Annotated in this window: 194 protein-coding genes, 1 pseudogene and 1 riboswitch (2 of these 196 cut by a window edge); of the genes and pseudogenes, 108 read left to right on the top strand and 87 right to left on the bottom strand. The window is 74.2% G+C overall.

The features are described 5' to 3' along the window. The 4 genes from ACU610_RS08690 to ACU610_RS08675 form a co-directional block, all read left to right on the top strand. On the top strand, nucleotides 1-530 hold the final stretch of the coding sequence (locus ACU610_RS08690; RefSeq protein WP_446767306.1) for an FAD-binding oxidoreductase. 877 nt of this gene lie to the left of the window's left edge; 530 of the gene's 1,407 nt are visible here — the last part of the coding sequence; its start codon lies off the left edge, out of view; the stop codon is at nucleotides 528-530. Nucleotides 531-793: 263 nt separating this feature from the next. Then, nucleotides 794-1,594 carry an AfsR/SARP family transcriptional regulator gene (locus ACU610_RS08685; protein WP_446767305.1) on the top strand — a complete coding sequence of 267 codons (801 nt, stop codon included), beginning with the start codon at nucleotides 794-796 and terminating at the stop codon, nucleotides 1,592-1,594. Continuing rightward, complete coding sequence (locus ACU610_RS08680) at nucleotides 1,591-4,677, top strand: BTAD domain-containing putative transcriptional regulator (protein WP_446767304.1); 3,087 nt, start codon at nucleotides 1,591-1,593, stop codon at nucleotides 4,675-4,677. The genes ACU610_RS08685 and ACU610_RS08680 overlap by 4 nt, the downstream gene beginning before the upstream one ends. 94 nt (nucleotides 4,678-4,771) lie before the next feature. Further along, the gene (locus ACU610_RS08675; RefSeq protein WP_446767303.1) at nucleotides 4,772-5,356 is read left to right on the top strand and encodes an RNA polymerase sigma factor; all 585 of its coding nucleotides are present in this window, start codon (nucleotides 4,772-4,774) and stop codon (nucleotides 5,354-5,356) included. 117 nt (nucleotides 5,357-5,473) lie between these two features. On the opposite strand, the gene ACU610_RS08670 is transcribed toward ACU610_RS08675, so the two are convergent. The 3 genes from ACU610_RS08670 to ACU610_RS08660 all read right to left on the bottom strand — a co-directional run bounded on the left by ACU610_RS08670 (nucleotide 5,474) and on the right by ACU610_RS08660 (nucleotide 9,273). Then, complete coding sequence (locus ACU610_RS08670) at nucleotides 5,474-7,132, bottom strand: DUF222 domain-containing protein (protein ID WP_446767302.1); 1,659 nt, start codon at nucleotides 7,130-7,132, stop codon at nucleotides 5,474-5,476. Between the two features lie 352 nt (nucleotides 7,133-7,484). Further along, nucleotides 7,485-8,843, bottom strand: coding sequence for a Dyp-type peroxidase (locus ACU610_RS08665; RefSeq protein WP_446767301.1), 1,359 nt, complete (start codon nucleotides 8,841-8,843; stop codon nucleotides 7,485-7,487). Further along, nucleotides 8,824-9,273, bottom strand: coding sequence for a hypothetical protein (locus ACU610_RS08660; protein WP_446767300.1), 450 nt, complete (start codon nucleotides 9,271-9,273; stop codon nucleotides 8,824-8,826). Before ACU610_RS08660 ends, ACU610_RS08665 begins: the two co-directional genes overlap by 20 nt. A 160-nt stretch (nucleotides 9,274-9,433) precedes the next feature. Between ACU610_RS08660 and ACU610_RS08655 the strand changes: the two genes are divergently transcribed. From ACU610_RS08655 to ACU610_RS08635, 5 genes are all read left to right on the top strand, one after another. Then, nucleotides 9,434-10,156, top strand: a complete 723-nt coding sequence (locus tag ACU610_RS08655) for an AfsR/SARP family transcriptional regulator (RefSeq protein ID WP_446767299.1) — start codon at nucleotides 9,434-9,436, stop codon at nucleotides 10,154-10,156. A 123-nt stretch (nucleotides 10,157-10,279) separates the two neighbouring features. Next, entirely contained in the window at nucleotides 10,280-10,678 is a 399-nt protein-coding gene (locus tag ACU610_RS08650) for a hypothetical protein (protein ID WP_446767298.1), read from the top strand. Between the two features lie 65 nt (nucleotides 10,679-10,743). Beyond that, nucleotides 10,744-11,073: a phospholipase effector Tle1 domain-containing protein gene (locus ACU610_RS08645; protein WP_446767297.1), complete on the top strand. Its 330-nt coding sequence runs from the start codon at nucleotides 10,744-10,746 to the stop codon at nucleotides 11,071-11,073. 157 nt (nucleotides 11,074-11,230) lie between these two features. After that, entirely contained in the window at nucleotides 11,231-11,863 is a 633-nt protein-coding gene (locus ACU610_RS08640; protein WP_446767296.1) for an RNA polymerase sigma factor, read from the top strand. Then, nucleotides 11,832-12,296 carry a hypothetical protein gene (locus tag ACU610_RS08635; protein WP_446767295.1) on the top strand — a complete coding sequence of 155 codons (465 nt, stop codon included), beginning with the start codon at nucleotides 11,832-11,834 and terminating at the stop codon, nucleotides 12,294-12,296. The genes ACU610_RS08640 and ACU610_RS08635 overlap by 32 nt, the downstream gene beginning before the upstream one ends. A gap of 111 nt (nucleotides 12,297-12,407) precedes the next feature. Here ACU610_RS08635 and ACU610_RS08630 read toward each other — a convergent pair whose 3' ends face one another. The 5 genes from ACU610_RS08630 to ACU610_RS08610 all read right to left on the bottom strand — a co-directional run bounded on the left by ACU610_RS08630 (nucleotide 12,408) and on the right by ACU610_RS08610 (nucleotide 14,327). Beyond that, entirely contained in the window at nucleotides 12,408-12,890 is a 483-nt protein-coding gene (locus tag ACU610_RS08630; RefSeq protein WP_446767294.1) for a hypothetical protein, read from the bottom strand. A gap of 57 nt (nucleotides 12,891-12,947) precedes the next feature. Beyond that, a complete protein-coding gene (locus ACU610_RS08625; protein WP_446767293.1) occupies nucleotides 12,948-13,256 on the bottom strand; it encodes a hypothetical protein in 309 nt (102 codons plus the stop codon). Nucleotides 13,257-13,365: 109 nt separating this feature from the next. After that, nucleotides 13,366-13,593: a hypothetical protein gene (locus ACU610_RS08620; RefSeq protein WP_446767292.1), complete on the bottom strand. Its 228-nt coding sequence runs from the start codon at nucleotides 13,591-13,593 to the stop codon at nucleotides 13,366-13,368. 32 nt (nucleotides 13,594-13,625) lie between these two features. After that, complete coding sequence (locus ACU610_RS08615; protein ID WP_446767291.1) at nucleotides 13,626-13,811, bottom strand: hypothetical protein; 186 nt, start codon at nucleotides 13,809-13,811, stop codon at nucleotides 13,626-13,628. Nucleotides 13,812-14,000: 189 nt separating this feature from the next. Further along, the gene (locus ACU610_RS08610) at nucleotides 14,001-14,327 is read right to left on the bottom strand and encodes a WhiB family transcriptional regulator (RefSeq protein WP_446767290.1); all 327 of its coding nucleotides are present in this window, start codon (nucleotides 14,325-14,327) and stop codon (nucleotides 14,001-14,003) included. 255 nt (nucleotides 14,328-14,582) lie between these two features. Between ACU610_RS08610 and ACU610_RS08605 the strand changes: the two genes are divergently transcribed. Beyond that, a complete protein-coding gene (locus ACU610_RS08605; RefSeq protein ID WP_446767289.1) occupies nucleotides 14,583-15,770 on the top strand; it encodes a cytochrome P450 in 1,188 nt (395 codons plus the stop codon). A 9-nt stretch (nucleotides 15,771-15,779) separates the two neighbouring features. On the opposite strand, the gene ACU610_RS08600 is transcribed toward ACU610_RS08605, so the two are convergent. Next, entirely contained in the window at nucleotides 15,780-16,811 is a 1,032-nt protein-coding gene (locus tag ACU610_RS08600) for an App1 family protein (RefSeq protein ID WP_446767288.1), read from the bottom strand. 167 nt (nucleotides 16,812-16,978) lie between these two features. Between ACU610_RS08600 and ACU610_RS08595 the strand changes: the two genes are divergently transcribed. Next, on the top strand, nucleotides 16,979-18,466 hold the full coding sequence (locus ACU610_RS08595; RefSeq protein WP_446767287.1) for an FAD-binding oxidoreductase: 1,488 nt from the start codon (nucleotides 16,979-16,981) through the stop codon (nucleotides 18,464-18,466). Here the strand turns inward: ACU610_RS08595 and ACU610_RS08590 are convergent, their stop codons facing one another. Then, entirely contained in the window at nucleotides 18,467-19,015 is a 549-nt protein-coding gene (locus ACU610_RS08590; protein WP_446767286.1) for a hypothetical protein, read from the bottom strand. It abuts the gene before it with no gap. A gap of 311 nt (nucleotides 19,016-19,326) precedes the next feature. Between ACU610_RS08590 and ACU610_RS08585 the strand changes: the two genes are divergently transcribed. From ACU610_RS08585 to ACU610_RS08570, 4 genes are all read left to right on the top strand, one after another. After that, nucleotides 19,327-20,142 (top strand): 3-oxoacyl-ACP reductase family protein, encoded by an 816-nt coding sequence (locus ACU610_RS08585; RefSeq protein ID WP_446767285.1) that lies wholly within the window; start codon nucleotides 19,327-19,329, stop codon nucleotides 20,140-20,142. 76 nt (nucleotides 20,143-20,218) lie between these two features. Then, on the top strand, nucleotides 20,219-25,714 hold the full coding sequence (locus ACU610_RS08580; RefSeq protein WP_446767284.1) for an ATP-binding protein: 5,496 nt from the start codon (nucleotides 20,219-20,221) through the stop codon (nucleotides 25,712-25,714). Nucleotides 25,715-25,736: 22 nt separating this feature from the next. Beyond that, nucleotides 25,737-27,701, top strand: a complete 1,965-nt coding sequence (locus tag ACU610_RS08575; protein ID WP_446767283.1) for a 3-oxoacyl-ACP synthase III family protein — start codon at nucleotides 25,737-25,739, stop codon at nucleotides 27,699-27,701. An 11-nt stretch (nucleotides 27,702-27,712) separates the two neighbouring features. Beyond that, a complete protein-coding gene (locus ACU610_RS08570) occupies nucleotides 27,713-28,570 on the top strand; it encodes an alpha/beta fold hydrolase (RefSeq protein WP_446767282.1) in 858 nt (285 codons plus the stop codon). 128 nt (nucleotides 28,571-28,698) lie between these two features. Here ACU610_RS08570 and ACU610_RS08565 read toward each other — a convergent pair whose 3' ends face one another. Beyond that, on the bottom strand, nucleotides 28,699-30,303 hold the full coding sequence (locus ACU610_RS08565; protein WP_446767281.1) for a PHA/PHB synthase family protein: 1,605 nt from the start codon (nucleotides 30,301-30,303) through the stop codon (nucleotides 28,699-28,701). 386 nt (nucleotides 30,304-30,689) lie between these two features. Between ACU610_RS08565 and ACU610_RS08560 the strand changes: the two genes are divergently transcribed. Beyond that, nucleotides 30,690-31,535, top strand: a complete 846-nt coding sequence (locus ACU610_RS08560; protein WP_446767280.1) for an MEDS domain-containing protein — start codon at nucleotides 30,690-30,692, stop codon at nucleotides 31,533-31,535. Beyond that, nucleotides 31,532-32,470 (top strand): anti-sigma factor RsbA family regulatory protein, encoded by a 939-nt coding sequence (locus ACU610_RS08555; protein WP_446767279.1) that lies wholly within the window; start codon nucleotides 31,532-31,534, stop codon nucleotides 32,468-32,470. The genes ACU610_RS08560 and ACU610_RS08555 overlap by 4 nt, the downstream gene beginning before the upstream one ends. Nucleotides 32,471-32,545: 75 nt before the next feature. Here the strand turns inward: ACU610_RS08555 and ACU610_RS08550 are convergent, their stop codons facing one another. Next, on the bottom strand, nucleotides 32,546-33,055 hold the full coding sequence (locus ACU610_RS08550) for a phosphohydrolase (protein WP_446767278.1): 510 nt from the start codon (nucleotides 33,053-33,055) through the stop codon (nucleotides 32,546-32,548). 359 nt (nucleotides 33,056-33,414) lie between these two features. On the opposite strand from ACU610_RS08550, the gene ACU610_RS08545 reads away from it, so the two are divergent. Beyond that, entirely contained in the window at nucleotides 33,415-34,659 is a 1,245-nt protein-coding gene (locus ACU610_RS08545) for an IS110 family transposase (RefSeq protein ID WP_446767277.1), read from the top strand. An 11-nt stretch (nucleotides 34,660-34,670) separates the two neighbouring features. Here the strand turns inward: ACU610_RS08545 and ACU610_RS08540 are convergent, their stop codons facing one another. From ACU610_RS08540 to ureA, 4 genes are read right to left on the bottom strand one after another with little or no spacing between them, the layout of a single operon-like run. Further along, the gene (locus ACU610_RS08540; protein ID WP_446767276.1) at nucleotides 34,671-36,017 is read right to left on the bottom strand and encodes an MFS transporter; all 1,347 of its coding nucleotides are present in this window, start codon (nucleotides 36,015-36,017) and stop codon (nucleotides 34,671-34,673) included. Then, nucleotides 36,014-37,684 carry an amidohydrolase gene (locus ACU610_RS08535; RefSeq protein WP_446767275.1) on the bottom strand — a complete coding sequence of 557 codons (1,671 nt, stop codon included), beginning with the start codon at nucleotides 37,682-37,684 and terminating at the stop codon, nucleotides 36,014-36,016. Before ACU610_RS08535 ends, ACU610_RS08540 begins: the two co-directional genes overlap by 4 nt. 11 nt (nucleotides 37,685-37,695) lie before the next feature. Further along, nucleotides 37,696-39,384, bottom strand: a complete 1,689-nt coding sequence (locus tag ACU610_RS08530) for an urease subunit alpha (RefSeq protein ID WP_446767274.1) — start codon at nucleotides 39,382-39,384, stop codon at nucleotides 37,696-37,698. Then, nucleotides 39,381-39,959 carry an urease subunit gamma gene (ureA, locus tag ACU610_RS08525; protein ID WP_446767273.1) on the bottom strand — a complete coding sequence of 193 codons (579 nt, stop codon included), beginning with the start codon at nucleotides 39,957-39,959 and terminating at the stop codon, nucleotides 39,381-39,383. The genes ACU610_RS08530 and ureA overlap by 4 nt, the downstream gene beginning before the upstream one ends. 270 nt (nucleotides 39,960-40,229) lie before the next feature. Next, nucleotides 40,230-40,323, top strand: a riboswitch (SAM riboswitch). Here ureA and ACU610_RS08520 point away from each other — a divergent pair. From ACU610_RS08520 to ACU610_RS08505, 4 genes are all read left to right on the top strand, one after another. Continuing rightward, nucleotides 40,317-40,403: a putative leader peptide gene (locus tag ACU610_RS08520; RefSeq protein WP_446770707.1), complete on the top strand. Its 87-nt coding sequence runs from the start codon at nucleotides 40,317-40,319 to the stop codon at nucleotides 40,401-40,403. It overlaps the preceding riboswitch by 7 nt. Nucleotides 40,404-40,563: 160 nt before the next feature. Further along, nucleotides 40,564-41,598, top strand: coding sequence for a methionine ABC transporter ATP-binding protein (locus ACU610_RS08515; protein WP_446767272.1), 1,035 nt, complete (start codon nucleotides 40,564-40,566; stop codon nucleotides 41,596-41,598). Next, nucleotides 41,595-42,254 (top strand): methionine ABC transporter permease, encoded by a 660-nt coding sequence (locus ACU610_RS08510; protein WP_446767271.1) that lies wholly within the window; start codon nucleotides 41,595-41,597, stop codon nucleotides 42,252-42,254. Before ACU610_RS08515 ends, ACU610_RS08510 begins: the two co-directional genes overlap by 4 nt. Before the next feature lie 59 nt (nucleotides 42,255-42,313). After that, complete coding sequence (locus tag ACU610_RS08505; RefSeq protein WP_446767270.1) at nucleotides 42,314-43,132, top strand: MetQ/NlpA family ABC transporter substrate-binding protein; 819 nt, start codon at nucleotides 42,314-42,316, stop codon at nucleotides 43,130-43,132. On the opposite strand, the gene ACU610_RS08500 is transcribed toward ACU610_RS08505, so the two are convergent. Continuing rightward, nucleotides 43,102-44,622: a DUF2252 domain-containing protein gene (locus ACU610_RS08500; protein ID WP_446767269.1), complete on the bottom strand. Its 1,521-nt coding sequence runs from the start codon at nucleotides 44,620-44,622 to the stop codon at nucleotides 43,102-43,104. The two genes, ACU610_RS08505 and ACU610_RS08500, sit on opposite strands and share 31 nt — an antisense overlap. A gap of 295 nt (nucleotides 44,623-44,917) precedes the next feature. Here ACU610_RS08500 and ACU610_RS08495 point away from each other — a divergent pair, with 295 nt between their 5' ends. From ACU610_RS08495 to ACU610_RS08480, 4 genes are all read left to right on the top strand, one after another. Then, the gene (locus ACU610_RS08495; RefSeq protein ID WP_446767268.1) at nucleotides 44,918-46,306 is read left to right on the top strand and encodes a pyridoxal phosphate-dependent decarboxylase family protein; all 1,389 of its coding nucleotides are present in this window, start codon (nucleotides 44,918-44,920) and stop codon (nucleotides 46,304-46,306) included. Nucleotides 46,307-46,465: 159 nt separating this feature from the next. Then, nucleotides 46,466-46,876 carry a large conductance mechanosensitive channel protein MscL gene (gene mscL / locus ACU610_RS08490; RefSeq protein ID WP_446767267.1) on the top strand — a complete coding sequence of 137 codons (411 nt, stop codon included), beginning with the start codon at nucleotides 46,466-46,468 and terminating at the stop codon, nucleotides 46,874-46,876. Nucleotides 46,877-47,011: 135 nt separating this feature from the next. Further along, nucleotides 47,012-48,268, top strand: coding sequence for a vanadium-dependent haloperoxidase (locus tag ACU610_RS08485; protein WP_446767266.1), 1,257 nt, complete (start codon nucleotides 47,012-47,014; stop codon nucleotides 48,266-48,268). Nucleotides 48,269-48,393: 125 nt separating this feature from the next. Then, the gene (locus ACU610_RS08480) at nucleotides 48,394-49,830 is read left to right on the top strand and encodes a carotenoid oxygenase family protein (protein WP_446767265.1); all 1,437 of its coding nucleotides are present in this window, start codon (nucleotides 48,394-48,396) and stop codon (nucleotides 49,828-49,830) included. Between the two features lie 72 nt (nucleotides 49,831-49,902). On the opposite strand, the gene ACU610_RS08475 is transcribed toward ACU610_RS08480, so the two are convergent. Further along, nucleotides 49,903-51,201, bottom strand: coding sequence for a D-arabinono-1,4-lactone oxidase (locus ACU610_RS08475; RefSeq protein WP_446767264.1), 1,299 nt, complete (start codon nucleotides 51,199-51,201; stop codon nucleotides 49,903-49,905). A gap of 189 nt (nucleotides 51,202-51,390) precedes the next feature. Next, nucleotides 51,391-52,392, bottom strand: a complete 1,002-nt coding sequence (locus tag ACU610_RS08470; RefSeq protein ID WP_446767263.1) for an NAD(P)H-dependent glycerol-3-phosphate dehydrogenase — start codon at nucleotides 52,390-52,392, stop codon at nucleotides 51,391-51,393. A gap of 384 nt (nucleotides 52,393-52,776) precedes the next feature. Here ACU610_RS08470 and ACU610_RS08465 point away from each other — a divergent pair, with 384 nt between their 5' ends. Then, nucleotides 52,777-52,971 carry a hypothetical protein gene (locus ACU610_RS08465; protein ID WP_446767262.1) on the top strand — a complete coding sequence of 65 codons (195 nt, stop codon included), beginning with the start codon at nucleotides 52,777-52,779 and terminating at the stop codon, nucleotides 52,969-52,971. Between the two features lie 137 nt (nucleotides 52,972-53,108). Further along, entirely contained in the window at nucleotides 53,109-54,092 is a 984-nt protein-coding gene (locus ACU610_RS08460) for an NAD-dependent epimerase/dehydratase family protein (RefSeq protein ID WP_446767261.1), read from the top strand. Nucleotides 54,093-54,113: 21 nt separating this feature from the next. On the opposite strand, the gene ACU610_RS08455 is transcribed toward ACU610_RS08460, so the two are convergent. The 6 genes from ACU610_RS08455 to ACU610_RS08430 all read right to left on the bottom strand — a co-directional run bounded on the left by ACU610_RS08455 (nucleotide 54,114) and on the right by ACU610_RS08430 (nucleotide 58,590). Next, nucleotides 54,114-55,313, bottom strand: a complete 1,200-nt coding sequence (locus ACU610_RS08455; protein ID WP_446767260.1) for an MFS transporter — start codon at nucleotides 55,311-55,313, stop codon at nucleotides 54,114-54,116. Nucleotides 55,314-55,330: 17 nt separating this feature from the next. Next, nucleotides 55,331-55,888 carry a TetR/AcrR family transcriptional regulator gene (locus ACU610_RS08450; protein ID WP_446767259.1) on the bottom strand — a complete coding sequence of 186 codons (558 nt, stop codon included), beginning with the start codon at nucleotides 55,886-55,888 and terminating at the stop codon, nucleotides 55,331-55,333. Then, nucleotides 55,885-56,481, bottom strand: a complete 597-nt coding sequence (locus tag ACU610_RS08445; RefSeq protein WP_446767258.1) for a sugar O-acetyltransferase — start codon at nucleotides 56,479-56,481, stop codon at nucleotides 55,885-55,887. Before ACU610_RS08445 ends, ACU610_RS08450 begins: the two co-directional genes overlap by 4 nt. A gap of 110 nt (nucleotides 56,482-56,591) precedes the next feature. Then, nucleotides 56,592-56,954 (bottom strand): carboxymuconolactone decarboxylase family protein, encoded by a 363-nt coding sequence (locus tag ACU610_RS08440; RefSeq protein ID WP_446767257.1) that lies wholly within the window; start codon nucleotides 56,952-56,954, stop codon nucleotides 56,592-56,594. A 176-nt stretch (nucleotides 56,955-57,130) separates the two neighbouring features. Continuing rightward, nucleotides 57,131-57,310 (bottom strand): hypothetical protein, encoded by a 180-nt coding sequence (locus tag ACU610_RS08435; RefSeq protein ID WP_446767256.1) that lies wholly within the window; start codon nucleotides 57,308-57,310, stop codon nucleotides 57,131-57,133. Continuing rightward, complete coding sequence (locus tag ACU610_RS08430; protein ID WP_446767255.1) at nucleotides 57,307-58,590, bottom strand: glycerophosphodiester phosphodiesterase; 1,284 nt, start codon at nucleotides 58,588-58,590, stop codon at nucleotides 57,307-57,309. The genes ACU610_RS08435 and ACU610_RS08430 overlap by 4 nt, the downstream gene beginning before the upstream one ends. Nucleotides 58,591-58,758: 168 nt before the next feature. Between ACU610_RS08430 and ACU610_RS08425 the strand changes: the two genes are divergently transcribed. Both ACU610_RS08425 and serA (ACU610_RS08420) read left to right on the top strand, forming a co-directional pair. After that, nucleotides 58,759-59,505, top strand: a complete 747-nt coding sequence (locus ACU610_RS08425; RefSeq protein WP_446767254.1) for an HpcH/HpaI aldolase family protein — start codon at nucleotides 58,759-58,761, stop codon at nucleotides 59,503-59,505. Between the two features lie 95 nt (nucleotides 59,506-59,600). Next, nucleotides 59,601-60,809 (top strand): phosphoglycerate dehydrogenase, encoded by a 1,209-nt coding sequence (gene serA / locus ACU610_RS08420; RefSeq protein ID WP_446767253.1) that lies wholly within the window; start codon nucleotides 59,601-59,603, stop codon nucleotides 60,807-60,809. A 58-nt stretch (nucleotides 60,810-60,867) separates the two neighbouring features. Here the strand turns inward: serA (ACU610_RS08420) and ACU610_RS08415 are convergent, their stop codons facing one another. Beyond that, nucleotides 60,868-61,137, bottom strand: a complete 270-nt coding sequence (locus ACU610_RS08415) for a DUF1876 domain-containing protein (protein WP_446767252.1) — start codon at nucleotides 61,135-61,137, stop codon at nucleotides 60,868-60,870. A 320-nt stretch (nucleotides 61,138-61,457) separates the two neighbouring features. Between ACU610_RS08415 and ACU610_RS08410 the strand changes: the two genes are divergently transcribed. Next, entirely contained in the window at nucleotides 61,458-61,742 is a 285-nt protein-coding gene (locus ACU610_RS08410) for a hypothetical protein (RefSeq protein WP_446767251.1), read from the top strand. A 120-nt stretch (nucleotides 61,743-61,862) separates the two neighbouring features. On the opposite strand, the gene ACU610_RS08405 is transcribed toward ACU610_RS08410, so the two are convergent. The 4 genes from ACU610_RS08405 to ACU610_RS08390 all read right to left on the bottom strand — a co-directional run bounded on the left by ACU610_RS08405 (nucleotide 61,863) and on the right by ACU610_RS08390 (nucleotide 69,086). Continuing rightward, on the bottom strand, nucleotides 61,863-64,481 hold the full coding sequence (locus ACU610_RS08405; protein ID WP_446767250.1) for a PEP/pyruvate-binding domain-containing protein: 2,619 nt from the start codon (nucleotides 64,479-64,481) through the stop codon (nucleotides 61,863-61,865). Nucleotides 64,482-64,914: 433 nt separating this feature from the next. After that, nucleotides 64,915-65,994, bottom strand: coding sequence for a lysylphosphatidylglycerol synthase transmembrane domain-containing protein (locus ACU610_RS08400; RefSeq protein ID WP_446767249.1), 1,080 nt, complete (start codon nucleotides 65,992-65,994; stop codon nucleotides 64,915-64,917). After that, on the bottom strand, nucleotides 65,991-68,402 hold the full coding sequence (locus tag ACU610_RS08395; protein WP_446767248.1) for a phosphatase PAP2 family protein: 2,412 nt from the start codon (nucleotides 68,400-68,402) through the stop codon (nucleotides 65,991-65,993). Before ACU610_RS08395 ends, ACU610_RS08400 begins: the two co-directional genes overlap by 4 nt. 84 nt (nucleotides 68,403-68,486) lie before the next feature. Beyond that, on the bottom strand, nucleotides 68,487-69,086 hold the full coding sequence (locus ACU610_RS08390) for an Rv1733c family protein (protein ID WP_446767247.1): 600 nt from the start codon (nucleotides 69,084-69,086) through the stop codon (nucleotides 68,487-68,489). Between the two features lie 483 nt (nucleotides 69,087-69,569). Here ACU610_RS08390 and ACU610_RS08385 point away from each other — a divergent pair, with 483 nt between their 5' ends. Then, on the top strand, nucleotides 69,570-71,291 hold the full coding sequence (locus tag ACU610_RS08385; RefSeq protein ID WP_446767246.1) for an RIO1 family regulatory kinase/ATPase domain-containing protein: 1,722 nt from the start codon (nucleotides 69,570-69,572) through the stop codon (nucleotides 71,289-71,291). A 6-nt stretch (nucleotides 71,292-71,297) separates the two neighbouring features. On the opposite strand, the gene ACU610_RS08380 is transcribed toward ACU610_RS08385, so the two are convergent. Beyond that, nucleotides 71,298-71,765: a pyridoxamine 5'-phosphate oxidase family protein gene (locus ACU610_RS08380; protein ID WP_446767245.1), complete on the bottom strand. Its 468-nt coding sequence runs from the start codon at nucleotides 71,763-71,765 to the stop codon at nucleotides 71,298-71,300. A gap of 306 nt (nucleotides 71,766-72,071) precedes the next feature. On the opposite strand from ACU610_RS08380, the gene ACU610_RS08375 reads away from it, so the two are divergent. Then, on the top strand, nucleotides 72,072-72,743 hold the full coding sequence (locus ACU610_RS08375; protein ID WP_446767244.1) for a response regulator transcription factor: 672 nt from the start codon (nucleotides 72,072-72,074) through the stop codon (nucleotides 72,741-72,743). A gap of 12 nt (nucleotides 72,744-72,755) precedes the next feature. On the opposite strand, the gene ACU610_RS08370 is transcribed toward ACU610_RS08375, so the two are convergent. From ACU610_RS08370 to ACU610_RS08360, 3 genes are all read right to left on the bottom strand, one after another. Continuing rightward, on the bottom strand, nucleotides 72,756-74,477 hold the full coding sequence (locus ACU610_RS08370) for a GAF domain-containing protein (RefSeq protein ID WP_446767243.1): 1,722 nt from the start codon (nucleotides 74,475-74,477) through the stop codon (nucleotides 72,756-72,758). A 124-nt stretch (nucleotides 74,478-74,601) separates the two neighbouring features. After that, nucleotides 74,602-75,024, bottom strand: coding sequence for a pyridoxamine 5'-phosphate oxidase family protein (locus ACU610_RS08365; RefSeq protein ID WP_446767242.1), 423 nt, complete (start codon nucleotides 75,022-75,024; stop codon nucleotides 74,602-74,604). A gap of 138 nt (nucleotides 75,025-75,162) precedes the next feature. After that, entirely contained in the window at nucleotides 75,163-75,846 is a 684-nt protein-coding gene (locus ACU610_RS08360; protein ID WP_446767241.1) for a CBS domain-containing protein, read from the bottom strand. A gap of 225 nt (nucleotides 75,847-76,071) precedes the next feature. Between ACU610_RS08360 and ACU610_RS08355 the strand changes: the two genes are divergently transcribed. From ACU610_RS08355 to ACU610_RS08335, 5 genes are all read left to right on the top strand, one after another. Further along, nucleotides 76,072-76,347 carry a universal stress protein gene (locus ACU610_RS08355; RefSeq protein WP_446767240.1) on the top strand — a complete coding sequence of 92 codons (276 nt, stop codon included), beginning with the start codon at nucleotides 76,072-76,074 and terminating at the stop codon, nucleotides 76,345-76,347. A 22-nt stretch (nucleotides 76,348-76,369) separates the two neighbouring features. Continuing rightward, nucleotides 76,370-77,368 carry a zinc-dependent alcohol dehydrogenase family protein gene (locus ACU610_RS08350; RefSeq protein ID WP_446767239.1) on the top strand — a complete coding sequence of 333 codons (999 nt, stop codon included), beginning with the start codon at nucleotides 76,370-76,372 and terminating at the stop codon, nucleotides 77,366-77,368. A 105-nt stretch (nucleotides 77,369-77,473) separates the two neighbouring features. Then, nucleotides 77,474-78,382, top strand: a complete 909-nt coding sequence (locus tag ACU610_RS08345; RefSeq protein WP_446767238.1) for a universal stress protein — start codon at nucleotides 77,474-77,476, stop codon at nucleotides 78,380-78,382. A 75-nt stretch (nucleotides 78,383-78,457) separates the two neighbouring features. Continuing rightward, nucleotides 78,458-78,943: a cation:proton antiporter regulatory subunit gene (locus tag ACU610_RS08340; protein WP_446767237.1), complete on the top strand. Its 486-nt coding sequence runs from the start codon at nucleotides 78,458-78,460 to the stop codon at nucleotides 78,941-78,943. A 7-nt stretch (nucleotides 78,944-78,950) separates the two neighbouring features. Next, the gene (locus ACU610_RS08335; RefSeq protein ID WP_446767236.1) at nucleotides 78,951-80,132 is read left to right on the top strand and encodes a cation:proton antiporter; all 1,182 of its coding nucleotides are present in this window, start codon (nucleotides 78,951-78,953) and stop codon (nucleotides 80,130-80,132) included. Here ACU610_RS08335 and ACU610_RS08330 read toward each other — a convergent pair. Beyond that, a complete protein-coding gene (locus ACU610_RS08330) occupies nucleotides 80,059-81,342 on the bottom strand; it encodes a dipeptidase (RefSeq protein ID WP_446767235.1) in 1,284 nt (427 codons plus the stop codon). The genes ACU610_RS08335 and ACU610_RS08330 overlap by 74 nt on opposite strands. Nucleotides 81,343-81,359: 17 nt before the next feature. Next, nucleotides 81,360-82,796, bottom strand: a complete 1,437-nt coding sequence (locus tag ACU610_RS08325) for a LytTR family transcriptional regulator DNA-binding domain-containing protein (protein WP_446767234.1) — start codon at nucleotides 82,794-82,796, stop codon at nucleotides 81,360-81,362. A gap of 131 nt (nucleotides 82,797-82,927) precedes the next feature. Here ACU610_RS08325 and ACU610_RS08320 point away from each other — a divergent pair, with 131 nt between their 5' ends. The 10 genes from ACU610_RS08320 (at nucleotide 82,928) to ACU610_RS08275 (ending at nucleotide 91,569) form a co-directional block, all read left to right on the top strand. After that, nucleotides 82,928-84,175 (top strand): glutathione-independent formaldehyde dehydrogenase, encoded by a 1,248-nt coding sequence (locus ACU610_RS08320; RefSeq protein WP_446767233.1) that lies wholly within the window; start codon nucleotides 82,928-82,930, stop codon nucleotides 84,173-84,175. A gap of 74 nt (nucleotides 84,176-84,249) precedes the next feature. Continuing rightward, nucleotides 84,250-84,714, top strand: coding sequence for an MSMEG_3727 family PQQ-associated protein (locus tag ACU610_RS08315; RefSeq protein WP_446767232.1), 465 nt, complete (start codon nucleotides 84,250-84,252; stop codon nucleotides 84,712-84,714). 14 nt (nucleotides 84,715-84,728) lie between these two features. Further along, nucleotides 84,729-86,459: a PQQ-dependent dehydrogenase, methanol/ethanol family gene (locus tag ACU610_RS08310; protein ID WP_446767231.1), complete on the top strand. Its 1,731-nt coding sequence runs from the start codon at nucleotides 84,729-84,731 to the stop codon at nucleotides 86,457-86,459. 5 nt (nucleotides 86,460-86,464) lie between these two features. Next, entirely contained in the window at nucleotides 86,465-86,587 is a 123-nt protein-coding gene (gene pqqA / locus ACU610_RS08305) for a pyrroloquinoline quinone precursor peptide PqqA (protein WP_446767230.1), read from the top strand. 90 nt (nucleotides 86,588-86,677) lie between these two features. Next, a complete protein-coding gene (gene pqqB / locus ACU610_RS08300) occupies nucleotides 86,678-87,583 on the top strand; it encodes a pyrroloquinoline quinone biosynthesis protein PqqB (protein ID WP_446767229.1) in 906 nt (301 codons plus the stop codon). Between the two features lie 97 nt (nucleotides 87,584-87,680). After that, nucleotides 87,681-88,400 carry a pyrroloquinoline-quinone synthase PqqC gene (gene pqqC / locus ACU610_RS08295; protein ID WP_446767228.1) on the top strand — a complete coding sequence of 240 codons (720 nt, stop codon included), beginning with the start codon at nucleotides 87,681-87,683 and terminating at the stop codon, nucleotides 88,398-88,400. Next, nucleotides 88,387-88,680, top strand: a complete 294-nt coding sequence (gene pqqD, locus ACU610_RS08290) for a pyrroloquinoline quinone biosynthesis peptide chaperone PqqD (protein WP_446767227.1) — start codon at nucleotides 88,387-88,389, stop codon at nucleotides 88,678-88,680. Before pqqC ends, pqqD begins: the two co-directional genes overlap by 14 nt. Before the next feature lie 22 nt (nucleotides 88,681-88,702). After that, the gene (gene pqqE / locus ACU610_RS08285; RefSeq protein ID WP_446767226.1) at nucleotides 88,703-89,800 is read left to right on the top strand and encodes a pyrroloquinoline quinone biosynthesis protein PqqE; all 1,098 of its coding nucleotides are present in this window, start codon (nucleotides 88,703-88,705) and stop codon (nucleotides 89,798-89,800) included. Between the two features lie 102 nt (nucleotides 89,801-89,902). Next, nucleotides 89,903-91,000 carry a sodium:calcium antiporter gene (locus ACU610_RS08280; RefSeq protein WP_446767225.1) on the top strand — a complete coding sequence of 366 codons (1,098 nt, stop codon included), beginning with the start codon at nucleotides 89,903-89,905 and terminating at the stop codon, nucleotides 90,998-91,000. Between the two features lie 161 nt (nucleotides 91,001-91,161). Then, the gene (locus ACU610_RS08275) at nucleotides 91,162-91,569 is read left to right on the top strand and encodes a YkvA family protein (protein WP_446767224.1); all 408 of its coding nucleotides are present in this window, start codon (nucleotides 91,162-91,164) and stop codon (nucleotides 91,567-91,569) included. Nucleotides 91,570-91,643: 74 nt separating this feature from the next. Here ACU610_RS08275 and ACU610_RS08270 read toward each other — a convergent pair whose 3' ends face one another. The 5 genes from ACU610_RS08270 to ACU610_RS08250 form a co-directional block, all read right to left on the bottom strand. Next, nucleotides 91,644-92,057 (bottom strand): GlcG/HbpS family heme-binding protein, encoded by a 414-nt coding sequence (locus tag ACU610_RS08270; protein ID WP_446767223.1) that lies wholly within the window; start codon nucleotides 92,055-92,057, stop codon nucleotides 91,644-91,646. Nucleotides 92,058-92,248: 191 nt separating this feature from the next. Then, nucleotides 92,249-92,953: a hypothetical protein gene (locus ACU610_RS08265; RefSeq protein WP_446767222.1), complete on the bottom strand. Its 705-nt coding sequence runs from the start codon at nucleotides 92,951-92,953 to the stop codon at nucleotides 92,249-92,251. A gap of 102 nt (nucleotides 92,954-93,055) precedes the next feature. Next, nucleotides 93,056-93,817, bottom strand: a complete 762-nt coding sequence (locus tag ACU610_RS08260; RefSeq protein ID WP_446767221.1) for a ferredoxin reductase — start codon at nucleotides 93,815-93,817, stop codon at nucleotides 93,056-93,058. After that, on the bottom strand, nucleotides 93,787-94,389 hold the full coding sequence (locus ACU610_RS08255; protein WP_446767220.1) for a molybdopterin-dependent oxidoreductase: 603 nt from the start codon (nucleotides 94,387-94,389) through the stop codon (nucleotides 93,787-93,789). Before ACU610_RS08255 ends, ACU610_RS08260 begins: the two co-directional genes overlap by 31 nt. Nucleotides 94,390-94,457: 68 nt before the next feature. After that, the gene (locus ACU610_RS08250) at nucleotides 94,458-97,271 is read right to left on the bottom strand and encodes an AAA family ATPase (RefSeq protein WP_446767219.1); all 2,814 of its coding nucleotides are present in this window, start codon (nucleotides 97,269-97,271) and stop codon (nucleotides 94,458-94,460) included. Between the two features lie 287 nt (nucleotides 97,272-97,558). Between ACU610_RS08250 and ACU610_RS08245 the strand changes: the two genes are divergently transcribed. Together ACU610_RS08245 and ACU610_RS08240 are read left to right on the top strand one after the other, a co-directional pair. Then, a complete protein-coding gene (locus ACU610_RS08245) occupies nucleotides 97,559-98,032 on the top strand; it encodes a DUF5709 domain-containing protein (RefSeq protein WP_446767218.1) in 474 nt (157 codons plus the stop codon). A 33-nt stretch (nucleotides 98,033-98,065) separates the two neighbouring features. After that, nucleotides 98,066-98,362, top strand: coding sequence for a DUF6510 family protein (locus ACU610_RS08240; RefSeq protein ID WP_446767217.1), 297 nt, complete (start codon nucleotides 98,066-98,068; stop codon nucleotides 98,360-98,362). A gap of 64 nt (nucleotides 98,363-98,426) precedes the next feature. On the opposite strand, the gene ACU610_RS08235 is transcribed toward ACU610_RS08240, so the two are convergent. Together ACU610_RS08235 and ACU610_RS08230 are read right to left on the bottom strand one after the other, a co-directional pair. Further along, the gene (locus ACU610_RS08235; RefSeq protein WP_446767216.1) at nucleotides 98,427-99,164 is read right to left on the bottom strand and encodes an alpha/beta fold hydrolase; all 738 of its coding nucleotides are present in this window, start codon (nucleotides 99,162-99,164) and stop codon (nucleotides 98,427-98,429) included. Nucleotides 99,165-99,282: 118 nt separating this feature from the next. Then, nucleotides 99,283-100,263 (bottom strand): alpha/beta fold hydrolase, encoded by a 981-nt coding sequence (locus ACU610_RS08230; protein WP_446767215.1) that lies wholly within the window; start codon nucleotides 100,261-100,263, stop codon nucleotides 99,283-99,285. Nucleotides 100,264-100,452: 189 nt separating this feature from the next. Here ACU610_RS08230 and ACU610_RS08225 point away from each other — a divergent pair, with 189 nt between their 5' ends. Beyond that, a complete protein-coding gene (locus tag ACU610_RS08225) occupies nucleotides 100,453-101,055 on the top strand; it encodes a TetR/AcrR family transcriptional regulator (protein ID WP_446767214.1) in 603 nt (200 codons plus the stop codon). Nucleotides 101,056-101,082: 27 nt separating this feature from the next. Here ACU610_RS08225 and ACU610_RS08220 read toward each other — a convergent pair whose 3' ends face one another. The 7 genes and pseudogenes from ACU610_RS08220 to ACU610_RS08190 all read right to left on the bottom strand — a co-directional run bounded on the left by ACU610_RS08220 (nucleotide 101,083) and on the right by ACU610_RS08190 (nucleotide 106,944). Then, nucleotides 101,083-102,159, bottom strand: coding sequence for a thioredoxin (locus tag ACU610_RS08220; protein ID WP_446767213.1), 1,077 nt, complete (start codon nucleotides 102,157-102,159; stop codon nucleotides 101,083-101,085). A 30-nt stretch (nucleotides 102,160-102,189) separates the two neighbouring features. After that, complete coding sequence (locus tag ACU610_RS08215) at nucleotides 102,190-103,410, bottom strand: epoxide hydrolase family protein (RefSeq protein ID WP_446767212.1); 1,221 nt, start codon at nucleotides 103,408-103,410, stop codon at nucleotides 102,190-102,192. Nucleotides 103,411-103,606: 196 nt separating this feature from the next. After that, nucleotides 103,607-104,011 carry a VOC family protein gene (locus tag ACU610_RS08210; RefSeq protein WP_446767211.1) on the bottom strand — a complete coding sequence of 135 codons (405 nt, stop codon included), beginning with the start codon at nucleotides 104,009-104,011 and terminating at the stop codon, nucleotides 103,607-103,609. Between the two features lie 27 nt (nucleotides 104,012-104,038). Further along, nucleotides 104,039-104,800, bottom strand: coding sequence for an NAD(P)/FAD-dependent oxidoreductase (locus tag ACU610_RS08205; RefSeq protein ID WP_446767210.1), 762 nt, complete (start codon nucleotides 104,798-104,800; stop codon nucleotides 104,039-104,041). 61 nt (nucleotides 104,801-104,861) lie between these two features. Continuing rightward, nucleotides 104,862-105,350 (bottom strand): annotated as a pseudogene (locus tag ACU610_RS08200) (FAD-dependent oxidoreductase); the annotation flags it as partial. A gap of 50 nt (nucleotides 105,351-105,400) precedes the next feature. Further along, the gene (locus ACU610_RS08195) at nucleotides 105,401-106,759 is read right to left on the bottom strand and encodes a dihydrolipoyl dehydrogenase family protein (protein WP_446767209.1); all 1,359 of its coding nucleotides are present in this window, start codon (nucleotides 106,757-106,759) and stop codon (nucleotides 105,401-105,403) included. Beyond that, on the bottom strand, nucleotides 106,756-106,944 hold the full coding sequence (locus ACU610_RS08190) for a hypothetical protein (RefSeq protein ID WP_446767208.1): 189 nt from the start codon (nucleotides 106,942-106,944) through the stop codon (nucleotides 106,756-106,758). The genes ACU610_RS08195 and ACU610_RS08190 overlap by 4 nt, the downstream gene beginning before the upstream one ends. Before the next feature lie 371 nt (nucleotides 106,945-107,315). Between ACU610_RS08190 and ACU610_RS08185 the strand changes: the two genes are divergently transcribed. After that, on the top strand, nucleotides 107,316-107,993 hold the full coding sequence (locus tag ACU610_RS08185) for a redoxin domain-containing protein (RefSeq protein WP_446767207.1): 678 nt from the start codon (nucleotides 107,316-107,318) through the stop codon (nucleotides 107,991-107,993). On the opposite strand, the gene ACU610_RS08180 is transcribed toward ACU610_RS08185, so the two are convergent. Continuing rightward, nucleotides 107,935-110,703, bottom strand: a complete 2,769-nt coding sequence (locus ACU610_RS08180; RefSeq protein WP_446767206.1) for an AAA family ATPase — start codon at nucleotides 110,701-110,703, stop codon at nucleotides 107,935-107,937. The genes ACU610_RS08185 and ACU610_RS08180 overlap by 59 nt on opposite strands. Nucleotides 110,704-110,935: 232 nt before the next feature. Beyond that, nucleotides 110,936-112,186 (bottom strand): epoxide hydrolase family protein, encoded by a 1,251-nt coding sequence (locus ACU610_RS08175; protein WP_446767205.1) that lies wholly within the window; start codon nucleotides 112,184-112,186, stop codon nucleotides 110,936-110,938. Nucleotides 112,187-112,378: 192 nt separating this feature from the next. Between ACU610_RS08175 and ACU610_RS08170 the strand changes: the two genes are divergently transcribed. Next, nucleotides 112,379-112,960, top strand: coding sequence for an SDR family NAD(P)-dependent oxidoreductase (locus tag ACU610_RS08170; RefSeq protein ID WP_446767204.1), 582 nt, complete (start codon nucleotides 112,379-112,381; stop codon nucleotides 112,958-112,960). A gap of 170 nt (nucleotides 112,961-113,130) precedes the next feature. Here ACU610_RS08170 and ACU610_RS08165 read toward each other — a convergent pair whose 3' ends face one another. Beyond that, complete coding sequence (locus ACU610_RS08165; protein ID WP_446767203.1) at nucleotides 113,131-114,375, bottom strand: epoxide hydrolase family protein; 1,245 nt, start codon at nucleotides 114,373-114,375, stop codon at nucleotides 113,131-113,133. A 420-nt stretch (nucleotides 114,376-114,795) separates the two neighbouring features. Between ACU610_RS08165 and ACU610_RS08160 the strand changes: the two genes are divergently transcribed. Continuing rightward, a complete protein-coding gene (locus ACU610_RS08160; protein ID WP_446767202.1) occupies nucleotides 114,796-115,755 on the top strand; it encodes a redoxin domain-containing protein in 960 nt (319 codons plus the stop codon). Nucleotides 115,756-115,796: 41 nt separating this feature from the next. On the opposite strand, the gene ACU610_RS08155 is transcribed toward ACU610_RS08160, so the two are convergent. Together ACU610_RS08155 and ACU610_RS08150 are read right to left on the bottom strand one after the other, a co-directional pair. Beyond that, nucleotides 115,797-116,294, bottom strand: a complete 498-nt coding sequence (locus tag ACU610_RS08155; protein ID WP_446767201.1) for a flavin reductase family protein — start codon at nucleotides 116,292-116,294, stop codon at nucleotides 115,797-115,799. Next, nucleotides 116,291-116,605, bottom strand: a complete 315-nt coding sequence (locus tag ACU610_RS08150; protein ID WP_446767200.1) for a YdhR family protein — start codon at nucleotides 116,603-116,605, stop codon at nucleotides 116,291-116,293. Before ACU610_RS08150 ends, ACU610_RS08155 begins: the two co-directional genes overlap by 4 nt. Before the next feature lie 152 nt (nucleotides 116,606-116,757). Between ACU610_RS08150 and ACU610_RS08145 the strand changes: the two genes are divergently transcribed. After that, nucleotides 116,758-117,939 (top strand): acyl-CoA dehydrogenase family protein, encoded by a 1,182-nt coding sequence (locus ACU610_RS08145; protein ID WP_446767199.1) that lies wholly within the window; start codon nucleotides 116,758-116,760, stop codon nucleotides 117,937-117,939. A 3-nt stretch (nucleotides 117,940-117,942) separates the two neighbouring features. Here ACU610_RS08145 and ACU610_RS08140 read toward each other — a convergent pair whose 3' ends face one another. After that, nucleotides 117,943-119,862, bottom strand: coding sequence for a LuxR family transcriptional regulator (locus ACU610_RS08140; RefSeq protein ID WP_446767198.1), 1,920 nt, complete (start codon nucleotides 119,860-119,862; stop codon nucleotides 117,943-117,945). A gap of 309 nt (nucleotides 119,863-120,171) precedes the next feature. Between ACU610_RS08140 and ACU610_RS08135 the strand changes: the two genes are divergently transcribed. Together ACU610_RS08135 and ACU610_RS08130 are read left to right on the top strand one after the other, a co-directional pair. Next, nucleotides 120,172-121,824, top strand: a complete 1,653-nt coding sequence (locus ACU610_RS08135; protein ID WP_446767197.1) for a GNAT family N-acetyltransferase — start codon at nucleotides 120,172-120,174, stop codon at nucleotides 121,822-121,824. A 162-nt stretch (nucleotides 121,825-121,986) separates the two neighbouring features. Beyond that, a complete protein-coding gene (locus ACU610_RS08130) occupies nucleotides 121,987-123,891 on the top strand; it encodes a glycoside hydrolase family 2 protein (protein ID WP_446767196.1) in 1,905 nt (634 codons plus the stop codon). Nucleotides 123,892-124,099: 208 nt separating this feature from the next. On the opposite strand, the gene ACU610_RS08125 is transcribed toward ACU610_RS08130, so the two are convergent. Further along, on the bottom strand, nucleotides 124,100-125,560 hold the full coding sequence (locus ACU610_RS08125) for an MFS transporter (RefSeq protein WP_446767195.1): 1,461 nt from the start codon (nucleotides 125,558-125,560) through the stop codon (nucleotides 124,100-124,102). Nucleotides 125,561-125,671: 111 nt separating this feature from the next. On the opposite strand from ACU610_RS08125, the gene ACU610_RS08120 reads away from it, so the two are divergent. From ACU610_RS08120 to ACU610_RS08105, 4 genes are all read left to right on the top strand, one after another. After that, nucleotides 125,672-126,391 carry a Crp/Fnr family transcriptional regulator gene (locus tag ACU610_RS08120; protein ID WP_446767194.1) on the top strand — a complete coding sequence of 240 codons (720 nt, stop codon included), beginning with the start codon at nucleotides 125,672-125,674 and terminating at the stop codon, nucleotides 126,389-126,391. 15 nt (nucleotides 126,392-126,406) lie between these two features. After that, nucleotides 126,407-127,831: an FAD-binding oxidoreductase gene (locus ACU610_RS08115; RefSeq protein ID WP_446767193.1), complete on the top strand. Its 1,425-nt coding sequence runs from the start codon at nucleotides 126,407-126,409 to the stop codon at nucleotides 127,829-127,831. Between the two features lie 219 nt (nucleotides 127,832-128,050). Further along, nucleotides 128,051-129,013, top strand: a complete 963-nt coding sequence (locus tag ACU610_RS08110; protein WP_446767192.1) for a TylF/MycF/NovP-related O-methyltransferase — start codon at nucleotides 128,051-128,053, stop codon at nucleotides 129,011-129,013. 55 nt (nucleotides 129,014-129,068) lie between these two features. Then, nucleotides 129,069-130,304, top strand: a complete 1,236-nt coding sequence (locus ACU610_RS08105; protein ID WP_446767191.1) for an amidohydrolase family protein — start codon at nucleotides 129,069-129,071, stop codon at nucleotides 130,302-130,304. Nucleotides 130,305-130,328: 24 nt separating this feature from the next. Here the strand turns inward: ACU610_RS08105 and ACU610_RS08100 are convergent, their stop codons facing one another. Next, the gene (locus tag ACU610_RS08100; protein WP_446767190.1) at nucleotides 130,329-131,210 is read right to left on the bottom strand and encodes a response regulator transcription factor; all 882 of its coding nucleotides are present in this window, start codon (nucleotides 131,208-131,210) and stop codon (nucleotides 130,329-130,331) included. A gap of 138 nt (nucleotides 131,211-131,348) precedes the next feature. Further along, the gene (locus ACU610_RS08095) at nucleotides 131,349-133,517 is read right to left on the bottom strand and encodes a N,N-dimethylformamidase beta subunit family domain-containing protein (RefSeq protein ID WP_446767189.1); all 2,169 of its coding nucleotides are present in this window, start codon (nucleotides 133,515-133,517) and stop codon (nucleotides 131,349-131,351) included. 280 nt (nucleotides 133,518-133,797) lie between these two features. Between ACU610_RS08095 and ACU610_RS08090 the strand changes: the two genes are divergently transcribed. The 3 genes from ACU610_RS08090 to ACU610_RS08080 all read left to right on the top strand — a co-directional run bounded on the left by ACU610_RS08090 (nucleotide 133,798) and on the right by ACU610_RS08080 (nucleotide 136,801). Then, nucleotides 133,798-134,571 (top strand): hypothetical protein, encoded by a 774-nt coding sequence (locus ACU610_RS08090; protein ID WP_446767188.1) that lies wholly within the window; start codon nucleotides 133,798-133,800, stop codon nucleotides 134,569-134,571. 816 nt (nucleotides 134,572-135,387) lie between these two features. Further along, a complete protein-coding gene (locus ACU610_RS08085; protein WP_446767187.1) occupies nucleotides 135,388-136,203 on the top strand; it encodes an AfsR/SARP family transcriptional regulator in 816 nt (271 codons plus the stop codon). Between the two features lie 373 nt (nucleotides 136,204-136,576). Next, a complete protein-coding gene (locus tag ACU610_RS08080) occupies nucleotides 136,577-136,801 on the top strand; it encodes a hypothetical protein (protein WP_446767186.1) in 225 nt (74 codons plus the stop codon). Nucleotides 136,802-136,957: 156 nt separating this feature from the next. Here the strand turns inward: ACU610_RS08080 and ACU610_RS08075 are convergent, their stop codons facing one another. After that, nucleotides 136,958-138,292 (bottom strand): MFS transporter, encoded by a 1,335-nt coding sequence (locus ACU610_RS08075; protein ID WP_446767185.1) that lies wholly within the window; start codon nucleotides 138,290-138,292, stop codon nucleotides 136,958-136,960. Between the two features lie 550 nt (nucleotides 138,293-138,842). Continuing rightward, nucleotides 138,843-139,325, bottom strand: coding sequence for a single-stranded DNA-binding protein (locus tag ACU610_RS08070; protein ID WP_446767184.1), 483 nt, complete (start codon nucleotides 139,323-139,325; stop codon nucleotides 138,843-138,845). Between the two features lie 250 nt (nucleotides 139,326-139,575). Here ACU610_RS08070 and recD2 point away from each other — a divergent pair, with 250 nt between their 5' ends. Continuing rightward, on the top strand, nucleotides 139,576-141,810 hold the full coding sequence (gene recD2, locus ACU610_RS08065; RefSeq protein WP_446767183.1) for an SF1B family DNA helicase RecD2: 2,235 nt from the start codon (nucleotides 139,576-139,578) through the stop codon (nucleotides 141,808-141,810). Between the two features lie 70 nt (nucleotides 141,811-141,880). Here the strand turns inward: recD2 and ACU610_RS08060 are convergent, their stop codons facing one another. Further along, complete coding sequence (locus ACU610_RS08060) at nucleotides 141,881-142,444, bottom strand: hypothetical protein (RefSeq protein ID WP_446767182.1); 564 nt, start codon at nucleotides 142,442-142,444, stop codon at nucleotides 141,881-141,883. 335 nt (nucleotides 142,445-142,779) lie between these two features. On the opposite strand from ACU610_RS08060, the gene ACU610_RS08055 reads away from it, so the two are divergent. The 3 genes from ACU610_RS08055 (at nucleotide 142,780) to ACU610_RS08045 (ending at nucleotide 145,955) form a co-directional block, all read left to right on the top strand. Further along, complete coding sequence (locus ACU610_RS08055; RefSeq protein ID WP_446767181.1) at nucleotides 142,780-144,237, top strand: hypothetical protein; 1,458 nt, start codon at nucleotides 142,780-142,782, stop codon at nucleotides 144,235-144,237. 67 nt (nucleotides 144,238-144,304) lie between these two features. Beyond that, nucleotides 144,305-145,354, top strand: coding sequence for a PD-(D/E)XK nuclease family protein (locus tag ACU610_RS08050; protein WP_446767180.1), 1,050 nt, complete (start codon nucleotides 144,305-144,307; stop codon nucleotides 145,352-145,354). Nucleotides 145,355-145,538: 184 nt separating this feature from the next. Continuing rightward, nucleotides 145,539-145,955: a hypothetical protein gene (locus ACU610_RS08045; RefSeq protein WP_446767179.1), complete on the top strand. Its 417-nt coding sequence runs from the start codon at nucleotides 145,539-145,541 to the stop codon at nucleotides 145,953-145,955. A gap of 154 nt (nucleotides 145,956-146,109) precedes the next feature. On the opposite strand, the gene ACU610_RS08040 is transcribed toward ACU610_RS08045, so the two are convergent. Next, nucleotides 146,110-146,718, bottom strand: coding sequence for a cupin domain-containing protein (locus tag ACU610_RS08040; RefSeq protein ID WP_446767178.1), 609 nt, complete (start codon nucleotides 146,716-146,718; stop codon nucleotides 146,110-146,112). Between the two features lie 250 nt (nucleotides 146,719-146,968). Then, entirely contained in the window at nucleotides 146,969-147,451 is a 483-nt protein-coding gene (locus ACU610_RS08035; protein WP_446767177.1) for a cupin domain-containing protein, read from the bottom strand. A gap of 108 nt (nucleotides 147,452-147,559) precedes the next feature. Here ACU610_RS08035 and ACU610_RS08030 point away from each other — a divergent pair, with 108 nt between their 5' ends. Together ACU610_RS08030 and ACU610_RS08025 are read left to right on the top strand one after the other, a co-directional pair. Next, nucleotides 147,560-148,039: a MarR family winged helix-turn-helix transcriptional regulator gene (locus ACU610_RS08030; RefSeq protein ID WP_446767176.1), complete on the top strand. Its 480-nt coding sequence runs from the start codon at nucleotides 147,560-147,562 to the stop codon at nucleotides 148,037-148,039. Nucleotides 148,040-148,119: 80 nt separating this feature from the next. Then, nucleotides 148,120-148,410: an alpha/beta fold hydrolase gene (locus tag ACU610_RS08025; protein ID WP_446767175.1), complete on the top strand. Its 291-nt coding sequence runs from the start codon at nucleotides 148,120-148,122 to the stop codon at nucleotides 148,408-148,410. A 79-nt stretch (nucleotides 148,411-148,489) separates the two neighbouring features. Here ACU610_RS08025 and ACU610_RS08020 read toward each other — a convergent pair whose 3' ends face one another. After that, nucleotides 148,490-148,660 carry a hypothetical protein gene (locus ACU610_RS08020; RefSeq protein WP_446767174.1) on the bottom strand — a complete coding sequence of 57 codons (171 nt, stop codon included), beginning with the start codon at nucleotides 148,658-148,660 and terminating at the stop codon, nucleotides 148,490-148,492. Between the two features lie 163 nt (nucleotides 148,661-148,823). Further along, a complete protein-coding gene (locus ACU610_RS08015) occupies nucleotides 148,824-148,979 on the bottom strand; it encodes a hypothetical protein (RefSeq protein WP_446767173.1) in 156 nt (51 codons plus the stop codon). A 628-nt stretch (nucleotides 148,980-149,607) separates the two neighbouring features. Between ACU610_RS08015 and ACU610_RS08010 the strand changes: the two genes are divergently transcribed. Continuing rightward, a complete protein-coding gene (locus tag ACU610_RS08010; protein ID WP_446767172.1) occupies nucleotides 149,608-150,957 on the top strand; it encodes an acyl-CoA dehydrogenase family protein in 1,350 nt (449 codons plus the stop codon). Between the two features lie 275 nt (nucleotides 150,958-151,232). Continuing rightward, nucleotides 151,233-151,883 (top strand): bifunctional 4-hydroxy-2-oxoglutarate aldolase/2-dehydro-3-deoxy-phosphogluconate aldolase, encoded by a 651-nt coding sequence (gene eda, locus ACU610_RS08005; protein WP_446767171.1) that lies wholly within the window; start codon nucleotides 151,233-151,235, stop codon nucleotides 151,881-151,883. 24 nt (nucleotides 151,884-151,907) lie between these two features. On the opposite strand, the gene ACU610_RS08000 is transcribed toward eda, so the two are convergent. After that, nucleotides 151,908-153,707, bottom strand: a complete 1,800-nt coding sequence (locus ACU610_RS08000) for an IlvD/Edd family dehydratase (RefSeq protein WP_446767170.1) — start codon at nucleotides 153,705-153,707, stop codon at nucleotides 151,908-151,910. Nucleotides 153,708-153,875: 168 nt separating this feature from the next. Between ACU610_RS08000 and ACU610_RS07995 the strand changes: the two genes are divergently transcribed. From ACU610_RS07995 to ACU610_RS07975, 5 genes are all read left to right on the top strand, one after another. Then, nucleotides 153,876-155,159: an alpha-hydroxy acid oxidase gene (locus ACU610_RS07995; RefSeq protein ID WP_446767169.1), complete on the top strand. Its 1,284-nt coding sequence runs from the start codon at nucleotides 153,876-153,878 to the stop codon at nucleotides 155,157-155,159. Nucleotides 155,160-155,267: 108 nt separating this feature from the next. Beyond that, complete coding sequence (locus tag ACU610_RS07990) at nucleotides 155,268-156,710, top strand: Nramp family divalent metal transporter (RefSeq protein WP_446767168.1); 1,443 nt, start codon at nucleotides 155,268-155,270, stop codon at nucleotides 156,708-156,710. A gap of 10 nt (nucleotides 156,711-156,720) precedes the next feature. Next, complete coding sequence (locus ACU610_RS07985) at nucleotides 156,721-157,686, top strand: sugar kinase (RefSeq protein ID WP_446767167.1); 966 nt, start codon at nucleotides 156,721-156,723, stop codon at nucleotides 157,684-157,686. 2 nt (nucleotides 157,687-157,688) lie between these two features. Beyond that, nucleotides 157,689-158,573, top strand: coding sequence for a dihydrodipicolinate synthase family protein (locus tag ACU610_RS07980; RefSeq protein WP_446767166.1), 885 nt, complete (start codon nucleotides 157,689-157,691; stop codon nucleotides 158,571-158,573). An 11-nt stretch (nucleotides 158,574-158,584) separates the two neighbouring features. Further along, complete coding sequence (locus tag ACU610_RS07975; RefSeq protein WP_446767165.1) at nucleotides 158,585-159,538, top strand: C-terminal binding protein; 954 nt, start codon at nucleotides 158,585-158,587, stop codon at nucleotides 159,536-159,538. Between the two features lie 57 nt (nucleotides 159,539-159,595). Here ACU610_RS07975 and ACU610_RS07970 read toward each other — a convergent pair whose 3' ends face one another. Together ACU610_RS07970 and ACU610_RS07965 are read right to left on the bottom strand one after the other, a co-directional pair. After that, nucleotides 159,596-159,769 (bottom strand): hypothetical protein, encoded by a 174-nt coding sequence (locus tag ACU610_RS07970; RefSeq protein WP_446767164.1) that lies wholly within the window; start codon nucleotides 159,767-159,769, stop codon nucleotides 159,596-159,598. A gap of 8 nt (nucleotides 159,770-159,777) precedes the next feature. Next, nucleotides 159,778-160,770 (bottom strand): hypothetical protein, encoded by a 993-nt coding sequence (locus ACU610_RS07965; protein WP_446767163.1) that lies wholly within the window; start codon nucleotides 160,768-160,770, stop codon nucleotides 159,778-159,780. Nucleotides 160,771-160,898: 128 nt separating this feature from the next. Here ACU610_RS07965 and ACU610_RS07960 point away from each other — a divergent pair, with 128 nt between their 5' ends. Beyond that, the gene (locus ACU610_RS07960) at nucleotides 160,899-161,588 is read left to right on the top strand and encodes a class I SAM-dependent methyltransferase (RefSeq protein ID WP_446767162.1); all 690 of its coding nucleotides are present in this window, start codon (nucleotides 160,899-160,901) and stop codon (nucleotides 161,586-161,588) included. Between the two features lie 26 nt (nucleotides 161,589-161,614). On the opposite strand, the gene ACU610_RS07955 is transcribed toward ACU610_RS07960, so the two are convergent. Then, entirely contained in the window at nucleotides 161,615-162,280 is a 666-nt protein-coding gene (locus ACU610_RS07955; RefSeq protein ID WP_446767161.1) for a DJ-1/PfpI family protein, read from the bottom strand. Nucleotides 162,281-162,402: 122 nt separating this feature from the next. On the opposite strand from ACU610_RS07955, the gene ACU610_RS07950 reads away from it, so the two are divergent. Continuing rightward, nucleotides 162,403-165,132: an ATP-binding protein gene (locus ACU610_RS07950; protein WP_446767160.1), complete on the top strand. Its 2,730-nt coding sequence runs from the start codon at nucleotides 162,403-162,405 to the stop codon at nucleotides 165,130-165,132. A 111-nt stretch (nucleotides 165,133-165,243) separates the two neighbouring features. Here ACU610_RS07950 and ACU610_RS07945 read toward each other — a convergent pair whose 3' ends face one another. Then, nucleotides 165,244-165,720, bottom strand: coding sequence for a DoxX family protein (locus ACU610_RS07945; protein WP_446767159.1), 477 nt, complete (start codon nucleotides 165,718-165,720; stop codon nucleotides 165,244-165,246). Nucleotides 165,721-166,295: 575 nt separating this feature from the next. Here ACU610_RS07945 and ACU610_RS07940 point away from each other — a divergent pair. The 4 genes from ACU610_RS07940 (at nucleotide 166,296) to ACU610_RS07925 (ending at nucleotide 170,064) form a co-directional block, all read left to right on the top strand. Further along, a complete protein-coding gene (locus ACU610_RS07940; RefSeq protein WP_446767158.1) occupies nucleotides 166,296-168,071 on the top strand; it encodes a serine hydrolase domain-containing protein in 1,776 nt (591 codons plus the stop codon). Then, nucleotides 168,068-168,463 carry a RidA family protein gene (locus tag ACU610_RS07935; RefSeq protein WP_446767157.1) on the top strand — a complete coding sequence of 132 codons (396 nt, stop codon included), beginning with the start codon at nucleotides 168,068-168,070 and terminating at the stop codon, nucleotides 168,461-168,463. Before ACU610_RS07940 ends, ACU610_RS07935 begins: the two co-directional genes overlap by 4 nt. A gap of 232 nt (nucleotides 168,464-168,695) precedes the next feature. Continuing rightward, nucleotides 168,696-168,854: a hypothetical protein gene (locus ACU610_RS07930; RefSeq protein ID WP_446767156.1), complete on the top strand. Its 159-nt coding sequence runs from the start codon at nucleotides 168,696-168,698 to the stop codon at nucleotides 168,852-168,854. 22 nt (nucleotides 168,855-168,876) lie between these two features. Continuing rightward, nucleotides 168,877-170,064 (top strand): FAD-dependent oxidoreductase, encoded by a 1,188-nt coding sequence (locus ACU610_RS07925; RefSeq protein WP_446767155.1) that lies wholly within the window; start codon nucleotides 168,877-168,879, stop codon nucleotides 170,062-170,064. Nucleotides 170,065-170,186: 122 nt separating this feature from the next. On the opposite strand, the gene thrS is transcribed toward ACU610_RS07925, so the two are convergent. From thrS to ACU610_RS07885, 8 genes are all read right to left on the bottom strand, one after another. After that, complete coding sequence (gene thrS, locus ACU610_RS07920; protein WP_446767154.1) at nucleotides 170,187-171,431, bottom strand: threonine--tRNA ligase; 1,245 nt, start codon at nucleotides 171,429-171,431, stop codon at nucleotides 170,187-170,189. 286 nt (nucleotides 171,432-171,717) lie between these two features. Next, nucleotides 171,718-172,929 (bottom strand): imidazolonepropionase, encoded by a 1,212-nt coding sequence (hutI, locus tag ACU610_RS07915; RefSeq protein WP_446767153.1) that lies wholly within the window; start codon nucleotides 172,927-172,929, stop codon nucleotides 171,718-171,720. Beyond that, nucleotides 172,926-174,251 (bottom strand): formimidoylglutamate deiminase, encoded by a 1,326-nt coding sequence (locus ACU610_RS07910; RefSeq protein WP_446767152.1) that lies wholly within the window; start codon nucleotides 174,249-174,251, stop codon nucleotides 172,926-172,928. Before ACU610_RS07910 ends, hutI begins: the two co-directional genes overlap by 4 nt. Next, nucleotides 174,248-175,447 carry an allantoate amidohydrolase gene (locus ACU610_RS07905; protein WP_446767151.1) on the bottom strand — a complete coding sequence of 400 codons (1,200 nt, stop codon included), beginning with the start codon at nucleotides 175,445-175,447 and terminating at the stop codon, nucleotides 174,248-174,250. The genes ACU610_RS07910 and ACU610_RS07905 overlap by 4 nt, the downstream gene beginning before the upstream one ends. Then, the gene (hutU, locus tag ACU610_RS07900) at nucleotides 175,444-177,105 is read right to left on the bottom strand and encodes a urocanate hydratase (RefSeq protein ID WP_446767150.1); all 1,662 of its coding nucleotides are present in this window, start codon (nucleotides 177,103-177,105) and stop codon (nucleotides 175,444-175,446) included. Before hutU ends, ACU610_RS07905 begins: the two co-directional genes overlap by 4 nt. A 54-nt stretch (nucleotides 177,106-177,159) precedes the next feature. After that, nucleotides 177,160-178,677 (bottom strand): histidine ammonia-lyase, encoded by a 1,518-nt coding sequence (gene hutH, locus ACU610_RS07895; protein WP_446770706.1) that lies wholly within the window; start codon nucleotides 178,675-178,677, stop codon nucleotides 177,160-177,162. 636 nt (nucleotides 178,678-179,313) lie between these two features. Continuing rightward, entirely contained in the window at nucleotides 179,314-180,045 is a 732-nt protein-coding gene (locus ACU610_RS07890) for an NRDE family protein (protein WP_446767149.1), read from the bottom strand. 16 nt (nucleotides 180,046-180,061) lie between these two features. Further along, nucleotides 180,062-181,015 carry a zinc metalloprotease HtpX gene (locus ACU610_RS07885; RefSeq protein WP_446767148.1) on the bottom strand — a complete coding sequence of 318 codons (954 nt, stop codon included), beginning with the start codon at nucleotides 181,013-181,015 and terminating at the stop codon, nucleotides 180,062-180,064. Nucleotides 181,016-181,142: 127 nt separating this feature from the next. On the opposite strand from ACU610_RS07885, the gene ACU610_RS07880 reads away from it, so the two are divergent. Continuing rightward, on the top strand, nucleotides 181,143-181,619 hold the full coding sequence (locus ACU610_RS07880; protein WP_446767147.1) for a DUF5709 domain-containing protein: 477 nt from the start codon (nucleotides 181,143-181,145) through the stop codon (nucleotides 181,617-181,619). 12 nt (nucleotides 181,620-181,631) lie between these two features. Here the strand turns inward: ACU610_RS07880 and rox are convergent, their stop codons facing one another. From rox to ACU610_RS07865, 3 genes are all read right to left on the bottom strand, one after another. Then, complete coding sequence (gene rox / locus ACU610_RS07875; RefSeq protein WP_446767146.1) at nucleotides 181,632-183,089, bottom strand: rifampin monooxygenase; 1,458 nt, start codon at nucleotides 183,087-183,089, stop codon at nucleotides 181,632-181,634. 580 nt (nucleotides 183,090-183,669) lie between these two features. Next, on the bottom strand, nucleotides 183,670-184,050 hold the full coding sequence (locus ACU610_RS07870) for a penicillin acylase family protein (protein ID WP_446767145.1): 381 nt from the start codon (nucleotides 184,048-184,050) through the stop codon (nucleotides 183,670-183,672). Beyond that, nucleotides 184,047-184,712 carry a hypothetical protein gene (locus ACU610_RS07865; protein WP_446767144.1) on the bottom strand — a complete coding sequence of 222 codons (666 nt, stop codon included), beginning with the start codon at nucleotides 184,710-184,712 and terminating at the stop codon, nucleotides 184,047-184,049. Before ACU610_RS07865 ends, ACU610_RS07870 begins: the two co-directional genes overlap by 4 nt. Before the next feature lie 283 nt (nucleotides 184,713-184,995). Between ACU610_RS07865 and serA (ACU610_RS07860) the strand changes: the two genes are divergently transcribed. The 15 genes from serA (ACU610_RS07860) (at nucleotide 184,996) to ACU610_RS07790 (ending at nucleotide 201,277) form a co-directional block, all read left to right on the top strand. Further along, nucleotides 184,996-186,222 carry a phosphoglycerate dehydrogenase gene (gene serA / locus ACU610_RS07860; RefSeq protein ID WP_446767143.1) on the top strand — a complete coding sequence of 409 codons (1,227 nt, stop codon included), beginning with the start codon at nucleotides 184,996-184,998 and terminating at the stop codon, nucleotides 186,220-186,222. A 246-nt stretch (nucleotides 186,223-186,468) separates the two neighbouring features. Further along, complete coding sequence (locus ACU610_RS07855) at nucleotides 186,469-186,702, top strand: hypothetical protein (RefSeq protein WP_446767142.1); 234 nt, start codon at nucleotides 186,469-186,471, stop codon at nucleotides 186,700-186,702. A 123-nt stretch (nucleotides 186,703-186,825) separates the two neighbouring features. Beyond that, nucleotides 186,826-187,323, top strand: a complete 498-nt coding sequence (locus ACU610_RS07850) for an asparaginase domain-containing protein (protein WP_446767141.1) — start codon at nucleotides 186,826-186,828, stop codon at nucleotides 187,321-187,323. After that, the gene (gene pxpA / locus ACU610_RS07845) at nucleotides 187,320-188,060 is read left to right on the top strand and encodes a 5-oxoprolinase subunit PxpA (protein WP_446767140.1); all 741 of its coding nucleotides are present in this window, start codon (nucleotides 187,320-187,322) and stop codon (nucleotides 188,058-188,060) included. The genes ACU610_RS07850 and pxpA overlap by 4 nt, the downstream gene beginning before the upstream one ends. A gap of 12 nt (nucleotides 188,061-188,072) precedes the next feature. Continuing rightward, entirely contained in the window at nucleotides 188,073-188,318 is a 246-nt protein-coding gene (locus tag ACU610_RS07840) for an acetyl-CoA carboxylase (RefSeq protein ID WP_446767139.1), read from the top strand. Nucleotides 188,319-188,321: 3 nt separating this feature from the next. Further along, nucleotides 188,322-189,686, top strand: coding sequence for an acetyl-CoA carboxylase biotin carboxylase subunit (locus tag ACU610_RS07835; protein ID WP_446767138.1), 1,365 nt, complete (start codon nucleotides 188,322-188,324; stop codon nucleotides 189,684-189,686). Beyond that, nucleotides 189,683-190,594, top strand: coding sequence for a 5-oxoprolinase subunit B family protein (locus ACU610_RS07830; protein ID WP_446767137.1), 912 nt, complete (start codon nucleotides 189,683-189,685; stop codon nucleotides 190,592-190,594). Before ACU610_RS07835 ends, ACU610_RS07830 begins: the two co-directional genes overlap by 4 nt. Further along, nucleotides 190,584-191,549: a 5-oxoprolinase subunit C family protein gene (locus ACU610_RS07825; RefSeq protein ID WP_446767136.1), complete on the top strand. Its 966-nt coding sequence runs from the start codon at nucleotides 190,584-190,586 to the stop codon at nucleotides 191,547-191,549. Before ACU610_RS07830 ends, ACU610_RS07825 begins: the two co-directional genes overlap by 11 nt. A 306-nt stretch (nucleotides 191,550-191,855) precedes the next feature. Continuing rightward, nucleotides 191,856-192,770 carry an alpha/beta fold hydrolase gene (locus tag ACU610_RS07820; RefSeq protein WP_446767135.1) on the top strand — a complete coding sequence of 305 codons (915 nt, stop codon included), beginning with the start codon at nucleotides 191,856-191,858 and terminating at the stop codon, nucleotides 192,768-192,770. Between the two features lie 1,463 nt (nucleotides 192,771-194,233). Then, entirely contained in the window at nucleotides 194,234-194,788 is a 555-nt protein-coding gene (locus tag ACU610_RS07815) for a gamma carbonic anhydrase family protein (protein ID WP_446767134.1), read from the top strand. A 592-nt stretch (nucleotides 194,789-195,380) separates the two neighbouring features. After that, the gene (locus ACU610_RS07810; RefSeq protein WP_446767133.1) at nucleotides 195,381-196,589 is read left to right on the top strand and encodes a glycosyltransferase family 2 protein; all 1,209 of its coding nucleotides are present in this window, start codon (nucleotides 195,381-195,383) and stop codon (nucleotides 196,587-196,589) included. 1 nt (nucleotide 196,590) lies between these two features. Continuing rightward, nucleotides 196,591-196,773 carry a hypothetical protein gene (locus ACU610_RS07805; RefSeq protein ID WP_446767132.1) on the top strand — a complete coding sequence of 61 codons (183 nt, stop codon included), beginning with the start codon at nucleotides 196,591-196,593 and terminating at the stop codon, nucleotides 196,771-196,773. A gap of 627 nt (nucleotides 196,774-197,400) precedes the next feature. Further along, nucleotides 197,401-199,422, top strand: a complete 2,022-nt coding sequence (locus ACU610_RS07800) for a DEAD/DEAH box helicase (RefSeq protein ID WP_446767131.1) — start codon at nucleotides 197,401-197,403, stop codon at nucleotides 199,420-199,422. Nucleotides 199,423-199,664: 242 nt separating this feature from the next. Beyond that, nucleotides 199,665-200,366 (top strand): Crp/Fnr family transcriptional regulator, encoded by a 702-nt coding sequence (locus tag ACU610_RS07795; protein WP_446767130.1) that lies wholly within the window; start codon nucleotides 199,665-199,667, stop codon nucleotides 200,364-200,366. A gap of 374 nt (nucleotides 200,367-200,740) precedes the next feature. Next, complete coding sequence (locus ACU610_RS07790; RefSeq protein ID WP_446767129.1) at nucleotides 200,741-201,277, top strand: RNA polymerase sigma factor; 537 nt, start codon at nucleotides 200,741-200,743, stop codon at nucleotides 201,275-201,277. A gap of 505 nt (nucleotides 201,278-201,782) precedes the next feature. Here ACU610_RS07790 and ACU610_RS07785 read toward each other — a convergent pair. Next, nucleotides 201,783-202,445, bottom strand: a complete 663-nt coding sequence (locus ACU610_RS07785) for a hypothetical protein (protein WP_446767128.1) — start codon at nucleotides 202,443-202,445, stop codon at nucleotides 201,783-201,785. Nucleotides 202,446-202,693: 248 nt separating this feature from the next. Between ACU610_RS07785 and ACU610_RS07780 the strand changes: the two genes are divergently transcribed. The 3 genes from ACU610_RS07780 (at nucleotide 202,694) to ACU610_RS07770 (ending at nucleotide 210,395) form a co-directional block, all read left to right on the top strand. Next, complete coding sequence (locus tag ACU610_RS07780; RefSeq protein WP_446767127.1) at nucleotides 202,694-206,617, top strand: tetratricopeptide repeat protein; 3,924 nt, start codon at nucleotides 202,694-202,696, stop codon at nucleotides 206,615-206,617. 392 nt (nucleotides 206,618-207,009) lie between these two features. Beyond that, a complete protein-coding gene (locus ACU610_RS07775) occupies nucleotides 207,010-208,137 on the top strand; it encodes an AI-2E family transporter (protein WP_446767126.1) in 1,128 nt (375 codons plus the stop codon). Continuing rightward, a complete protein-coding gene (locus ACU610_RS07770; protein ID WP_446767125.1) occupies nucleotides 208,134-210,395 on the top strand; it encodes an FUSC family protein in 2,262 nt (753 codons plus the stop codon). The genes ACU610_RS07775 and ACU610_RS07770 overlap by 4 nt, the downstream gene beginning before the upstream one ends. 218 nt (nucleotides 210,396-210,613) lie before the next feature. On the opposite strand, the gene ACU610_RS07765 is transcribed toward ACU610_RS07770, so the two are convergent. Further along, a complete protein-coding gene (locus ACU610_RS07765) occupies nucleotides 210,614-211,588 on the bottom strand; it encodes a zinc-binding dehydrogenase (RefSeq protein ID WP_446767124.1) in 975 nt (324 codons plus the stop codon). A gap of 442 nt (nucleotides 211,589-212,030) precedes the next feature. On the opposite strand from ACU610_RS07765, the gene ACU610_RS07760 reads away from it, so the two are divergent. Then, nucleotides 212,031-216,878 (top strand): NAD-glutamate dehydrogenase, encoded by a 4,848-nt coding sequence (locus ACU610_RS07760; RefSeq protein ID WP_446767123.1) that lies wholly within the window; start codon nucleotides 212,031-212,033, stop codon nucleotides 216,876-216,878. A 190-nt stretch (nucleotides 216,879-217,068) separates the two neighbouring features. Here ACU610_RS07760 and lpdA read toward each other — a convergent pair whose 3' ends face one another. From lpdA to aceE, 3 genes are read right to left on the bottom strand one after another with little or no spacing between them, the layout of a single operon-like run. Then, on the bottom strand, nucleotides 217,069-219,105 hold the full coding sequence (gene lpdA, locus ACU610_RS07755) for a dihydrolipoyl dehydrogenase (RefSeq protein WP_446770705.1): 2,037 nt from the start codon (nucleotides 219,103-219,105) through the stop codon (nucleotides 217,069-217,071). A gap of 48 nt (nucleotides 219,106-219,153) precedes the next feature. After that, complete coding sequence (gene aceF / locus ACU610_RS07750) at nucleotides 219,154-220,488, bottom strand: dihydrolipoyllysine-residue acetyltransferase (RefSeq protein ID WP_446770704.1); 1,335 nt, start codon at nucleotides 220,486-220,488, stop codon at nucleotides 219,154-219,156. Between the two features lie 4 nt (nucleotides 220,489-220,492). Next, nucleotides 220,493-223,189, bottom strand: coding sequence for a pyruvate dehydrogenase (acetyl-transferring), homodimeric type (aceE, locus tag ACU610_RS07745; protein ID WP_446767122.1), 2,697 nt, complete (start codon nucleotides 223,187-223,189; stop codon nucleotides 220,493-220,495). A gap of 556 nt (nucleotides 223,190-223,745) precedes the next feature. Here aceE and ACU610_RS07740 point away from each other — a divergent pair. From ACU610_RS07740 to ACU610_RS07720, 5 genes are all read left to right on the top strand, one after another. Next, complete coding sequence (locus ACU610_RS07740; RefSeq protein ID WP_446767121.1) at nucleotides 223,746-225,089, top strand: GntP family permease; 1,344 nt, start codon at nucleotides 223,746-223,748, stop codon at nucleotides 225,087-225,089. Between the two features lie 291 nt (nucleotides 225,090-225,380). Continuing rightward, complete coding sequence (locus ACU610_RS07735) at nucleotides 225,381-227,327, top strand: acyl-CoA dehydrogenase family protein (RefSeq protein WP_446767120.1); 1,947 nt, start codon at nucleotides 225,381-225,383, stop codon at nucleotides 227,325-227,327. Between the two features lie 505 nt (nucleotides 227,328-227,832). Continuing rightward, nucleotides 227,833-228,282, top strand: coding sequence for a hypothetical protein (locus ACU610_RS07730; RefSeq protein ID WP_446767119.1), 450 nt, complete (start codon nucleotides 227,833-227,835; stop codon nucleotides 228,280-228,282). A 312-nt stretch (nucleotides 228,283-228,594) separates the two neighbouring features. Then, nucleotides 228,595-230,304 carry a flavin-containing monooxygenase gene (locus tag ACU610_RS07725; RefSeq protein WP_446767118.1) on the top strand — a complete coding sequence of 570 codons (1,710 nt, stop codon included), beginning with the start codon at nucleotides 228,595-228,597 and terminating at the stop codon, nucleotides 230,302-230,304. A gap of 318 nt (nucleotides 230,305-230,622) precedes the next feature. Next, nucleotides 230,623-230,686 carry the 5' portion of an ATP-grasp domain-containing protein gene (locus ACU610_RS07720; protein WP_446767117.1) on the top strand. Its footprint extends 1,190 nt past the window's final position, so 64 of the gene's 1,254 nt are visible here — the first part of the coding sequence; the start codon lies at nucleotides 230,623-230,625; its stop codon lies beyond the right edge, outside the window.

Below are 230,686 nucleotides of genomic sequence, written 5' to 3'. Positions count from 1 at the left end.
ACGCGGTGGTCGAGGCGGCGCTGGGGGAGGCGGTCGAGCGGGGCGTGGCGGCCGACGCCGTCGTCGCCTCGGGATCGGGGCAGGTCGCCGCGCTGTGGGCGCTGCGCGAGGGCATCTCCGAGGCGCAGAACCCCGAGGGCCCGAGCCTCAAGCACGACGTCACCGTGCCGATCGGCTCGATCCCGGCGTTCGTGGCCGCCACCGACCGGGCGCTCGCCGAGGCCCTGCCCGGCGTCCGGGTCGTGGCCTACGGCCACGTCGGCGACGGCAACCTGCACTACAACCTGAGCGGGCCGGAGCCGAGGGACGACGCGGCCTTCCGCGCACGGGCCGGTGTGCTGAGCCGGATCGTGCACGACTCGGCGGCCGCCTTCGACGGCAGCATCAGCGCGGAGCACGGGCTCGGGCAGGCCAAGCGCGACGTGATCGCCGACTACAAGAGCCCGCTGGAGCTGGAGTTGATGCGCGGGGTCAAGCAGCTGCTCGATCCGGCCGGGCTGATGAACCCGGGCAAGGTCCTGCCCGGCTGACCTCGCGTGGCCCGGCTCCCGCCCGCAGCCGCGTACGGGTGTATCAGCGGGGCCGGCCGGGCGCTCCGTCCGGTGTGGGTACGAGCCCACCCGCGAGCCCCGGAGGTCGGCCATGACCACGCAGCCGCTCGTCCCCCCGGCTCGTGACCCGGTGCGTCCGCGTCCGCGACGGATGGACACCGACCCGACCTGCACGGAGCACCCCGGTGCCGAGGAACCCCACGCCACGCGCAGGCGGTAGGTACCCGAGGGGGGTGCCCCACGTGACTGTCGTACCGGCCCGGCGGGTCACGCTGCTCGACGGCTTCTCGCTGCAGCTCGGCGACCCGGAGCCGTCCCGTCCCGTCGAGGGCCTGCCGCACGGCATCCAGCGCCTGGTGGCCCAGCTCTGCCTGGCGGGCCGACCGGCCCGGGCCGCGGTCGCCGGCCGGCTGTGGCCCGACGTGCCCGAGGACCGTGCCCACGGCAGCCTGCGGTCGGCCCTGTGGCGGTTGCAGAAGCTGGCGCCGGGGCTGGTCGAGGTCACCGGGGACGCCCTCGCGCTCGCCGACGGCGTCCGGGTGGACGTGCACGAGCTCCGGGCCTGGGCGCGGCGGGTGCAGGACCCGCGGTCCGAGCTGGCGGACGTCGAGGTGCCCGAGTGCGGCATCCGCGGAGAGCTGCTGCCGGGCTGGTTCGACGACTGGGTGCTGCTGGAGCGCGAGCGGCTGCGGCACCTGCGCATGCACGCCCTCGAGCTCGCGGCCGTGCGTCTGTCGCGGGCCGGGCGGAACGGCGACGCGCTGCAGGCCGCCTACGCCGCGGTGCACGCCGAACCGCTGCGGGAGAGCGCCCACCGCACCGTCGTCCGGGTGCACCTGGCCGAGGGCAACACCGCCGAGGCGCTGCGGGCGTACGAGCGCTTCCGCGCCGTGCTCGCCGACGAGCTCGGCGTCCGGCCCAGCGAGCAGATGACCCGGCTGCTGTGCGCCATCGGCCCATCGCGGCCGGGCGTGTTGGCCGGCGGGCAGACACGCCTGAGTGCGTGTCCCGACGACCAGGGCGTCCGTACAGTCCGCGTATGAGCCGGGCGCTCCGGTACACACCCCCGCTCGCAGACCGCGGGCTCATCGTCCGGCCACGGCTGCTCAGCCGGCTGCAGGCCCGGTTCGAGCGGCGCCTGACCGCCGTCGTGGCGCCGGCCGGGTTCGGCAAGACCACGCTGCTGGCCCAGGCGGTGCAGGAGAACACGCTGTCCCCGCTCGGAGAGGACCGCTGGCTGACCTGCCAGCGTGACGACACGGCGCTGTCGTTCCTGGCCGCGGGCGCGTTCGCCGCCGTGGGCCTCACCGCGTCCGTCCCCGACGACCCGCGGGAGGCCGCCGTCACCGTCGCCGAGGCGATCTGGAGCGCCGCGCCCCAGCACGTGGCGCTGATCCTCGACGACGTCCACCTGGTGGCGCCGAGCTCGCCGGGCGGCCACTTCGTCGCCGAGCTGGTCGAGGAGCTGCCGCGCAACGGCCACGTCGTCCTCGCCTCCCGTCCGCCGCTGCCGGTGCCGACCTCCCGGCTGCTGGCCAACGGCGACGCGGTCGTCGTCGGGGAGTCCGAGCTGCACTTCGAGGGCGACGAGATGGCCGCCTTCGCGGCCTCCCGGCACGTGTCGGCCGAGTTGCTGCGGCAGGTGGGTGGCTGGCCGGCGCTGGCCGAACTGACGGCCACCGCGGGCCCGGACGCGGTCAGCGGCTACGTGTGGGAAGAGCTGCTCAGCCGGCTGACGCCGGACCGTCGCCGGGCGCTGGCCGTGCTCGTCGCCGTCGGCGGCGCCGACGACGAGCTGGCCGCGGCGCTGCTCGGGCCCGACGTGCGCCTGGAGGAGCTGCTCGACGGCCTGCCGCTGGTGGTCCGCGGCCCCGCGGGCTGGTGGTCGTTGCACGCGCTGTGGTCGGCGATCCTCCAGCACCGCCTGGATCCGGGGGAGCTGGCGCGGGCCCGCCGCACCGCGGGCCTGGTCCTGGCCCGCCGCCGTCGCTACCACGACGCCGTGGACCTGCTGACCGAGGCCGGCGCGTGGGAGGACCTCCGGAAGGTGGTGGTCGAGGTGTGCGAGGTCGGCACGCCGCTGGTCCCCCCGGACGTGCTTGAGGGGTGGCTGCGCCGGCTGCCGCCGGAGGTCCAGGGGCGCGCGGAGGGGCTGCTGCTGTCGGCGATGGTCGCCGAGCCCGTCAGCCCGGACACCGCCGAGCAGATCCTCGAGCGCGCGTTCGCGCTGGCGCCCGACACCGCCTCCGTGCGCATGGCGTGCCTCAACGCCCTGGTCGAGGTGGCCTTCCGCCGCAGCGACGGCCAGGGCATGCGGCGCGCCATCGAGCGGCTGACCGACCTGGCCGCGCACGGGCACGAGCGGGCCGCGAGCTGGATCCCGCTGTTCCGCGGACTGCTCGCGCACACCCCGGGTGAGGTCCGGGCCGAGCTGGCCAGTCCCGCACTGCTCGCCGGGACTCCGCTCAGCCCGGTGCAGGAGTGGCTGCGCGGCCACCTGCTGCTGCGCTCGCTGGGCGATGCGGCAGCCGCCGAGCCCGTCGCCCGGGCGGCGCTGGAGCAGCCGGCCCCGAACATGGCGGTGCAGAACCGGTGCCTGCTCCTGGAGTCGCTGCGGCTGCGGGGCCGGCTCGACGAGGCCGCCGCGTTGCTCCCCGACCTGCTCGCCGGCATCACCCCGGCCCGGGTGCGGACCTCCCCGGAGTGCGTCACCTACGCCGTCGTCATGCTCGGGGCCCTGGGCCGTGACGCCGAGGCCGGGGAGCTGCTGCACGCCACGCGGGCCGCGCTCGCCGACTCCACGGTCGACTGGGCGCCGGTCGCAGCGGCGGTCGCCGAGGCCGCCTCCGCCGTGGCGGCCGGCGACGAGCCGGCGGCCGCCACGGCGCTGCGGTCGGTGCAGCACCTCCGCCTGGCCCGACGCCGGGCGATCCTGACGGTGACGCCGGCAGCCCTGCCGCTGCTCTACGTGCTGCTCCCGGAGGTCCGGCACCAGTGGGACGACGAGCCGCCGCCGGGCTGTTTCGAGGCGGTGCTCGACCTGTCCCGGGCGCTCGTCGCCGTCCGCGAGGAGGGACGCCTGGAGCCGGTCCGGCGGCTGTCGGCCGACGCGCGGGCCGTCGTGCGGGCCGTGCTCCCGGCGCCGTGGGCGGCGGAGCTGGCCCTCGGGATGGTGGCCTCCGGGCTCGAGGAGGGGCGCGCGCTGGTCGAGGAGCTCGGGCCGCGGGCCCGGCCCACGCTGCGGGCGGTGAGCGCCGCCGGCCCCCCGCCGGTCGCCGCCACGGCCCGGCGGCTGCTGCGGGAGATGCCGGCGGCGCCGACCCACCGGCTGGAGCTGCGGGTGCTGGGGCCGATGCAGCTGCGCCGCGACGGGACCGTCGTGGTGGCCCCGGAGCTGCGCCGCGAGCGGGTGCGCCAGCTGCTGGGCTACCTGCTCGCCCACGACCGCCCGACGCGGGCCGCCGTCACCGCCGACCTGTGGCCCGACCTGGACGAGGTCGCCGCCGCCCGCAACCTGCGGGTGACCCTCGCCTACCTGCACGCCCTGATGGAGCCCGACCGCAGCGAGCCGGACGCGCCGTACTTCGTCCGCAGCAGCGGGCCGATCCTGCACCTGGTCGTCGACGAGGCGCTGCAGGTCGACGTGGTGGAGTTCGAGCGGCACCTCGACGCGGCCGCGCGGCTGGAGCGACAGGGTGCGCCGTCGGCCGCGCTGGCCGCGTACCGGCAGGCACTCCGGCTCTGGGACACCGACTACCTCCCGGACGTGAGCGGCGGGGACTGGCTGCAATGGGAGCGCGACCGGCTGCGCGGTCGCTTCGTCGGGGCCGCCGTCCGTGCCGGGGAGCTCCTCCTGGCGCGGGGCGACGCCGCGGCCGCCCGGACGCTGGGGGAGCGCGCGCTCGCGGTCGACAGCTGGTCGGAGGAGGCCCACCAGCTGCTCGTCGCCGCGCTGCTGGAGGCCGGGGACGTCGCCGACGCGCGCCGGCAGCTGCGGCGCTGCCTGCAGGCGCTGGCCGACCTGGGCGTCCCGGCGCAGCCGCGCACGGTCGCCCTGGCCCGGCGACTCGAGGGTGCACCACGGCCGGCTGCCGGGCTCCAGCCGGGCGGCCGGCCGCCCGGCTGACACCTCCTCCGGTCCCGGCTGACGCCCCGCTAACACCGCGCCCGGACGCTCCGGTCCGACGGCGAGGCCGCCGTTCCGGAGAGGGGGAGCCGCGATGGACGCTGCAGAGGTGGCCGGCCTGGTCCGGCGCGCCGCCCAGGGGGACCAGCGGGCGTGGCAGGGGATCGTCGACCAGTACAGCAGCCTCGTGTGGTCGGTGGCCCGGGGCTTCCGGCTCAGCGAGGCGCAGACGGCGGACGCCGTGCAGACGACGTGGCTGCGGCTGGTGGAGCACCTGGCCGAGATCCGCGAGCCCGAGCGGCTGCCCGGCTGGCTGCGGACGACGACCCGGCGGGCCTGCCTGGCGACGGCCCGCCAGTCGCGGCGCGAGCGGCCGGTCGACGCCGCCGAGCAGTCCTCCGCCTTCGACCACGGCGGGCACCTCGACGACGCCGGGCCGGAGACCAACGCCCTGCGGCAGGACCAGCAGGTGCTGATCCGCCGTGCCGTGGCCACGCTGCCCCCGCGGCACCGGGCGCTGCTGGGGATGCTGGTCAGCTCGCCACCGGTGAGCTACGAGGAGATCAGTGCCGGCCTCGGCATCCCGGTGGGCAGCATCGGCCCCACGCGGGCCCGGATCCTGGGCCGGCTGCGGACGGCGCTGGAGACGGCGGGCCTCCACGACGCGGCGCTGAACTGAGCCGCCGCCCGCCGCTCGCCGCCCGCCGCCCGTCGCTCGCCGTGCGGGAGCCACCCGGCGTTCGCCGTTCGTCGTGCGGAACTGGCCTCCCGTTCCCGCGGGAACGCCGGGCAGGGCTCACCCCGTCGGCGCCGAGCCGACCTCGGCCTCGAGACGGCGGACGACGTCGCGGTGAGCCATGAGCACACTGACGACGTAGCGGAGGTCGATCCGCTCCCCGTCGACGTGCACGGCGTCGGGCAGGTCGGCCGCACCGAGGGAGGAGAGGATCCCGGCGACCGTGCCCGTCGTGACGGACGGACCAGACACCGGCTGGCGCCGTCGTGGGCGGCGACGGGGGCCGTCGGGGATCCCGGTGCTGACCGGCCGGCCGTCCGCGGGTCGGCGTCGTCCCGGGGCGGATCCGGCGGGACGACGACGGCCGCGTCCCGGCACCGGTGACGCGGCAGGTGGCGGCGGGGTGTCGGGGCGGCGAGCTGACCGGTGGTCGACGGGGTGGACGCCGGCGAAGGCGTCGGCGGTCTCGGCGGTGTCCTGCTCGACTTCCTCGGCGGGGTCGGCGAGGGCGGGGAGGCCGGTGGCGAAGGCTGCGTCGGCCGGTCCCCAGACGCGGCGGCCGTCGGGGGCGGTGACGACGAGTCGGCCGTGGCGACGGGTCATGGCGAGGTCCAGGTCGTGGACCACGCCGTGGTCCGCATCGCAGAGCAGCACGAGGTTGGCAAGGTCGGTCCGGCCGCCGTACCGCCAGTGCCGCATGTGGTGGGCGTGCAGCCGCTCGATGCGGGTCTCGGTGCAGCCGGGGCGGGCACAGCCGCCGTCGCGGCGCAGCAGCGCCCGCCGCTGGGCCTGCGTGGCCCGGCGTCGGCGGCGGCCGACGGCGAGTGGTTCGCGGTCGCGTTCGAGCATGCTGACCACGGTGGCCTCGCAGAGCATCCGCCGCACCTGGGCCGGGTGCAGCGCCGGGCCGCCGTCGAGGTAGGCGCGGCCGGCGGCGGTGTCGTCGTCCAGCACGGCGGCGTCGACGTGCACGACGACCTCCCGGCGGGGCGGGTCGCCCGAGCGCCGGTCGGCGCGCACCGCTGCCTGAGCGAGCCGGCCCAGCGCAGCACAGCGGCGGGCGGCGGTCACCCCGGTCGGCTCGTCGGCGAGGCAGCCGTCGGCTCCTCCCGGGGCCGCGGCACCGGAGGACCGCTTCCGGGCTGCGCGGTCGCGGCGGGCGGCACGCTCGGCGAGCGAGTCGACCGCAGCCAGCAGGTCCGCTCCCTCTTCGGCGGTCATCCGCACCTGGAGGACCAGCATGCCGGCGTCGTCGGTCCAGGTGTCGAAGCGCCGCCGTTCGCCGACGGTGCCGTCGTCGACCGCGTCGGCGCGCCGCCACTGCCGCACGACTCGCTCGCTCTGTGACGCGGTGGCTTCGAGCGCGAACTCGAGCAGCGCCGCCTCGGTGCCCGGCTCGGCCACCCGGGTCAGGGCGCGCACCTTGGAGTAGGACAGCCGGCCTGCGGCGAAGGCCTCGCCGATGAGCGGTAATGCCCGCAGAGCCCGGGCGACCCGCACGTGTTCACGCGCCGCTCCGGGGCTCAGACCGCACTGCCAGGCCAGCCAGTGCGCGCACGAGCGGATGCCGTACCCGCCCCAGCCCTCCCGCTCGTCGAACTCCGCGACGAGCCGCAGCCAGGCTGCCGACGCGGCGGCCAGCCGGACCGCCCCGGCGGTGATCTCCCACGCCAGCTGAGCCACGGGCATCGCGGACAGGTCGTCTCCGTTCGAATGCATGTTCGAAACGTAGTGGTGGGTTCCGACAGGACCGCAGGTCGCCGGTGTGCAGACGTCGGTGTGAGGCGCCCACAGGCGCGGCTGATGGCTGGGCAGGTGCCCGGGCGGTCCCGCGGGAACACGGTGCGGCCGACCGATGCGACGGCGCCTGCCGGAGTCGCTCGAGGCGACAGTCGGCGCCGGCGGCGTCGGCAGGTGCCCCGGCGTTCCCGCGGGAACGTGGTGCGTCGGCCCGGAGCGAGGCGCCGCCGCCTGCCCGAGGCGGGACGGGGCCACAGGGGGACCACCCGAGGCGCGAGGCGTCCCGGGGCGTTCCGCGGGAACGCCCTGGGCCGTCCGCGGGAACGCCCGGTCAGCGACCGGCGAGGTGCCGGATCCCGGTGGTGCTGGGGAGGAAGACGTAGGCGCAGCCGCGGGTGGTGACCAGGCGGGGCAGGTCGGTCAGCTCGGCCTTGCCGCCGGAGGTGCGGAACCGGAAGGTGCCACCCGCCCCGTCCCCGGCGCCGGTGCCGAGGATGGGGTCCTGGGTGCGGCCCAGTCCGGGCGCGAACAGGCCGTCGAGCGCCCACTCGGCCATGAGGAACTCGAACTGGTCCCGCAGGCTGGCACCGATGAAGAGGCCGACCACGCCGCGTTCCCGTCCGTCGTGCGGCCGGGCCGGGTCGTAGGGCGGGCCGTAGGTCAGCCCGCGCCGGACGATGCGGTGCTTGTGGCCCCCGTTGCCGGCGACCCGGGAGTCGCGCGGGTGCATCCGACGGATGTGCGCGCCGATCGGGCAGCGCTCGCCCCGCTCGTCGCCGGCGTAGTCGAAGTCGTTGAGCGCCTCGGGTGGCAGCCGGGAATCCGAGTCGGGGGCGAGGACCAGGGGCGTCCCGCTCCGCCACCGCCCGCACAGCTTCGCGGCGACCAGCTCCTCGGACATGCAGGTGCGCCGTGACTGCTCGGCCAGCAGCGCGCAGAAGGCGTCGACGTCCTGGGCCATGACCCGGAACGCCGCGAAGCTGCCGTTGCGGCCGAGGGCGGGAGGGTCGGGCACCGGGTAGCTGTGGCGGGTGAACTGGCTGGGGTGGCCGAGCAGGAAGGCCCCGGTCGGCTGGACGGGCAGCCGGTCGGGCGGTCCGGGCGGCGGGGCGGGGGCGACGGTCGGCTGGGAGATGCCGTCCACGTAGCCGAAGTGGTCGGTCCGGTTCGGCAGCAGGTCGGCGTCCACGCGGTCGAGCTCGGTGAGCCCGGGCGAGGTACCGGCCAGGAGGGCGTCCGTGGCCCGCTCCCGTGCCTCCGGGGACACCGCGGACAGCGACAGGAGCAGGTGGAACCCCCGGCCGGTGAAGACCGGCCGCCAGTGTGCGGGGTCGCTCGGCCCGACGTCCCCCACGACGGCGGCGCGGGTGACGGCGCCCTCGGTGAACTCGGCGGGGAACCCGGACAGCGACGCCCCGAGCGCACCCAGCCCCTCGGCGGTGAACGCCACGTTGAGGCAGGAGTCCGGCTTGACCTCCCACGGGGTCGCCGTGGTGACCTGCGGCCGGCCGGGCGTGCCGTCGACCACCGAGCCCAGCAGCGCCCGGGCGGCCGGCACGGAGTCGACGCGCATCAGCAGGTGCCGCGCGTGGGCCATCGTGTAGCCGCGGACGGCCAGCCCCTGCACGTCGGCGAGGTCGAGCACCTCCGCGTCCGCCTGGACGCTGCGGTCAGCCGGCGTCGTCAGCACGGATGTCCAGCACCGGCCGGGTCGGGTAGGCGCTGTAGAAGGGCCCGACGCACCCCAGGTCGTGCCGGCGCACGTAGGCGAGGAACTCGTCCGGGTGCTGCTGGACCGGCAGCGGCGGCGGGTCGACCATGTGCTGCAGGAGGAGGTCGAAGACCGGCCCGATGTGGTCGACGAAGTCCATGATGTACCGCTCGAAGTCCCCGTCGTACGTGGTGATCACGGCCAGCCGCTCGTCGTCGAGGAAGACGAACCGGGCGAAGTGCACCGTGCCGATCGAGTCCAGCGCGGTGATCACCGGGTTCTCCTCCCGCGGCAGCGCCTGCAGCCGCTCGACCTCGGCCCGCAGCGCCTCGCGGGCCTCGGGCCGGATCGGCATGACGAGCGTCAGCGGGTTCTGCACCGTCGTCCCGGTCGTGGTTGCCCCGGTCATGGACAGACCTCCTCGTCTCGCGGACGGCGGAGTGCCGCCCGGACCCCAGACGATGCGGCGGCCGCATCACCGCCGCGTCACGTCCGCGTCACCGCGCCCCCGCCGTATCAGCGAGGGTGTCGGCGTTCTCTGTCGGTGAGGTACCGCCGGAGGGGGACTCATGGACGTGCGGATCGGCCTGTTGGACGGATTCACGCTGGTCACGGACCCGATGCGACCGGCCGGGCGGGACGTCGTCCCGCGAGCGGTGCAGCGGCTGGTCGCCCACGTCTGCCTCACCGGCCGACCCGGCCGGGCGGCGGTCGCCGGGCTGCTGTGGGGAGACGTCCCCGAGGACCAGGCGCAGGCGAGCCTGCGGTCGGCGCTGTGGCGGCTGCGCCGGGTGGCGCCCGGACTGCTCGACACCACCGGGGGCGCCCTCGCGGTCGGCCGGGGTGTGGGCGTCGACGTCCACGACCTGGCCGCCTGGGCGCTCCGGACCCGGGACCCGCGCACCGACCTCGACGACCTGGACCTGCCGCCCGCGGACCTGCTGGGCGACCTGCTGCCCGGCTGGCACGACGACTGGGTGCTCGTCGAGCGGGAACGGCTGCGGCAGCTGCGGCTCTACGCGCTGGAGACCCTCGCCGCGCGGCTCGCCGCAGCGGGGCGGCCCGGCGACGCGGTGGCGGCGGCCCACGTCGCCGTGCGGGGCGAGCCGCTGCGGGAGAGCGCGTACCGCCTCCTCGTGCGCGTCTACCTGGCCGAGGGTGACGTGACCGCCGCCGTGCACGCCTACCGGCAGTTCCGCACGAGGCTGCGCGACGAGCTCGGCATCGACCCGACCGACCGGCTGACCCGCCTGGTCGCGCACCTCGGCGAAGGACAGCGGGTGGCCTCCTGAGGAACCGCCGACGGGGGGTGTATCAGCCGGGCCGACCGGTGCATCTGTCCGACGTGGGCCCGGCCCCGGTCCCGAGGCAGGAGCCGGGCCGCCACCACCTCAGAGTCTCCCCGGAGGTCCTCCATGGCCACGCAGCCGCCCGGTACCGCCCACCCGGGTCACGACGTCCCGTACGGGGAGCTGCTCAGCGGCCTGCGTCGCTTCATCCGGACCGAGGGCCGGCGCTACCTGGACGACCCGAACATCACCTCGATCGGCCTCGGCGACCGGGTCGTCGGAGGGCGGCGGACCGGCGAGCTGGCGGTGCAGTTCACCGTGGAGGAGAAGCGCTCCGAGCCGGAGGCCCTGGCCGCGCTGGGGACGACCCCCGTGCCGGAGGTCGTCACGGTCGCCGGCATCCGCGTGCCGACCGACGTGCTCGACCGCCGCTCGCAACCGGCCCTCACAGCCGGTCCATCCCGGTCCCTGGCGAGCACCCGTGGACCCTCGACGTCCTCGCGGGCGGCGGGGACGGACCAGTGACCGTCCCTGCCGGACCCCGCGCTCCGTGGGATCCGGCCGGGCCTCCGACCCGACGAGGAGGGGCCGTGCCCGAGCGGCCGGCGATCGACGAGCGGCGAGGAGCGTTCGAGCCGGCTCTCCGGCACCCCCACCCCGGGCCCGGGGACCAGGAGGTCGAGCAGGTCTGGCTCGGCCCGGGGCACCGCGACGTCGGCTGCGGCTACCCCGACTCCCGGCTCGCCGACATCACGCTGCCGTGGATGGCCGGGCGGGTGCAGCGGAACGGTCCGGAGTTCCGGGACGACGCGTTCGCCCGCCACGCGCCGCGGCGGTACGACGGCCTGCGGGGCACCCTCCGGACGACGCGGGTCCCGGTCGACCGGTCGCCGGCCGGCGTGCGCAGGACGGCGTCCTGAGCGGATCCGCGAGCGTGCTGAGCGCCTCCCGCGCACGCCGCACTGATCACGACTACCCCGGTATCTCCTGGCCCCGCGCGTCCTCTGTCGGGGGGAGACCCGGTCAACACCCCGCTGCGGGGCGCTCTGCGCCCCTCGATGGCAGGAGGTGGCACGCATGCTCGTTGACGACGACGTCACCCACCTGGTCACGGCCGCATCGCGCGGTGACCAGGAGGCGTGGAACGCCATCGTCGACCGGTACCTGCCGCTCGTGTACTCGGTGACGCGCGCCTACCGGCTCGGCCGGAGCGACGCCGAGGACGTGAACCAGACGGTGTGGCTGCGCCTGGTGGAGCACCTCGACCACCTCCGCGAGCCGCGCGCCCTCCCCAGGTGGCTCCTGACGACGGCCCAGCACGAGTGCGGCCGCCTGACCAGGGTCGGCCGCCGCGAACAGCCCGTCGACCCGCTCACGGACCGCGCCATCGGCGGCGCGGTCGACGACGCGGTGGTGGAGGCCGACCTCCTCCGTGCGGAGCGCCAGCAGTCGCTGCGGGACGGTCTCGCCCAGCTGCGTCCCGCGGACCGCCGGCTGCTGTTGCTCCTGGCGGAGGACCCGCCGCGGAGTTACCGCGAGATCTCCGAGCTCACGGGTATGCCGATCGGCAGCATCGGCCCCACTCGGGCCCGGTGCCTCGAGCGGCTGCGAGAGACCCCTGCCGTGCGGGCCCTGCTCGCGGGAGAGTCTGCGGTAGCCCACACGGGAGGTGACCGGGGTGAGCCCCAAGCCTCGCCACAACGGCGATGACCCGCTGCTCCGGGAGCTGGCGGAGGCGCAGAGCGCGGCACGGGCCGTACCCGAGACCGTGCGCGCGGCGGCCCTCGCGGCGTTCTCCTGGAGGACCGTGGACGAGGAGCTCGAACTCCTCGTCCTCGCGCACGACTCGGCGCTCGTGACCGGCGCGGGCGACGTCCGCGCCGCTGCCTCGGACGGCCAGCGGGAGCTGACCTTCCGGGGGGGTGCCCTCTCCGTGGAGATCGAGGTGGGCGCGGACGTGCTGGGCCACCTCGTCCCACCGCAGCTCGGCCGGGTCACCCTGGCCGGCACCCGGGAGGTCCTGGCCGAGGCGGACGCCGACGCGCTGGGCTGCTTCCGGCTGCCCCGGCCGGAGCGTGGACCGGTCCGTTTGGTGTGCCGGACGGACGGCGCGGCCGTCACCACCGGGTGGATCCGGCTGTAGCGGCGACCGAGCCCGCCGTCGTCGCGGCCGCGGCCGGCTTCGTCCGCGTCGGGGCCGACGCGCCCCAGCCCCCGGTGGGGGCGGCTCAGGCGGAGCTCGCGGCGGGCCCGGTCACACCCGCGCCCTCTCCGGCCCGACGTCGACCCAGGCGGTGACCACCCGGACGCCAGCAGCCGTCCGCAGGTGCAGGCGGAAGCACCGGCCGGGGGCGGACCGGAGGACGAAGCACCCCAGGGCGTCGATGTCCGCGGACGCCCGGTCGCCGTCCACGGTCTGCAGCTGCACCCGTCCCGGTCCCCGTGGCACCACCTGTCCGAGCAGGCGCGCCGCGCCGAGCTCCACCGCCACGGTGAGGTCGGCGGCGACGAAGGTGAGGCCCCGGAGCGCGGCGAGGTCCTCCCGGTCCGCCCGGTCGGTCCCCGGGACGGCAGCGCAGTCGCGGGCGAGGGGCGCCAGCTCGGCGTCCAGCGTGCGTCGGCCGTACGCCGCCCGCGCGGCCATGCGGAACCGCGGCGGGACCGTCCGTGCGTCCCGTACGGCCTCGGCGAGCGCGCGCTCCAGCCCTGCGTCGTCGGTCGTCCACCGTCCGGACACATCCCTCAGCTCCTCGTCGTCCGCTCGCCCCGGTCGCGGTCGCCGGCGTTCCCTCCCTCACCGTCGGTGCGGGTGGACGTCGTGGCCGTCCCCGTGGCGACGGGACGTGATCCGGCTGAGCGCCGCCCGTGCCGTTCCACCCTCCTCCCGGTCCTCCGGAGGGGGCGCCTCCACCGAGTCGGGCGCTCCCTCCCCGCCGCCGATGTGGGGGAGGTCCGGCTCGGGCAGCGACTCGCCCGTCCCGGTTCCGCCGGTGGACCCGCCGTCTCCCAGCAGGTGCTCGACCGCCGCCCGCTGCTCGAGGTCGGCCACGTTCCGCGCGCGGTCGAACCGCTCGCCTCGCCGGGACACCGTGCTCGCGGTCATCTCGCCCTCCCTGGTCGCCGCTCCCCGTGCCCATCCGGAGCGGGCACGGGCAGCCGTGATACGTGCCGGTCCGGCGCGGTCGGCTCCAGGGGATCGACGGCCGCCCTGCTCAGCGCACCGCCTGTCCCGCGTGGCACGCCTCCAGGTACAGGTCCAGGACGACGTCGATCCGGGCCGTGCACTCCTCGACGGCCGCCCGGTGCTCGCGGCTGTCCCGCTCGCGGCGGCGCAGCCGGGCGCGGGTGAGCTCGGCGCACGCGTGGGCGAAGTCGGCGCCGAGCTGGTCGACGAGGCTGCCGGGGACCACCGGCGGGGACGTCTGCACCGGGTGGAGCACGGACGCTCCTGTCGTCCCCGGTCCGGGGCCCGTCACGGGTGCACCCGGCGGACGTCGGCCCGGACGCCGTGCACCAGCGCGGCCGGCCGGGCCTCGACCAGGGCCAGGTGCTCCTCGACGTCCCGGACGGCGTCGGAGGGGACGTCGAGGTGGGGCCGCTTCTCCTCGTGGTCCAGGTGCGCCGGCGGCCGCGGCGGCAGGAGCAGTCGATCGAGCACGGTGCGTCTCCTCTCGGGCCCGGCCGGCGGCAGTGCCGTCGGCCGGCTGTCATCCGGCCCGCCCCGCTCCGAGACGCGTCGGCCGGTACCCACCTGAGGAGCGGCCCGGCCGGGCAGATACTCACCGGCGCTGGATCGGCGTCCGCGGTCGGCGCCGCGGTGCTGCGCGCGTCCGGGGGCGGGCTCGGGTCAGGCGCTGAGGCCGGTGCGCTGCTGGAGGCGCAACCGGCGGCGCTCGCGCTCGGAGAGGCCGCCCCAGATGCCGAAGCGCTCGTCGTTGGCCAGCGCGAACTCCAGGCACTCGGCCCGCACCGAGCAGCCGCTGCACACGCGCTTGGCGTCGCGGGTCGAGCCGCCCTTCTCCGGGAAGAACGCCTCCGGGTCGGTCTCCGCACACAGCGCCTCCAGCCGCCACGACGGGTCGCCCACGGGGGCCAGGTCCGTCCACGGCGAGAGGACGGAGGCGCTCGCGGGGCCGGGGACCAGGGACAGGTGGGGACGGGAGAACGTGGACACGGAGGGCTCCTCGGGGAAGGGGGAGTCGGACAGGTGAGTGACGGACCGGTACGGCCTCGTTGCTTTCTGTGACGTTACGGAACCCCGGGTCCCGGAGGCACTGGCAGAAATGGGACGAAAGCGGCCGCTCGTTCTGGCGGCATCTGTCGATGCCCGCCCCGCCCGGCGCGTCGTCCTCCCGCACCAGTGCCGGTCGTCCCTGGCGGTGGTTGCAGAACGGGAGGATCGTCGGAGACCTCCCCGGAGGTGAACCGCATGACGACCACCCGGCCCACGTTCGACGAGTTCCTGGCCTGGCTGGAGGCGGGGCGGGAGCAGGGTCAGGTCCACTTCGACGAGCACCAGCAGTGCTGGCACGTCCTCGGCCACCCGGAGGCGAGCACCGTCCTCTCCGATCCGGCCGTGTTCTCCTCCGACCTCACGTCGCTGCAGCCCGCCCAGGACGACTTCGCGCTCTTCCAGCGCGGCAACCTCGTCCGGATGGACCCGCCGCGGCACCGGACGCTGCGCTCCCTGGTCAGCCAGGCCTTCACCCCGCGGGTCGTGGCCGACCTCGAGCCGCGGATCGCCGCACTGACCACCGAGCTGCTGGAGCAGGCGGGCGAGCGCTTCGACCTGGTCGACGCGCTGGCCTACCCGCTGCCGGTCATCGTGATCGCCGACCTGCTCGGCGTCCCGACCACCGACCGGCCGCTCTTCCGCCGGTGGGCCGACGTGCTGCTCGGCCAGGACATCGACCCCGACCAGGCACTGCTCGAGGCCGGGGAGCGGGCGATGGGCGCCGTCGCGCCCGTCATCCGGGAGATGAACGAGTACTTCCTCGCCCACATCCGGTCCCGGGGGCGGCACCCGGGCGACGACCTGACCAGCCGCCTGGTCCGGGCCGAGGTGGACGGCGAGCGGCTGGCCTACGAGGAGATCGTCGGCTTCGTCGGCCTGCTGCTCGTCGCCGGCCACATCACCACCACCGCGACGCTGGGCAACGCCGTGCTGGCCTTCTCCGACGCGCCCGGGGCCGCCGCCGCGGTGCGGGCCGACCCCGCCCTGCTCCCGGCCGCGATCGAGGAGGTGCTGCGGCTGCGGACGCCGTTCCCGCGCCTGGCCCGCTTCACCACGACCGACGCCGCGGTGGGCGGTGTGCGCATCCCCGCCGGGCAGGTGGTGCTGCCCTGGCTGGCCGCGGCCAACCGGGACCAGCGGGTGTTCGCCGAACCGCAGCGCTTCGACCTGCACCGCCGGCCCAACCCGCACCTGACCTTCGGCCACGGTGTCCACTTCTGCCTCGGCGCGCCGCTCGCCCGGCTGGAGGCCCGGGTCGCGCTGCGCCTGATCTTCGAGCGCTACCGCGACGTCGAGGTCGCCGCCGACGAACCGGTCGAACACCGCAACCCGTGGACGATGGTCGCCGTCACCCGCCTGCCGCTCGTCGTCCGTCCCGCCTGACGCGGCTGCCTACCCCCGGACGTCGAACGTGGCCAGCACGCCGGCGCGGTGCAGCAGGTCGGCGAGCGCCCGGCCGTCGCCGGCGCGGACGACCGGGACGGTGCCGACCCGCGACTCGGTCTCCGGCGGGGTCGTGCCGATCGGGGCGACGGTGCGCAGCGCGATGGCCGCGACGTGCTCCGGGTGCGACCGGGCGAAGTCGCGGTAGATCTCCGGGTCGTGCTCGCCGTCGTCGCCGACGAGGACCCACCGCACGCGCGGCAGGTCGGTGGCCAGCCGCTCCAGCGCCCCCCGCTTGTGCGCCCGGCCGCTGCGGAACCAGGCGCGCGGGCTGATGCCCCAGTCGGTGAGCAGCAGCGCGCCGGCGGGGAAGCCGTGCCGGTCGAGGAAGGCGGTGATCGGGCCGGCGAGGTTCCACGGCCCGTTGCTCACGTAGACGACCGGCGCGTGGGCCCCGGCCGCGGTCAGCCGGGTGAGCAGCGCGGCCATGCCGGCGACCGGACGGCGGGTCGAGCCGTTGCCCGCGAAGGTGCGCCAGGCGGCGCGGAGCGGGTGGCGGATGCCGGTGATCCACACGGTGTCGTCGATGTCGCAGACGACGCCGCGGGTGGCGTCCGAGGCGGCGACGTGCAGCGGTGCGGGCACCGGCGGGCGGCCCTCGGGGTGCAGCAGAGCCGCCGTTCGTCCGGCCGGCAGCTCGACGGGGACGACGAGGTCGACCAGGCCCGCCTCGTCGGCGCGGGCGCGGACCCGGACCTCGCCGAGGGTCACGTCGACCTCGCCGTGCGGCTGCTCGAGGGTCAGCAGCCGCCGCCACCCCGGGATGTCGAGCCGGGCGCTCGGGTCGGTGCCCGGCGGGGCCAGCAGCAGCCGCCCGCGCACCCGCGCCCGGCCCTGCGCGGCATAGCCGGGGTAGCCGAGCGCGGCCGTCGTCCAGCCACGGCGGCGCGCGCGGGCGGAGAGGACCTCGTCGAGGTGGGTCTTGACCCGGTAGGCGGCCGCGACCGCGCGCAGCGACCGGCTCGCGGGCGCGTCGGACACGGGCACCTCCGTCGGGACGTGCGCCGACCGTACTGACCCGACGCCGGTGCCGCAGGTCCGGTGGGGCACTGGTGCCCTGTCGGACTGCGGGGTCGCGTGCGAGCGTCCTCCCGTGCTCCACACGTCCCCAGCAGCGGGGTACGGGGCCTCCCCGGATCGGCGCTCCCATGACCCTGGACGACATCGCCACCACCCTCCTCGAGCAGCGCATCGCCGGGGAGGTGCTCCGTCCCGCGGACGCGGGCTTCGCGCAGGCCCGTGCCGAGGCGGTCTTCAACGGGGACATCCGGCGGCAGCCGGCGCTCATCGTGCGCCCGACGTCCACCGAGGACGTGGCGCGGGCCATCGTCTGGGTCCGGGAGCAGGGCGCGGACCTGACCGTGCGCGGCGGAGGCCACAGCGGGTCCGGGGCGTGCGTGGCCGAGGGCGCGGTGATGCTGGACCTGTCCCGGCTCGCCGACGTCCGGATCGACCCGGGAACCCGGCGGGCGCACGTCGGGGGAGGGGCGACGTGGGCCGCGGTCGACGCGGCGACGGCACCTCACGGACTCGCCGTCGTCGGGGGCACGGTGAGCCACACCGGCGTCGCCGGGCTGACCCTCAGCGGCGGGATGGGCTGGCTGACGGCCCGCCAGGGGCTCAGCAGCGACAACCTCGTGGAGGCCACCCTCGTGACCGCCGACGGCCGGGTGGTGACCGCCTCCGAGCAGTCCGAACCCGAGCTCTTCTGGGGCCTGCGGGGGGCCGGTGCGAACTTCGGCGTCGTCACCGAGTTCGTGTTCGCGCTCCACGAGGTCGATCCCATGGCCGACCTGGGCCTGTTCTTCTGGCGGGCGGAGGACGCCGCCGAGCCGCTGCGCCTGGCCCGGGAGCACCTCTTCGGCCTTCCCGACGGCATGGGGGCCGTCGTCGTCGGACTCTCGGCCCCCCCGGAGCCCTTCGTGCCCGAGGAGCACCGCGGCATCCCCGGGATCGCCGTCGTCGTCGTCGGCTGGGGGGATCCGGAGCTGCACGCGGCGGCGGTCGCGCCGCTGCGCGAGCTCGGGCCGCTCTTCGAGCTGGTCACCCCGATCCCGCACGTGGCGCTGCAGCAGATGCTCGACGCGGGCAACCCCTGGGGCATCCTCGCCTACGACAAGGGGCTGAACCTCGACGACCTATCCGACGAGGTCATCGAGGTCCTGCTCACCCGGCTGCCGCGCAAGCGCTCGCCGCTGTCCTACATGCCGATCTTCGCGCTGACCGGCAGGTACCGGGAGATCCCGGACGACGCCACGGCTTGGGGGACCCCGCGCAGCGCCCGGTGGGCCACCGCCATCGTGGCCTTCGCCGAGGACGAGGGGACCCTCGCGGCCGAGCGGGCGTGGGCGCGGGACCTGTGGCAGGCGCTCGAGCCCCACGCACGCCGCGACAGCGTCTACGTCAACTTCGAGGCCGAGCTGGACGACGCACGGGTGCGTGCCACGTACGGCGCCAAGTACGGGCGGCTGGCCGACCTGAAGGCCGAGTGGGACCCGGACAACGTCTTCCGCCACAACGCGAACATCGCGCCCGCGGCGGCCGTCGACGTCCCCGCGCCCCGGACGGCTGCGCGACCGGCCACGCGACCGGCCACGCGACCGGCCACGCGACCGGCCACGCAGCCCGCACCCTGATCAGGCCGCGACCGGGGTCTCGCCGAACAGGCTGCAGTCCGAGCCGAGCTCGTACGGCCGGTACTCCACCTCCCAGCCGGGGCCGGCGTCGCGGACGACGGTGTGCGGCCCGGTGATCGCGTACATGCAGGACGAGTCCGAGTCGCTGCCGACCCACAGGTCGATGGTGTAGTCGGCCTCGGGCGTCCAGTCCGAGCAGCCGCCGCAGCGGTCCTCCACCACGAAGTACGCGCGGACCAGCGGCACGTAGAAGACCGTCCCGACGGCGAACTCGTCGCCGCCCGCGTATCCCACCGCGAGCGTGATGGGGTCGTCGTAGGTCCCGGTGCCGCCGGCCCTGCGGCCGGAGGAGGTGGTCCGGGTCCCGGCAGGCGAGTTGTCCTGCAGGCTGTACCCGGTGAGGTACGCCGTCTCGACCCAGCCGTCCGGCTCCGAGCCGGAGTAGGCGGCGGCCTCCGGGGCGGCGACCGTCGGCACCAGGACGGCGGCGCACAGGCCGGTCAGCCCTGCGGCGGCGGTGGTCACGGTGCGGCGGGTCGGTGTCCTCATGGCGTTCCTGTCCGTCGGGGGCGGGAGCGCGGGCCACTCTCCCGGCCCGGGCGGACGGCCACGAGTCGACGCCCCGGATCGGGGTGGGGACCCCCGCGCGTCGGCAACCGCGCGTGTCGGACACGCGCAACGACCTCCGCGACGGCGCGCCGTGTCGTCGCGGGAGGGAACCGTGCCCTGTCTTGCCGTCTTGCCGTACCGCCCGGACCGCAGCATGCTGCCGGTACTCCCATCCCGGGCTGTGGCTTGACTCACAAGCCCAGGTCCGGTCCGAGAACGAGACGCATGCACCCGAGTCCCAGGAGGAGCCGGTGACAGCGACCCAGGCACGCACCAGCAGGACGGGCGACAAGCTCTCCGGCCGGGTGGCGTTCGTGACCGGCGGAACCCGGGGGATCGGCGCGGCGATCTGCCGCAGCCTGGCCGCCCAGGGCGCCGACGTCGCGGCCGGCTACAGCGGCAACACCGAGCGGGCGGAGATGTTCGCCCAGGACTTCGCCGGGGCCTACCCGGACAGCCACATGAGCGTGCACCGCGGCGACATCGCCAGCCCGGAGGACTGCCGACGCACGGTCGCCGAGGTGATCGAGCGGCACGGCCGGCTCGACATCCTGGTCAACAACGCCGGCATCACGGCCGACCGCACCGTGCTGAAGATGACCGACGACGACTGGCGCCGGGTCATCGACGTCAACCTGTCGGGCGCCTTCTACCTGTCGCAGGCCGCGCTCAAGCACATGCTGGAGCGCGGCAGCGGGCGGATCGTGATGATCTCCTCGGTGATCGGCGAGATGGGCGGCATCGGGCAGTCCAACTACGCCTCGGCCAAGGCCGGGCTGCTCGGTCTGACCAAGACCCTGGCCCGCGAGGCCGCGATGCAGGTGCAGCGCTCCGGCAAGACCGACGGCCTGGGCATCACGGTCAACGCCGTGACGCCGGGCTACACCGCCACCGAGATGCTCGACAGCGTCCCCGACAAGGTCCTCGACAACCTCAAGGCGAAGATCCCGCTCGGCCGGCTGGGCGAGCCGGAGGAGATCGCCCGCGTCGTGCACTTCCTCGCCGCCGACGGCTCCGGCTACATCACCGGGCAGGTCTGGGGTGTCAACGGCGGCCTCGACATGTAGCAGCAGGGACGGGTAGCAGCAGGGACGGGGGGCCGCAGGACTGGCCTCCACCACCGACCAGGGAAGAGGTGTCCGGGTGTTCGACCGCATCGCCGTCGTCAACCGTGGGGAGCCCGCGATGCGGCTCATCCGTGCGGTGCGGGAGCTGGACGCCGAACACGGCACGCGCACCCGCGTGATCGCCCTGCACACCGAGGCCGAGCGGCGGGCGACCTTCGTGCGCGCCGCCGACGAGGCGGTGCTGCTGGCCGACACCGGCGCCGGCTCGCCCTACCTCGACCACGCCGAGCTGGCCCGGGCCCTCCGGGCCAGCCGTGCCGACGCGGCGTGGGTGGGCTGGGGCTTCGTCGCCGAGGACCCCGCCTTCGCCGAGCTGTGCGCCGACCTCGGCGTGACCTTCATCGGGCCGTCGCCGGAGGCGATGCGGCTGCTCGGCGCCAAGATCGAGGCCAAGGTGCTGGCCGAGAAGGTCGGCGTCCCGGTCGCACCGTGGAGCCACGGCCCGGTCGAGGGGCCCGACGACGCCCGGCGGCACGCCGAGGCCATCGGCTACCCGCTCATCGTCAAGGCCCGCAGCGGTGGCGGGGGCCGCGGGATCCGCGTCGTCCGCTCGCCCGAGGAGCTCGAGGAGGCGCTGACCCGCACGCAGACCGAGGCGCAGCGGACCTTCGGCGACCCGGTCGTGTTCATGGAGCGGCTGGTCGAGGGCGGCCGGCACGTCGAGGTCCAGGTGATCGCCGACGGGCACGGCACCGTCTGGGCCCCCGGCGTGCGCGACTGCTCGGTACAGCGGCGCAACCAGAAGATCATCGAGGAGTCCAGCTCGCCGGCGCTCACCCCGGAGCAGGACGCCGCCCTGCGGGAGTCCGCCATCGCGCTGGCCCGTGCGGCCGGGTACGTCGGCGCGGGCACCGTCGAGTTCCTGTACCAGCCCCAGGAACAGCTCACCACCTTCCTCGAGGTCAACACCCGGCTGCAGGTCGAGCACCCCGTGACCGAGATGACCACCGGCCTGGACCTGGTGAAGCTGCAGCTGCACGTGGCCGCCGGGGGCCGGCTCGAGGGCGACCCGCCCTCGACCAACGGGCACGCCGTCGAGGCGCGGCTCACCGCCGAGGACGCCGAGCAGGGCTTCGCGCCCGCACCCGGCCGGGTCGACCTGCTGCGGCTGGCCAGCGGCCCCGGCATCCGCGTGGACACCGGGCTGAGCGTCGGCGACGCCGTCCCGCCGCAGTACGACTCGATGATCGCCAAGATCATCGCCTGGGGCCGGGACCGTCCCGAGGCCCTCGCCCGGCTGCGCTGCGCGCTGCGGGAGACGACCGTGGTGCTGGCCGGCGGGACGACGACCAAGTCCTTCCTGCTCGACCTGCTCGACCGTCCGGAGGTCGTGGAGGGCACCGCCGACACCGGGTGGCTGGACCGCGCCGGCACGATCGCGGCCGGCCCGGCCGGCAACGCGTGGGTGGCGCTCGTGCAGGTGGCGCTCGACCTCGCCGAGGCGGAGGTCGAGCAGGAGCGGCTGGCCTTCCTGTCGTCGGCCCGCGGCGGCCGGCCGCGGGCGCCGCACGAGGTGGGCCGCACCATCGAGCTCGGCATGCGCGGGCAGGTGTACCGGCTCACGGTCGCCAACCTGGACCGCGACCGGTACCGGGTCGGGCTCGACGACCGGGTCGTCGACGTCGAGGTCGACCGGCTCGGCCCTCTAGAGAGCCGGCTCACCACCGGCGGACGCCGGTACTCCGTGGTCGCCGCCGAGGCACCCGGGTCCTCCCTGGTCGAGGTGGACGGCGAGACGCACCGCGTGAGCCGGGACGTCGGCGGGATCGTGCGTGCCCCCGCGCCGGCCGTGGTCGTCGCCGTCCGGGTCGAGCCCGGGGACGAGGTCGAGGCCGGCCAGCCGGTCGCCGTCCTCGAGAGCATGAAGATGGAGACGGCGGTGCGGGCGCCGTTCGCCGGCCGGGTCCGCGAGGTGCGGGCCGCGGTCAACAGCCAGGTCGACGCCGGCGCCCCCCTGCTCGCCCTCGACCGGGTCGGTGGGGACGTCGAGGAGGCCCAGGGCGAGCGCGCGACCCTGCCGGGCGCGGACGAGGTGCCCGACGGCGACCCGCGGGCCCGGGCACTGGCCCGCCTGGCGGCGCTGCGGGCGCTGGTCACCGGCTACGACGTCAGCGGCAGGCACGCCAAGCAGCTGGTCGCCGAGTACGCCGCCGCCCGCGAGGAGCTGCCCGTCGACGACGCGGAGCTGCTGTCGGCCGAGCTCGACGTCCTGGTCACCTTCGCCGACATCTCCGAGCTCTCCCGCAACCGCCCGGCCACCGCGGAGGAGGAGGCCGACACCCAGGTCCACAGCCCGCGGGAGTACTTCCACGCCTACCTGCACTCCCTCGACGTGGAGCAGGAGGGGCTGCCGGAGGCCTTCCGCGCCCGGCTGCGGCGGGCGCTGGCCCACTACGGCATCGAGGACCTCGAGCCGAGCGCGGCGCTGACCGAGGCGGTGCACCGGGTCTTCCTCGCCCAGCAGCGCGTCGCCGAGCAGCTGCCCGCCGTCTCCGCCCTGCTGGACCGCTGGCTGACCGCCGACCGGCTGCCCGACGAGCCGGCGCGGACAGAGGTGGGGGAGGTGCTTGACCGGCTCGTCGTCGCCACCCAGCTGCGCTACCCCTCGGTGGGCGACCTGGCCCGCGCCGTCCGCTACCGGCACTTCGAGGAGCCGGTCGTCCGGGCGGCCCGGCAGGAGGTCCTCGACCGGGCCGCGCGGCTGCTCGACGAGCTCGACGAGGCCGCTGCGCGCGGCGACACCGCGGAGCAGATCAACCGCATGGAGGCGCTGGTCGCCAGCCCCGAGCCGCTGGTGCGGCTGCTGGCGCAGCGGTTCGACCGGCCCACCTCCGTCCCGGACCCGGTGCTCGAGGTCCTCACCCGCCGCTACTACCGCAGCCGCGACCTGGAGGACGTGCGCTCGACGCTGCTCGACGGGGACACCTGCGTCACGGCGGAGTTCGACCTGCACGGCACCCGGCTGCACCTGCTGGCCCTGATGACCGACGCGGCACGGCTGCCGGACGCGCTCGCGGCGGTGGCGGGCGCGCTGGCCGACGTCGCCGACCCGACGCAGGTGGTCGTCGACCTCTACGTGAACTGGCCCGACCGCCCCGCGGACGACGAGGAGGTCTCCGAGCGGCTGCGTGCGCAGCTCGAGGGCGTGCAGGCGCTGCGGACCGGCCGCCGGGTCACCGTCACGGTCTGCACCCCGGAGGGGGAGGTGGAGACGGTCACCTTCCGGCCGACCCCCGACCGGACGGCACTCGCCGAGGAGCGCGTCATCCGCGGCCTGCACCCGCTCACCGCGCAGCGGCTGGACATCTGGCGGCTCAAGGACTTCGACGGCGAGCGCGTGCCGTCGCCCGAGGACACCTACCTGCTGCACATCACGGCGAAGGAGAACCCGAACGACGAGCGGTTCATCGCCATGGCCGAGGTCCGCGACCTGACCCCGGTGCGCGACGAGCACGGGGAGGTCGTCGGGTTCCCGACGATCGAGCGGCAGCTCGTGTCCTGCCTGGACGGCCTGCGGCGCGCGCAGTCGCAGCGGCGGTCCCGGCGGCCGCTGGAGAACAACCGCATCCACCTGTACGCCTGGCCGTCGATCGAGGTGCCGCTGGCCGAGGTGGCCGAGTTCGCGCGCACCGCCGCCCCCCTGACCTACGGCGCCGGCCTGGACCAGATCGTGCTGCTGGCCCGGCTGCAGGAGGAGGGCGGCCCGCCGCGCGACGTGGCGCTGCGCTTCTCCGCCCGCCCGGGCGCCGGGACGCAGATGCGGGTCACCGACCGCCCGACCGAGCCGCTCAAGGTCCTGGACGACTACACCGCCAAGGTGCTCAGCTCCCGGGCCCGCGGCGCGCCCTACCCGTACGAGCTGGCCCCGCTGCTGGCCGGCCCGGACGGCTCGTTCGTCGAGCACGACCTGGACGCCGACGGCCGGCTCACGCCCGTCGAGCGCCCGCCCGGGCAGAACAAGGCGGGGATCGTCGTCGGCCTGGTGACCACGCCGACGCCGCGCTACCCGGAGGGCATGACCCGGGTGGCCCTGTTCGGCGACCCGACCAAGGCGCTGGGCACCGTGGCCGAGCCGGAGTGCGCGCGGGTCGTCGCGGCGCTGAACCTGGCCGAGGAGCGGGGCATCCCGGTCGAGTGGTTCGCACTCTCGTCGGGGGCGCGGATCTCGATGGACAGCGGCACCGAGAACATGGACTGGGTGTCGCGGGCACTGCGCCGGATCATCGAGTTCACCCAGGCCGGACACGAGATCAACGTCGTTGTCACCGGGATCAACGTCGGCGCCCAGCCGTACTGGAACGCCGAGGCCACGATGCTCATGCACACCAAGGGCATCCTGGTCATGACCCCGGACAGCGCGATGGTGCTCACCGGCAAGCACTCCCTGGACTACTCCGGCGGGGTGTCGGCCGAGGACAACTTCGGCATCGGCGGCTACGACCGGGTGATGGGGCCCAACGGCCAGGCGCAGTACTGGGCTCCCGACCTCAACGGCGCGCTGGACGTGCTGTTCCGGCACTACGACCACGCCTACCGCGCGCCGGGGGAGCGCTGGCCGCGGCCCGCGCCCACCACCGACCCCCGCGACCGGGACGTCCGCGACTACCCGCACGAGCACCCGGACAGCGAGTTCACCCGCGTCGGCGACGTCTTCTCGGCGGAGAAGAACCCCGAGCGCAAGAAGGCGTTCGACATCCGCACCGTCATGCGGGCGGTCACCGACCAGGACCACCCGGTGCTCGAGCGGTGGGCCGGCATGGCCGACGCCGACACCGCCGTCGTCCTCGACGCCCACCTCGGCGGGCACCCGGTCGCCGTCCTGGGCGTGGAGTCACGGCCGATCCCGCGGCGCGGCAGCCACCCGGCCGACGGGCCCGACCAGTGGACGGCGGGGACGCTGTTCCCGCGCTCGTCGAAGAAGACCGCGCGTGCGATCAACGCGGCGAGCGGGAACCGGCCGCTGGTGGTCCTGGCCAACCTCTCCGGCTTCGACGGGTCACCGGAGTCCCTGCGCAACATCCAGCTGGAGTACGGCGCGGAGATCGGCCGGGCGATCACCAACTTCGACGGTCCCATCGTCTTCTGCGTCGTCTCCCGCTACCACGGCGGCGCCTTCGTCGTCTTCTCCGGCGTCCTCAACGACAACATGGAGGTCCTCGCCGTCGAGGGCTCCTACGCCTCGGTGATCGGCGGCGCGCCGGCCGCTGCGGTGGTGTTCTCCCGCGAGGTCGACAAGCGCACCGCCGCCGACCCCCGCGTGAAGGAACTGGAGGCGGCCATCGCCGCGGCCGACGCCGTCGAGCAGGCCCACCTCCGGTCGCAGCTGGCGAGCCTCCGCACCGCCGTCCGCTCGGAGAAGCTCGGCGAGGTGGCCGCCGAGTTCGAGGCCGTCCACGACATCGAGCGCGCCCGCCGGACGGGCTCGGTGCACGCCATCATCCCCGCCGCCGAGCTGCGGCCCCGCCTCATCGCCGCCGTCGAACGGGGCATGGAGCGCGCGGCCACCACCTGACCGCCCCACAGAGAGGACTCTCGTGAACGCGTTCGTCCTGAACCGGCACGGCCGCATGGTGTTCCCCTCGAACATCATGCCCGAGCTGGACTTCTCCACCCTGGAGACGCTCGAGCAGCTCGACAGCGTGATCCGCCGGGACTTCGAGACCAAGGCCCCGAGTGGTACCGAGATCCTCGAACGGGTGCGGACCGGTGCCTACGCCACCCGCTACGACCTGATGCGCGACATGGCCCTGAACCTGTTCTGGGCCAACCGCTTCTCGATCACCATGTACGACAAGCGGCCCACCCGCTGGGCCGACGTCCCCCGGTCGCGGTCGGACGTGTTCCTGCCGGTGCTGGAGCCCTGGGAGGACGGCGAGACCAAGATCGCTGCGGTGGAACAGGCCTACCCGCAGCTGCCGTCGCGGTGGGACGAGGGCTGCGAGGACCGGATCTTCGACATCCTCTTCGACGTCTACGGCCACCGGAAGCACCACGCCTCGACGCTGCCGGCGGTCAAGCCCACGGTCGCGGAGTTCCTCGAGCAGCCGGGGGCGCTGACCTTCCGGCTGCCGGACTACGACCCGGACTACCCGGTCTACGACTACACCGACATCCTCGACGTCTCCGAGGACGTGCCGGAGCTCGAGGCACTGCACCGCTGGGCGATGGTGCTGCACAACCAGTACCCCTGGGACCGCTCGAAGATGGAGCTGGCCCAGGCCGGCGACCTGAAGGACGACGACTACGTGGTCGCCTTCCACCCCCGGGACAAGGAGGTGCGGGGCTTCCTGCGCCGGCTGCGTGCCGGTGCCGGGCCCCGGCACGTCGCCGGGCCGCGCGAGTCCCGGCCGCCGGTGCGGCCGTACCCGGAGCTCGACGTGCGGCAGCGCTTCTCGGTGCAGCCGCGGATCGAGGCGCTGGCCGCGGTGCACGGTGACCAGATCTGCAGCAACGACGACCTGATCCGCAACACCGCCTACAACTGGTCGCCGATGAGCGCCGACGAGATCTCGGCCAAGACCGGCATCGAGCAGCGCGAGTACAGCTCCCTCCCGCTGGAGGACCTCGCGCTGGAGGCCGCCGAGGCCGCCCTCGACAAGGCGGGGCGAGCACCGGAGGAGATCGGCGCCGTGCTGGTCTGCACCTGCACCAGCTCCCGGCTCATCCCGTCGCTGGCCACGTACCTCTGCGGCCAGCTGGGGATGCACCAGGTGTACGCCGCCTACGACATCATCGCCGCCTGCGCGGGCATGCCCTACGGCGTGGCCGACGCCGTGCGGATGCTGCAGGAGGTCGAGCGGCCGGTCCTCGTCGTCTGCGTCGAGAAGTTCTCCGACAAGATCGGCAACGTCCGCACCTCGCGGATGATCTTCGGGGACGGCGCGGCGGCGCTGGTCGTCGGCCCGGCCCCCGAGGGCACCGACGGCGACATCGACTACATGAAGACCTACGCCAGCGGCCCGGCCAGCGAGGTGAACTCGATCCTCTGGCCCAACCCCGAGTTCGACAACAACATCACGGTGTTCGGCCCGCAGGTGAAGGCGCTGGCCGGCCGCTACCTCTCCCAGATGATCGACGAGCTGGGGCAGCTGCCGGCCCCGGACGGCCGGGAGGGGTCGCTGATGGACGCGATCGACCTCATCGTGCCGCACCAGGCGAACAAGACGATGGTGATCGGCCTGGCCGAGCGGGCCGGGCTGACCGCCGACCAGCTCTACTTCAACATCGAGAAGGTCGGCAACACCTCCTCGGCGAGCATCCCGCTGGCCATCCACGACGCCGTACGGGACGGGGTGGTGACCGAGCCGGTGCGGGTCTTCGCGCCCGGGTTCGGCGCGGGTGCCGTGGCCGGGTACGCCGTGATGCGGGTCGACCCGGCCGTGGTCGCCGTCCAGGGGTCGTCCGCGCCGCACGAGCACGCCGAGATGCCTGCCCCGGAGCCGGCGGACCAGGCGCAGCCCGGGTCGGCCTCGGAGGGGATGCGGGAGGCCTTTACCTGAGCACCCGGACGGTGCGCGCCGCGGACGGCACGCGGCTGCGCGCCTGGACGAACGACGGCGACGGCGTCCCGGTCCTGCTGTGCAACGGCCTGGGCGCGCCGCCGGCGGCCTGGCCGCGGGTGGTCGACCGGGACAGCGGGTTCCGGGTGGTCTCCTGGGCACACCGCGGTCTGGCCGGCTCCGAGCGGCCGGCCGACCGCGGCCGGGTGCGGGTCGAGGACCACGCCGACGACGCCCGCGCCGTGCTCGAGGCCTTCGACCTGCCGTCGGCGACGGTCGTCGGCTGGTCGCTCGGGGTCAACGTGGCGTTCGAGCTGGCGCTGGAGCAGCCCTCCCGCGTCCGGTCGCTGCTCGCCGTCGCCGGCGTCCCGGGCGGGAGCTTCTCCGCGCTGTTCGCCCCCTACGGGGTCCCACGGCGGCTGCGGGCCCCGGCGGGCCGGCTGAGCAGCCGGCTGCTGCCGGTCATGGGCCCGCTGCTGCCGGTGGTCGTGGCCAGCCTGCCGCCGTGGCACGAGCTGCTGACGCCGGCGGGGTTCACCGGCCCGGCGCGGGAGGCCACCCACCCGGCCGCGCTGTACCAGGTGCTGCACGAGTTCTCGCGGCACGACTGGCGCTGGTACCGGCACCTGGCCCTGGCCGTCGCGGAGCACGCGCCACTGGACATCGCGTCGGTGTCCTGCCCGGTCACCTTCGTGGCCGGCCGCTACGACACCCTGGTCGACCTGGCCGACGTCCGGAGGGCGGCCGAGGCGGTGCCCGGTGCCCGGCTGCGCACGCTGGCGGGCACCCACTTCGTGCCGCTGCAGTACCCCGAGGTGATGCACGCGGAGCTGCAGGCGCTGGTCGCTCGCGAGCCCCGGCACCGCTAGCACCGCGTTCCGCGGCGGCCGGCCGGCGCTGCGACCGGACGGTGTGCGCTGAGGAGCGGTCCCCTGGCGGGAGCTGCGCCCCAGCGCACACCGTCGCCCCGGCCTCGCCGCGCGAGCGGCAGGCGGCCCTAGGCCTGGGCCGGCACCCGGTCGCGGACGTACGAGCCGGGGGCCGGCTCCAGGACCGGGTGCTTTGCGCTGCCCAGCGTCTCCGGCGCCGGGCGCTCGTCCCCGGAGCGCTCGATCGCCCACTCCGACCACGGCTCCCACCAGCTGCCGGTGTGCTCCTCGGCCGCCGCGCGCCAGGCGTGCGGGTCCGGACCGGGCTGCCCGCCGGTCCAGTACTTCGCCTTGGGGTTGCCCGGGGGGTTGACCAGGCTCTGGATGTGGCCGCTGTAGCTGAGCACGAAGGTGCTCGGGCCCGACAGCAGCTGGGTGGTCCGGTAGCAGCCGTGCCAGGGCGTGATGTGGTCGGTGAGCGCACCGGTGACGAACGTGGGGAGGGTGATCCGGCTCAGGTGGACCGGCGTCCCCAGGACCCGCAGCGCCCCGGGCTTGACGAGGGCGTTGTTCCCGAAGACGTCGAGGAACTGCTCGTGCAGCCGGGCGGGCAGGTTCGTCCCGTCGGCGTTCCAGGCGAGGATGTCGAACGCGGGCGGGTCCTCGCCCATGAGCCACTGCTGCACCAGGTAGTTGAAGATCAGGTCGTCCGGGCGCATCCAGGTGAACATCGACCCCATCTGCCGGGCCGAGATGACGCCCCGCCGGCGGGAGTTTCGCCGGGCGACCTCCAGCATCCGCGGCCCGGAGAAGGCCCCGAGCGGGGCCCGGCTGGCGAAGTCGAGCAGGGTCACCGCGTAGCCGGCGGCGTGCACCCGGTCGTCGCCGTTGGCGGCGAGGTGGTTCAGCGCCGTCGTCATGATCTGTCCGCCGGCGCACAGGCCGAGCGTGGTGACGTCGGGCGAGCCGGTGATCTCCCGGGCCACGTCGACGGCGGTGACGACGCCCTGCGAGTACTCGTCGAGGCCCCACTCGGACTGCTCCCTGGTGGGGTTGCGCCAGCTGATCATGAAGACCTGCAGGCCGCGGCTGACTGCGTACTCGACCAGGCTGCGACCCGGCCGCAGGTCGAGGAAGTAGAAGCGCCCGATGGGCGGCGGGACGATCACCAGCGGCCGTTGCCGGACACGCGGCGTCGACGGCGAGTACTGGATCACCTCGATGACCTCGTCCCGGTGGACGACGGCTCCGGGGGTGATGCCGAGGTCCTCGCCCACGGTGAACGCGCTGCGGTCGACCTGGCGGGGCAGCCCGCCGTTGCGCACGACGTCGTGGAGCATGTTGCGGAGGCCGCGGAGGACGCTCACCCCGGCGGTGTCGAACGCGCGCTTGAGCGCGGCCGGGTTGCCCGGCAGGGTGTTCGTCGGCGCCATGGCGCTGGTGAGCGCGTTGAGCACGAAGCGCACCTGCTCGATCTCGCGCCAGTCGGCGCCGCTGGCCTCGAAGTCGCCGACCAGGCGGTCCAGTGACCCCGCCGCCGCCAGGTAGGACTGGGCGAGCCGGCGGTACCCGGGGTGCAGCGACCAGGCCGGGTCGGCGAAGCGCTTGTCCTTGGGGGAGGGGGCGATGTCGTGCGTCCCCCGGAGGATGCGCAGGGTGTCCCGCCCGAGCCGGACGGCCTCCCGCGCCATCGGCCGGGGCTGGGTGAACGTCGCGACCAGGCCCCGGGCCATGCCCCGCGGGGACGGGATGCCGACGGGCTCGCCACCCTCGACCGGAGCCGCAGTGCCGGCTTCCTCTGGCGTGGGCCGGTCCTCGACCGCGGGCCGGGACCTGCCGGACGTGCGTGGGCGGGGTGGGGTCGTCGTCACGGTGCCTCCGTTGTGAGCCGGGTCACAGGCCTCCCGACCGTAGCCCCCCATCGCGGGTGCCGGGTACCTCCCCGACCACTCCGTTCGGGGGTCCGGCGACCTCGCCCGCAGGGCCGGGGCGTACCGGTCAGGGCCTCGCTGTCCGCACGTCCTCGTGCGAGCAGCGGCCTGCGCGCCGCCGGGACCGCCTCCGGCGGTCCGCGTGGGCCCCTCCCGGACGAGCGGACGGCGCCGGTAGCGTGACCGGGGTGACGGTCCTGCGGAAGCTGGACGCACCGACGGGTCTGCGACCCGGCGACCACGTCTGCTGGACGTTCGCCGACGCCGCGGACTTCTCGGCCGCCGTCCTGCCCTTCCTCGACGAGGGACGACGGCTCGGCGAGCAACTGCTGGTCATCGGGGCGTCGCGACCGGAGGTGCTGCGGACCCTGGCGCCCCTGCCAGGACGGGACCAGTTGCTCGCCAGTGGGCAACTGCAGGTGCACAGCACCGTCGAGGTGTACGCCCCTGACGGGGAGCTCTCACCGACCGAACAGGTGCAGGCGTACCGGGGGCTGGTCCAGCGGGCCCTGCAGGACGGTCGCACCGGCCTCAGGGTCGCCGCGGACGTCACCCCGCTGGTCCGCCGCGGGTGCGGTCTGCAGCGGCAGGTGCACGTCTACGAGCAGCTGGCCGACGCCATGATGGGAACCGTCGCCATGACCGCGCTCTGCCTCTACGACGCGGCACTGGGGACGGATCTCCTCGGGCCGGTCACCCTCCTGCACCCCGACCAGCACCACGGCGAGGAGGCGCCCCTCGCCCACCTGTCCGGGCGGGGCCCGTCGCTGTCGCTGCACGGCGAGGTCGACGCCACGCTGGCCGACAGCCTGTTCCGCGCACTCGTCGACGTCGCCTGCGGCACCCCCGGGGAGGTCGTGCTGGACCTGTCCGACCTCCGGTTCCTGGACGTGGCGGGGGCCCGCGCCCTGGCCCGGGCCGCCGGGGTGCTGCGGGGTGCCGACGTGCACCTGCGGCTGGTGCGAGCCCCGCGCGTGGCCGCTCGCTGTCTGGGGCTGTTCGGCCTGGGCGGCGGGGAGACGGTGCCGGCGTGAGCGCGGTCCGACCGACCGGCGACTGGGACGGCACGGCCTTCGCCCACGAGGCCTTCGTGTTCCGCACCGATCAGGAGCTCATCGACCGGGTGGTCCCGTTCGTGCTGGAGGGCCTGTCCCGCGGGGAGCCGGTGCTGGTCGTCGCCGGCGAGCGGGTCCGGACACTGCTCGCCGAGGACCTGGGCCCGGACGTGCGTCGGCTGGCGACGTTCGCCGCCGCGGAGACCTGGTGGCAGGGCGGACACCGCACACTGCACGCCTACGACCGGGACCTGCGCGCCCTGCAGGCCGTGGCGCCGACCTGGCGGCTCGCCGCGGAGCCGACCTGGCTGGCCCGCGACGACGGCCGGGAGTGGAGCCGGTTCGAGGCCGTCGCCAACCGCTGCTACGCCTCCCTGCCGTACTACAGCCTCTGCCTGCACGACCGGCAGCGGCTCCCGGAGTCGGTCCTCGACGCCGTGGCGCGGACGCACCCGCTCACCTGGGGTGGCTCGGGGCCGGTCCCGGAGCCGGCCTACGAGGACCCGGAGCGGTTCCTCCGGTCGGTGCACCCGGCCTGGGTCCGGCGGCCGGCGGGCGCCTCCGTCGCGGCGGTGACGACGCCACGGGAGGCGCGGCGCGTGGCGTCGGCAGCGGCCGGCGACTGGTGGCCGGCGCGCGTCGGCGACGTCGTCCCGGCCGTGCACGAGCTGGTGGTGAACGCGCTGCGGGTGTCGGCGTTCGCCGAGGTCTCGTCCTGGACCGACGGGGGCACCCTCGTCGTCGAGGTCGCCGACGCCGGGCCGGGCCTGCCGGACGAGACCCTCGGCTACGTCCCTCCCCCCGCGAGCCCTGACGGCGCCCGGGGGATGTGGCTGGCGTGGAGCCTGGCCGACGACGCAGCGGTCGACACCCACCCGGCCGGCACCGCCGTCCGGCTGTTCTTCCACCGCTGAGGGAGGATCCCTTGCCCCCACCCCTCGCACGCTCGGGGCGGGACCCGGCACGGGAGCCGACCCCTGCCCACGTCGTCAGACCAGGACGCGGCGTCCGGACCGGGTGTCGGCGGCCTCGGCGGCCAGCAGGATCCGGCGGGCCGGGCGGTAGCGGCCCTCGCGGAGGCTGCGCGCCTTCTCGGGGTCGACCCGTGCCAGCTCGGCGTTCGCGGCGAGGTTGTGCGCGTTGTCGGCCAGCTTGACCAGCCGGCCGAGCGGATGCGCCGCGGCCCGGCGGATCAGGCCGGCGATGTAGGGCTCGCCGGGGCGCCGGGTGACCGCGTCGATCGCCTCGACGACGACCTCCGGGACGCCGAGGGTGCGGAGCCGGTCGAGGTCGTAGCGGCGGGTGGGGTCGGGGTGGTCGCGGGTGTCCTCGACGATGTCGTGCAGGGCGCCGGCCATCTCGGCGTGCGGGCCGTGGGGGCGCAGCGCCTCGGCGATCGGCCGCAGGTGGGCGAGGTAGTAGTCGCGGCCCTGCTTGTCGACCTGGCCCTCGTGCGCGCGCAGCGCGAGCAGGTGCGCATCGGGAACGGTGAACCCCACGGTCCGAGGCTAGGCGTTGGCCGCGGCGCGGGTGCGGGAGCCGACCGCAGGGCAGAGCGTGTCGACGGGGCAGCCGCACGTGTGGCTGCCCCGTCGACCGCCGGACCTCACTGGAGGACCCTCGACGGGCCGGTGACTGACTGACAAGGTCGCCGGCGCACCCCGGGTCCCCACCGGATCACTGCCTCGAGGCCTTGCTGGAGGTCACAGCCAGACTGAGTTCTGCAGGATCCGGTGGCCCGGGACGTGCCGACTGGCAACAGGGCTGAGCGCCACGAGCGCCGATCAGTGAGCGACCGGCGTGCACGTCCCGAGACCACCGGTTGCCCCCCCGCTGCGGCAACAGCCAGGAGGCACACATGCACGATCCCACCGCTGGGACCCCGTTGACAGGGCCGGTGTTCGCCGGCGTGGACTGGGCCAGCGCCGACCACGCCGTCTGCGTTCTCGACGCCGCCGGGGCGGTGCTGTGGCGGCACACGGTCAGCCACAGCCGGGCCGGCCTGACCCGGCTGACCACCCGGCTGCGCGAATTTGGCGTGACCCGGGTCGGGATCGAGCGCCCGGACGGGCCGGTGGTCGAGGCGCTGCTGGCCGTGGGCCTGCCGGTGGCGGTGGTGCCGCCGCGGCAGGTGAAGAACCTGCGCTCGCGCTACCGCGGAGCAGGCAAGGACGACCGGTTCGACGCCTATCTGCTGGCCGACGCGATGCGCACCGACGGCCATCGGTTCACCGATCTGACCCGCGATACCGCCGAAACGACCGGGTTGCGGGCGCTCGTGCGCGCTCGCCAGGACCTGGTGGAAATCCGGGTGGGGCTGGTCAACCAGCTGCGGCACACCCTCGAGCTGGCCTTTCCCGGCGCGGTGGGGTTGTTCTTCGACCTGCACAGCCCGATCGCCCGAGCCTTTGTGCGCCGCTTTCCCACCGCGGCCGAGGCCGCCGTCCTCGACGAGGACGGCATGGCCGCCTGGCTGGCCGCTGAGGGCTATCCCGGGCGCACCCCGGCCGCGGTCTTCATCGACCGGCTGCGCACCGCTCCAGCCGGACTCGGCGGGGCCGAGGCCGCTGCTCGCCGGCACATCACCCTGGCGCTGCTGGCCGCCATAGACGCGATCGAGGACCAGGTCGCCGAGCTGGGCCGCCGCATCAAGGAGGCACTCGCCCTGCATCCCGATGCGCCGATCTTCACCGGCCTGCCGCGCGCCGGCCAGCTGCGCGCCGCCGCGCTGCTGGCCGAGATGGGCGACGCCCGCGGCCGCTATCCCAGCCCCGACGCCCTCGCCGCCGCGGCCGGGGTCTGCCCGGTGACCTTCGAGTCCGGCAAGCACCGCGCGGTGGGCTTCCGCTACATCGCCGACCTCAAGCTACGCCGGGCGCTGACCGACTTCGCCGATGACTCCCGCCATGCCAATCCCTGGGCCGCCGACATCTACACCCGCGCCCGGGCCCGTGGCATGCGCCACCCGCATGCCGTTCGCGTGCTGGCCCGCGCCTGGACCGGCGTCATCTGGCGCTGCTGGCAAGACCACACCGCCTACGACCCGGCCCGCCACAGCGCCCTGAACAGATACCTCAGCCAGGACGCCGCGGCGGCGGCTTGACACAGGGCAACTCAGTCCACGACCACCTCGTCGCGCACGCGCATGCGCTCGCCGACGATGCCCCCGACGGCGGTGACGAGCGAGACGGCGATGAGCAGGGTGGCAGGCACCCACGGGTCGTCGCCGATGGCGGTGGTCATGGCGGTGGCGATGAACGGCAGGAACCCGCTGAGCGCGCCGGCGACGTTGTACGCCAGGGCCACGCCGCTGTAGCGGTAGCGGGCAGGGAAGAGCTCGGCGAGGAGCGCGCCGGTCACGGCGTACGCCACCGAGAGCGCGGCGATCCCGACCGAGATGGCGAGCACGACGGCGACGGGCGAGCGCGTCGCCAGCAGCACGAAGACCGGCAGGGCCAGGACCGCGCTGGCCAGGCCGCCCCAGCAGGTCACCCGCCCCGGGCCGAGTCGGTCGGCGATCCGGCCGAACAGGACGATCACGACCATCTCGACCACGGCGGCCACGAGCGTGGCGTTCACCATGAGGCTGCGGGACAGGCCGAGGGTGTCCACGCCGTAGCTGATCGCGAACGTGGTCAGCACGTAGAACCCGCCGACGCCGAGGAACGCCGCCGCGATGGCGACGAGCAGGCGTGCCCAGGCGTAGCGGAAGACCTCGCCCGCGGGGACCTTGGCCCGGTCGTCCTCCTTCAGCAGCTCGTCGAAGACCGGCGACTCCTCCACGCGGCGGCGGATGTAGAAGGCGATGACGAGCAGGGGGAAGGCGGCGAGGAAGGGCAGGCGCCAGCCCCACGAGTCGAAGGTCTGGTCGGGCAGCAGCAGCACGAGCGCGAAGGCGCCCGACGACATCAGCGTGCCCACCGGCGAGCCGAGCTGCGGCAGGGCGGCGTAGCGGCCGCGCTGGTCCGGCGGGGCGTGCTCGACGGCCAGGGTGACCGCGCCGCCCCACTCGCCGCCGACGGCCACGCCCTGGGCGAGGCGCAGCAGCACCAGGAGGGTCGGGGCGGCGACGCCGATGGCCGCGTAGTCGGGCAGCAGGCCGATGAGCCCGGTCGCCACGCCGATCATCACCACCGTGATCAGCAGCGCGGGACGACGGCCGATGCGGTCGCCCACCGCGCCGAAGAGCACCGCCCCGACGGGGCGGGCGACGAAGCCGACGCCGAAGGTGGCGAAGGCCGCGAGCGTCCCCGCCGCGGGGTTCAGCGTGCTGAAGTAGAGCTCGCTGAAGACCAGGGCGGCGGCGGTGCCGAAGAGGAAGTAGTCGTACCACTCCAGGGCGGTGCCGACGAAGGCGGCGAAGGCGACGCGGCGGGCGTCCTGGCCGCTCACGTGCGCGGGGGCGTGCGCCGTGGGAGAGGCCGCCGCCGCTCCGGGCGACGAGCCGGTCGGGTTGCTCATGCCTGCGTTCCTCGGGTGTGGGGGAGGGGGGAGGGGTCCCGGCCCGCGAACAGGCCGGTGTCGTGCACGGGGGTCCCGGCGACCAGCGTCGCCACGACGCCGATGGCCCCGATCCGGTCGGGGTCGACGCGCAGCGGGTCGTCGTCGAGCAGCACCAGGTCGGCGTGCTTGCCGCGGGTGACGCTGCCGCGGGTCCGCTCGTCGTGGCTGGCCCACGCCTCGTCGAGGGTGTAGGCCCGCAGCGCCTGGGCGGCGCTCACCCGTTCGTCCGGGCCGATCACGGCTCCGCCGGACGACCGGCGCTCGACCATGGACTGCATGCCGAGCAACGGGGCACCGGGGGCGACGGGCCGGTCGGAGCTGCCGGGCACGCGCAGCCCGGCGTCCAGGAACGAGCGGTGCCGGTAGAGCCAATCCGCGCGCCGGGGTCCCACCGCGGCGGCCATGGTGTCGCCGACCGCGTGCAGGAAGCGAGCCTGCGGGACGGGCACCACGCCCAGCTCGGCGAAGCGCGCCAGCTGATCGGGACGGACGACGCCGGCGTGCTCGATGCGGTGGCGGACGTCGTCGCGCGGGTGCAGCCGGGCCGCCTCGGCGAACGTGTCCAGCGCCAGGTCGACGGCGTCGTCGCCGATGGCGTGCGCGGCCACCCGCCACCCGGCGCGGTGTGCGTCGATCATCCGGCGGCGCATCAGCTCCGGGTCGTCCTGGAGCACCGCCGTCCCGTGGTCGCAGAAGGGCTCGGACAGGGCGGCCGTGCGGCCGATGAGGGAGCCGTCGAGCCAGATCTTCATGGGGCCCAGCCGCAGCCGGTCGTCTCCGAAGCCGGTGCGCAACCCGAGGTCCAGCCCCACGTCGATGCCGTCGTCGGCGTGCGCCCGGAGGGGGTGCAGGGTGTCGCTGGCCACCATCAGCTCCACGCGGGTGCGCAGCAGCCCCCGGTCGCGGGCGAGGAGGTAGGCGGCGGCCTCCACCGGGGTGCGCCCGAGCAGGCCCAGCCCGATGCCGGCCTCGACGACGTGGGTCAGCCCCTCCGCGGCGTAGACCTCGCTGGCGCGACCCAGCGCCGTCGCGACGTCGTCCACCGGGTAGGGCTTGACGAGGTCGTCGACGAGTCGTTGCGCGCGTTCCTGCAGCAGTCCCGTGGGCTCGCCCGCGGCGTCCCGGACGACGATGCCTCCCTCGGGCGCGTCGGCGCGGCCGTCCAGGACGCCGCTGCGCCGCAGCACCTCGCTGCTCACGACGCTCATGTGTCCGGAGCGGTGCTTGAGCCAGACCGGTCGTCCCCCGCCGGCGCGGTCCAGCAGCCGGCGGTCGGGGTGGGCGCCGATGACCGTGTCGTCGTAGCCGGAGCCGACCACCCAGGCGTCGGCGGGCAGGCCGGCCGAGCCCCTGGTCACGGCCTCCTCGACCGCCCCCAGGGTGCCGGCCGCGGACAGGTCGATCTCGCCCAGCGACTGGCCGAACCACGCCATGTGGTTGTGCGCGTCCCCGAACCCGGGGACCACCACGGCGCCGTCCCCGTCGACGACCGTGCGGGCGGGCAGGTCCCGGACCTCCTCGTCGAGGCCCACGACGCGGCCGCCGAGGACGCCGACCACGGACGCCGTGGGGCGCGCGTCGTCGACGGTGATCACGCGCACGTCGCGCAGCAGCAGGTCGAGCACGGTCGGCCCCCTCAGGCCAGGTGGTGCAGGCGGGTCAACGGCAGGTCGGAGGCGCGGTGGACGGGGACGGGGCGCCCGTCCACGAGCACGGGGCCCGGCTCGGTCGGCACGGTCACCGCGGGCAGCGCGGCGTTGGCCACCATGTCCGCACTCGTCAGTCCGCGGCTCGCCCGGATGGCGGCGTAGCGGACACCGTCGGGGAGCGCACCGCGCGCGCGGGGGTCGGCGAGGCACTGCTCGGAGACGAACACCCGCGACAGCCGGCGGGGGGCGGCCCCCAGGCCACCGAAGTACGGGCGCACCACGCGCGGCTGGGTCAGCCGCGTGGACCCCGAGCCCGACCCCGACGTCCCCCACGCGACGAAGCCGGACTTGAGGACCAGCTCCGGTGCGGTGCCGAAGGTGGCCGGGTGCCACAGCACGACGTCCGCCAGCCGTCCGGGGGCGAGGGACCCCACCTCGTGGGCCATGCCGTGCGCGACGGCCGGGTTGACGGTGATCTTCGCCAGGTAGCGCAGCACGCGCTCGTTGTTGACGTGGTCCGGCCCGGCCTGACCGGCCAGGTGCGCCTGGACGTGGGCCAGCTGCCAGGTGCGCCGGGCGGTCTCCGCGATCCGGCCCATGCCCATCGAGTCGGAGTTCACGATGCTGATGGCGCCCAGGTCGTGCAGGGCGTTCTCGGCGGCGATGCCGTGCTCGCGCACGCGGCTGGTGGCGATCGAGACGTCGCTGTCGACCCCGCGGTGACCGCGGTGGACCGTCAGGGTCATGGGCAGCAGCTCGTCGACGGTCGCGCCGGTCAGCGGCAGCGTCGGCGTGGTCGACGAGGTCAGGACGTGCGGCTCGGTCACGACCTGCAGCAGGTCGGCGTGCCCGCCACCACCCTCGACGTGGTAGGCGTGCACGGTGCGGCCGCGGGTGGCCGACAGCGTGTCGGCCAGGGCCCCGGACTCGTTGAGCGTGTCCGTGTGCAGCGCCACGGGCAGGTCCACGTCGTCGGCCACGCCGAGGCAGGTGTCCACGATGCGCGGGGTCGCCCCCCAGTCCTCGTGGATCTTGAAGCCCCCGGATCCGGCCAGCACGGCCCGCTCGAGCAGCTCGGTGGAGGAGGTCGAGCCCCGGGCGAGGAAGGCCACGTTGAGGGGGGTGTCCCGCCAGCCCTCGATGAGCGTGTGCAGGTTCGGCGCGGGGTTCGCGCCCACGTCCCACACCCCGCCGATGCCCATGCCCACCAGGGAGGTCACCCCGGCGGCCAGCGCCGCGGGCGCGACCTCCGGGCTGGACAGGTGGACGTGCGAGTCGACGACGCCCGGCGTGGCGACGAGGCCCTCGCCGGGGATCATCGCCGTGTGCGAGTCCACCACCAGGTCGATCCCGTCGGTGGCCTCGGGGTTGCCGGCCCGGCCGATCCCGACGACGCGGGCGTCCTTGATGCCGATGCTGGTCTTGCGCACCCCGAGGAGGGGGTCGATGAGCACGACGCCCAGCACCACCATGTCCAGGGCGCTGTCCCGAGGGGCACGGTCGGTCACGAGCAGCCCGTCGCGGGCGGTCTTCCCGCAGCCGCCGAGCATCTCGTCGCCGGGCTCGGTGTCGTCCGCCTCGACGCGCACCCACAGGTCGGTGTCGCCGAGGCGCAGCAGGTCACCGGTCGTGGGTCCGTACAGGCTGGCGTAGCGGGCGCGGGAGATGCGGCTCACCGCTGACCTCCCCGGGCCACCACGGGGACGACGGAGGTGGTCCCGGGCGGGAACTCCCGGCTGATGCCGGCCGGCAGGTCCAGGCGGAAACCGCGGACCGCCTCGCGGTCGAGCTCCACGGCGGGGTTGACCTCCTCGAGCGGGAAGTGCGAGGAGATCCATACCGGGCGGTCGCCGCGGTTGGTCACCTCGACGGTGCGCCGGAGCCGTCCGGGGGCGAGGTCGACGTCGCCGTCCTGCGCGAGGACGGCGCCCGGCCCGGTCGGGTCGGCGGGGCCGAACGGCTCGGGCACGTGGACCAGGGACGAGCCGTGGGGGAAGAGTGCCTCCACCTGCAGGCTCGGCACGGTGTTCGCCACCCCGGGCAGCACCTGGTCGGCCGCCACCACGCCGCGGGCACGGGAGACGACCTCCTCGAGGGGCACCCCGTCCCAGGCCATCTCCAGGACCTCGTCGCAGACGAGGGCGATCGCCTCGGTCGCGCCGAGCCGGGCGCCCCGGGCGAGGCGCCGTCGGGCGAGCTCCGCGGCCGTGAAGAGCAGCAGGCGCTCCTGCTCGCGAGGGGTCAGGTGCACCGCGCACCTCCGGTCCGTGCGATGGACGGGTGTCGGTCAACACGGTCCACCGCGTCAGGCGGCACGACAATCACCGATGCGCAGCGGACCGCGGTGGTCGGGGCGACACCCGCCCGGTCCGCCACGCCTGAGGGCTGCGCTGTGCATCTGCGTCCGGTGCCGGCCGGGGGCGAAGACCCCCGCGACCGCGCCCGGGACGCCCGGGTGGGCGCCGCCTGTGGGGCAAGTCGCAGGGCCGGCGGGCCGGTCGGCTCAGTACAGTTGCGGGCAACGCCATCCGGAGCGGCCGAGAGACCTGGCTCGACGACGCCGCAGCAACCCCCCGCCCGGCGGACGAGGGTGCTACTGCCAGGACCGATGGAGGACACGATGACCGGCCCTGCGCCCACGTGGGCCCGCCGCCACGTCGACCTGTGCCGCACCGCCGCGGCCCTGTGTCGCTGACCGCTCGACCCTCGTCGCGGTAGCTGCCCGGCCCTCCGGCGCAGCCCGGCTGCCGTCGATCCGCCGCTTGCCGACGCCGTCCGTGGGGCACAGCCGGGTGGGCCCGCCCGCCGGCGCCACGCGCCCCGTTCCCCCCTGCTCACCCGAGGACTGCTCACCCGTGATCGATCTGCACGACGTCCGCAAGGTCTTCCCCGCCCGGGGCCGGTCCGGCGAGGTCGTCGCCGTCGACGGCGTCAGCCTGCGCGTGGAGGCCGGTGAGTTCGCCGGCGTGGTCGGCCCGAGCGGGTCGGGCAAGAGCACACTGGTGCGCCTGGTGAACCTGCTGGAGCGGCCCACGTCGGGGTCGGTCACCGTTGACGGCCGGGTGCTCACCGAGTTGCCGGACGACCAGGTGCGGCAGGCGCGCCGGTCCATCGGGATGGTGTTCCAGCACTTCGAGCTCCTGGACTCGCGGACCGCGGCCGGCAACGTCGAGCACCCGCTCGAGCTGGCCGGGGTCGGCCGGGCCGAGCGCCGCCGACGGGCCACCGAGCTGCTGGAACTGGTCGGGCTGGGGGAGCGGGCCGACGCGCACCCCGGGCAGCTCTCGGGCGGGCAGAAGCAGCGGGTGGCGATAGCCCGCGCCCTGGCCGGCCGCCCCAGGGTCCTGCTCTGCGACGAAGCCACCTCCGCCCTGGACCAGGCCAGCACCACCGGCGTGCTGGAGCTGCTGCGCAGGGTGCGGTCGGAGCTCGGCCTGACCGTGCTGCTCATCACCCACGAGATGGCCGTCGTCAAGGCCGTGTGCGACAGCGCCGTCCTCCTCGAGCGGGGGCGCGTCGTGGACAGCGGGCGCCTCTCGGAGGTCCTGACCCGCGAGCACTCGCCGCTGAGCGACGCCCTGCTGCCCGCGCCGCTCGCCGACGCCGGCGCCGGCCACGACGGGGTCCTCCTCCGGGTGACCGTCACCGACCGCACGCCCGAGGCCGTCGTCCTGCAGACCCTGGTCGGGCAGCTGGGGCTCGCGGTGGAGGTCGCCGGCGGTTCGGTGGAGACCGTCGCCGGGGGCCGCTACGGCCGGCTGCTGCTGCGGGCCACCGGCGACCTGAGCCGGCTGGACCGGGCGCTGCGCGGTCTGCGCGACGACGGCGTCCTCGTCGAGGCGGTACCCCGGGACACCAACGCGGTGGCGGCGACGGGAGCGGGCCGATGAGCGACTGGACCCGCGTCTGGCCGCAGCTGGTCGAGGCGACCGGTGAGACGCTGTACATGGTCGGGGTCTCCGCGCTGCTCACCGTGCTGCTCGGCGTCCCGCTCGGGATCCTGCTGACCGTCACCGCCCCCGGCGCGCTGACCCCGCGGCCGCTGCTCAACCGGTTCCTGGGACTGGTGGTCAACCTCGGCCGGTCGCTGCCGTTCATCATCCTGCTGTTCCTGGTCGCGCCGGTGACCCGCGGCATCGTCGGGACGACGATCGGCTCGACGGCGGCCATCGTGCCGCTGACGATCGGCGCCGTCCCCTTCCTGGCCCGCCTGGTGGAGACCAGTCTCCGGGAGGTCGCCCCCGGGAAGGTCGAGGCGGCGATGTCCATGGGCGCGCGCCGCCGGGACGTCGTCCGCACCGTGCTGCTGCCCGAGGCGCGGCCCTCGCTCATCGCCGGGATCACGGTCACCGTCGTCGCGCTCATCAGCTACTCGGCGATGGCCGGCGCCGTCGGCGGCGGCGGGCTTGGCGACTTCGCCATCCGCTTCGGCTACCAGCAGTTCCGCACCGACATCACCCTGCTGACCGTGGTCCTGCTGCTCGTCATCGTGCAGGCCCTGCAGTGGGCCGGCGACCACTGGGCGCGCCGGCTGGCGCACGTCTGACCCCGCGGTGGCCGGCCGGCCACCGTCCCCCCGCACCACCCCGAAGGAGAACCCCCGCCATGCGATCCCGTCTCGCCTCGCTCCTGGCCGCGTCCGCGGCGACCGCCCTCCTGGCCGCCTGCGGCGGCGGCGAGGCCGAGCTGTCCGCGGCCGACGAGCCGCTGCGGGTGGGCGCGTCCCCGGTGCCGCACGCCGAGATCCTGCGCTTCGTCGACGAGAACCTCGCCGCGGACGCCGGTCTGGACCTCGACATCGTCGAGTTCACCGACTACGTGCAGCCCAATGTCGCCCTCGACGACGGGTCCCTGGACGCCAACTACTTCCAGACCGTCCCGTACCTGGAGGAGCAGGAGGCCAGCGCCGGCTACGACTTCACCCCGCTGGCGCCGGTGCACATCGAGCCCCTGGGCATCTACTCGCAGTCGCTGACCGACCTCGCCGCCCTCCCCGACGGCGCGACCGTGGCGATCCCCAACGACCCCACCAACGCCGCCCGGGCGCTGCGGCTGCTGGAGGCCAACGGGCTGATCACCCTGGCCGACACCGGCGACGCGGCGCCCACGTCGCTGGACGTCCAGGACAACCCCAAGGACCTGAAGATCTCCGAGGTCGAGGCCGCGCAGGTGCCCCGGTCGCTGGCCGACGTCGACATCGCGGTGATCAACGGCAACTACGCCATCGAGGCCGACCTCGTCCCGGCCGAGGACGCCCTGGCCCTGGAGTCGGCCGAGGGCAACCCCAACGCCAACCTGCTGGTGGTGCGGACCGGGACCGAGGACGACCAGCGGATCCAGCAGCTCGAGGGGCTGCTGCACTCCGACCAGGTGCGTCAGTTCATCGAGGACACCTACGAGGGCGCGGTCATCCCCGCCTTCTGACCCTCGCCGCAGCGGCCGGCCAGGCCCGGCCGGCCCCGGGCGCGGGACACGGGTCCCGTCCGCTCAGATGCCGGTCTCGGCCGGCAGGGCGCCCGCTGGACGGCGCGCACCAGGTCGGCGTGGTCGCGCTCGGTCTGGTCGGCGTACGCGCGGGCGAACCGGCACAGCGCACGGCGCACCTTGCTGCCGCCCCCGAGGTAGCCCGCGATCATCGACGCTCCGCTGGTGCGGGCGTGCCCCTTGGCCAGGAGGTAGCCGCAGATGCCCGCGTACGCCACGAGAGCGGTGGTGTCGACGCCGGCGACGGCGATCGCGCCCTTCATGTCCCGGAACTGGCGGACGTAGTACTGGACGTCGCCGACGCTCGTCCAGCCCAGGAGCGGGTCGCTGACGGTCTGCACCGCCTGCTGGTACTCCACGACGCGCTGGCCCTGGTGGGCGTGCCACGCCGACTCGCCGTGCACGAACGGCGCGACCACCGAGCGGCGGGCCTGCTTGAGCTGGAGGAACAGCACGTCGTCGGCGCTGCTCCCCTCGCACAGGGCCACCCACGCGCGGAGCCCGACCGATCCCACGCCGACCACCTTGTGGGCGATGTCAACCAGGCGGTAGCCGCCCACCACCCGGGCCCAGTGCGGCGGCAGCGTCGTCAGGTAGGCGTCCAGCGCCTCGGCCAGCTGCTCGGCCTCGGCCGGCTGCGGGCGGGTGATCAGCGGCGGCTCGGTCACGATCCTGCGCGCGCCGTCGCGCTCCTCGGTGATCCGGGGCAGTGCCCGGTCACTGGTCCGCTTGCGGGCCCGGCGGGCCGACGTCTCGATCTCCGTGCGCAGGTCCGCGCCGGGCGCCGTCCGCAGCATCCGGTCCACGTCGAGGTGCTCGTACGAGCGCGCGAGGAGCGGCTGCTCGGCCAGTGCGGTGATGTGCAGGCGGTACTCCTCGACGCACCGGGCCACCGCGTCGCCACACGCGGCCTCCGACGTCCCGTTCTCCCGGCCCGCCACCCAGACGCTGGCGGTGAGCCGGCGCAGGTCCCACTCCCACGCGCCGGGGTGCGCTTCGTCGAAGTCGTTGAGGTCGAACACGAGGTCGCGCTCGGGGGAGGCGTAGAACCCGAAGTTGCCGAGGTGCGCGTCGCCGCACACGACCGGCGTGATCCCGGTGGCGGGCAGCGCGGCCGAGTCCGCGGCGTGCACGTTGGCCGCTCCCCGGAGGAAGGCGTAGGGGGAGGCGATCATCCGCCCGACGCGCACGGGGACCAGCCAGTCCAGCCGCCCCTCGTGCGAGCGGATCACCTGGTCGACGACGTCCGGCCGGTCGGGCGGGGGCGTCCAGTCCCCGAGCGCGGAGCGTGGGGCGCGCCGGCGCAACCGTCGGCCGAGCTCGTACCGCTCCGCGCGCGGCGGACCGCTGTGCCGCAGCGAGGTGAACCCGCGGTGGTCGGCCGACGCGAGGACCGCGTGCGCCTGCGACCGCGCCTGTGTCCCGGTCACCGGACGAGCCTGGCAGCGCGCCGGTCGGAGGGCCAGGGGAGCGACCGGCGCGCGGACGTGCCGGCCGGTCGGTCCGGCCGTCGTGCTGTCACGGTGGGACACCCTGCGGCCGGAGGTCACCCCGGGGGATGACGGAGCACAGGGCCTGCCGAGCCGGCGAGCCGCGACGGGGCCGACCGACCCGGTCGTGACCGCGGTGGGGCGCACGGTCACCTCCCCGGGCGCGTCCCCCGACGCCGACGGCCCCGGCGGCGACGGCGAGCCGAGCCGGGGCGCCGCCTGTGACGATCCGGCCATGGCGGATCTGCGCACCCTGCTGGGCGACGTCGCGGCGCGGGCTGCCGACCACCGGGCCCGGGTCCGGGAGGTCGCGGTCTTCCCCCGCGGTGAGCCGGTCGCCGCGGTCCGCGCCGGACTCGGTTCGCTGCGCGACGAGGGCGCCGACCCGGCCGTCGTCCTGGCGGAGCTCGCGGCGGCTGTCGAGCCAGGCCTGGTGGCCACGACGGGACCGCGGTACTTCGGCTTCGTGGTCGGCGGGGCCCTCGACTCGGCCACCGCGGCCGACATGCTCGCCGTGGCGTGGGACCAGCCGGCGTTCAACGCGGTGACGTCGCCGGCAGCAGCGGTCGTGGAGGACGTGGCCGGCGCGTGGCTGAAGGAGCTGCTCGGGTTGCCGCAGACCGCGTCCACCGGGTTCGTCACCGGCGCCCAGGGAGCCAACACCGTGGGTCTGGCCGCGGCCCGGCACCGGGTCCTCGCCGACGCCGGCTGGGACGTCGAGCAGAACGGGCTCGCGGGTGCGCCGGCGGTCCGGGTGCTGGCGACAGGGGAGCGGCACGCGACGATCGACCGGTCGCTGCGCCTGCTGGGGCTGGGCGCGGGCGCCCTGCAGCCCGTCGCCACCGACGAGCAGGGCCGGATCGACGTCGCCGCGCTCGCCGGCGCGCTGGAGGGCGGTCCGCCGGGACGGGTCGTCGTCTGCCTGCAGGCGGGCAACGTGAACACGGGTGCCTGCGACGACCTCGCCGCCGCCGTCCCCCTCGCCCACCGGTACGGGGCCTGGGTCCACGTGGACGGCGCGTTCGGGCTGTGGGCGGCGGCGTCCCCGACCACCCGGCACCTGGTCGAGGGCGTCGCGGCCGCGGACTCGTGGGCCACGGACGGCCACAAGTGGCTGAACGTCCCCTACGACAGCGGCTACGCGTTCTGCGCCGACCCGGAGGCGCACCGGGCGGCGATGGCGTACACGGCTGCGTACCTGACCGGGCAGGGGCAGGGGGACCTGCGCGCGCCCGGGGACCACGTCCCGGAGTCCTCCCGCCGGGCGCGCGGCTTCGCGACGTGGGCCGCCCTCCGTGAGCTCGGGCGCTCCGGCGTCGCCGGGCTCGTGGAGCGCTGCTGCGCGCTGGCCCGCCGGTTCGCCGCCGAGGCGTCCGCCGTCGAGGGCGTGGCGGTGGTCAACGACGTCGTCCTCAACCAGGTCCTCCTCCGGTTCGGGGACGACGACGCGACGACCGACGCGGTGGTGGCCGCGGTGCAGCGCTCGGGTGAGTGCTGGATGGGCGCCACCACCTGGCACGGGATGCGGCTCATGCGGGTCTCGGTGTCGAACTGGTCCACGACGGAGGCGGACGTCGACCGAGCCGTGCGGGCGGTCGCGACCGCGTGGCGGGGCGCGCGCTGACCGGGAGGCACCGGGGTCAGCCGCCCACCACGGTCCCCGACAAGCCCGAGGGGCGTGCGCCGGACCCTGGCCGCGGTGCGTGCCGGCTCGCGTGGGTCTGCACGCGTCGTCGGCCGGCTCTAGTCTGCGGCCGTCGGCCCCGCAGGCGCAGGAGGACCCGTGCGCACCCTGCTCACCAATTTCCGCAACTTCGCCTTCTCCGGCAGCCTCATCGACCTGGCCGTCGGCCTGGCGATCGGGGCGGCGTTCGCGACGGTGGTCGAGTCGCTGGTGGGAGACGTCATCCTGCCGCTCGTCGCGGCGATCTTCGGGGAGCCGAACTTCGACGCCCTCGTGCTGACGGTGAACGGCGCGGAGATCCGCTACGGGTCGTTCCTGACGGCGCTGGTCTCGTTCCTGCTTCTGGCCCTCACGATCATGCTCATCGTCCAGGCCATCCGGCGTGCCACCGGCCGGGAGACCGCCGGCGCGCAGGGCAACCGGGAGTGCGACCACTGCAAGAGCTTCATCCCGGTGGACGCCGCGGTCTGCATGTTCTGCACCCGGGACGTCGACCCGATCGTCTCCTGACCGGCCCTCGCCGAGGACCTCGCGGGCGGGGGCGAGGGGCCCTGTCCGCGGCGCACCCACCGGAATACCGTCCGGTTCGGCTCCCACGACCGCCGGTCTCGAGCAGGTGGACCACGGGCGGACAGGAGGCACGCCATGACCCGGACCCGGACCCGCACCGTGCAGCGTCAGGCGATCGTGGCCGCCGTGCTGCTCGTCCTCGTCGCGACACCGACCGCGGCGGCCGGCGACGAGCCGGCGTCCCCGCGAGGTGATCCCGGGGTGGTGCTCAGCTGGAACGCCCTCACCTGGCGCACCGTCGGCGTCGAGGGCGAGAAGCCGCCGCCCGTGGCGCAGCTGTATCTCGGCCTGGTGTCGAGGGCCGTGTACGACGCGGTCGTCACCGCTGAGGAGGCCGATGTGCCCACCGCGTCCGACGTGGCCGCGGCGACCGCGGCGCACGACGTCCTCGTCCACTGGTTCCCGGCGTCCCAGGCCGCCCTGGACGCCGATCTCGCCGGCTGGCTCGGCACCGTCCCGGAGAGTGCCGAGCGGCAGAACGGCGTGCAGGTCGGGCAGGACGCCGCGGCGGCCCTCGTCGCCGCCCGCGCCGATGACGGGCGGGACGCGCCGATCATCCTCGACCGGCCCGCCGAGCCGCCCCCCGGGATGTGGGTGCCCACCGGCACCGGGGAGATGCAGGCCCCGTGGCTCGGCTTCACCGAGCCGCTCGTCGTCGACTCGCCGGAGGAGTACGCCACGGACGGGCCCGACCCGCTGGACAGCGAGGCGTACGCCGCGGACTTCGCCGAGGTGGCGGCGATGGGGTCCGCGACGAGCGCCGACCGGACGGCGGAGCAGACCGACCTGGCGCTCTTCTGGAGCGACAACCCGGCCCGGCAGTACCAGGACGCGCTGCGGGAGCGGGCCGCCCGCCACCAGCTGGACATCGTCGACACCGCGCGGCTGTTCGCCGCCGTCAACTCCGCCGGGGCGGACGCGGCGATCACCTGCTGGCGGGTCAAGTACGACACGCCCTTCTGGCGTCCGGTCACCGCCATCCAGCAGGCCGACCGGGACGGCAACGACGCCACCACGGCCGACCCGGCGTGGACCCCGCTGCGGTCGACGCCGCCGCACCCGGAGAACCCCAGCGGCCACGGCTGCCTCAGCTCGGCCGTCGCCGGGACCCTCGAGGAGATGTTCGGTCACGGGCAGTTGGACATGGAGATCCGCAGCACCGTCACGAACACCACCCGGGTCTACGACGACGCGGAGGCCTGGCTGGACGACATCGCCGACGCGCGGGTCTGGCTCGGCGTCCACTTCCGTGACTCGGTGGACGACGGCCGGGAGATCGGCGCCGGGGTCGCCGACGCGGTCGCCGACGAGTTCCGGCCGGCGGACGGCTGAGGCCGGCGCGGTCAGCGCGGTCCCGGGGCCCGCCCTCAGGACACGAGCCGGCGGTGGTGGCTTTCCCGCGCGGCGCCGGGGGGCCACACTCCCGGGTGCGGGGCGACGACACGGGATCCAGGCCGATGACCGCCGGAGGGACCACGATGCCCGACCACCCGATGCCCGACCACCCGATGTCCGACCACCCGGTGCTCGACCGCAGCAGGTTCCTCGAGGGGGCCTTCGCCCCGGTCACGGAGGAGGTCACCGCGTTCGACCTGCCGGTGACCGGATCCCTCCCCGCGGAGCTGCACGGGCGTTACCTGCGCAACGGGCCCAACCCCCTGGGCCTCGACGACCCGGTCCAGCACTGGTTCCTCGGCCCCGGCATGGTGCACGGGGTCCGGCTGCGGGACGGTCGGGCCGAGTGGTACCGCAACCGTTGGGTGCGATCGAGGCAGGTGGCCGAGGCCCTCGGCGAGCGGTGGGCCGGAGGGCCGGTGCACGCCGGCATGGACTTCGCCGCCAACACCCACGTCCTCGCCCACGCCGGACGCACCCTGGCCACCGTCGAGGGCGGCGCCCTGCCGTACGAGCTCACCGACGAACTCGAGACCGTCGGTCCGTGCGACTTCGACGGCACCCTGCCGGGCGGCTACGCCGCGCACACCAAGCTCGACCGGCGGACCGGGGACCTGCACGCCGTCGCCTACTTCTGGGGTTGGGACCACGTGCAGCACGTCGTCATCGGCCCCGACGGGCGGGTCAGCAGCACCGCAGACGTCCCGGTCGCGGACGGGCCGATGATGCACGACTTCGCCCTGACCGAGCGCTACGTCGTCCTGCTCGACCTCCCGGTGACCTTCAGCATGCAGGCCGCGGCCTCCGGCTCCTCCCTGCCCTACGGGTGGAACCCGGCGCACCAGGCGCGGGTCGGCCTGCTGCCCCGGGAGGGGAGCACCCGTGCGGTCCGCTGGTTCGAGGTGGACCCGTGCTGGGTCTTCCACACGCTCAACGCGTACGACGACGGCGACCGGGTCGTCGTCGACCTCTGCCGCTACGCGGGGTCCTACGACCTGTCCGCCCTGTCCGGGCAGGGCCGGCTGACGCTGGACCGCTGGACCGTCGACCCCACGACGGGGCGGGTGGGCCAGCAGCGCCTCGACGACCGCCCCCAGGAGTTCCCGCGCACCGACGAGCGGGTCGTCGCCCGGCCGTACCGCTACGGCTACAGCGCGGTGACCGGGGAGATCAGCCGCGCGACCGTGCAGGTGGACGGCACCTTCACGGACGGCGCGTTCGCCGACGCACTGCTCAAGCACGACCTGGCCACGGGCCGCGTCGAGGAGCACCGGTTCGGCCGGAACGCGACCGTGGGCGAGGCCGTGTTCGCCCCCTCGGCGCCCGACGCGGCCGAGGACGACGGCTACGTCCTGGCCTTCGTGCACGACCCCGACCGGGGAGCGGCGGACCTGGTCGTGCTCGCGGCCCAGGACTTCGCCGGCGGCCCGGTCGCCCGCGTCCACCTGCCGGCACGGGTCCCGCTCGGCTTCCACGGCAGCTGGATCGCGGACGGGTGAGCAGCGGGGCGCGAGGGCTGCCGCCGGGTCGGCCGAGTGCGGAGCCGCTGCGACCACACCCCCGATCCCCGGTCACCCGAAGGCATGGACGGTCCGGTCCAGGTACGCGTTCCGGAACGCGCCCCGCGGGTCGAGCCGGCGCACGAGTGCGCGGAAGTCGGGCATCCGCGGGTACAGGCTCTCCAGCTCACCTGCGTCCGTGGTGAACAGCTTGCCCCAGTGCGGTCGGGCAGCGTACGGGCGGAGCGCGGCCTCGATCTCCGGCAGCAGGGCCACCACACGCGTCTGGTCGGGGACCCAGGTGAAGTGCAGCGCCAGGACGTCCCCGCCGTGGGCCGGGCTCAACCACAGCTCGTCGGCGGCAACGGTGCGGATCTCACTGACCTGGAGCAGCGGTGCGATCCGGTCGGCCATGGCGCGCAGCGCCTCGCAGGCCCCTCGCCCGTGCCGCCGCGGCACGAAGTACTCGGACTGCAACTCCTCCCCCCTGCTCGGGGTGAAACCGGCCCTGAAGTGGGGGAGGCGCTCGTGCCACTCGCCGGGGACACCGAGCTGCTCGGTGAGGTTCTCGACCGGCATGTCCTTCAGCATGTGCGTCGGTGCCGTCGCGGCGCGGGCCCCGAAGAACTCCTCGGGTGCCACATCGAGGTCCTCCGTGCGCGACTTGACCCACACCTGGGTGACGTCGTGCCAGTCGGTGAAGACGCTGACGCTGTAGGCGGCGTCCGCCACGGCGTCCAGATCCGTGAACAGGCGGTCCCAGGTGAGTCCGAGGTAGACGGTGTTGTGCACGTCGAAGGTGGGCTGGACGCGCAGTCCGATCCGCGTGACGATGCCCAGCGCCCCCAGGTGGACCACGGCACCGGGGAAGTCCGGCTCCTCGGGGCCGAGCGCGATGACCGCCCCGTCGGATCCGACCATCTCCAGGCCGGCCACGGACGTGCTCAGCGAGCCGTTGCGGTTGCCGGAGCCGTGGGTGCCGGTGGCAGTGGCCCCCACGACGGTGATGTGGGGTAACGAGGCGAGGTTCGGCAGCGCGAGGCCGTGCTCGGCGAGCTCGGGGACGAGCTGGCTGTACCTGGTCCCACCCGAGACCCACGCGGTGCCTGTGCCGCCCCCGCCGAGCCGGTCGATCTCGACCTCGGGGTCGAGGGCGTCGAGCACCACCAGGTCGGCGGTGGTGTCGGCGATGTCGTTGAAGCAGTGCCGGGAGCCGAGGACCTTGACCCGCTCGCTGCCGGCGACGATCTCCTGGACCTCGCTGACGGTCGTGGGCCGGTGGATCCGCGCGGCCCGGTAGGTCAGGTTCCCGGCCCAGTTCCGCAGCTGCCGAGGCGTCGACGTGGACGTCGTGTTCCGGTTCTCCGGCATGCCTGTCGAGACCATCTCCCAGCGGGTCGGTGGGAGCCGACTGTACTGCCCCGTGCCGCGACAGGACCGTGGCGTGCGGGGTCCGCGCGCTCGCGGTACCGGTGCCCCACCCCGGCCGCAGGGACCCTCCCGTCCCCGCACGTGCCGCTGGCCGAGCAGGTCGCCGCCGCCGAGGTGGTCGGTCCGGGCTCACCCGGGCTCGGACTCGTGCCCGGCCGGAACGGCCCGGACGAGGCCCCGGTAGGCATCGGCGGCCCGGATCCGGCCGTTGACGACATCGTGGATGGTCCGCGCGATCGGCATGTCCAGTCCGTGCTGGTCGGCCAGTTCCACCACCGTGGACACGGTCCTCACGCCCTCGGCGACCATGCGCATCTCGCCCAGCACCTCGTCGAGCGGCCGGCCCCGGCCGAGCTGCTCGCCGACGTGGCGGTTGCGGCTCTGCGGACTCATGCACGTGGCCACCAGGTCGCCCATGCCGGCCAGCCCGGCGAGGGTGGCCGCCTCGCCGCCCATCGCCACGGCCAGCGTGGTGAGCTCGGCCAGGCCGCGCGACATCACCGCGGCCCGCGTGCTGTCACCGACGCCCAGGCCCTGGGCCATGCCGGTGGCGATCGCGACGACGTTCTTGAGGGCGCCGCCGATCTCGCAGCCGATGACGTCGTGGTGGGTGTACACGCGGAAGACCCCGCGGCGCACCTCCTGCTGCAGCGCCGCGGCGACCGTCAGGTCCTCCGTCGCGATCACGCTGGCCGCCGCCTGGCCGGACATGATCTCCCGCGCCAGGTTGGGGCCGGTCAGCGCGGCCGCTGGGTGCCCGGGCAGCACGTCCGTGATCACCTGGGTCATGCGCAGGTGGGTGCCCCGCTCGAGCCCCTTGCTGAGGCTCACCACCGGGATCCACGGCGCCAGGTGCGGCCGGACCCGCCCCAGGGTCTCGCGGAATGCGCCGGTCGGCACTCCCACCACCAGGAGTTCGGCGTGCGCGGAGGCCTGCTCGAGGTCGGCTGTCGCTCTCAGCCGTGCGGGCAGCCGCGCATCGGGTAGGTAGGCGACGTTGGAGCGCTGTTCGTTGACCTCGGCGGCCACCTCGGGATTGCGTGCCCAGAGCAGGACCTCGTGGTCACGTCGGCACATCAGCGCGGCGACCGTCGTCCCCCACGAGCCGGCCCCGAGCACGGTCACCCTCATCGACGCCTCCCCGACGGCCGTGCCCCAGGGCGACGGCCGGGCCCGTACCGGTCCCCAGCCCGGACAGGATCGTGGCGGCCGGGTCGCCGGGCCAGTACCGGCCGCACGGACAGGGCGACGTCCTCGTCCGTGCGCGGGGGTGGATCCCGCGCGAACGGTGGAGCGGACCGATCCCCGGCGGGGGCGCGGTGTGCCGGCGCCGTCGGGCCGGTGGCAGGGGCGTCGTCCTGCCCCTGTCCCAGAGGGGCGGCCGGGATCTCGGGCGGAATGCCGGCCGACGTGGCCGGGAACGGGGGCGCGAGGGCACCATCGGGGTGTCGCCGACGAGCACCGCCGGCGTCGGGAGGACGCTCGCAGCCCGGGAGCGGGTACGGAGGCGCGACGATGGCGCGGAGTGACTTCCACGTGGCGATGACGAACGCACTCGACCTCGCCATGCCCCCGGAGGTGCCGCAGGAGTACGACATCGAGGCCGTGGTGGACCAGTGCATCGCGCTGCTGGAGCGGGCGGGATGGCGGTTCACCCGGACCCGACCCGCCAGGACGGCGCCCGGCCGGCACGCGCCACGACCGGCGTGACGGGGCCGTGAGCACGGGGAGGCGCAGGGTCATCTCGCCGGGCGCGTCCCCGGGTGGCGGCGGTCCCGGCCGACGGAGGGGCCCGCGCCGCGGCACGGCCCTGTGACGATCGGGCCGGTCCCGCCAGGGAGGCTCCGATGACCGCACCCGCCACGGCCCCCGTCGCGCCGGCAGCCCGGACCCCCGACCCCTCCGGCGTCCACGCCGTGGTGGGCGCCGGGGGCGCCACCGGCCGGCGGCTCGTCGCGCACCTGCACGCGGCCGGGTACCGGGTGCGCGCGGTGACCCGCGACGGCCGCGACGTCGGCACGCCGGGTGTGGAGACCGCGGCGGCGGACGCCACCGACGGCGCGACGCTGGCCGGGGCCTGCCGGGACGCGGCCGTCGTCTACCACTGCGTCATGCCGGTGCTCGCCCGCTGGACCCGTGAGTTCCCCGTGGTCACCGACGCCCTGGTGGAGGCCGCCTCGCAGGTGGGGGCGCGACTGGTGTACGCCGACGACACCTGGATGTACGGGCGGGTCGACGGTCCGATGACCGAGGACACCCCGTGGCGGCCGGTGAGCACCAAGGGCGTGCTGCGCGCCTGGATCGCCGAGCGGGTCCTCTCCGCCGGTGCGGCCGGACGCCTGCAGGTCGGCGTCGTCCGTGCGGGGGAGCTCTACGGGCCCGGCGTCCGGTCGGTCGTCGCGGGCAACGTGTTCCGCGCGGCGCTGCGCGGGTGGCCGGTGCAGTGGCTCGGCGACCCGGACCTGCCCCTGACGCCCACGTTCGTCGACGACTTCGCCGCCACCCTGGCCGCCGCGGGGGCGGGGGACAGCGCAGGAGCGGCGGTGTGGCACGTGCCCCACCCGGGGGTGACCACCGGCCGGGCGCTCGCCGCGGAGGCGTGCCGGCAGGCGGGCACCCGGCTCCGGCTGGTACGGCACGGGAGCCGCCGGGTGCGCGCGCTCGGCTCCGTCGTCCCGCTGGCCCGCGAGGGAGCCGAGATGGTGTACCAGTTCGAGCAGCCGTTCGTGGTCGACGGCAGCCGGGCCGCCCGGGCCTTCGGGCTTCCGGCGACCCCGTACGAGGAGGGCGTGCGCCGGACCCTGGCGGCCACCTCGGCTCCCGGCCGCTGAGCCCCGACCGGCGCCCCGGGGTCAGCCGCCGGGCCGGTCCGCGGACGGCCGGCCCGGGAGGGCCCGGCCGAGGACGAGCGCGCCGACCCCGGCGAGCACCACGCTGAGCAGGGCGACCCGCAGGCTGGTGGCGTCCGCCAGGGCGCCGATCAGCGGCGGGGACACGAGGAAGCCGATCCGCAGCAGCCAGTTGATGACCGCCAGTCCGACCCCGTGCGGCAGCCCGGGCAGCTCGTCGGCGGCCTGGTAGACGGCCGGGATCAGGGTGGCGACGCCCAGCCCCGCGAGGGCGAACCCGGCCAGCGTGGCGGGCACCGACGGCAGTGCCAGGGCCAGGCCCATCCCCGCTGCGGCGAGCCCTCCGCCGGCCCGGGCCACCCGGCGCCGGCCGAACCGGTCGACGACCCGGTCGCCGGTCAGCCGCCCGACGGTCATCGCCACCGACAGGGCGACGAAACCCAGCCCGGCGGTGGCCGCGCCGGCCGCCAGTTCGGTGCGCAGGTAGAGCGCGCTCCACGAGGCGCCGGCGTCCTCGACGAACGCGCCGCACGCGGCGAGCACGCCGAGCACCGCGAGCGCCGGGACGGCGGCCCGCCGCCGCGGGCGCTCGCGCGGTACGTCCGCGGCGACGGGGTCGGGCTCGTCGCGTCCCGGCAGCACCGCCCGGGAGGCGGCCACCGCGACGGCGCCGAAGACGACGGCCGAGACCGCGAGGTGGGTCCCCAGCGGCACCCGCAGCCCCGCCGCGACCGAGCCGAGCAGCCCGCCGACGACCGCGCCGATGCTCCAGACGCCGTGGAAGGCGTTGATGATGGAGCGGCCGTAGAGCCGCTGCACGCGCAGCCCGTGGGCGTTCTGCGCGACGTCGACGACCGCGTCCAGCGCCCCGAGCACCAGCAGCGCCGCGGCGAGCCCGAGCCAGTTCGGCGCCACCGCCACCGTCCAGACGGTGACACCGAGCAGCACCAGGCCGTAGGAGGCCACCCGGCCGGAGCCGAACCGGCGGATGAGGGCGGCCGAGGACAGGCCGGCCAGCAGCGCGCCGAGCGGCACGGCCGCCAGGGCGGTGCCCAGGGCGGTGCTGCTCAGCCCCAGCTGGGCCTTCACCTCAGGCAGGCGCGGCACGAGGCCGGCGTAGAAGACGGCGTTCAGGAAGAAGCAGGCGGCGACGGCCGCGCGGGCACGGCGCAGCGGCGCGGTGGCGGTGTCGGTGAGGGTCACGGGGTCCTTCGGGAGGGTCAGCCGGCGAGCCGGTGCAGGGCGGAGCGGATCTGGCCGGCGTCCATGGGGTCGGTGGAGAGGGCGCTGTGCAGGACGAGCCCCTCCACCAGCGCGTCGACCTCGCGCGCGGTCACCGGGTCCAGGTGGCGCTCCAGGCTGCGGCGGCTGCGGGACATCCAGTCCTGGGTGACCGCGCGCAGCGCCGGGTCGCGCGCTGCGGCGACGTAGAGCTCGACGGCCAGCACCAGATCCCGCTGGGAGCCGAGCAGGTCGCCGGTGAGGTGGTCGACCAGCGCCTCGAGCGCCGCCGCCCGGTCCGGTGCCGCGCGCATGCGCTCGTCGAAGCGCTCGGCGACGACGTCCACGTACCGGGTGAACGCGGCGGCCAGCAGCTCGGTCAGCGAGGCGAAGTGGTAGGTCAGCGACCCCAGGGGGACGTCGGCGGCGCGGGCGATCGCCCGGTGCGTGGCGGCGGTGACGCCCTGCTCGGCGATGACGTCGAGCGTGGTGTCGACCAGCCGGTCGCGCCGGCCCGGGTCGTGCCGGCGGGCCCGCCGCGCCGGGGCCGAGGTCACCGGCCGGGCCCGTCGAGGGTGCGGACGACGCGGGCCGGGTTGCCGACGGCGACCACGTTCGGCGGCAGGTCGCGGGTGACCACCGCTCCTGCGCCGACGACGGTGTTCTCGCCGATCGTCACGCCGGGCAGCACGATGGCTCCGCCGCCGACCCAGACGTTGTCACCGATGGTGATCGGCTCGGCCGCCTCCCACTTGGCCCGTCGCGGCTCGGGGTCGACGGGGTGGGTCGGGGTCAGGAGCTGGACGTTGGGCCCGATCTGGACGTCGTCCCCGATGGTGATGGGGGCGACGTCGAGGGCGACCAGGCTGAAGTTGGCGAAGCAGCGGGCACCGATGCGGACGTGGCTGCCGTAGTCGACGAAGAAGGGCGGCCGGATCTCCGTGCCCTCCCCGACGGCGCCGAGCAGCTCCTCCAGCAGCCGGCGGCGCAGGGGGCCCTGGCGGACCGTGGTCGCGTTGTAGGCGTCGGCCAGGTCCAGCGCCCGGGTGCTGGCCTCGCCGAGCTCGGGGTCGTCGGTGACGTAGAGGTCGCCGGCGAGCATCCGCTCGCGCATGGTCCGGGTGTCGTCCGCGTCGCGCCGCAGGGTCATAGGAACGAGCGTACACATCGGTCCGAGCCGGTGCGGCGGCTGCTGAGGGACGCCGGATCGCGTGCCGGTGCTGGACGGCCGGCTCGCCGCTCCGCACGACGGACCGCCGGCTACCGCTCCTGATCGGCGTCCGCCTGATCCCGGAACTCCCGGAAGGCCGCGAACGCCCGGGCGCCGTACACGGTGCCCGGACCGCCGTTCATCGCGATCGCGACCCCGAGCGCCTCGGCGACCTCCTCCTCGGTCGCGCCGGTGCGGACGGCACCGCGGGCGTGCGAGGCGATGCAGCCGTCGCACTCCTTGCTGACGGCGATGGCGAGGGCCATCAGCTCCTTGGTCTTCTGGTCCAGCGCGCCGGCGGCGTAGGCGGCGGCGTGCATCTGGCGGTAGCCGTCGTAGACCTCCGGGATCGCGCGACGCAGCGCGCGGCCCGGTTCACGGAGCTCTTCCTGGACCGCCTGGCCGTAGCTCATGACCCGATGCTGGCACCGGCCCGGCATCCGGGCTCGGTGACCGCGGCGACCAGCCGGAGCGGGACGGCCGGGCGGACGTGCGCCCGGTCCGCGCCCCGGCACAGGGCTGACGACGCCTCGGGCGTCAGCGTCCGGCCGGCCACCGAGTACGGGCCGACGGTGCCCGAGCCGCCGCCCTACGACGTGCTGCTGCGGTCGGCCTCGGCGGCGAGAACGGCGTCGTCCCGGCTGGCGAAGGGCCCGGCCGTGCGGCCGTCGGCGCGGCACGTCCACCGGTAGCCGTCGGGCATCTGCTCGATGAGGTAGCCCTCCGGGTCGGACGGGCCGTGGCCCGGGCGTTCCCATGGGTCGGTCATGCGAACTCCAGGTTCTTGAAGCGCACCCCGGCGGACGCGCCGCCGAGGTGGACGACCGGCACGGGGCGGAGGGTGGTGTCGGCGACGCTCAGGCTCTCGCCGCCGCCGCGGGTGAAGAGCAGGCCCGCTCCGGAGACGGTGATCTGGAGCGGCACGTAGACGCCTGTGTCCAGCGCCGTTCCCCCGGTCGAGGACGCCAACGGAGTGGCGACCCCCTCGACGACCCGGTCGACGTCCAGGGTGCCGTCTCCCCGCAGGAGGAAGAGGTAGCCGTCGGCGCCGGTCGACGAACCGGACGACGGTCGGTACGGGTGGTCGTCGGTGCTCAGGAGGACCCACCCGCAGCTCGTGCGGCTGCCGGCGCAGGTCTCGTCCATGCGGAGGTCGAGGCGCAGCGTGAACGCGGCCGGGTCCGGCGGTGCCAGGAAGCCCATCAGCGTGGAGGTGGCGGTGCCCGAGACGTCGAAGCCCCAGGAACCGTCGTCCGCGTAGAACCGGCCGCGGCCGGCGTCCGCCAGCATCCCGGGCAGCCAGACCTGACGGGCGAACAGGTCCGAGGCGCGCCGCCCCGCGTCCCCCGCGACGTAGACCGGGTCGTCGGAGAAGATCGCGTCCACGCCGTCGGCGACGACGACGTCGCGCTGGTGTCGGCGGTTGACCGTGTGACAGGCCACCTCGATCCCCGCCGCGTGCGCTCGGGCACACACCGCCGAGGTGACGTGACGCGCCTGCGGGCCGATCCAGCCGATGCCCTCGGCGGCGGCCCGGACGACGTCGGTGCTGCCGAGCCAGATGACGTCCCACCCCCGCGAGCGCGCCAGCCGGCAGTCGGCCAGCGCGTAGGACTGGAGCAGGACGGACGCCGGCCTGATGCCGCGTCGCTCGAGCGCGTCGATCATCGGCCCCATCGCGTCGCTGCTCTTGGCCTCGGCGCAGAGGAGGACACGGTTGCCGAACTCGGTCAGCACCTCCTCGAACAGCGGAGGACGCAGCCCGTCGGGCCACCCTCCGCCGAGGGTGGCCGAGGCGTCGATGTCGAGCTGCTTCCAGGACACCGACGTGTGGTCGGCGACGTTGCCGCTGGAGGTGGTCATGCGGTCCACGGTGCCGTCGTGCATGACGCCCAGACCGCCGTCGGCCAGCGTGGACACGTCCTGCTCGATGACCGGCAGCCCTTGGCCCACCGCGACCCGATAGCCCTCCATGGTGTGCTCCGGGACCTGCATGGCCCCACCGCGGTGGGCGATGACGAACGGCCGGCTCAGGTCGGCGAAGTCCACGGGGTGATCCTGGGGCCCCGGCCGCGCGGCTGGGGCGCGAGCGGCCGCCGGGCTCGAGCTCCGTCCTCGGTCGCGCGCGCCGGCGCCCCGGAGCAGGATCGCCCCGGCGGGACCCCAGGGCGACCACCGACGACGCCGGGGTCGGGGACGGGGAGGGGTGGTGCCGTGATGGCGGTCAGCGAGGACGACCTGCGGCGGCGGTGGTCCGACGGGCAGCCGTGCCACGGCCTGTGGAGCACGCTGCCCGGTGCGGTGACCGGCGAGGTGCTGGCACGGACCGGAGCCGACTACGTCGTCGTCGACCTGCAGCACGGCGCTGTGGCCGAGGCAGAACTGCCGGGAGTCATGGCGGCGATCACCGCGGCGGGCTCGGTGCCGCTGGTCCGCACCCGCAGCCCGGCCTTCCCCGACGTCGGACGCCCGCTGGACCTGGGCGCCCGCGGCGTCATCGTGCCCAACGTGCGCGACGCCGACCACGCCCGGGAGGTCGTCGCCGCCTCCCGGTACGCCCCCGCCGGCGGGCGGTCGATCGGACGGCTCTCCGGTGGGGCGGACCAGCCCCTGGTGATCGTGATGGTGGAGGCCGCCACCGCGCTGGACGACCTCGACGCCGTCCTCGCCGTCGAGGGACTGGACGGCGTGTACGTCGGCCCGGGCGACCTCTCGCTGTCGTTGGGGCTGACCGGCGAGGAGCACCGGGAGGAGCTGCGCGGCGTCCTGTCCTCGATCGTCGCCCGGGCCGGCGCCGCGGGCGTGCCCGTCGGCGTCCACGCCTACGGCGGTGAGGAGGCCGCCGGGTACGCCGCCGAGGGCGCGACGATCGTGACCGTCGCCGTCGACGCCTCCTCCCTGCGCGAGGTCGTGACGCGCCACCTCGGCGTCGCCCGCGGCCACCCCGAGCCGGACCCGGGGTGACCGTCGGCGACCCTGTCGCCCTCACCCGCACCGTGACGGGATACTGCTCCGGACGCGGTCCACCGGCGGTCCCGCGCTGGAGGAGGCCCGGAACCGTGCCCAGAGCCCTGCTGCTGGAGAACATCGACCCGGTGGCGGCGGACCTGCTCGGCTCGGCCGGCTACGAGGTGGAGTCGCTGCGGGGAGCGCTGGACGAGGCCGGCCTGGTCGCCGCGCTCGACGGCGTCGACGTGCTGGGCATCCGGTCGAAGACGCAGGTGACCGCGGAGGTCGTGCGCCGCCGTCCCGGCCTGGCGGCGGTGGGGGCCTTCTGCATCGGCACCAACCAGATCGACCTGGCCGCGGCCGCTGCCGTGGGGGTCGCGGTGTTCAACGCGCCGTACTCCAACACCCGCAGCGTGGTGGAGATGGCGATCGCGGAGATCATCTGCCTGGCCCGGCGGCTGGTCGACCGCGACCGCGCGCTGCACGCCGGCACGTGGGACAAGTCCGCGGCCGGCAGCCACGAGATCCGCGGGCGGACGCTGGGCATCGTCGGCTACGGCAACATCGGCAGCCAGCTCTCGGTGGTCGCCGAGGCGCTGGGCATGCGGGTGCTCTTCTACGACCTGGAGGACAAGCTCGCGCTCGGCAACGCCGAGGCCTGCAGCAGCCTCGAGGAGCTGCTCGAGCGGGCGGAGACAGTCACGCTGCACGTCGACGGGCGGGCCGGCAACGCGGGGCTCTTCGGCGCCGAGCAGTTCGCGCGCATGCGCCGGCGCAGCCTGTTCCTCAACCTCTCGCGCGGGTTCGTCGTGGACCACGAGGCACTGCGCGACCACATCCTCAGCGGCCACATCGCCGGGGCCGCGGTCGACGTGTTCCCGGACGAGCCGCGTGAGCAGGGCGACGCGTTCGGCTCCGTGCTTCGCGGGCTGCCCAACGTCATCCTCACGCCGCACGTCGGCGGGTCGACCCAGGAGGCCCAGCACGACATCGGGCGGTTCGTCGCCGGCAAGCTGGTCGACTACACCGGCTCCGGGACGACGACGCTGAGCGTCAACTTCCCCGCCGTGGCCCTGCACGGCTCCTCCGCGGCCCGGTTCGGGCTGCTGCACAGCAACGTGCCCGGGGTCCTCGCGCGCGTCGACGCGCTGGTCGGCGAGCACGGCCTGAACGTGGACGGCCAGGTGCTGGCCACCCGCGGCGAGCTGGGGTACGCGGTCACCGACGTCAACGCGGCACTGCCCCCGGACCTGCTGGCCGCCCTCGGGGCGCTCCCGGAGACCGTCCGCCTGACGACCTTCGAGGACCGGACCGGCTGACCACCCGGGGTGGCCGCGCCGTTGAGCGCGGCGTGGGCGCCGTCGCCCCGCCCGGCCGTCACATCCGCAGGTGGGCCGGCTGGCCGGTCGACGCCTCGACGTCCTCCGCGGCGGTCTGGAGCAGCCGGTGGCTCAGGTCCGAGAGCGCTCGTGCGACGGCGATCTCGTCGCCGATCTCGGGGACGTCCCGGTCGCCCGGGTCGAGACGGGCGAGCCCGACGCCGACCATCCGCTCGGTGTCCCGGGTGTGCAGCCGGGCCACCGCGCGGGTGTGGCCGTCGTGCTCGTCGATGTCGATGGTGACCGTCCACTGCGCGGCCTGGTCCACGTCGTCCTCCCTCGTCCGGTGTCCCTGCACCGACCCTCCGTGTCCCTGCACCGACCTTCCGCTCCCGCCCAGGGCCGCGACGCGGCCGAACGGCCACGCCGCCGAGGTCCTTGGGCCCTCGGGGCGCGGACAGGTCGACCCGGACTCCAGCCAGACCTCCCGGCCCGTCGGTCCGACCCCCAGGACGGGACGTCAGAGGACGTAGGTCGCCGACGGGAGGGACCTCTGCTCGGTGCGCAGCGGGAGCGCGGCGCCCGAGCATCGGTCACGCCGGGACTCCGGGAGCGGCCCGGAGCGGCTGTCCGAGGGAGTCGGTCCGCATGATGGGTGGGTACGACTGGGAGCACATGGGCGGTTGGGGCTGGGTGGCCACGACGCTCGGCAGCCTGCTCCTCCTCGGGCTGCTCGGACTCGTCGCCTGGTTGGTGGTCAGCGCCGTCCGGCGCCCCGGGGGCGGCCCTCTGACGTCCATGCGCACCACCGGGCAGGACACGGCCGAGCGGCTGCTCGCCGACCGGTTCGCCCGTGGCGAGATCGACGAGGACGGGTACCGCAAGCGGCTGGCCACGCTGAGGAGCGTCGGCACGGGTCCCGGCACCCGGTGAGCGCCGATGTGGGTGCTCACCGCTGACGCGCACGACCCGCGCAGCGGTTCCCGAGGGCAGACCCACGGTGACCGGTGCGCGGAGGTGAGCCGTGGGCTGCCGCGTCGTCCCGGCCGCGCCTCAGGAGCCCTCCAGGACGGTGACCGTCCCCGCGCCGCCGTCCACCCGCACCCGCTGGCCGATGCGCAGACGCCGGGTCGCGTCGGGCACCGTGGCGACGGCGGGGATGCCGTACTCCCGGGCCACGATGGCCCCGTGGGAGACGACGCCGCCGACCTCCATCACCAGTGCCCCGGCGAGGTGGAACAGCGGTGTCCAGCCGGGGTCGGTGCTGGCGGCGACGAGCACCTCCCCGGGGGCCAGCGCGGCGCCCACGGGTGAGTCGAGGACCCGTACGACGCCCTCGTGCACCCCCGGCGACACCCCGGTGCCGACGAGGGTGCCGGGCGCGCCCTCCGCGGGTGCGGTCGGGGCGTACACCGTCTCGCCGTCGCTGGTCAGGACCAGCGGGACGGCCCGCCGACCGAGTTCCCGCTCGTACTCCCGACGCCGGCGCCCGGCGCGCTCGCGCAGGTCCGGCGCCGTCCCCCCGACCCCGGCGCGCAGGTCGGCCGGGTCGAGGAAGAAGACGTCGTCGGCGTCGTCGAGGCGCCCCGCCGCCACGAGGGCGGCGCCGACCTGCTGCAGCAGGTCGCGGCCGAGGGCGAGCACCCGCACCAGGTCGAACTTGGGCCGCTCCCGCAGCCCGCCGAGGGCCCGGTACCGGGTGAGCACCGCACGCAGCAACCGGGCCCGGACCCGGCCGCGGGCGCGGCGGACCGCGGTGACCAGATCCCGGACGGCCGCGTCGGCCTCCTCCTCGCCACGCTGCTGACGGGCGAGCAGCTCGGCCGGGTCGCCGGCCGCGAGGTAGCCGCGGACGAGCTGTACCACGTACGACGGATCGTCCCGGAAGCGCGGCAGCCCGAGGTCGATCTCCCGGTCCGGTGCCCGGTGCCCGAAGGCGGCGAGGAACTCAGCCGTGCCGGGAGCGGTGGGCAACGGCTCGACGCCCGCGTCGCGGCAGGCCTGCGCGAGCCGGGCCAGGGCGGTGCCCATGGCGATCGTCGGGTCGTGGGGCAGCCAGCGACGCACCGGCTCGAGCCCGGTGGCGGAACCCAGCCACCGCTCGCAGAGCCGGGCGGCCAGCGCGCCGGCGAGCAGGCCGACGTACACGGGTGGCAGCTGGACCCAGGCCACGTCGAGGGTGCGCTGCGGCAGGGTCCCGAGGACGAACTCCACCCGCTCCCGGGGCCCGGGCAGCGCCGCGGCCTCCCGGGAGAGCCGCACGACCTGGTCCTCCACGCGGGCGAGCAGCCGCCGCCGGGCACGCGTGGGCGCGACGGCGGCCGCGAGCAGACCGGGGACCTCGCGCGCCACCCACACCGACAGACCGGCCGCGATCCCCGGGCCGGAGGACCGGGTCAGCCGGGAGCCCTCCCGGTCGAGCCACTCCTGCAGGGCCGCCGCGGTCGCGGGGTCCTTGAGCGCCATCCGGTCGGCCAGGCGCCGGGCCAGGCGGGGCGAGGCCAGCAGCGGGGTGATGTCGTAGAAGAGACGGCCGGCCACCAGGGACACCCACGGCGGGAGCTCCTGCGACCGGCGCCGGCCGAGGGACCACAGGGACGCGACCGCCGTGGCGAGCCCGGCGAACACGGCGTTGCCTGCCGGGGTCAGGGGCTCGCTGATCCCCTGCGCGGCGAGGGTCAGCGGGATGTACACCCGCAGCCCCGGTCCGGCCGGTGGTCCCGGGGGCAGGGGGAACAGGGTGGTGATCGGCCGGGACTGCAGGAGCCAGCAGCGCTCGCCGACGGTGGCCCACTCCACGTCCTGGGGTCCGCCGGAGACCGTGGCAGCGGCCAGACCGAGCCCGGCCAGGTCGCGCAGGCGCTCGCCGTCCAGCAGGTGCCGGTCGGCCCCGTCCGGCCCCTCCAGGACGGTGCGCGATCCGGCGTCCAGGACCCACCGCTGGGGGTTCACCCGCCCGCTCACCAGCGCGTCGCCCAGCCCGCGCACGGCCTCGACCACCACGCGGTCGCGGCGCCCGGTCAGCGGGTCGGCGGTGAACAGCACCCCGGCGACGTCGGCCGGGACCATGCGCTGGACGACGACGGCCACGGCGGCCTCGGTGTGCGGGGTGCCCTGCTGGGCGCGGTAGGCCAGGGCCCGCGCCGTCCACACCGAGGACCAGCAGCGCCGGACGGCGTCCACCACGTGCTCGGTGCCGGTGACGTCGAGCAGCGTGTCCTGCTGGCCGGCGGAGCTGGCACCGGGCAGGTCCTCCGTGGTGGCCGAGGAGCGCACCGCCACCGCCTGCCCACCCAGCCGGTGCCACGCCGCGATGATCGGGGCGGTGAGGTCCGCGGGCACCGGTGCGGCCTCGAAGGCCGCCCGCAGCCCCGCCGACGCCTCGGCCACGGCGTCGGGGTCACCGGCATCGAGACCGGCCGTGAGCCGTTCGATCAGCGGGGCCAGGCCGGCCGCGGCGACGAAACGCCGGTAGGCCTCGGCGCCGACGACGAACCCGTCCGGGACCGGCAGGCCGGCCTGCCGGAGCCGGGCCAGGCTCGCGCCCTTGCCGCCGGTGCGGGCCTGTTCCGCCGAGCGCGGGTCGTCCAGCCGGCTGACCACCTTCAGCGGCACACCGGTCACCACCGGTGCAGGGGACGGTGCGGCAGAGACCACGTGCGGCTCGGTCATGGCGTCGGCTCCTCGTCACCCGGCGATCCGTAGCGCCCCCACGGTGGACGGCGCCCGCGCGAGGTCCACAGGGTCCGAGGTCACCCGGTCCGGCGACCACCCGCCGCCGGGTCGTCGTGCCGTCCCCGGGCCGGTGGTCCGGTGGGCGAGGTCCAGGCAGGCTCGAGCCGGCTGCTGCCGGGGACCGCACCGCGAGGACGACGGCGTCGGACGTCGGCGGGCCCGGGCGGTTCTGCGCGTCCCGGGCCGGCGTGGCGAGCCCCGGCCGCTGCGGCGGCGGACCCCTGCTGCCGGCGCGTGGGCGCGTCGGCGACCTCGTGGGGTGGACCCGCGCCCGCTCGCCGCCGGTCCGAGCACCTCCCCGGCGAGATCGGCGATGTCGCACGGTTCCGCCGCCGCAGGCGCGCGAGACCGCCGATCTCACCGGAGGAGGTCACGGGCCCGACGCGACGGGTGCGGCCCGGTCGCCCTGCCCCACGCCGCGCCGCCAGAGCAGCCACGTGACGACACCGGTCGGGATGGGGAGGAACCAGGTGAGGAAGCGGAACAGCAGCACCGCCCCTGCGGCCCCGGTCGGGTCCACGCCGACGGCGGTCAGCCCGGCGACGTAGCTGAGCTCGGCGACCCCCAGGGCACCCGGCGTGACCGGTACGAGGATCACCAGACGGGTCAGGGAGAAGACGGCCAGGACGACGACCCACGCGACGTCCGAGCCGGGCCCGTCGACGGCGCGCAGGCAGACCAGCAGCACCAGGAAGAGGGCCGCGTGGCTGGCGACCGCCGCGGCGGTGAGGTGCACCCAACGGTGCCGGACGAGGTCCAGGGAGTCGGCGCGGAACCGGTCGGTGCGCGCCACCCAGCCCGACGGCGGCCGCCGGCGCACCGCCCGGGCGACCCGGCCGGCCATCCGCTCGGCGCCCCCGGCCAGCACCGCGGCGGCCCGGCCGGAGGTGAGGACGAGCACGAGCGCGCCGACGCCGAGCAGGAGGACGGTGCTGCCGAGCAGGGCGGCGGTGCCCAGCCGGCGGTCGACGTCCCCGACCAGAGCGACCCCGGCCAGTGCGACGGCGGGGGTGGCGAGCTTGACCAGGGTGTTCCACACGCCGGTGAGGGTCACGGCTCGGGTGATCTCCGCAGGCGAGAAGCCGAAGGAGTGGTACATCGCCACGTTGGTGCCGACGCCGAAGGCGAAACCGACCGGGACGGTGTTGGAGACGGCCGTCGAGGCCTGGTCGGACAGCACCGCGCGGCCGAGGGTCAGCCCCGGCATCGCCGCCATCCACAGCGGGGCGTAGGAGAAGAGGTTGACCAGCGCGACGACCCCGACGACCGCGACCTCCGCCGCGGTCAGGCCGCGCACCAGGTCCCACGCGGCGGCGTAGTCGGCCATCCGCGGCAGCACGCCGGCGAAGACCGCGACCACCACGCCCACCGTGAGGGCGGTCCGCCCCACGGGACCGGTGAGGACGCGCCGGAGGCTGCTCCACCGCCGGCCGGGCGGTGCGGCGCTCATGCGCCGACGTGGTGCTCGAAGCGGCCCGACAGCAGGGCCCCGAGGAGGGCCGGGACCCAGAACACCAGCCCGCGGAAGACGAGCGCGGCGGCGCAGGCGTCGGCCAGCGGTACCCCCAGGGTGGTCAGCGCGAGGACGAGGGCGACCTCGGCGGCACCGGGTGCGGAGGTCGCCGGCAGCACCGACCACAGCAGGTGCAGCGCGCCGTACACCGTCGCGGTCACCAGCAGCGGCACCGATCCGCCCACGGCGTGCACCGCGGCGGCGAGGGCCGCGCCCTCCAGCGCCACCCCCGCGACCGTCCAGCCCAGCTGTGCGCCCCAGAGCTCCGGGGTCCGGCGCGGGGCGGTGAGCCCCGTGCGCAGCACGCGGCCCACCTGGCGGCGGGCGTGTGGACCGGTGTCCGCCCGGCGGGCGAGCCACTGACCGGCCAGCACCAGCACCCAGGCACCGAGCCCGAGGGCGACGGCGGGCACCAGCGCCTCGGGGGTCCGCCAGCCGCCGAGACGGCCCTCCACCAGTGCCAACACCAGCGTGACGACGGCGACGAGCACCGCGGCGACGATCGCGCCGGCGACGAACCGGTCCACCGCCCGGCGCGACTCCTCGGGCGACACCCCGGCCCGCTCGAGGAACCGGGCGGCCGACCGGCGCCACCCCTCGCCGCCGTGCAGCAACGACGCGGCCTCGGCCACCGCGGTGGCGCCGTAGGTGCGGCCCAGCGCCAGCCGGCGGTCGACGGTCAGCAGCGCCGCGGCCGCGGTCGCCGCACGGGCCAGGACGGCCAGGGCGAGCGCCGCGCCCAGCCAGCGCCACCCGCCGCGCTCGACCGAGTCCAGGAGCGTGGGGACACCGGCCAGCAGGGGGACACCGACGAGCACGAGGGCCGACCCGGCCGCCACCGCGAGCCGCGCAGCCGCCGGGGGCGGTCCGTACTCCGGCCGGGAGGGGTCGGGCAGGTCCAGCCGGCGGCGGATCACGCCACGGAGCGACTCCAGCCGGGAGCGGTCCTCCCGGATCCCGGCGCGCGTCGCCGCCGTGAGGCTCAGCGGCGTCAGTCCCGGCAGGGCGGCCGCCACGGGATCGGGGCCCAGGACGTCGATCGCGCAGCCGGCCACGAGGGCGGGGTCGACCCGCAGCGCCAGGGAGGCCATGAGCTCGGCGACGTCCCCGGCCAGTGCGTCGTCGTCCGCCCCGGTCTGCGCGTTGCCGAAGTCGACGACCCACGGCTTCCTCCCGGCGTCCACCAGGACGCTGGACGCCTCCAGGTCGTGGTGGGCCAGCCGCGCCTCCCGGAGCAGGGCCACCTGCTGCCACACGCGCGCCAGCAGGTCCCGTGTGAGTTCGCCGGCCGGCAGCTCGTCGAGCCCCCGGCCGGTCACGTACTCCTGGACGACCAGTGCGCCGCGCTCGGTGCCCCGTGCCAGCAGTACGGGTGGCGTGGACACCCCGCGCTCCCGGGCGGTCATCGCCGCGACGGCCTCGTGCTCGGCCTGCCGGCCCAGCGGGGCGACGGCGTCGGCGTCCTTGACGTCCCGGACGGCCAGCAGCCGCCAGAGCCGGTAGAGCCAGTCCCGCTCGAGACGGTCGGGTTCGAGGAACTTCACGTAGAGCCGGCGGCCCCGCTCGTCGACCGCCTCGAACGGGTGCGAGCCGCGCGCCCGGACCGAGGCCGGCCGCAGGTCGCGGACCGGCAGGCCGAACCGCTCGAGCAACTGCCCGACGCGGTCGGTCGACACCTCGCGCCGGGGCACGCCGAACACCCAGTGCACCAGCGAGCCGATCGCCCAGCCGACGGCGAGCCCCCCGATGACGTCCAGGGGCAGGTGCGCGCCGACGTACACGCGGGAGAGCGCCACCGTCCAGGCCAGCGCCCACGCCCACCGCCGGCCCCGGCGCGACAGGTAGGGCACCGCCGCGGTGGCCAGCGCCGCGGCCACCGCGGAGTGCCCGGAGACGAACCCGAGGCCGGCGACCGGCCCCTCGGGGTAGTTGACGGCGACGAGCAACCCGCTCGGCCGCTCCCGCTGCACCACGCTCTTGACCAGGTCCGCGGTGGCGTAGGCCAGGAGCCCCGAGACCAGCAGGTCCCGCGCCATCCGGAACCGCCGGGTCAGCGCCGCGACCGCCGCCAGGGCCGGGACGGCCACCGCGTTGCCGAGCTGCATCACCACCCACACCAGCGGGAAGACGGTCGCCGGCAGGTCGTTGACGAGCTGGAAGACGTCCCGCTCCAGGACCGGCAGCCGGCCCCGCTGGGCGACGAGGAACCCCAGCCCCAGGACGGCGAGCCCGAGCACCACCCGCACCAGGTCGACCGGGTGCCGCTGGACCGGCCGGGGTCCGGTCCGGCGTGGGCGGGGCACCCGCGGACCGGTGGCGGTGGTGGCGACCGCACCGGAGGTCATGGCGGGAGTCCACACGCCGGGGAGCCGGGCGGAGCAGGGTCTTCCGACCCAGGGGAGTGGCTCACTGGGCCTGGCCTGGAGCCGTCAGGGCACGCGGCGACTCCAGGTCGGCTCGATCGCGGCCCACTCGCGGGTCCAGCGCCGATCGCGTTGCCGGTCCAGCACCCGGCACAGCACCGCGTACGCCGTCCCCGTCATGAACACGGAGCCCGCCCACCCCAGGGTGACGACGACGACCGTGCTGCGCGTCACCTCCAGCGCGGTCATGGGGTCGGCCGCCGGGCGGCCGTCGGTGGTGGTCCATGCACTGACCGGATCCCCGGCGCGCGTTCCGGCCGGGGCCCACACCCGCCCCTCGACGGGGCTGCCGTCCGGTGCCGTCCACCGCACCGTCGTCTCGCGCCGCCCCCCGCCCGGGCGAGCCTCCGCGACGGGTGGTGCGTCCTCGAGCGCGACCGCCTGCACCCGGGTCAGTCCGGCAGCCTGCTCGTGCGCGAGCGCCTGCAGCTGCTCGTGGACGACGGTGCCGACGGTGAGCGCCACCGGGACCGACAGGAGGACGACCAAGGCCAGGACCAGCCGCGCGGCGAACTGCAGGCGGTCCGAGCCGCGCTTGAGCGGGCCGCGGCCCAGCGTGAACGCCCGGACCCTCTGCCACCCGGGGAACGAGGCCTCGGCAGCCATCGCGCGCTCCTCTCGGCGGACCCGCCGCCGGAGACGGCCGGCCGGTACCGAGCATCCGGCACGGCCGGGCTCCGGCCGAGGGGCGCAGGTCCCGTCCGCGGCGGCGGAGGGCCCGTCCCGGCCGGCCGCAGGTCCCCGGTGGCGCACCTCCGCACCGGCCGGTGCCGGCGGTCTTCGTCGGCGGAGGGACCTGGATGCCCACGTCGGCCGCGGACCCGGTCCGCCGGTACAGCAGATGGGGGCCGGTGTGGTCCGGTCGGGCTGCCGACCGGCTCCCCGACATGCCGGTCCTCATCCAGGCCCTCAGGCAGCGGTTCGCCGCGCTGGTCACGCGGGAGCTGCGGGCGACGTCCGGCTGGGGCCGACCCGAGCCCGACCCCGCCCGGCCGGCTCGACCGCTCGGCGGTGCCCGGGACCTCCGTCCCGGGCAGGGGGAGCCGCCGGTCCCGGGACCCGGGCCGTCCGGCGCGGGAGCATGGCGCGGTGACCGGCGACGCGGCACCGGGTGCGGAGGCCGGGCCGGCGACCGAGGGGCAACCCCCCCGGCGGGCGTTCGTCCCGGCCACCGGCGCGCGGAGACCGCCCTGGCCGGAGGAGGACCGCCACCGCCGTCCGTCCGGCAAGGACCGGCCCGGCCCCTGGCGGCCGCCCCCGGGCACCTGGGCGTGGACGGCGGCCCTCGTCGTCGCCGTGGTGCTGCTGGCACTGGGGGGTGGATGGGCCAGCGCCCTGGCCGGCCTCGACCAGGCCGTCCGGGAGTTCCTGGCACCGCTGGGCCGGCCGCCCGGGTGGGCCACCGACCTGGGCCGGATCGGCGCGGTGCTCGGGTACCGCGTGCTGTGGATCCCGACCGTGCTGGTGCTGGTGTGGACGGCGCGCTGGCGGCACCTGCTCGTCTACCTGAGCAGCATCTGGCTCATGGCCGCGACCGCACAGGTCGTCGCGGGCGACGCGGCGCTGATCCGTGACGTCCGGGACAGCGTGACCGGGTCCGCGGTCGGCATCATCCTCCCGGCCTGGCCGGTGATCGTGCTGGCCACGGTGGCCACCGGGAGCCTGCTCGTCCTGACCCCGTCGGGACGAGCGCGCCGCTGGGGCTGGCTCGTCGTCGCCGGCCTGGTCGGCGGTCTGGCGACGGTCCGGGTGGCGCTGCTGCTCGACACCGCCCCCGATGCCGCGCTCAGCGCGGTCGTCGGCTGCGCCGCGGCGGCCCTGGCCTTCCGGTTGCTCGCGCCGGAGCACGCGTTCCCGGTCACCTACCGCCGGCAGGTCCGGGCGCACCTGCACCTCCACCCGGCGCGGGTCGAGCGGATCCGCGCCGCCGTCCGGGACCAGCTCGGCACCGAGCTGGACGGGATCCGGCCCTACCGCCTCGCCGGCTCCGCCGGGTCCACCCCGTGCCGGCTGCACCTGGCCGAGGGGCCGCCGGAGTACCTGTTCGGCAAGCTCTACACGACGACCCACCTGCGTTCGGACCGCTGGTACAAGTGGGTCCGCGTCCTCCGGTACGGCCGGCTGGAGGACGAGGCGCCGTTCTCCTCGGTGCGCCGACTGGTGGAGCACGAGGACTACATGCTCCGCCTGCTCCGGGACGGCGGCGTGCGGGTCCCCCAGCCGCTGGGGGTGGCCGAGGTCGTGCCCGGCCGCGAGTACCTGCTGGTGACCGAGCTGGTCCCCGACGCGGTCGAGGTCCTCGACTCCGGGGTGGACGACGCGGTCGTCGACGACGCCCTCCGGCAGGTGCGCCGGCTGTGGGCGGCGGGTGCGGCCCACCGCGACGTCAAGCCCTCGAACGTGCTGGTCCGCGACGACCGGGTCTACCTCGTCGACGTCTCGTTCGGGGAACTCCGTCCCTCGCGGTGGCGGCAGGCGGTGGACCTGGCCAACATGGCGCTCACCCTGGCACTGGCCGTCGGGCCCCGCCGGGTCGTGGAGCGGGCACAGGCGTTCTTCGCGCCCGAGGAGCTGGCCGAGGCGCTGGCCGCGACCAGCCCGATGACCATCCCGCGCCAGCTCGCCCGCAGGCTGGCCGACGCCGACGGCGACCTGGTCGAGGACCTCCGCGCGCTGCTGCCACCGCACCCGCCGATCCGGGTGCAGCGCTGGAGCGTGCGCCGGGTGCTGCTCGCCGTGGCCACTGTCGGCGGGGCTGTGCTGGTGGCCGTCCTGCTGACCCTGAACCTGCGCGCCGGCGGGCTCCTCTGAGCGGGCTCAGAGATAGGCGCGCGGGTCGACCGCCGGTGGCAGTTCCCCCGGGACGATCCGCCGGCCCGTGACCTGGTGGGGGATGAGCCGCAGCCAGTGGCCGTGCTCACCGGGCGCCCAGGGCTGCACGCCGACGTCGTGGGTCCGTCGGATCAGCTCGGGGCCGTGGGCCTCGGTGACCTCCTCGGCGAGGCCACGGACCAGCACGCTCCACCCGCTGCGGTGGACCTGGTCGATCTCGTCCACCTCGAAGGTCACGTTGGCGTGCGAGGCGGCGCTCAGCTTCGTCCCCGGGGAGGTGCGGATGACGATCGCGTCGCCGTCCATGCCGTAGTTGACCGGGAAGATGAGCGGGTAGTGCTCGGCGTTCACCCCCAGCCGGCCGACCTGCTGCGTCCGCAGGAGCCGGTAGCACTCCTCGACGGGGAGCTCCGTCCGGGCCGCATCCGTCCCCCGGGTTCCCGAGTCGGTCATCGTCGCCCCGCCTCCTCCCTCCGGTCGCGGACCTCGCGCGGGCCCGGGCGCCTCGACCACGTGCCCACGATGCCGCCGTGGCCACGTCGGGCACAACCGGGCCGGGGCGACCGCGCTCCCCGGCTGACCGGCGTCGTCGGCGCACCGACCAGACGCGGGTCGACACGGGCGAGCCCGGTCCCCGACACACAGGGACCTCGGTCCCTGCCGCCCGGACCCGGTGCTGCGCCTAGCCTGTCGCGACGGTCTCGCGCCAGCGTGCTGGCGGGAGGCCCGGCTGCGACGGTGCGAGGGAGTGGATGGGGAGTGGCCGAGGGAACCGGCGTGATCACGGTCTTCCTGCTCGACGACCACGAGGTGGTCCGTCGCGGCCTGTCCGACATCCTCGGGAGCGACCCGGGCATCACGGTGGTCGGCGAGGCGAGGACCGCGTCGGAGGCCCTGGCCCGGGTGCCCGCCCTCAAGCCGGACGTCGCGATCCTCGACGTCCGGCTGCCCGACGGGGACGGCGTCACGGTCTGCCGTGAGCTGCGCTCCAGGATGCCGCAGCTCACGGTGGTCATGCTGACGAGCTACAGCGACGACGAGGCGCTCTTCGAGGCGATCATGGCCGGCGCCTCGGGCTACCTGCTCAAGCAGATCCTGGGCCAGGACCTGGTCAGCGGCGTGCGCACCGTGGCGGCCGGCGGCTCGCTGCTGGACCCCATGGCCGCGACCGCGGTGATGGAGCGGCTGCGCCGGGCCGCGGAGCCGGCCGGTCCGCTGGCCAGGCTCAGCGAGCAGGAGCGCACCGTGCTCGAGCTGATCGGCGAGGGGCTGACCAACCGGCAGATCGGTGAGCGCATGTTCCTCGCCGAGAAGACGGTGAAGAACTACGTCTCGCACCTGCTGGCCAAGCTGGGCCTGGAGCGCCGCACCCAGGCGGCGGTGCTGGCCACCGAGCTGCGCGGTTCCTCGTCGGGCGCCCGCCAGGGCTGACCCCGCTCCGCGTCACCTCAGTGGCGCCCACCAGCGCACCCGGGTGCCGCCCTGGGGCAGCGGCTCCGCACTCGCCCCGCCGCGCCGCCGGACGGCGCGCTCCTCGAGGTTGCGCAGACCGCTGCGTGCGGCGTGGGGGGCGATGCCACGCCCGTCGTCGGTCACCTCGAGCACGACCTCGTCGGTGACGTCGAGGGTGACCGTGACATGGCCGGCGCCGGAGTGGCGGGCGGCGTTGCTCACCGCCTCCCGGGTGACCGCCTCGACGTCGGCGGCGAGGTCGCCGGTGACCAGGCTGTCCACCGCGCCCGAGATGCGCACGGTCGGACGCAGGTCGGGTCCGGCCGTCTCGGTGACGATGTCGAGCACCCGCCGTCGCAGACTCGCCGACCGGTCGCCGTCCGCCTTGCTGTGCAGGTCGAAGATCGTCGTCCGGATGTCCCGGACGGTGTCGTCGAGCTGACCGATGACCTCGTCGATCCGGCGCCGGGCGTCGGGGTCCGAGACGCGGGGGAGCACCGACTGCAGCGTCAGGCCCGCCGCGAACACCCGCTGGACGACGTGGTCGTGCAGGTCGCGGGCGATCCGGTCGCGGTCCTCGTACACGTCGAGCCGGCGCGCCAGCCGCTGACGGGCCGCGAGGTCGAGCGCGGCGGCCGACTGGTCGACCAAGGCGGCGATGAGGGGAGCCGCGGTCTCGTCGAACGCAGCAGCGCCGGCGCGTCGTGCGGCGATGACGACGGCCTCGTCGCTGTGGTCGCCGTGGAGGGGCACGGCGATGCAGGAACCCCAGCCCACGTGGGCGTTGGGCCCCCGGTGGTCAGCACCCCGCAGGTCGACGGTGACGGCGCCGTCGGCTGCGGCCACGGCTGCCAGGACCGGGCTGTCCTGGGCCGTCAGCCGCCGGCCGGTCAGGTCGTCGAGCCCCTCGCCGACCTGGACGCGGACGTCGAAGGACCCGTCGAGGGCGGAGGGGCCGACCACGATCCACACGCCCCCGGCTCGGGTGAGCTCGCAGACCCGCGTGGCCACCAACCGCAGCGCCTCGTCGGGCGACGGGGCGTCGAGCAGGCCGGCCCGCAGCTCGGCGATCGCGGTCGTCCACCGCCGCCGCTCCTCCGCTTCCTCGTACAGCCGGGCGTTGTCGATGGCGATGCCCGCAGCACCGGCGAGCGCGGTGAGGACCGCCTCGTCCTCGGCCGTGAACTCACCGCCCCGCTTCTCCGTCAGGTAGAGGTTGCCGAACGCCTCGCCGCGGACCAGCACCGGGACGCCGAGGAAGGTGTGCATCGCGGGGTGGTGCGGAGGGAAGCCCACGGAGGCGGGGTGCCGGCTGAGGTCGGCGATCCGCAGCGGGTGGGGCTCGGTGATCAACTGGCCGAGCACGCCCTTGCCCTGGGGCAGCGACCCCATCCGCGCGGCCAGGTCGTCGTCGATCCCCACGTGGATGAAGGACGCCAGTCCGCCCTCGGGCGCCAGCACACCGAGCGCCCCGTAGCGCGCGTCGACGAGATCGGTGGCCGCCTCGACGATGCGTCGCAGGGTCGCCTCGAGGTCCAGCCCGGTCGAGACGGTGAGGAAGGCGTCGAGCAGGTGTTGGACGCGGGCCTGGTTCCGGGCGACCGCCGCCAGCCGGTCCTGGACCTCCTCGAGCAGTTCGGTGAGCCGCATGCCGGCCAGTGGCGAGGTCGCGGACGGGTCGGTCGGACGAGCCGGGCGCTGCGGGGTCGGCATGGTCGGGTCACCCCCTGCCGAGCGAGCGTGGCACGCGGCCCCGCACGGTGGAACGGGGTTCGTCCGGGAACGGTGCCACCCGGGTCACCGGCGTGCCGGAGTGCGCGACACCGGGGCGATCGGATCAGGGGGGACGGGGTCCGGTCCGCCAGCCGCTCAGCAACCCGATCCGCACCGCGACGTAACGACGGCCGCGCGACGTCATCGGGAGGGACCAGGGGAGGGTGTCGAGGAGGGCCACCACCGCCGGGTCGTCGATCGAGCGGGAGGGGCCGACCACGGTGACGCTCCACCCGGTCCAGGTCGAGTCGTCGTAGGAGTCGACGCCGAAGGCGACCACCGCGTCCCCGGTCCTGGGCAGGAACGGGCTGTCCGCCAGAGCCGGGATGACGACCTCGGCCTCGTGCACGCGGTAGGAGACCGGCTGGATCGCCGGGAGGGCGTGCTGGGTGAAGGCGAGTCGGCCGATCCGCCCGCCGAGCAGCAGAGCCCGGCACTCGGCGTCGTCGAGCGGCACGACCATCCGGTCCTGGTCGGTGGGGGGCATGGTGGTCCAGCCGTTCCGACGTTCAGCGGGGGGTCCCGGCGGCCGCGGTCACGGCACGGTCGGCGACCGAGGTGCACGGCGCGGCGGCGACCGACGTCGGGTCCGCGCCGACCACGGGACCGGACCGCGGCGTTGGCGTCATGGTCGGCTCGTCAGGCGTTGGTCGGCAACCGACGGGGCCCCGCCCGGGGGCTGCAGGTCCGCAGCGGGGAGGACCCGGACGCCGACGATCCCGCCGAACGTCCGGGCGAGCGCGGAGAGCGCCCGCTGCTCGACCTCGGCCGTCGGCTCGGGGAGACCCCGGGTGCGCCGGATGCTGGCCACGCCGTCGCTCACCGTGACCTCCCACGCGTCGAGTGCACCGGTGTAGCCCTCCACCAGACGGAGGAGCTCGTGCCGGATCTCCTCGTCCGGGCGGACCAGGGCGCGCAGCAGGTCGCGTCGGCTCACGATGCCCACCAGCCGGCCACCGTCGACCACGGGGACGCTGCGCAGCCGCTCGTCGACGAAGACCCGCGCGATGTCCGCGACGTCCGCCGTGGCCTCGACCGACCGGACGTCCCTCGTCATCACGCCGTGTACTAGCAGGGACGGCGGCGCTGCCGGCGTGTCCCCGTCCCGGCGCAGGTGCAGGCGGGGGTCCGGCGGCATCCGGTCCCGGAGGACGTCGGCCTCGGCGACGATGCCGACGAGCCGGTCCTCGTCGTCCACCACGGGCAGGGCCGCGAAGCCGTGCTCGGCCATCACCTCCGCCGCGTACTTGGCGGAGGTCTCCGGCCCCACGGTGACGACCTGGCGGGTCATGACGTCCCTGGCCTGCACGGCTCCTCCTCCACGGCGGGTTACTGTGCCGGACGCTAGGAGTCGGGTCGGCCGCCCCCCAGGGTCGGCGGGCGCACCTCGGACGGGACCTCCGTCCCTCCTCGCCGGCCGAGGGACCTGCGTCCCTGCCGGGCGGGACGCAGGGCCCGGGACGGTGCCCGCTGCCCGGTCCAGAGTCGCGGACGACGACCCGGCGACCGCGCGGGGCACGACCGAGGAGGACCCATGGACATCCCTGCGGACGTCGCTCCCTCGACGGCGGGGGGCACGGTGGTCGTGGGGGTGGACGGCGGCGCGGGCTCGGTGCGGACGCGACTGGTGGCCGCCGCCGACCTGCTGGGGCTCGGCGGCCGCGGGCGGGGTGCGGTCCGCGGTGCACTGCTCGGCTCGGTGGCCCGGCCCTGCGTGGTGCGCGCCTCCCGCCCGGTGCTGGTGGTCGGTCCGGAGCGGTCCGGCGTGGTCGTCCCCGGGCCGGCGTCCGGCGTCCCCGCGCGCGCCTGACCCGGCAGCCGGGAGAACGGCGGTGCGCGCCTGGGTGGTCGGGGCGCCCGGCCCGGTCGACACCGGGCCCCTCCGGCGGATCGACCGGGAGGAGCCGGTGCCCGGGCCGGGGCAGGTGCGGGTCGACGTGTCCTGCTGCGGCGTGTGCCGCACCGACCTGCACCTGGCCGAGGGCGACCTGCCGCCCCGGCGGGCCGCGGTGACACCGGGGCACGAGGTCGTCGGGCGCGTCTCGGCCCTCGGCCCGGGCGCTTCCCGGTTCGCCGTGGGGCAGCGGGTCGGGGTGCCCTGGCTGGGGAGGACCGACGGCAGCTGCCGGTTCTGCCGGCGCGGTGAGGAGAACCTCTGCACCGCGCCGGTGTTCATCGGCTGGGACGTCGACGGCGGCTACGCCGACGCCTGCGTCGTCGACGAGGCCTTCGCGTACCCGCTGCCGGACGGGCTGGACGACGAGCAGGCCGCGCCGCTCCTGTGCGCCGGGATCATCGGCTACCGGGCCCTCCGGTGCGCCGACGTGCCACCCGGTGGCCGGCTCGGCGTCTACGGCTTCGGCGGCAGCGCGCACCTCACCGTCCAGGTCGCGCTCGCGCAGGGGCTGCGGGTGCACGTGCTCACCCGCGGCGAGCACAACCGGCGGCTGGCCGAGCAGCTCGGCGTGGACTCGGTGGGGACGGCGACCGACCTCCCGCCCGAGCCGCTGGACGGCGCGATCCTGTTCGCCCCGGCCGGCGAGCTGGTCCCGGTGGCGCTGCGGGCCCTGGACCGCGGCGGCACGCTGGCCGTCGCCGGCATCTGGCTCTCCCGCATCCCCGCGCTGGACTACGCCGCCGAGCTGTTCGGCGAGCGCCGGCTGCGCAGCGTCACGGCCAACACCCGCCGCGACGGCGAGGAGTTCCTCCGGCTGGCCGGCCGGCTGGGCGTCCGCGCCACCACCGTCGCCTATCCCATGGACGACGCCCCGCGGGCGCTGTCGGACCTGGCCTCCGGACGGTTCGGCGGTGCGGCGGTCCTGCACGCCTGAACCCCGTGCCCGGTGCCGGCCGGCCGCACGGAGGTCGCCGTCCCCGGGACCGCGGGCCGGCTCGAGGGCCTTCGGTCACGGGCTGGGCGACCGTACGTTCGGGCCATGACCGAGCAGCTGGGGGACGACGTCCGCGAGGTCGTCGTCGGGGTCGACGGGTCCGACGGGTCCCGCCGGGCGCTGGCCTGGGGACTCCGTGAGGCGTTCCTGCGCCGGGTCGGGCTGCGCGTGGTCACCGTCTGGACCGGAGGGTCGCCACCGGGTGACGGCGACGCGCCTGCGGCTGTCGCGGAGTTCGAGGAGGCCCTCGAGGCGCGGGTGCGGAGCGACGTCGCCGAGGCGGCACGGGCCACGGGTGCTATGGCGGTACCGGTCGTCCCGGAGGTCCGCTACGGCCACCCGGCCAGGTCGCTGATGGACGTCGCCGCCCACGACGGGCTGCTCGTCGTGGGCGCCCGCGGCACGGGCGGTCTGCGTGGCCTGCTGCTGGGCTCGGTGAGCCAGCAGTGCGCCCAGCACGCGGCCTGCCCGGTCGTCGTCGTCCGCGGCGACGTCCCGGGGGAGCGGATCGCGGAGCTCCGGCGGGTCGTCGTCGGCGTCGACGGCTCGGAGCACTCGGTCGCCGCGGCGCGCCTCGCCCACGACGAGGCGGAGCTGCGCGACGCGCAGCTGCACGTCGTCCACACCTTCGCCGACACCGTGTCCGGTTACGGCGGCCCGCTGTGGGTGGTGCCGGACACCACGCTGGCAGAGCAGGCGGAGGCGACCCTGCGCGCGAGCCTGCGTGCCGCCGGGCTGGACGCGCTCCCCGGCGACCGGGTCCGCGCGGAGGTCCGCCAGGGGATCGACTGGGACGTCCTGCTCGACGTCGCCGAGGGGGCCGACCTGCTGGTCGTGGGGTCGCGCGGGCGCTCGGGGTGGGCGGGGCTGCTGCTCGGGTCGGTCGGGCTGCACGCCGTCACGGCGGCACCCTGCCCGGTCGTGGTGGTCCGGCCTCGGGGAGCGGCGGGCTGACCGCCGCCGCGTCCGCCGTCGCCCCGTACCGCCGGGGACCGGCCGGGCGGGCCCGGGGTCTGCCACCATGCGCCCGTGGACCTCGAGGAGACGATGCTGCCGGGCGTCGGTGTCCGCTATCGGCTGCGCACGCGCTCCGGCGAGGTCCTCGCCATCGTCCTCGGCCGCGAGGGCGCGGCCGAGGTCGCCGTGTACGACCGCCGCGACCCGGACCGGGCGCGCGGCGTGCTGCGGCTGGAGCCGGACGAGGTGGACGCCGTCGCGGAGGTGCTCGGGGCGCCCCGGCTGACGCAGCGCTTCGCGGACCTGTCCCGGGAGGTCCCGGGGCTGGAGGCCGGGCACTTCCCGATCCGGGCGGGCTCCCGCTTCGCCGGCCGGCCGCTCGGCGACACGCGGGCACGCACGCTGACCGGCTCCTCCGTCGTGGCGATCGTGCGGGACGCCGACGTCGTCCCGTCCCCGGGGCCGGGCGACCTGCTCCACCCGGGGGACGTCGTCGTCGCCATCGGGTCGGCGCGCGGGCTGGCGGACCTGGAACGGCTGCTGGACGAGCCCGCGTAGGAACCCGATGGACCACGTCGCCCAGCTGCTGCTGGAACTGGGTCTGCTGTTCTGCGGTCTGTCCCTGATCGGTCTGCTGGCCCGCCGGCTGGGCCTGTCGTCCGTGCCGTTCGTCCTGCTGGCCGCGCTCGCGCTGGGGGAGGGCGGCATCGCCCCGCTGACGACCGCCGAGCCGTTCATCGAGGCGGCCGCGGAGGTCGGCGTGGTCCTGCTGCTGCTCGCCCTCGGCCTGGAGTTCACCGCCGACGAGTTGTTCGCCTCGCTGCGGCACCACGGCCCCTCGGGGCTGGTGGACCTGCTGCTCAACGCCCCACCGGGCTTCGTGGCGGGGTTGCTGTTCGGCCTGCCGTGGCAGGGTGCTCTCGCGCTGGCCGGGGTCACCTGGATCACCTCGTCGGGCATCGTCGCCCGGCTGCTCGGCGACCTCGGGAGGCTGGCCAACCGGGAGACACCGGCGGTGCTGTCCGTGCTGGTGCTCGAGGACCTGGCGATGGCGCTGTTCCTCCCCCTGCTGGCGGTCGCGCTCGCTGGCGGTGGGCCGATGACGGCCGTGGCGGGCATCGCGCTGGCGGGGGGCGCCGTCGGCCTGACGCTGCTGGCCGCCCAGCGGCAGGGCCACCGGCTGCGCCGGCTCCTGGCCTCGGACGACGACGAGCAGGTGCTGCTGCGCCTGATGGGGCTCACCCTGCTGGTGGCCGGGCTGGCCCAGGCGGCAGGGGCGTCGGCCGCGGTGGGGGCGTTCCTGGTCGGGCTGGCGTTGCCCACCGCGGTCGCCGACCGGGCGCGGGCGGTGCTGGGGCCGCTGCGCGACCTGTTCGCAGCGATCTTCTTCGTCGCCTTCGGGCTGTCCACGGACCCGGGCGCGGTGCTGCCCGTGCTGCCCGCCGTCCTGCTGCTGGCGCTCGTGACGGCCGGGACCAAGGTCGCCACCGGCTGGTTCGCCGCCCGGCGCGACGGGGTGGCCGTGCCCGGCCGGCTGCGCGCCGGGACGGCCCTGGTGGCCCGCGGCGAGTTCTCCGTCGTCATCGCCGGCCTGGCGGTGACCGCGGGGGTGACCGAGCTCGGGCCGCTGGCCACCGGCTACGTCCTGGTCCTGGCCGTGGCCGGTCCGGTGCTCACCCGCCTCGTCGAGTCGCGTCCTCAGCGTGCCGGCCCGCGGCCGTCGGCAACCGGGCGGACGGCTGTGTGACCCGGGCGTCCGACGGCGGCGCACCACCGGCGTGGCCGGGGTCCTCGATCCGCGCCGTGGAGGGACCCCACCGGGCGGACGAGGACCGCGCCACGGCCTCGGCCGCGCGCAGCACCCGCAGGACGTTCCCACCGACCAGCCGGACGCACTCGTCCTGGCTCCACCCCCGGTCGAGGAGCTCGGCGATCAGCGCGGGGTAGCAGGCGACGTCCTCCAGCCCGTCAGGCAGGTCCTGCACGCCGTCGAAGTCCCCGCCGAGGCCGACGGAGTCGATGCCGGCCACCCGCCGCACGTGCTCGACGTGGTCGGCGACCTGGGCCAGTGCGGCTCGCGGGCGGGGGTGGTCGACGACGTACTCGCCCGCCACCGCGGCCCGCATGCCGGCGTCCCTCGGGTCGAGCCCACGGCGCTCCATCTCGGCCCGGAGCCCCAGGGTCCACGCGCGGCACCGCGGCGACACGAAGTCCGACGCGAACGTCACCATGCACACCCCGCCGTTGGCGGCCAGCTCCCGGAGGACGTCGTCGGGGACGTTGCGCGGGTGGTCGCACACCGCTCGGGCCCCCGAGTGGGAGAAGACGACCGGCGCCTCCGTGACCCGCAGCGCGTCCCGTGCGGTGCTGTCCGCTCCGTGGGACAGGTCGACCAGCATGCCGAGCCGGTTCATCTCCCGGACCACCTCCCGGCCGAAGGCGCTGAGCCCGCCGACGGCGGGGGCGTCGGTCGCCGAGTCGGCCCAGGGGACGTTCACGTTGTGCGTGAGGGTCAGGTACCGGACGCCGAGCCGGTGGAGCATCCGGAGCACGCCCAGCGAACCGGCGATGGAGTGTCCGCCCTCGGCGCCCAGCAGCGAGGCGATCCGCCCGCGGGAGAACGCGGCCTCGACGTCGTCGGCGCTCAGCGCCAGTTCCAGGTCGTCGGGGTGGCGCTGGATCATGCGGTGCACGAGGTCGACCTGTTCCAGGGTCGTGGCCACCGCCGCGTCACCCTGCAGGCTGCCCGGCACGTAGACCGACCAGAACTGGGCGCCGACCCCGCCCCGCCGCAGCCTCGGCAGGTCGGTGTGCGTCCCCGTCACCGGGGCGGCGAGATCGACCCGTCCGAGATCCGAGTCGAACCGCCCGCGGATCTCCCAGGCGAGGTCGTTGTGGCCGTCCACCAGCGGATGGTGGCGCAGCAGGTCGCGTGCGGTGGCGAGACGATCGGTCACCCCGGTCCTCCTCCGGCCTACAGGCCGAGCGCCTGGCGGACGTACGGGATGTGGCGGCGGGCCACCGGGACCGTCTCCCGGGGGCGGGTGTCCGTGGCGAGGAAGAGCGCCCCCTTGAACCCCTGCTCGATCTCCCTCACCCGGCCGAGGTTGACCAGGAACCGGCGGTGGACGCGCAGGAACCCCTTGCCTCCGAGTTCCTGCTCCAGGCGATCGAGCCCCCGGGCAGCGGCCAGGAGCCGTCCCTGGTCGCTGGTGAGCCAGACGTTGTTGTGGTCGACCTCGGCGAACCGGATCTCGCGGGGGTCGAGGAGGACCCATCGATCGTCCCGCAGGGCGATGACCCGGTCCCGGTACGGGCGGGGGTCGGACGAGCGGGGTTCGGGCTCGGCCGGGAGGTCCCCGGAGCCGGGCCGGTCGGGAGGCCCGAACGCGAGCAGCGCGCCGAGCACCTGGGAACCGTCGACCACGGGGCGGACCGTGACCGAGAGGGGGGTGTCGAGGAAGGGCACGTAGACCAGCGTCGACCCGTTCCAGCCCGGGTCCTGCCGAGCGCGTTCGGTCGCCCGCCGGGCCAGCTGCGGCAGTGCGCGGACCTGCGGGGTCCATCGGTGCGCCGGAGCGTAGGCAGGGGTGTCCGCGGGCGTGCCGAGGAGGACGGCGGCCTCCTCGTTGGCGAGCACGACCTTGCCCGCCGTGTCGACGGCGGCGAGCGGCGTCGCGGGCGGCACCCGGGCGTCGGCGAGAGCGGCCGCCAGCAGGGTGCCGGTGTGGTGCGCCCGCTGCCGCAGCTTGGCCCCGACGGACGCGGCGACCCCGTGGAGCCACGGCAGCACCGCGTCGGACAACGGCGTCTGCCAGCAGGAGATCGTGAGGGCGCCGAGCGGATCGTGGGTGACGACGTCGCGCACCGCGACGCCGGCGCACATCCAGGGGTGGAACCCCTGGCACCAGTGCTCGGGACCCCGCACCGGGACGGGACGCTGGCTCTCCAGTGCGGTGCCGGTCCCGTTGGTGCCGCTCGCCCACTCCGACCAGGTCGACCAGGCGGCGAGGTTGGTGTCCGCGGCGAGGCGGAGCAGCCGCCGACTGCCCCAGGACGCCAGGATGCGCCCGTCGGAGTCGGCGACGGTCACGAGGCCGTCCAGGCCGTCGACCTCGCCGGCGGCACAGGCGGCCAGGCCGCCGAGCTCGGCGAACACCACGTCGTGCTCGATGGAGTGGGCGCTCCCCGCGGCCGCGGCGGGCGCCCGCTGCAGGTGCGGGTCGACCTCGTACTGCTCGCGGCACCGGTACCACGACATGAGGATCTCGGGCCGGACCCCGTGGACGGTGTCCGCTCCGGCGGCGAACCGCTCCCGGGCGGCGGCGATCCGCCGGAGGCTGTCGTCGGAGAGCGCCGCCCCGCTCATCGCGGACGGCGCACCGCTCGTCTGACCTTTCGAGCCGTTCATCCCGCACCCCTTGGGCTCGGGGGGAAGAGCGTCCCAGCATCGGTGAGCAGTCGCTCGGCAGCAAGCAGGTCGGCCACGGCAGGCGGTGTTCCGCGTGCGCAGGCAGGGCGCGGCGAGAAGGGGGCGGGTGCATGCGGGCGGTCGTCTACCGCAGGCCCTTCGAGGTGGCGGTGGAGGAGGTCCCCGACCCCCGGATCGAGCAGCCGAACGACGTGATCGTGCGGATCTCGTCGACCTGCATCTGCGGAGCCGACCTGTACGTGTACGAGGGGCGGACGGGCGCCGAGCCGGGCACCGTGATCGGCCACGAGACCCTCGGCATCGTCGAGGAGGTCGGGTCCGGCGTCACCGCCCTGGAGCAGGGTGACCGCGTCGTGATGCCGTTCCCGGTGGCCTGCGGCTTCTGCAGGAACTGCCGGGACGGCTCCAGCGGCTCCTGTCTCACGGTCGCCTCGACCGGCCGCCGGCGTGGCGCGTACGGCGGCGTCGCCGCGGCTCCGTGTGCCGGCGGCCAGGCGGAGTACCTGCGCGTCCCGTACGCCGACGTCAACTGCCTGCCCCTGCCCGCGGGCACCGACCACGAGTCCGACTACGTCCTGCTCTCCGAGGTGTTCACCACCGGGTACCACGGCTGCCGCCTCGCCGGCGTCTCCCCGGGGGGCACCGTCGCGGTCTACGGCGCCGGGCCGGTGGGCCTGATGGCCGCGTACTCGGCGCTGCTCTGCGGCGCGTCACGCGTCTTCGTCGTCGACTGCGCACCCGAGCGGCTCGCCATGGCCCGGGCCATCGGGGCCGTCGCCGTGGACCCCTCCGCCGGTGACCCGGCGCAGCAGATCGAGGACCTGACCGGCGGTGAGGGCGCCGACACGGGGGTGGACGCCGTGGGGTTCCCGGTCCCCGCCGAGGCCGGCGGGAACGCGGAGCCGGAGGCGGTGCTGGACCAGCTCGTCCGCACGGTGCGGCCCGCCGGCGGGCTCGGCGTCCCCGGCCGGTGCGTGCGCGGCGGGCCGGACGGGGTCGTCCCGGTCACGGGACCCGGCACGCTGGGCGTCACGATCGGCACGCTGGTCGACAAGGGGCTGCGCCTGGGCACCGGGCGGGCGGACGCCAGGCGCTACGACCGGCAGCTGCGCGATCTGATCACCGAGGGCCGGGCCAGGCCCAGCTTCGTGGTGTCCCACGAGTTGCCGCTCGACGAGGCGCCGGACGCGTACCAGAAGGTCCACCGGCGCGTCGACGGCTACACCAAGGTCGTGCTCCGACCCGAGCCGCCTGATCGTCGCGCGACCGCAGCAGCCGGAGGGGGAGGAGGTGCCGTGGCCACCCAGGTGCCGACCGAGCGGGGGACGGTGGGCCGTCGTCCGGGGGCCTGGCCGTGACCGTCGTCCGCACGGCAGGCACCCCTTCAGTCCGCTTCGACAGGACCAACCAACCGCACCAGGAGGGAAGGTCGATGACGACCACCGCATCGGATCGATCCGGGGCGCTGCACGAGCTCGGGTTGGACGGGCAGAACCAGGCGACGATCGGTCGGCTGCTGGCCACCGGGAACATCGGACACGCCGAGGAGGGCGACGGCGGCCGGATGCGCGCCCGGATCCGGATCGTGCCCGACCAGCTGATCTGGGACCCCTCGGTCCTCGTCCTGCCCCACGGGGGGCACCTGGACATCGAGTTCGTCAACGACGACCAGAACACGCACTGCGCGCTCGTGCCGAGCAACGGTGACAGCAAGTGGATGTGGTTGCCGAACTACTCGCGCGGGACCATGTCCGTCACCCTCGACGGCCCTGGTTACTACTGGTTCAGCTCCAACATCGGCAACGACGAGGGCCGCGGCCTCATCGGGGCGATCGTCGTCAGGGGCGACGTCCCGGAGTCCGCCCGCCTCGACCGCCCGAAGCAGCCCCGACCGTAGACAGGACTGGGTCAATGACCGACATCAAGGACAGGACCGAGATCGAGTACGGAGAGGCCCCGCCGGCGGTGGACTTCGGGTCCCTGACCACCGCGCCCGGGGCCGCGCCGCCGGTGGCCCAGGACGTCACGTACGAACGCATCCTCGACGCCCGCTCCGAGCCGCAGAACTGGCTCACCTACTACGGCGCCTACGACGGCCAGCGGTACAGCCCGCTCGACCAGATCACCACGCAGAACGTCGTCCGCCTGACCCCGGCCTGGGTGTTCAGCTTCTCGCCCCACGGGCTGCACGCCGGCCAGTCGACCTACGCCTTCGAGAACTGCCCGATCGTCGTCGAGGGCGTCATGTACGTCTCCGGGTGGGACGGCTGGGTGTGGGCGCTCGACGCCAAGACCGGGCAGCTGCTGTGGCAGTACAAGCACGCGATCCCGTTCGACGTGTCGCTGTGCTGCGGCAACGTCAACCGCGGGGTCGCCGTGGCCCACGGCAAGGTCTTCGTCTGCACCCTCAACGCCCACGTGCTGGCGCTCGACGCGACCACCGGCGAGTGTCTGTGGGACGTCACCAGCGGCGACGTGCGCGCCGGCGAGAGCCTCACGGTCGCCCCGCTGGTCGTGAAGGACCGGATCGTCGTCGGCAGCTCCGGCGGCGAGTTCGGGGTGCGCGGCCACCTCGACGCCTACGACATGGAGACCGGGGAACGGGTCTGGCGGTGCTACACGATCCCCAAGCCCGGGGAGCCGGGCTCGGAGACCTGGCCGCAGGAGGGGGAGGCCTGGGCGCGGGGCGGTGCCAACGGCTGGATCACCGGCACCTTCGACCCGGAGACCAACCTCCTGTACTGGGGGACCGGCAACCCGGCGCCCGACTTCGACGGGGAGGTGCGTCCGGGCGACAACCTCTACACCGACAGCGTCATCGCGGTGGACGCCGACACCGGGGAGATCCGCTGGCACTACCAGTGCACCCCGCACGACCTGTGGGACTACGACAGCAACATGGAGTGCATCCTCTTCGAGCAGGACGGGCGCAAGCTCCTGGCCCACTTCGACAAGAACGGGTACTGCTTCGTCCTGGACCGCACCAACGGCGAGCGGGTGCGGATCTTCCCCTTCGTCGACCGGATCACCTGGGGCGAGATCACCCCCGACGGCCAGGTGACGCCCCGGATCTACCCCGACAAGGAGGGCGAGGAGGTGCACTTCTACCCCGGGCCGGCCGGGGCGAAGGAGTGGACCCACGCGGCGTACAGCCCGCGGACGGAGCTGTTCTACGTCCCGGTGCAGGACACCGGCGCGACGGTCGCCCGCCGGCGCAGGGAGTTCAAGGAGGGCATCCCCTACTGGGGCGCCGCCGTCACCGTGGACGCGAAGGACATGGCGGGATCGGTGTCGGCGTTCAACGCCTCCGGCGAGGAGGTGTGGCGCTGGCGCAACGACCTGCCGATGTGCGCGTCGGTCCTGGCCACTGCGGGCGACGTGGTCTTCGCCGGCACGCCGGCCGGGCAGTTCGTGGCCCTCGACGCCCGCAGCGGTGAGTTCCTGTGGCAGTTCAACTGCGGCAGCGGTCACCACAGCAGCCCGATCACCTACAGCGTCGAGGGCAAGCAGTACGTCGCCGTCCCGGTCGGCTGGGGCGCCTGGGTCGAGGGCTTCCTGCCCGGGATGATGGGCGGCCCGCACGGCCAGGCGATGTTCGTCTTCTCGCTGCCCGAGGACATCGACTCGGCTGGGGGGAGGTGACCGTGATGGACCAGGAGCTGCACGTCTCCCCGCTCTGCGTGGACGAGTGGGAGACCCCCTCCTTCGAGGAGATCCGGGTGTCCGCTGAGGCGACCGCGTACATGGGCGTCCAGGAGGACTGGGACTAGACGGACACGTCCGGACCGGGCGGAGAGGCGTCGGGCGATGGCGTCCGGCGCCTCTCCGTCTCCGCACGGCCGGGAGGGGCACCGATCGACATGTGGGTGCGGGTGCTGGGCTCGGCGGCGGGCGGCGGTTTCCCGCAGTGGAACTGCGCCTGCCCTCCGTGCCAGGCGGTGCGCGACGGGTCGCGGCCGGCCCGGCCGCGCACCGAGTCGTCGATCGCGGTGAGCGCGGACTCCCGGCGGTGGTTCCTGCTCAACGCCTCACCCGACGTCCGAGCCCAGATCGAGTCCTTCCCCGCCCTGCACCCCTCCCGCGGCCCCGACGGGAGCCGGACGGTCCCGCTGCAGGCCGTGCTGCTCACCGACGCGGAGCTGGACCACACGCTCGGGCTGCTGCTGCTCCGGGAGGGGGGAGGCCTCGTCCTGCACGCGACCGAGGCCACCCGCGACACGTTGCACGGCGGGACGTCGCTGCTGCGGACGCTGGAGACCTACTGCCCGGTCGAGTGGCGGCCGGTGGTGCCGGGCGCGGAGGTGCCGCTCGCCGAGGGGCTGTCCTACCGGGCCTTCGACGTCCCCACGACCAAGCGCGCGCGCTTCGGCTCCGCCTCCCGGGAGGGGCGGGTCGTCGGCTACCGCCTCACCGACGAGCGCAGCGGCCGCGCGCTGGTCCACCTACCGGTGCTGCAGGAGCTGACCCCGGCGGTGTGTGCCGAGCTCGAGGACTGCGCGTGCCTGCTCGTCGACGGCACCTGCTGGTCCGACGACGAGCTGGTCCGGCTCGGCCTGGCCGGCCGGACGGCCCGCGAGATGGGGCACCTGCCGATCAGCGGTCCGGGGGGCAGCCTCGAGCGGCTCGCCGCGCTGCCCGTCGAGCGCCGGATCTACGTCCACGTCAACAACACCAACCCGATCCTCCTCGAGGACTCGCCGGAGCGGCGCACCGTCGAGGAGCACGGCATGGAGGTCGCCGTGGACGGCCTGGAGGTCCTGCTGTGAGGACGACGGGCGAGCGCAGGCGAGCGTGGAGGCGACCCCTGTGGCAGTGCGAGGAGCGCAGCGAGTCCGGAGCCGAACGACGGAGGCGGCGAGGCCGATGGGAACCCTGACGGAGACAGCGACGGACAGGCCGGGGACGGCGACCGACGACTTCGTGGCAGCCCTGCGCAGGCAGTCCCGGCGCTACCACGACCAGCACCCCTTCCACCGCAGGATGAACGAGGGGGAGCTGGGCCCCGAGCAGATCCGCTGCTGGGTGGCCAACCGCTTCTACTACCAGGTCAACATCCCGCGCAAGGACGCCGCCGTCCTCTCGAACTGCCCGGACCGCGAGGTCCGCCGCCGCTGGCTGCGGCGCATCGTGGACCACGACGGCACGGTCGACGGCGAGGGGGGCATCGAGGCGTGGCTGCGCCTCGGTGAGGCGGTGGGCCTGGCCCGGGCGGAGATGGAGGACGAGCGGCACGTCGTCCCGGGCGTGCGGTTCGCCGTCGACGCCTACGTCACCTTCGCCCGCACCCGGCCGTGGGTCGAGGCGGTGGCCTCCTCGCTGACCGAGCTGTTCGCCCCGGACCTGATGGCCGAGCGCCTCGCCGCCTTCGAGCGCCACTACGCCTGGATCGACCCGCAGGGGCTCGCCTACTTCCGGGCCCGCCTGACGCAGGCACCCCGCGACTCCGCCCACGCCCTCGAGGTGGTGACGGAGCACTGCCGGACGCCGGACCAGCAGGCGGCCGCCCTGGCGGCCCTGTCCTTCAAGTGCGACGTCCTCTGGAGCATGCTCGATGCGATCGACCGCGCCTGTGCAGACCGCTAGTGGTGCCGACCGCCCCCGGCTGGCCCGCCACGTCCGGCTGAGGTTCGACCCGGCACGCGGGCGGCACGTGCTGCTGACGCCGGAGGCGGTCACCGTCCTCAACGGTACGGGGGCCGCCGTCCTGGAGCTGTGCGACGGGCGGCGGACGGTGCGCGAGATCGCGGCCGAGCTGCGCGGCCGGTACGCCCACGTGGACGACGACGAGGTGCGCCTGTTCGTCGACCGCCTCGCCGCCCGACGGTGCCTGGAGTTCGGGGACGTGGAGGCCAGCCGTGGATAGCCCGGCCGTGGATGGCCCGGCCGTGGACCGGCCGTTCGGCCTGCTGGCCGAGCTCACCTACGGCTGCCCGCTGCACTGCTCCTACTGCTCCAACCCCCTCGAGCTCGCCGCCTACGCCGACGAGCTGACCACGGCGGAGTGGCAACGGGTGCTGACCGAGGCCCGGGACCTCGGCGTGCTGCAGCTGCACCTCTCCGGCGGCGAGCCGCTCCTGCGCCGCGACCTCGCCGAGATCGTGCAGACCGCCGGTGAGCTGGGCCTGTACACCAACCTGATCACCAGCGCGCTCGGGCTGACGCCCCGCCGCGCGGAGGAGCTGCTGGCCGCGGGTCTCGACCACGTGCAGATCAGCCTCCAGGCCGACGATGCCGCCCTGTCCGACCGCATCGCCGGGGCGCGGTCGTTCGAGCGCAAGCTGGTCGCCGCCCGGCTGGTGAAGGAGCTGGGCTGGCCGCTCACGCTGAACGTCGTCCTGCACCGGCACAACGTCGACCGGGTCGCCGGCATCCTCGACCTGGCCGAGGAGCTCGGGGCCGACCGGATCGAGCTCGCCCACACGCAGTACTACGGGTGGGCCCTGCGCAACCGCGAGGGGCTGCTGCCGAGCCGGGCCCAGCTGGAGCGCGCCCGGGAGGTGGTGCGGGCGGCGCACGAGCGCCTGCAGGGACGGATGGAGGTCATCTACGTCCTGCCCGACTACCACAGTCGGTACCCCAAGCCCTGCATGGGCGGCTGGGGCCGGCGCCAGCTCACGGTCGTGCCCAACGGCGACGTCCTCCCGTGCCCGACCGCGCACACCCTCCCGCTGCCCCGTGCCAGCGTCCGGGAGCACCCTCTGGGGTGGATCTGGGAGTCCTCCCCGCTGTTCCAGCGCTTCCGCGGAACGGACTGGATGCCCGAGCCCTGCCGCAGCTGCGACCGCCGCGAGCTCGACTTCGGCGGGTGCCGCTGCCAGGCCTTCCAGCTCACCGGCGACGCCGCCCGCACCGACCCGGTCTGCCACCTCTCGCCCGACCACGGGCTCGTGGCCGCGGCGGTGGCCGCCGCCGAGGAGGAGGCGCGGCCACGCGAGGCGGTGCTGATCCCCCGGCGGCAGCCTGCTGCCGGGCGCAGCCGGTGACACCGCTGTCGGCCCGGTGCGGCATGGGTGCTGCACCCGTCCACGTGGCGTCGGGCGTCGGCGCCGCGCGCATCGGACCGTGACCGGGAGGGGCTCCAGGACATGACCTCGGTCTTCGTCTTCATCTCCGGAGCGACGCTGCTGGTGGTCAGCGCGGAGAAGCTCATCACCCACCTCGTCGGGGCGGCGAGCGGTCTCCGGATCCCGCTGTTCCTGCTCGCCGTCGTCTTCACCGGCGTCGAGTTCGACGACATCGCGCTGGGCGTCGGGCTGAACCTCGAGGAGCTCAGCGGTGTCGCGCTCGGTGTCGTGTTCGGGACGGCGCTCTCGTTCACCGGGGTCGTCCTCGCGGTCGCCGCGATCCTCCGACCGAGCCGGGTCGACATCCCGCGTGACTACCTCGTGGTGTTCGCCGTCGCACCGCTCGTGATGGTCGCGATCGCGCTCAGCGGGCCGCTCACGGTGACCGACGGACTGCTGCTCATCGGACTGTTCGTCCTGTTCGTCACCTACGTCGCGGCCCGGGAGGTCCGCAGGAGCGTCGCGGTCTTCCGCGACGTGGAGGTGTACGAGGCCGCCGCCGGGGAGGCCGGGGACGACGCGCTGCCGACACGCGGGGCGGATGCGTACCTGCGGCAGGAGCAACCGGACAGGGGCGGAGCACGGGCCGGCGCCGAGCGGGCGCAGCAGGTCGTCGACGACGTGCCCCGCGCCGAGGTGCGCGAGCTGCCCGGCTGGGCGCACCTCGGACTGGCGGTGGTCGCACTCGCCGGCCTCGTCGTCGGCGCGGCGACCGTGAGCACCGGGACCGAGGGGATCCTGGAGACCTACGGGCTCGAGGGCACGGTGTTCGGCGCCACGATCGCCACCGCCGTCCTCACCATGGAGGACGTCTTCCTGACCGTGGAGCCCTTCCGGAGGGGCGTGCCGGAGATCGGGGTCGGGAACGTCATCGGCAGCGTCGTCTTCTCGGTCACCGGGAAGCTGGGCATCACCCTCCTGGCCGGCGGCATCGTCGTCGGCCCGGACGTGTTCACCTGGCACCTGCCTGCGCTCGTCGTCCTCACCGCGCTGGCTGCGTACCTGCTGTCCACCGGCCGGCTGACGCGGTGGCACGGCGGCACCCTGCTGGCGCTCTACGTCGCGTACTGGGTGATCAGCCTCGTCGCGTTCGGTGAGGTCCCGGTCGAGCTCGACTGAGGACCCCCTGCCCCCGACGGGTCCCTCCACCTGTCGGGGGTCACCGTCCTCCCCACCCCTCGCAGGCTCGGCGAGGGACCCTGTAGGGGGCGGGCCGATGGGCTCGGGCGCCGGGCAGAGGGCCGGGGCCGAGGACCTGGCGGTGGAGAGGTGGCGGCGGGATGCCGGGCTGGGCGTGGTCGCTGGTCGGGGTGCTGGCGGGCCTCCTGCTGTGCTGGCTGGTGCTGATGGCGGTGTTGTGGAGGACCTGCCCCGACGAGCTGCGCCTGCGGGAGCTGCTGCGGCTGCTGCCCGACGTGCTCCGGCTCGTGCACCGGCTGGCCGGCGACGGCACGCTGCCCCGCGGCGTCCGGGTGCGGCTGTGGCTGTTGCTGGGCTACCTGGCGCTGCCGTTCGACCTGGTGCCCGACTTCGTGCCGGTGCTCGGCCACGCCGACGACGCGGTCGTGGTCGCCCTGGTGCTCCGCTCGGTGGTCCGCCACGCCGGCCCGGCGGCGATCGACCGGCACTGGCCCGGTACGCCGGACGGGCTGGCCGCGCTGCGGCGGGCGAGCCGGCTGCCGGCGTAGGCGTCTCCTCACCGGGGGCCGCCTCGTCCGGCCAGCTGCGACCCCGGGTGCTGACCCCGCCGGCTCCGACGGCGTCAGAAGCCGGCAGTGGCCGCCTCGCAGACCGCGGTGTCCTGTTCGCCGGTGCCGCCGCTCACGCCCACCGCACCCACGACGACCCCGTCGACGAGCACCGGCGCGCCACCGGCGAAGACCATGACCTTGCCGTTGTTGGAGGCCTGGATGCCGTAGAACGGCCCGCCCGGCTTGGCCAGCTCGGCCAGCTCGGCGGTGGTGATGTCGAACGCCCGGGCGGTGAAGGCCTTGTTGATGGCGATGTCGACGCTGCCGCGCCAGGCGCCGTCCATCCGGACGTGCAGGACGAGGTCGCCCCCGGCATCGACGACGGCGATGTTCATCGGCTGGCCGATCTCCGCGGCGCGGGCCTCTCCGGCCGCGACCATGCGGCGGGCGTCGTCCAGGGTCAGGGTGGTCAGCTGCTGGGTCACAGGGATCCCTCCCGGTCGGAGCCATGGCCAGGGGCGAGGACTCGCCAGCCCCTGCTCCGGTCCGGCGGGCCGGAACGGGACGGGAGTACCCGGGCCGCCGCCGCGACCAACGCTGCTCTCGGCCGGTCGTCGTTCCTCCGGACCCGCAGGGGCACGCGGGGCTCACCCCCGGGCCGGGCTGTGGCTGACCGCTACTCCAGGACGCCGAGGAGCGTTCCCCAGAGCTGCCGGTCGGGCACTGCGCGCTCGGCCGGGTCCGCGTGCTCGCAGAAGTGCAGGCGGCTGACGTGGATCTGCGGAGCCGGCTCGTCGGTCGGGGCGGCGTCGGCCGGGTAGGTCATCGCGAACGGGTGCGTGAAGTCCGTCGTCGAGCCGTTGACGAGGGGGGAGTACCCCTCGGCTGCGGTCGCGGGCGAGTCCGCGGTGTCGACGATCCACACGGTGGTCTCCGGGACGCTGCACGGCTGCAGACCGAGTGGCTCGTCCTCGTACGCGGTGCTGGCCAGGCCCACGCACAGGCCGCTGGCGACACCCGAGGGCGCGTACTCCAGCTGCGCTGCGCGCAGGCTGCCGTAGTGACCGTTCACCGCAGCGGAGACCATGCCGGTCGCGAAGAAGTCGGAGACCAGGCCGCCGCGGGGCAGGAAGTCCTCGGACGGGTCAGAGCTGCTGGCGCGCTGCAGGACGAGGGGTTGGCCGACCGTGCCCACGCCGTCGAGCACCGCCTCCACGAACTGCGGGTCACCGTGCGTGCCGAACTCCGGGCTGAAGACCGCGATGCAACCCGGACCGCAGGCCGGGGTGGCCGCGCTCGCCAGAGGCGGCGCCACCGTGCCTGCGCCGACGATCGTGGTCGTCGCCGCCGCAGCGGCCAGTATCTGGCTCCTGACGGACATGCGCCGCTCCTCTCAGGGGTGCAGCCGCAGCCTGCCCGGGGCCGTCGTGCTGGTCGCCGGGTCGGGGTCGGGACTGCCTGTGGGCTGGTACCGCCGGGACGGCTACGTCGGATCGCCGGACCCGCCGAAGCGCTCGAGCCGGATCCACGACGGGTCGTGACCGAGGTCGACGAGCGTCGTGGCGGTGTTCTCCACGAAGGAGGTCGGGCCGCACACGAAGACGCGCGGCCGCGTCGTGGGCGCGAAGGTCTGGGCCTCCAGCATGCGGCGGTCGATCCTGCCGGTCAGCCCCCTCCAGCCGGGGGGCGTCTCCCGGGTCAGGGTGATCGTCGTCTGCGGCCCCAGCACGTCGCGAGCGAGGACGTCGTCGGACGTGCGTGCGGAGTACAGGAGACGGACCGGCGTGGAGCCGCCCGTGCGCCGGTGGTGGTCGAGCATGGCGAGGAACGGGGCGACGCCGGCGCCGCCCGCGATCAGCTGCACCGGGCGGCGCCCCTCCGCCTGTCCTCCGTCCTGGTCCATGGCGGACGACCAGACGAAGTATCCGCCGATCGGCCCGCGCAGCTCCAGCAGGTCACCGGGGCGCAGTTCGTCGGTGAGGTACGGCGAGACCTCCCCGCTCTCGAACCGCTCGACCAGCAGGTGCAGCCGGGGGTCCTCGGGAGCGGAGGCCACCGAGTAGCTGCGCTGGGCCGTGTAGCCGTCCTCGGCGGTCAGCCGCAGGTCGACGTGCTGGCCGGGCAGGTGGCCCGGCCAGCCGGGGACGTCGAAGAGGAGCCGGTGCACGCGAGCGGTCTCGGGTCGGTTCTCCAGGACCGTGGCGCGCAGCCAGTTCAGTCGCCGCTGTACCGCTGCTCGAGCCATGGGTCCCCGCGATCGTGGTAGCCGAACGTCTCCCAGAACCCCGGCTCGTTGAACCGGGTCAGCGCGAACCCGCGGAGCCACTTGGCGCTCTTCCAGAAGTAGAGGTGGGGGACCAGCAGCCGGGCCGGCCCCCCGTGCTCGGGCGCGAGCGGCTGCCCGTCGTAGGTGTCGACCACCCACGCCCGGCCGTCGGTCAGGTCGGACAACCGGTGGTTGGTGGTGTACCCGCCGTCGCAGAAGGCGAGGGCGTACTCGGACTCGGTCCGGACGTCGGCCAGCAGGGTGTCCACCGCGACGCCCTCCCAGTGGGTGTCGAACTTCGACCACTTCGTGACGCAGTGGATGTCGACCGACACCGCCTCGCGCGGCAGTTCCCGGAACTCCTCCCAGGTCCAGCGCCGCGGGCCGTCCACCTCGCCCTGGATCGTCAGGTCCCACTCGGTCAGGGGCGTGTGCGGCGTCGGACCGGCGGACAGCACCGGGAAGACGTCGCCGGCGTCGTACTGGCCCGGGGGCAGTCGCTCGTCCCGGCGCTGCTCCCGGCGACCGAACCCTCGAGAGACCAGTGACACGACGGCACCTCCCGGACGTTGCCTCCAGCAGTGCCGACTCTCTCCGCCACGGTGGGCCGAGGCATCAGTCAAAGGACCACGGCTGCACCCTCGGCGGCCGCGCCGCGTGCGGTGCCGCTCAGGGCGTCCCGGAGCGCAGCCCGGGAGGTGATGCCCAGCTTGGGGAAGACCCGGTAGAGGTGGGCGCCGACCGTCCGTGGCGACAGGTACAGCCGGCTGCCGATCTGCTTGTTGGACAGGCCCGAGGCGGCCAGCATGGCGATCTGGTGCTCCTGTGCGGTCAGTGCGCCGGTGCCCCGGTCACCGGCGGCTCCGCGGTGGGTCAGCCCGGTCGCCCGGACCTCGTTGCCCGCCCGCGTCGCCCACGGTCGCGCTCCGAGGTCCCGGAAGGTCTCCAGCGCCGACGTCAGCTGCACGCGGGAGGCGTTGGTCGCCCGGCTGCGGCGCAGGTGCTCGCCGTAGGCGAGCTGGACCCGCGCGCGCTCGAACGGGTACTGGTCGGCCCCGGGGACGGCCAGGGCCTCCTCGAAGCGCCGGGACGCCTCCTCCCCCGACGCCACGAGAGCCGCCGAGCCCGCCCGCACGAGGGCGAGCTTGGGACGGCCGGTGAAGATGGTGGACCGCTCCATGGCGGCCACGTGCGCCGCGGCCTCGGGACGACGGTCCGTGCGCACCGCCGCCTCCACCAGGTCCATGGCGACGGCGAGCCCGACCGGGGTGTAGGGGGCGAAGCCACCGGCCTGACTGACGGCGCTCAGCTCCCGGTAGGCGTCCTCGAAGTCCCCCCGTCCCAGCGCGGCCAGCCCGCGGACGCGGTGCGCGAAGTCCTGCGGCAGACGGACGGCTCGGGGTGCCGACCACGCGACGAGCTCGTCGGCCAGGGCCTCCGCCGTCCCGTCGTCCCCCTGCGCGGCCGCCAGGAGGGCCGAGCAGTAGACGCCGGGCAGGGTGATCAACCGGTAGCCCAGCTCCTCGCCCCAGGCCCGGCCCTCCTCGGCCGTGCGCCGGGCCTCCTGCCAGCGACCGCCGTCGAACGCGTCGTGGCACAGCAGCATCAGGGCGTTGACGGCCGACGCGGCCGCGCCGCCCTCCCGACCGTCCCTGACCACCCTCCGGAGCGCCGGCCGGCAGCTGGGGAGACGATCGGCGTAGAGGGCGGCCATGCCCACGCGGACCACGTAGGTGGGATCGACGCCGGTGTGCGCCGAGACGATCAGCTCGTCGAGCCGTTCGAGCGCCGCCGGTGCCGCGCGGACGGGGTCGGCGAACACCGTGCGCGACACCGCCAGCACCGGCGGGACGTCCGGTCCCAGGGCCTCGAGCGCCCACTCGAAGGGTCGCCAGAGCTCGTCCCGGCCGCCGAAGTGGCACACCAGCATGAGGCTGTGCAGTGCGTCCTCGACCGTGGCCGCGCGGGATCCGTGGTCGAGCGCGTACTCGACTGCCCGCACGAGCATGCGGTGCGCCGTCTCGACGTCGCCCTCCCCGTTGATCAGGTGGTGCGCGGCGGCCACCGCGACCTCGAGGGACCCCGCCGTCCGGGGATCGGCCGTGCGGGCCGCGGACAGCAGCTGGGGCACGTTGCGCAGGTCCCCGGTCGTGTCGGCACCCACGAACGCGGCGGCCGCCAGCCGACGGGCTCGGTCGGGACCGCTCGGTGTGAGGTCCGCGGCCCGGAGGAGGGCGTTGACCGCACGGACCGCGTCCCCCTTGTGCCGTGCGCGGTGCGCCGCGGTCTCGAGGAGGTCGGCGGCGTGCGCGTCGGCGCCCACTGCGGCCTCGGCGAGGTGCCAGGCGCACTCCTCCGGCCGGTCGACCAGGACCTGGGCCAGCGCGCCGTGTGCCCGTCGGCGCTCACCGCTCGTCGACAGCTCGACCGCCGCCGACCCGATGAGCGGGTGCCGCAGCGTCACCCGTCCGGCAGCGAGGTCGACGCGCAGCAGCCGTGCTCGCTCGGCCGGTGCCAGGTCGTCGAGCCACCCGTCGGTGGCCGCCGCCGCACGCAGTGCCCGGAGGTCTCCCGTCCCCTCGAGGGCTGCCAGCAGCAGGAGTCTCCGGGTCCTCTCGGGCAGGTCGGCGAGCTGCTGGGCGAAGACCCTCTGCAGGCGGCTGCTCAGCGGCAGGGCCGACGGGAGGGGATCGGAGCCGGTGCGCTGCGCCTCGGTCATGACCGCGGGGAGCTCCAGCAGAGCGAGCGGGTTGCCCTGGGACGCCGTCAGGACGCGCCGGCGGATCTGCGCGCCCAGCACGGGGAAGCGGGCTTCCAGCAGCTCCGCGGCGGCGTCGTCGTCCAGCGGGGACACCTCGAGCTGTGGCAGACCTGCCTGGAGGAGGACGCAGTCACTGCCGGTCCGCGCCGCGGCGAGGACGCCGATCCGGCTCCGGGCCAGTCGGCGGGCGACGAAGCCGAGGACCCGGGCGCTCGACCGGTCCAGCCACGGCACGTCGTCGACGACGACCAGCACCGGCCGGGACTGCGCCGCCTGCGAGAGCAGACCCAGGACGGCGGCCGAGAGGAGCAGTCGATGGGGTGGCGGCCCCGCGCCCTGACCGAGGGCCACGGCCAGCACGTCCCGGTGCGGCTCCGGGAGGTCCTCGAGGTGGTCGAGGAGCGGCAGCAGGAGCTGGTTGAGGCCGGCGAAGCCGACCTCGGCCTCGAACTCGACCCCCGCTGCCTGCAGGACGGTGGCGCCGGATGCCGCCGCGTCCCGGACGACCGTCTCGAGCAGGGCCGTCTTCCCGACGCCGGCCTCCCCGGTCACCAGGAGGACGGCGCCGGTGCGCAGCGCCCGTTCGAGGAAGTCGGCGAGTGCCGAGGCCTCGGCCGACCGGCCGACCAGGTCCGCGTCGGCGGTGCGGACGGCGGCGAGCGCGTCTGGCAACGGAGTCCCCTCCCGCGCGTTCCCGGCGGTGCCGGGATGCGAGCCCTCGGTCGTGGAGGTCGCTGGTTCGGTCGTCCGTGTGTCGGTGAGAGACTCTCTCACTGGTGGGCGGGCCGCCAGGGACCTCGGGCCCCTGAGAGCGCGCGACCTCCAGTCGGATGACCGATGCGTCCGCGTGGTGGGTGCTGCCACGGTCGCCTGGCCCGGCGGACCACGGGCGCCGAGAGGACCCGGGCGACCCGCTCCCGATGGGAGGATGTCCCTGCTCCGGCCCGAGGAGGTGTGCGGTGGACCCGTTCGTCTTCGGCACCGACGGGACCGACCCCGAGGAGGACTCCGGCGTCCTGGAGCCGCAGGACACCCTCGAGGACCTCGGCGGCGTCAGCGACGTGCTCGACACCGGCTGGTCCCCGGCCGAGCGCCCGTGGGCGGTCACCGACTGGGGGACCACCGAACGCGAGGAGCTGGCCGGCGAGAGCCTGGCAGGGCGCCTCGCCCGTGAGGTCCCGGAGCATCAGCAGGTCGAGGACGACGGACTCGGCGACGCCTCGGACACCGACGGGGAGCTCATCGACGACGAGGTCGGCGGCCGCCGCGCCGGGCGGCTGGTCGAGACCCTCGAGGGCTGGGGGGACGTCGAACCGGAGCTGTACGCCCTCGACGTGGGCATCGACTCGGGGGCGGCCTCCGCCGAGGAGGGGGCGGTGCACGTCGTCCCCGACGAGGACGACGCCGGGTTCCCCGACCGGACGGATCGATGACGAGCAGGCCGGAGCGGATCGGAGGTGTGTCCCGTGACCGGTGTCCCGGAGACCGGTGATCGGCGCCTGGACGGCAACGCGGCGGGCGGTGTCCTGCGGGAGGTCTTCGCGGTGGACCCGACCACAGCGGTCTCGACCTGCGCGCACTGCGGAGGACCGGCGCCCCTGGGGGCGCACCTGGTCTACGCCGACGCGCCCGCGCTCGTCCTGCGGTGCCCGAGCTGCATGCAGGTCGTCCTGCGGTGCGCCTCCGACGCGGCGGGCCTGCGACTGGAGATGACCGGGGTCCGGCTGCTGCGGATGACACCGGCGGAGGGCAGCTCCGGCTGAGCCGGCGGCGGTCGGGTCGTCGGAACCGGACGCGGTGCCGACGACCCGACCGGCGGGTGCCTGGCTACGCCGAGACGGCCCGGAGCGCCTGCCGGATGACCTCGGTGACCACCTGCGGCTGCGACACCATGATCACGTGGGAGCCCTCCGCCTCGGTCACCGTGGCGCCGGCCCGTGCGGCCATGGTGCGCAGGACGTCGCTGCCGACCGCCTTGTCGCCCGTGGGGACGACGGCCCAGGACGGGAGGTCCTTCCACGCCGGCGCTGTGGTCGGTTCGCCGAAGGCCAGGGCGGAGATGGGCCGCTGGGTGGCCGCCATGACGCGGGACTGCTCCTCCGGCAGGTCGGCGGCGAAGGCGTCGTGGAACTTGTCCGGGTCGATCGCGAACTCGGTCTGCGTCCCGGAGTCGCCGGTCGGATAGCTCCACTGGAGCAGGGCCGTGAGCAGGACGCTGTCCCTGGAGTCGGCCTCGACGTCCTGCAGGGTCTCGCCCTCGTCGGGGGCGAAGCCGGCGACGTAGACCAGTCCGACGACGTTCCCCGCCCGCAGCGCGGCGTTGGTGAGGACCGCACCGCCGTAGGAGTGCCCGACGGCGAGCACCGGCCCGTCGATCTGGGAGAGGGCGCTGGCCACGTAGGCGGCGTCGTGCGTGATGCCGCGCAGCGGGTTGGGGACGGCCCGGACCTGCACTCCGTCGGCGAGCAGCTGGGCGACGACGTCGTTCCAGCCCGAGCTGTCGGCGAAGGCGCCGTGGACGAGAGCGACGGTCGGCCGTGAGCCGGTCGTGGTGGCCTCGGTCATGCTGATCCCCTCCGGGACTGGTCGGCGGAGCCTGAGGCGGCGCTCGCCGTGCTCCCGGCCCCGGGGACGGCGTGCCGCAGGCGGGGACGTTGCTCCGGCGTCCGGGCGGCCGCATCGGTCAGGTGACCCGATGGTCGACTGTCGGGGGGCGAGCGGACCCGGTCGGCCCGGTCGGGCTCCGGTCGCCGGCGTGGAAGTCCCGGACCGCGGCGAGCGTCTCGCGCGGTCTCTCCTCGACCATGAAGTGACCGCAGTCGATCGCCCGTCCGGTGACGTCGTCGGCCCACTCCCGCCAGATCGCGAGGGTGTCGTACCAGGCCTCGAGCGCACCCCTGCCGGCCCAGAGCACCTGCGTGGGGCAGGTGATCCGTCGCCCGGCGGCGCGGTCCTCGTTGTCCCACCGGCGGTCGCAGGTGGCCCCGGCCCGGTAGTCCTCGCACATGGCCCGGACGGTCGCCGGGTCCCGGGCGCAGCGGGCGTAGTCGGCCACCGCCGCCGGGGGGAACCCGCGGATGGCCCCGCCGAATTCGGCGTCGAAGAGGAAGAAGTCGGGGTCCTGTGCGATCAGCCGCTCGGGGATGGGGGAGGGCTGGGCCAGGAAGGCCCAGTGCCAGTAGCCGAGGGCGAAGCGCGCGTCGGCCCGGGCCCAGACCTCGCCGGTCGGGACGACGTCCAGCACCGTGAGCCGGCGGACCACCTCGGGGTGGTCCAGGGCCATCCGGTAGGCGACCCGCCCACCTCGGTCGTGGCCGACGACGTCGAAGGCGTCGAAGCCGAGTGCGCGCATCAGCGCGATGCAGTCCTCGGCCATGGCCCGCTTGCCGTAGCTCTCGTGACCGGGCACCGCGGCCGGCTTGGAGCTGTCCCCGTACCCGCGCAGGTCGGGAGCCACGACCGTGAAGGTCCGGGCGAGCTCGCCGGCCACCAGCCCCCAGGCGAGGTGGGTCTCGGGATAGCCGTGGAGGAGGAGCAGTGGAGGTCCCGAGCCGCCGTCGCGGACCCGCAGGAAGACCTCCCCGACGGCGACGCGCGACAGCCTCAGGTCGTCGAACCGGTCCGGGAAGGCGCCGTCACCCGTGGTCCCGGCTGGTGTGGACATCCGGTTCCTCCCGGGGGCACGGTCAGGGCGACGGCAACGGGAGAGCGTGCCCGGGGAGCGGACCGTGGCGCATCGGTCAGGTGACTGCCCGCGGAGGAACGCCCACGTCGGTGACGGTCCGGGCTGCGGGGGTGACAGACTCGTCGCTCGTCCGGGATCGGCCCGCTGCGGGAACAGGAGGGAGGCGGCATGCCCCCGAGCAGTCCGGTCGCCGGCTCCCGGGAGCAGCGGCGTGCCCGGATCGAGAAGGCGGCGCTGGAGCTCTTCCGCACCCGGGGGTTCGACAACGTCACGGTGGAGGACGTCTGCGCCGAGGCGGGCGTGGCCCCCGCGACCTTCTACCGGCACTTCGGGACCAAGGAGGAGGTCGTCTTCGCCTACCGGGACGACTTCACGACGGCGCTCGGCGAGGCCCTCGACGCCGGCGCGCGGGTGCCGGAGGGGGAGCGCCTGCCGGTGGTCCTCGGCGCGTTCGCGGCCTTCCTGGAGTCACAGCAGGACCTGCTCGCGCTCCGGGACCAGATCGTGCTGGGACACCCGCGGCTCATGCAGGGGACGTTGGCGGTCCAACGCGACATGGAGGGTGCGCTGGCGGCGGGACTCGCGCGGTTGCGCGGCCTGCCGTCGCCGGACCCGGCGGCCCTGCTGGAGGCCGGCGTGGGCATCCTGGTGCTCCGGATCGCACTCCGGTCCTGGCGGGACGGCGACGGGGGATCGCTGCTGACGGCCACGCAGCAGACGCTCGTGCGGCTGCGGGAAGCGGTCGCGGGTCTGGCCGTCGGTGGTGACTGAGTCCGCCCGGTCCGCCGTGCGGCACGCCTATCCGAAGGTGAGGGCGTAGACCGCGACGCCGGGGTCGAGGAACTCGACCTCGAAGGTCCCGCTGGTGACCGGGCCCCGTCGACGGAGGAGCTGGTACAGGCGGGGTTCGCTGACCGTGCCGGAACCGGTGCCGTCGACGTCGACGCCGTGGTCGGTGCCCGGGGCCCGGCCGTCGAGCCGTACGCGGAAGCGCACCCCCGCCCCGGGTGCCGGCGGCGCCACGACCAGGTGGAGGTCGCGGGCGTGGAAGCGGCACGCGAGGCGTCCGCCGGGCTCCTGCGCGGACGACGACTCGCTGCCGATCGTCCAGGTGCCCGCCAGGGACCAGTGCCCGAGGCGCAGCCGCTCCGCCGCGGTGTAGGTGTGCGGCCGGTCCGGCTCGACGTCGGGGGAGGAGGCGAACCCGGAGGTCCGGTCGTAGCCGAGGTAGGTCTCCGCGGACCGGAGCGTGTCCCAGTCGGCCGGGGCCTCGATGCCACGGGCGTCGACCGGCGCCGGCTCGGGCCCGAGGTCGCCGGCTCCGGCCTCGCCGAGGAGCTGCCGGAGGACCCTCTCGTCCTCCTCGTAGCCGCGCTCGCCGAAGCTGTGGTGGCGGAGGCGTCCTCCGGCGTCGACCAGGTAGCGGGCCGGCCAGAAGTGGTTGTGGAAGGAACGCCAGACCGCGAAGTGGTTGTCGATCGCGACGGGGTGGCCGATGGACCGGTCCCGCACGGCACGGCGGACGTTGTCCACGTCGTGCTCGAAGGAGAACTCCGGCGAGTGCACGCCGACCACGACCAGCCCGGAGTCGCGGTAGGCATCCTCCCAGGCACGGACGTGGGGCAGCGACCGGAGCCAGTTGATGCAGGTGTAGGTCCGGAAGTCGACCAGCACCACGCGACCGCGCAGGTCCGCGCCGGAGAGCGGTGGGGAGTTGAGCCAGTCCGTGGCTCCGGCGAGGGAGAACTCCTCCTCGGTCGGCCAGAGGGCGTCCCCGCCGTCGGCCGGCCCGCGGTCCTCGGCCCGGACGGCGTCGTGGCGGAACCGCTGCCCGAGACGGCGGGCGACGTCGCTCAGGTGGTCGTGGGATGCCATGGCCGGCGTTCCTCCCTGGGTGGCGCGGGCTCAGCGGACGGACCGGAACGCGGCGCGCAGTTCCTCGGCGAAGAGCTGCGGCTGCTCCCACGCGGCGAAGTGGCCGCCCCGGTCGACCCGGTTGTAGTGGATCAGGTTGGGGTAGGCCCGTTCGGTCCAGCTGCGCGGGGCCTCGTACTGCTCACCGGGGAAGACGGTCACGGCCACGGGGATCGTGACGCCCTTGGCGTTGAAGAAGCCACCCCGGTACTCCCAGTAGAGGCGGGACGCCGAGACCCCGGTGTTCGTCAGCCAGTAGAGCGTGATGTTGTCGAGCACCTCGTCCCGCGTCAGCTCACCGGCCGTGCTGGCGTGCCGGTCCAGCGCTGCGACGACCGCCGCGGCCGGCTGGCCGTCGGCGTCGTTGTGGTCGAGCAGCCAGGCGGCGAGGCCGACGGGGGAGTCGGCGATGCCGTACAGCGTCTGCGGTCGCGCGGCCATGTACCGGGCGTACTCCACCTGCCCGAACGTCCGGATCAGCTGCTCGTAGGCGCGCCGCTCCTCGGCGGACAGGCCGGGTGGCGGCGGCTGGCCGGCCTGGGCGGCGTCGTTGACGTCGGCGGGCACGGTGGCCGGCATGTTGGTGTGGACGGCGAGCAGCCCCTCGGGCGCCTGCAGGCCCATCTGGTCGACGACGAAGGCACCCCAGTCGCCGCCCTGGGCGACGTAGCGGGGATAGCCCAGCCGTCCCATGAGCTCCGCCCAGGCCCGGGCCATGCGCTCCGGTCCCCAGCCTGGGCTCGTGGGCTTGCCCGAGAACCCGTAGCCGGGCATCGACGGGACCACCACGTGGAAGGCGTCCGCTGGGCTGCCGCCGTGTGCCGTCGGGTCGGTGAGCCGATCGATGATCTTGAGCTGCTCGATCACCGAGCCGGGCCACCCGTGGTTGACGACGATCGGCAGGGCGTCCTCGTGCTCGGACCGGGCGTGGATGAAGTGGATCTCCAGGCCGTCGATCTCGGTGGTGAACTGCGGCAGGGCGTTGAGCCTCGCCTCGCAGGCTCGCCAGTCGTAGTCCGTGGCCCAGTGGCGGGCCAGCTCCTGCACCATGGCGAGCGGCACGCCCTGCGACTGGTCCGGGACGGTCTCGCGCTCGGGCCACTGCGTCGCAGCGATGCGTCGTCGCAGGTCGGTGAGCGCCTCCTCGGGGATGTCCACGTGGAAGGGGCGGATCGCCGTGGCGCCCGCCGACTTCTCGGCTGTGAGGGACATGTGCGGCCTCCGTCGTCCGGGAACGGCAGCGAGCCTGGCGGTGCCCTGCGCGCCGCGCGCCCGTCGAAGTCCCTGGGTCTGTCCCTGGTCCCTGCGGTGTCCCGCTCCGGTCGACGTCCCCGTCGACCCGGGCCGGATCCGAGCAGTGCACCCGGACGTCAGCGTCCCGGCAACCGGGTCGTGATCTGCTGGAGCACTAGCCGTTGCCGTCCGGGTCGCTGAACACGGCGTGCGACTGGTAGCTGCGACCCTCGGGGTCCGGCCCGGGCAGCCGGACACTCGGGTCCTCCGGGTGGAACCGCCCGGCCGGGCCGTGGAAGACCTCGCTCACCGGGGCGCCGCGCTCGACGTACTCGGCGCGCGTGGCCTCGATGTCCTCCGTGACGAGCAGCAGTCCCTGCAGTGACCCCGGCGCCATCGTCGTGACACCGGTGCCGAAGCTGATCGAGCAGGACGACCCGGGCGGGGTGAGCTGCACGATGCGGAAGTCGGCCCCGCCGACGATGTCGGCGTCCTCGCGCCACCCCAGCCCCTTGTAGAACTCCTTGGCGCGGTCGACGTCGGACACGGGCAGGACGACGACCTCGAGCTTGACGTCCACGGCGGGACCTCCTCCATCTGCGGCGGATCAGCGGGTCACGGACACAGCGGCCTGCTCCCGGGTCAGCCGTGCAGCGGTCGGGTCGACCAGACCGAGCTGCGCGGCGATCGGCCGGCTCACCAGGTTCACCGCCCAGTCGGCGGCGACCCGCAGCCGGTTCGCCGCCGCCGGCAGGGCGTAGAGGTGGTAGCCCTTCGTCACGACCTTGGCCGTCAACCCGGTCAGCGGGAGGCCCAGCGGCCGCGCGACGGCCGCCGCGCCACCGAGGTCGGCCACCAGCCCGAGGTCCCGGCGGCGGTAGGGACGCGGACTGCCGTGACCCAGGTCCGCGGCGATGTTGCGGGCGATCGTCACGCCCTGCCGCTGGGCGTGCTGCGCGGTGGGCGGGTAGTCCCTGCCCGCGTCGCTGTAGGGGTCCCGGGCGGCGGCGGTGTCACCGGCGGCCCAGACCCCGTCGCGGAGCCGGAGCTGCTCGTCGACGACGAGCCGGCCCCGCGCCACGGGCAGGCCGAGCCGCTCCACCAGTGCCGGTGGGGTCACCCCGACGGTCCACAGGACGGTCCGGGTCGCCAGCCGGGTGCCGTCGGAGAGCAGCACGCCGTCGTGGGTGATCTCCGCGACCGTCGTGCCCAGGCGGATGTCCATGCCGCGGGACCGGACGACTCGCACGGCGGCGCGACCGAGCCGCGGACCGAGTTCGGGCAGCACCTGCGGGGCCAGGTCGACCAGCACCCACCGCACGTCGCCCGGGGAGAGGTGGGGGAACCGGTTCAGCTGCGAGGTGGTCATGTGCTGCAGTTTGCGCGGCGGTCTCGGTGCCCGTGTAGCCGGCGCCGACGACCACGAAGGTCAGCCGCGCCCGGCGCTCCGCCGCGTCGTGGGTGGCGTCGGCCAGCTCCATCTGCCGCAGCACGTGGTCGTGCACGTACTGCGCCTCCACCAGGGTCTTCAGCCCCATCCCGTACGTCTCCACCCCGGGCGTGGGCAGCACGCGGGTGACGCTGCCGGTGGTCAGCGCCAGCCGGTCCCAGCGGAGCGGCTCCAGCGGGCACCCCCCGGCGGCGAGGGTCAGCGTCCGCCGGTCGAAGTCCACCATCTCCACCGTCGCCTGCAGGACCCGGGTGCGGTGCAGCCGGGCGCGCAGGGGGACGGCGATGCGCCGCGGGTCCAGCCGCCCGGCCGCCACCTCGGGCAGGAGCGGGCTGTAGCAGAGGTGGTCGGTGGCGCTGACCAGCGTCAGGTCAGCGGCTCCCGGGGGCAGCAGGCGCTCCAGCGTGCGGGCGGTGTGGACGCCGGCGAACCCGCCACCCACCACCACGACCGACGGGGTGCTCCCCATGGGTCCCCGCGGACGGCGGAGCGGGTCCGGGACGGTCTCGGACGGCTCGGTCATGACGACGCCACCTCCAGGGGGCGGTCGGCCGTGACCGCGCCGAGCAGCGACTGCAGCGCGGAGAGGTAGACCTCGGAGAAGGTCGGGAACGGCTGGATGGTGTCGACCAGGACTTCCAGCGGCACCCGGCCGCGGATCGCCACCGTGGCCTGCTGGAGCCACTCGCCCGCCTCGGGCCCCAGCGCGTAGGCGCCGGTCAGTCGCCGGCCGTCGCTGAGCAGGGTCAGGAAACCGTTGCTCTCGGCGTATGCGCGGGTGTAGGTCGCCGTCCTGGCGACGCGCGACAGCGGGGCTGTCGCGCTGAACGGCGCCTCGGTGGCGCCGACGGCGGCAGCCTGCGGATCGGTGTACTCGACCCGGGGGACGGCCTCGTAGTTCGCCTCGAGCGGTCGGCCCAGGATGTTGGCCGCGACGATCCGGCCCTGGTACTTGCCGACGTGGGTCAGGGGCCAGGTGCCCGTGACGTCGCCGATGGCCCACAGCCCGTCGCCGGCGCGCAGGTGGCTGTCCACCGGGATGCCGTGGGCATCGGCCCGCACCCCGACCGTCTCCAGGCCGAGCCCCCCGACCCGGGGCCTGCGGCCGGTGGCGACGAGCAGGCGGTTGCCGCGCAGCTCGCGGCCGTCGTCCAGGTGGAGGACGACGTCGGCGCCGTCGCGTCGCACGCTGCGGGTGGTGCGGCCGAGCTCCAGCCCGATGCCGTCGCGACGCAGTGCCTCGCCGAGTGCGCACCCCAGCGGCGCGGGCTCGCGGGGGAGCAGGTGGTCCCTCATCTCCACGACCACCGCGCCCCCACCGAGGCGGCGGACGGCCTGGGCCGCCTCCACGCCCACCGGGCCGCCGCCGAGGACGAGCATCCGGCGCGGGACGGTCAGCATGCCGGTGGCCTCCCGGTTGGTCCAGAGGTCGTCGATCTCCCGGAGTCCGGGGATCGTCGGGATGACGGGGTCCGAGCCGGTCGCGACGACGACGTGTCCGGCCGTGTGCCGGACGCCGTCGACCTCCACCACCCCCGGCCCGGCGAGCCGGCCCGTGCCGCGCAGCAACCGGATCCCCTTGCCGGACAGCCAGCGTTCCTGGCCGGCATCGGAGTAGCCGGAGACCATGGCGTCCCGCCAGGCGAGCGCGGCCTCGACGTCGACCCGTGCGGTGGCCGCCGCCTCGCGCGCAGCGTGCACCGCCTCGCCCGGACGGAGGAGCGTCTTGGAGGGGATGCAGGCCCAGTACGAGCACTCACCACCGACGAGGTCGCGTTCCACCAGCGCGACGCGCAGCCCGCCGTCGGCCAGGGCTCCGGCGCAGTGCTCCCCGGGCGCGCCGCCCCCGAGGACGATGACGTCGTGGTCGGTGGTCACCGCAGCACGGACTCCGTGTGCCGGGTGGCGTCGGCGTCGGCCTGGTCCTCGGTCCGGCCCTGCTCGCGCGCGACGACGTAGGCGGCGTACCAGTCCGACCAGTGGTGCGGCGGTGCGGTCGGCTCGTACCGGCCGTGGTGCTCCTCGGCCTCCTGCAGGAGCTCGGTCAGCCTCGTGACGTCCATCGGTGGTCCTCGTCAGTCGTCCCGGTCCTGCGGATGGGTGGGGCGGCGTCAGTGCTGGGACAGGAGCCGGCACCTGACAGGTGCAGGCCCGGCCAGCCTGGCGCGACCGGCCTGGTCGTCGCCCCAGGGAGACCCCCTGGTCTGCCGCCCGGTCGTCGGCTCGGCGCCGGAGGCGTGGGCGAGGTGGACCAGGGACCGACCCGGGGACCTCCCTGGGGCGAGGGGGCGCTCGGCACCGCCACAGTCGGCCCGGCGCCGTCCGCGGACGGCGGTCCCCGGAGGGGCTCCGGGAGACGTGGGACACCTCGGCACCCCACGGGTGCGGCGTACGCGGTCGCCGGTCGCGGCGGTCGACGAGAGGCGGGAACGCCATGCGATCCGACATCGTCCCCGGCGGCGTCTTCCCCGACTACGCGCTGCCCGACCACACCGGGACCGTCCGCACGCTCGGCGAGCTTCAGGGCGGGGACCCGATGGTCCTCACCCTGGCGCGGGGACACCACTGCCGGGAGGAGCGCCACCAGCAGCTGCAGCTGGCGGCGTTCCAGTCGACGGTCGCGGTGGCCCGCACCCGGATCGTGACGATCGCGACCGACGACGAGCACACCCTGCAGGAGTTCCGGGACTGCGTCGGTGCCCGGTGGACGTTCCTCTGCGACCCCGGGCGGATCGTCCAGCGGGACCTCGACATCCAGGAGTACACCGACCCCGACGACGACCCGATGATCCCGCACACGCTGGTGCTCAAGCCGGGACTCGTCGTCCACACGGTCTACAACGGCCACTGGTTCTGGGGCCGGCCGTCGGTCTGCGACCTCTGGCACGACCTGCGTGCGGCCACGGCCGAGATCCGCCCGGACTGGGACCTGGGCACGCCCGGGCTGCGGGAGGCCTGGACCGCCGGCGACCGGAGCCTGTTCCACGGCTGGGACCAGAGCTCACCCGAGCTCGCCGGCCCGGAGGCGACCGCGGACCCACCGGCACGGGACGTCACGGGACGGCGCGGTCGCCGTCCTGCAGCGTCCGCCGCAGTTCGCGGCGGCTCCTGACGCCGAGCTTGGCGAAGACCTTGCGGAGGTGCCACTCCACGGTCCGGGGACTGATGAAGAGCATCGCGCCGATCTCGGGATTGGTGAGCCCTCCTGTGGCGAGCCTGGCGATGTGGGCCTCCTGGGCGGTGAGCTCGGCGAAGGTCTCCACCGTGCGCTTGCGCGCCGTCTCGCCGGTGGCCAGGAGCTCTCGGTGCGCCCGGTCGGCGAACGCGGTGATCCCCATGGCGGCCAGCTCCTCGTGGGCCGTCCGCAGCTGAGCCCGGGCGTCGACCCGGCGACCGACCCGCCGCAGCCACTCCCCGTAGAGCAGCCGGGCGCGGGCGAGGTCGACCCGGACGTGGGTGCGCCCCAGGCGCTCGATGCCCTCCCGGTACAGCCGCTCCGCGGTGTCACCCGTCGAGACCAGGGCACGTCGGCTCGCCTCGATCCCGAGGGCCCAGTCGGTTCCGCTGGCCCGGGTCATCGTCGACAGCTCCGCCAGCGCGGCGGTCGCCGCCACCGTGTCACCCCAGCGGGCGCCGGCCTCGACGAGCTCCGCCAGCGCCCACTTCGGCGGACCGAGCTCCAGCGGGTCCGCCGCGGCCTCCTGCGCTGCCCGGAGAGCGTCGCCATAGCGGCCCAGGCCGTTGTAGAGCACCGAGCGGGCCCACTGGACCATGTTCACCCCGACGCCCTCCCCCCGCGAGACCACGTCCGCCAGGCAGCTGCGGAACAGCGGCTCCGCCTGCTCGGGCAGTCCTCGGAGGGCGAGCAGGCCCACCGCACCGTAGGGCGCCAGCCTGCTCATCGTCAGGTCGGTCACGGACTCGGCCTCCTGCACGGAGGACTCGGCCGAAGCCAGGTCACCGGTGAACACCTGGACGACGGACCGCGTGTTCAGCGCCAGAGGCAGCGCGCTCAGGGCTCCCGCCTCGCGGGTGGCCGTGAGGTGCCGGCGAGTGAGGACGTCCCAGCTGTCGTCGTCCCACAGGGACGCTGCCGTGGCCGCGGCGAGCCAGGCGAAGCGCAGGCCCTCGTCGACGGTCAGGTCCTCGCTGACGAAGGCGCGCACCGCGTGCCGCAGCAGCGGCACGGCGGGCTCGTACCCCTCGGTGAACAGGACGGCGAGGCCGTCCAGCAGCACGTCGTCCTTGCCCGGCGCGTCGAGCCGCGCGGCCGCCCGCGCGGCCTCGGCCACCTCGCGTGCGCCCGGGCCGGCCGCGAGCCGCCCTGCGAACAGGGCTGCGGACAACGCGTCGAGGTAGGTGTCCCGGGCCGACTGGGGGTCGAGCGGTTCGAGCTGGTGGGCCGCGGCGAGCAGCCGGGGGAGTGCCTCGTTGCCGCGGTCGGCGACGAACGCCAGCTGCGCGCGCAGCAGGTCCGCCCGGGCTCGCTCGGCCACCGCGAGGGGTCCGGTCTCGGCCGTGGCCAGGAGCGCCGCGGCGTCGTCGAGCTGACCGGCGTGCAGCTTGGCCTGCGCGGCGTCGAGGGAGCGTCGGACGCGCAGTCCCGGATCCGCCGTCAGTGCCGTGGCCTGCTGGAGGAAGGCAGCGGCGGCCGCCCAGCCCCCGTGCGCGAGTGCCCGACCGGCGGAGCGCTCCAGTTCGGCGGCGACCTCCTCGTCCGGGCCTACGACGGACCGGGACCGGTGCCACGCCCGCCGGTCCGAGTCGACGTCGGGATCGGTCGCCTCGGCGAGCGCGCCGTGGACGCCGCGCCGTTCCGCCGGCGTGGCCGACCGGTAGACGGCCGAGCGGACGAGCGGGTGGCGGAACCGGACCCAGTCGCCCAGCTCGATCAGGCCTGCCGCCTCGGCGGCCCGGGCCGCGTCGAACTCGATGCCGAGCCGCTCGGTGGCCCGCCGCAGCAGCGCCACGTCCCCGACCGGTTCCGCGGCCGCGGTGAGGAGCAGCCGCCGGGAGGGCGCCGGTAGTGGAGCTGCCTGGCGCAGGAACCCCTGCTCGAGGCGGTGGGCCAGGGGCGTGGACGTACCTGCGGTGGCACCCCCGAAGACCACCTCGGCCGACGTCAGACCGCGCGGGAGCTCGAGCAGGGCCAGCGGGTTCCCGTGCGCCTCGGCGAGGATGCGGTCCCGGACACGGGGATCGAGGGCGCCCGACACGGCCGACTGGAGGAGTGCTGCGGCGTCGCGGGCACGCAGCCCAGCCACCAGGCACACCGGGAACCCGGCCATCACCGGCGCCTCGTCGGTGTCCCGGACGGCGACGACCATGGCCACGGGCTCGGCGACCAGACGGCGGGCGACGAACTCCAGGGTCTGCACGGACGCCCGGTCGAGCCACTGGGCGTCGTCCACGACGCAGATCAGCGGTCGATCCTCGGCCACTTCGGCGAGCAGGGTGAGCACCGCCAGCCCGACGAGGAACCGGTCCGGTGCGGTCCCCGGCCGCAGCATGAACGCCGTGGCGAGGGCCTCCTGCTGCGGTTCCGGCAGCTTCTCCAGCCGGTCGAGGAAGGGGCTGCACAGCTGGTGGAGCCCCGCGAACGAGAGCTCCATCTCCGACTCGACGCCTGCCGCGCGCCCGACCGTGCAGCCGGTGGCCCGTTCGACGAGGAAGTCGAGGAGCGCGGTCTTGCCGATCCCCGCCTCGCCGCGCAGGACGCGCACCTGGCTGCGGCCCGCCTTGGCTGCCGCGAGCGTGCGGGTAAGCAGGTCGCACTCGCTCCGCCGGCCCAGCAGGCCCGGCCACGTCGACGTCCCGGACACCGGCACACCCCTCCCGCCCGGGGCCGGGCCGGCCGGGAGGGCCGGCGGGTTCCCGAGCCGGTCACGCTAGGTGGGGGGCAGGTCGGGCACATGCGTCATTCGACTCCGATGGCGCGGGAGCCTGGAGAAGGGCCGTGCGGGAAGAGGGCCGTGCTGCAGGAGGAACTCGTGCGGCGGTGGTCCCTCGACCGGTCCCCGACCGGAGGACCGCTGAGGACCACCGGTCCCCCGATCAGCCACGCGCTCCAGGGGTGCGGGGGGAGCGCAGGGACCGGAACGCGGCCCGGACCTCGCTGGCGAACAGTTCGGGCTCCTCCCAGGCGGCGAAGTGGCCGCCGCGGTCGACCTCGTTGAAGTAGCTGAGGGTGGGGTAGCTCTGCTCTGCCCAGCTGCGCGGCGTCCGCCAGATCTCGCCCGGGAACGTCGTGAACCCGGCCGGGACGGCGACCGGCAGGGGAGCCTGGCCGGCCGCGGCCGCGGGAGCGTCGGGTCCGTAGCTCTCCCAGTACGACCGGGCCGCCGAGGCACCGGTGCCGGTCAGCCAGTACACCGTGATGTTGTCGAGCACGTGGTCGCGGGTGAGGTTGCCCGACGGCTGCCCGTCGACGAACGCGCGGGAGATCTTGTAGTAGGCGTCGGTGTCGTGGTCGAGCATCCAGGCGGCCAGGGCGACCGGGGAGTCCAGCAGGCCGTAGCCGATCGTCTGCGGCCGGGTGGCCTGCTCCAGGAAGTAGGCGAAGCCGCTCGACCGGAACGTGCCGATCGCCTCGAGAGCGGTGCGTTCCTGCTCGGTGTCGTCGGGCAGCGTGCTGCTGAGCGCGGTGACGAGGAGGTTCACGTGGATGGCGAGCAGCCCGTCGGGTGCCTGACGGCCCATCGCGTCGGTCACGCCGGCGCCGACGTCGCCGCCCTGCGCGACGTAGCGGGAGTAGCCGAGGCGGCGCATCAGCTCCGCCCATGCCCGCCCGACCCGGCCGACGTCCCACCCGACCTCCGTCGGCTCGGCGGAGAAGCCGTACCCGGGCAGCGACGGCAGGACCAGGTGGAAGGCGTCCTCGGCTCGCCCGCCGTGCGCGGTGGGGTCGGTGAGCGGGCCGACCGTCTCCAGCAGCTCGACCACCGAGCCGGGCCAGCCGTGGGTCATGACCAGCGGCAGGGCATCCTCGTGCCGGGACCGCACGTGGAGGAAGTGGACGTCCACGCCGTCGATCTCGGTGACGAACTGCGGCAGTTCGTTCAGCCTCGCCTCACAGCGGCGCCAGTCGTACTCGTCGACCCAGTAGCGGGCGAGCTCCTGCACCGTCGCCAGCTGGACGCCCTGCGACCGGTCCGCCACCAGTTCCCGCGAGGGCCATCGCGTCGCCCCGATCCGCCTCCGCAGGTCCGCCAGCGCCTCGTCCGGCACGTCGATCCGGAAGGGGCGGACCGCGCTGCCGGCCGTGTCCGCAGCAGCTGTCATCGTCGGGGTGGTTGACCGGGACATTCGTGCCTCCTGGCACTCGGCGCTCGCCGTCGACGAGCGGTCCTCAGCGGGTGCTCGCGCCGACCGTCGCCTCCCGCGCCCCGTGCTCGCGCCAGGGAGACCCCCGGGCGCGTCCCCTGGTCGCGTCGGGCGTCGGTGGTCTCCTCCGTCGTGGGTGACCTGCACGTCCACGGACCAGGGGCCACCAGGGACATGCACGGGGCGACGCCTGGTGGACCGGTGCCAGCGTCACCTCGTCTCGAGGGAGACAAGGCGCCCCGGTCCGGATCGCACCCCGGCGCGTGCCCGAGACACGGCCCCGTCCTGCGCGCACAGCGCGGCGGGCACATCTTGCAGGGCTCGTCGTACTACGGGCGAGTCGCACATCCGGGCGTCGGCCTGCTCGCGGCCACCGAGTACGCCGTCGAGGGCCTCACCGACGCGCTCATCGGGGAACTCGAACCCCTGGGGATCACGGTGACCCTGGTGGAGCCCGGTCCGACCGCCACCGCCTGCGTCGCCGACCTGGAGGTGGCCGACCCGATCGACGACTACGACCGAACGGTGCGGGAGGTGCAGAAGGCCATCGGTGTGCTGCCGCCCGAGGCGTTCAGCCCCGCCGACGGCGTCGCGGCGGCCGTCCTGGCCGCGGTCGACGCGGACCGTCCGCCGCGGCGTCTGGTCACCGGCAGCTTCGCGGTCGACGAGATCCGCCTCGCGCTGCGGGGGCAGATGGAAGAGCTGGAGGCCTGGTTGGCAACCGCCGCGGCCGTCGACGGCACGGCTGCCGCTTGAGGCTGGTGGGTGGGCATGACGTCCCGGTCATCCTCGTCCCGACGCCGTGGTTCTCGAGCGGAGAGGGTGGGGTCGTCAGCCGGGTGCGGCCCCAGCCGCGCGGACGTGGGACCAGCGGGCGTGCCCGCCGTCCCACGTCCGGCGACCAGCGGCCGATCAGCGCCGGCCGATCAGCGCAGGGATCGGAACGCGGCGCGCATCTCCTCGGCGAAGATCTGCGGCTCCTCCCAGGCAGGGAAGTGGCCGCCGCGCTCGGCCTCGTGGAAGTAGACGAGGTTGGGGAACGCCCGCCGGGCCCACGTCTCGGGGGCGCGGAAGAGGTCGTCGTCCGGACACACCGTGATGGCCACGGGCATCGTGATCGTGTCGGTCTTCTGCCCGGCCGCGCTGATCAGGCTCTGTGCGCGGTTCTCCCAGTACAGCCTCGCTCCGGAGGCCACGGTGTTGGTCAGCCAGTGCAGCGAGAAGTTGTCCAGCACCTCGTCCACGGTCGGCGTCTGTGCGGGGTCCTCGCCGTACGTCCACTTCCCGAACCCGCCGTGCACGAGCATCCACCCGGCGAGGCCGGCGGGGGAGTCCGTCAGGCCGTAGCCGACCGCCTGCGGTCGCGCGGTCATCATCTGGTAGTAGCCCCAGCCTCCGGTGGCGAGGAACCTCCGCACGTCGTCGAAGGCTGCCTGTTCCTTCTCGGAGAGTCCGGCGGGTGCGGGCGCGCCGCTGGCGATCGCCGCAGCGGCATCGGGCGGGAACACCGCCGGCAGATTGGTGTGGATGGCGAGCAGGCCGTCCGGCGCCTGCCGCCCCATCGCCTCGACCACCCCCGCCCCCCAGTCGCCGCCCTGGGAGACGTAGCGGTCGTAGCCCAGCCGCTTCACCAGCACGTCCCACGCCCGCCCGATGCGTTCCACGTCCCAACCGGTCTCCGTCGGCCGGGACGAGAACCCGTAGCCCGGCAGGGACGGGATGACGACGTCGAAGGCGTCCTCCGCCCGACCGCCGTGCGCCGTCGGGTCGGTGAGCGGAGCGATGACCTTGATCTGCTCGAACACCGAGCCCGGCCACCCGTGGGAGATGATCAGCGGCAGCGCGTCCTCGTGGCGGGAGCGGACGTGGAAGAAGTGCACGTCGACCCCGTCGACGGTCGTCATGAACTGCGGCCAGGCGTTCAGCTGCGCCTCGCCCCTGCGCCAGTCGTACTCCGTGCGCCAGTACTCGACGAGCTGCTGCAGGTCGGCCAGCTTCGCGCCCTGGGACCGATCGGGCACGGTCTCCTGGTCGGGCCATCGCGTCGCCGCGAGGCGCCGGCGGAGGTCGTCGAGGTCCGACTGCGGTACGTCCACCCGGAAGGGGCGGACGGCGGCGGTCCGGGCGCCCTGGGTGGTGTCGACGGGCGGCTTGGTCGTCGTCGCGGTCATGGTCGTCCCTTCCTGATGACGTGAGGTGCGAGAACGGTTGCGGTGTCGAGCCTCCCTCGCCCCAGTGGGAGCCCCTGGTCCGCTCCCGTGTCAACCTGCGGGTCTCGAGCCGGACCAGTGAGGTGGTGGAAGTGAGTACGACGGCTCGGGCGGCAGCGGGGGGACGAGGCGTCGACCAGCGCCCGGACGCGGGGGCTGCTGTGCCCCGTCTCCTCGACAGGAGGCCGGGGACACCCGGCACTGGGACCGAGAACCGACGGCAGCGCGGGAGTCGCCATGGCTCGGAGCGCGCACCCCGGTGCGACCCGCGACCAGGAAGCGACCAGGGATCTCGACGGGTGCGACGGACAGGGGAAGCGACCAGTCTCCGTGCCGTCCCCTCCACCGACCGTCTCGTCCCAGAGCAGGAGGTCCTCCGAGATGAGCGTGTTCGAACGTGTGCGTCTGCACATGCCCTCGCTGGGTGGGGCGACCGGCTGGATCAACTCCGAGCCGCTGGAACCCGACGACCTGCGCGGGCACGTCGTCCTCGTCGACTTCTGGACGTTCACGTGCATCAACTGGCTGCGCCAGGAGCCGTACGTCCGTGCGTGGTCGCAGGCCTACCGGGACGACGGGTTGGTCGTCATCGGGGTCCACACGCCGGAGTTCTCCTTCGAGCACGAGATCGACCGCGTACGGCAGGCGACGCGGAAACGAGGGATCGACCACCCGGTCGCGGTCGACAACGACTACGAGATCTGGAGCGCCTTCGACAACCACTACTGGCCGGCGCTCTACTTCGTCGACGCGGGCGGCGTCATCCGCGACCACCACTTCGGCGAGGGACGCTACGAGGGGTCGGAACGGGTCATCCAGCGCCTGCTCGGGGTCGAGCGCGGGCTCGTCGAGGTGCAGGGGGACGGCGTGGAGGCGGAGGCCGACTGGGACCACCTGCGGTCGCCGGAGACGTACCTCGGGTACCAGCGCGGTGAGCGCTTCGCGTCGGCGGACCGCGCGACGTTGGACGCTCCGCACACCTACCAGCTCCCCGAGGACCTGAGCCTCGACCACTGGGCCCTCGGTGGGGAGTGGACGGTGCACGGCGAGCACATCGCCCTCCACCAGGCCGCCGGGAGCATCGCCTACCGCTTCCACGCGCGCGACGCGCACCTCGTGCTGTCCTCCCGAACGCCAGAGCCCATCCCCTTCCGCGTCGCCCTCGACGGTGAGCCACCGGGTCCGTCCTCCGGTGTGGACGTCGACGAGGACGGGAACGGCCTGCTCCGCGACGGTCGCCTGTACCAGCTCGTGCGCCAGCACGAGGCGGTCCGCGACCGGACGCTGGAGATCACGTTCCGCGACCCCGGCGCCGAGGCCTTCGTCTTCACGTTCGGCTAGTCAGAGGCAGCGAGCGACCTGGTCGACCGGCCGGTGGGCGGTCAGGGCACGGGTCCGCCACGCATCGACACGGTGTCCAGGCCGGTGCCGTCACGGAACCGGCGGACGGCGCGGACCCGACCGAGGACGACGGTGTGGTCGCCGGCCGGGTACTCGTCGTGGACCGCACAGTGCAGCGCGGTGAGCGCGTCGGCGAGCAGGGGGACGCCGTCGTCGGCAGCAGCGGTCCGGAGGCCCGCGAACCGGTCCCCGGGTCCCGCGAACCGGGCCGCGAGACCGGTGTGCTCCCGACCGAGGACGTTCACCGCGAAGGCGCCCCACTCGCGCGCCGTCGTCCACGTCCGAGAGGTGGTCGCCGGGCAGAACAGCAGCAGCGGCGGCGTCAGGGACACCGACACGAGCGAGCTGACGGTCATCCCGACCGGCTCCCCCGAGAGGCTGCGGCCGGTGACCACCACGACCGGCTGGGCCAGACCGCGGAACACCTGCCGCAGCTCGTCCCCGGCGACGGCGCGGTCGACGACCTGCCCGTGCGTCACCGGGCCCCCTGCAGGACCGGGGCGGTCACGGCGCTGGGCGCGTCGAGGATGTCGTACTCCCGCACCGACACCTGCCGCAGCGCCGGGTTGGCGGACATGCCGCGGAACAGGTCGGTGTCCCGGGACCGGTCGGCGTCCTCCCGCGTGGCGAACAGGTACACCCCGCCGTACGTCCCGGAGGCGGGGTCGGTGAGCCACCACTTGGCGAGGAGGCCGGGCCAGGCGGTGAACGCCGGCGCGAGGTCCCTGGCCAGGCGGGTGTAGTCCTCGGCGGGCACGGTCAGGCCGAAGGTGACGATGCGGATGCGCATGGCGCCGTCCTCTCTGAGCGGATCCGACAGTCGCCGACGCTAGGGATGACGTCGTTCCCGCTCATCGGACGGATGCTCCATCCGCGGATGGAGCGGGGGATGGAGCGTTCGCCCGATGAGGGCGGACCCCGCCCGTCCCTAGCGTCGCCGCCATGGACACCTCCACCCCGACCAGGACCCGATCCCTGTCCGAGGACACCCTCCTGCGGTTCCGCGCGCGCGCCGCCGACGCCGACGCCGCGGGCCGCTACCCCACCGACGACCTCGCCGAGCTGCGCGCGGCCGGCTGGTTCACGGCGGCGCTGCCCGAGCACCTCGGCGGCCTCGGCCTCGACCTCGTCGAGCTCGCACGGGAACAGCGCCGGATGGCGCACTACTCGCCGGCCACGGCCCTGTCGACCTGCATGCACCACTACTGGGTCGGCCTGGCCGCCGACCTCTCCCGGATGGGACTGCCGGAGGCCGACCTGATCGCCGGGTACGTCCGGGACGGCGACCTCCTGGCCTCCGGGCACGCGGAGGTCGGCAACGACGTCCCGGTGGCGCTGTCCACCACGTCGGCAACCCGCGTCGACGGGGGGTGGCGGATCACGGGCCGGAAGATGTTCGGATCCCTCGGCGAGCACTGGGACCGGCTGGGGTTCCACGCCATGGACGCCGGTGCCTCGGCCGGACCGGTCGTCGTGCACGGCTTCGTGCCGCGGGGTGCCCCCGGCGTGACGACCGTCCGGAACTGGGACGCCCAGGGCATGCGGGCGACGGAGAGCCACGACACCGTGCTCGACGACGTGTTCGTGCCGGACCCCGACGTGCTCTGCGTCGTGCCGGCCGGCCCGCCGAGCCACCCAGCGGTCGCCGGAATGCAGGTCTGGGCCGTGACACTGATCGCCAACGTGTACGTCGGCGTCGCCGAGCGCGCGCTGGAGATCGCGATCGCGCAGGCGGCCAGGCGGACCTCCATCGCCATCCCGCGGGGGACCTTCGCCCACCACCCGCACGTGCAGCACCAGGTCGCGGACATGTACCTGGCCCTCGACGCCGCTCGCGCCTGCGTCGACGCGGTCGCCCGGGACTGGGTCTGCGGCGTCGACCACGGGCCGGTGTGGGGGCCGAAGGTGCTGGCCGCCAAGTGGCAGGCCACGACGGCCGCGAACCGGGTGGTGGACCTCGCGTGCGAGGTCGTCGGCGGCTCGTCGTACCGCCGAGGCACCGAACTCGAGCGGCTGTCCCGGGACGTCCGCGCGGCGCGGTTCCACCCCGGCAGTGACGCCTTCACCCACGAGACGGTCGGCAAGGCACTGCTGGGCGTGGACCCGGCCGGGCCGCGCTGGTGACGCTCAGCCGACCAGGCCGGCGGCCACCGCGGCCCGGGCCGCCTGGGTTCGGTTGTGCACGCCCAGCTTGGTGAAGATGTTGCTGACGTGCCGGTTGGCCGTGCGTTCGCTGATGAACAGCGTCTCGGCCAGCCGGGCGTTGGTCATCCCCTCCGCGAGCAGCGCGAGCACCTCCTGCTCCCGGGCGGTCAGCGTCAGCAGGGCGGGCCGGCCGGCGGCTCCGGGGTCAGGCCGCGGCGCGCCGGACCCCCGGTCGTCGGCCGGACGCGTGTCCCGGCCGGCCTGCCCGGGGAGGGGGACCGCCTGCTCGGCGAGGACGTGGCGGCCGATCCACCCGTCCACGCCCCCGGGACCGAAGTCCAGGCAGCCGACGGTGTACCGCCGGTCGCCGACGACGACCTCCTCGAGCGGATCGAAACCCATCACTCGCAGCACCGGGGCCGCGGCGGGCCAGTCGGCGACGGCGGCGTAGACCCGACGCAGGGTGGCCCGCAGCTCCAGGTAGGTGCGCTTGAGGTCGACGACCAGCGTCGCCACCTCGGGAGTGGTCCGCTCGCCGGACCGGCTGCCCAGGGCCCAGCGGAACACCACGGCCTGCGCCCCGGCCGGCATCGGGTCGCGGCGGGTGTGCCCCGTCACGCACCTGATCACCGGGTCCTCGCGCAGCTCCGCACGGACGTCGTCGAGCGCCGCGGTGACCGAGAAGGCGGCGACACCGCCGTCCGCCGCGCGCACCACGGCGAAGGCCGCCCGCTGCGCCCGCCACCAGCGCTCCACGAGCCGGGCGGACTCCTCCCCGGCGAACCGGCGGGTGACGGCGACGACCTCGTCGTGGTCCTCGGCGCGGGCCTGCTCGGCGGGGTGCTGCAGCATCCCCGGCGGTGCGTACGCGTTGCGGATCAGCGGGTTCTGCACCAGGTGGAGCAGGTCGGCGGTGCTCTCCCAGTCCGGCCCGCGGGTGAGGGAGCCGAGGACGGCGCGGGCGGCGCGGGCCCGCAGCTCCCGCACCCGGATCGGGTCGCGCAGCTCCAGTGCCTCGAGGAGGACCGGCGCGGCCACCCCGGACAGCTCGAGTCCGGCGGCGGTCGTGGTGGTGAACGGCAGCTGCCGCAGCGTCTGCCAGGCATCCTCGACGTCCTGCCCGTCGACGACCGCGGCGAGCAGCGGCAGGGTGACCCGCCGCAGGACCGCCGCGGCCTCCACGGCGGCCCGCTCCCGTGGCGCGAGGTCGTCGAGGATCACCGCGAACAGCTCCTCGACGACCTCGGCCGGCGCACCGGACCCGAGCGGTAGCCCGTGCCCACGCGCCACCGCCTCGGCGGCGACCACGACGGCCAGCGGGTGTCCCCGGGCGAAGGTCCGGATGCGGTCGGCGTCGTCGCCGCCGACGCCGTGAGCCGTCAGCAGCTGATCGACGTCCCCGGCGGTCATGGGGCCGACCACCAGCTCGGCCAGCAGGGTCCGCCAACCGGGTGCGGTGCGCCAGGCGACGTTCGGCCCGCGCCGACCCACCACCAGCATGGTCACCGAGCCGGGGAGGGCGCTGGCGAGCTCGTTCCGGACCCACCCGTCGAGCAGGTTGAGACGCTCGAAGCCGTCGATCACCAGGACGTCGGTACCGGCGTCGGCCATCGCATCCGCGACTGCGGCAGCCGACGGCGGCGCCGGGACGCCCAGTGCGGCGCCCAGCGCGGCCAGGGCTCCCGGGACCGTCGGCTCCGTTCGCCGTCCGTCGAGGGTGACGGTGGCGAGGGGCAGGGACGCCAGCGTCCCGGTGACCAGTGCCGTCTTGCCGATCCCGCCCGGCCCGTGCACGAACACCGCAGCCGGCCCGTCCGGAGCCAGTAGCGCGGTGAGGCGCGCGCGCTCCTCCGCACGGCCGATCAGCGCGGTGGCCGCCGCGGCCGCCAGACGCTCGGACACGGACCCCCGCGGTCGGGGCGGTCTCACCCCGCGGATGCTAGGCCGCGGACGGCCGGGTGAGAACGCGGCCGTCGCCGGTCGTCCCTGCAGCCGGGGTGTCCGGGGCCTGTCCCCGCTCCCGCCCATCGGGAGACGATGGTGGCCGGTACCAGCAACCCCGGGAGGCCGCCATGCCCCGCAGGTTCGGCCTGCTCCGTGCCGCGATCGCCGCCGCCGCCGTCGCCGCCGCCGGCCGCCTGGTCAAGTCGATGGTGGAGGCCGTCACCCGGTAGGGACCCACCCGGCCGTCCTCGTGCCAGGGTGGACGGCATGACCGTGGAACGGACGGTCCGGCTGGAGTTCGAGGGATCGGCGCGGACGGCCGGCACCCACAACAACCTCTCGGCCGTCCGCAGCGACGGCGCCGTCCTCTGGGTGGCCGGCGACGAGACCGCGACGATCGAGCGGTTGGTCGCCGATGCCCCGGACGAGCCGCACCGCTACGCGAGGCAGACCAGCGTCCGGCTCGCCGACTTCGTGGCGCTGCCGGGGACCGGGGCCGACGAGGAAGCCGACATCGAGGGCCTGGCCCGGCACGGCCGCTTCCTGTGGGCGGTCGGGTCGCACAGCCTGCGCCGCAAGCAGATCGAGGCCAGGCACAGCGGCGAGAAGGCCCTGCGCCGGCTGGCCCTGGTCACCGGCCAGCCCAACCGCCAGGTCCTCGTCCGGTTGCCGGTCGGCGTCGTGGACGGCCTGCCGACCGTCGTGCCCGAGCTGGAGGAGGACGGTGTGCGGCACTGCGCCGCGTCCTTCGGCGTCCACGGCACCGACCTGCGGGAGGTCCTCGCCGACGACGAGCACCTCGGTCCGTTCGTGCCGCTGCCGGGCAAGGACAACGGGCTGGACGTCGAGGGCATCGCCGTCACCGGACCCCGGGTGTACCTGGGCCTGCGCGGGCCGGTGCTGCGCGGCTGGGCCGTGGTGCTGGAGCTGCGCCCCGAGGTCGACCCCGACGCGCCGGAGCGGCTGCAGCTGGCCCTGTTCGACGACGGCCGCCCGTACCGCAAGCACGTCCTGCGGCTCCAGGGCCTCGGGGTGCGAGACCTCTGCCCGCACGGCGACGACCTGCTCGTGCTGGCCGGCCCGACGATGGAACTCGACGGACCGGTGCACGTCTTCCGCTGGCACGGGGCACTGCAGGCGGACACGCCACAGGTCGTCCGCGGCGACCGGCTCACGCGGGAGGTCGAACTGCCCTCCGGCGACGGCTGCGACCACGCCGAGGGCATCGGGCTGCTCGGTCCGGCCGGCAGCCAGCGCCTGGTGGTCGTCTACGACAGCCCGTCCCCGGCCCGGCTGACCGACGACGGGAGCGTCCTCGCCGACGTGGTCCGGCTGCCGGGTGCGCCGTGCGGGTCCACGCCCGGCGGAGGTGGAGCGCTCCCGGCGCAGGAGCCGACCACCGCGGAACCGGTGGAGGGCGCTGGGACGTCCCCCGGCGTGCACCTGCGGGAGATCACCGACGAGAACCGCGAGGCGGTCTGCGCGTTGCGGGTGCGAGGTCGTCAGAAGCGGTTCGTCGCCTCGGTGTCCCGCTCGCTGCGGGACGCCGCCAGGTGGCCGAAGGCCAACCCGTGGTACCGGGCGGTGTACTGCGGGAACGAGCCGGTCGGCTTCGTGATGCTCTCCTGGAAGCCGCGGAAGGGCCCGTACCGAGGGCGCCACTTCCTGTGGCGGCTGCTCATCGACAAGCGGCACCAGGGGCGCGGGATCGGCCGAGCGGTGCTGACGCAGCTCGTCGACCTGGTGCGCGCCGACGGCGGCACCGAGCTGCTGACCAGCTTCGAGCCCGGGCAGGGCGGACCGTGGCCCTTCTACCAGGGGTTCGGCTTCCAACCCACCGGGGAGCTCGACGACGGCGAGATCGTCCTGCGGCTCCTCCTGCCGGCCGGTGAGCACACCGGGTCCCCGTCCCCGGGCTGACGGCCCCTGGGTCGGCGTGTCACCCGGTGTGTCCGAAGGCGGCACGACACACACGCACACGGCCGCTCCCCGGCGAGGCCACACTCTCAGGTCTTCGCGGCCGCCCCGGGCCACCGGGCCTGGGGTGAAGGCGTCGGTGCGCGAAGAGGACCAGGGGGAGCCATGTCGATCCTCTCGCGATCCCGGCGGAGGGACCCCGCGCTGCTCGTCGCGGCAGCCATGGTGGCGTCGACCTTCGTGCTCACCGCGGCGGCCACGCCGTCGGACGCCGGCGACGGCTGGCAGATGGCCGAGCCGAGGCTGACGACGCCGTGGACCGACCAGGTCTCGCCGAGCAACGCGCTGCCGGAGTACCCGCGGCCGCAGCTGACCCGCCCCAGCTGGCAGAACCTCAACGGGCTGTGGCAGTTCGCCGGTGCCGAGGCGGGGGAGGCACCGCCCATCGGCGAGGACCTCGCCGAGAGGATCCTGGTGCCGTACCCGACCGAGTCGGCGCTGTCCGGCATCGCGCGGCACGAGGACCGCATGTGGTACCGGCGGACGTTCACGGTCCCGGAGTCCTGGCAGGTCGGGCACGGGCAGCGGCTGCGCCTCCACTTCGGCGCCGTGGACCATGCGGCCACCGTGTGGGTGAACGGCATCGAGGTCGCCGACCACACCGGCGGCTACGCCAGGTTCTCCGCCGACGTCACCGATGCCCTGGCGCCCTCGGGCCCTCAGGAGATCGTCGTCGGCGTCGAGGACCGCACCGACGCGACGTGGCAGCCGGTCGGCAAGCAGCGGCTCGTCCCGGACCGCGGCATCTTCTACACCGGCTCGTCCGGCATCTGGCAGACGGTGTGGATGGAGCCCGTCCCCGCCCGCGGGTACGTCGCGGACCTCGACATGGCCACGGACGTCGACACGAGCACGCTCGCGCTGACCGTGGACACCGTCGGGGACGCCCCTGGCCTCACGGTCCGTGCCGTGGTGAGGAACGGCCAGGAGGAGGTCGCGAGAGCGGAGGGAGCGCCCGGTCAGCGTCTGGACGTGCGGGTCTCCGACGCCGAGCTGTGGTCACCCGACCACCCGTTCCTCTACGGCCTGGACGTGACCGTGCTGGACGGCCAGCAGGAGGTCGACCACGTGGGGTCCTACTTCGGCATGCGGGAGATCGGGACCGCCCGGGACGCGGACGGCCGCCTGCGCATCACGCTCAACCACGAGCTCCGCTTCCTGATGGCGACCCTCGACCAGGGCTACTGGCCGGACGGCATCTACACCGCACCCACGGACGAGGCGCTGCGGTTCGACGTGGCCGAGGCCAAGCGCCTCGGGTTCGACACCATCCGCAAGCACGTCAAGGTCGAGCCGGACCGCTGGTACCACGCCGCCGACACGCTCGGCATGCTGGTCTGGCAGGACATGCCGTCCATGCGGACGGGCGGGATCCCGCCACCGGACGCGCGAGCGGAGTTCGAGCGTCAACTGCACGAGATCGTCGACGAGCACGACAGCTGGACCTCGGTGATCGGATGGGTCCCGTTCAACGAGGGCTGGGGCGAGTGGGACAGGGAGGCCACCGGGCGGATCGCCGACTCGGTCGCGGCCCAGGACCCCACCCGGCTCGTGAACGCGAACAGCGGGGTGAACTGCTGCGCCTCGCACGGTGACAGCGGCCGCGGCGACGTCATCGCCTGGCACGCCTACACCGGTCCCGCGGACCCCGCGCCCGACGACCACCGCGTGGCGATCGACGGTGAGCACGGTGGCTTCGGGCTCGAGGCGCCCGGCCACATGTGGTACGAGGACGGCCACGGGTACCAGATGGCGCAGGACGGGGCGGAACTCACCGGGCTGTACGTGGAGAACCAGCGCCGGCTGATCCCGATCGCCCACCAGCGCGGCATCAGCGGCGCGGTCTACACCCAGATCACCGACGTCGAGCACGAGGTCAACGGCTTCCTCACCTACGACCGGCGGGTGGGCAAGATGGACGCCGACCAGGTCCGGGCGGTCAACGACGAGGTCGTCCGCGCCGTGGACCGCCCCGCCGTCCTGTCGACGATCACGCGGCCCGATCCCTGAGCGGATCGCCGGCGTCCGGCGGGGCCGGCCGCACGCCGTCGGCGACCGGTCCCCGGACGAGGTGCCCCTCGTGCGGGAGGCCGGCGCGGCCCGCCGCGACCCCTCGGGCGGGAGGCCGGGCCGGTCCGTGCCGCCCCGGGGCAGGGAAGTGGCATCCCGCCGGTGACACCGACGCGTTCCCCGGTGGTCTCCGACCGGGTGGGCCCGGTCAGCCGGCGGCGACCTCGGTCGTCTCCGGCGCCGGCGCCCGGCCCCGGTCGCGCGGCATGAGCAGCACGGCGGCCAGCATGGCCACGGCCAGCACCGTCGTCCCCAGGAAGACGGAGTGCACCGCGGTGGTGAGCGCCTCCGGTGCCACCCGGTCACCCTCCACCCCCGACCCGCCGAGGGTCGCGTTGACGACCGCGCCGAAGACGGCGACCCCGACGGCGCTGCCCGCGGAGCGGAAGAACATGTTGGAACCGGTGACCACGCCGCGCTGCTGCCACTGGACCGCCGACTGGGCGGCGATGAGCGTCGGCGCTGCGGTGAAGCCCATGCCGAGACCGATGACGAACGACGTCGCGCCGACCTGGACCACGCTCGAGGACCCGTCGAGCAGGAGCAGCAGCGCCGAGCCGAGGACCACGACGGCGGCCCCGACGAGCGCGGTGGACCGGATGCCGATCCGGAGGTAGACCCGGCCGGACAGCGACGCCGAGATCGGCCAGCCGAGCGTGAGGGCGGCCAGCGCGAACCCGGCGACCAGCGGGCCGGTGCCCAGGACGTCCTGCGCGAACGTGGGCACGTACGAGGTCAGTCCGAGCAGGACGGCGCCGACGCAGGCGGACACGAGGTTCGTCGCGACGAGCAGCCGGTTGCGCAGCAGCCGGAGCGGGACGACGGGGTCGGGCGCCCGGCGCTCGATCGCGACGAACAGCCCGAGCAGGACGGCGCCGGCCACGAGGACCGCGATGCCCTGCGGGGACCCCCACGCCCAGGCCTGGCCGCCCTCGAGCAGGCCGAGGATCAGCAGCGTCAGGGCGACGGTGAGCGTCGCCGCCCCCGCGTGGTCGATCCGGACACGGCGCCGGTCGACCCGCTCGCGGAACCGCAGGCCGATCGCCAGCGCGGCGATCAGGCAGAGCGGGATGTTGACGAAGAAGATCCAGCGCCAGCTGACGTACTGGGAGAAGACGCCGCCGAGGGTCGGTCCCACGACCGACGACACGGCCCAGACGCTGGCGATGTAGCCCTGCACCCTCGCGCGCTCCCTCAGCGAGTACAGGTCACCGACGATCGTCATCGACATCGGCTGGACCGCCCCGGCGCCCAGGCCCTGTACCGCGCGGAACGCGATGAGTGCACCCATGCTCCACGCGACGCCGCAGAGGACGGAGCCGACCAGGAACAGGCCGATGCCGACGAGCATCACCGGCTTGCGCCCGAAGACGTCGGCCAGCTTGCCGTAGACCGGTACGGTCACCGCCTGCGCGAGCAGGTAGACGGAGAACAGCCACGGGAACTCGGCGAAGCCGCCGAGGCTCGCCACGATCGACGGGACGGCGGTGGCGATGACCGTCGCGTCGATGGCCACCAGGGCCGTGGACAGCATGATCCCGATGAGGACCGGTCCGCGCTCCGACCGGAAGCCGACACCCGACGACGCTGCGGACTGCTCCACGCTCACTGCTCCGAGGTTAGGACGGCTGGGCGATCCCCACAGGGGGCCGCGGTCGACCCCACGTGGGCCGGGACGCGGGGCCTGGAGGTGTCCGGTCCCCGGGCCTACCGTTTCGGCGTGGACGACGGCGTCGCGGCCGCCCTCGCTGCCTCGAACCTCTCCCGGCTGCGCCGGCCCGCCCTCCAGCGGCTGCTGACGGGGGCGCGCCTCGTCCGGGTGCCGGCCGGCTCGGTGACCCACCGGGAGGGCGATACGGCGGTGCACCTCGAACTCGTCGTCGACGGCCTCGTCGGGCTCTTCGTCACCGCGCCGGACGGCCGCAGCATGACCGTGCGCTACGCCCGGCGCGGCGCGCTGATCGGCGTCGTGTCGATGTACGCCGACGGGTTCCGGATGCCGGGGGGCACGCAGGCCATCGTCGACACGACGGTGCTGCGGCTCTCCCCGGAGGTCGTGCGCCGCGCGGCCGCCGAGGACGCCCACGTGGCCGACGCGTTCCTGCACGAGCTGGCCGACCGGGCCCTCGGCTTCGTGCACGAGATCACCGACAGCGCGTTCACCAGCGTGCGGCACCGGGTGGCCCGCCACCTGCTGGACCTGGCGTCGCAGGAGTCGCGGGCCGGGAGGGGAGCGCGCCCGGTGCTCACCGTCCCGGTCAGCCAGCGGGAACTCGCCGAGGCCGTGGGCAGCGTGCGGGAGGTGGTCGTGCGAGCGCTGCGTGACCTCCGGGAGTCCGGGGCGATCAGCACCCACCGGGACCACATCGAGATCCTCGACCCGGTCCGGCTCAGTCGTGAGCTGGGTGGAACCCAGGTCCCTGACGGCGCGCGCCGGTGACCCGACACTGCCCGCATGACCAGCACCATGGGCACAGGAGACACCCGGGTCCGGACGCCGTCGGTCCCGAACTCGGCCGTCGCCGCACTCCGCGCCTCCTTCGGGGGACAGGTCGTCGGCCCCGCGGACGCCGGGTACGAGGAACACCGCCGCGTGTGGAACGGGTCCATCGACCGGCGTCCGGCCCTCATCGCCCGCTGCACCGGCGTGGACGACGTCCGCACCGCCGTCCGGTTCGGACGGGAGCAGCAGCTGACCGTCGCCGTACGGGGCGGTGGCCACAGCTTCCCGGGGCTGTCGACGTGCGACGGTGGGCTGCTGATCGACCTGCGGCCGATGAACGGTGTGCGCGTCGACCCGGGTGCCCGGGTCGCCGGCGTCCAGGCCGGGGCCCTGCTCGGTGAGCTGGACCAGCGGACCCAGGAGCACGGGTTGGCCGTGCCGTCCGGGATCGTGTCGCACACCGGGGTGGCCGGACTGACCCTGGGCGGCGGGATCGGCTGGGTCATGCGCAAGTACGGCCTGACCGTCGACTCGCTGGAGTCGGTGGACCTGGTGACCGCGGACGGCGAGTTCGTCCGCGCCGGCGAGGACGAGAACGCCGAGCTCTTCTGGGGACTGCGCGGGGGCGGCGGCAACTTCGGTGTGGTCACCGACTTCCGGTTCCGCCTCCACCCCCTGGGGCCGCAGGTCATGGCCGGCGCGACCTTCTGGTCGATGGACGAGGCCGAGCGCGTGCTCCGCGCCTACCGGGACTGGATCGCGGACTGCCCGGACGAGCTGATGACGATCGTCGTGCAGCGGCTCGCGCCCGCGCTCCCCGTCGTGCCGGCCGAGCTGGTCGGTCGGCCGGTCATCGCGGTCGTGGCGTGCTACGCCGGGGACGTCGACGAGGGCGAGGAGGTGCTGCGGCCGATGCGCGGTTTCGGGTCGCCGGTCCTCGACCTGTTCGCGCCCAAGCCGTACGTCGTCCACCAGCAGATGTTCGACCCGTCGTTCCGGCACGGCTGCTGGTACTACGTCCGCTCCTGCGACGTCGCCGCGCTGACCGACGAGGTGATCGGCGTCGTGGCCGAGCACGGCCGGCGCATCACCTCGCCGCTGAGCAGCATCGCGCTGTGGCAGATGGGCGGTGCGGTGGCCCGCGTCCCGGACGACGCGACCGCGTTCAGCGGCCGCTCCGCCGGGTTCACCTTCAACATCAACGGCAACACGGCCACCGCGGACGGGTTCGACGACCAGCGGCAGTGGGCCCGGGACTACTGGACGGCGCTGGCTCCGTTCCACACCGGGGTCTACGTCAACTTCCTGATGGAGGAGGGCGGTACCCGCGTGCGGCAGGCGTACGGCGACACCAAGTACCGGCGACTCAGCGCGCTCAAGCGCGCGTACGACCCGTCGAACTTCTTCCGGCTGAACCAGAACGTGCCACCGGGCTGACACCGGGACGGGCTCGCCGGACCAGCGGTCCACGCCCCGGACCCCGGGTCGGCCGCCTGGCAGGCTCGCGGCAGGCCGGCCCGTGCGGACCCTGAGAGACTGTCGGCGCACCACGGGCGGGTCGCGGAACGGGCGGTCCTGAGCGCAGCCCCGACCGTCCCTGTGCGATGGCGCACGCAGGTCGGTCCCCACCAGAGGCCGTCGCGACAGGAGCCGAGGGTGCTGCATCGAGTCATCCGTGCACTGGCGGTACGGGCGCGCGAGGCCGTCGGCGGGGGTCCGTCGGGCGTGCGAGGGGACGTCGGGCACGATGACCTCGTCGGCGAGCTCGAGGACCTGGTTGCGCGGGCACGGACAGACCTCGAGCACCTCGTCCGGCAGCACGGCAGGGCCGTCGAGGAGATGCTGGACCGGCAGGCCGAGCGGGTGATCGCGGCGGTGCACGAGGCGGAGATGCGCGAGCGCCGCGACATCCGGGCTGCCGGTGAGCGGGCGGCCGTCCTGGCCAGCGCGCGGTTCGCCCAGGAGAGGATGCCGAAGGCCTCGGTGTTCGCGGACCCGTCGCAGACCCTCGACCACGCCCTCCGCATGGCGCCCGACGACGGGATGGCGCTGGAGTTCGGCGTGTACACCGGCGGCACACTCACGGTCATCGCGCAGGCCCGCGGCGGCAGGGACGTCTTCGGCTTCGACTCCTTCGCCGGTCTGCCCGAGGACTGGCGGTCGCGCTACCCGGCCGGTGCCTTCGAGGTCGATGCCGTGCCGACGATCCCGGGCGCCGAACTCGTCGTCGGCCTGTTCGAGGACACCCTGTCGGGGTTCCTCGCCGACCATCCCGGGCCGGTGGCGTTCCTGCACCTCGACGCCGACCTGTACTCCTCGACCAGGACGGTGCTGGACCACGTCGGACCGAGGCTCCACCCCGGCACCGTGGTCCTGTTCGACGAGTACTTCAACTACGCCGGCTGGGAGGAGCACGAGCACCGCGCCTGGCAGGAGTTCGTGGCCGCCAGCGGGATCGGCTTCTCCTACGAGGGCTACACCCAGGACGACGAGCAGGTGTTCGTCCGGGTGACCGATCCACCGGCCACAGCCTCCGGTCAGGACGGTGCGCCCCAGGAGTCGTCCGAGCAGCAGCCGAGGGACGCGACGCCGGGTGGCGACGTCGCGGGGGAGCGGTGACCGGACGGGGACGCGGTCCTCGGTGTGGACGGGGTGCCCGCGGAGGGGCGCGGACGTGGACGGGTCCGCCGCGCTCGGCGGGGGAGTGGAGGTCACGGTGGCGTCGGGCGACTTCCTGATCCGGGGCGCCAGGCTCTTCGACGGGCACCGCTTCCTCCCTCCCGGCTGCCTGCTGGTGCGGCAGGGCCGGGTCGCCGCGCTCGCCGATCGGCTGACCCCACCGGCGGGCGTGCCGGTGCTCGACGCCCGCGGGAGCACCGTGCTGCCCGGCCTGATCGACGCACACGTGCACGTCTTCCCCGGAGCACTGCAGGCGGCGCTGCGGGCGGGGGTCACCACCGAGGTGGACATGTTCGCCGACCCCCGCCTCATCGGGTTCCTGCGGCAGCAGGCGTCGTCCGATCCCGGTGCAGCCGATCTGCGCTCGGCCGGCATCGGCGCCACCGCACCGGGCGGCCACCCGACCCGGCTGGTCGAGCTGGGGGTGCTGCCGCCCTTCCCCACGGTGGCGGGGCCTGAGGAGGCCGAGAGCTTCGTGGCGGCGCGAGTCGCGGAGGGCTCCCACCTCCTGAAGGTGGTCCTCGAGGACGGCACGACCACCGGACACCCGTGCCCCACCCTGACCGCGGACACGGTGCGGGCGCTGGTGCACGCGGCGCACGCCCGCGGCCTCCTCGTGGTCGCCCACGTCCTCACCCAGGCGCACGCACTCGCCGCCGTCGGCGCGGGCGTCGACGGGCTGGCCCACCTGTTCCTGGACGAGCCGCCCGCACCGCGGTTCCTCGAGGCCGTGGCGCACGGCGACGTGTTCGTCATCCCCACGCTCACCTCGCTGGCTGCCCGCGCCGGGCACGGCCGAGGCCGGGCCCTGGCCGCAGATCCCCACCTCGGCCCGTCCCTGGACCCGCGCCAGCGCGCCGGGCTCGAGCAGGACTTCCCGGTCGCCCCGAGCGCACGAGCCGACCTCGGCCACGCGATGTCGACCGTCGGCCGGCTGCACCGGGCGGGCCAGCGGATCCTGGCCGGAACCGATGCGTCCAGCCCGGGCACCGCCCACGGCGTCAGCCTGCACGACGAGCTCCACCTGCTGGTGGCGGCCGGCCTCCCGACGGCCGCGGCCCTGGCCGCGGCGACCAGTGCCCCGGCCGCCGCCCTCGGCCTCCCCGACCGGGGAACGCTCACCCCGGGGACGCCCGCCGACCTCGTGCTCGTCGACGGCGACCCCGAGTCCGACATCACCAGGACGCGACGCATCACGCAGGTCTGGCGCGCGGGCCACCGAGCGACCTGACCGCCGACCGCGGCGTCGAGGGCGTCAGGAGCCGGGCTGACGCCGCCCGGCGTGCTCGGCAGCGGGGAGGTGGTCCCCGCTGCGGGGGGACGGGATCAGCAGCACCGGATCCGTGCTGCCGCGTCGTGGCCCGAGCTCGGGGGGCGCGGCCAGGAGGCCGACGGCCCGGGCGCGCTGGACCGCCATCAGCCGGTCGCGCACGCCGAGCTTGCGGTACAGGTGCTCGAGGTGCTTGTGCACCGTCCGGGGCGAGGTGTTCAGGCGGCGGGCGATCGCCTGGGCGGTGAGACCTGTCCCGAGGAGCGTGAGGACGGCGAACTCGCGTTCGGTCAGGCGGCGGTCCCGGACGCGGTCGTACTGCCACTCCGGCACGTCGCGGAGCACGCGGTGCTGGCGGACCAGCGCGGCCAGTGCCGGCCGGACCAGGGTGGCCAGGTCGGCATCGGCGTCGTCGTAGTCGTCGTCGGGACGACTGACCACGTAGGCCTCGATCCCCTCACCCACGCGCAGGGGCAGCGCGAGCTGGTGGGTGATCCCGAGCGGGCGGGCGAACGCCGCCCACTCCGCGCACATCCGCGGACCGGCCACCCCGCGGGGCACGCGGCCCAGGATCTGGGGTGCCGAGCTGCCCGTGACGGAGTACCAGCGGATCAGCGGCTGGGTGGTGGCGTCGGGCACGATGCCGGACGGCGGCGTCGTCGGCAGGACGCCGAGCGGCCAGCCTCCGACGACGTGGTCCACCCACGCGGGGTCCACGACGTTCAGCGAGCAGCAGGTCGCGTCGAAGGACTCGAGGAGCAGGCCCGCCACCTGCGCGTGGGGGAACTCCCGTGGCCCGGCCTGCCTCTGCAGGATGTCGCCGACGAGTTCCAGCCACGCTGCATGACGCCTCCTGCTGCGCGGCACACAGCCGAGCGTAATGCGCCGGCGCCGGCTCGTGGAGGTCGTCCGGGCACCGCGGCTCCGTGCCCGGCGCATCGACCTGGGTCCGGCAGGCGGGGGTGGGTCCACCGGTTCCCGCGGCGAGCACGGCGGAGTCGTGGGTCAGCGGATGCCGGCACGGTCGAGCACGTTGTGCACCAGGGTGCCGAGCACCGGGTCGACGACGAGGCTGCCCCCGAACGTCAGCGAGCCGACGGAGAAGACGAAACCGCCCCCGCGATGGTCGTAGTACGTCATGTCCGCTCCGGGGTCGGTCCCGTCCGGCGCACCCTCGGCGAGGACGACCAGGCCCTCGGGTAGGGCTGACGGCGGTACCGCCAACGGATCGAGGAGGCAGTCCGTCGGGACGGCGGTCGCGCCGGGGCCGCGGCTGGTGTCGACCTCCCAGCCACTGGCCTTGCCGTTGCCCTTGCCGCCGCTGTGTCCCCTGCTGAGGCCGACGTCGCCGATGGTGTCGCCGTTGGACAGGCCCGTCCCCGCGAACAGGGGGTGGTCGGCAGCTCGGACCACGTAGGGCGACCCCGGCACCTCGCACCGTTCGGTGGCGACGCCGAGGAGTGAGCGCTCGGGCCGGCCGAGCGTCCGGAAGAGGGCGAGCTCGCGTGCGCCTCCCTCATGCCCCAGCCGGAAGACCATCTCCGTCTGGTCGTTGTCGTACTCCCCGGTCTCGAACACGCCGTTGCCCCCCAGGTAGGCGAGGCTCCCGCCGGCATCGAGATACGACGCGAGCCGGTCGTACATCCGCGGTGTCCAGTACTCGGGGTGCGTGCCCACGATCAGCAGCGGGTACTGCGCCGGGTCGCAGCCGTCGTTGTGGAAGTCGATGTCGGTGAAGACGTCGGGTGGGTGACCCTGGCTCTCCAGCCAGCCCAGGATCCACAGCTCGCCGCGGGTGAGGTGCGTGTCCCCGCCCGGCGCCGCATTCGGCATCGGGCGCAGGAAGCTCGTGCGGGCCAGCCCGGAGTACTTCGACCGGCCACCCCACCCGTTGTAGGCCAGCCAGGTGTTCACGTTCGCGAGCACCGCGAGGCGCGAGCGCCGGTCGTCTCCCGGCTTCACCACGAACGGGATGTCGCAGCGGCCTCCGGCGGAGTCCGTGCAGGTGGCCGAGTAGAGGCCCGAGGCCCACTCCGGTGACACGGTCAGGGTGAAGGTCTCGTCCCAGCCGCACCCGGAGCGCCACGCGATCGTGGAGGCCACCTGGTGCTCCGCCCTGAACGTCACTGACGCGACCGTGGCGGAGTGGACCGTCTCGGACGTGGAGGTGTGCCGCTGGATCGAGGCGACCGCCTCTCCCTGGTGCGAGAGGTAGAACCTGACGGACTGCCCGGGGCGGGCCGAGAGCGGCCAGCAGTACCCCTCGATCGGTCGGGTGGGCGACACCCCGACCCAGACCGATCCGTTGGCCGGGTGGTAACCGACGACGTCGTCCCAGATGTCGCCGTTGACGCTGCTGGTGACGAACTGCCAGTCCTCTGCCGGCAGTGCGGTCGCCGACGGGCCGGTGAGGTCGAACCGGTCGGCCTGGTTCTCCCCGATCCACAGCGTTCCGTTGCCGGAGTGGTAGCCGAGGAGGTCCACCCTGTCCCGTCCCGTGAACAGGCCGGTCAGGATGTGCCAGCCGTGCGCCGGCGACAGCCTCGCCCACTCGGCCATGGCGAACGACGATCCGCGGTTCTCCCCGACCCACACCGATCCGTCGTCCGGCCGGTACCCCACCACGTCGGTCGTCCCGTTGCCGATGACGTCGCCGGTGGCGAACTGCCAGTCCTGGCCGGGCGCCACCGTGGCCCAGGTGCCGGTGAAGGCGAACGCCGAGCCCGTGTTCTGACCGACCCACAGCGAGCCGCTGTCGCGGTGGTAGGCGAGCAGGTCGGCTCTGGCCCTGCCCGTGAAGAGGCCGCAGTGGATCCTCCATCCGGTCGCCGGCGCCAGGGTCGCCCACCGAGCGAGGGCGAAGCTGTCCCCGCGGTTCTCGCCGACCCACACGGCGCCGGTGCCCGGGTGGTAGCCGACGACGTCCGCCCGACCGTTCCCGGTGACGTCGGCGACGACGAACTGCCAGCCGTCCGCGGGATGCACGGTGGCCCACGGCCGCGAGAACGCGAACCGGTCACCGCGGTTCTCCGCGACCCACAGGGTCCCGTTGCCCGGGTGGTAGCCGAGGAGGTCACTCCTGGCTCCGCCGGTGAAGGGCCCGGCGTCGATCTCCCACCCCGCGGCCGGCGACACCGACGCCCACTGGCTGAACCGCAGCTCTCGCTCGGCCACGCGGCTCTCCTCTCGGGGAGGTGACCCGGTCAGGCGGAAGCGCCATCATGCCTCGGGACCGGAGCCGTCCTCTCCCGTCGCGTCGTCGAGGCGGGGCGGCGAGCCGGGTGAGGGCAGGTCCTGCTCCCTCGGTGACCGGGCCGGTCCACCGCGTCACCGGGCACGGCGCGGGTACCGGAGCCGGCGTGGCGGTCGAGCGGAGGGCGCGGGCGTGTCGCGGACGACGTGGGCAGGCTCCTCGTGTGGCCTCCAGGGGGAGGCTCGAGCAGAGGAGGCGGTCGTGTCCGACGTGGTCTTCTATGTCACCGCCCACACCGACGACGCCCTGCTGTTCCGTGGCGAGGGGCTGTTCACCGACCTGCACCTCCAGGGCGTGCGGACGGTGCAGATCGTGGTCACGGCCGACGACGCCGGCCGCACCGACGGCTGGTGGGAGGCGCACGAGGCGGCGTGCATCGAGTCGATGACCGGCACGCTCACGCCCGGCACTCCGACGTCGGCCCGGATTCCGGTCAACGGGCACCGGATCCAGCGCCACACCGGGCCGACCTGGGCCCTCTACGCCCTCCGGCTCCCCGACGGCAACACCACCGGTCAGGGCTACGAGTCCACCGGCTTCCGCACCCTGGGCAAGCTGCAGCGTGGGGAGATCCCCTCGCTGCCGGCCATCGACGGATCGACCACCTACGACGGCTGGGACGACCTGGTGACCACCCTCCGCAGGATCGTCTCCTCCGAGCGGGGGTCGATGCGCCCGTGGGTCAACACCGCCGACCACGACCGCGCCCTCAACCCCGGGGACCACCCGGACCACTACGCCGTCGCGGACGCCGTGCGCGAGTTCGCCGCCACCGACGACCTCGACCGGCTCTGGTGGGTCTCCTACGACGTCCGCGACCGCCCGGCCAACCTCTCCGGCTACGCCTACGACATCAAGTGGTTCCCGTTCCGTCTCTACGGCTGGACGATGGACCGGCTCATGAGCACGCCGCCCAACCAGGAGGAGTGGGACTGGTGGGGGGCGCGCAGCTACGCACGCACCGAGGCCGGCTGACCCGTCACGGGGTGGACCGCAGCGGGGAGGTGGTCCTTGCTGCGGGGGACGGGTCGGGGCCGTGGGATCCGTGGTCCCGCGTCGTCCCCCGGGCTCGGGAGGCGTGTCCAGGAGGACGGCGTCGCGGGCTCGCCGGACCGCCATCCGCCAGCCGTCGTCCGGGCACGGGGCCAGGTCCCCGGGCGTCGGTGTGGACCGCCGGCGCCGGCCGCCACTACGCACAACTGCGTACGGTCCCGGCGCTCGGACGTGAATAGCTTTGCTGTTCCGCATCTCGAGCGCGTGCGTCCAGGGGGAGTCATGTCGGTCGGAGTTGTACACCCACGTGGGAGGACCACCAGCGCGAGCGAGGGCGACCGGGCCCGCCAGGCACCACCGAGCCGCACGGCCCGGTGCGCTGGTCCATCCCGGAGTGATGGGCTGTGCGCCCCCCTGCTCGTGAGCGGTCGGCCGCTCACGTCCCGGAGCCGACCGCGGGCGACCTGACCGACGCGGTCCACCGGCCAGCACGGTCGAGGCTCCGTCGGCGGTCGTGTCCGTCCCAGCGCGGCAGACCCCACAGCGGTGCCGGGTGGCCACCTTCGGACGGGAACGGCACGGAGGTGGACCGGACGACGCCCACCCGGCCGCTCGACCGTTCGGAGGCCGTCGGCGCTCGATCGGGGCATCCCGCACCGGCGAGCGCACCTGCCAGACCAGTCGTCCACCGAGCCCAGTGAGGCCGGTCGTCCCAGCGGCCGGACCCGGAGCCGGCTGACGGGTCCCTGCAGCGCTCCCCGGCGATCGGCCGCTCGACCCAGAGGAAGGACCAGTCCCGTGGACCGTTTCCCCACTCCCCGTGTCACGCTGCTCGACGGCTTCCACCTCGACGTCCCGGGCCGCGATCGGCGGTCGACCGGCGACGAGCTGCCACGTGGAGTGCAGCGGCTGGTGGCCCATCTGTGCCTGTCCCACCGGCCGACCCGGACGGCGACGGCCGGCCAGCTGTGGCCCGACGTGCCCGAGGACCACGCGCACGGGAGCCTGCGGTCGGCGTTGTGGCGGCTCAACAAGGCGGCGCCCGGACTGGTCGAGGTGTCGGGGTGCGCGTTGCGACTGGCGGGAGGTGTCCGTGTCGACGTCTGGGAACTCGACGACTGGGCACAGCGGGCGATCGCTCCGCCTGGAGGTGCCGACGAGGTCGCGGTCCCCGACGCGACGCTCCTCGGCGATCTCCTGCCCGGGTGGTACGACGACTGGGTCCTGCTGGAACGTGAGCGGCTGCGCCAGCTCCGCATGCAGGCGCTGGAGGCGGTGGCCGCCAGACTGGCCTTCCTCGGCCGCCACTGCGAGGCCCTGGAGGCGGCGTATGCCGCGGTGCGCGCCGATCCGCTGCGGGAGAGCGCCCACCGGACGGTGGTCCGTGTCCACCTGGCCCAGGGGAACCTGGCCGAGGCGCTGAGGGCCTACGACCTCTTCCGGACGATGGTGGAGGACGAGCTCGGCGTGTCCCCGACGGAGCAGATGACCCGACTGGTCCAGGACATCCCGCGGCTCCGCCGGACGCCGTCCCGGGAGTACCCGGCTCCCCGAGGCATCGTGATCTCCACCGCAACGGCGATCCCCTCGCGAGCCGGACGGCGTCCGATCTGACGCGGACGCACCGGCGACACCCGCCGGCGCACCGTCGGGCACGCACGGCTGCCGGTCCGGGGTTGCGGCAGAGGAGCCATCCGACCGACGTCGGCGGTCCCTCCTCCGCGGAGCAGGGCGCCTCGCCGAGCCCGCGCCGCGGCCACCCCCCCAGGCGTCGGACGACGCCTGGGGAAGTGGCCGGGCGTGGTCCTGGGTGTCCGGGGACGCAGCGCGCCCAGCGCCACCGCGACACGCTTTAGTGGGTCATCCGCACGGGGGACTGTGCCGCGCAGCGTGATCTCGCAGCATGGGTCCTCGCACGTCGGCCGCGTCCCGCGGTCCTCGGATGCCGGACCTGCACCCCTGCGGGGGAGCCCGTAGGAGAGATCACGTGGTCGACGACCCCAGTGCGGCACTGCTCATCCGTGTCTGGCTCGAGGGCTCCACCGCGTTCCGGGCGCGGCTGCTGTCCCTGCGGACCGCCGCCCCTGGGACACCCCCGGAGGAGGTGACGGTGGCCGTGACGTCGTCAACCGAGGACGTGCTCGACGCCGTTCGGACCTGGCTCGACGGCTTCACCGGCAACGTCACCGACTCGACCGACGGTTCCGGGTGAGCCTCGAGCCCGACGGAGCGGGACCGCCGCGCGCCGTCCGTGTCGACGGAGGGCAGCACCGTCGGTGCGTGGCCGTGAAACAGGCAGCGGCGGTCACGAGGCGGGGTCGGTCGGAGGGTCAGGCTCCGGGGCCCGCGCCGCGGTGGCAGGACGGGGTCACCGGTGTCCCCGGTCCGTCGAGCCGGCCCTGGCCGGCTCGGCGTGCAGGTCGATCCGCGAGGTCTCCGGCGCCAGGAGGACGCAGACCGTGGTGACGGCGAGGACCGCCACCACGTAGATGGAAACGGCCACGGAGGTGTCGTAGCGGTCGAGCAGGGCCACCGAGATGATGGGGGCCAGGGCCCCGCCGAGGATCCCCGCCACCTGGTAGCCCATGGAGGCCCCGGTGTAGCGCACCCTGGTCGGGAACAGCTCGGCGATGAACGAGGCCTGCGGGCCGTACATCGCGGCGTGGAAGAACAGCGCGACCACCGTCGCGAGCGCGATCAGGACGAAGCGGCCGGTGTCCAGCAGGGCGAAGAACACGAAGACCCAGATCGCGGCGCCCACCGCGCCCAACAGGTAGACCGGCCGGCGTCCGAACCTGTCCGACAGCACGCCGAACCAGGGGATCAGGAACACCTGCACCGCGGCCGCGATCAGGACCGCGTTGAGTGCGTAGTTGCTCGGCAGACCCTGGTACGTCACGACGTACGTCGTGATGAACAGGATGAAGGTGTAGAACGCGACGTCGACACCGACCCGCGCGCCGATCGCGAGCAGCACCCGCGACGGGTACCGGCGCAGCACGTCGACGATCGGCGCCTTGACCTCGGCGTCGTGCTCCTGGACCTCGCGGAACAGCGGACTCTCGGCGATCGACAGCCGGATCCACAGCCCCACGACGACCAGGACCCCGCTGAGCAGGAACGGGATCCGCCACCCCCAGGCGACGAAGGCCGACTCCGAGGTGAGCGCGCCCATCAGCGACAGCACGCCGTTGGCCAGCAGCAGCCCGATCGGCACCCCGACCTGGGGCCAGCTGGCGTTCAGCCCGCGCCGGTGCGCGGAGCCGGACTCCAGCGTCATCAGCACCGCACCGCCCCACTCCCCGCCGAGCCCCAGGCCCTGCAGGAAGCGCATCGCCACCAGCAGGATCGGCGCCCACACGCCGATCGAGGCGTACGTGGGCAGCACGCCGATCAGGAAGGTGGCGATGCCCATGATCAGCAACGTCACCACGAGCACGTTCTTGCGGCCGAGCTTGTCGCCGTAGTGGCCGAAGACGATCCCGCCCAGCGGCCGTGCCACGAAACCGACCGCGTACGTCGTGAACGCGAGCAGGGTGCCGACCAGCGGGTCGAAGCTGGGGAAGAACAGCTGGTTGAACACCAGGGCCGCGGCCGTGCCGTAGATGAAGAAGTCGTACCACTCCAGCGAGGTGCCGATCAGGCTGGCCACGATCACGCGGCGTACGGATGAGCCCTGGGCGGTGCCGGCGGTGGGGGGCATCGGGATCTCCCTCGGTGACTGCTCGCGGTCGGGGCTGTTCCAGCACAGACCCGACCGCGTCCCGGCGCAACAACTGGCGATCCACGGCTCCGTACCAGGGGACGACGGTCCCGGGCTCGGCGGGGGGCGATCCGACCGCGCCGCGCGGCGGTCCTGACCCGATCGGCCGTCCCGGGCCCCTCCTCGGGCGAGGAGGGTGCCGGCGGGACGTCACCCGGCGTCGGGGGCCCGGCGGTACGGCCCCTGACCACCCGTGGCGCCGGTCCTCCGGGCGAGCGTCTCGTCGAGCCAGTCGGAGGTCCCCTGGTGGTACGGCCGACGCCAAGCCCTCGCAACGGCCGCCGGCGCCCCCTGCCGCGCAGAAAGCGCACCGGTGTCTTCGGTGGTGCGCAGATCGCGTCCAGCCGCTGGGGCACGCCGCAGGCGATCGGGTCGCGTTCGGCCTGCCTGTTCGGTCGATCCCAAGGGGTGCCGGATCGGCGTGACGAGTACCGAGGAGCCGAGGGGCACCCCGTCCCTCACGGGAGGGGGTGCCCCTCGGTGGTGGCGCTCAGAACGGCGGGTCCTCGCTGAGGTCGCCGGCCGACGCCGCCCAGGGGTCGTCCGGGCCGCCTCGCCCGGCCGCGACCGCGACGTCGCCGCCCCCACCGCCGGGACGATCGTGCGAACGGGTCGACTTGGTGACCGTCGCCGTCGCGTATCGCAGCGACGGGCCGATCTCGTCGACCTCCAGCTCGATGACGGTGCGCTTCTCGCCCTCCTTGGTCTCGAACGAGCGCTGCTTGAGGCGGCCCTGTGCCATCACCCGCGACCCGCGGGTCAGCGACTCGGCGACGTTCTCCGCCGCCTGCCGCCACACGTTGCAGCGCAGGAAGAGCGCCTCGCCGTCCTTCCACTCCTGGGTCTGGCGGTCCAGGGTGCGCGGGGTGGAGGCGATGGTGAAGTTGGCGACCGCCGCGCCCGAGGGCGTCCAGCGCAGCTCGGGGTCGCTGGTCAGGTTGCCGATGACGGTGATGACAGTCTCGCCGGCCATGATCCGGTCCTCCGTGTTGTCGGTGCAGCGCTCAGGTGAGCGTCCGGAGGTTATGGCGACCTGCTGACAGTTCCGTGTCCGCGGGCCGGGCGGAGGCCTCGCCGGGTGCCGGGCCGCGCGTGCTCTCGCGCTGCCCGGACGGGGTGTGTCCGCTGCGGCGACGCCCCTCGCACGCGCGAGGACTGCCGAGTGTCCCTGGAGGGTGTGACGATCGGTCGTGGGAGCGGGTGTGTCAGGGAGAGGACGGCAGGTGGGAGAGGCGCGGACCGGGGCGGTCCTGGAGGCGACGCTGGAGCGGATCACGTTCGCCAACGCCCAGACCGGCTACACCGTGGCCCGGGTGGACACCGGGCGCGGCGGTGACCTGGTCACCGTGGTGGGGTCGCTGCTGGGCGCCCAACCGGGGGAGACGCTGCGGCTGCGGGGACGGTGGGGAGCGCACCCCCAGTACGGCCGGCAGTTCCAGGTCGAGGACTACACCACCGTGCTCCCGGCCACGGTGCAGGGCATCCGCCGCTACCTGGGCTCGGGGCTGGTCAAGGGCATCGGCCCGCGCCTGGCCGAGCGGATCGTGGACCACTTCGGAGCCGACGCGCTGCAGGTGATCGAGGAACAGCCGGGGCGGTTGGCCGAGGTGCCGAACCTGGGCCCCAAGCGGACCCGGCTGATCACCGCAGCCTGGGAGGAGCAGAAGGCCATCAAGGAGGTGATGGTCTTCCTCCAGGGGGTGGGGGTGTCCACCTCGCTGGCCGTGCGTATCTACCGGCAGTACGGCGGCGCGTCGATCGGCGTGGTCCGCGCCGAGCCCTACCGCCTGGCCACCGAGGTGTGGGGCATCGGGTTCAAGACCGCCGACACCATCGCCGCCGCGGTGGGGATCCCGCACGACAGCACGCAGCGGGTCGAGGCGGGCGTGCAGTACGTGCTCTCCGAGGCGACCGAGCAGGGGCACTGCTTCCTGCCCCAGACCGAGCTGGTCGCCCGGGCGGTCGAGATGCTGCAGGTCCCCGCAGTCCTCGTGGGTCACTGTCTGGCCCTGCTGGTCGCCGAGCAGGGCGTGATCCGCGAGGAGATCCCCTGCGCGGAAGGGGAGCCGCCCACGGTGGCGTTCTACCTCGTCCCCTTCCACCGGGCGGAGGTCTCCCTGGCCGCGGGACTCAGGCGACTCGCGACCGCCGACGTCGACCGGATGCCGGCCTTCGCCGGTGTGGACTGGGATGCCGCGCTGGCCTGGCTGCACCGGCGCACCGGCGTGGAGCTGGCGGCCGGCCAGCAGGAGGCGGTGCGCCTGGCGCTGACCGAGAAGGTCGCCGTCCTCACCGGTGGACCCGGCTGCGGCAAGAGCTTCACGGTCCGGTCCATCGTCGCCCTCGCGGCGGCCAAGGGTGCCCGCATCCTGCTGGCCGCTCCCACCGGCCGGGCGGCGAAGCGGCTCACCGAGCTGACCGGGGTCGATGCGGTGACCGTGCACCGGCTGCTGGAACTGCGGCCGGGTGGTGACGCCGCCTTCGACCGGGAGCGGCCGCTGCAGGCCGACCTGGTCGTCGTCGACGAGTCCTCCATGCTGGACCTGCTGCTGGCCAACAAGCTGGTGCGTGCCCTGCCGCCGGGCGCGCACCTGCTGCTGGTCGGTGACGTCGACCAGCTGCCCTCGGTCGGTGCCGGCGAGGTGCTGCGCGACCTGCTCGCCGACGGGACCCCGATCCCGCACGTGCGCCTGACGCAGGTCTTCCGGCAGGCCAGCCGGTCGGGGGTGGTGACGAACGCCCACCGGATCAACGCCGGCGGCCACCCGCAGGTCCGCGGTCTCGACGACTTCTTCCTGTTCAGCACCGACGACGCGGAGGAGACCGCCCGGCTCACGGTGGACGTGGTGGTGCGCCGGATCCCGGCCCGGTTCGGCCTCGATCCCCGCCGCGACGTCCAGGTGCTGACCCCGGTGCACCGGGGGCCGGCCGGCGCGGCGGCGCTGAACCAGCTGCTGCAGGACGCGCTCACCCCGGCTCGACCGGAGCGGCCCGAGAAGCGCTTCGGCGGGCGGGTGTTCCGGGTCGGCGACAAGGTCACCCAGATCCGCAACGACTACGACAAGGGCGCCAACGGGGTCTTCAACGGCACGCAGGGCGTCGTCACCGCCATCGACGGGGTCGAGCAGACCCTCACCGTGGTCACCGACGAGGACGAGGCGATCGACTACGACTTCGGCGAGCTCGACGAGCTGGCCCACGCGTACGCCGTCACCGTCCACCGCTCCCAGGGCAGCGAGTACCCCTGCGTCGTCATCCCGCTGACCACCAGCGCCTGGATGATGCTGCAGCGCAACCTGCTCTACACCGCCGTCACCCGGGCCAAGCAGCTCGTCGTCCTCGTCGGCTCGCCCCGGGCGCTCGGCCAGGCGGTGCGGGTCACCGGCTCCGGACGCCGGCACACCGCCCTGGCCCACCGCCTCCGTGGCAGGGCGTCCTCCGTGGTCCCTGCGGCGTGAGGCGGCACCACCCGCCGCTCCGCCTCGCAACGGTCCAGCCGTGGAGCACCCGGACCGGGCGGTGAGGGCGTCAGGGCGTGTTGAGCCGACGCCTCTCCAGCTCGTGTTCGTACAGCTCCCGGCGAGCCTCGAGCGCCACCTGGGCTTGCATCTCCAGGCCGTCGAAGGTCTGCTCCACCTGCTGCAGCCGCGCCCACCAGGCGGTCACGGCGTGCAGGCCGGTCAGGTCGACCGTGGACAAGCCCAGCAGGCCGCGGATGGACGCGTCCGCCTCCTCCAGCACACCGGAGTCGTCATCCGGCGACTCGGCCCGCGCTGCCCAGAACACCTCCGCCCACAGTGCGGCCACCGCGACGCCGTCGGCCGGCGGTACCCGCTGCTCGAACGCCAGCCGTCTGCCGGCGGCCACCACGGTCAGCCGCAGCGCCAGCAGGCGGCGCGTCAGTCGCAGGAACTCGGGTGCGTCGGCCCGGCACGCCTGTGGGGTGCCGGCGTCGAGGATCCGCTCGTACACCTCTCCGAGGCGCTGCGACGTCTCCTGGCTCCACCGCCACAGGTCGCCGGGCGTTGCTCCTCGCAGTGAGACGGCGTCCACCGCATCGCCACCCGGACCGCCGTGGGAGAAGCCGCTCACGCCGTCGAACGCTAGTGCTGCCTGCTCCCGGGTTCAGCAAGCCGCGCCGCCTCCCCGCAGGATGCCCGTCACTCCCGGTCCGGTAGCTCTCCCGTGGCCACCGTGATCGCAGTGGTTCCGGTCGCCCGGCGAGGACTGGTCCGGCTGCGGCCGTGGCGGGCGCCGGTTACGCCGACAGCGAACGGCCGACACGCCGATCAGAGCCGTCGTGCCGTCCTGACCTGCGACTTCGCCGGAGAGGGCCGGAGGTGCTTGCGTGATGGCCGGACGGATGTGTCAGTACCCGCCCATAGCTTCCGGGTCGACATCTTCCCCATGTCGACGAGGAGTTCACCATGGCCGTTCCTGGCCTCAAGACCCGCAAGCCCACCGGTCGCGTGCCGTGGCCGTGCATCCTCCTGGAGGGCGAGGAGAAGGCCGGCAAGAGCTGGGCGCTGGCCCAGTTCAGCGCCTCGGACAAGATCGGCGCGCTGTACTGGATCGACCTCAACGAGGGCGCCGGTGACGAGTACGGCGCGATCCCCGGCGCGAAGTACGAGCTGGTCGAGCACGACGGCTCCTACGCCCAGGTGCTGGCCGCCGTCCAGGCGGTCAAGGCCCAGGCGCGCCGCGCCGCGGACGCCGGCGAGCTGCCGGTGGTCCTCGGCATCGACACCGGTTCGGCCATCTGGGACGGCCTGAAGGACTGGGCGAGTGAGCGGGCCGCGAGGTCGGCCCGCAACCGCGAGCTGCTCAAGCGCGACCCCAACGCCGAGATCACCATCAGCCAGAACCTGTGGAACGACGCCGGCGCGCGCTGGCGCAAGCTGCAGACCGAGCTGCTCACCTTCCCCGGCATCGTCGTCGTGACCGCCCGCGGCAAGGAGGTCACCGAGGTCGACGCCAACGGCCGGCCCATCGAGGGGCAGAAGACCTGGTCGGTGCAGACCCACCGGGAGTTCCCCTACGCGGCCAGCGTGTGGGTGCGGCTGCGCCGCGGGCGCCGACCGCTGATCGTCGGCGCGCGCAGCGTGCACGTCGGCATCAAGCCGAACGACGACCCGGCCAGGGAGGTCACCGACAAGAAGGCGGACGGCCGACTGCTGGAGTGGCTGGTGTTCGACGCCCTCAAGTGCCACCCGGGGACCGCGCACGTCCGCGACCTCGTCTCCTTCCACGGCGGCGGCCTGCTCGAGCATGAGCGGACCGAGGAGCCCGCCGGCCGTCCGAGCACCCGGGCCGGCGGACGCCGGGAGCCGGACGTCGCCGACCTCGTCGCGCGGATCGGCGACGCCGGGGACGACGACGAGCTGCGCGAGGTCTGGGCCGAGGCCAACCGCGCCGCGCTGCTCTCGGTCGACGTGTCGACCCCCAGCGGCTCGTACACCGTCGCCGAGCTGATCCAGGCCCGGCACGAGGAGTTCCTCGAGGCGTCGATGGGGTCCCACCCCGCCGGGCGCCGCAGGGCCTCGGCCGCCGGCCAGACGCCGGCTCCGGAGACGCCCGCCGCGGTGGTGGAGTCCGCCCGGGCCGCCGCCGCGGCCGCCCGACCGTCCACCGGCCGGGAGGAGACGCCGACGAACCCGCTGCTCGAGCCCTCGCCGACCCCGGACGACCCGCGGGAACGCCGGGTCAACGCCGCCCGCCGTGGCGTGCTGGCCAGCCTGGAGGCCCTGGGCGTGACCGAGGAGCAGATCGCCGCCCGCTTCGGCCGGCCCGCCGAGCAGGTGGCCACCCGGCGGCTGACCGCACTCGTGCGCGACGTCATCGCCACGCAGCGGGCCGCGGGCGACGACCGCACGGACGTCGCCTGAGCCGTGCCGCTGGAGCGGGGCCGGCCCACCGGCCCCGCTCCACCAGCCCTGACCCGAGGAAGACGTGATGACCGCCGTCCTGCCCGACCGCCCCAGCGCCGCCGAGCGTCGGGCCGCCCCGAGCCTGGCCGCCGCGGTCCGTGACCTCGACAGCCGCCGGGCCCGCTCCCGCCAGCGGATGATCGGCGCCTCCGAGCTCGGCGAGTGCCGACGCCGGGCCGCCTACCGGATCGCCCGCCGGCGTCCGACCAACACCCACACCGGACTGCAGGCCTTCATGGGCACCGAGCTGCACCGCGGGGTGCTGCGCGCACTGCGGCGCCAGTACGGCGGTCTGACCGAGGTCGGCCTCAAGGGCGAGCAGGTCAAGGGGCGCTGCGACTGGTGGCACGCCCCGGTCGTGGAGGACCTCAAGACGACGTCCCGGTTCGGCTTCGAGCGGGTCCTCACCCGTGGGGTCCCGGTCCGCCACTGGTTCCAGGTCGCCGTCTACGCCTGGCTGCTGCGGACCGGGCAGACCGCCGACCGCAGGCTGCCGGCCGCCACCGGGCAGGACGTCGACGGACTGCGGATCCGCTACCTGTCCCGCGACTCGGGGGAGGACGTCGTCTTCGAGGCCGACCACGACCCGGCGCTGACCGCAGAGGCCATCATGTGGCTCACCGACGTCTACGCCACCGTGGAGGACGACGGGGTCGACGCCGTCCCCCGCGACGGGTTCGGGCCCGGTGTGGACACCATGTGCGACTGGTGCCCGTTCCTCGACCTGTGCTGGGGCCCGCCGGTGGACCCCGAGACCGAGGGTGAGGTCTCCCGCCAGTCCCGCCTGACGGTCACCGATGAGGACTACGTCGACGCCGTCCACGACTACGACGCCTGGCGGGCGGCCGAGACCGAGGCCAAGCGCCACAAGGACTACGCCCGGGAGCGGCTGAGGGGCCGGTCGGGGCCGGCGGACGACCTGTACTGCGAGTGGACCGGGGGCGGCCTGCGCACGCAGGTCGACAAGGACGCCGCGGTCGAGCGGTTGGTCGAGCTCGGCGAGGTCCTCCCCACCCGGACGACCCGCAGCCCGCAGGCGATCCGTGTCACGCGGAGCGGCACCCAGCAGGACTGAGCGACCGGCGCGTCCGGAGGAGGACGGCCGGGCCGGGAGTCCTGGGGAGTCGGCCACGACACCTTGCCGCATCGTCGAACACGTGTTCGAATCGAGGTGCTCGACCCTCCGGCCCTGCTCGATGCCCACCCGTGGTCATCCGGGTCGCGGTCGTCCGGTCGGGCCCGACTTCCAGGAGGCTCCGATGACCGTCCCCACGTCCGCCCACCCGTTCAGCCGGGCCACCGGGGACGTCGCCTGGCGCTGCGTCTGCGGGAGGAGCCGGAACGCCGCCGTGCACCGCGGTGGGGCGAGCCCGGTCCGGCCTGCTGCGCCGGCGCGGGGGACCACGGTGACCGTGGCGACGTCCAACCTGCCCGCCGGCGAACCGGTCCTGACCACCGGCGTCGTCGGCACCGACTTCGGCCTCCCCCTGGTCCGGCCCACCAGGACCAGGGAGGGGAGCCGGGTCCGAGTCGTGCGCTCGCACTGCAAGGCGCACGGGGGAGTCGTCGTGTGGTTCACCGACGGCACCAAGACCCCGCCGCTGCACGGGCGCACGGCGTGGATCGTCGCCGAGGCCGACCTGCACGAGCACCCGCCTGCCCGGGTGCCGGCGTGACCCGCGCCGCCCGGTGCGACCGCCCGGGGGTGAGGTCGACGCGGAGGTCGTGGCCGCCCGGCCAGGGGGAGGGCGTCACGTCGTTGTGCCGGTGCACCGGCGCGAGCGGCCACGTCCGGACGACCGCGTTGCACAGTGGCGCCGAGGGGCACCCTCACTGCGCCGGGTGTACTGCTCCAGCAGGTCCGGCGGGCGTCAGTTGGTCGGCCACCCAGGTCCTCGGGTAGAGCGGCCGGTGGCCGAGGAGGCGGGCCATCGGCGCGAGGGCCCGGAGCGCCCGGTTGGACGCCGGGTTCGCCAGTGCGATCTCGTCGGGGAACTCGTCGAGCACTGCCGCGATGGAGAGCGGGCCGGGCCGGCCCTTGTGGTCGGCGTGGCCGGCCTCGATGACGGCGAGCGAGCTGCGGAACACGCCCTCGAGGTGCAGTGCCGGCTCGAACTCCACCAGGATGCGCGCGTCCTCGTCACCGACGTTCCACCAGGCGTGTGCGGCGCCGGCCGGCACGGTGACCCGGCCGGAGCGCAGGACCTGCCCCCGCTCGCCGACGCGCAGGGCGATCCGCCCGGCCAGGATCTCGAACCGCTCGGCCGCACCGGGATGGCGGTGGGCCAAGGGCGCCGCTCCACCCGGAGCGACCTGCACCTCGACGGCGATCGAACGCCCCAGGGTCTGCGCGGTGGTCCGCCGCCAGAGGAACCGCTCGCCGCTGTTGCGGTTCTCCATGACCTGGCCCGCTCCGTGCAGGCCGGGTCGTGCCTTCATCGCTTCGTCCTCGGGTCGGGTTCCCGCTCCTCGAGGACTGAGGGCTGTCGTTCGTGGGGCACGTTCCCGGGTGCGGCGACCTCCGGGGTCGCGGACGGTCCAGCCGGGACCCGGGGGCGTCGCGAGGTGCGTGCCGCCGCCGCGTGCGCCAGTGGGCCGGAGAGGTCGACCAGCGCGTTGCCGTACGCCAGAGCCCTGAGCACGGACGACGTGCGGGCGGCGGGACCGTCCGCGACGGTGGATCGGGCCCTCAGCTGAGCCATCGGATGCCGTGCCGCGCAGAGGCCTGGGTGTAGGCGGTGTCGTCGAGCTCCCCTGCGCGGGCGGCCCGGGCCAGGAGGCGGAAGAACCCCTCGAGGCCGGCCGGGGTCGTCATGCTGAGCAGGTGCCCGGCTCGGGGCACCACACGCCGGTGGGCGTGGGGGATGCCGCGGGGCAGGAACACGAGGCCGCCGGGGCCGAGCCGGAAGGTCCGGCCCCCGCACTCGAACTCGTGCTCGCCGTCGAGGACGTAGTACACCTCGTCCTCGTGCTGGTGGACGTGCCGCGCGACGTCGCTCAGGGGCGGGAGCTCCTCGAACACCGTGAAGGCACCCGCCGTGCTCTCGGCGGAGGCTCTCACCACGAGGGTGACGTCCCCGAAGGTCAGGCGCTCCCCCTGGCCGCCGGCGAGGGCGAACGGGGTGATGGGCGGGGTGGGTGGCGGTTCCGAGCTCGCGTCACGCGTGGTCATCGGGTCCTCCTGGGGGACGGCGCTGGTGACGTCGCCGCCTCTGGATCCTCAGGTATCCTGGCTTTCAGGATACCTGACAAAGTATTGAGGCGTCCTGAAGGAGTGTCAATGCCACGCCGCCTGCGGGAGCCGGAGACCAACACCACCTACCTCGCGGAGCAAGCCGCCGCTCGCCTGGAAGCCCGCATCACGGCCGGTGTCGCCGCAGCCGGCCACCCCATCCGCGTGGCGCACTCCGCGGTGTTCGTGAACATCGACCGCGACGGCACCAGACTGACCCAGCTGGCCGAACGGGCGCAGATGACCCCGCAGGCGATGAGCGAGCTCGTCGACCACCTGGCCGCCCACGGCTACCTCGAGCGCGTCCCCGACCCCAGCGACCGGCGCGCCAAGCTCATCGTCCTCACCGACCTGGGCTGTGACGCGCTGCAGGCCGCGTTCGACACGATCATCGGGATCGAGGCCGAGCTCGAGGGGCTGCTCGGCCGCGACGGATTGCGCCACCTGCGCACCGCGCTGCGCCGGATCAGCGAACTGCCACCATCCGCGCCGACTCGACCCGCGCCCGACCGCGGTACCCCGGGCTGACCACCGCGGTCCGGACGCCGGTGGTGCCGGCGTCCCGCCTCGCGCCGGCTGGCTGTGCTCCGGGCGGGCTCCCGGGTGAGGTGCCTCGCGGAGCGGCCCACCGGCGGCTCCTCGACGGCCTGAACGCCGCTGCGGCAGGCCAGACTCCTCCGGAGGTCTCGATCCCGACCGGCTTCACCACGTTCCCCGGCGAGATCTGGCGGACCTCCCGCACCTGGGCCGAGAAGGCGTATCCCAACCTCACCTATTGCAACGAGGTCGACCGGGGCGGCCACTTCGCCGCCTGGGAGGAGCCCGAGCTGTTCGCCACCGAGGTCCGGGCGGCGTTCGGCCCGCTGCGCGCAGCGCAGATCCCCGAGCCACGTCGCTGATCCCGAGCCCGGCCGGCTGCCGGGACACGACCTGTCCCTGCAGCCGCCTCCGCGGGGACCGCCCGGCGCAGCGCGACGTTCAGGCCTCCCCGCCCAGTTCTGCGTCGTCCAGTTCCCGCTGCCGACGTCGGTCCTCCTCGATGTCGGCTCGCTCCTCCGCGGTCCGCTCGGCGAGGGTGGCGTCGGAGGTCCCCTCGCTCGCGGCCCGGGACTCGGGGCGGGTGCCGGGCCCCTGCGACTCGGTGTTCATGGCGCGGACCCCTCCGGTCGGTCGATGGATGGCCGCCAGGCTCGGTGACCCGTGGCGGCACCGACTCCTCGGGGGCCGCACTGCGGCGGTGGGGACGGTCGCGACGCGATCGCCGGACGGGGCCACGCCCACGGCGTGGCGCAGGTCGGTGGGGCGGCGGGGTTCAGTGCTTCTTCTCCCGTGTCAGCCGCTCCATCTGGGACGTGGCGTCGGTCCTGGCCTTGGCCTTGCGCTCGACGCGCTTCTCCTTGATGGACTTGCCGGACTTCTTCGACATCGAGTGTCGAGGGGACTTGTCGGCCATTGCCTGCTCCCTCATCGAGGAACCTCTGCGGCTCCGTGCTGGGACGCTACGCCGCCCACGGGGGTCGTACGGGCCTGTCGAGCGCCGTCGTGCGGCTCGGCCGTCGGGCGTCTCGCCGAGGGACGCCGGACCGCGCACCCGTCTGCGGAGGCGGGGGAGGTCCGGGGAGCTCACCGCACGGGATCCGGGCTCAGGACGAGGGGACTCCGGAGCTCCCAGGAGCCGTGTCGGCTGATCGGCAGCCCGGGGCGCTCGGACGTCGCACGTCACGCGCAGCCGGGGGTCACCGCTCCGACCAGGGCCGCCCCTGACGCCGGCGGTTGCTCGAGGGCGTCACCTGACTGGAGTCCCACCGCACGAGTCCCACCGCACGGCGGCCTGGGCGGGCACGCTGCCCCGCTCGACCAGGGGCGGCAGCCGTGGGTTCGCCGGTGCGCCGAGCACCAGCGACCCGAGACCGCACCACGGGGGAGCGGGCCTGGGAGGAGGCCGCTGCCCGGCGGCCGCGGACGCGTGCCGAGCCCTTCACAGCGTCCCGGGCCATGAGGACAGTGGACCTGGTCCGGTCGTCCTGAGGCGACGAGGAGCGGAGCTCCGGTGCAGTGGTCCTCTCCTCGTCGCACCCGTTCAGGGGGAGATCGTCGTGGCCATCGACTTCACGCTCACACCGCAGCAGAGAGTCCTCCAGGAAGCGGCACGGGACTTCGCGCAGAACGTCCTCCGCCCCGTGGTCCGCGAAGCCGACGAGGAACCCGATCCGCTGCGCGCCTTCAACCTGACGAGGCCTGCTTATCAGGAGGCGGTGAAGCGGGGTATCGCGTTCTCGATGCTGCCGAAGCAGTACGGCGGCGGGGGCCTGTCCAATGTCGACTTCGTCATCGCCGCGGAGGAGATCTGCGCGGTCGACCCCGGCTTCGCGACGACCATCCTCGTCAACGGCCTGGGTCTCATGCCGGTGTGGTACTACGGCACGGAGGAACAGAAGGAACGCTTCATCTCCCGGGCCACCTCGGACACCTCCGGCGACTTCATCGTCGGCTATGCGGCGAGCGAGCCGCCCGGCTCGCCCGGCGGTACGGCCAACTTCGACGCCCCCGCGGTGAACGGCGCGGGCATGTCGGTGACCGCGACACTGGACGGCGACGAGTACGTCGTGAACGGCCGCAAGTACTGGCCCTGCAACGTCGGCGGCTGGGACAACCAGGGAGCCGATCTCAACCTGGTCGTCGTCCGCACCGATCCCGAGGCCGGGGGCACTCGGGGGCTCTCGGCGCTCATCGTGGAACGCGGGACACCCGGCGTGACCTACGCCTCCATCAGCACGTCGGGACAGCGGCTCGCCCCCAACTGCGAGATCGTCTTCGACGACGCGCGGGTACCGGCGGCCAACCTCATCGAGGGGACGCGCGGCAACGGTGACCTGCTCATCAACCGCAACTTCGCCTGGTCGGGCCCGGTCGCCGGGATCGCTGCCGTCGGAGTGGCGCGGGCGGCCTACGAGGCGGCTCTGGAATGGGCGAGGACGTACACCGCCGGCGGACCTCAGCCCATCATCGAGTACCAGTACCCCGGATACGTCCTCGGTGATGTCGCGATGAAGATCGAGGCGGCCCGGTACTTCTGCTGGAAGGGTGCGCACTACATCGACGAGCACGACTACCACGGTGAACTCGTCGGCGCCATGAACAAGGTGCTGTGCACGGAGATGCTCTTCGACTGCGTCTACAAGTGCATACAGGTCGTCGGGGTGAACTCCGTGGACCGCAAGCACATGTTCGAGCGTTACCTCCGCGAGGCGTCCATCCTGCCGCTCTACGACGCGGGGAACTTCGGCATGCAGCGTCGGCGCATCCACGGCGTGATGGCGCACTCGTCATTCGATCCGCGGGCCATCATGGACAACCGGACGGTCGAGTTCGACAAGTCCATGGAGGGGATCGACACCGTTCCCGGTCCCCGTGCGGAGATGACCCGGCCCTTCGTGCCGGCCTGAGCGGCTCGGCGCCACCAGCGCGACGGGGGCGCGGCACTCCCGTGCCGCGGCCCCGTCGCCGGAGCGCGCCTGTCGACGTCCCGCGGCACCGCGGCCGAGTCGAGCGCCTCTGCGGTGCCCATCCGGAGGGCGGCACGCTCGACACGTCCGTGCCAGGGTGGAGCGCGTGACGGTGCAGCGGACGGTGCGGCCGCAGGTCGGCGGAGCCGGTGCAGACGGCGGGCACCCCGACCCGCGCGACGTCGTGGACCGCTGACGACCGGAACGGACCGACGGTGGACACCCTGACAGCCCTGCGCAGCGCCCGCCTCGTCCCCGTCGTCGTCCTCGACGACGCCCGGGACGCCGACCCCCTGGCCGGCGCACTCGTCGCCGGGGGGCTGCCCGTCGCCGAGGTCACCTTCCGGACCTCTGCGGCGAGGGACGCGATCCGGGCCATGTCCGACCGGGGGGACGTCCTCGTCGGGGCGGGGACCGTGCTGACCCCTGCGCAGGTGGACCAGGCGGTGGCCGCCGGCGCGGGCTACGTCGTGTCGCCCGGCCTGAGCCGCGCCGTCGTCGAGCGCTGTGCCGAGCACGGCGTCCTGGCCCTGCCGGGCGCCGTCACGGCGACCGAGGTCCAGGCGGCCATGGAGCTCGGCCTCACGACCGTCAAGTTCTTCCCCGCCGGCACGTCCGGCGGGGCACCCGCGATCGCCGCCCTCGCCGGACCCCTCGGCGACGTCCGGTTCATCCCCACCGGCGGCATCGGTCCCTCCGACCTGGAGGACTACCTCCGCATCGATGCCGTCGTGGCGGTCGGCGGCTCGTGGATGGTCCCTCGGGACCGTGTGGCGGCCGGCGACTTCGAGGCCGTCCGCCGGCTCACCGCCGACGCGGTGGCGCTGGTGCGGCGGGTGTCGCCGGCGACCCCGCCCGGGGACTGACCAGGAGGAGCGCCGGCGGCGGGCTCAGTGGTTGTCCCGCGGGATGCCCATGGTCTGCGCGACGCGCCGGTAGCCCACCGCGGGGCGGAGGACCATGCCGTCGCACAGCTGGGTGACCATCGAGCGCTGGATCTCCTGCCACGGCGTCTGCGAGGCCGGGACCGGGTACCCACCGGCCTCCTCCAGCCGGCGCCGGCGCTCGGTCAGCTCCTCGTCGGGGACCAGGACGTCGGCCCGGCCGGCGGGGAGGTCGATCCGGACGACGTCCCCCGTCCGCAGCAGCGCCAACCCACCGCCCGCCGCGGCCTCGGGAGAGGCGTTCAGGATCGACGGCGACCCCGACGTCCCGGACTGGCGACCGTCACCGATGCACGGCAGCGCGTGCACGCCCCGCTTGATCAGCGCCGCGGGTGGCCGCATGTTGACGACCTCGGCGCTGCCCGGATGGCCCAGCGGGCCGACCCCGCGGATGACCAGCAGACACGTCTCGTCGATGTCGAGCGCCGGGTCGTCGATGCGGGCGTGGTAGTCCTCCGGCCCGTCGAAGACGACGGCGCGGCCCTGGAACACCCCCGGGTGCTCGGGGTCGGACAGGTAGCGCTCCCGGAACTCCGGGGAGATGACGCTGGTCTTCATGATCGCGCTGTCGAAGAGGTTGCCCCGCAGCACGAGGAAGCCGGCGTCGGGCAGCAGTGCCGAGTCGAACGTCCGGATGACGTCGCGGTCGGTCGCGGCGCTGGCCCGGCAGTTCTCGCCGAGCGTCCGGCCGTTGACGGTGCGGGCGTCCTCGTGGATGAGCCCGTGCGCCATCAGCTCGTGGACGACGGCGGGCACGCCACCGGCGCGGTGGAACTCCTCGCCGAGGTACTTGCCGGCCGGCTGCAGGTCCACGATGAGCGGGACCGTGAGCCCCAGGTCCTGCCAGTCGGCCAGGTCCAGCGGAACGCCGACGTGCTGGGCGAGGGCGTTGAGGTGGATCGGCGCGTTGGTGGAACCCCCGAGGGCGGAGGTGACGACGACGGCGTTCTCGAACGCCTCCCGGGTCAGGACGTCCGACGGCTTGAGGTCCTCGTGCACCATCTCGACGATCCGTCGGCCGGTCAGGTACGCCATCCGGGCGCGGTCCCGGTGCGGGGCGGGGATGGCGGCGCAGCCGGGCAGGCTCATGCCCAGGACCTCGGCGAGGGCGTTCATGGTGGAGGCCGTCCCCATGGTGTTGCAGTGGCCGGGGGAGGGGGCGGAGGAGGCGACGAGGTCGACGAAGCCGGCCTCGTCGATCTCGCCGGCGGCCAGCATCTCCCGGGCCTTCCAGACGATGGTCCCCGACCCGGTCCGCTCGCCGTCGAACCAGCCGTTGAGCATCGGGCCCCCGGAGAGCACGATCGCCGGGATGTCGACGGTGGCCGCGGCCATCAGGCAGGCCGGGGTCGTCTTGTCGCAGCCGGTGGTCAGCACGACCCCGTCGAGCGGGTAGCCGTGCAGCACCTCGACCAGGCCGAGGTAGGCCAGGTTGCGGTCGAGCGCCGCGGTGGGACGCCGTCCGGTCTCCTGGATCGGGTGCACCGGGAACTCGAGGGCCAGGCCGCCCGAGTCCCGGATGCCCTCACGCACGCGCTCGGCCAGGACGAGGTGGTGCCGGTTGCACGGGGCGAGGTCCGAGCCGGTCTGCGCGATGCCGATGACCGGCCGGCCCGACTGGAGCTCCTCGCGGGTCAGTCCCCAGTTCAGGTACCGCTCGACGTACAGCGCCGTCATCCCGGGGTCCTGCGGGTTGTCGAACCACGCCTGGCTGCGCAGCCGCCGCCCGGGCGCCACGTCGTCCACCGGAGCCTCCGATCGCCGGTCGTGGCCGGGCGCCCGTACCGGACGGCTCGACCCCTTCCGACGCGATTGTGGGTCCGGCGGACGACGAGCGCGTCCCCGTGGACCCTGCGACCCTGGACGACGCCGCGATCAGGCTGGTCGCTCCGCGTGCCCACGGAGGCGAGGGACATGGCAGGCAAGGCGCCGCTCGGGCCGGTCTCGACCGCTCGGCAGGTGCCCCGGTGGTCCGAGCTCCGCGAGGTCGTGCAGTTCCGCAGGCCGCGGCTGGGCCGGACGGCGCGACGGCTGGAGCACGCCCTCACCGTCCGCGACCTCCGTGCGGCCGCCCGGCGCACCACGCCCCGCGCGGTCTTCGACTACGTGGACGGCGCCGCAGAGGAGGAGATCACCGCCGCCCGGAACGTCGCGGCCTACCGGCGGGTCACGTTCCTGCCCGATGCGCTGCGCTCGGTGGCCGACCCCGATCCGGGCGTCGAGCTGTTCGGGTCACGCATCGCGATGCCGCTGGTCTTCGCGCCCACCGGCTACACCCGGATGATGCACCACCACGGGGAGGCGGGCGTGGCGGCCGTGGCCGAGCACGTCGGGGTGCCCTACGCCCTGTCGACGGTGGGCTCGACCTCCATCGAGGACGTGCGGGCCGCGGCGCCGCGCGGCGAGCTGTGGTTCCAGCTGTTCTTCACCGCCGACCCCGCGGTGAACGAGGACCTGCTGGCGCGGGCCGAGGCGGCCGGCTACTCGACGGTCCTGCTGACCGTGGACACCACGGTCTCCGGGATGCGTTACCGCGACGTCGTCAACGGCCTCACCATCCCGCCGACGCTGACCGCCAGGACCGTGCTGAACATGTCGCGCTTCCCGGTGTGGTGGTTCAACAAGCTGACCACCGGGGGGATGACCTTCGCCTCGCTCACCGGGGTCCCGGGCAACCCGACGCCGGGGGAGGTCGCGAGCATGATGTTCGACCCCGGCCTGGACCTCACGTCGCTGGACTGGCTGCGCAAGCGGTGGCGGGGCAACCTCCTGGTGAAGGGCGTGACGACGCCCGCGTCGGCCCGCGAGGCCGTGGAGCACGGAGCCGACGGCGTGGTCGTGTCCAACCACGGCGGGCGTCAGCTGGACCGCTCCGCCGCGACGCTCGACGTGCTCCCCGCCATCCGCGCGGCCGTCGGCCAGCAGGCCACGGTCCTCATCGACGGCGGCGTCCTCCACGGTCAGGACGTCGTGGCCGCCCGGGCGCTGGGCGCGGACGCCGTGATGATCGGACGGGCCTATCTCTACGGGCTCATGGCCGGCGGTCGGGACGGCGTCCTGCGGACCTACGAGATCCTCGCCGAGGAGTACCAGCGCTCCATGCAGCTGCTCGGCGTGCGGCGCAGCGAGGACCTCTCCGAGCGGCACGTCGCGTTCACGCCGCACGGCGCGGGGGACTACCCGAACGTCTCGGTCTGATCGCGGTCGCGGTACCCGGGTTGCCCCCGTGCGGCGGACGTGCAGGAATGGACCCCCCCTCGACTGTGACGCAGCACACTCCGACGTAGCCGCACGTAAGGAGGCGCAATGGTCACGACCCGTCCGGGAGGGCGCCCCTCCTCGGTGGTGGACCTGTTCCCGACCAAGTACCTGGCCGCACCCTCGGTACGGGACATGCCGGAGCCGCCCGCCAGGTTCCGGCACGTCATCGGTCCGGGGATCATCGCCGCCGGCGTCGGCATGGCCAGCGGCGAGTTCGTCCTCTATCCCTACATCGCCTCGCAGGTGGGGCTGGTGTTCGTCTGGGCGGCGTTCGTGGGCCTGGCCACCCAGTACTTCCTCAACATGGAGATCGAGCGCTACACGCTCGCCACGGGGGAGACCGCGCTCACCGGCTTCAGCCGGTACTGGCGGCACTGGGGCCTGGTCTTCGCGATCATGGCCTGCTTCGCCAACATCTGGCCGGGCTGGGCGACGAGCTCGGCGACCCTGGTCACCTACCTCGTCGGCGGCAGCGTGGTGCCGATCGCGATCGGCATCCTGCTCCTGATCGGCGTCATCCTCACCATGGCCCCGGTGGTCTACCAGGCGCTCGAGAAGATCGAGATGGTCAAGGTGGCGGCCGTCCTGCTGCTCATCGTGGTCGCCTCGGTCGCGGCGATCGGCGCGTCGACGTGGGCGGACACGCCGCAGATCATCACCGACGCGGGGCTGCCCTACCAGGAGCTCGGGTTCGCGCTGCTGCTGGGCGCGCTGGCGTTCGCCGGTGCCGGCGGCGGGCAGAACCTGTGCCAGAGCAACTGGATCCGGGACAAGCGGTTCGGGATGGGCGCCTACGTCCCGCGGATCGTCAGCCCGGTCACCGGCCACCTGGAGGCCGCGCCGTCGACCGGCTACGTCTTCGAGCCCACCCCGGAGAACCTCGGCCGGTGGCGGCGCTGGTGGCGCTTCGCCAACGTCGAGCAGCTGACCACCTTCGTGCTGATCAGCTTCCTCACCATCCTGTTCACCTCGCTGCTCGCGTACGCCACGGTGTTCGGTCGGGAGGGGCTGGCCAGCGACATCTCGTTCCTCCAGGTCGAGGGCGAGGTGCTCAACGAGACCGTCGGCGGCTGGTTCGGCACGTTCTTCTGGATCATCGGCGCCTTCTCGCTGTTCGCGGCGGCGCTCGGGATCGTCGACTACACCAGCCGGCTGGGCGCGGACGTGCTGAAGACCGCGTACCTGAGGAACGCCAACGAGAGCAAGATCTACTTCGCGCTGGTCTGGGGCCTGGTCCTGATCGGCGTCGTGGTGATCCTGTCCGGGCTCAGTCAGCCGCTGGTCCTGCTGGTCATCTCGGCGGTCACCGGCGGGCTGATGATGTTCATCTACTCGGCGCTGCTGCTCCTGGTGAACCGGCGGACGCTGCCGAGGGAGATCCGCCCGGGCGCCGGCCGGATCGCCGCCCTCGTCTGGGCGTTCCTGCTCTTCGGCTTCCTGTCCGTGCTCACCTTCAACCAGCAGCTGCAGAACCTCTTCGGGGGGTGAGCCTCGGGAGATGTCGGCGCAGGGCGCGGACGCCGTCCCGCGGGTGGTCACCGCGGGGGAGACGATGGTGCTCGTCGTCCCCACGGCCCCCGGCCGACTGCGGCACGCCGGTGCCGTGACCCTGTCGATCGGCGGCGCGGAGAGCAACGTGGCCATCGGGCTGTCGCGCCTCGGCGTCGCGGCCAGCTGGGTGAGCGCCCTGGGCGAGGACGAGCTCGGCGAGCTGGTGCTGCACCGGGTGCGCGCCGAGGGCGTGGACACCAGCGCCGTGCGCCGGGTGCCGGACCGGCCGACCGGGCTCTACCTGCGGGAGGAGGTCGCCGGCGCGCTGCGGGTGTACTACTACCGCCGCGGGTCGGCGGCCTCGACGCTGGCGCCCGGCGCGTTCGACCCTGCGGTCCTCGAGGGCGCCGCCTTCCTGCACCTCACGGGGATCACCGGGGCGCTGTCGCCGGAGTCCGCCGAGTTCCTGACGTGGGCGGCGCGGACGGCCCGCGAGGCGGGCGTACGGGTGAGCTACGACGTCAACTACCGCAGCCGGCTGTGGGAGCCGGCGGCCGCCCGCGCCGCCAGCGAGGCCCTGCTGCCGCACGTCGACGTCCTGCTCGTCGGGGACGAGGAGGCCCGTGCCCTCTGGGGCTGGGACGACGAGACCTGCCTGGAGCGCCTCGCCGACGCCGGGACCGGTGACGTCGTGCTGAAGCTCGGCGCACGCGGCTGTGCAGCGGTGGTGGACGGCGAGCGGCTGTCCTCCCCGGGCTTCCCGGCTCGCCAGCTCGACCCGATCGGGGCGGGGGACGCGTTCGCCGCCGGCTACCTCGCCGCCACCCTGTGGGGACTCGACCCGGCGGATCGGCTGCGGACGGCCAACGCCATGGGCGCCCTCTGCGTGCAGAACCCGGGCGACTACGAGGGCCTGCCGAGTCGCCGTGAACTGACCGCGTTCCTGGAGCGGACCGTCGACCTGGGGAGATGACGATGCAGCCGGACGATCCCGCCGCCGTCCTCGAGGGTGTCTACGTCGCCAACGTGACGCCCTTCCGCGACGACGAGCGCTTCAGCATCGACGTCGACTCCTACGTCGCCCACGTCGGGTGGCTCGCCGAGCAGGGCGTCGCCGGCGTCATCCCGTTCGGCACGAACGGCGAGGGCCCCTCGGTCTCGACGTGGGAGAAGCGGGCCGTGCTCGAGGCGCTCCTGCCGGCGGTGGGGAGCATGCACGTCGTCCCGACGGTCGCCGAGGGGAACCTGCCCGACACCCTCGACCTCCTGGCCGAGCTGCAGGACCTGCCGGTGCGGGCGGTCATGGTGCTGCCGCCCTACTACTTCCGGCCGGTGCCCACCGACGGCCTGCGGGTCTTCTACGAGCGCGTCCTGGCCGCCACCCGGCACCCGGTCGTCGTCTACCACATCCCCAAGTACGCGGTGCCCGTGCCCGCGGAGCTCGTGACGAGCCTGCCGGTGTGGGGGGTGAAGGACTCCGGGGGCGAGGCGGGCTACGCCGAGGCCGTGCACGCGGCGGGGAAGGGCGTGCTCGTCGGCACCGAGGACGACCTGCCGGGCCGCCTGCTCACCGCCCACGGGTCGATCTCGGCGCTGGCCAACATCGTCCCCGAGCAGGTCGTCGCGCTCTACGAGCACGTCCGCAGCGGCCGGTCGGAGGAGGCCGCGGCGCTGTCCGCCCACCTCCAGCAGGTGCGGGCGATGACCAAGGAGTTCGTCGCTCCCGGGATGCTCAAGCGCATCGCCGAGCAGCGCCACGGGCACCCGATGGGGACCGTGCGCCCGCCGCTGGTCCCCGTCCCGTCGTCGTTCGACGCCGCGGCTGCGGCCGAGCGTGCCGTGGCGGTCCCCGTCGGCTGAGGAGGGCCGGGATGCGGGTGCTCGTCACCGACGCGGAGTACGGGGTCCTCGACATCGAGGCCGACGTCCTCGCCGCAGCCGGCCACGAACTGCTCACCGCCCGGTGCCGGACCGCGGACGACGTTATCGCGGCCGCGCAGGACGTCGACGCCGTGATCGTCCAGTACGCGCCCATCACGGCTGAGGTGCTGGAGGCCCTGCCCCGGCTGCGGTTGGTGAGCCGCTACGGGGTGGGTGTCGACGTCGTGGACACCGACGCCGCCCGCGCCCGGGGGGTCTGGGTGTGCAACGTGCCCGACTACGGCACCGTCGAGGTGGCGCTGCACGCGGTCGCGATGCTGCTGGCGCTGCTGCGCAACCTGGCCGGACACGACCGGGAGGTGCACGCCGGGCGGTGGGACTACCGGCTCGGCGGGCAGCTGCGGCGACCGGGCGGGCTGACTCTCGGGGTGGTCGGGCTCGGCCGGATCGGCCGGATGACGATGGAGCGGGCGGCGCCCTGGTTCGGCGCCTGTGTGGGGTACGACCCGCACCTGCCGGACGCCGCGTGGCCCCCCGGCGTCGAGCGGGCCGGGCTGGAGGAGCTGTTCGCCCGGAGCTCCGCCGTCACGCTGCACCTGCCCCTGACCCCCGAGTCGCACGGCCTCGTGGGGGCCGACCTGCTCGCGCGGGTGCCCCCCGGGTCGTACCTCGTCAACACCGCTCGCGGAGGGCTCGTCGACCTCGACGCGGTACTCGCGGCGCTGGAGGACGGCCGGCTCGCCGGCGTCGCCCTCGACGTGCTCCCCGAGGAGCCGCCGCCCGCGGACCACGCGCTGCTCGGCCACCCGCGCGCCCTGCTCTCACCGCACGTGGCGTGGTACTCCGAGGAGTCCGAGGCCGAACTGCGGCGCAAGGCGGCTGAGAACGTCGTCGTGTGGGCGCGGACCGGCCGTCCGCCCCACCCCGTCGTCGAAGGTCGCTGACGCCGGATCGTCGTGGCGGCGTGTCCCGGCAAGGGCCGCGACCGACCTCCTCGGTGATCACCCACCGCCCGTCGTCGACCGCCAGCGGATCGGTCCCCACGGCTTGACCACGGAGAGCGTGACGGCGACGAGCAGCAGGATCGGCGACACGGTCGGCGGGTAGGCCAGGTCCGACAGGTCGAAGGCCACCGGCTCCCCGGTGAGGGCGCGGCGGGCGGGCCGCGGTGCCACGGCCGCGCTCATCGGGATCGCCCGCCGGCCGCGGGACCCGGCGTCGACGGACGGCGCGCTCCGCGGCGGCCCGCGATGACCACCGCCGCCGTCCCGGCCGCGACGAGCGCGATCAGGGCGCCGGCGGCGGCCAGGGTGGCCCCGTCCGGGCGGAGCAGCGGTTGTCCGCGCAGCGCCTGCCACAGGACCAAGCAGGTGAGGCCGGCGTAGCCGCCGGCGGCGACCAGGACCAGGCGGGTGCGGAGGTCCTCGTCGCGCAGCAGCGGGAGTCGGGCGGCCAGCAGGGTGAGCAGGACGGCGAGCAGCGGCAGCGCCTGGAGCGCGTGGATGCCGACGAAGTGGGCGATCCGCAGGTCGCCGCCGGTGGTGCTCCAGCCGGTCACCGGCAGCACCGGGCCGCCGTCGGTGACCCCGACGCTGTGCGCGCCGACGACGCCGGTGAAGGTGCCGTCGCGCAGGGACTGCCGCTGGGCGGGGGTGGGCCCGGTCATGAGGAACGCGATGCCGATGCCGAACAGCGAGATCGCGGCACCGGCACGCACCGCCCAGGTGAGCGGGCGGGGGCCGACCCGTCGGCGGACCAGGACGGCGGCCACCACGACGTTGGCCACGAACAGCACCGCGATCGACGAGCCCATGATCCCCCACAGCGTGGCGTCGAGCGGGGTGGCGACGTTGAAGTGGCTCTGCCGACCGCGCACCGCCTGGCCGACGATGACCACGTACTCCACGAGCAGGGCGACCGCGATCACCGTCCCCGCCCACCGGGCGAGCCGGTGCCGGCGCAGGCCGGCCAGCAGCCACGACCAGGTCACCGCGTACAGCACGATCGACACCGCGAACTTGAACGGCTTCGCCCAGATCGGCGCGCCCACCAGGACACGGTCGTCCAGCACCGTGCCGACGAGCGAGATCACGACGAACGGCGCGGTCACGGCCGCGACCAGCAGCAACGGCCGGTGCCACTGCCGCACGTCGGGCCACGGCGCCGGATCGGACACGGCGGTCACCTCCCTGCCGTCGGCGGACACGAGGAGTTGCGGCCGGGGAGCGGGCGGCCGGTGAGCGGGCGGCTGGTGAGCGCCGACGGTGCTCGCGCTCCCCGGCGCCCGGGTGCCACGCTCGTCGCATGGCGGGCGTGACGTCCGACTACGACTCGGCCCCGGAGCGCTACCGGCTGGGCATGGCCGTCACCCGGAGACACTCCTCGGAGAGCCTGTACGCCGAGGTCGCCGCTCGGCTGACGGTCCTCGGGGCACGCCGGGTCCTGGACGTCGGCTGCGCTGACGGCGTGCTGCGGTCGGCGGTGTCGCCCGGACCGCTCGTCGTCGGGTTGGACACCGCGGCGGCCCTGCTGCGCGCTCACCCGCCACCGGTGGTCCGGGCGGACGCCGCGCACCTGCCGTTCCCCGACGCCTCCTTCGACGCGGTCACCGCGCTCAACGTGCTGTACCACCTGCCCGAGCCCGGGCAGGCGGTCCGGGAGGCCCGCCGGGTCCTGCGCGCCGGCGGGACGCTGCTCGCCTCGGCCATCGCCCGGGACGACTCGCCGGAGCTCTGGCCGTTCTGGCGACGCCCCGCGACGTCGTTCGACGCGGAGGACGCCCCGGCCGTGCTGGGCGAGGCCTTCGGACGGGTGGCGGTCCACCGGTGGGACGCACCGCTGCTGACCCTCCCGGACGCCGCCGCGGTCCGGGACTACCTGCTCGGCCGGCAGGCGCCGTCCGACGCAGCCGCCCGCGCAGCCCGCGCCGTCCGGACGCCGTTGCCGGTCACCGAGCGCGGCGCCCTGCTGGTCGCATCCACCGACCGGACCTGACCGGCGGCCGGTGGGGTTGGCCGCCCTCATGGCGTTGACGAGGGGGCCTGCGTCTCGCCGCGCAGGATCGTCCCCTCCATCGCGCGCACCAGTGCCACCACCGGAGCCGGGGCGGTCCGGGGCGAGCCCGCGTCGAAAGGGGGCTGCGGGTCGTACTCGATGCCCAGCTGGATGGCCCGGGCCGTGTCCTCCCCGGCGATCACGGCGGCGAGCGCGAGGCCCATGTCGATGCCCGCGGAGACCCCCGCGGCGGTGACGTACTTGCCGTCGACGACGACCCGCTCGCCGGTGTGGTGCACCCCCCAGTCGGCGAGCTGGCGGGCGGCGAGCCAGTGCGTGGCGGCCCGGCGGCCGGTCAGCAGACCCGCGGCGGCCAGGATGAGGGACCCGGTGCACACGGACGCCGTCCAGGTGCTGGTGGCGTCCGCCTGGCGCAGCCAGTCGTGAACCGGGCCGTCGGCCATGTGCGCGGTCTGCCCCCAGCCGCCGGGGACCACCACGACGTCCGGCGCAGGGACCTCGGACAGGGTGGCGTCCCCGACCAGCCCCAGGCTGCCCAGGTCGGTGCGCACCGCGCCGCGGCTCTCGCCCACGAAGACGGTGGTGGCGCCGGGCACACGACTGAGCACCTCGTACGGCCCGACGGCGTCGAGGGCGGTGAGGTGGTCGAAGAGCAGGACGGCGATCTGCACGGCAGTTCCTCCGGTCGCACGGTGTCCGTGCGGCACGGTAGGAACCGCGGACCGCGGCGGGCATCGGCGAAACCGCCGGTCTCCCGGGCCGTCGCGGACGGGTCCGGATCTAGGCTCGCCGAGTGCTCCAGGGCAGGGGCGAGGAGCAGGCCGCCCTCGCGGCGGTGCTCGACGACGCGGCCGCCGGCCGGGGCGGTGCGCTGGTCCTGCGCGGCCTGCCCGGTGTGGGGAAGTCCGCGCTGCTGACCGACGCCGTCTCCCGGGCCACCGGCACGACCGTGCTGCGCACCCAGGGCATCGAGTCGGAGTCGCCGCTGGCCTTCGCCGCCCTGCAGCGGCTGCTGCGCCCGGTCCTGTCCTGCGTCGAGCGGCTGCCGCCCCCGCAGGCGGACGCGCTCCGTACGGCGTTCGGGGAGCTCGCCGAGGGAGAGGTCGACCGGTTCCTCGTCTACCTCGCCGCGCTGAGCGTGCTCGCCGAGGCTGCCGAGCAGGCGCCGGTGCTCGCCGTCGTCGACGACGCGCACTGGCTGGACGACGCGTCGGCGACGGCGCTGCTGTTCGTCGCCCGACGGCTGCAGAACGAACGGGTCGCCGTGCTCTTCGCCGCCCGCACGGGCGACGTGCGCGCCTTCGACGGCGGCGACCTGCCGGTCCTCGAGCTCGGCGGGATCGACGCCGAGGCGGCCGGGGCCCTGCTGCGGGAGCGCTCGGGCGTCGCCGTCCCCAGCGAGGTGCGCGACGCGCTGCTGGCCGGGACCGGGGCCAACCCCCTGGCCCTGGTCGAGCTCGCCGAGGCACTGGCCCCCGAGCAGCTCTCCGGCGCCGCCCCGCTGCCCGAGCGGCTGCCCCTCACCGGGGGCGTGGAGCGGGCCTTCCTCGACCGCTACCGGCGGCTGCCCGAGGAGGCGCAGACGCTGCTGCTGGTCGCCGCCGCCGACGACTCCGGCCGGGCAGCGGTGGTCCGGCGGGCGGCGCGCGAACTGGGCGTGGGCGACGACGGGCTGGAGGCGGCCGAGCGGTCCGGCCTGGTCCGGGTGCGGGAGGCCGCGCTCGAGTTGCGACACCCACTGGTGCGTTCGGCGGTCTACGGCGGGGCGACCAGCACCGGACGTCGGCGTGCCCACCGTGCGCTGGCCGTGGCGTTCGACGATCCCGCAGAGGCCGACCGCCGGGCGTGGCACCTGGCCGCCTCCGTCGAGGAGCCGGACGCGGACGTCGTCGCCGCGCTGGACGCCGCCGCCGGGCGGGCACTGGCCCGCGGCGGGCACGAGGTCGCCTCGGCCGCCTACGAGCGGGCGGCCGAGCTGTCCCCGGTGGGGGAGGAGCGGGCGGAACGGCTGTTCCTGGCTGCCCACTCGGCCTGGCTGGTCGCCCGTCCGGTGCGGGCCCGCGCGCTGGCCGACGCGGGGCTCGCCGTGGCCACCGGGCCGGCGGTGCGGTCCCGGCTGCGCCGGCTGGTGGCCCACCTCGAGTTCCACGGCGCGTCGCCGGACGAGGCCCACCGTACGGTCCTGGCCGCGGCCGCCGACGTGGCGCCGCACGACCGGTGGCTGGCCGGTGACCTGGCTCTGCTCGGTGCGGCGTTGGCCGCCTCGGGAGCCCGCTCGGGCAGCACCGTCGACCCCACCGAGCTGCTGCCCCCGGCCGGTCCGGAGGCGCCCGTCCGGGACCGCTGCCTGGGTGCCCTCGTCCGGGGGCTCGCCGCGGTGCCACGCCGCGACTGGCCGCGGTCGACGGCCGCTCTGCGCGCGGCCGTCGACCTGGCCGACGGGCTCGACACCGTCGGCGACCTGGACGTGCTGATGAACCTCGGCGTCGCGGCCTGGTACCTGGGGGACGACGGGGCCGCGCTGCGACTGCAGGACCGCCTGCTCGACCACGCCCGGCGGAGCGGTGCCGTCACCATGGTCGTGCACGCCCTGACCCGCCGGAACGTCGCCGAGCTGGCCACCGGCCGCTGGAGCGCGGCGGCCGCGGGGGCCGGCGAGGCGCTCACCCTGGCAGAGAACGTGGGACAGCCGGCGCTCATCGCCTGGCCCACCGCCACGCTGGCGGTCCTCGCCGCGTTCCGGGGCGAGACCGATCAGGCCGCCGGGCACCTGGCCGCGTTCACGGCTCTCGTGGGCGGCCACCCTCTCGGCATCGTCACCGACCTCGTCACCGACCTGGCGCGCTGGGCCCGTGGCCTGCTCGACGCCGCCGATCCCACGGTCGCACTCCACTCCCTGGAGCAGCTGCGGTCACTGCCGGTCGGGCACCTGGCGGCGCTCGACCGGGTCGAGGCGGCGGTGCGGGCCGGCCGGGACTCCCTCGCCGAGGAGTGGGTGGCGCAGCTGGCCTCCTTCGCCGAGGGGACCGGTGCCGCCTGGGCGGCGGCGCTCGCCGCGCACGGACGCGCGCTGCTGACCGACGGCGAGGAGGCCGAGGAGGCGTTCCGGTCGGCGCTGACCGCGCACGAGGGCTCGCTCCGGCTGCCCGCTCGGGCCCGCACCCAGCTCGCCTACGGCCGTCTCCTGCGCCGTCGTCGGAGGCTGGTCGATGCCCGCCCGTACCTGGCGGCGGCGCTGAGCACCTTCGAGGACCTCGGTGCGCTGCCCTGGGCGGAGCACGCCCGGCAGGAGCTGCGCGCCGCGGGCGGGACCGTGCGGCGACCCGACCAGCCCCACCGGCCCGCGGAGCTGACCACCCAGGAGCAGCAGGTGGTCCGGCTGGTGCGGCAGGGCCTGCCCAACCGGGAGGTCGCCGCACAGCTGTTCCTCAGCCCCCGCACCGTCGACTACCACCTGCGCAACGTCTTCACCAAGCTCGGCATCACCAACCGGACGGAGCTGGCCACCCTCCCCCTGGACTGAGGGAGGACCACCGTCCCCGCCCCGCCACGCGGAAAGGACCCCCCTGCCCCGCCGGGGCAGGCGGGCTCCGGGGTCGTGGCCGCGCCGACCGGTGCGGCGTGGGCCGTGTGGTCAGGTCGTCGGGCGCGGCGTCCGGTGGAGGCGCCGGACGGCGAGGTGGTCGAGCCCGAGGCGGCCCGATCCGGTGACGGCGAGGACGAGGCTGAGCAGGCCGATCGCGATGACGGTCTCGGGGCCGTTGCGGTCCATGGCGAACAGGCCGCTGGTGTGCACGAAGACCCAGGCGCCGGCCATGTTCAGCGCCATCAGCACGCCGACGACGGGCACGGCGGCGCCGAGGATCACGGCGATCCCGCCGACGAGTTCGAACAGCACGTTGGCCGGGCCGGTGAGGGCGGGCAGGGGGACGCCGGACTGCGCGAAGAGCCGCCCGACCCCGGCGAGGCTGCCGCCGACGTCGTACTCGAGCTTGGCGTGCCCGATCATGATCACCCCGAGGCCGACCCGGGCGACCAGCAGCACGACGTCGCGGACGGTCCGGGTGAGAGCGGTGGTCCGGGCGAGCCCGGTGCGGTCGGTGGTGGTCATGGCCGGGGTCCTCCCTGTGGGTCGAGTCCTCCGCCAGCGACGTCCGGGTCCGCGAGTCGATGCGCAGCCCGCCCTCGAGGTGGGAGGAGGTGTTCACGGCGGGGACGGCGGGGCTGCGGACGTTCGTCACGCGGGCTCCCGGTGCCGTAGCCGGTACGGCAGCACGGTGTCGACCGGGTCGACGCTAGGAACCGGGTGGACGGCGCACACCGGTGAGATCGCCAGTCCTGGCCAGGCTGCGGTCGCGGACGTCGGCGGGGCGGCGGTGCGGCGGTGCGGCGGTGCCGACGAGGACAACCCGCCTGCGTCGTCCATCGCGGCAGTGACCCGATCCTCGGGTTCCCGGGGTCCACGTCGGGTTCCGAGTCCCCGACCACTCCCGGTGGGAGGCTGGACCGGAGGGAGCATCCATGACGACGTGCCTCCGCCGACCCGGGAGTCGCCGTTCCGCGCGGGGTGGACGGCGCACCGGAACGGCGGCGCGGTCACGACCGACCCCGGGCGTTCCGGGTGCCCCGCGCCCGTCACCGCACCGCCGCCCGGGGCCCCGGTTCCACTGGCTGCTGGTCTGCGCGGTGCTCGCCTCGTTGGCGGCGACGACCGTGACCGGTCCCGCCGCCGTCGCGCAGCCGCCCGGGGTGGATGCGGCGCGGCTGACCGGCTACCTCGAGGCCGCCCTGCGGAGCACCCGCCTGCCGGGCGTGGCCGCGGCGGTCGTCGAGGGCGACGGGACCGCTGTCGTCGCCGGGGTCGGGGACGACGGTCGGGGCGGCGCGGTGACATCGCGCACCCGCTTCCGGGTGGCCTCGCTGAGCAAGTCGTTCACCGCGGTGGCGGTGCTGCAACTGGTGGAGGACCGGCGCATCGACCTCGACTCGCCGGTGCAGGCCTACCTGCCGGAGTTCGGCCCGGAGCCGGCGGCGGTCGCAGCCCGCGTGACCGTCCGCCACCTGCTCAACCAGACCAGTGGGCTCACCGACGGGGGCTACCCCGGGATCGTCGACGACGGGGCCGCCGACCTCCAGCGCCGCGTCGCGCTCCTCCGTACCGCCCGCCTGAGCGGCGAGCCGGGCACGCGGTTCCACTACTCGGACCTGAACTACCAGGTGCTCGGCCGACTCGTGGAGGTCGTCAGCGGGGTCCCACTCGGGACACACCTCGACGCGCGCGTCTTCGGGCCGCTCGGCATGAGCGACACGGTCTCGGTCACCACGGCCGCGGCCGGCTCGCACCTGCCCGGCCTGGCCCGCGGTCACGTCCTGGTGTTCGGCTGCCCCGTGGCCCGGCAGGAGCTCGACGGGCTCCTCGCCGGCTCCGGCGGGGTGATCACGACGGCTGGGGACATGGCGCGCTGGCTGGGGTTCCAGACGACCGGACGCACCCCGGACGGCCGGGTCCTGCTGTCGCCGGCGCTGCTGCGGCTCAGCCACACCCCGCCCGACGGGGTCTCCGGTGGGTACGCCATGGGCTGGCAGGTGGTGCGCGGGCCGTCCGGCACCGGCCCGGCGATGCTCGAGCACACGGGGGTGCTCTCCACCTTCTCCGCCCAGCAGGTGCTGCTGCCGGGCGCCGACGTGGGCTTCGCGCTGCTCTACGACGGCAACAGCGCGCTGGCCGACACCGCCGCCGTCGAGCGGGGCCTGGTGGCCCTGCTCACCGGCGCACCGGCACCCGGCGTCCGGAGTACGGCGCTGACCGCGGGTCTGCTGGCCGGAGCCCTGCTCGCCACGGTGGTCGCCGTGGTCCGGGGCCTGGTGCGGGGACCGGCCTGGGCGGCCCGCCGGGGCCGGCGCCGGTGGGGGACCGCCGCGCGGTTCGTCCCGGCGCTCCTGCCGGCGGTGCTGCTCGGCTGCCTCCCGGCGGTGCTGCGGGCCGGCATCGGTCGGACGTTCACGTCCTGGCAGCTGGCCCTGGCCATGCCCGACGTCGCGATCCTGCTGGTCGTCGCCGCGATCGGGGGCCTCGCGGTGGCCACCGTCCGGGTGTGTGCTCTGGTGCGCCGCCCGCTCCGCGCGGGCGGGGTCCGCACCGCGGCTCGGGGGACCGCCGAGCGGACGACGTGTTCGGCCCCTCCCAGCAGCCGCTCGACCAGCCGCTGGGCCGGCAGGACGAGCGGGTGGGTACCCGGCCGTCCCCGCCGGTGCGACCGGTCGACGGGACGAGGCGGTCGTGGGCGGGCTCGGGGAGAGGCCGGCGGCGTCATCGAGGGCCGCACCGAGCCCGAGGTGGCACCACCGCCCGAGGACGTCGGACCGCGCCCGGTCGGCCGTGACGACGTCGGCCGGTTGCGGCATCCTGCGGTGCTGATCGCCCCGTCGTGCCGCCGGAGACGTCGATGCCCACCTGTGTGACCCTGATCCGAGCCCCGGAGCTGTCGAGCGTCGCCGAGTACGCCTACGCCGCGACGGCTCCCGCGGCGGCTCGCCTCGTCTTCCTGGCCGGCGCGTGTCCCCTGCGCCGGGACGGCACCACGGCCGCGGTCGGCGACCATGCCGGCCAGGCTGCCGTGTGCATGGCGAACCTGCGGGCCGCCCTGGACGCTGCAGGAGCGTCGCTCCAGGACGTCATCAGCACCCGTGTGCTCGTCGCGTCCACCAGGCGGGCCGACCTGGTCACGGCCTGGTCGGTGGTGCGCGACGCCTTCGGTGAGCACGAGGTCCCGAGCACCCTGCTGGGCGTGACGGTCCTCGGCTACGAGGACCAGTTGGTCGAGATCGAGGCGGTCGCCGCGGTCACGGACTGACGTGTCGCCGGCCGGACGCGGACCGGGGCCATGGTGGCGCTCCTCCGAGGAACGGCGACGATGCCGGCCGTCGCGCCTGCGTTGTGGGTCCAGCCTGTGTGGCGACCACCTCCGGCCTCGAGCGAGATCGCGGGCCCGGCCCTCGGTGGTGCTGCAGCCGCTGCTCCGTCGTCGTCGGTTCTGGTCGCTTCGTCGCCGCCGTCCACCCGCCCCAGGACCCCAGGAGGACGCCGTGCAGGTGGGAGCGCCGCAGACTCAGGGCACCTCTTCCAGCGGTCCGGCGATCGGCACGCCGGCGACCTGCAGCCTGGTGGCGCCCGAGAGGATGCCCGTCGAGGTGGTGCAGTTCCTCGATCGCGCGGTGCAGGGATCGTCCGCCTTCGGCGCCTGAGCCCGGAACGGAGACAGCAGCCATGGTGGAACCGGTCGCCCTGTCCGACCAGCTCGTCGCCGTCCGGGACGACCCCGTGCGCGTCCTGGTGGTCGGCGCCGGTGTGGCCGGGGTGACGCTCGCGCAGTACCTGCGGCGGGCCGGGTCCTCCCCGGTCCTGGTCGACCGCCGGCGTCCGGACGCCGGGCTCGGCTACATGTTGGGGCTGGTGCCGCTGGTCGACCCGGTGCTGGAGCACCTGGGCGTCGTGGCGGCCTACCGGGAGCGCAGCGTGCCCGTGCGGGACTACGCACTGCGGGACCAGGCGGGCCGACCGCTGCGGCAGTACCCGCTGGCGGGCCTGCTCGAGTTCGGTGACTACCGCGGCATCGAGCGCGGCGAGCTGCTGGCCGCCCTGGGCGACGCCGGGGGACCGGTCACGTACGGCACGACGGTCAGCGCGCTCGTCCAGTCAGCGGACGCCGTCCGTGCCGTCTTCGCCGACGGCAGGACCGCCGAGTTCGACGCGGTCATCGCCGCCGACGGGATGCGCTCGACCACCCGGTCCCTGGTCGTGCTCCCGGAACGGGTCACCGGCTACGACACCGGCTGGGGCGGGTGGGTCGGCTGGGCGGAGTCGGACGACGCCCCCGACCGGTACGAGGAGTGCTGGGGTCCCGGCTTCTTCGTCGGCACCTATCCGGTCAGGGGCAGGGTAGGTGTCTTCGTGGGCGGTCCCCGCCGAGCGACGGCAGAGGGCGCAGCCGGGTTCGCGGCCCGTGTGCGCGGGCAGCTCCGGGCAGATGACCGGCGCATCGTCCACGCCCTCGAGGCGGTGGCCGACGGCAGGAGCACGCACTACTGGCCGCTGACCGACGTCCGGACCGGGTCCTGGTCGTCAGGTCGGGTGGGCCTGGTGGGCGACGCAGCGGCTGGTTTCCTCCCGACCGCCGGCATCGGCGCCGCCATGGCGATGGAGTCCGCCGCCGTCCTGGGACGGCTGCTACACCGGGGTGCAGCCGGTTCGGTGCCCGAGCTGCTGCGTCGCTACGAGGCGTGCCAACGGCCTCGGGTGGAGTCGGCGCAGCAGAGCTCGCGCCTCCTGGCCCGGCTGGTGTTCCGCACCTCGCGGCCGGTCGCCGTCGTACGGGACGTGGCCTCGCGCCTGGTCCCCCTGGAGACGGTGCTCGGTCCGATCCGGCGACTGCTCGTGGATCGGCCGGATCCGTAGCCGGCCGGGCAGTCGCCCCGTCTGCGCCGACGGGTCCGTTCCGCTCGGCCGACGGGTGCCTGCCCGCGCGGGGCTCGGGTCCCGTGCGGGAGGCAGGTCGTCGAGCACCACCGGTCACCTGGCTAGGCGGCGGGACCCGCGACGGTCCGTTCGCGCCGGCGGGCGGCGATCTCCGCGACCAGTCGCTCGACCAGGTCGGATCTCGACAGGGAGGACCGAGCCGCCGAACCGGGTGCGGACACGGTGGCGGTGTCGTCGGCGACCTCCGCGTCGCCGACCACTGCGACGTAGGCCGCTCGTCGTCGGTGCGCCTCCTTGATCCGGGCCGACAGCGGTCCGTCGTCGAACAGCTCCGCGCGGACGCCGGCCCCGCTGAGCCGGGTCACCAACGAGCCGGCGGCGGCTCCGTGCCGTTCCGCGCGGACGGGGAGCACGCACACCTGCACGGGCGACAGCCAGGTGGGGAGCCGACCGTTGCTGCCGTCCAGGAGGATGGCCGTCATCCGCTCCATCGAGCTCAGCAGCCCCCGGTGGACCATCACGGGGCGGTGCCTCCGGCCGTCCTCGCCGATGTAGTGGAGTCCGAAACGCTCCGGCTGGTTGTGGTCGACCTGGACGGTGGAGAGGGTCTCCTCGCGGCCTCGGTGGTCGACCACCTGGATATCGATCTTCGGACCGTAGAAGGCGGCCTCACCGGGCGCGACGTCGTAGCCGAGGCCGGCGGCGTCCAGTGCGGAGCGGAGTTGGTCCTCAGCGGTACGCCACTGCTCGTCCGGACCGAGGTAGCGACCATGGGGCCCGCGGACGGAGAGCCGGAAGCGGTGGATCGGGATGCCGAGCACCTCGTAGCAGCGCCGGACCGCGCTCAGAGCGAGGCCGACCTCGTCCGTGACCTGGTCGGGACGGCAGAACGAGTGAGCGTCGTCGAGGTTGATCTGCCGGACGCGGCTGAGCCCGACCAGGACGCCGGACAGTTCGCTGCGGAACATCGAGCCGATCTCGGCCAGCCGCACGGGCATGTCCCGGTAGCTGCGCGGGCGCGCCGCGTAGACCTGGGTGTGGTGGGGGCAGTTCGCCGGGCGCAGCACGAAGCGCTCTCCGCCCACCTCCATCTCCGGGAACATGTCTGCCGAGAACTTGTCCCAGTGTCCCGAGCGTTCGAACAACTCGCGCTTCCCGAGGACCGGGGTGTACACGCGGCGGCACCCTGATGCGAGAGCCTGTTCCAGGGCGAGTCGTTCCAGCTCGGCACGCACGACCGCGCCGTCAGGCAGCCACAGCGGGAGCCCGGCGCCCACCGAGGGGGCGGTGTCGAAGAAGTCCAGCGCACGCCCGAGAACGGAGTGGTCGGAGGGGTGGGACGACATCGCGGTTCCTCTCACGCGGGGGAACCGACCGCCGGCAGGCCGCCCGGGGCTGGCTCCCCGGGACCGGTAGCGCGCTTGCTACACGAGACGCCGGAGGTCCTCCGGCGTGGTCGTCTGCCGCAGCGCGATGAGCACGCCGCCGACGATGGCACGCACGCGTCCGGGGAGCAACGCCATTGCCGGGTACCGGCCGGTGGCGCTGCCTGCCGGCGGTGGGGATGCGCTCGTCCCGGGGCGAGGCTGCTCGGGAGCCGGTCCGGACGGCGACGAGCCGGCCGTCGACCGGTCAGCCGCGCCCGCGGGGCGCCGGTCCCGCCGCCGGGTCCGCGATGGCGGCGGCCGGCAGCTCCAGCGCCCGCACGATCGGCACGCCGGGGCGGTAGGCCAGGTACCGGTACGACGGCGCATCCAGGACGGCGAGGTCCGCGCGGGCCCCCGGACGCAGGTGTCCGACGTCGGTGCGGCGCAGTGCCGCGGCACCCCCGGCGGTCGCCGCCCACACCGCCTCGGCCGGCGTCATCCGCATCTCGCGGACGGCGAGGGCCAGGCAGAACGCCATCGACGAGGTGAAGCAACTGCCGGGGTTGCAGTCGGTAGCCAGCGCCACCGGCACGCCTGCGGACAGCAGCCGGCGGGCGTCCGGATAGGGCGACCGGGTCGAGAACTCCACCCCGGGGAGCAGGGTCGCGACGGTCGTGCCGCCGGCCAGCGCGTCGACGTCGGCGTCGGTCAGGTGGGTGCAGTGGTCCGCGCTGGCCGCCCCCAGTTCCACCGCCAGGCGCACGCCGGGCCCGGCGGAGAGCTGGTTGGCGTGCAGCCGCAGGCCCAGCCCCGCGGCGCGCCCCGCCTCCAGCACGGCGCGCGCCTCGTCACCGTCGAAGGCGTGCGCTGCGGCGGGCTCGCAGAACACGTCGATCCACCGGGCGTGCGGAGCGCAGGCCGCCAGCATCGGGCCGGTCACCAGGGCGAGGTAGTCCTCCCGGCGGCCGGCGTACTCGGCCGGCACCACGTGCGCACCCAGGAAGGTCGCCTCGGGCGTGACCTCGGCGGCCAGCCGGAGGCAGCGCGCCTCGTCGTCGACCGTGAGCCCGTAGCCGCTCTTGACCTCGACCGTGGTCGTGCCCTGGGCGCGCATCTCGACCAGGAGGGCGGCGAGCCGGGAGCGGAGCGCGGCGTCGGACGCGGCACGGGTGGCGGCCACGGTGGACGCGATGCCACCGCCGTCGTAGGGGGTCCCCGCCATGCGCGCCTCGAACTCGGCCGCACGGTCCCCGGCGAACACCAGGTGGGCGTGGCTGTCCACGAAACCGGGGAGCACCGCCCGCCCGCCGACGTCGACCCGGGAGTCGGCAGCCGGTGCCCGTGCCGCCGGGCCGACCCAGGCGACGGTGCCGCCGTCCACGACGACCGCGGCGTCGGGGACCAGCCCCAGCCCGCCCGCCTCGAGGGCGGGGTCGTTGGTCACCAGCTCGGCGATGCCCGTGACCAGCGTGCTCATCCCGCGGCCCAGAGCGGCTCGATCGCCTGGGTCAGCAGCCGGCCGACGTCGCCCAGCACGTGGTGCCCGTCGGCCACGACCACCCGGCCGTCGACGACGACGGTGTGCACGTCGGCCGCCCCGGCGGCGGCCACCAGCTGGTCCGGCGCGCACCCGGCCGTCCGCGGGCTGTCGGTCCGGACGGCGACCAGGTCCGCCCGGGAGCCGGGCGCGATCCGGCCGGCGTCGGGCCATCCCAGCGCGCGGTGGCCGGCGACCGTGAGGGCCTCGAGCAGCTCGGCCGGCCGGAAGCGGCCGCGCTCGCCGGAGACCAGGCGCTCGTGCGCCTCGAGCAGCCGGGCCTCGGCGAGCAGGTCGGTCGTGACGTGCTGGTCGCTGCCGAGGCACAGGGGCGATCCGGCGTCGCGCAGCCGGCGGAAGGGGCCGATCCCGTCCGCCAGGTCCGCCTCGGTGCCGGGGCACGCGCAGACGCTGGTGCCGCTGCCGCCGAGGGTCGCGACGTCGTCCGCGGTGACGTGCGTGGCGTGGACGGCGGTGGTGGACGGTCCGAGCACTCCTCGCTCGTGCAGCAGCCGGGTCGGCGTCCGGCCGTGGTGGGCGCGGCAGGCCTCGTTCTCCGCCACCTGCTCGGACAGGTGCACGTGCAGCGGCCGGCCGGCGCTCGCCTCCACGACCGCCGGCAGCTGGTCGGCGGGCATGGCCCGGACCGAGTGCACCGCGCTCCCGATCCGCACGCCGGTCCGTTCGGGGAGCGCGGCGACCCGGCGGGCCCAGGCGTCGGCGTCCCCGTCCGAGAACCGGGCCTGGACGGCGTCCAGCGGCAGGTGCCCGGCCCCCTCGAGCCCCCCGGCGAGGTAGCAGGCATCGAGGAGGGTCAGCCGTACACCGGCGTCGGCCGCCGCGGCGATCAGTGCCTCGGCCATGGCGTTGGGATCGGCGTAGCGCCCGCCGCCGGGCGGGTGGTGGAGGTAGTGGAACTCGCCGACGCAGGTGGTGCCGGCGAGCGCCATCTCGGCGTACACGGCGCGGGCGAGGCCGAGGTAGCCGTCGGGATCCAGGCGCTCGGCCAGGCCGTACATCCGCCGCCGCCACGTCCAGAAGGTGCCGCGCCCGTCGTGCGTGCGGCCGCGCAGCGCCCGGTGGAAGGCGTGGGAGTGGGTGTTCGCGAGCCCCGGCAGCACGACGCCGCCGAGCCGGGAGTCAGCGGCGGTGGGGGCCGGGGCCCGGTCCACGGCGGCGATCACGCCGCCGTCCACCGCGATCCGGACGCCGGGCACCGGGCCGGCACCGAGGTCGGCGGACTCGCACCAGAAGGTCGTCATGCCAGCGCCTCGACGGCGCTCGCCAGGGCCGTGACACCGGCGAGGCAGTCGGCGAGGTCGGCGTGCTCGGCGGGGGAGTGGGACACCCCGGTCGGGTTGCGGACGAACACCATGGCCGTCAGGACGCCGGCCGCGGCGAGGACCCCGGCGTCGTGTCCCGCCCCGGTCGACAGCACCGGCGGCGGGCCCTCGGGGCCGGTGAGGACGGCGGCCAGCCGGTCGCGCAGGGCGGGGTCGAAGGCGGTGGCCGGCGTCCAGGACTCCTCGACCGGGTCGGTGCCCGCTGCGGCACCGACCGCGGCGACCACGTCCCGCACGCCGGTCTCGGCGGGGCCGCGGGCGTCGAGCCAGGCCGTGACCGCGGACGGGATGGCGTTGACCCCGTTGGGCCGGACGTGCAGCTTGCCGATGGTCGCCAGCGCGCCGTGCCGCTCGGCGGCCGCCCGCGCCTCCCGGATCGCGGACGCCAGCGCCGGCATCGGGTCCTCCCGGTCGGCGAGCCGGGTAGTGCCCGCGTGGTCGGCCCGCCCGCGCAGGTCGAGGCGCCACCGGCCGTGCGGCCAGATGCGGGAGGCGAGGCCCACAGCGGCGCCCCGGCCGTCGCGGACGTCGGCGAGCCCGCGACCCTGCTCGACGTGCAGCTCCAGGAAGCAGCCGATCCGGCGCAGCGCCTCGGCGTCCCGCCCGACGGTCCGGGGGTCCTGGCCGGCCGCGGACATCGCCTCGGCCATGGTGCTGCCGTCGTCGTCGGGGAGCGAGCGCGCACGGTCGGGGTCGAGCGCCCCGGTGAGGAGCCGGGACCCGGCGCAGGCGACGCCGAAGCGGGCCCCCTCCTCGTCGGCGAAGCAGACGACCCCGACCGGACGGCGCAGCGCGGCCCCGCGGTCGGCGAGCAGGTCCAGCGCGGCGAAGGCCGAGACCACGCCCAGGGGACCGTCGAACGCCCCGCCGTCCGGGACGGAGTCCAGGTGGCTGCCCAGGACGACGCCGGGCCCAGCGGCGTCCGGATCTCCCGTCCAGGCCCAGAGGTTCCCGGCCCGGTCGGGGAGGACGTCCATGCCGCGCCGCCCGGCCTCGCCGCGGAACCACTCGCGCAGCACCGCGTCGGTCGCGGTCCAGGCGAACCTCCGGTAGCCGCCGGACGCCGCCCGGCCCACCCCGGCGAGGTCGGTCCACATGCGCTCGAAGGCGCTCACGCCCCGCTCTCCCGCATCGGGATCCGGACGCCGCGCTCCTCGGCGACCTGGGCGGCGAGGTCGTAGCCGGCGTCCACGTGCCGGATCACCCCGGTGCCCGGGTCGTTGCGCAGCACCCGCTCGAGCTTGCGGGCGGCCAGCGGCGTGCCGTCGGCCACGCTGACCTGCCCCGCGTGCAGCGATCGGCCGATCCCGACGCCGCCGCCGTGGTGGATCGACACCCACGTGGCCCCCGAGGCGGTGGTGACCAGCGCGTTCAGCAGGGGCCAGTCGGCGATGGCGTCCGATCCGTCCGCCATGGCCTCCGTCTCCCGGTAGGGGGAGGCGACCGATCCGGCGTCCAGGTGGTCACGGCCGATGACGATCGGCGCGCTGATCCGCCCGGCGGCGACCAGCTCGTTGAACCGCAGCCCGGCGACGTCGCGCTCGCCGTAGCCGAGCCAGCAGATGCGGGCCGGCAGTCCCTGGAACCGGACCCTCTCCCGCGCCGCCCGGATCCAGCGCTGCAGGTGGTCGTCGTCCGGGAACAGGTCCAGGACGGCGCGGTCGGTGGCCGCGATGTCGGCCGGGTCGCCGGAGAGGGCCGCCCAGCGGAAGGGGCCCTTGCCCGCGCAGAACAGCGGGCGGATGTAGGCGGGCACGAAGCCGGGGAAGGCGAAGGCCCGGTCGAAGCCGCCCTTGCGCGCCTCGTCGCGGATGGAGTTGCCGTAGTCGAAGACCTCGGCACCGGCGTCGAGGAAGCCGATCATCGCCTCGACGTGCCGGGCCATCGAGGCGCGGGCACGCTCGGTGAACTCCTCGGGCTTCCGGTCCGCGTAGTCGTGCCAGTCGGCGACGTCGACGCCCTCCGGCAGGTAGCTCAGCGGGTCGTGCGCCGACGTCTGGTCGGTGACGACGTCGACCTCCACGCCGCGGCGCAGCAGCTCCGGGAACACCGTGGCGGCGTTGCCGACCAGGCCGACGCTGCGCGCCCGCCGGTCCCGCTTGGCGGCGAGGCACCGCTGGACGGCCTCGTCGAGGTCCGGGGCCACCTCGTCGAGGTAGCGGTGCTCCACCCGGCGGCGCAGCCGGGTCTCGTCGACGTCGACGACCAGGCAGGCGCCGCCGTTGAGCGTCACGGCCAGGGGCTGGGCGCCGCCCATGCCGCCGCAGCCCCCGGTCAGTGTCAGGGTGCCGGCCAGCGAGCCGCCGAACCGTTTGGCCGCCACGGCGGCGAAGGTCTCGTAGGTGCCCTGGAGGATCCCCTGGGTGCCGATGTAGATCCACGACCCGGCGGTCATCTGGCCGTACATGGTCAGCCCGAGGCGCTCGAGACGGCGGAACTCCGGCCAGGTGGCCCAGTCGCCGACCAGGTTGGAGTTGGCGATCAGCACCCGGGGTGCCCACTCGTGCGTGCGCAGCACACCGACCGGCCGCCCGGACTGGACCAGCATGGTCTCGTCGTCGGCCAGCGTGGTGAGGGTGCGCACCATCGCGTCGAAGCTGCGCCAGTCACGGGCGGCCCGTCCGGTCCCGCCGTAGACGACCAGGTCGTCGGGCCGCTCGGCGACCTCCGGGTCGAGGTTGTTCTGCAGCATCCGCAGCGGCGCCTCGGTCTGCCAGCTCCGCGCGGTCAGTGCGGTGCCGCGCGGGGCCCGCACGGGTCGTGCTCCCTCCATCGTGGCGCTCCTCTCGCTGGTGCCGGCTCCGGGCGGCCGGCGACGGGCTGCGGGTCAGGTCAACTCGACGCCGGTCGCGGTCAGCAGGCTGCCTGCGGTCACCAGGTCGACGACGGCCTCGATCTCCGGCGTCAGGTGCCGGTCGGGTCCGGGGCCGCCGACGCCCGCCGCGCGGACGGCGGCCCGCACGGCGGCGGTCGGGCGGGCCGGTTCCAGGGGTGCGCGCAGGTCCAGGGCACGCGCGGCGGTGAGGACCTCGATGGCGAGGACCCGGGTCAGGCCGTCGACCGCCCGGCGCAGCTTGCGGCCGGCCGCCCAGCCCATGGAGACGTGGTCCTCCTGCATGGCCGAGGAGGGGATCGAGTCGACGCTCGCCGGCACGGCCAGGCGCTTGAGCTCCGCGACGATCCCGGCCGCGGTGTACTGGGCGATCATGTGGCCGGAGTCGACCCCGGGGTCGTGGGCCAGGAAGGGCGGCAGTCCGTTGTTGCGGGCGGGGTCGAGGAACCGGTCCGTGCGACGTTCGCTCATCCCCGCCACGTCGGCCACCGCGATCGCGAGGAAGTCGAGCACGTACCCGATCGGGGCGCCGTGGAAGTTGCCGTTGGACTCCACCCGTCCGTCGGGGGTGATCACCGGGTTGTCGATGGCCGAGGCGAGCTCGCGTCCGGCGACCGCGGCGGCGTGGGCAACGGTGTCCCGGGCGGCCCCGTGCACCTGCGGCGCGCAGCGCAGCGAGTAGGCGTCCTGCACGCGGGTGCACTCGGGGCCCCGGTGGCTGGCCATGATCCCGCTGCCGTGGAGCAGCCTCCGCAGGTTGGCGGCGGACTCGGCCTGCCCGGGGTGCGGGCGCAGGGCATGGAGGTCGGCGGCGAACACGGCGTCCGTACCGAGCAGGGCCTCCACGCTCATCGCCGCGGCGACGTCGGCCGTCGCGAGCAGCCTGCGCAGGTCGGCGAGGGCCAGCACCAGCATGCCCAGCATGCCGTCGGTGCCGTTGACCAGGGCGAGGCCCTCCTTCTCGGTCAGCGCGACGGGCTCGATGCCGTGGGTGCGCAACGCCTCGGCGGCCGGGCGCAGCGCGCCGGCGCCGTCCCGCACCTCGCCCTGACCCGTGAGTGCCAGGGCCACCGCGGACAGCGGGGCCAGGTCGCCCGAGCACCCCAGCGAGCCGTACTCGTGGACGAGCGGCGTGAGGCCGGCGTCGAGCAGCGCGGCGTAGGCCCGAGCGGTCTCTGCCCGCACGCCGGTACGGCCGGTGGCCAGTGTGGACAGCCGCAACAGCATCAGCGCCCGCACCACCTCCCGCTCCACCTCGGGACCGGATCCGGCGGCGTGGGAACGGACCAGGCTGCGCTGCAGGTGTGCCCGTCGCTCCGGCGGGATGTGCCGGGTGGCCAGGGCACCGAACCCGGTGGACACCCCGTAGTGCGGCCGGTCGTCCTCGGCGAGCCGCTCGACCACCTCCCGGCTGCGGGCGATCTCGGCCAGCGCCTCGTCGGCCAGCCGGACCCCGCACCCGTCGCGGGCGACGCGCACCACGTCCTCCGGTCCCACGGGACCGCTCCCCACGACCACCCGTTCGGCGGGCACGGGGCCATGGGACACCGTCTGCGCCGGGCCGCCTAGACCTGTCCGCCCGGTCGCGCTCGATACCCGCCACGGAGCCACCCGCGCCGCCACGCCCGTGCGCCGTGCCCCCCGGCAGGACGGACGGCAGCGCTCCGCGGAGTCCGGCGCCGGCCATCAGATCCCCGTCACCTGTCAGGGGTCGTCCCCTCGTCGAGGCCCGCGGACCCCTCGACGATGCACTCCCGTTCAGTGGACGAGGACGAGTCGCCCTGGACGTGCACCACACCGTCGCTCACGGAGAGCCCCACCGCAGGCGGACCCGTCCGCGGGGCGCCAGGGTCGGACAGGCACGTGGTGGGGCCTGAGCCCGTCCCCGGCTGGGAGCTGGTCGGCGTGCCTGCACGTCGATGGCCCGCCCTGGGGGCATCGCCATCTGCGACCCCGAGCGAGACCCCGACCGCTCTGCGGCCCCGTGACTCGTCGAGGTCGTGGCCCGCTCGGTCGAGCGGCTGCGGCCGGCCACGACCGAGCCGTGACCGGGACGTCGAGCCCAGCAGACTCCGGCGCAGCGGTCCGGAGGCAATCCGCGGCGTCGCAGGGTGGCCTGGAACCTGCCGTCCGGCGGCCGGCTGACCGTCAGCCCAGGTCGAGTGCCTGCCAGGGCTCGCCCGTCCAGGGCCGGCGGCTGTGCTCCAGGTGCAGCCGTCCGGGCGCGGCCTCGATGAGCTGGCCGAAGACGGTGGCGTAGACCAGACCGTCCTGCTCGTGGCGCACCACGAGCGCGCCGGGGTCGTCCTGCGGTGGTTCCTTCGCCGTGAGCCGCCGCCAGCCGTCGGGGAACTCGGACGTGGCGAAGGCGGGGAGGAAGCGGTCGGCCTTGCGGTCTTCCGGGCCACCGGACGTGATCATCCACGTGCCGGCGGGGTGGTGCGTGGTGCTCAGCTGTGTCCCGTCGAAGTCCCAGGTGACGAGGCGGTCCGGCGCGGCCAGCACCAGCAGGAAGCTGGCCATGCCGTCGAGCCGGACGTGCCCGCGCCACTCCTCCTCGTGCAGGGCGCCGAGCAGCGGCAGCACCCCGCGACTGGGCGCGCCCGGGTCGGCCTCGCGCTTGTGCGGCCGGTTGAGCACCAGTGCGGTGACGCCCGTGGCGACCCGGGTGGCGCACCACGTCCCTCCGGCGGTGCGGTCCCGGCCGCCGACGACGTCCGGGAACTCCGGCCACCAGGCACCCGGGTCGTCGAACGCGCGGCTGGTCAGCTCGTCGCGCAGGGCGAGGACCGCCGTGGGCGCGCCCTCGGTCCACCGGACGACCACCGTGCACACCCCGCTGATGATCCCAGCCGAGGCGGTGGCCCCGCTCTTCGGCACGTCGGTCAGGGGCTGCTCACCACCGGATGCCCGGGAAGCGCAACCTCGGCGGACCCACGACGGTCGGCACGTCCAGCGGTGGTGGCGCCGGCCCGTCGTCGCCCAGCACCCGCTGCGGCTGGTGCGGCACGAGTTCCCGCAGGCGCCGGGCGCGTTCGGGCGTCGACGGATGGGTCCGCAGGAGCAGCGGGTCCGGCACCCGGCCGCGCCGCACCATCAGCCGCTCCCAGATGCGGCCCGCGCTGCGCTCCAGGCTCTCCAGGGCGGAGGCCAGGGCCTCCGGGTCCCCGGTCAGCGTCGCCCCCTCGAGGTCGGCGTCGTACTCCCGGGTCCGGGAGAGAGCCAGTTGCGCCAGGGTCACGACGGTCGGCAGGGCGATCAGGACCAGGGAGAGCAGCAGCAGTTCCGGGTCGCCACCGAGGGTCATCGGCAGCGTGATGAGGATCGACAGGACGCCGACGTAGGAGAGGGCCTGCACGAAGCGGCCCACCGTGTCCGACAGGCTCATGACGACGGTGTCGCCGGACCGCACGTGGCTCACCTCGTGCGCCAGGACGGCGGCCACCTCGCGGGCGGTGAGGATGCGCAGCAGCCCGTCGCTGACCGCGATCGCCGCGTCGTCCCCGCGCCCGGCCGCGAATGCGTTGGGGATCGTGCTGGACACGTAGTAGAGGGTCGGCGTGCTCGCGAGCCCGGCCCGCTCGGACAGTTCCTGCACCATCCGGACCAGCCGCGGAGCCGTGCCCGGGCCCACCGGCACCGCGCCGTACACCGCCAGCAGGGTGCGCGTCGGCACCCTCGGCCGCAGTGCGCCGACCAGGGCACCGACGACGAGGGCCCACAGCAGGCCCGTCGGTCCGAACAGCACCCAGGCGAGCACACCGGCTGTTCCGACCAACCCGCCGAGCAGGAGGACGGCCTGGGCGACGTTGCGCAGTCCCTGCCGGCGCAGCGTCCCGGGATCGAGCACCGAGCGACGCTATGCCCGACGGGGGCCGCGGCGGCAGGTCCGGCGACGGCGCGGGGTTCTCGCCCCCCGTCGCGGGTGCGGTGTCCGTCAGACTGTCGTGCCACCGACTCCGAGGGAGGAGGACCCGATGCGCCACGGTGGCTCCCGCGCCCACGGCGACGACGCAGGAGAGGCGTCGCTGCGTCTGGAACCGGAGGACGTCCTCGAGGACGTCAGCACGGACGACGTCCTGGAACTGGGCTACTCCCCGCAGGACCGCCCGTGGGCGGTGGACGACTGGGGGACGACGGCCTTCGAGCAGGAACAGGGCGAGGGCCTGGAGGGGCGGCTCGCCCGAGAGTTACCCGACGTCGCCGCTGACGAGGACGTGGCGGATGACGTGGGTGACCTCCCCGGAGGCGAGGGCGAGCTCCGCGACGACGAGGTCGGCGACGAGCGGGCCGGCCGGCTGTCCGAGACGGACGCCGGCACCGGTTCCGCCCCGGACCCCGAGCCGGACCTGCAGGCCTTCGACGAGGGGATCGACGGGGGAGCGGCATCCGCGGAGGAGGCTGCCGTGCACGTCGTCCCGGACGGAGCGGCGGAGTGGTCGACGTCCTCGTGACCGGTGTGGTCCTCAGCCTGGACGCGGTGCCGCTGTCCTGAGGGAGGTGACGGGCGCGCCGAACCACCTGGCCAACTGGCTGAGCAGATCCGTCTGGTCCTCGCCGACCCACGCCACGTGGCCGTCCGGCCGCAGCAGCACGGCGGGCACGTCCAGCTCCCCGCTGGCGTCGACGACGTGGTCGACCCGATCCGCCCACCCCGCCGCGGAGAGCCTGCCGGTCTGGTCGAGCAGCAGGCCGCGACCGCCGCGCATCAGCTCGTAGAGGCGCCCCCGCTCCAGCCGCACGTCCCGCATCCGACGGCCGAGCAGGTCGTGTCCGTCGCCGAAGTCGTAGCGGACCCCGATCGCGGTGATCTTCTCGATCAGGTAGCGGTTCACCTCCTCGAAGTCCATCAGCTCCGACACCAGCCGGCGCACTGCCTGGGGACCCGGCTCGGTGGACATCAGCTCCATCTGCGCCCGGGTGTTGGTCAGCACGTCGGCGGCCACCGGGTGCCGTTCGGCCTGGTAGGTGTCCAGCAGCCCGTCCGGTGCCCAGCCGGCGACCTCGGCGGCCAGTTTCCAGCCGAGGTTGACCGCGTCCTGGATGCCGAGGTTGAGTCCCTGCCCGCCGGTCGGCGGGTGGACGTGCGCCGCGTCGCCGGCCAGCAGCACCCGGCCGACCCGGTAGCGCTCGGCCTGCCGGGTGGCGTCGCCGAAGCGGGACAGCCAGCGCGGTGAGTGCACCCCGAAGTCGGTCCCGGCGGTCGCCCGCAGCTGGTGCCTGAACTCCTCGAGGGTCGGCGGGGTCGCGCGGTCCTCGGCCACCCCCTCGGCGGGGACGACGACGCGGTACACCCCGTCCCCGAGGGGTCCGAGGCCGAACCGCTTCTGCGTCGTCCGGACCTCGGCCACCACCGCGGCCACCGTCTCCGGCGGCACGGCCACCTCCATCTCGCCCAGCAGCGTCTCGACCCTGGCGGGCTCACCGGGGAAGCCGACGCCGAGCAGCTTGCGCACCGTGCTGCGGCCGCCGTCGCAGCCGACGAGGTAGCGCGAGCGCAGCCGCGTGCCGTCGGCCAGCTCGGCGGTCACCCCGTGCTCGTCCTGGCCCAGCCCGACCAGTTCGCTGCCGCGCCGGATCTCGGCGCCGAGCTCGGTGGCGCGCTCGGCCAGCAGCCGCTCGGTGGTGGTCTGCGGGATGCCCAGGGTGTACGGATGCGCCGTGTCCAGCCGGTCGGGCGCTGGCTTGTCGATGCCGGCGAAGAAGCCGCCGACCGGGTGCCGCCGGCCGTGCGCGAGGAACCGGTCCAGCAGACCGCGCTGGTCCATCAGCTCGATGCTGCGCACGTGCAGGCCGAGTGCGCGGACGTACCCGGTGGGCTCCGCGTCCCTCTCCAGGACGAGCGCGTGCACGCCCTGCAGCCGCAACTCACCGGCCAGCATCAAGCCGGTCGGTCCGCCGCCGGCGATGAGCACGTCGATCATGGATCCTCCGTTCGACGAGGTGCGTCTCGGCCGGCTGCTCCACGCCCTCCGGCGGCGCGCACGCCCGCACCTCCGCGCGCGAGCCCGCAACCGCACCGCGCGTCCCACCGGTGGTCCGACGTCCCGCGGGACCGACACTCCGACGGGAGCACCCGCACGTCGTGACTCGCGTTCTCGCAGGTCGCGGCCTCGACCGGGCGATTCTGCGGCCCGACCCGGGTCTTGCCGCAAGCCCCCGGGTGCGCTGTAGGTTGAGAGTGGCGGGAGACGTGTGACCTCGTGCCTCCGCCGTCCGCTCCGGACGAGCGACCTCCTCGCACAGCGGCAGCGCGCCGCCCACGGCCGTGCGTCGGAGACGCCGTCGCGCATCTCGCAGCGGTCCGCGGCCGGCGGGACCAGTGCAGGGGGTGAACGCGGGGTCCACGACCCGGCGGCGGGGTCCTGGGTCAACGCCGCGCTGGGGGCCCGAGCCGGCGGCGAGCGGCTCCATGCCGACATCCCGGGCCAGGCGGCACGGCGGCTCGGTGGGTGCCGCGGTGAGGACGGCGCAGGGGTCGTACGTCTGATTGACCGCGGAGGCTCAGCTGTCCGGTTCGGCGGGCCCACCGGGCGGGCGCAGACGGATGCGCCGCTCGGTCACGGCCTCGACACGCGCACGGCTGTAGCAGAGTGGGAACGCCTCTCCACGGCTCCAGGCCTCGAACAGGTCGGCGTAGTGCGGGCTGTCGGGGGCGCCCGACTGCCCTGGGCTGTTCATGACCAGGGAGCCGTCCCAGTCGCCGACGTCCACGACGATCCGGAAGGTCGCTCCACCGGTCTGCACGAACGTGTCGGCGAGGTGGGTGCGGTGGTCCGGGGCGGTCCAGCGGTTGCCTGCCGGCCGGGACGTCGCACACCCGGGTGGACCGGCCCAGGCACGGCACCGCCGAGGTGTCCGCCGGGGCCGGGCCGGGCGGTTCACGGTCGCAGGGCGTAGAAGATCTCGGCTCCCGCTCCCGGGGGGCTGTTGAAGTCGCGCCAGGCGATGAGGACCCGGTTGTCGCCGACCAGCGTCATGTCCGGGCCAGGCGGGAGCGTGTTGTCGCCGCTGACCTTCGTGGGGGCCTGGAAGCTGTCACCAGCGTTGCTGCTCCGGGTGAAGAAGACGGCGAGATCGCCGCCGGGTACCGTCGCCTGCCAGGCCACGAAGACGTTGTTCCCGGATGCCACGACCCGGAGCAGGCCGGGATCGGTGCCGGTGGTGGCATCGCTGAGCGTGATCCGGTTGGCGAACACGCCGTCGTTCTCCCGGTCCCGCCGGAAGACCACGTCGCCGCCCTCGACCCACACCACGTACACCCGGCTGCCGGACACCGCGATGTCCTCCCCACCGGAGAAGACCGTGCGACTGTTGCTGAGGTTGATCCGCTCCTGGGGGAACGTCCTCCCCCCGTCCCTGCTCCGAGCCAGGAAGACGTCCGGCTGCGCGTCCATCGGGTCGAAGCCCGGAGGGAACTCGTGCCAGAGGACGAAGACGTCGTTCCCCGACCTGGCGACCGTGGGGGGCTCGGCGTCCGCTCCCGGGGTACCGGGGATCCGGGTGGCCGCCACGAGTGCGCGTTCCTGGGGCGTGGTGTCGGTCATGACGCCTCCCGTGGGCCGGTGTCGGGGAGCACCTCGTCCGTCGACATCCCACCGGGGCACCGTCACGTTCCCGTCACGCCGGCATCACCGAACTCGCCGGGCAGCTCCTCGACCCGGTGACCGGCGAGGGCCGTCGCGCGTGGACGGCGACGGTCAGCCGCACGGGCGGCCGGCCGGTGGGTTCCTCCTGTCTGTATCTCGTCGCAGCTCATCGCCCTCTCTGTAGGTGGAGTCGCAGGGCGAGGCGTCCCTGCTGCAGTCCACCGAGGCAAGGAGGCCTTGAATGCCCATCCCGGTGTCCCCGCGTCCGGTCCGGGCCCTGCTGGTCGAGGGTGTCCACCCGATCGCGGCCGACCTGCTGGCCGCTGCCGGCATCGCCGTCGAACGGATCGACCGTGCACTGGACCCCGACGAGCTGGTGCGGCGGCTGGACGGTGTGCAGGTGCTGGGGCTCCGCTCGGGCACGCGCGTGACCGCCGACGTCCTCGCGCAGGCCCCGGACCTGCGGGCGGTCGGGGCGTTCTGCATCGGCACGAACCAGATCGACCTGCAGGCAGCCACCGAGCACGGGGTGGCGGTGTTCAACGCGCCGTTCTCCAACACCCGCAGCGTGGTGGAGCTGGCGGTGGCCGAGATCATCGCGCTCACCCGAAGGCTGACCGTGCACGACGACGCCATGCACAACGGGATCTGGCGCAAGTCGGCCAAGGGCAGCCACGAGGTGCGCGGGCGGCGGCTGGGGATCGTCGGGTACGGCAAGATCGGTAGCCAGCTCTCGGTGCTCGCGGAGGCGCTCGGCATGCGGGTGTCCTTCTTCGACACCGCGGACCGCCTCGCCCTCGGCAACGCCCGCAAGTGCACGACGCTCGAGGAGCTGCTCGCCGACTCGGACGTTGTGTCGCTGCACGTCGACGGCCGGCCGGGCAACAGCGGCATGTTCGGCGAGGAACAGTTCGCGGCGATGGTGCCCGGGGCGCTGTTCATCAACCTCTCCCGGGGCTTCGTCGTCGACCACGCCGCGCTGCGCCGGCACATCGACAGCGGCCACCTGGGCGGTGCCGCCGTCGACGTGTTCCCCGACGAGCCGGCCGCGGCGGGTGACCCGTTCGAGTCCGACCTTCGCGGGCTGCCCAACGTCATCCTGACGCCGCACGTCGGCGGCTCCACCGAGGAGGCGCAGCAGGACATCGGCGAGTTCGTCGCGACCAAGCTGATCGGCCACCTGCAGGACGGCGCCACCGGGCTGAGCGTCAACCTGCCCGAGGTGCAGCCGGCGCGCAGGGGAGCCGGCGCCCGTCTGGTGCTGCTCCACCGCAACCAGCCGGGGGCGCTGGCGCACGTCGACAGCGTGTTCGCCGACGCGGGACTCGACGTCGAGCAGCAGGTGTACGCGACCTCCGGGTCGGTCGGCTACGTGGTCACCGACGTGCGCGGGTCACTCACCCCAGCCGTCATCGACCGGCTGCGCGGCATGCCCGGGACCATCCGGGTGCACGTGCTGGCCGCCTGAGTGCCGTGGCCTGGACGGGACCATCGCGGCCGGCGCGAGCGGTGCGGTCGAGCCGCGATCGCTCGGCGCCGCGACCGTCGGGCCGCGAGCGGGTCGGTTCGGGGCCGTGCCGGCGGGAGAGCGGACCGCGAGCGCCGCGCCGGCTCCCGGGCTCTCGTGGACGACGACGCCCCGGGCTGCATCGGACCTGATCCAGCCCGTGTCACGGGATGAGAAGCTGCTCGCGGACGCCCGGCCCTGGACCTCGTGCGCGACCCGGCCCTCCGGCTCAGCGACCTCGACGGCGCCCGCCGGCACCCGGAACAGGTCGGCCGCCGTCTCGTCGGTCAGGTGCTCCCGGACCGCAGGGCAATGGGGGAGGAGCGGCCGCTGGTGCTCCGGCTGCACGACCTGCGCCACACCCGCGCCACCCAGCTGCTCGCCGACGACGTGCCCAGGGAGGTCGTCTCCCGAGCCTGCTCGGCGAAGACGACGGGTTGACGAGGGGTTCCGGAACACCGGGACGACCCGTCGAGTGGTGGCTCGTACGGAGGTCTGATTTCATGTCCGTCCTGTAGCGGAAAGACCCCGGCTCGGGGTCTTGTCCAGCCAGGAGCCGCCGTAGTGCTCAGAGTGGCCGTCCTCGGAACCGGTGGGACCATCGCGCCCCGCACGGACAGGTCCGGGACGGCCGTGGCGCGAGCCACCGGCCAGGAGCTGCTCGGCGACAGTCCTCCGCCTGCCGGGGTCGCGGTCGACGCGGAAGACGTCCTCCGGGTCGACGGTTGTGCGATGACCCTGCAGCGGCAGCAGCAGCAGCAGCAGCGGCAGCCGCTCGCCGTCCGCGTCGACGAGCGCCTGCGGCACGAGGTCACCGCCTCGGTGACCCGGTCGGCGATTGGGCACGGCGCCGGCGTGGACACGGCCACCGCACTGTGGGCGACCCTGCTCTCCCGTTCGGACGTGCTGGTGGACCTGCTGCTCGCCCTGCCGGCCCACCTCACCCAACCGCCGGCACCATCCGCTCCTACCCCGGTGGTCGCGGCGATGGCGGATGCCGCCGCTGCGACGGCCCGGTCCACCCTGTCGAGCCGTCTTCCGGAACCAGGACGGGAAAGATGACCATCAGCATCAACTCCGACATCGGTGAGTCGTTCGGGATCCACTCCTTCGGCAACGACGAGCGGTTGCTACCGCTGATCGACACCGCCAACGTGGCCTGCGGCTTCCACGCCGGCGACCCGGTCGGCATCCACGAGGTCGTCGCGAGAGCGGGAGCGGCCGGGGTCTCCGTCGGGGCGCATCCCGGGCTCCCGGACCCGGTCGGGTTCGGACGCCGGGAGATGAAGCTGTTCCCCGAGGAGGTCCGGGACATCGTCCTGTACCAGGTGGGCGCGCTGTCGGGCTTCCTCGCCGCCGAGGGGCTGCCCCTCGACCACATCAAGCCGCACGGCTCGCTCTACGGCATGCTCGCCCGGGACGAACAGCTCATGGACGCCGTGTGCGACGTCGCGGTCCAGTACGGCGTGCCGGTCTACGGGATGGCCGGAACCGCCCACGAGGAGGTCGCCAAGCGCCGTGGCGTGGACTTCGTCTCCGAGTTCTACGTGGACCTGGGTTACCGCGCCGACGGGTCCCTGATCATCCTGCGCCGGCCGTCAGCGACTCCGCCGGAGCTCGCCGCCACACGGGCTCGCCTGGCCCTGTCGGAGGGGGTCGTCGAGGCCGACACCGGCGAGCGCGTCCCCGTCCGCGTGGAGAGCATCTGCGTGCACTCCGACACCCCGAACGCCGTGGACGTGGCCACCGCGGTGCGCCGGGAGCTCGACGGTACGACCAGTGATCCCATCCCCCAGTGAAAGGGCTCGATGATGGCTGAACACACGGTCCTGTCCCCCCTGCCGGGGGTCTTCTACCGCAGCCCGTCACCGACGGAGCCCCCGTTCGTGGAGGTCGGGTCCTCGGTCACCGCGGACCAGACGATCGGACTGGTCGAGATCATGAAGCAGTTCGCCGAGGTCAAGGCGGGGGTGGACGGGAGCCTCACCGGCTTCACCGTGGAGAACCAGGCGACGGTCGGACCGGGAGACCCGATCGCGACCATCGACGCGGGCTGACCGATGCGCAAGCTGCTGGTGGCCAACCGCGGCGAGATCGCCATCCGGGTCATCCGGGCCGCCCGGGAACTGGGCATCCCCACCGTCGCGGTCTGCAGCGAGCCCGACGTGGAGGCGCTGCACGCACGCGCCGCGGACGAACAGGTGGTGATCGGGCCGGCTTCGGCGGCGCGCAGCTACCTGGACGTCGACGCCGTCCTGAAGGCAGCGGCAGAGGTCGGCGCGGACGCCGTCCACCCGGGGTACGGCTTCCTCTCCGAGCGGGCCGACTTCGCCGAGCGCCTCGACCAGGCGGGGATCGCCTTCGTCGGGCCGTCGGCCGAGGCGATCCGCCTGATGGGGGACAAGGCGCTGGCCCGCTCCACGGCCGCCCACGCCGGGGTCCCGACGGTGCCCGGCTCCGACGGCCCGGTCGCGGGCGTGCCCGAGGCCCTCGACGTCGCGGCGGAGATCGGCTACCCGGTCGCGGTCAAGGCGGCCGCCGGGGGAGGCGGCCGGGGGATCCGCGTCGTCGGAACGCCGGAGGAACTCCGGACGGCTGTCCCGACGGCCCAGGCCGAGGCCACCGCGGCCTTCGGCCACGGCGAGGTGTACCTCGAGCGGTTCGTCGAGCACGCGCACCACGTGGAGGTGCAGGTCTTCGGCGACGGCTCCCGATTCCTGCACCTGGGGGAGCGCGAGTGCTCGCTGCAGCGCCGCAGGCAGAAGATCCTCGAGGAGGCCCCCTCGCCGAGCATCTCCCAGCAGGTGCGGGAGGCGATGACCGCCGCAGCGGTCCGGCTCGCCGCCGAAGTCTCCTACCGTGGCGCCGGCACCGTCGAGTTCCTCTACGACCCGGACCACCACGAGTTCTTCTTCATCGAGATGAACACCCGCATCCAGGTCGAGCACCCGATCACCGAGATGGTCACCGGGCGTGACCTGGTGCGGGAGCAACTGAGCGTCGCGGCCGGGAACCCGCTGTCCTTCACCCAGGAGGACGTGGAGGTCCGCGGGCACTCGATCGAGCTGCGACTGAACGCCGAGAACCCCGCGATGCAGTTCATGCCGAGCCCGGGACCGCTCGAGGTGATGCGGATGCCGGCGGGCCCGTTCGTGCGCATCGACTCGGGCTACGAGCAGGGCACCGCGGTCAGCCCCTACTACGACTCGCTGCTGGCCAAGGTCGTCGTCTGGGACGAGAACCGTCCGCGGGCGCTCGCGCGCGCCCGCCGGGCGCTCGACGAGGTGCACATCGTCGGGGTGCACACGACCGCCCCGTTCCTGCGCGAGGTCCTCGACCTCCCGGAGGTGGTGGAGGGCCGCTACCACTCCACCTTCCTCGAAGCCTGGATGGCCGACGGCGCCAAGACCCGGGAGACCGCATGAGCACCTCGACCGACGCGTCCGGCACCTCGACGGCGAGCCGCTATTCGTGGGGCGGCGACGAGCACCTCGTCGTGCAGGTGTCCGAGGAGATGAGCCTCGAGGCCAACTTCTCCGTGATGGCGGTGACCGACCTCCTCCGGCAGCGCCACCTCGACGGGGTCATGGACATCTGCCCGGCGAACGCCTCGTTCCTCATCCGGTTCGATCCCGACGTCCTCGCTCCGGCCGATCTCGAGGCCGCGGTCCGCGGAGCGGAGGCGGAGGTGGCGCACGCCCCGTCCCTGACCCTGGAGACGCGGGTCGTGGAGGTGCCGGTCTGGTACGCCGATCCGTACACCACCGAGACCGGTGCGCGGTTCCGCGACCGGCACCAACGGCCCGAGGGCAACGATCTCGAGTTCGCCGCGGCGGAGAACGGCCTCTCCTCGGTCCAGGAGTTCATCGACCGGCACTCGGGCGCCCCCTGGATCACCTCGATGGTGGGATTCGTCGCCGGCCTGCCGTTCCTGTTCCAGATGGTGTCGCGGGAACGGCAGCTGGAGGTGCCGAAGTACCTCCGGCCCCGGACGGACACCCCGCCGCTCACCGTCGGGCACGGCGGGTGCTTCGCCTGCATCTACTCCGTCCGCGGCGCCGGGGGCTACCAGATGTTCGGCGTCACGCCGGGGCCCATCTTCGACCCCAGCCAGGAGCAGCCGGACTTCGCCGACTTCATGGTGTTCTTCCGCCCCGGCGACATCGTGAAGTTCCGGCCGATCGACGAGGGCGAGTACCACCGGATCCGCGCCGAGGTGTCGGCCGGCCGCTTCCGGTTCCGGCAGAAGCCCTTCCGGTTCAGCCTCGACGAGTTCCACGCGGATCCCGACGCGTACAACCGCACGGTCCTGGAGGTCCTGAATGGCGATTGAGATCGTCGCGCCCGGGTTGGGCTGCACCGTGCAGGACCAGGGCCGTCTCGGCCACTACGACGTCGGGATCCCGCCGTCCGGAGCACTCGACCTGTTCTCCGCCCTCGCTGCCAACCTCCTCGTGGGCAACGACGACGGGGCCGCCGTCCTGGAAGCGGCGTACATGGGACCGCAGCTGCGCTTCACGGCGCCGGCCGTCGTGGCCGTCACCGGCGCCACGATGCCGGTCACCGTCGGCGGGCAGGCCCGGCCCCAGTGGGAGTCCTTCGACGTCGCGGCCGGTGACCTCCTGGAGTTCGGGATCCTGCAGCAGGGGGCACGGGTCTACATCGCCGTCGCCGGCGGCATCGAGGTCCCCGCGGTCCTCGGGAGTCGGTCGACCTACGCGCTGGGCGGCTTCGGCGGCCTGGCCGGACGCGCGGTGCAGGTGGGGGACGTGCTGGAGGCGGGGGAGGGAACCGGCCGCGCCGGTCGGCGGGTTCCCGAGCACCTGCGTCCCGCGTTGGAGCGTGAGCAGCAACTGCGCACGGTGCTCGGCCTGTACGACTACCGGCTGACCGACCGGGGCCTGGCCACGCTCCTGGACACGACCTGGACGCTGACGCCGGTGGCCGACCGCATCGGCTTCCGGTACAGCGGTGGTGAGCTCGAGTGGAGACCCCGGGAACAGCCCTTCGGCGCCGGATCGGACCCGTCGAACATCGTGGACGCCGGATACCCGCTGGGGTCCATCCAGGTGCCCGGCGGCGTGGAACCGATCATCCTGCACCGCGACGCCGTCTCGGGCGGCGGTTACGCGATGGTCGGTACCGTGATCAGCGCCGACCTCGACACGGTCGCCCAGTCCTCCCCAGGGACTCGGACCCGGTTCCGGCCGGTGTCACTCGCCGAGGCGCTCGGAGCGCGTGCCGACCGCCGGCGGAGAGTGGAGGAACTACGAGCCGCACTGGGGTGATCGGACGTGGACCACTGCCCGCGCGCATCCCAGCACCGGCGTGCGGCGGGACGATGCGGGCCGGCGCTTTCTCCGGATTCGTCTCCGGGGCTCGGCGGGCAGCTCGTCGAACCGCGCGGCAGAGGCCTGAGGCCAGCTCTGGCGGGCCATTGTCCGCATCACCTGCCGTCGTTACGGTCGGCCTCCCTGACGCCGTCAGGGAGGGAGGACGACCATGGAGCACAAGGTCTTCGAGCTGGGTGATTTCGCCCTGCGGAAGGGTTCTGTCCTCCCTGGGGCGAGGTTGGGGTACACGACTCTGGGGGGTTGAACGAGGCCCGCGACAACGTCGTCGTCTGCCCGACGTGGTTCACTGCTACACCCTCCGACACCGCTGGCTGGATGACCGGGCCGAACCGGGCCCTGGACCCGGAGCGGTACTTCATCGTCGTGCCGAACCACTTCGGGGCTGCTGTGTCGTCCTCGCCGAGCAACACCCCGCCGCCGTTCGACAGAGGGCGGTTCCCCCACGTCACGACCTACGACAACGTCGTGGCACAGCACCGCCTGTTGACCGAGGAGCTCGGGGTCGAGCGCATCCGTCTGGTGAGCAGTTGGTCCATGGGAGCGTGCCAGACCTACGCCTGGGCCGCCCTGCACCCGGAGATGGTGCAGGCGATCGCGCCGATCTCCGGTTCTGCGCGGACTGCCAACTTCAACAAGGTCTTCCTCGCAGGCAACATCCGCGCGATCACCTCGGATCCCGACTGGAATGACGGCTTCTACGGCGACAAGCCGCCGATCCGGGGCGTGAAGACCATGGCCGCCCTGTACGCCGGCTGGGGCTTCTCCGAGCCGTTCTACCGGCAGGAGGTGTTCCGGACCTTCGGCGCCAGCACGGTGGAGGAGTTCATCGACTACTTCTGGGACGCCTTCTTCATCAAGTGTGATGCCAACGACCTCCTGGCGCAGATGTGGACGTGGTGGCACAACGACCTGGGTGACCACCCGGCGTTCGGTGGCGACTTCGAGGCCGCGTTGGGTGCCATCCGCGCGCGGACGATCATCCTCAATGCCGAGACCGACTCCTACTTCCCACCGGTGGACAGCGAGTACGAGGCGAGATGCATCCCGGGCGGGCAGTCCCGCCCGATCCCGACGATCTGGGGACACCTGGCTCCGTTCAATCCGGAAGACCAGAAGTTCATCGACGGCGCTCTCAGGGAGCTCCTCGAGGACTGACGCCTGACACGTCTGCGCGCAGGCAGCGGACGCAGGTAGGCCCGCCCACGTGCAGCCCTGCCGTGTGCCGGGCGTGCCGATGGCTTCAGCAGCGACCTGACCACGGTCGTCACCGGCGAGTCGGCGTTGATCAGCGCCCTGCCGACGGCGACACCGGCGACCCAGGTCGACCTCTACCGCGACTCGGGACTCGGGACTCGTCTCACTATCCACCAGGTCTGGTCGATCATGCGGTCCTGGTTGCCACTGACGATGGGGTGGCCGCGTTCGGGGCCACTCTGCGCCGACGTAGGGGGCGTCGAAGTCCTCAGGGCGATGTGCCTGTGCACCGCTCGCCCACGGGGACGCTCAGGCCGAGGATGCGGTCCTCGCCGACCGCGTCGCTCCGGAGCCGGCGACGGACTCCTGACTGCGGACGCCCCGGAGCAGGCGGTGGATGGTCCGATCACCGCCGGCCGACGTGCTGCACGCTCGGACGGCCGCGAGGACGAGGTCCGCGGGGATGGCGGCGCTGGACATGTGGGCTCTCCTCCGTGGCGAGGCGGGGACAGGGCATCGGTGTCAGGGGGGCCGGCCGCCGGGCCGACCGTGCACGTTGCCCCGGCGGTTTCGTCAGCGGCTGCGGCGCTGGTGCGCCGGCGTGCCCTCGGCCTGCTGCTGCCGACCGAGCTCGGCGCGCTCGGCGCGGCCCGGGCTGAGCCGGCTACCAGCCCGTCCGGGGGGCTGGGGGTCGTGGCTGCCGCCTCCGACCTCGGATCAGTCGGTGATCCGTGGTCCGGATGTGCGGGGACGTCCGGTGGGGATCAGGCGGTTGCAGGTCCCGCGGAGGCGAGTCGTGGACGAGCTCACGCCTCACGGTGCGGGAGGGGCGCACGTCGACGGCACGCTCACGCGGTGAGGCTGGCGACTGCAGTCCGGTGCCCCCGGACGTGTGCCGGACGGCGCTGCAGCCGGGTCCGCGGCGACTGGTTGGCGTATCCGGGAGGCAACGTGGTGCACCCGATCTCGCTGTACGTGGAAGTCGGGCGGGCGTCCCTCGGTCCGGACAGGTGGACGTAGCGGATGTGGTCCGAGGGGTCGTAGGTGTTCATCTCAGGCTCCGTGGTCGCCGTTTCCTCGAGAACAGGATCGGCGGGCGCGGACGGGGACGACATCGAGTCAGCCCCCCGAACGCCGGCGAGAGCCCCCGTTGTGGCACGGGGGACAACCCCCCACGAGAAGGGGGGTCCACCCCTGTGCGAGCCGGGCGTGAGCGCGGGACCGGAAGCAGGCGCGTGCCCGCGAGCCGCCACGGTCCATGCCCGACGACCCACCGCAACAGGCGAACCCGGTGCCTGGCCCTCTCCGCCACGCCTTGCTAGACCACCCGGTGAACGCAGGAACCGGCTGTCCGGAGACCCGGAGGGGATGCCGTGCTGATCGAACACCGAGGGCAACGCCCACGAGTGGATCCCACCGCCTACGTGGCCCCGACCGCAGTGCTCTGCGGCGACGTCCGGATCGGTCCGGAGGCGCGGATCCTGTTCTCCGCCGTGCTGACGGCCGAGGACGGCCAGGTCGAGGTCGGGGCACGCTGTGTGGTGATGGAGCACGCGCTGATCCGCGGCCGGGCCGGTCACCCGGCCCGGCTGGGCGACGACGTCCTGGTCGGGCCACACGCCCACATCAACGGGGCGGACGTGGCCGCGGGGTGTTTCCTGGCCACCGGCGTCGCTGTGTTCCCCGGTGCGGTCCTCGGCGCGCGCAGCGAGGTGCGCATCCACGGCGTGGTGCACGTGAACTCCGTCCTCCCGCCCGACGCCACCGTGCCGATCGGGTGGACAGCCGTGGGGAACCCAGCCGAGATCCTGCCGCCTGACCAGCACGAGCACATCTGGGCCGTCCAGCAACACCTGGACTTCCCGCAGACCGTCTACGGCGTCCCCCGCGGCACGCCCCCGGCCGAGCTGATGAGGCGCCAGGTCGACTGGTACGGCGCACACAGGGACGACCAGGTCCTGGAGCACGACCAGGGCTAGGCGCACCTCGCGCGGGACCCTGGCGTTCCTGCTCGGCCCTCGGCGGCACCCACCGGCACCCGGAACGGTCCTCCCGCCGCTTCGCCGGCCGGGTGGTCCAGGCCCACAGGGCGCTGGGGACGAGCGGCTGCCGGCCCCTGACCTGCGGGACCACCGGGGGAGACGGTGTCCGAGGGGTGCCACGGCACACCCGCACGCGGCCGTGGTCCCGCGCCGCACGCGGACGTGCCGGAGGCCGCGGAGGTGCGCTGGGGGCACGTCGCTCGACAGGCCAGGTCGGACGCTCGCCGCCCCAGATGCGCCGGCCGGGGCGGGTCGCCGGAACGTCTGAGAGCAACCGGGCAGGAACGTTCCGTCACGTGGTGAAGAGCACGTTGTACGTTCAACCAATTTGACGCAATCTTTTCCCGCCGGGCGCCGCTGACCAGCACTTTCACCTCAGGAGGACTCGGCATCCAGGTCCTTCCCCTGCCGCCCCCGCCGGGGGCCGCGCAGGCCTGGACTCGTGCCCTGCTCCGAGAGGTCTGAACAGGCGATGGTCGCCGCACTGCTCCGTGCTGATCACCGGACGACTGGTCCGGGTGTCCGTTCTGTGGCTCCCGGCCGACGCATCGTCGTCCTCATCCCCGCCCACGACGAGGCCGAGAACATCGGCGCGACGCTCGTCGCGCTCGGCCACCAGAGCCGCCGACCCGACCGCGTGGTCGTCATCGCGGACAACTGCGCCGACGACACGGCCCTCATCGCGCTCGCGCACGGTGCCGAGGTCTTCGTGACCGAGGACAACCACCACAAGAAGGCCGGCGCGCTGAACCAGGCGCTGGAGCAGCGATTCCGTCGCCGTTCCGCGCGACCGCGCACCTCCGACCCGGCAGTCGCCCGGCGGATGACCGATCGAGACCAGCCGGCGGGGCGTCACCGCGCAGCGGACGAGCCAGCGGGTCCGGACCTGCGGGACGACGACTACGTCCTGGTCATGGACGCCGACACCGTTCTCTCCCCGCGCTTCCTGGAGGTCGCCGCCGTCAGCCTCGACTCCTCGGAGTCGATCGGTGCGGCCGGGGGCCTGTTCTTCGGGCGGGACGACCCCGGCCTGCTGGCGGAGTTGCAGCGGAACGAGTACGTCCGCTACAGCCGCGACATCGGCCGCACGGGCCGGGTGATGGTCCTGACGGGGACCGCGACCCTGTTCCGGGCGCGCGCCCTCCGCGATGTCGCGGACGCCCGCGGGGAGGTGCTCCCCGGGACGCCGGGCCAGGTGTACGACACGCTCGCCCTGACGGAGGACAACGAGCTCACGCTGGCCCTCAAGTCGCTGGGCTGGTCTCTCACCAGTCCGCTCGACTGCCGGGTGACGACCGAGCTCATGCCCACCTGGCGCGACCTGTGGAAGCAGCGCATGCGCTGGCAGCGCGGCGCCTTGGAGAACCTGCGGCACTACGGCTGGAGCCGGACGACGGCCCGGTACTGGGCGCAGCAGGTCGGGATCGGCTTCGGGGTCCTCGCGTTCCAGGCCTACCTGTGGCTCATCGTGCTGCTGGTGACGTCGGGCGCCGGCGTGCGCTTCAGCCTCTTCTGGACGGCGGTGGGGGTGGTGTTCCTGCTCGAGCGGATCGTCACGGTGTGGACGGCCGGCTGGAGGGCGCGCCTGGTGGCCGCACCCCTGGTCCTCGAACTCTGCTACGACCTGTTCATCCAGGCCGTCTTCGTCCGGTCCCTCCTCGACCTCATCGGGCGACGGACGGCGACGTGGCACCACGTCGCCCCGTCCTCACCCCTGCGACTGTCGGAGGGAGGGTGAGGTGTACGGGAATCTGAGTCCCTTCGCGGCCGGCGGCGCCGGCAGTGCGTCGGTGCTGTTCGCTGCAGGGATGCACATCCTGGGCTTGATCGTCTCCGGGACGACGCTGCTGTTCGCGGGGCTGTCTGCGGCCAAGTTGCTGCCCCGACGCTGGCGGCGCGTGCTGTCACGAGGACGGCGCTAGTCAGGACACGTCCAGGACCTCCGGACCCTCGCGCCTGTCCAGGCGCGGGGGTCCGCGTCTCGAGTCCGACGACCGACTCGGTACACCCGCACACGGCTGTGAGCTGCCGTGCAGCCGATCCGCTCGACCCTGCCGGACGGCCCGGCTCGGGTTGCTCTCACCGGCCCCAGCCGATGCTGTTCGAGCGGGCACGACGGGCCGGGAATCGTGCAGCCTCGGACGCGTTGACAGGGGGGAGGGACCGACCCGGGAAGCGGCCGGTCCTCCGAGTGTGGCCTCCTCGCGTCGTGTACCGGCCCGTCCACCGGCGGCTCAGGATCCCCGTGGGAGGTCCGCGCAGCCCGCTGGTGTCGATCCCTGGTGATCCGCGAGCCGGCTCCGCGTTCGGAGTGCCAGGCCCTTCCTGCGGCCGTTCCCCGAGCCGTCCGCGGGAGCGTGCGGCATGCTGCCGCGGCCACCGTGCCCGGCATTCCAGAGGAGGAGTCCGTGACTCGACCAGGCCAGCGCCAGACGGGCGCTCGCCGTACCGCCCCGCGCAAGCAGCGAGGCGTCCGCCACCGCGGCGACGTTGTCTCGGTGCTCGCCCGAACCGTTCGTGAGGTCGAGGCGGCCACCCAGCGCGGCCGTGTGACGCCTGCCGTTCGCACGAAGTTCCAGGCCGTCGCCCTGCTGCTGCGGGACGAGCGCGCCCGCGTCCAGGCGGCGGCCGGCAGCGACAACCAGCGGGCCGAGCAGCTCAAGCGCCTGGACGGCATCGCGACCGTCCTCGCGACGACCGCCGTCCGGGACGCCGGGCTGCTGGCGCTGCTCGCCGACGACGCCGTCGTCTCCGACGCGGCTCGGTCGCTCAAGTGGGACATGCTGCGGGACCTCGGCATCGAGCCGGCGCCCGACGAGGTCGAGCCGGCGGAGACCGCGACCGTTCCCGCCGGCACGGAGCGGCGGGTCGTGCCGCAGTCGGTGATCTCGCGGCAGCTGGCGAACCCCTTTCTCGCCCCCGACTTCTCCGCCGTTCCGGAGCGCACCTCCCGTCCGCGCCGCCTGGCCGGCTGGGAACTGCTCGGCCCCCTGCTGAGCTCGTTCGAGCGCGCCGGCGGGGGAGCAGCGGCGTGCATGGCGCTCCCGGAGCCGACGGCACGGTTCACCCCGGCGGGCCTCGAGCTGATGCCGCACCAGGGGCAGCTGGTCGCCGCGGCCGCTGCCGGCCACCGGACGTTCCTGCTCGCCGACGAGCCGGGTCTGGGCAAGACGGCCCAGTCCCTGCTGGCTGCGGAGGCGGCGGACGCCTACCCGCTGCTCGTCGTCGTGCCGAACGTCGTCAAGACGAACTGGGCACGCGAGGCGGCCCGCTGGACGCCCCTCCGCCGGGCCACCGTGGTGCAGGGCGACGGCGAGACGGTCGACGGCTTCGCCGACATCGTCGTGGTCAACTACGAGGTGCTCGACCGCCACGTGGGCTGGCTCGGCGACTTCGGCTTCCGCGGCATGGTCGTGGACGAGGCCCACTTCATCAAGAACCAGACCTCGCAGCGCTCGCGGCACGTCCTCGCGCTCTCCGACCGCATCCGGTCCCGCGGCCCGCGGCCCCTGCTGATGGCGCTGACCGGCACCCCGCTGATCAACGACATCGAGGACTTCCGGGCGATCTGGCAGTTCCTCGGCTGGATCGACGACAGCAAGCCACTCGACGAGCTGATGGACGCGCTCGAGGACACCGGCCTGACGCCCGCCGACCGGGGCTTCTACGCCGCGGCGCGCCAGTGCGTGATCGACCTCGGCATCGTCCGCCGCCGCAAGGTCGACGTGGCCGCCGACATCCCCGCCCGCCGCATCGCCGATCTCCCCGTCGAGCTCGACGGACCGGTCGGGCGGTCGATCCGGGCGGCCGAGCGGGACCTCGCCCGCCGGATGGTGGCGCGGTACGAGACCGCGCTCGCGAACCGATCCTCCGGTGCCGTCGTCGAGGGCATCGACAACGGCATCGACGTGGACCTCGTCCGCCGGGTGGCCCGGTCGGAGCTGAAGGACGCGGCGACCGCGCAGTCCGGCGAGAACGTGTTCACCATGATCCGACGCATCGGCCGCGCGAAGGCCGAGCTGGCCGCGGACTACGCGGCGCAGCTGGCCCGCAGCGCCGGCAAGGTCGTGTTCTTCGCCAAGCACGTCGACGTGATGGACGCGGCCGAGGAGACCTTCGCCCGGCAGGGCGTGCGCTTCTCGTCGATCCGTGGCGACCAGACGCCCACGGCGCGGCAGGCGAACGTCGACGCCTTTGTGAACGACCCGGACGTCGCCGTCGCGGTGTGCTCGCTGACCGCCGCCGGCGTGGGCCTGAACCTGCAGGTCGCCTCGAACGTCGTGCTGGCCGAGCTGTCCTGGACCGACGCGGAGCAGACCCAGGCCATCGACCGCAGCCACCGCATCGGGCAGGCGGAGCCGGTCACCGCGTGGCGCATCATCGCCGCCCAGACCATCGACGCCCGGATCGCCGAGCTGATCGAGGGCAAGGCGGGGCTCGCCGCCCGGGCGCTCAACGGATCGGACGAGCAGGTCGCCTCGTCGGCCGACGTGCAGCTCGAGGCGCTGGTCGCGTTGCTGACGGACGCGCTGCGGGCGTCGCCCGCACAGGGGGACGCCCTGCGAGCCTGACCGCCAGGATCCCCGGGGTGGCAGGGGTCTCCGGTCCTCGCCTGCGCAACACCCACGCGGAGCCCGTGATGCGAGCCAGAGGGCACGGCCGTGGGCGGCGGGTCGTGGATCGTCCGCGGTCGGGTGTCCGGCCTTGGTGAGCGGCCCTCCGGCCGTGCGGGCACCGAGGTAGGGTCCGCGACCCCGCAGCGGCAGTACCGTGCTCGGGTGTACGGGCCGTCCTCGGGTCTGGGGATCGCGTCATGAGGCCGCAGCTCACTCCTGAACAGGCGGCTGCGGTGCTCGGGTCGACGCACGTGTTCGGCGCGCTCGATCGGGGGTCTCTGCTCGGCCTGGCCGCGGGCAGCAGGCAGCGGACCTACGGCCGGGGGCAGTACCTCTGGTACCAGGGCGACCCGGGAGATCACCTCGCTGTGGTCTGTACGGGCCTGGTCAAGGTCGTGCTGACGTCGGAGCAGGGCGACGAGATCGTGCTGGTCACCCTCGGCCGGCACGAGACCGTCGGCGAGCTGGCCATCCTCGACGGCTCGCCGCGCTCGGCTTCGGTCGTCGCCGTCGAGCCGACGACCGTGTTGATGGTGCCGCGGGCGGCGGTGCTGGAGGCGATGGCCGCTCACCCGGCGGTCCTCGACGCCGTTCTCCGCTCGCTCGGGCAGCTGGTCCGCCGGCTGACCGAGCAGACCGGCGGCCTCGTCTTCCTCGATCTGGCAGGTCGTGTCGCGAAGGTCCTGCTCCAGCTCGCCCAGCGCCACGCGCGGGACGACCATCAGACGGTGCTCGACGTCGGGCTGTCGCAGTCCGACATCGCCGCGATGGTCGGGGCCACCCGTCCCGCGGTCAACCGGATCCTGCAGGTCTTCGCGTCCCGCGGTCTGATCTCGGTCGACGGTCGCGTCATCGTGCTGCGTGATCCCGCTGCGCTGCGCCGCCGCGCGGGCCTGTGACGTCCCGCGCCGGTCGACGCCCGACCGATCCCCGGTAGCGACAGCGGCTCTGCCCTGACGGCCTGCGACGCCCGGTCGATCGGACGCACCTGTCATCCGGATGACAGGCGGCGTGTCAGCCGGTTGGCAGCCCGGCCGCACCGCCGGGCCATAGCGTCGCTCCGCAGCCGGATCCGGTGCGCCGGACGACCGCCCCGACCGTCTCCTGATCCACGGAGGTGGGGGGGCACGGCCCGGACCCGGGCTGCTCCACACATCCACGATCCGCTGAGGGACCGCATCGGGCGGATCAGGTCAGAACGGACTCCTGCGCGATGGCCACACAGGCATGTCCCACCACAGCGCACGCCACCAGAGGATGCGACAACGCCACCTTGCTGGCACGGGCGGTAGAGGGCGATCAGTCGGCCTGGGGACGACTGATCGACGAGTACGACGGTCTCGTCCGGTCGGTGGCCGCGTCCTTCCGCCTCCAGTCGGCGGACGTCCACGACGTGGCGCAGACGACCTGGATGCGCCTGCTCCAGAACCTCCGCAGCATCCGCGATCCGGAGCGCCTGGCGGGATGGCTCTGGGTCACCGCGACCCGGGAGTCGTTGGCAGTCCTGCGCCGGGCCGCTCGACTCCGCCCCCTGCCCACGGTCGACGAGGCCCCGGACCCCACGGTCGATCCGGCGGGAGACGTCGCCGACCGCGACGAGGCTCGTGACCTGTGGGCCGCCGTGGCCGAGCTCTCGCCGCGGCAGCAGCGTCTGCTCGTCGCCCTGTTCCGGGACGAGCTGGATTCGTACGACGTCGTCGCGGCGAAGTGCGCCATGCCCATCGGCAGCATCGGCCCGACGCGGGCACGCGCACTGTCCCGCCTGCGGGACAAGCTGGCCGAACGGGGATGGGGATCAGCCGACCTCTGACCTCATCCGTCCACAACCGGTGCGATCCCGCCTGCCGCGGCGCCCCGTGGGTCGGACCGGGCGGGACGGTCGACCCCACGGGTGACGATTCCGTGACGCCTCCGCGCCTAACGTCCGCGTCGAGGGTCGGGGAGTCCGGCAGGCACGGGCGGAGGTGGCCCGTCCTCGGCGGAACCCGCCTACGGTGTCATCGTCATCCCTCGGAGTCGCGATGGACGCTGATCCGCCGCTTCAGGCCGAGGGCCGTGGTGTGCCCACGTCGGCGGAAGCGACACTGCGCGACGGGATCGCGAGCGGCGCTCCCGCGAACACGACCGCGAGCCAGGTGTCGTCGGCACACCGCCGCGAACCCGTGTCGCCGGAGACGATGCGCCGGCTGACGGCAGGGCTGGGTGGGCTCCTGGACCCTGTGCTCGACCTGCGGGCGCCGCCGCCACGGTTCCCCGTCGTCTCCCCGGTGCCACCTGCTGCCGAACGGGTTCGTGCCCGGCCCTCCGGTCGCCGCTCACCCGGCCGCAGGCCTCCAGGACGGCGAGTGGAAGAGGTTGCAGTCCCGGACCTGGGTGATGAAGTCGGCGCTCTTGCGCTCTGGGGGCCGGAAGCGATCGAAGCTGACGGCGACCCAGGCACCGGGCGCGAGCGGTGTGCGCCAGGGGAGGGTGTACTCCCCGTAGTAGTTCACGCCGACGGACACGTACGTGGGGTCGTACTCATACGGTTGCTTGTAGGGAACGGAGAGGAAGCCGAGCGGGTCCGGCTTCTCCTCGAACGTCATCTCCCGTCCCCACTCGAACGGCACGTGGAGTGCCTGGTCGAGGATGACCGAGTCGAGCGGCGGCGTGTCGAGCAAAGGAATGCCGTCGACCCAGGTGATGCCGTGGCGCTGCCATTCCCCGTCCACCGTCGGGTCGAACGCTGGTGGCGGGTCCTGGCCGGGATCGGCCACCATGAGACCCCATTCCCAGGGTTTGCCGTCCCGGGTGGGGGGCGGCGATGTCGCGGTGACCCAGAACCTGTCGTACTGGGCGGGCAGTGCTTCATCGGGAGGTCGGGGCGGCACCCAGCTCGGGTGCTCGGGAATGTGCAACTCGGCGCCGAAGCGGAAGCGGATGCCGTCGCGTCCGACCTTGATGACCTCGATTGCCGCGTCACTGCTGGAGTGCGACATGCCGACGTTCCTCGACTGTCCTCGGCGACGGTCCGGCGCCGCGTGTGCAAGATCGATAAAATACAGTCCGTGCCGATAGCGGCACAAGGGGCATTGTGGTGACCGACGACCCCGTCCTGATCGACGATCCCCGCGATGCTGCGGTCGTGAGCGCGGTGTGGCAGTCGTTCGTGCCCGACCACGTGGTCCGGACACTGCTCGGGCACGACGGGGACGTGCCCGTCGCCAGAGCCGAGCGGACCGATGCGGTGGTGCTCTTCGCCGACGTCGTGGGCTTCACCCCGATGAGCGAGGCGCTGGCCCGGGCCGGCAGCTTCGGCACCGAGGAACTCACCGGGATCTTGAACGGCTGGTTCGGCGCGATGGCCGACTGCATCTCGCGCTACGGCGGCGACCTGGTGGAGTTCGCCGGCGACGCAGTGATGGCGCTGTTCACCAACGACCGCCGGACCCGACGGCTGACGGTGCGGCGGGCGGTCCAGTGTGCGCTGGACATGCAGCAGGCAGTCGGGCGGTTCCGCGACATGGCCACCCGCGCCGGGACCTTCGGGTTGGGGATGAAGGTGGGTCTCGGTGCCGGACCCGTGGTGCACACCGTCGTGGGGGATCCGACGATCCGCCTGCAGCCCGTGCTCACCGGGGAGGCACTCGATCGTGCAGTCGCCGCCGAGCAACGGGCTCACAGCGGCGAGGTCCTCGTAGACGGTGGCCTCCTCGAGGTGGATCTCGCCGTGCGGGTGCTGGAGCACCGGGGTGAATGGCACGTCGTCGGTGGCGTGCACCACGGCGTCCAGCCGGTCCGGCCGACTCGGCCCGGAACAACTGTCGAGGACGTGGCAGAGCGTCTGGGCCCCTTCTTCCACCCCGTCATCGCCGAACGGCTGCGTTCCGGGCGGCATGAATTCGTCAACGAGCACCGCAGGGTGACCTCCGCTTTCGTGAGGTTGCCCGGATCAGCCGGCGACGGGGCCATGGCGGTCACGTCCCTGCAGCAACACGTGGCCGCCGCCGTGCAGGTGATCGACCGTTATGGTGGCCACCTGCGGCAGGTGGCCACTGGCGACAAAGGCGGCCTGTTGGTCGTCTTCTTCGGCGCGCCGACCAGTCACGAGGACGACGAAGAACGTGCGGTCCGGTGCTGTCTGGAGCTGCTCCGGGTGCTCGGCGACTCCTCCCGAGCCGCCGTCACCAGTGGCTCCGTGTACTGCGGTGAGATCGGTTCGGACCTCCGGCGCGAGTATGCCGTGATCGGCGACTCGGTGAACCTGGCGGCGCGCCTCATGCAGATAGCCGCGCCGGGCCAGCTCCTCATCGATGAGCCGAGCCACGAACGGTTGCGTGGGATCGTCGTCCAGGACGGGCTCGAGCCGGTCGAGGTGAAGGGCAAGGCCGGGCGGATCGGGATCTGGACAGTCCACGCCGTGCACGATCGGCCACCGGCCCGACCGCCCGGGCTCGCCGCCGGCCACGCGCTGGTGGGTAGGTCCGCTGAGGTCGCCAGGGTCCGGACGCTCGTGGAGCGGAGCCTGTCCGGTGAGGGGCAGGTCGTCTGTCTGAGCGGGGACCCGGGGATCGGCAAGTCCCGGCTCGCTGCCGAGATCGTCGACATGGCGGAGCGGCTCGGGTTCGCAGTCCACGGCGGCGCCTGCCGTTCCCATGGCACGACCACCGGCTACCTCGTCTGGCGCCCGATCTGGCGTGGCCTCCTGCAGGTGGACGCCGCGCTGCCCATCGCGGAGCAGCAGGCTGCGCTCGTCGAGGCGATCACGCACCTCGACGGCGGCTCGGGGGAGCGCGCGCCGTTGCTGGCGCCGGTCGTGAACCTCCCGATCCCCGACAGCGACTTCACGGCCGATCTCGATCACCAGGGTCGGGAAGATCTGCTCCAGTCATTGCTCCTGAGGTGCCTGCGCGCCCGCGCCAGGACCGGACCGGTGCTCCTCATGCTGGAGGACTGCCATTGGATCGATGCCGCCTCGCAGACACTCCTCGAGTTCCTCGGACGCAACGTCGCCGACCTCCCGGTGCTCGTGCTGGTGACGGCGCGCCGGACCGCCACCGACCCGCCGGTGATGACGCCGATCCTGCCGCTCGCCCACGTGACCGAGGAGCGGCTGACCGAGCTGGCTCCGGCTGACGCCGAGCGGCTGGTCGGCCTGCGGTTGCACCAGCGCTACGGCGCCGACGCCACGATCGCGCCGGACATGGTCCAGCAGATCGCCGAGCGTGGCGAGGGCAACCCCTTCTACCTCGAGGAGCTGGTCAGCTACCTGCACGGCCGAGGCGTCGAGCTCCGCGATCCTCGCGCCTTCACCGGCCTCGAACTCCCGGATGGGCTCCAGCGACTCGTGATGGCCCGGATCGACCAGTTGAGCGAGAGCGAGAACGCCACCATCAAGGTGGCGAGCGTCATCGGGCGCCGATTCCCTGCGGCATGGATCTCGCAGATCCATCCGAGTGCAGGGGGGCCGCGAGAAGTACTGCTCCACCTGGAACGGCTGGACGAGCTCGATCTGACGCCCCGGCAACCGGACACCGCTGAACCCGAGTACCAGTTCAAGCACGCGATCATCCAGGAGGCGGCGTACCAGAGCCTCACCTTCCAGATGCGGGAGCAGCTGCACGAGCGGGTCGGCCTGCTCATCGAGGCCGCCTGTGCCGATCGTCTCCCGCAGTATGTCGATCTGCTCGCGCATCACTACGGACACAGCAAGCGGGTCGACAAGCAGCGGGTGTGGTTCCGGGCGGCCGGCGACTCGGCCAAGGCCGCCTTCGCCAACGAGGCCGCCAGCGCCCACTACGAACGCCTGCTCCCGCTCCTCGCCGTCGACGAGACCGGCGACGTACTGGTCGAACTCGGTGCCGTCTGGCACCTCACGGGGCAGTGGGCCAAGGCGGAGCAGGCCTACCGGGAGGCGATGGAGATCGCCGCGCGCAGCGGCCGACGCGACGTCCTCGCCGCGGCTCAGCGCGATCTCGGCGACCTGTTCATGTTCACCCAGTCGTATGCGGAAGCGGTGAGCTGGCTGACCCGGGCTGCCGAGGAGTTCGAGCAGCTCGACGACCACAGAGGGCTGTCGAGGGCCCTGGACCGCCTCACCTATGCGCTGTACCAGCAAGGCGCCTACGACCAGGCGCTCGCCGCGGCTGAGCGCCACCTCGCACTGGCGACCGACGCTGGTGACCGCGCCGGGATGAGCGTCGCGCTCAACCACACCGGGCTGGTGCACATGAACACCGGTGAGATCCCCGAGTCACGTGCGCTGCTGCAACAGGCTCTCGACACTGCTGCCGAGGCCGGCGACCGACGTTGCCTGCTGCACGCGACGAACAACCTCGGTCTGGTGCACTGGCGCAGCGGAGACCACCTGCGGGCGGTCACCTGCTGGCAAGAGGCCGTTCCCGTGGCCCATGAGATCGGCGACACGCAGACCGCCGGCATCGTCATCGGCAACATGGGTGAGGCCTACCTGGGGCAGGGGGACCTCGTCGGGGCGATCAAGTGCTTCACGCACGCGCTCCGCATCGGGGTCGCACTCCGGGACTGGACGAGCATCGCCGACCAGGTCGCGAACGTGGCCGCCATCGCGGCCGCCCTCGGCCTCGCCCGGGCAGCCGAGCGGCTCCTCACGCACGCCATCGCACTCGCCCGTCACCTCGACGCCCCGTACTTCCTCTGCGGCTGGCTCCACCAGCTGGCCAAGCTCCATCTCGCCCAGGGCCGGCTCGACCAGGCAGAGCGGCTCAACTCGGAGGCACTCGACGTGGCGAACGAGCACAACGAGCGCGACGTGACCACGAAGGCCTACATCCTGTCCGTCCGATTGCAGGTGGCACTCGACCGCATGGACGTGGAGAAGGGCGTCCAGCGGCTGCGAGCCCTCGAGCGTGACCCGATCGAGCCCCACGAGCGCGCGATGCTCCTCGATGCGGTGTGGCACCTCACCGGGACCGAGGAGGCGGCGCGGAAGGCTGCCGACCAGCACCGAACGCTCCACGACCGTGCCCCGACCGTTGAGCACAGGGAGGCCTGTGCGCGGCTGACCGGGGTGAGGTTGCCATCCGGCCCGCCACTGCCCCCGCTGCCCGACGACGTGGAAGCCGAGGTCGCCGACTTCCCCAGGCTGCTCCGGGAGGTCGATCAGGCCATCGGCCAGCTCGGCGCCGGCTAGTTCCGTCGACGGGGCCTGATCCAGGCTGCCTCGCGTTCCCACGCGGGCTCCCACGGGACGTGGCCGAGGAGCCGGACCCCGCCGGCTCGCCGTGCGTCGCGTCGACCCTGCTGGGCGTCGTCCCGGTGTCCACCGGCAGCGGCCGCCGCTCGGTCAGCACGGCGTGCTGGGACGCGCTCGCGAACGGGCGCGGTGCTGTGGCGGCCGGGAACTCCGGCCTGCGGAGACCGGACTCACGGCACGCGCACCGGGACCATACGGTGCCCTAGCGTGCCGGTGTGCAGGGGACCGGAGCGCCCGACGGCGCGGCGGCCGACGAGGCGGTCCCGCCGTCGTCCGCAGCCGCCCCCGCGACGGACGGTTCCGGTCACCGGGGCGGGGAGCCGCCCTGGGTGCGACGAGCCGTGCTGCTGGTGGTGGCCGCCGTCGCGGCCTACCAGGTGACGGCATGGGCGTTCCTCGGCCTCCGGAGCTTCCTCGGCCTGCTGTTCCTGTCCTGGCTCTTCTCGATCAGCATGGAGCCGCCGGTGCGTGCCCTCGCCCGGCGGGGCATACGGCGCGGAGCCGGCACCGGACTCGTCATGCTCGTCGTGGTGCTGTTCGGGGTCGGGTTCCTGGCCGCGTTCGGCACCCTGCTGGTCGACCAGCTCGCGGGGCTGCTGAGCTCGCTGCCCGACGTCGTCGGGAGCGCGGTGAGCTGGGTCAACCGGACGTTCGACACCCGGCTGCTGGCCGGCGACATCGTCGACTCCCTGGAACTCACACCCGACCGGATCCAACAGCTCGTGGAGGAGCTCACGCCGGGTGTCGTCGGGGTCGTGACCTCGATCGTCGGAGCGGTCTTCCAGACGCTGACCTTCCTGCTGTTCGCCTACTACATGTCCGCGCAGGCACCCGCCCTGCGTGACACCGTCTCCCGGCGCTTCCCGCCCCGACAGCAGCTGGTCATCTCGACCGTGTGGGACATCGCGACGGAGAAGACCGGCGGCTACGTCCTCTCCCGGGTGCTGCTGGCCATCCTCAGTTCGTTCACCACGGCGATCTTCTTCCTCGTCGTCGACGTGCCGTACTGGTTGCCGCTCGCCCTCTGGACCGGGCTCGTGTCGCAGTTCATCCCCACCGTGGGGACCTACCTCGCGATCGGCCTGCCGGCGCTCGTCGCGCTGGCCGGCGACCCGGCGGACGCGGTGGGGGTCGTGGCCTTCGGCATCGTGTACCAGCAGGTGGAGAACTACCTGATCGGACCGCGGATCACCGCACGCACGGTCCACATCCACCCGGCGGTCGCGCTGGGCTCGGTCATCGTCGGCGCGACCCTGTTCGGGCCGATGGGCGCGTTGATCGCCGTCCCGGTCGTCGCCGCCGTCCAGGCCCTGGTCGAGACCTACGGGCGGCGCTACGAACTGGTCACCGGCGATGGGCCGACCGGGAACGCCTCCGTGGCGGGGCGGGGACGGTCGACGCCGGCCCGCCCGGACCGGCCCGGAGGCGTGGGCGGCGCCGTGCCCGGGCCGCGGTGACCGGGTCGGGCACCGCCACGGCACCGGCGGCGGGTGGAGCCGCGCGGGCCCTGACCTGGCTCCGGGCGCGTGACCCGTCGCTGGCCGCCGTCCGGCGGGCCGGCCGGGTCACCGTGGCCGCCTACGTCGGCTTCGCCACCTGCCGGTACCTGGTCGACGATCCGACCACCGCCCTCTACGCGCTGTTCGCGGTGGTCGCCCTGGGCGCCCTCGCCGAGGTCACGGGACCGCCGGCCGACCGGACCCGGACGTATCTCGGCAGCCTCGTGATCGCCGGTCTGCTGGTGACCCTCGGCACGCTGCTGGCGGTGCACACCTGGACGGCCGTCCTGGGCATGCTCGTCGTGGGGTTCCTGGTGGCCTACGCCGGCGTCGGCGGGCCGCGGATGGCCGGCGTCGTGAACGGGTTGCAGCTGTTCTACGTACTGCCGTGCTTCCCCCCGTACGCACCGGACACCCTCGACCAGCGGCTGCTCGGGGTCGGGCTGGGCATCACGCTCCTCGCCGTCGCCGACCGGGTGCTGTGGCCGGCCCCCGAGCCGGCGGACCCGGGCGTCCGCGTGGCCGACGCCGCCGGGCGGGTGGCGGCCTACGCGCGTGTGCTGGCCCGCGAGCAGCGGGACGGCGGCGACGGGGGATCGTCCGCGCTGCGGGCCGCCGCCGCGGACGCCGCGGCGAGCCTGCGGTTGAGCACGGTGCCGATCGCCGAGCGGCCGCTCGGGCCGGGCGTCCGCGACCGTTCCCTGATCCGGGCCGCGGCGGCGATCCGGGTGATCTCCGATCGACTGGGTGTGCTCGCCGACGTCTGGCCCGCCTCCGGCGGGTCCCGCACCCACCCCGCGACCGCGCGGCTCATGGACGCCGTGGCCGACGTCCTGACCGAGGGGCGGGAGGCCCTGCTCGGCACCGGACCCCCGCCGTCGACCGACCGGCTCGATCTCGCGCTCGGCTCCCACCGCGAGTGGCGCAGGCAGGAGTTCCTGGACCGCGCCACCGAGCCGGCGGCCCTGCGGGCCGGTGTCACCACCGTCGCCGTCGCGGAGGCCGCCCGCAGCCTGGTGCTCACCGTCCGCGGCGCCGTCGGTGCGCCCGCCCCCGATCCGGCGCACGTCCCCGAGGACCTCTGGTTCCTCACCGCCTCGACCGGCCGGCTGTGGTGGCGGCGGCTGCGCGCACACCTGACACCGCGCTCGGTCTACCTGCAGAACGCTGTGCGGCTGGCGCTCGGCCTCGCCGTCGCTCGCACCGTCGCCGGGGTCCTCGAGCTCTCGCACGGCTTCTGGGTGCTGCTGGCGACGCTGAGCCTCATGCGAACCTGCGCGGTCGCCGGGCGCTCGGTGCTCGTCCGCGCCGTCGCCGGCACCGCCGGCGGTGCCGTCGTCGCCGGGGGAGTGCTCTTCCTCGTCGGGGCGGACGCCCCGGTCTACGCCTGGGTGCTGCCGGGGCTGATGGTGGTGGCCTTCGCGGCGGGCTCCCTGTTCGGGGTGGCGGCGGGGCAGGCCGGGTTCACCGTCGTCGTCGCCCTGCTGTTCGCCCAGGTCGCTCCGGTGAACTGGCGCCTCGCCGAGGTCCGCCTCGAGGACGTCCTCGTCGGCGGGCTCGTCGGCATCCTGATCGGTGCCGCGGTGTGGCCGCGCGGAGGCCGTGGGGAGCTGCTCCGGGCCGCCGGGAAGAGCTTGCGGGCAGGTGCGGAGGAGATCGTCGCCGTCGTCGGCCAGCTGACCGGTGCGGGGTCGGCGCACCAGACCTCGCTCGGCCGGCGCGCCGCACTGCTCGACCACACCTACGCGCAGTACCGGTCCGAACCGACCCGGCCGGGTTCCCGCGTGGACTGGCTGGCCGTGCTCGGCGTGGTGCACCGTGTCGACGACTACTCCCGGACCCTGCGGTCTCGCTATCCTGCCGCCGCGCCGCCGCCCTGGCCGCGGCTGGCCGCGCAGCTGCGGACCGCGGCCGCGGACGTCGCCGCGGGCTACCGCGAGGCGGCGGCCGCCGTCGCGGCCGACCGGGTGCCCACGGCTCGTCCGGCCGTGCGGGTGGACCGGGTGCCCCGAGACGAGCTCGCCGCCGCCCCGGACGACGCGCTCCGGATGCTCGACACCTGGGGCTGGTTGCTGACGCTGGCGGACGACCTGGCCGGCATCGGCCGGGCTCTCGATCCGCCCCCGCCGGCCGGGGGGCTCCCGCCGCGGGCGCGGCATCGGCCGCCTGCCGGCCGGCGAGCCGGCCGACCCCCCGCGGCCGGGTCGCCGTCCTGACGGTGCGGCCCTCGCGGCTCCGGGTCCACGACGTCGGCAGCGGAGGCCCGGGCGAGCCCGGGGCAGGAGCTGTCGGGCTCGACGAGCGGTCCACGACCGGATCACGAGGACCTCGGCGGCAGGGCAGCCCAGGGACGGGAGGCCGGGCCCCGTCGGCCGTCGACGGGACAGCGAGGCGCGGGCCGGCTCCGGGTCCGACGCGGTCGGGACGACCGCGGTCACGTCATGTCGACCGCGATCTTCAGCTGCCCCGGCTTGGGGGCGATCGCGGCGTTGAAGGCCGCCTGCACGTCAGTGACGGGATGGACGTGGCTGACGTAGCAGTCCCGCAGGCCGGGGTGTGCCGCCAGGTACGCCCCGGCGTCCACCAGCACCCGGCTCCGCTCCAGGGTGACGCCCGAGCGCAGGGTCAGGTTCTTGCGCAGGAAGGTCATCATGTCGAACGGGTAGACCGGGTCGTCCGGGACGCCGAAGTAGAACACCTGACCGCCGGGCGCCACGGCGTCCAGTGCCGGCTGCAGCGTCGAGATCTGGTGGCCCACCGCCTCCACGACCACGGACGGCCGGTCGGCGTCGGACAGCGAGGCCGCCCACGGCTCGGCCCTGGCGGTGACCACCTCGTCGACGCCGAAGGCGGACGCGACGTCGCTGCGGTCCACCGGGTCCACGCCGGTCACCCGGGCCGCACCGCGGGCCTTGAGGACGTGGCTGAACAGCAGGCCGATCGGGCCCTGACCGATCACCCCGACCGTCTGCCCCGAGACGTCGCCGAGCTGCTCGACGGCGTAGAGGACGCAGGCCAGGGGCTGCAGCATGACCGCTGTGGTGGCCGGCAGGGCGGTGTCGTAGCGGGCGAGGCCGTCGCCGTCGGTGACCACGAGCTCGGCGATGCCGTCGAACATCGACGCCCAGCCCACGACGAGGTCGCCGGGGGAGCGGTCGGGATGCCTGCTGGCGACGACCTCCCCGACGATCTCGTGCATCGGGAAGCCCGGCGCCCGCGTGGCCCCCCAGCCGTCCTCGGCGGCCGGGTGCGGCCACACACCGCCGCGGAAGTTGGGCAGGTCGCTGCCGCAGATGGCGCCGGCGCGGGTGGCCAGCAGCACGTGCCCGGGCGGCAGGGCGGCGGGGTCCGGGGCCGCCACCTCGACCCGCTCGAAGCAGAAGGGACCGCTGAGCGTCTGCGCCCACATGGGTGTCCTCCGTCCTGCTCGGCGTGCCCGCACCGGAACGGTCCCGGCAGCCGTGGCGTCGATGGACGCCCTGGTGACCGGACCGCCGGGCAGTGCTCCTCAGCCTGCAGGATCTCTCGGAGCTCGGCACCGGCTGGCTCCCCGTGCTGCTCCCGTCCGGTGCGGGCGCTGCCTAGTCCGCTGGGCGGGTGACCTCGCCGCGATCCGGTCGGGACAGACCGATCGCGCCGAGCTGCGGCCGGGAGTGCGAGGAGCCGTCCCGGCCCCGGGGCGTCTCGTGCCAGTGCGCCGGCCCGGGTCATCCGGTGCAGGACTGCACGCACTCCACGGCCTCTCGGGGGACCACCGTTCGCCGTGCACACGTGCCGAGGCCGGCGGCCCCACGGTCCTTGGCGCGTGCCTCCGAGGAGAGCACGCTGTGGCGTGGCCGAAGGGGGTCGCCATGCCCGCCATCCCGTCCCGCGACCGGACCGAGATCATCGACGAGATCCGGAGGTACGCGCAGGACCGGCTGCCCCCGGAGCAGCAGCGGCTGTTGTCGACGTTCGTCGGGCAGTACTACGGGCGCACCGCCCGCGGCGACCTGGCAGCTCGGCCCGTGCACGATCTGTACGGCGCCGCGATGTCGCACCTGACCCTCGCCCTCGACCGGCCGCCGGGAGCGCCCGCGGTGCGGGTGTACTCGCCGGACTTCGAGGAGCACGGCTTCGGGTCGCCGCACACGGTGGTCGACATCGTGACGGACGACATGCCGTTCCTGGTCGACTCGGTGACGACGGAGGTCATCCGGCACGGACTCGGACTGCACCTCACCGTGCACCCCGTCGTCTCGGTACGTCGCGACACGGGGCGGCTCGTCGACATCCTCGACCGGCACGATCCCACGTCGGGGGCGCTGGCCGAGTCGTTCGTCCACCTCGAGGTCGACCGGCAGACCGACGCGGCGGTGTTGGACCAGTTGGGCCATGACCTCCGCCGCGTCCTCGGCGACGTGCGTGCCGCGGTCGAGGACTGGTCGGCGATGCGGGAGCGAGCCCTGGCCGTCGCCGGCGCGTTGGACGTCGAGGCGGCGTCCCTCGAGGAGGAGGACCGGAGCGAGGCAGCAGCCCTGCTGCGGTGGCTCGCCGACGACCACTTCACCTTCCTCGGCTACCGCGAGTACGAGTTGGGCACGGAGGGCGGCGAGGACCTGCTGTGCGCCGTCCCGGGGACGGGGCTGGGGCTGCTGCGCGACAGCCGGAGCCGCCCGGTCTCGCACAGCTTCGCGAAGCTGCCGCCGGAGGTGCGGCAGAGGGCGCGTGAGCCGGGGTTGCTCAACCTCACCAAGGCGAACTCCCGGTCGACCGTCCACCGGCCCAACTACCTGGACTACGTCGGCGTCAAGCGGCTGAGCCCCGAGGGCGACGTCGTGGGTGAACGCCGGTTCCTCGGCCTCATGGCGAGCGCGGCCTACCGGCAGTCGCCGCAGGAGATCCCGGTCCTGCGCCGCAAGGTGCAGGCGGTGCTCGACCGGGCCGGGTACCGCCCCGACAGCTACGACGGGCGGATGCTCCGGGACATCCTCGAGGGCTACCCCCGCGAGGAGCTGTTCCAGATCGACGCCGAGCAGCTGTTCGAGGCGGCCACGACGATCCTCGACATCCAGGACCGTCAGCAGCTGCGCCTCCTGGTGCGGCGCGACGTGTTCGGCCGGTTCATGTCCTGCCTGGTGTACCTGCCGCGCGACCGGCTGACCACGGCCCTGCGCACCCGGATCGAGGGCATCCTGCGGTCCGCGTTCCACGGGGTGAGCACCCAGTACGCGACGCAGGTGAGCGAATCGGTCCTGGCCCGGCTGCACATCACCGTCCACACCGAGCCCGGTGCGGTCCCGGAGTACGACGTCGCCGAGATCGAGGCCCGGCTCGCCGCGGCCATGCGCTCGTGGACCGACGACCTCTACGACGCCCTGGTCGACCAGCTCGGGGAGGAACGCGGGGTCGACCTGCACGGCCGCTACGCCGATGCGTTCCCCGCGGCCTACCGGCAGGACACCTCCGCCGCCGCAGCGGTCGTCGACATCGGGCGGATGGAGGGACTCGGCGGTGTCGACGACCTCGGGATGCACCTGTACCGGCCGCTGGAGGCTCCCCCCGACACACTGCGGTTCAAGCTGTTCCGTCACGGCCAGTCCGTCACCCTCTCCGACGTCCTGCCGCTGCTCGAGAACATGGGCGTCTACGTCGTCGACGAACGCCCCTACGCGGTACGACCGGCCGGAGCCGAACTGGTCTACATCTACGACTTCGGGCTGCGCCTGGAGGGGGTCACCGGCCTCGACACCGACGGGATGCGGGAGCGCTTCCAGGAGGCCTTCGCCATGGTCTGGCGCGGCGACCTGGAGAACGACGGGCTCAACCGGCTGGTGCTCCGCGCCGGGCTGCGGGGACGCGAGGTGGCCGTCGTGCGGGCCTACGCGAAGTACCTCAGGCAGGTCGGCGCCACCTTCGCCCTGGACTACACCGTCGCGACCCTCGCCGACAATCCGGACCTCGCCCGCGGGCTGTTCGAGCTCTTCCGGGTCCGGCTGGATCCCGAACACGCCGTGGACCGGGAGCTGGACGCCAAGCACGTCGTCCACGACCTGGAGGGCGGACTCGACGCCGTCACCAGCCTCAACGAGGACCGGGTGCTGCGCACCCTGCTCCGGATCGTGGAGGCGACGCTGCGGACCAACTACTTCCAGGTCGGGCCGGACGGGGCGGCCAAGCCGTGGCTGTCCTTGAAGCTGGCCCCGGCACAGATCCCCGACCTGCCCCTCCCGCGGCCGGTGTTCGAGATCTTCGTCTACTCACCGCGCGTCGAGGGCGTCCACCTGCGCGGCGGGCCGGTCTCCCGCGGCGGCCTGCGCTGGTCCGACCGGCCGGAGGACTTCCGCACCGAGGTGCTCGGACTGATGAAGGCACAGACGGTGAAGAACGCCGTGATCGTCCCGGTCGGGGCCAAGGGCGGCTTCGTGGTCAAGGACCCGCCCGCGGACCGGGACGCCCTGCAGGCCGAGGTGGTCGCCTGCTACTCGGCGTTCATCCGTGGCCTGCTCGACGTGACGGACAACCTGGTGGCCGGCGAGGTCGTCCCGCCCCCGCGCGTGGTGCGCCATGACGGGGACGACGCGTACCTCGTCGTGGCCGCCGACAAGGGCACCGCGACCTTCTCCGACACCGCCAACGCCATCTCCCAGGAGTACGGGTTCTGGCTGGGCGACGCCTTCGCGTCGGGTGGGTCGTCCGGCTACGACCACAAGGCGATGGGCATCACGGCGCGCGGGGCCTGGATCTCGGTCCAGCGCCACTTCCACGACCTCGGCGTCGACGTGCAGGACGACGACGTCACGGTCGTCGGGATCGGGGACATGTCGGGCGACGTCTTCGGCAACGGGATGCTGCTGTCCCGGCACCTCCGCCTGGTGGCGGCCTTCGACCACCGGCACGTCTTCCTCGACCCCGACCCCGACCCCGCGGTGGGGTTCGCCGAGCGCGCCCGGCTGTCCGCCCTCCCTCGGTCCAGCTGGGCCGACTACGACCCGTCACTGATCTCGACCGGGGGCGGTGTCTTCCCGCGGACGGCGAAGACGATCCCGCTCTCCCCGGAGGTCCGCGCCCGGCTCGACGTCGAGGAGGAGTTCCTCACCCCGGATGAGCTGGTCCGGGCCGTCCTCCGGGCGCCGGTCGACCTGCTGTGGAACGGCGGCATCGGCACCTACGTCAAGGCCTCGACGGAGACCCATGCCGAGGTGGGGGACAAGCGCAACGACCAGGTGCGCGTCGACGCCGGCCGGCTGCGCTGCCGGGTCGTCGGCGAGGGCGGCAACCTCGGCTTCACCCAGCGCGGGCGGATCGAGTTCGCGCTCGGGGGCGGGCGGATCAACACCGACGCGATCGACAACTCCGCCGGCGTGGACTGCTCCGACCACGAGGTCAACATCAAGATCCTCCTCGACCGCGTGGTTGCCGACGGTGACCTCACGGGCAAGCAGCGGGACGCCCTCCTGGTCAAGATGACCGACGAGGTGGCGGAGCTCGTGCTCGGGGACAACCGCGCCCAGACCCGCGCGCTCTACACCGCGCGAGCGCAGGCGCGGGCGATGCTCGACGTGCACGTGCGCTACCTGCGCGCGCTCGAGCGGCTCGGGCGGCTCAACCGGGAGCTGGAGTTCCTGCCGACGGACGACGAGCTGGCCGAGCGCGCCGCCGCCGGGCGCGGCCTGGTCATGCCGGAGTTCGCCGTCCTGCTGGCCTACTCGAAGATCTGGGTCTACGACGAGCTGCTCGCCTCCGACCTGCCGGACGACGCCTTCCTGTCCGCCGAGCTGGCCCGCTACTTCCCGGCCGCCGTCCGGCACCGGTACGCGGACCGGCTCCCGGCCCACCCGCTCCGACGCGAGATCATCGCCACCTGCGTGACGAACGCGATGGTCAACCGCGCCGGCAGCACGTTCGCGTTCCGCCTGGCCGAGGAGACCGGCCTCCCCGTCCCGCACGTCGCCCGCGCGCACGTCGCCAGCTGGGAGATCTTCGGGCTGACGAGGCTGCAGGCCGAGATCGAGTCGCTGGCCGACGTGCCGACAGAGGTCCAGATCCGGCTGCTGCTGGAGGTCCGGACGCTCGCCGAGCGGGCGAGCCGCTGGCTGCTCCGGAACCGTCGCCAGCCGCTGGACATCCGCGGCACCGTCGAGCACTTCGCGCCGGCCGTCCCGCTGCTGGCCGACGAGATGCCGCGTCTCCTCGCCGGCTCGGAGCAGGCGGACGAGACCTTCGCCGCCGCGATCGAACGATCCACCGCTGACGGGGTCCCGGAGCCGCTCGCCCAGCGGGTGGCCGCGCTGCCGGCGCTCTTCTCCGCGCTGGACATCATCGACGTGGCCCGCGCGACAGGTCGCGAACGGGAGCAGGTGGCCGCCGTCTACTTCGCTCTCGGTCAGCCGTTGCAGCTGAACTGGCTGCGCGAGCGCATCCTGCGGCTGCCCCGGGACGACCGGTGGCAGACCCTGGCGCGCGCCGCCCTCCGCGACGACCTCTACGCCGTCCGCGCCTCGCTGACCGCCGAGGTGCTGCGGGCCGGGAACGCGCCGCAGGACAGCGCCGAGCTGGTCCAGCGGTGGTTCGAGCACAACCAGCCGGCGGTCCGCCGGTGTCTGGGCGTCCTCCGTGACGTTGCCGCCGATGACCGGGTGGACCTGGCGACGCTCTCCGTGGCGCTGCGCGAGGTCCGCGGGCTGGTGTCGAGTCGGTCCGGGGTGGTCGACGGCTGAGCGGTCCGCGCCGACGCGACGGTGCGGCGTCGTCCTGGCCGAGGTGCCCGTGCTCGGGCGACGACGTCGAGGCGCAGCACGCGAACCAGGCGGTGTGGCAGCCGTGCCATCCCAGGATCGAGGCCGGCCGGGGGACGTGCCGGTGTCGACGCCCGCGGCCCGAGCGGTCTCCCGTTCCCTGAGCCCCCGGCTACTTCTTCCGCTTCGGCAGGTACAGGTCGGTGAGAGTGCCCTCGAACGCCTCCGCGGCCATCCCCACGGTCTCCGACAGCGTCGGGTGCGCGTGGATGGTCAGGCCGATGTCGGCGGCGTCGGCGCCCATCTCGATCGCCAGCCCCAGCTCGGCGATGAGCTCGCCGGCGGACGGGCCGACGACCCCGGCACCGATCACCCGGTGGCCGGCCTCGTCGAACAGCAGCTTGGTGAACCCCTCGTCGCGGCCGAGGGACAGCGCCCGGCCGCTGGCCGCCCAGGGGAAGACGCCCTTGCCGTAGTGGATGCCGGCGGCCCTGGCCTCGTTCTCGGTGACCCCGACCCAGGCGACCTCAGGGTCGGTGTAGGCCACCGAGGGGATGACCCGGGCGTCGAAGAAGCTGTTCTGCCCGGCGGTGACCTCGGCGGCGACCTTGCCCTCGTGCGTGGCCTTGTGCGCGAGCATCGGCTGCCCGACGACGTCGCCGATCGCGAAGATATGGGGGACGTTGGTGCGCATCTGCTTGTCCACGGGCACGAAACCCCGCTCGTCGACGACCACGCCGGCCCGCTCCGCGCCGATCGCCGGACCGTTGGGTCGCCGTCCGACGGCCACGAGCATGCGGTCGAAGGTCGCGGTGGTGGAGGTCTCGCCCTCGAGCGTGGCGACGAGTCCCTCGGGTCGCGCCTCGACGGCGGTCACCTTGGTCTTCAGGTGGACACCGGCGTAGGTCTGCGAGATGCGCTTGTACAGGGGCTGGACCAGGTCCTTGTCGGCGCCCGGGATGATCTGGTCCATCAGCTCCACGACGGTGACCTCGGCGCCGAGTTCGTGGTAGACGGTCGCCATCTCCAGCCCGATGATCCCGCCGCCGAGGATCAGCAGCCGCCGAGGGACGTCGGCCAGCTCCAGCGCGCCGGTGGAGTCCATGACCCGCGGGTCCTCGTGCGGGACGAACGGCAACCGGACCGGCTCCGATCCGGCGGCGATGATCGCGTGTTCGAAGTCGACCGTGGTCGTGCCGCCGTCGGCCAGCTCGACCTGCACCTGGTTCGGGGAGGTGAACCGGCCGCTGCCGCGGATGGTGGTGACCTTGCGCTGTCTGGCCAGGCCGGCGAGCCCGCCGGTCAGGCGGCCGACGACCTGGTCCTTCCAGCTGCGCAGCTTGCCGACGTCGACCGAGGGTTCCCCGAAGGACAACCCGTGCTCGGCCATCTCCCGGGTCTCGGCGATCACCTTGGCCGCGTGCAGCAGCGCCTTGGAGGGGATGCAGCCGACGTTGAGGCAGACCCCGCCCAGCGCCGGCCACCGATCGACGAGGACGACCGACTTGCCCAGGTCGGCCGCGCGGAACGCCGCGGTGTACCCGCCGGGGCCGGCGCCCAGGACGAGCACGTCGGCGCGGACGTCTCCGGGCCCGGACGCGGCTGCCGGCTCCGCCGCGGGCGTCGCCGCCGCGGCGGGCCGGGACGGCGCGTCCTCGGTGCGCAGGAAGAGCAGGATGCTGCCGGCGCTGACCCGGTCGCCCACCCGCACCGCCACGTCCTCGACGGTGCCGGACTGGGAGGCGGGGATCTCCATCACCGCCTTGTCCGATTCCAGGGTCACGACGGGGGTGTGCGGACCCACCTGGTCACCCGGTCCGACCAGCACCTCGGTCACGGGCACGTCGGCGAAGTCGCCGAGCTCGGGCACGACCACCTCGACCCGGTCGTAGACGCCGGCGGCCGAGCCGTAGCCGGGGCGGTCCACCGGGGCGGGGACGGCGTCCTCGTGGGTGACGGGGTGGGTGGCCGGCGCGGTGCCGGTGCCGCTCTCGGTCATGCGCAGCACCACGTCACCGGTGGACACCCGGCTGCCGACCTGGACCAGCACCTCCTCGACCGTCCCGGCCGCCGGCGCGGGGATGTCCATGGTGGCCTTGTCCGACTCCAGGGTCAGGACGGGGTCCTCGGCGGCGACCACGTCGCCCGGGGCGACGTGGACCTCGATGACGGGGACGTCCGCGAAGTCGCCGATGTCGGGGATGCGCATGTCCACGGGAGGCTCCAGGGCTGGGGGTGGGCGGTGCTTCGGCTGGTGCTAGAGGACGAGGCGGCGGACGTCCTCGAGCAGGTGGCACAGGTACCGGGTGAAGCGCGCAGCGGCCGCGCCGTCGATCACCCGGTGGTCGTAGGACAGGGAGAGCGGCAGCACCAGCCGCGGCACGAACGTGGTGCCGTCCCAGACCGGGGCGGTCTTCGACCGCACGACGCCCAGGATGGCGACCTCGGGGGCGTTCACCAGAGGGGTGAACGACGTCCCGCCGATGCCGCCCAGGCTGGAGATGGTGAAGCAGCCCCCCTGCAGGTCGGTGGCGGTCAGCTTGCCGTCCCGGGCCCGCGCGGACACCTCGCCGAGTTCGCGGCTGAGCTCCCGGATCCCCTTGCGGTCGACGTCGCGGATGACCGGGACGACCAGGCCCTCGGGCGTGTCGACGGCGACGCCGATGTGGAAGTACCGCTTGAGGACCAGGGCGTCCTTCTCCGGGGTCAGACTGCTGTTGAACCGCGGGAACTCGCGCAGGGCAGACACCGACGCCTTGAGCAGGAACGACAACAGCGTGACCCGGTACCCCTCCGCCCTGGCCTCGGTGTCGAGCTCCTTGCGGTAGGCGTCGAGGTCGGTGATGTCGGCGTCGTCGTCGTGGGTGACGTGCGGGACGTTGAGCCACGAGCGGTGCAGGTGCGGCCCGGACACCCGCTGGATGCGGGAGAGCGGCTGCACCTCGACCGGCCCGAACTTCGAGAAGTCCTGCGGCGGGATCTCCGGGATGCCGCCTCCCGCTGCGGCGGGGGCGGGGGCCGGGGCGGCCTGCTGCGGTCCGCGGACCTCCCGGAGCAGGTCGTCCTTGGTGACCCGTCCCTTCCGTCCGGAGCCGGTGACCCCGGTGAGATCGATCCCCAGTTCGCGGGCCAGCCGGCGCACGCTCGGCCCGGCGTGCACGCCGGTGAAGTCCGGCGGCGCCGCCGTGGCGCTCACGGGGGGACCGCCGGGCGCGGTCGACGGGTGCGCCGCCTCGGCAGAGCGCCGGGCGTGCTCCGTGACGACGTCGGTCGGCTCCTCCTGGTCCACCGTCTCCGCCGCGAGCTGCTCGACCGGGGCGGCCCCGTCGGACTGGTCGAGCAGCAGGATCGGCTGCCCGACGTTCACCGTGTCGCCGACCGAGATGTGCAGCTCGCGGACGGTACCGGAGGCCGGCGACGGGATGTCCATCGTGGCCTTGTCGGACTCCAGCGTGACCAGCGGGTCCTCGGCCGCGACCGCGTCCCCGGGCCGGACGTGGATCTCGATGACGGGCACGTCGGAGAAGTCGCCGATGTCGGGCACCGTCACTTCGGCGGGAGCGGTCATGTCAGGCCTTCCGGACGAGGGGATGTGGTCAGACGGTCCACGGCGGCGGTGCCTCCGGGTCGATGCCGTACCGGCCGATGGCGTCGGCCACCGTCGTCGCCGGGACGGCGCCCTGCGTGGCGAGGGAGGCGAGCGCGGCCACGGTCACCGCGTGCCGGTCGACCTCGAAGAACCGGCGCAGGTTGCGGCGGTAGTCCGAGCGCCCGTAGCCGTCGGTGCCCAGCACCCGGTAGCTGCCCGGGACGTAGGGCCGGATCTGGTCGGCGAAGCCCCGCACGTAGTCGGTGGCCGCGACCACCGGGCCCGGTCGGTCGGCCAGGCACTGCTCCACCCAGCTGCGGCGCGGCGGCTCGGTCGGGTGGAGCAGGTTCCACCGCTCGACCTCCATCCCGTCCCGCCGCAGCTCGGTGAAGCTGGGCGCGCTCCACACGTCGGCGTCCACCCCGAAGTCGGCGGCGAGCAGGTCGGCGGCGGCCAACACCTCACGCAGGATCGTGCCGCTGCCGAGCAGCTGCACCCGCGGCCGCCCGGCCCCGTCTCCTGCCGGTCCGGCCTGTCCCTCCCGCAGCAGGTACAGCCCGCGCAGGATCCCCTGCTCGGCGCCCTCGGGCATCCCCGGGTGCTCGTAGTTCTCGTTCATCAGGGTGACGTAGTAGAAGACGTCCTCCTGCTCGGCGAGCATCCGGCGCAACCCGTCCTGGATGATCACCGCGACCTCGTGGGCGAACGTGGGGTCGTAGGAGACGCAGTTCGGGATCACCGAGGACAGCACGTGGCTGTGGCCGTCCTCGTGCTGCAGCCCCTCGCCGTTGAGGGTCGTCCGGCCGGCGGTCGCGCCGAGCAGGAAGCCGCGCGCCCGTGAGTCCCCGGCTGCCCAGGCGAGGTCCATGACCCGCTGGAAGCCGAACATCGAGTAGAAGATGTAGAAGGGGATCATCGGGGTGTCGCTCAGGCTGTAGGACGTCGCCGCGGCGATCCACGAGGACATCGCCCCCGCCTCGTTGATGCCCTCCTGGAGCATCTGGCCGTCCGGGGCCTCCCGGTAGTACATGAGCTGGTCGGCGTCCTCCGGCCGGTAGAGCTGACCGACCTGGCTGAAGATGCCGAACTGCCGGAACATGCCCTCCATCCCGAAGGTGCGTGACTCGTCGGGCACGATCGGGACCACCCGCCGGCCGATCGCCTTGTCGCGCAGCAGCGTGTTGAGGACGCGGACGAAGGCCATGGTGGTGGAGATCTGCCGACCCTCGGTCGGCACCAGCTGCGCGCCGAAGGCGCTGAGGTCGGGCACCTGCAGGGTCTCGCTGGACCGACGCCGACGCGCCGGCATGGGGCCGCCCAGTGCCGCCCGGCGCTCCCGGAGGTAGCGCATCTCCTCGCTGTCCTCGGGGAAGCGCAGGAAGGGCACCTCGTCGAGCTGCTCGTCCGGCACGGGGATGGCGAAGCGGTCGCGGAACCGGGCCAGCGCCGCGCCCGCGACCTTCTTCTGCTGGTGGGTGATGTTCTGGCCCTCGCCGGCCTCGCCCATCCCGTAGCCCTTGACCGTCTTGGCCAGGATCACGGTCGGCTGCCCGACGGTCCGCACCGCCGCGCTGTAGGCGGCGTAGACCTTGCTGGGGTCGTGTCCGGCGCGGGTGAGGGCCCAGATCTCGTCGTCGGTCATGCCTGCGACGAGTTCGAGCAGCTCGGGGTACTTGCCGAAGAAGTGCTCCCGGACGTAGGCACCGTTCTTGGACTTGAAGTCCTGGTACTCCCCGTCGACGGCCTCCTCCATCCGCTTGAGCAGCAGGCCGGAGGTGTCACGGGCGATCAGGGGATCCCAGTTGCTGCCCCAGATGGTCTTGATGACGTTCCACCCGGCGCCCCGGAAGATGCCCTCTAGCTCCTGGATGATCTTGCCGTTGCCGCGGACCGGTCCGTCGAGCCGCTGCAGGTTGCAGTTGATGACGAAGATCAGGTTGTCGAGCTTCTCGCGCGAAGCCAGCGTGATGGCGCCCAGTGACTCGGGCTCGTCGGTCTCCCCGTCGCCGAGGAAGGCCCAGACCTTGCGGTCGGTGGTGTCGGCGAGCCCCCGGCAGTTCAGGTACTTGAGGAACCGCGCCTGGTAGATCGCCATGAGCGGGCCGAGGCCCATCGACACGGTGGGCAGCTGCCAGTAGTCCGGCATGAGCCACGGGTGCGGATAGGACGACAGGCCGTCCCCGCCGACCTCCTGCCGGAACCTGAGCAGCTGCTCCTCGGTGAGCCGGCCCTCGAGGAAGGAGCGGGCGTAGATCCCGGGGGAGGAGTGGCCCTGGATGAACAGCAGGTCGCCGCCGTGGGTGTCGGTCGGCGCGTGCCAGAAGTGCTGGAAGCCGACGTCGTAGAGCGTCGCCGCCGACTGGAAGCTCGCGATGTGGCCGCCGAGCTCGGAGGACTCCGCGTTGTTCCGCAGCACGATGGCCAGGGCGTTCCAGCGGATGAACGATCGGATCCGGTGCTCGATGGCGCGGTCGCCCGGGTGCCGGTCCTCGTCGCCCGGCGGGATGCTGTTCAGGTACGGGGTGGTGGCGCTGTACGGGACCGCCGCGCCCTTGCGGCGCGCCTCGGCGAGCACCTCGTCGAGCAGGTGGAACGCCCGGTCCGCGCCCTCGAACGCGAGGACCGAGTCCAGCGCGTCGATCCACTCCCGGGTCTCGGCGGGGTCCAGGTCCCCGCTGACGTCTCGGCTGAGGTCCTCACTCACGTCGTCCTCCTCCTGCGTGGCCGCTCCGCTGCGGTAGTCGGCGACGCCGGGGATCCTGCCGCAGGTTGCCGACTCTCGGAGAGTGGCGCGGAGTGGTCGGCGGCGCAGCTCGAGGCGGGAGCGACCGGACTGCCATGCCGATGACGGCCGGGGGCGATCCCGGCACCGCCCGGACCTGATCACGTCGGAGAGCGGCACGGCGGTGCTCCTCTCCACCGTGATGTCGACGTTCGCGCTGGTGAGCCGCCTGAGCGTGCCAGCCTGTTCCAGCTCGGCGGGAACCCGGAGGCACCGCTCAGGGGACGGACATCCGTGACCGGTCCTGGCACGCCGTCCCGACCATGTGCTCACTCGGGACATCGGCGACGCTCGAGACCCTCGGTGTTCGGGCCGTTGCGGCACGGGCAGCCACACGGCGGCGGTGGCGACCGGGCCGGCTGCCGACCGCATCGACCTCCGCCGGACCGCCTCCGGCGCCTGATCAGTGCCAAGGTGTGGAGTCGGCGTGGCGACGGTGCGGTGACCTCGCCCATCCCCGTACCGGGAGGAGCAGGTCATGGTCGTGCTTCACACCGCGATCGCCATCGTCGTGATCGTCCTGCTCATCATCAAGATCAAGGTCGACCCGGTGATCTCCCTGATCGTCGGGTCGCTCTATCTCGGCCTCGCGACCGGTGTCGGCTTCACGGCGACGCTGACGGCGATCACCACCGGTTTCGGCGAGATCATGGGCGAGGTCGGCCTGCTCATCGGCTTCGGCGTGCTCATCGGGGCGATGCTGCATGCGATGGGCGCCTTCCGGAAGATGGTGACGATGCTCGTCGACCGTGTCGGCGCGCACCGGCTCCCGTATGCGATGACGGCGGCGATGTCGACGATCTTCCCCTCGATCTACGTGGACGTGCAGGTCGTGCTGGCGTCTCCGGTGGCGCGTTCGACCGCGCCGTTCATCGGCCGGACCGGCTTGCCGCACATGTCCGGTGCGCTCGGAACCGGGATCTTCGCCGGCTACGTCTTCGTGATCCCGGGACTGGCCGCGGTCTCCATCGCGGGCCTGCTCGGGATCCCGCTCGGCACGTGGCTGATCTACGGCCTGGTGCTGGGGCCGTTGACCGCGATCGTGACGACATTGATCTTCCGGTTGCTCCTGCGCGGCCGCTACTGGAACGTGGCCAGGGACGAACACGTCGACGAGGCCATGGTCGAGCAGGAGACCACTGAGCTGGTCGAGGAGGACAGCGCGACGCCCCCGCTGCTCGTCTGCCTGCTACCCATCCTGGTGCCGCTGGTGATGATCGCGTTCGGCGCCTTCGCCGAGCTGCTGGAGTTCTCCAACGACTTCATCGCCTTCCTCGGCGACGCCAACTTCGCGCTCTTCGTCGGCCTGATCGGTGCCTACGTGCTCTGCCGGCGCACCCTGGGCCCGGAGGGCACGGATACGGCGATGAGCGAGGGCTTCCACACCACCGGCGCGATCCTCCTCATCACCGGCATCGGCGGGTCCTTGGGTGCCGTCATCGGGGAGACCGGGCTCGACACGATCCTGGCCGGCCTCTTCACCGCCGAAGCAGAGGCACCGGTCATCCTGAGCATCCTGCTCGCCTGGCTCATCGCCGCGGTGCTGCACCTGGCGATCGGGTCGGTGTCGGTGGCGGCCATCACAGCCGCCGGGATCATCGGCCCGGTGCTCGGGTCCATCAACGTCTCGCCGGTCGTCATCGGCCTCGCCATCGCCTCGGGCGCGATGTTCGCACTCCAGGTCAACAGCAACTTCTTCTGGATGTTCAAGTCGCTGCTGGGGCTGTCGACGCAGGGCACCTTCAAGACCCTCACGATGGTCACGTCCGTCGCCTCGATCGTCTCGCTGCCGATGGTCATGGCGGTGGCCCTCATCGCGTAGGGCGGCGGCGGGCGGGCCGTCCGCAGCCGGCTGTGGGCGGCGACGGTCAGCCGGGTCCCGCGGACGCGGACCAGCACCTCGACACCCCGGATCGGAGAGACGACGCGGCACGGGCCGGGTCTGGCCGACCGGTGGCCCCCAGCCCGAAGCGCAGGGCTCGCCGACGCGGTACGGATCCTCGGCGAGCGGGCCTACCGGAGGGCCGCGACCGCGATGGCCACGGCCAAGGGGCGATCCTGTGCTGCGCCGTCGCCTGTTGCCGGGCGGGAAGGTGGCGGGCGATTCTCACTCATGGCGTCGAGTCCGTCGTACGAGCAGTCGAAGCAGGTCGCCGAGGCCAGCCGCGAGACGGAGTGGACCAAGCCGTCGTTCGGCAAGGAGCTCTTCCTCGGCAACTTCCGCCTGGACCTCATCCACCCCCAGCCCGAGCTGGATCAGGCCCAGGTCAGGAAGGGGGAGGCATTCCTCGAGCGCCTCCGCGTCTTCCTCACGGAGCGAGTCGACCGGCAGCGGATCGAGCACGAGGCGAAGATCCCCGCAGACGTCATCCAGGGCCTCAAGGATCTGGGCGCTCTCGGCATGAAGATCCCCGAGGAGTACGGCGGGCTGGGGCTGAGTCAGGTCCACTACAACAAGGCGCTGGCCATGGCGGGCACGTGGCACTCGTCGATCTCGACCCTGCTGTCCGCGCATCAGTCGATCGGCCTCCCCGAGCCGCTGCGGCTGTTCGGGTCGGAGGAGCAGAAGCGCGAGTGGCTCCCCAGGCTCGCCACGGACCACATCTCGGCGTTCCTGCTCACCGAGCCGGACGTCGGCTCGGACCCAGCGCGCATGAGCACGACCGCGATCCCGACCGAGGACGGCACGGGCTACCGGATCAGCGGCACGAAGCTGTGGGCGACCAACGGCGCGATCGCCGACGTGGTGGTGGTCATGGCCGTCGTCTCGAGGTCGGACGGCCACCAGGGCGGCATCACCGCCTTCATCTGCCCTTGCCACCGGGAGGGCATCACCGTCGAGCACCGCAACGAGTTCATGGGACTCAGGGGCATCGAGAACTCGGTGACGCGCTTCGACGACGTCTTCGTCCCGAACTCCGACGTCATCGGCGGCGAGGGCAGGGGTCTGCGGATCGCGCTCACCACGCTCAACACCGGCCGCCTGTCACTGCCGGCGTTCTGCCTGTCGGCGGTCAAGTACTCGCTCAAGATCGCTCGCGAGTGGGCGGCGGAGCGCACGCAGTGGGGCAAGCCCATCGGCGAGCACGACCCGATCGCACAGAAGCTCGCCTGGCTGGCGGGCACGGCGTTCGGCCTCGAGGCGATGCTCGACGTGTCGAGCCGCCTGGCCGATGACAAGCGGAACGACATCCGCATCGAGGCCGCGCTCGCGAAGCTCTACGGGTCGGAGCTCGGCTGGACCGCCGTCGACGAGATGGTCCAGGTCCGCGGCGGCCGCGCCTACGAGACGGCCGAGTCGCTCGCCCGGCGCGGGGAGAAGCCGGTGCCGGCCGAGCAGATGCTGCGCGACATGCGCATCAACCGCATCTTCGAGGGCTCGACGGAGATCATGCACCTGCTGATCGCCCGCGAGGCCGTCGACCAGCACCTGAAGGTCGCGGGTGACGTGGTGCTCGGCGACTCCGGCCTGGCCGACAGGGTGAAGGCCGCCGCGAGGGCCGGCGCGTTCTACGCCAGGTGGTTCCCGACGCTGACGACGGGCGCCGGTCAGCGGCCTCGCTCCTTCTCCGAGTTCGGCGATCTGGCCACGCACCTGCGCTACGTCGAGCGCCGCTCCCGCAAGCTCGCGCGCTCGACCTTCTACGCGATGGGCCGCTACCAGGCGCGCCTCGAGCGGAAGGGCCAGCTGCTCGGCCGGATCGTCGACATCGGTGCCGAGCTGTACGCGATGGCGTGCGCGTGCGTCTACGCGGACACCATCGCGCGCGGGCACCCCCAACGCAGGCAGGAGGCCGTCGAGCTGGCCGACCTGTTCTGCAGCCAGGCCCGGCGTCGGGCCGACCGGCTGTTCACGGAGCTGTGGGCCAACGACGACGCGGCGCAGTACGAGGTCGCGCAGCAGGTGCTGAGCGGCCGCTACGGGTGGTTCGAGCAGGACGTCCTCGATCCGGCGGGCGATGGCCCGATGATGCCGTTGCACGCGCAGCCGGCCGCCGAGCAGTTCGAGGACTCGCGGGTCGGGACCGCCCCGGAGGTGGAGGCCACGGCCGCGCAGTAGCGGTCCCTCACGCCTGTGCGGTGAGCCCCGAGAACGTCGGCGCCTGATCCCCGCCGTGTCCTCCAGCCCGGCTCGCGGGCGAGCGGTCCGGACACCGGGTGATGTCCCACCGCTCGAGGCCCGGCGCGGTCGGTCCGGGACGCGCGGAGCGGACGAGGGCTCCGCGGCCGACGACCGCGGGGCCTGCATCAGGGAGTGTCCGAGGGGCGACCCGGTACGAACGCGCACGGTTCCGCTCCTGACGGGACGACCGCTGGCCATCCCTCCGGATGGCCGCTTCCTCCGCGAACTCCGGGCAGGCCCGGCAGGGCGGCCACTCGCGCGCGAGACGGTCCCCACCTCACCGCGTCCGACCTACCCTCAGGTGCGGTCCCCACGGGCTCCGCCGTCCCTGTCGATGCGGTGCCACCCCCCGTGGTGCGTGCCTCGTCGACACGTCCAGGGCTCGGTCCGGCGACCGAGGGGCCGTCATGGACCGATCGAGGCCCCACAGAGGAGGTGTCCGGTGACCACGACATCCCGGCGGGTGGCCGGCGTGCTTCTGATCATCATGCCCACCGTCGTCCTCGGTGGCGTCAGCGTCCTCTCTCTGCTCGTGTACGACCCCGCGTACGAGGCCAATCCCCTCCGTCAGGACCTGTGGCGGGCAGGCCACGCCCACGCGGGCGTGCTCCTCGTGCTCTCCCTGGTGGCGCTGCGGTACGTCGACGAGACCGCACTGGCGGAGCCTGCGAGGTGGTTGGTCCGGTTGGCGTTCCCGGCCGCAGCGGTGCTCCTGCCGCTGGCGTTCTTCCTCTCCGTGCTCGACCCCGCGGCGACCGAGCCGAACGCACTGGTCAACCTCGCCTATGTCGGGGCGGTCGTGCTCGTGACCGGCATGCTCACCCTCGGGGTGGGGCTGGTCCGAGGTCGGGCGACGACGACGGTCGACGAGGAGCTGACCCTCTCGCGCTGAGGGCGTCCGAAGTCCGGGCACCCGTGGCCGGCGGGAGAGGGGGACGGCCCTCCTGGACCGGGTGGGTCACGGAGCGTGTCGTGGATCGGACGGTCCGGCGCCGCAGCCCGCCCGAAGACGCACGTGCTCGGCCTGCGATCACAGGAGGCCGGATGGGGGTGGTCGACGCCGCCGACCCCAGAGCACTAGGTCTCTGGAGGGGCTGGACCCCCCTGGGCAGCATGGTGACCCCCTCACCCAGGCCTCCAGGAGGTCCGCCGTCCTCACCCGACGGGCGGCTGCTCCGCTGCGCCGCTTTCGCGAGGAGCCCCCGTGCCCCAGTCCCGTGCTGCTTCCCCCCGTGCACGCACCGAGCCTGGCGCTGTCGACGTCGTGGTCGTCGGCGCCGGCTTCGCGGGCATGTACATGCTCCACAGGCTCCGCCAGCAGGGCTGCACGGTGCAGGTCTTCGAGACAGCGGGGGACGTCGGTGGCACCTGGTACTGGAACCGTTACCCCGGCGCCCGCTGTGACTTCCCGAGCATGGACTACTCGTACTCCTTCGACCCGGACCTCGAGCAGGAGTGGGAGTGGACGGAGAAGTACCCGACCCAACCGGAGATCCTCCGCTACGCCCAGCACGTCGCCGACCGCTTCGACCTGCGGCGGGACATCCGGTTCCGGACCACGGTCGCCGCCATGGTCTGGGACGACGACAGGGCTCGGTGGACGGTGCACACAGACCAGGGCGACGAGGTCTCCGCCCGGTTCGTGGTGCACGCCTCGGGGCCGCTGTCGAAATGGAAGAAGCCCGAGGTGCCCGGCCTGGAGAGCTTCCGGGGCGCGTGGTACCACACCGCCCGCTGGCCGCACGAGGGTGTCGACTTCACCGGACGACGGGTCGGCGTCATCGGCACCGGTTCCTCAGCCATCCAGGCCATCCCGCTCATCGCGCAGCACGCGGCGGACCTCACCGTCTTCCAGCGGACGCCGAACTTCGCCATCCCGGCACACAACCACCCGTTCGCGCCGGGCTACCAGGACGGCGTCAAGGCGCGCTACCGGGAGATGCGCGAGCAGGCGCGGGTCTCCATGTTCGGCGTCGCGCTGCCCATGCCCGAGCGCTCCGCTCTGGACGTGGACCCGGAGGAGCGGCGCCGTGTGTACGACCACGCCTGGAACGACCCCGACAACGGCCTCGGCGACATGTACGTCGCGTTCACCGACGTGCTCGTGGACAAGACCGCCAACGACACTGCCGCCGAGTACGTCCGGCAACGGATCAGGGGGATCGTCGAGGATCCCGATGTCGCCGAGACGCTCTGTCCGAAGGACTACCCCATCCTCACCAAGCGGCTGTGCCTCGCCACGGACTACTACGAGACCTTCAACCGCGACAACGTCCAACTGGTCGACCTGCGCAAGACCCCGCTGGTCGAGATCACCCCGGCCGGCGTCCGCACCACCGACCGCCAGTACGAGGTGGACGACCTCGTCCTCGCCACCGGGTTCGATGCGCTCACCGGTGCGCTGACCTCGATCGACATCCGTGGGCGTGGAGGGCAGCGGCTCAAGGACAAGTGGGCGGCGGGCCCGCGCAGCTACCTCGGGCTCGCCGTGCACGGCTTCCCCAACATGTTCGTCGTCGCCGGACCGCAGACCCCCACGGTGCTGTCGAACATCATCGTGTCGATCGAGCAGCACGTCGAGTGGATCTCCGACGCCATCCGCCACGTCGACGAGCACGGCGTGGGCAGGATCGAGGCGACCGCGGAGGCCGAGGACGCCTGGGTCGCGCACACCCGTGAGGTGGCCAGCGCGACGCTCTTCCCGACGTCCCACTCGTGGTACCTGGGCTCGAACGTCGAGGGGAAGGCGCGGGAGTTCATGGTCTACCTCGGTGGGGTCGGCCCCTACCGGGCGAAGTGCGAGGAGGTCGCCGCGAAGGACTACGAGGGCTTCGTCCTCGACCGCTCACCGGCAGCGGCCGGCGCCGAACGGCAGCACGCCGCAGCGGCGGGACCCGGCGCGGGCGGTGGGTGACCGACGCGGCGCGAGCGCGCTGGCGGCCACCGCGGACCATCCCGGGACGGACGGGGACGAGCAGCCCGTTCGGCCGTCCCGGGCGGGACCGAGGTGGCCGGGGGGTGACGTGGCCCTCCCTCGGGTCACCCGACGCCGAGACCGTGGCGGCGGAGCGGCGAGGTCAGCGGATGGCCGGGGCCTGGTGCGGGCGAGGAAGCAGCGTGGGCGCTCGCGCGGTTCCCGCTGGTCAGCGCGCACCGCACGACGGATCTACGATCCGATCGCGTCGTCCCGAGGATGCGGCGACGTGCCCGACCGTCGCCTCGAGGAGCGCCGATGTCCGATCAACGCCACCTCATCGGCCTCCTCCTCGGGACCGAGGAGGACTGGCCCACGGCCT

It is taken from the genome of Geodermatophilus sp. URMC 61 (assembly GCF_052931555.1).
The sequence above is the reverse complement of the archived record's forward strand: the minus strand, read 5'-3'. Positions and strand labels throughout refer to the sequence as shown.

What these genes read in the sequence shown, in the direction of transcription:
- ACU610_RS08540 (WP_446767276.1), bottom strand. Translation starts at nt 36,017, where the DNA reads ATGAGCAACCCGACCGGCTCGTCGCCCGGAGCGGCGGCGGCCTCTCCC.
- ACU610_RS08475 (WP_446767264.1), bottom strand. Translation starts at nt 51,201, where the DNA reads ATGCCGGAGAACCGGAACACGACGTCCACGTCGACGCCTCGGCAGCTG.
- ACU610_RS08545 (WP_446767277.1), top strand. Translation starts at nt 33,415, where the DNA reads ATGCACGATCCCACCGCTGGGACCCCGTTGACAGGGCCGGTGTTCGCC.
- ACU610_RS08470 (WP_446767263.1), bottom strand. Translation starts at nt 52,392, where the DNA reads ATGAGGGTGACCGTGCTCGGGGCCGGCTCGTGGGGGACGACGGTCGCC.
- ACU610_RS07925 (WP_446767155.1), top strand. Translation starts at nt 168,877, where the DNA reads ATGGTGGAACCGGTCGCCCTGTCCGACCAGCTCGTCGCCGTCCGGGAC.
- ACU610_RS08445 (WP_446767258.1), bottom strand. Translation starts at nt 56,481, where the DNA reads ATGACCCTGCGGCGCGACGCGGACGACACCCGGACCATGCGCGAGCGG.
- ACU610_RS08275 (WP_446767224.1), top strand. Translation starts at nt 91,162, where the DNA reads ATGCCGGGCTGGGCGTGGTCGCTGGTCGGGGTGCTGGCGGGCCTCCTG.
- ACU610_RS08070 (WP_446767184.1), bottom strand. Translation starts at nt 139,325, where the DNA reads ATGGCCGGCGAGACTGTCATCACCGTCATCGGCAACCTGACCAGCGAC.
- ACU610_RS08660 (WP_446767300.1), bottom strand. Translation starts at nt 9,273, where the DNA reads ATGACCGGGGCAACCACGACCGGGACGACGGTGCAGAACCCGCTGACG.
- ACU610_RS08440 (WP_446767257.1), bottom strand. Translation starts at nt 56,954, where the DNA reads ATGAGCTACGGCCAGGCGGTCCAGGAAGAGCTCCGTGAACCGGGCCGC.
- ACU610_RS08205 (WP_446767210.1), bottom strand. Translation starts at nt 104,800, where the DNA reads ATGACCACCTCGCAGCTGAACCGGTTCCCCCACCTCTCCCCGGGCGAC.
- ACU610_RS07945 (WP_446767159.1), bottom strand. Translation starts at nt 165,720, where the DNA reads ATGACCACCACCGACCGCACCGGGCTCGCCCGGACCACCGCTCTCACC.
- ACU610_RS08655 (WP_446767299.1), top strand. Translation starts at nt 9,434, where the DNA reads ATGGACGTGCGGATCGGCCTGTTGGACGGATTCACGCTGGTCACGGAC.
- ACU610_RS08390 (WP_446767247.1), bottom strand. Translation starts at nt 69,086, where the DNA reads ATGGCTGCCGAGGCCTCGTTCCCCGGGTGGCAGAGGGTCCGGGCGTTC.
- ACU610_RS08465 (WP_446767262.1), top strand. Translation starts at nt 52,777, where the DNA reads ATGGCGCGGAGTGACTTCCACGTGGCGATGACGAACGCACTCGACCTC.
- ACU610_RS07985 (WP_446767167.1), top strand. Translation starts at nt 156,721, where the DNA reads ATGTCGGCGCAGGGCGCGGACGCCGTCCCGCGGGTGGTCACCGCGGGG.
- ACU610_RS08605 (WP_446767289.1), top strand. Translation starts at nt 14,583, where the DNA reads ATGACGACCACCCGGCCCACGTTCGACGAGTTCCTGGCCTGGCTGGAG.
- ACU610_RS08380 (WP_446767245.1), bottom strand. Translation starts at nt 71,765, where the DNA reads ATGACCGACTCGGGAACCCGGGGGACGGATGCGGCCCGGACGGAGCTC.
- ACU610_RS08150 (WP_446767200.1), bottom strand. Translation starts at nt 116,605, where the DNA reads ATGCGCATCCGCATCGTCACCTTCGGCCTGACCGTGCCCGCCGAGGAC.
- ACU610_RS08595 (WP_446767287.1), top strand. Translation starts at nt 16,979, where the DNA reads ATGACCCTGGACGACATCGCCACCACCCTCCTCGAGCAGCGCATCGCC.
- ACU610_RS08170 (WP_446767204.1), top strand. Translation starts at nt 112,379, where the DNA reads ATGCACGGGGCGACGCCTGGTGGACCGGTGCCAGCGTCACCTCGTCTC.
- ACU610_RS07960 (WP_446767162.1), top strand. Translation starts at nt 160,899, where the DNA reads ATGGCGGGCGTGACGTCCGACTACGACTCGGCCCCGGAGCGCTACCGG.
- ACU610_RS08175 (WP_446767205.1), bottom strand. Translation starts at nt 112,186, where the DNA reads ATGTCCCGGTCAACCACCCCGACGATGACAGCTGCTGCGGACACGGCC.
- ACU610_RS07995 (WP_446767169.1), top strand. Translation starts at nt 153,876, where the DNA reads ATGGCAGGCAAGGCGCCGCTCGGGCCGGTCTCGACCGCTCGGCAGGTG.
- ACU610_RS08185 (WP_446767207.1), top strand. Translation starts at nt 107,316, where the DNA reads ATGCGATCCGACATCGTCCCCGGCGGCGTCTTCCCCGACTACGCGCTG.
- ACU610_RS08485 (WP_446767266.1), top strand. Translation starts at nt 47,012, where the DNA reads ATGACCCGGACCCGGACCCGCACCGTGCAGCGTCAGGCGATCGTGGCC.
- ACU610_RS07840 (WP_446767139.1), top strand. Translation starts at nt 188,073, where the DNA reads ATGGCTGAACACACGGTCCTGTCCCCCCTGCCGGGGGTCTTCTACCGC.
- ACU610_RS07910 (WP_446767152.1), bottom strand. Translation starts at nt 174,251, where the DNA reads ATGACGACCTTCTGGTGCGAGTCCGCCGACCTCGGTGCCGGCCCGGTG.
- ACU610_RS07735 (WP_446767120.1), top strand. Translation starts at nt 225,381, where the DNA reads ATGGCGTCGAGTCCGTCGTACGAGCAGTCGAAGCAGGTCGCCGAGGCC.
- ACU610_RS08030 (WP_446767176.1), top strand. Translation starts at nt 147,560, where the DNA reads ATGCCACGCCGCCTGCGGGAGCCGGAGACCAACACCACCTACCTCGCG.
- ACU610_RS08160 (WP_446767202.1), top strand. Translation starts at nt 114,796, where the DNA reads ATGAGCGTGTTCGAACGTGTGCGTCTGCACATGCCCTCGCTGGGTGGG.
- ACU610_RS08410 (WP_446767251.1), top strand. Translation starts at nt 61,458, where the DNA reads ATGATGGGTGGGTACGACTGGGAGCACATGGGCGGTTGGGGCTGGGTG.
- ACU610_RS08315 (WP_446767232.1), top strand. Translation starts at nt 84,250, where the DNA reads ATGACGACCACCGCATCGGATCGATCCGGGGCGCTGCACGAGCTCGGG.
- ACU610_RS08505 (WP_446767270.1), top strand. Translation starts at nt 42,314, where the DNA reads ATGCGATCCCGTCTCGCCTCGCTCCTGGCCGCGTCCGCGGCGACCGCC.
- ACU610_RS08310 (WP_446767231.1), top strand. Translation starts at nt 84,729, where the DNA reads ATGACCGACATCAAGGACAGGACCGAGATCGAGTACGGAGAGGCCCCG.
- ACU610_RS08640 (WP_446767296.1), top strand. Translation starts at nt 11,231, where the DNA reads ATGCTCGTTGACGACGACGTCACCCACCTGGTCACGGCCGCATCGCGC.
- ACU610_RS08165 (WP_446767203.1), bottom strand. Translation starts at nt 114,375, where the DNA reads ATGACCGCGACGACGACCAAGCCGCCCGTCGACACCACCCAGGGCGCC.
- ACU610_RS07830 (WP_446767137.1), top strand. Translation starts at nt 189,683, where the DNA reads ATGAGCACCTCGACCGACGCGTCCGGCACCTCGACGGCGAGCCGCTAT.
- ACU610_RS08565 (WP_446767281.1), bottom strand. Translation starts at nt 30,303, where the DNA reads ATGGCCCGGGGCCTGGTCGCGACGTTCACCCAGCCCCGGCCGATGGCG.
- ACU610_RS08225 (WP_446767214.1), top strand. Translation starts at nt 100,453, where the DNA reads ATGCCCCCGAGCAGTCCGGTCGCCGGCTCCCGGGAGCAGCGGCGTGCC.
- ACU610_RS08405 (WP_446767250.1), bottom strand. Translation starts at nt 64,481, where the DNA reads ATGACCGAGCCGCACGTGGTCTCTGCCGCACCGTCCCCTGCACCGGTG.
- pqqA (WP_446767230.1), top strand. Translation starts at nt 86,465, where the DNA reads ATGGACCAGGAGCTGCACGTCTCCCCGCTCTGCGTGGACGAGTGGGAG.
- ACU610_RS08650 (WP_446767298.1), top strand. Translation starts at nt 10,280, where the DNA reads ATGGCCACGCAGCCGCCCGGTACCGCCCACCCGGGTCACGACGTCCCG.
- ACU610_RS08370 (WP_446767243.1), bottom strand. Translation starts at nt 74,477, where the DNA reads ATGCCGACCCCGCAGCGCCCGGCTCGTCCGACCGACCCGTCCGCGACC.
- ACU610_RS08520 (WP_446770707.1), top strand. Translation starts at nt 40,317, where the DNA reads ATGGAGGACACGATGACCGGCCCTGCGCCCACGTGGGCCCGCCGCCAC.
- ACU610_RS08320 (WP_446767233.1), top strand. Translation starts at nt 82,928, where the DNA reads ATGCGGGCGGTCGTCTACCGCAGGCCCTTCGAGGTGGCGGTGGAGGAG.
- pqqB (WP_446767229.1), top strand. Translation starts at nt 86,678, where the DNA reads ATGTGGGTGCGGGTGCTGGGCTCGGCGGCGGGCGGCGGTTTCCCGCAG.
- ACU610_RS07975 (WP_446767165.1), top strand. Translation starts at nt 158,585, where the DNA reads ATGCGGGTGCTCGTCACCGACGCGGAGTACGGGGTCCTCGACATCGAG.
- ACU610_RS08425 (WP_446767254.1), top strand. Translation starts at nt 58,759, where the DNA reads ATGGCGGTCAGCGAGGACGACCTGCGGCGGCGGTGGTCCGACGGGCAG.
- ACU610_RS08055 (WP_446767181.1), top strand. Translation starts at nt 142,780, where the DNA reads ATGGCCGTTCCTGGCCTCAAGACCCGCAAGCCCACCGGTCGCGTGCCG.
- ACU610_RS08355 (WP_446767240.1), top strand. Translation starts at nt 76,072, where the DNA reads ATGGACATCCCTGCGGACGTCGCTCCCTCGACGGCGGGGGGCACGGTG.
- ACU610_RS08075 (WP_446767185.1), bottom strand. Translation starts at nt 138,292, where the DNA reads ATGCCCCCCACCGCCGGCACCGCCCAGGGCTCATCCGTACGCCGCGTG.
- ACU610_RS08135 (WP_446767197.1), top strand. Translation starts at nt 120,172, where the DNA reads ATGACCGTGGAACGGACGGTCCGGCTGGAGTTCGAGGGATCGGCGCGG.
- serA (WP_446767143.1), top strand. Translation starts at nt 184,996, where the DNA reads ATGCCCATCCCGGTGTCCCCGCGTCCGGTCCGGGCCCTGCTGGTCGAG.
- lpdA (WP_446770705.1), bottom strand. Translation starts at nt 219,105, where the DNA reads ATGCGCATCCCCGACATCGGCGACTTCGCGGACGTCCCCGTCATCGAG.
- ACU610_RS07795 (WP_446767130.1), top strand. Translation starts at nt 199,665, where the DNA reads ATGAGGCCGCAGCTCACTCCTGAACAGGCGGCTGCGGTGCTCGGGTCG.
- ACU610_RS08675 (WP_446767303.1), top strand. Translation starts at nt 4,772, where the DNA reads ATGGACGCTGCAGAGGTGGCCGGCCTGGTCCGGCGCGCCGCCCAGGGG.
- rox (WP_446767146.1), bottom strand. Translation starts at nt 183,089, where the DNA reads ATGATCGACGTGCTCATCGCCGGCGGCGGACCGACCGGCTTGATGCTG.
- ACU610_RS08495 (WP_446767268.1), top strand. Translation starts at nt 44,918, where the DNA reads ATGGCGGATCTGCGCACCCTGCTGGGCGACGTCGCGGCGCGGGCTGCC.
- hutU (WP_446767150.1), bottom strand. Translation starts at nt 177,105, where the DNA reads ATGGAGGGAGCACGACCCGTGCGGGCCCCGCGCGGCACCGCACTGACC.
- ACU610_RS08045 (WP_446767179.1), top strand. Translation starts at nt 145,539, where the DNA reads ATGACCGTCCCCACGTCCGCCCACCCGTTCAGCCGGGCCACCGGGGAC.
- ACU610_RS08215 (WP_446767212.1), bottom strand. Translation starts at nt 103,410, where the DNA reads ATGTCCCTCACAGCCGAGAAGTCGGCGGGCGCCACGGCGATCCGCCCC.
- ACU610_RS08190 (WP_446767208.1), bottom strand. Translation starts at nt 106,944, where the DNA reads ATGGACGTCACGAGGCTGACCGAGCTCCTGCAGGAGGCCGAGGAGCAC.
- ACU610_RS08590 (WP_446767286.1), bottom strand. Translation starts at nt 19,015, where the DNA reads ATGAGGACACCGACCCGCCGCACCGTGACCACCGCCGCCGCAGGGCTG.
- ACU610_RS07740 (WP_446767121.1), top strand. Translation starts at nt 223,746, where the DNA reads ATGGTCGTGCTTCACACCGCGATCGCCATCGTCGTGATCGTCCTGCTC.
- ACU610_RS08680 (WP_446767304.1), top strand. Translation starts at nt 1,591, where the DNA reads ATGAGCCGGGCGCTCCGGTACACACCCCCGCTCGCAGACCGCGGGCTC.
- ACU610_RS07880 (WP_446767147.1), top strand. Translation starts at nt 181,143, where the DNA reads ATGCGCCACGGTGGCTCCCGCGCCCACGGCGACGACGCAGGAGAGGCG.
- ACU610_RS07785 (WP_446767128.1), bottom strand. Translation starts at nt 202,445, where the DNA reads ATGTCGCACTCCAGCAGTGACGCGGCAATCGAGGTCATCAAGGTCGGA.
- ACU610_RS08115 (WP_446767193.1), top strand. Translation starts at nt 126,407, where the DNA reads ATGACCAGCACCATGGGCACAGGAGACACCCGGGTCCGGACGCCGTCG.
- ACU610_RS08230 (WP_446767215.1), bottom strand. Translation starts at nt 100,263, where the DNA reads ATGTCCACACCAGCCGGGACCACGGGTGACGGCGCCTTCCCGGACCGG.
- ACU610_RS08015 (WP_446767173.1), bottom strand. Translation starts at nt 148,979, where the DNA reads ATGAGGGAGCAGGCAATGGCCGACAAGTCCCCTCGACACTCGATGTCG.
- ACU610_RS08280 (WP_446767225.1), top strand. Translation starts at nt 89,903, where the DNA reads ATGACCTCGGTCTTCGTCTTCATCTCCGGAGCGACGCTGCTGGTGGTC.
- ACU610_RS08395 (WP_446767248.1), bottom strand. Translation starts at nt 68,402, where the DNA reads ATGACCTCCGGTGCGGTCGCCACCACCGCCACCGGTCCGCGGGTGCCC.
- ACU610_RS07980 (WP_446767166.1), top strand. Translation starts at nt 157,689, where the DNA reads ATGCAGCCGGACGATCCCGCCGCCGTCCTCGAGGGTGTCTACGTCGCC.
- ACU610_RS08040 (WP_446767178.1), bottom strand. Translation starts at nt 146,718, where the DNA reads ATGAAGGCACGACCCGGCCTGCACGGAGCGGGCCAGGTCATGGAGAAC.
- ACU610_RS07765 (WP_446767124.1), bottom strand. Translation starts at nt 211,588, where the DNA reads ATGTGGGCGCAGACGCTCAGCGGTCCCTTCTGCTTCGAGCGGGTCGAG.
- ACU610_RS08050 (WP_446767180.1), top strand. Translation starts at nt 144,305, where the DNA reads ATGACCGCCGTCCTGCCCGACCGCCCCAGCGCCGCCGAGCGTCGGGCC.
- ACU610_RS08670 (WP_446767302.1), bottom strand. Translation starts at nt 7,132, where the DNA reads ATGCATTCGAACGGAGACGACCTGTCCGCGATGCCCGTGGCTCAGCTG.
- ACU610_RS08625 (WP_446767293.1), bottom strand. Translation starts at nt 13,256, where the DNA reads ATGACCGCGAGCACGGTGTCCCGGCGAGGCGAGCGGTTCGACCGCGCG.
- ACU610_RS07835 (WP_446767138.1), top strand. Translation starts at nt 188,322, where the DNA reads ATGCGCAAGCTGCTGGTGGCCAACCGCGGCGAGATCGCCATCCGGGTC.
- ACU610_RS08265 (WP_446767222.1), bottom strand. Translation starts at nt 92,953, where the DNA reads ATGTCCGTCAGGAGCCAGATACTGGCCGCTGCGGCGGCGACGACCACG.
- ACU610_RS07760 (WP_446767123.1), top strand. Translation starts at nt 212,031, where the DNA reads ATGCCCGCCATCCCGTCCCGCGACCGGACCGAGATCATCGACGAGATC.
- ACU610_RS07825 (WP_446767136.1), top strand. Translation starts at nt 190,584, where the DNA reads ATGGCGATTGAGATCGTCGCGCCCGGGTTGGGCTGCACCGTGCAGGAC.
- ACU610_RS07865 (WP_446767144.1), bottom strand. Translation starts at nt 184,712, where the DNA reads ATGACCGACACCACGCCCCAGGAACGCGCACTCGTGGCGGCCACCCGG.
- thrS (WP_446767154.1), bottom strand. Translation starts at nt 171,431, where the DNA reads ATGTCGTCCCACCCCTCCGACCACTCCGTTCTCGGGCGTGCGCTGGAC.
- ACU610_RS08435 (WP_446767256.1), bottom strand. Translation starts at nt 57,310, where the DNA reads ATGACCGACCCATGGGAACGCCCGGGCCACGGCCCGTCCGACCCGGAG.
- ACU610_RS08260 (WP_446767221.1), bottom strand. Translation starts at nt 93,817, where the DNA reads ATGGCTCGAGCAGCGGTACAGCGGCGACTGAACTGGCTGCGCGCCACG.
- ACU610_RS08510 (WP_446767271.1), top strand. Translation starts at nt 41,595, where the DNA reads ATGAGCGACTGGACCCGCGTCTGGCCGCAGCTGGTCGAGGCGACCGGT.
- ACU610_RS08365 (WP_446767242.1), bottom strand. Translation starts at nt 75,024, where the DNA reads ATGCCCCCCACCGACCAGGACCGGATGGTCGTGCCGCTCGACGACGCC.
- hutI (WP_446767153.1), bottom strand. Translation starts at nt 172,929, where the DNA reads ATGAGCACGCTGGTCACGGGCATCGCCGAGCTGGTGACCAACGACCCC.
- ACU610_RS08130 (WP_446767196.1), top strand. Translation starts at nt 121,987, where the DNA reads ATGTCGATCCTCTCGCGATCCCGGCGGAGGGACCCCGCGCTGCTCGTC.
- pxpA (WP_446767140.1), top strand. Translation starts at nt 187,320, where the DNA reads ATGACCATCAGCATCAACTCCGACATCGGTGAGTCGTTCGGGATCCAC.
- ACU610_RS08035 (WP_446767177.1), bottom strand. Translation starts at nt 147,451, where the DNA reads ATGACCACGCGTGACGCGAGCTCGGAACCGCCACCCACCCCGCCCATC.
- ACU610_RS08220 (WP_446767213.1), bottom strand. Translation starts at nt 102,159, where the DNA reads ATGGCATCCCACGACCACCTGAGCGACGTCGCCCGCCGTCTCGGGCAG.
- pqqC (WP_446767228.1), top strand. Translation starts at nt 87,681, where the DNA reads ATGGGAACCCTGACGGAGACAGCGACGGACAGGCCGGGGACGGCGACC.
- ACU610_RS08480 (WP_446767265.1), top strand. Translation starts at nt 48,394, where the DNA reads ATGACCGCCGGAGGGACCACGATGCCCGACCACCCGATGCCCGACCAC.
- ACU610_RS08235 (WP_446767216.1), bottom strand. Translation starts at nt 99,164, where the DNA reads ATGACCGAGGCCACCACGACCGGCTCACGGCCGACCGTCGCTCTCGTC.
- ACU610_RS07990 (WP_446767168.1), top strand. Translation starts at nt 155,268, where the DNA reads ATGGTCACGACCCGTCCGGGAGGGCGCCCCTCCTCGGTGGTGGACCTG.
- ACU610_RS08020 (WP_446767174.1), bottom strand. Translation starts at nt 148,660, where the DNA reads ATGAACACCGAGTCGCAGGGGCCCGGCACCCGCCCCGAGTCCCGGGCC.
- ACU610_RS08145 (WP_446767199.1), top strand. Translation starts at nt 116,758, where the DNA reads ATGGACACCTCCACCCCGACCAGGACCCGATCCCTGTCCGAGGACACC.
- ACU610_RS08345 (WP_446767238.1), top strand. Translation starts at nt 77,474, where the DNA reads ATGACCGAGCAGCTGGGGGACGACGTCCGCGAGGTCGTCGTCGGGGTC.
- ACU610_RS08460 (WP_446767261.1), top strand. Translation starts at nt 53,109, where the DNA reads ATGACCGCACCCGCCACGGCCCCCGTCGCGCCGGCAGCCCGGACCCCC.
- ACU610_RS08335 (WP_446767236.1), top strand. Translation starts at nt 78,951, where the DNA reads ATGGACCACGTCGCCCAGCTGCTGCTGGAACTGGGTCTGCTGTTCTGC.
- ACU610_RS08400 (WP_446767249.1), bottom strand. Translation starts at nt 65,994, where the DNA reads ATGAGCGCCGCACCGCCCGGCCGGCGGTGGAGCAGCCTCCGGCGCGTC.
- ACU610_RS08325 (WP_446767234.1), bottom strand. Translation starts at nt 82,796, where the DNA reads ATGAACGGCTCGAAAGGTCAGACGAGCGGTGCGCCGTCCGCGATGAGC.